The sequence below is a fragment of the Sphingobium sp. WCS2017Hpa-17 genome, assembly GCF_031843765.1.
GTDB lineage: Bacteria > Pseudomonadota > Alphaproteobacteria > Sphingomonadales > Sphingomonadaceae > Sphingobium.
Window position 1 is genome coordinate 1 of record NZ_JAVTIV010000002.1, and the last position, 230,686, is coordinate 230,686.

Annotated in this window: 200 protein-coding genes and 3 riboswitches (1 of these 203 cut by a window edge); of the genes, 122 read left to right on the forward strand and 78 right to left on the reverse strand. The window is 63.8% G+C overall.

Features of this window, described 5'->3' with window-relative positions; all coding sequences use genetic code 11:
• Positions 1–468: 468 nt before the first annotated feature.
• The 6 genes from RQH62_RS04375 to RQH62_RS04400 form a co-directional block, all read right to left on the reverse strand.
• Positions 469–1,479: an aldo/keto reductase gene (locus tag RQH62_RS04375; protein ID WP_311267534.1), complete on the reverse strand. Its 1,011-nt coding sequence runs from the start codon at positions 1,477–1,479 to the stop codon at positions 469–471.
• A 1-nt stretch (position 1,480) separates the two neighbouring features.
• Positions 1,481–2,650, reverse strand: coding sequence for a 4-hydroxybenzoate 3-monooxygenase (pobA, locus tag RQH62_RS04380; protein ID WP_311267535.1), 1,170 nt, complete (start codon positions 2,648–2,650; stop codon positions 1,481–1,483).
• A gap of 207 nt (positions 2,651–2,857) precedes the next feature.
• The gene (locus RQH62_RS04385) at positions 2,858–4,591 is read right to left on the reverse strand and encodes a CocE/NonD family hydrolase (RefSeq protein ID WP_311267536.1); all 1,734 of its coding nucleotides are present in this window, start codon (positions 4,589–4,591) and stop codon (positions 2,858–2,860) included.
• Between the two features lie 10 nt (positions 4,592–4,601).
• Positions 4,602–6,137, reverse strand: a complete 1,536-nt coding sequence (locus tag RQH62_RS04390) for an alpha/beta hydrolase domain-containing protein (protein ID WP_311267537.1) — start codon at positions 6,135–6,137, stop codon at positions 4,602–4,604.
• Positions 6,137–8,818: a TonB-dependent receptor domain-containing protein gene (locus RQH62_RS04395; RefSeq protein ID WP_311267538.1), complete on the reverse strand. Its 2,682-nt coding sequence runs from the start codon at positions 8,816–8,818 to the stop codon at positions 6,137–6,139. The genes RQH62_RS04390 and RQH62_RS04395 overlap by 1 nt, the downstream gene beginning before the upstream one ends.
• Positions 8,819–9,058: 240 nt before the next feature.
• Positions 9,059–9,556: a MarR family transcriptional regulator gene (locus RQH62_RS04400; protein ID WP_311267539.1), complete on the reverse strand. Its 498-nt coding sequence runs from the start codon at positions 9,554–9,556 to the stop codon at positions 9,059–9,061.
• 126 nt (positions 9,557–9,682) lie between these two features.
• Here RQH62_RS04400 and RQH62_RS04405 point away from each other — a divergent pair, with 126 nt between their 5' ends.
• Genes RQH62_RS04405 through RQH62_RS04440 form a run of 8 tightly spaced genes read left to right on the forward strand, consistent with a single transcriptional unit; the run spans position 9,683 to position 19,672 of the window.
• The gene (locus RQH62_RS04405; protein ID WP_311267540.1) at positions 9,683–10,186 is read left to right on the forward strand and encodes a TRAP transporter small permease subunit; all 504 of its coding nucleotides are present in this window, start codon (positions 9,683–9,685) and stop codon (positions 10,184–10,186) included.
• Positions 10,183–11,487: a TRAP transporter large permease gene (locus RQH62_RS04410; RefSeq protein ID WP_311267541.1), complete on the forward strand. Its 1,305-nt coding sequence runs from the start codon at positions 10,183–10,185 to the stop codon at positions 11,485–11,487. Before RQH62_RS04405 ends, RQH62_RS04410 begins: the two co-directional genes overlap by 4 nt.
• Positions 11,488–11,491: 4 nt before the next feature.
• Entirely contained in the window at positions 11,492–12,553 is a 1,062-nt protein-coding gene (dctP, locus tag RQH62_RS04415) for a TRAP transporter substrate-binding protein DctP (protein WP_311267542.1), read from the forward strand.
• Positions 12,550–13,794: a CaiB/BaiF CoA-transferase family protein gene (locus RQH62_RS04420; RefSeq protein ID WP_311267543.1), complete on the forward strand. Its 1,245-nt coding sequence runs from the start codon at positions 12,550–12,552 to the stop codon at positions 13,792–13,794. Before dctP ends, RQH62_RS04420 begins: the two co-directional genes overlap by 4 nt.
• Position 13,795: 1 nt before the next feature.
• Positions 13,796–16,201: a 2-hydroxyacyl-CoA dehydratase family protein gene (locus RQH62_RS04425; protein WP_311267544.1), complete on the forward strand. Its 2,406-nt coding sequence runs from the start codon at positions 13,796–13,798 to the stop codon at positions 16,199–16,201.
• On the forward strand, positions 16,198–17,385 hold the full coding sequence (locus tag RQH62_RS04430) for a CaiB/BaiF CoA-transferase family protein (protein WP_311267545.1): 1,188 nt from the start codon (positions 16,198–16,200) through the stop codon (positions 17,383–17,385). Before RQH62_RS04425 ends, RQH62_RS04430 begins: the two co-directional genes overlap by 4 nt.
• A complete protein-coding gene (locus tag RQH62_RS04435; protein WP_311267546.1) occupies positions 17,382–18,566 on the forward strand; it encodes a CaiB/BaiF CoA-transferase family protein in 1,185 nt (394 codons plus the stop codon). The genes RQH62_RS04430 and RQH62_RS04435 overlap by 4 nt, the downstream gene beginning before the upstream one ends.
• Positions 18,563–19,672, forward strand: coding sequence for a CapA family protein (locus tag RQH62_RS04440; protein WP_311267547.1), 1,110 nt, complete (start codon positions 18,563–18,565; stop codon positions 19,670–19,672). The genes RQH62_RS04435 and RQH62_RS04440 overlap by 4 nt, the downstream gene beginning before the upstream one ends.
• 6 nt (positions 19,673–19,678) lie before the next feature.
• On the opposite strand, the gene RQH62_RS04445 is transcribed toward RQH62_RS04440, so the two are convergent.
• Both RQH62_RS04445 and RQH62_RS04450 read right to left on the reverse strand, forming a co-directional pair.
• Complete coding sequence (locus RQH62_RS04445; protein WP_405053513.1) at positions 19,679–22,105, reverse strand: hypothetical protein; 2,427 nt, start codon at positions 22,103–22,105, stop codon at positions 19,679–19,681.
• 102 nt (positions 22,106–22,207) lie between these two features.
• Positions 22,208–22,669 (reverse strand): MarR family transcriptional regulator, encoded by a 462-nt coding sequence (locus RQH62_RS04450; RefSeq protein WP_311267549.1) that lies wholly within the window; start codon positions 22,667–22,669, stop codon positions 22,208–22,210.
• A gap of 74 nt (positions 22,670–22,743) precedes the next feature.
• Here RQH62_RS04450 and RQH62_RS04455 point away from each other — a divergent pair, with 74 nt between their 5' ends.
• The 6 genes from RQH62_RS04455 to RQH62_RS04480 all read left to right on the forward strand — a co-directional run bounded on the left by RQH62_RS04455 (position 22,744) and on the right by RQH62_RS04480 (position 28,338).
• The gene (locus RQH62_RS04455; protein WP_311267550.1) at positions 22,744–24,195 is read left to right on the forward strand and encodes an aldehyde dehydrogenase; all 1,452 of its coding nucleotides are present in this window, start codon (positions 22,744–22,746) and stop codon (positions 24,193–24,195) included.
• A 115-nt stretch (positions 24,196–24,310) separates the two neighbouring features.
• Positions 24,311–25,171 (forward strand): p-hydroxycinnamoyl CoA hydratase/lyase, encoded by an 861-nt coding sequence (locus RQH62_RS04460; RefSeq protein WP_311267551.1) that lies wholly within the window; start codon positions 24,311–24,313, stop codon positions 25,169–25,171.
• A 102-nt stretch (positions 25,172–25,273) separates the two neighbouring features.
• On the forward strand, positions 25,274–25,828 hold the full coding sequence (locus RQH62_RS04465) for a DUF3237 domain-containing protein (RefSeq protein ID WP_311267552.1): 555 nt from the start codon (positions 25,274–25,276) through the stop codon (positions 25,826–25,828).
• A gap of 36 nt (positions 25,829–25,864) precedes the next feature.
• Positions 25,865–27,160 carry an MFS transporter gene (locus RQH62_RS04470; protein ID WP_311267553.1) on the forward strand — a complete coding sequence of 432 codons (1,296 nt, stop codon included), beginning with the start codon at positions 25,865–25,867 and terminating at the stop codon, positions 27,158–27,160.
• Between the two features lie 46 nt (positions 27,161–27,206).
• Positions 27,207–28,079 (forward strand): helix-turn-helix domain-containing protein, encoded by an 873-nt coding sequence (locus RQH62_RS04475; RefSeq protein ID WP_311267554.1) that lies wholly within the window; start codon positions 27,207–27,209, stop codon positions 28,077–28,079.
• Positions 28,080–28,110: 31 nt separating this feature from the next.
• Positions 28,111–28,338, forward strand: a complete 228-nt coding sequence (locus RQH62_RS04480; RefSeq protein ID WP_311267555.1) for a hypothetical protein — start codon at positions 28,111–28,113, stop codon at positions 28,336–28,338.
• Positions 28,339–28,404: 66 nt separating this feature from the next.
• On the opposite strand, the gene RQH62_RS04485 is transcribed toward RQH62_RS04480, so the two are convergent.
• The 6 genes from RQH62_RS04485 to RQH62_RS04510 form a co-directional block, all read right to left on the reverse strand.
• Entirely contained in the window at positions 28,405–29,343 is a 939-nt protein-coding gene (locus RQH62_RS04485; RefSeq protein ID WP_311267556.1) for a Gfo/Idh/MocA family oxidoreductase, read from the reverse strand.
• Between the two features lie 90 nt (positions 29,344–29,433).
• Positions 29,434–30,327 (reverse strand): class III extradiol dioxygenase subunit beta, encoded by an 894-nt coding sequence (locus RQH62_RS04490; protein WP_184274209.1) that lies wholly within the window; start codon positions 30,325–30,327, stop codon positions 29,434–29,436.
• Position 30,328: 1 nt separating this feature from the next.
• A complete protein-coding gene (ligA, locus tag RQH62_RS04495) occupies positions 30,329–30,781 on the reverse strand; it encodes a protocatechuate 4,5-dioxygenase subunit alpha (protein ID WP_093017341.1) in 453 nt (150 codons plus the stop codon).
• Entirely contained in the window at positions 30,778–31,803 is a 1,026-nt protein-coding gene (locus RQH62_RS04500) for an amidohydrolase family protein (protein WP_311267557.1), read from the reverse strand. Before RQH62_RS04500 ends, ligA begins: the two co-directional genes overlap by 4 nt.
• A gap of 84 nt (positions 31,804–31,887) precedes the next feature.
• Positions 31,888–32,751 (reverse strand): DUF1932 domain-containing protein, encoded by an 864-nt coding sequence (locus RQH62_RS04505; RefSeq protein ID WP_311268094.1) that lies wholly within the window; start codon positions 32,749–32,751, stop codon positions 31,888–31,890.
• Positions 32,752–32,816: 65 nt separating this feature from the next.
• Complete coding sequence (locus RQH62_RS04510; protein WP_311267558.1) at positions 32,817–33,968, reverse strand: LysR substrate-binding domain-containing protein; 1,152 nt, start codon at positions 33,966–33,968, stop codon at positions 32,817–32,819.
• A 103-nt stretch (positions 33,969–34,071) separates the two neighbouring features.
• Between RQH62_RS04510 and ligK the strand changes: the two genes are divergently transcribed.
• The 3 genes from ligK (at position 34,072) to RQH62_RS04525 (ending at position 36,877) form a co-directional block, all read left to right on the forward strand.
• Positions 34,072–34,746, forward strand: coding sequence for a 4-carboxy-4-hydroxy-2-oxoadipate aldolase/oxaloacetate decarboxylase (gene ligK, locus RQH62_RS04515; RefSeq protein ID WP_311267559.1), 675 nt, complete (start codon positions 34,072–34,074; stop codon positions 34,744–34,746).
• 92 nt (positions 34,747–34,838) lie between these two features.
• Positions 34,839–35,900, forward strand: a complete 1,062-nt coding sequence (locus RQH62_RS04520) for a 4-oxalomesaconate tautomerase (protein ID WP_311267560.1) — start codon at positions 34,839–34,841, stop codon at positions 35,898–35,900.
• Between the two features lie 104 nt (positions 35,901–36,004).
• Positions 36,005–36,877 (forward strand): amidohydrolase family protein, encoded by an 873-nt coding sequence (locus tag RQH62_RS04525; RefSeq protein ID WP_311267561.1) that lies wholly within the window; start codon positions 36,005–36,007, stop codon positions 36,875–36,877.
• Here the strand turns inward: RQH62_RS04525 and RQH62_RS04530 are convergent.
• The 4 genes from RQH62_RS04530 to RQH62_RS04545 all read right to left on the reverse strand — a co-directional run bounded on the left by RQH62_RS04530 (position 36,874) and on the right by RQH62_RS04545 (position 41,878).
• A complete protein-coding gene (locus RQH62_RS04530; protein WP_311267562.1) occupies positions 36,874–38,424 on the reverse strand; it encodes a carboxylesterase/lipase family protein in 1,551 nt (516 codons plus the stop codon). The genes RQH62_RS04525 and RQH62_RS04530 overlap by 4 nt on opposite strands.
• A complete protein-coding gene (locus RQH62_RS04535; protein ID WP_311267563.1) occupies positions 38,421–39,311 on the reverse strand; it encodes a LysR family transcriptional regulator in 891 nt (296 codons plus the stop codon). Before RQH62_RS04535 ends, RQH62_RS04530 begins: the two co-directional genes overlap by 4 nt.
• 28 nt (positions 39,312–39,339) lie before the next feature.
• Positions 39,340–40,257, reverse strand: a complete 918-nt coding sequence (kdgD, locus tag RQH62_RS04540) for a 5-dehydro-4-deoxyglucarate dehydratase (protein ID WP_311267564.1) — start codon at positions 40,255–40,257, stop codon at positions 39,340–39,342.
• Positions 40,258–40,405: 148 nt separating this feature from the next.
• The gene (locus RQH62_RS04545) at positions 40,406–41,878 is read right to left on the reverse strand and encodes an aldehyde dehydrogenase family protein (RefSeq protein WP_311267565.1); all 1,473 of its coding nucleotides are present in this window, start codon (positions 41,876–41,878) and stop codon (positions 40,406–40,408) included.
• Between the two features lie 204 nt (positions 41,879–42,082).
• Between RQH62_RS04545 and RQH62_RS04550 the strand changes: the two genes are divergently transcribed.
• The 6 genes from RQH62_RS04550 (at position 42,083) to RQH62_RS04575 (ending at position 48,887) form a co-directional block, all read left to right on the forward strand.
• Positions 42,083–42,940 (forward strand): GNAT family N-acetyltransferase, encoded by an 858-nt coding sequence (locus RQH62_RS04550; protein ID WP_311267566.1) that lies wholly within the window; start codon positions 42,083–42,085, stop codon positions 42,938–42,940.
• Complete coding sequence (locus tag RQH62_RS04555; protein ID WP_311267567.1) at positions 42,937–44,400, forward strand: NAD-dependent succinate-semialdehyde dehydrogenase; 1,464 nt, start codon at positions 42,937–42,939, stop codon at positions 44,398–44,400. The genes RQH62_RS04550 and RQH62_RS04555 overlap by 4 nt, the downstream gene beginning before the upstream one ends.
• A 70-nt stretch (positions 44,401–44,470) precedes the next feature.
• Complete coding sequence (locus RQH62_RS04560) at positions 44,471–45,547, forward strand: tartrate dehydrogenase (RefSeq protein WP_311267568.1); 1,077 nt, start codon at positions 44,471–44,473, stop codon at positions 45,545–45,547.
• Positions 45,548–45,823: 276 nt separating this feature from the next.
• Positions 45,824–47,212 (forward strand): aspartate aminotransferase family protein, encoded by a 1,389-nt coding sequence (locus RQH62_RS04565; RefSeq protein ID WP_311267569.1) that lies wholly within the window; start codon positions 45,824–45,826, stop codon positions 47,210–47,212.
• 19 nt (positions 47,213–47,231) lie between these two features.
• Positions 47,232–47,726, forward strand: coding sequence for an Lrp/AsnC family transcriptional regulator (locus tag RQH62_RS04570; RefSeq protein ID WP_066855158.1), 495 nt, complete (start codon positions 47,232–47,234; stop codon positions 47,724–47,726).
• A gap of 15 nt (positions 47,727–47,741) precedes the next feature.
• Positions 47,742–48,887: a M20 aminoacylase family protein gene (locus RQH62_RS04575; RefSeq protein ID WP_311267570.1), complete on the forward strand. Its 1,146-nt coding sequence runs from the start codon at positions 47,742–47,744 to the stop codon at positions 48,885–48,887.
• A 105-nt stretch (positions 48,888–48,992) separates the two neighbouring features.
• On the opposite strand, the gene RQH62_RS04580 is transcribed toward RQH62_RS04575, so the two are convergent.
• From RQH62_RS04580 to RQH62_RS04600, 5 genes are read right to left on the reverse strand one after another with little or no spacing between them, the layout of a single operon-like run.
• Positions 48,993–49,967 (reverse strand): copper resistance protein B, encoded by a 975-nt coding sequence (locus tag RQH62_RS04580; protein ID WP_311267571.1) that lies wholly within the window; start codon positions 49,965–49,967, stop codon positions 48,993–48,995.
• Positions 49,964–51,703 carry a copper resistance system multicopper oxidase gene (locus RQH62_RS04585; RefSeq protein ID WP_311267572.1) on the reverse strand — a complete coding sequence of 580 codons (1,740 nt, stop codon included), beginning with the start codon at positions 51,701–51,703 and terminating at the stop codon, positions 49,964–49,966. The genes RQH62_RS04580 and RQH62_RS04585 overlap by 4 nt, the downstream gene beginning before the upstream one ends.
• A 24-nt stretch (positions 51,704–51,727) precedes the next feature.
• Complete coding sequence (locus RQH62_RS04590) at positions 51,728–52,285, reverse strand: sigma-70 family RNA polymerase sigma factor (RefSeq protein WP_311267573.1); 558 nt, start codon at positions 52,283–52,285, stop codon at positions 51,728–51,730.
• Complete coding sequence (locus tag RQH62_RS04595) at positions 52,282–52,719, reverse strand: periplasmic heavy metal sensor (protein ID WP_311267574.1); 438 nt, start codon at positions 52,717–52,719, stop codon at positions 52,282–52,284. The genes RQH62_RS04590 and RQH62_RS04595 overlap by 4 nt, the downstream gene beginning before the upstream one ends.
• The gene (locus RQH62_RS04600) at positions 52,716–52,979 is read right to left on the reverse strand and encodes a hypothetical protein (RefSeq protein ID WP_311267575.1); all 264 of its coding nucleotides are present in this window, start codon (positions 52,977–52,979) and stop codon (positions 52,716–52,718) included. Before RQH62_RS04600 ends, RQH62_RS04595 begins: the two co-directional genes overlap by 4 nt.
• A 156-nt stretch (positions 52,980–53,135) precedes the next feature.
• On the opposite strand from RQH62_RS04600, the gene copC reads away from it, so the two are divergent.
• Both copC and copD read left to right on the forward strand, forming a co-directional pair.
• Positions 53,136–53,510 carry a copper homeostasis periplasmic binding protein CopC gene (copC, locus tag RQH62_RS04605; protein WP_311267576.1) on the forward strand — a complete coding sequence of 125 codons (375 nt, stop codon included), beginning with the start codon at positions 53,136–53,138 and terminating at the stop codon, positions 53,508–53,510.
• A gap of 6 nt (positions 53,511–53,516) precedes the next feature.
• Positions 53,517–54,374 (forward strand): copper homeostasis membrane protein CopD, encoded by an 858-nt coding sequence (copD, locus tag RQH62_RS04610; RefSeq protein ID WP_311267577.1) that lies wholly within the window; start codon positions 53,517–53,519, stop codon positions 54,372–54,374.
• Positions 54,375–54,414: 40 nt separating this feature from the next.
• Here the strand turns inward: copD and RQH62_RS04615 are convergent, their stop codons facing one another.
• From RQH62_RS04615 to RQH62_RS04625, 3 genes are all read right to left on the reverse strand, one after another.
• A complete protein-coding gene (locus tag RQH62_RS04615; protein WP_311267578.1) occupies positions 54,415–55,134 on the reverse strand; it encodes a cupin domain-containing protein in 720 nt (239 codons plus the stop codon).
• A 115-nt stretch (positions 55,135–55,249) separates the two neighbouring features.
• Positions 55,250–57,772, reverse strand: coding sequence for an FtsX-like permease family protein (locus RQH62_RS04620; RefSeq protein ID WP_311267579.1), 2,523 nt, complete (start codon positions 57,770–57,772; stop codon positions 55,250–55,252).
• Positions 57,769–58,470, reverse strand: a complete 702-nt coding sequence (locus tag RQH62_RS04625; RefSeq protein WP_311267580.1) for an ATP-binding cassette domain-containing protein — start codon at positions 58,468–58,470, stop codon at positions 57,769–57,771. Before RQH62_RS04625 ends, RQH62_RS04620 begins: the two co-directional genes overlap by 4 nt.
• Between RQH62_RS04625 and RQH62_RS04630 the strand changes: the two genes are divergently transcribed.
• The 6 genes from RQH62_RS04630 to RQH62_RS04655 all read left to right on the forward strand — a co-directional run bounded on the left by RQH62_RS04630 (position 58,469) and on the right by RQH62_RS04655 (position 65,621).
• Positions 58,469–59,191 (forward strand): arylesterase, encoded by a 723-nt coding sequence (locus RQH62_RS04630; RefSeq protein ID WP_311267581.1) that lies wholly within the window; start codon positions 58,469–58,471, stop codon positions 59,189–59,191. The two genes, RQH62_RS04625 and RQH62_RS04630, sit on opposite strands and share 2 nt — an antisense overlap.
• A complete protein-coding gene (locus RQH62_RS04635; RefSeq protein ID WP_311267582.1) occupies positions 59,188–60,234 on the forward strand; it encodes an oxidoreductase in 1,047 nt (348 codons plus the stop codon). The genes RQH62_RS04630 and RQH62_RS04635 overlap by 4 nt, the downstream gene beginning before the upstream one ends.
• A gap of 19 nt (positions 60,235–60,253) precedes the next feature.
• Positions 60,254–61,648, forward strand: a complete 1,395-nt coding sequence (locus tag RQH62_RS04640) for a carboxylesterase family protein (protein ID WP_311267583.1) — start codon at positions 60,254–60,256, stop codon at positions 61,646–61,648.
• 413 nt (positions 61,649–62,061) lie between these two features.
• On the forward strand, positions 62,062–63,255 hold the full coding sequence (locus RQH62_RS04645) for an AAA family ATPase (protein WP_184274238.1): 1,194 nt from the start codon (positions 62,062–62,064) through the stop codon (positions 63,253–63,255).
• On the forward strand, positions 63,252–64,268 hold the full coding sequence (locus RQH62_RS04650; RefSeq protein WP_311267584.1) for a ParB/RepB/Spo0J family partition protein: 1,017 nt from the start codon (positions 63,252–63,254) through the stop codon (positions 64,266–64,268). Before RQH62_RS04645 ends, RQH62_RS04650 begins: the two co-directional genes overlap by 4 nt.
• A 165-nt stretch (positions 64,269–64,433) precedes the next feature.
• Complete coding sequence (locus RQH62_RS04655; protein ID WP_405053519.1) at positions 64,434–65,621, forward strand: replication initiator protein A; 1,188 nt, start codon at positions 64,434–64,436, stop codon at positions 65,619–65,621.
• 673 nt (positions 65,622–66,294) lie between these two features.
• Here RQH62_RS04655 and RQH62_RS04660 read toward each other — a convergent pair.
• On the reverse strand, positions 66,295–67,287 hold the full coding sequence (locus RQH62_RS04660) for a hypothetical protein (protein ID WP_311267586.1): 993 nt from the start codon (positions 67,285–67,287) through the stop codon (positions 66,295–66,297).
• 207 nt (positions 67,288–67,494) lie between these two features.
• Here RQH62_RS04660 and RQH62_RS04665 point away from each other — a divergent pair, with 207 nt between their 5' ends.
• Complete coding sequence (locus RQH62_RS04665) at positions 67,495–70,764, forward strand: PAS-domain containing protein (protein ID WP_311267587.1); 3,270 nt, start codon at positions 67,495–67,497, stop codon at positions 70,762–70,764.
• Between the two features lie 36 nt (positions 70,765–70,800).
• Here the strand turns inward: RQH62_RS04665 and RQH62_RS04670 are convergent, their stop codons facing one another.
• Positions 70,801–71,415 (reverse strand): LuxR C-terminal-related transcriptional regulator, encoded by a 615-nt coding sequence (locus RQH62_RS04670; RefSeq protein WP_405053520.1) that lies wholly within the window; start codon positions 71,413–71,415, stop codon positions 70,801–70,803.
• 146 nt (positions 71,416–71,561) lie between these two features.
• Positions 71,562–73,505 carry an acetate--CoA ligase gene (gene acs, locus RQH62_RS04675; protein WP_311267588.1) on the reverse strand — a complete coding sequence of 648 codons (1,944 nt, stop codon included), beginning with the start codon at positions 73,503–73,505 and terminating at the stop codon, positions 71,562–71,564.
• Positions 73,506–73,695: 190 nt separating this feature from the next.
• On the opposite strand from acs, the gene RQH62_RS04680 reads away from it, so the two are divergent.
• The 3 genes from RQH62_RS04680 to RQH62_RS04690 all read left to right on the forward strand — a co-directional run bounded on the left by RQH62_RS04680 (position 73,696) and on the right by RQH62_RS04690 (position 77,303).
• On the forward strand, positions 73,696–75,108 hold the full coding sequence (locus RQH62_RS04680; RefSeq protein WP_311267589.1) for a DcaP family trimeric outer membrane transporter: 1,413 nt from the start codon (positions 73,696–73,698) through the stop codon (positions 75,106–75,108).
• Positions 75,109–75,119: 11 nt separating this feature from the next.
• On the forward strand, positions 75,120–76,790 hold the full coding sequence (locus RQH62_RS04685; protein WP_311267590.1) for an MFS transporter: 1,671 nt from the start codon (positions 75,120–75,122) through the stop codon (positions 76,788–76,790).
• A 252-nt stretch (positions 76,791–77,042) separates the two neighbouring features.
• Positions 77,043–77,303: a hypothetical protein gene (locus tag RQH62_RS04690; protein ID WP_311267591.1), complete on the forward strand. Its 261-nt coding sequence runs from the start codon at positions 77,043–77,045 to the stop codon at positions 77,301–77,303.
• A 48-nt stretch (positions 77,304–77,351) separates the two neighbouring features.
• Here RQH62_RS04690 and RQH62_RS04695 read toward each other — a convergent pair whose 3' ends face one another.
• Complete coding sequence (locus RQH62_RS04695; RefSeq protein WP_311267592.1) at positions 77,352–79,175, reverse strand: hypothetical protein; 1,824 nt, start codon at positions 79,173–79,175, stop codon at positions 77,352–77,354.
• On the reverse strand, positions 79,175–80,503 hold the full coding sequence (locus RQH62_RS04700) for an MFS transporter (RefSeq protein ID WP_311267593.1): 1,329 nt from the start codon (positions 80,501–80,503) through the stop codon (positions 79,175–79,177). Before RQH62_RS04700 ends, RQH62_RS04695 begins: the two co-directional genes overlap by 1 nt.
• 284 nt (positions 80,504–80,787) lie before the next feature.
• On the opposite strand from RQH62_RS04700, the gene RQH62_RS04705 reads away from it, so the two are divergent.
• Positions 80,788–83,577: a TonB-dependent receptor gene (locus RQH62_RS04705; RefSeq protein ID WP_311267594.1), complete on the forward strand. Its 2,790-nt coding sequence runs from the start codon at positions 80,788–80,790 to the stop codon at positions 83,575–83,577.
• 143 nt (positions 83,578–83,720) lie between these two features.
• On the opposite strand, the gene RQH62_RS04710 is transcribed toward RQH62_RS04705, so the two are convergent.
• From RQH62_RS04710 to RQH62_RS04770, 13 genes are all read right to left on the reverse strand, one after another.
• Positions 83,721–84,854, reverse strand: coding sequence for an FAD-binding oxidoreductase (locus RQH62_RS04710; protein WP_311267595.1), 1,134 nt, complete (start codon positions 84,852–84,854; stop codon positions 83,721–83,723).
• Positions 84,851–86,224, reverse strand: coding sequence for an FAD/NAD(P)-binding oxidoreductase (locus RQH62_RS04715; protein ID WP_311267596.1), 1,374 nt, complete (start codon positions 86,222–86,224; stop codon positions 84,851–84,853). Before RQH62_RS04715 ends, RQH62_RS04710 begins: the two co-directional genes overlap by 4 nt.
• Positions 86,206–86,511, reverse strand: a complete 306-nt coding sequence (locus RQH62_RS04720) for a (2Fe-2S)-binding protein (RefSeq protein WP_311267597.1) — start codon at positions 86,509–86,511, stop codon at positions 86,206–86,208. Before RQH62_RS04720 ends, RQH62_RS04715 begins: the two co-directional genes overlap by 19 nt.
• A complete protein-coding gene (locus RQH62_RS04725) occupies positions 86,508–88,328 on the reverse strand; it encodes an ABC transporter ATP-binding protein (RefSeq protein WP_311267598.1) in 1,821 nt (606 codons plus the stop codon). Before RQH62_RS04725 ends, RQH62_RS04720 begins: the two co-directional genes overlap by 4 nt.
• Positions 88,325–89,152 carry an ABC transporter permease gene (locus RQH62_RS04730; protein WP_311267599.1) on the reverse strand — a complete coding sequence of 276 codons (828 nt, stop codon included), beginning with the start codon at positions 89,150–89,152 and terminating at the stop codon, positions 88,325–88,327. Before RQH62_RS04730 ends, RQH62_RS04725 begins: the two co-directional genes overlap by 4 nt.
• A complete protein-coding gene (locus RQH62_RS04735; protein WP_311267600.1) occupies positions 89,149–90,129 on the reverse strand; it encodes an ABC transporter permease in 981 nt (326 codons plus the stop codon). The genes RQH62_RS04730 and RQH62_RS04735 overlap by 4 nt, the downstream gene beginning before the upstream one ends.
• The gene (locus RQH62_RS04740) at positions 90,129–91,670 is read right to left on the reverse strand and encodes an ABC transporter substrate-binding protein (RefSeq protein WP_311267601.1); all 1,542 of its coding nucleotides are present in this window, start codon (positions 91,668–91,670) and stop codon (positions 90,129–90,131) included. The genes RQH62_RS04735 and RQH62_RS04740 overlap by 1 nt, the downstream gene beginning before the upstream one ends.
• Entirely contained in the window at positions 91,670–92,953 is a 1,284-nt protein-coding gene (locus RQH62_RS04745; RefSeq protein WP_311267602.1) for an FAD-binding oxidoreductase, read from the reverse strand. Before RQH62_RS04745 ends, RQH62_RS04740 begins: the two co-directional genes overlap by 1 nt.
• A 5-nt stretch (positions 92,954–92,958) precedes the next feature.
• Entirely contained in the window at positions 92,959–93,627 is a 669-nt protein-coding gene (locus RQH62_RS04750; protein ID WP_311267603.1) for a haloacid dehalogenase type II, read from the reverse strand.
• Between the two features lie 238 nt (positions 93,628–93,865).
• Positions 93,866–94,792, reverse strand: coding sequence for a glyoxylate/hydroxypyruvate reductase A (locus RQH62_RS04755; protein ID WP_311267604.1), 927 nt, complete (start codon positions 94,790–94,792; stop codon positions 93,866–93,868).
• Positions 94,793–94,901: 109 nt separating this feature from the next.
• Entirely contained in the window at positions 94,902–97,022 is a 2,121-nt protein-coding gene (locus tag RQH62_RS04760; RefSeq protein ID WP_311267605.1) for a TonB-dependent siderophore receptor, read from the reverse strand.
• 326 nt (positions 97,023–97,348) lie between these two features.
• On the reverse strand, positions 97,349–98,560 hold the full coding sequence (locus tag RQH62_RS04765; protein ID WP_311267606.1) for a heparan-alpha-glucosaminide N-acetyltransferase domain-containing protein: 1,212 nt from the start codon (positions 98,558–98,560) through the stop codon (positions 97,349–97,351).
• A gap of 257 nt (positions 98,561–98,817) precedes the next feature.
• Positions 98,818–100,236, reverse strand: coding sequence for an aldehyde dehydrogenase family protein (locus RQH62_RS04770; protein WP_311267607.1), 1,419 nt, complete (start codon positions 100,234–100,236; stop codon positions 98,818–98,820).
• Between the two features lie 122 nt (positions 100,237–100,358).
• Between RQH62_RS04770 and RQH62_RS04775 the strand changes: the two genes are divergently transcribed.
• Together RQH62_RS04775 and RQH62_RS04780 are read left to right on the forward strand one after the other, a co-directional pair.
• A complete protein-coding gene (locus RQH62_RS04775; protein ID WP_311267608.1) occupies positions 100,359–100,805 on the forward strand; it encodes a MarR family transcriptional regulator in 447 nt (148 codons plus the stop codon).
• A gap of 119 nt (positions 100,806–100,924) precedes the next feature.
• A complete protein-coding gene (locus tag RQH62_RS04780) occupies positions 100,925–103,054 on the forward strand; it encodes an acetate--CoA ligase family protein (RefSeq protein ID WP_311268096.1) in 2,130 nt (709 codons plus the stop codon).
• Between the two features lie 35 nt (positions 103,055–103,089).
• Here the strand turns inward: RQH62_RS04780 and RQH62_RS04785 are convergent, their stop codons facing one another.
• Genes RQH62_RS04785 through RQH62_RS04795 form a run of 3 tightly spaced genes read right to left on the reverse strand, consistent with a single transcriptional unit; the run spans position 103,090 to position 104,748 of the window.
• The gene (locus RQH62_RS04785) at positions 103,090–103,593 is read right to left on the reverse strand and encodes a DUF3237 domain-containing protein (protein ID WP_311267609.1); all 504 of its coding nucleotides are present in this window, start codon (positions 103,591–103,593) and stop codon (positions 103,090–103,092) included.
• Entirely contained in the window at positions 103,593–104,342 is a 750-nt protein-coding gene (locus RQH62_RS04790; protein WP_311267610.1) for an SDR family oxidoreductase, read from the reverse strand. Before RQH62_RS04790 ends, RQH62_RS04785 begins: the two co-directional genes overlap by 1 nt.
• A gap of 16 nt (positions 104,343–104,358) precedes the next feature.
• Positions 104,359–104,748: a nuclear transport factor 2 family protein gene (locus RQH62_RS04795; protein WP_311267611.1), complete on the reverse strand. Its 390-nt coding sequence runs from the start codon at positions 104,746–104,748 to the stop codon at positions 104,359–104,361.
• A gap of 100 nt (positions 104,749–104,848) precedes the next feature.
• On the opposite strand from RQH62_RS04795, the gene RQH62_RS04800 reads away from it, so the two are divergent.
• The 5 genes from RQH62_RS04800 to RQH62_RS04820 all read left to right on the forward strand — a co-directional run bounded on the left by RQH62_RS04800 (position 104,849) and on the right by RQH62_RS04820 (position 108,277).
• A complete protein-coding gene (locus RQH62_RS04800) occupies positions 104,849–105,250 on the forward strand; it encodes a nuclear transport factor 2 family protein (protein WP_311267612.1) in 402 nt (133 codons plus the stop codon).
• A 28-nt stretch (positions 105,251–105,278) separates the two neighbouring features.
• A complete protein-coding gene (locus RQH62_RS04805; protein WP_311267613.1) occupies positions 105,279–105,809 on the forward strand; it encodes a MarR family winged helix-turn-helix transcriptional regulator in 531 nt (176 codons plus the stop codon).
• Positions 105,810–105,915: 106 nt separating this feature from the next.
• Entirely contained in the window at positions 105,916–107,028 is a 1,113-nt protein-coding gene (locus RQH62_RS04810; RefSeq protein ID WP_093086923.1) for an S-(hydroxymethyl)glutathione dehydrogenase/class III alcohol dehydrogenase, read from the forward strand.
• Positions 107,028–107,882: an S-formylglutathione hydrolase gene (gene fghA, locus RQH62_RS04815; protein ID WP_311267614.1), complete on the forward strand. Its 855-nt coding sequence runs from the start codon at positions 107,028–107,030 to the stop codon at positions 107,880–107,882. The genes RQH62_RS04810 and fghA overlap by 1 nt, the downstream gene beginning before the upstream one ends.
• Complete coding sequence (locus tag RQH62_RS04820; protein ID WP_311267615.1) at positions 107,879–108,277, forward strand: ketosteroid isomerase-related protein; 399 nt, start codon at positions 107,879–107,881, stop codon at positions 108,275–108,277. Before fghA ends, RQH62_RS04820 begins: the two co-directional genes overlap by 4 nt.
• Before the next feature lie 9 nt (positions 108,278–108,286).
• On the opposite strand, the gene RQH62_RS04825 is transcribed toward RQH62_RS04820, so the two are convergent.
• Complete coding sequence (locus RQH62_RS04825; RefSeq protein WP_311267616.1) at positions 108,287–109,471, reverse strand: multidrug effflux MFS transporter; 1,185 nt, start codon at positions 109,469–109,471, stop codon at positions 108,287–108,289.
• A gap of 256 nt (positions 109,472–109,727) precedes the next feature.
• Between RQH62_RS04825 and RQH62_RS04830 the strand changes: the two genes are divergently transcribed.
• A complete protein-coding gene (locus RQH62_RS04830) occupies positions 109,728–111,068 on the forward strand; it encodes an MFS transporter (RefSeq protein ID WP_311267617.1) in 1,341 nt (446 codons plus the stop codon).
• Positions 111,069–111,133: 65 nt separating this feature from the next.
• Here the strand turns inward: RQH62_RS04830 and RQH62_RS04835 are convergent, their stop codons facing one another.
• Positions 111,134–112,171 (reverse strand): aromatic ring-hydroxylating dioxygenase subunit alpha, encoded by a 1,038-nt coding sequence (locus tag RQH62_RS04835; RefSeq protein ID WP_311267618.1) that lies wholly within the window; start codon positions 112,169–112,171, stop codon positions 111,134–111,136.
• A gap of 151 nt (positions 112,172–112,322) precedes the next feature.
• On the opposite strand from RQH62_RS04835, the gene RQH62_RS04840 reads away from it, so the two are divergent.
• From RQH62_RS04840 to RQH62_RS04850, 3 genes are all read left to right on the forward strand, one after another.
• A complete protein-coding gene (locus RQH62_RS04840) occupies positions 112,323–113,063 on the forward strand; it encodes an alpha/beta fold hydrolase (RefSeq protein WP_311267619.1) in 741 nt (246 codons plus the stop codon).
• Positions 113,064–113,093: 30 nt separating this feature from the next.
• The gene (gene desA / locus RQH62_RS04845) at positions 113,094–114,494 is read left to right on the forward strand and encodes a syringate O-demethylase (protein ID WP_311267620.1); all 1,401 of its coding nucleotides are present in this window, start codon (positions 113,094–113,096) and stop codon (positions 114,492–114,494) included.
• Positions 114,495–114,731: 237 nt separating this feature from the next.
• A complete protein-coding gene (locus RQH62_RS04850; RefSeq protein WP_311267621.1) occupies positions 114,732–114,938 on the forward strand; it encodes a hypothetical protein in 207 nt (68 codons plus the stop codon).
• 334 nt (positions 114,939–115,272) lie between these two features.
• Here RQH62_RS04850 and RQH62_RS04855 read toward each other — a convergent pair whose 3' ends face one another.
• Genes RQH62_RS04855 through RQH62_RS04865 form a run of 3 tightly spaced genes read right to left on the reverse strand, consistent with a single transcriptional unit; the run spans position 115,273 to position 117,560 of the window.
• Positions 115,273–116,034, reverse strand: a complete 762-nt coding sequence (locus RQH62_RS04855) for an IclR family transcriptional regulator (protein WP_311267622.1) — start codon at positions 116,032–116,034, stop codon at positions 115,273–115,275.
• 15 nt (positions 116,035–116,049) lie between these two features.
• Positions 116,050–116,439 (reverse strand): nuclear transport factor 2 family protein, encoded by a 390-nt coding sequence (locus RQH62_RS04860; protein WP_311267623.1) that lies wholly within the window; start codon positions 116,437–116,439, stop codon positions 116,050–116,052.
• Positions 116,436–117,560, reverse strand: a complete 1,125-nt coding sequence (locus RQH62_RS04865) for a cobalamin-independent methionine synthase II family protein (protein WP_311267624.1) — start codon at positions 117,558–117,560, stop codon at positions 116,436–116,438. Before RQH62_RS04865 ends, RQH62_RS04860 begins: the two co-directional genes overlap by 4 nt.
• 140 nt (positions 117,561–117,700) lie before the next feature.
• On the opposite strand from RQH62_RS04865, the gene RQH62_RS04870 reads away from it, so the two are divergent.
• From RQH62_RS04870 to RQH62_RS04890, 5 genes are all read left to right on the forward strand, one after another.
• Complete coding sequence (locus tag RQH62_RS04870) at positions 117,701–118,312, forward strand: TetR/AcrR family transcriptional regulator (protein ID WP_311267625.1); 612 nt, start codon at positions 117,701–117,703, stop codon at positions 118,310–118,312.
• A 360-nt stretch (positions 118,313–118,672) separates the two neighbouring features.
• On the forward strand, positions 118,673–119,074 hold the full coding sequence (locus tag RQH62_RS04875) for a hypothetical protein (RefSeq protein WP_311267626.1): 402 nt from the start codon (positions 118,673–118,675) through the stop codon (positions 119,072–119,074).
• On the forward strand, positions 119,071–120,336 hold the full coding sequence (locus RQH62_RS04880; RefSeq protein WP_311267627.1) for an efflux RND transporter periplasmic adaptor subunit: 1,266 nt from the start codon (positions 119,071–119,073) through the stop codon (positions 120,334–120,336). The genes RQH62_RS04875 and RQH62_RS04880 overlap by 4 nt, the downstream gene beginning before the upstream one ends.
• 115 nt (positions 120,337–120,451) lie before the next feature.
• Positions 120,452–123,646, forward strand: a complete 3,195-nt coding sequence (locus RQH62_RS04885; protein ID WP_311267628.1) for a multidrug efflux RND transporter permease subunit — start codon at positions 120,452–120,454, stop codon at positions 123,644–123,646.
• A gap of 11 nt (positions 123,647–123,657) precedes the next feature.
• Positions 123,658–125,082 carry an efflux transporter outer membrane subunit gene (locus tag RQH62_RS04890; RefSeq protein WP_311267629.1) on the forward strand — a complete coding sequence of 475 codons (1,425 nt, stop codon included), beginning with the start codon at positions 123,658–123,660 and terminating at the stop codon, positions 125,080–125,082.
• A 12-nt stretch (positions 125,083–125,094) separates the two neighbouring features.
• On the opposite strand, the gene RQH62_RS04895 is transcribed toward RQH62_RS04890, so the two are convergent.
• Positions 125,095–125,931: a p-hydroxycinnamoyl CoA hydratase/lyase gene (locus RQH62_RS04895; RefSeq protein ID WP_184274334.1), complete on the reverse strand. Its 837-nt coding sequence runs from the start codon at positions 125,929–125,931 to the stop codon at positions 125,095–125,097.
• 153 nt (positions 125,932–126,084) lie between these two features.
• Here RQH62_RS04895 and RQH62_RS04900 point away from each other — a divergent pair, with 153 nt between their 5' ends.
• Genes RQH62_RS04900 through RQH62_RS04910 form a run of 3 tightly spaced genes read left to right on the forward strand, consistent with a single transcriptional unit; the run spans position 126,085 to position 128,521 of the window.
• Positions 126,085–127,623, forward strand: a complete 1,539-nt coding sequence (locus tag RQH62_RS04900; protein ID WP_311267630.1) for an FAD-binding oxidoreductase — start codon at positions 126,085–126,087, stop codon at positions 127,621–127,623.
• Entirely contained in the window at positions 127,623–128,018 is a 396-nt protein-coding gene (locus RQH62_RS04905; RefSeq protein WP_311267631.1) for a cytochrome c, read from the forward strand. The genes RQH62_RS04900 and RQH62_RS04905 overlap by 1 nt, the downstream gene beginning before the upstream one ends.
• Positions 128,015–128,521, forward strand: coding sequence for a hypothetical protein (locus RQH62_RS04910; RefSeq protein WP_311267632.1), 507 nt, complete (start codon positions 128,015–128,017; stop codon positions 128,519–128,521). The genes RQH62_RS04905 and RQH62_RS04910 overlap by 4 nt, the downstream gene beginning before the upstream one ends.
• Positions 128,522–128,632: 111 nt before the next feature.
• Here the strand turns inward: RQH62_RS04910 and RQH62_RS04915 are convergent, their stop codons facing one another.
• Complete coding sequence (locus RQH62_RS04915) at positions 128,633–129,130, reverse strand: nuclear transport factor 2 family protein (RefSeq protein ID WP_311267633.1); 498 nt, start codon at positions 129,128–129,130, stop codon at positions 128,633–128,635.
• A 97-nt stretch (positions 129,131–129,227) separates the two neighbouring features.
• Here RQH62_RS04915 and RQH62_RS04920 point away from each other — a divergent pair, with 97 nt between their 5' ends.
• From RQH62_RS04920 to RQH62_RS05000, 17 genes are all read left to right on the forward strand, one after another.
• Positions 129,228–130,142, forward strand: coding sequence for an NAD(P)H-binding protein (locus RQH62_RS04920; protein WP_311267634.1), 915 nt, complete (start codon positions 129,228–129,230; stop codon positions 130,140–130,142).
• A complete protein-coding gene (locus RQH62_RS04925) occupies positions 130,139–132,328 on the forward strand; it encodes a PQQ-dependent dehydrogenase, methanol/ethanol family (protein ID WP_311267635.1) in 2,190 nt (729 codons plus the stop codon). Before RQH62_RS04920 ends, RQH62_RS04925 begins: the two co-directional genes overlap by 4 nt.
• Before the next feature lie 8 nt (positions 132,329–132,336).
• Complete coding sequence (locus tag RQH62_RS04930; protein ID WP_311267636.1) at positions 132,337–133,944, forward strand: GMC family oxidoreductase N-terminal domain-containing protein; 1,608 nt, start codon at positions 132,337–132,339, stop codon at positions 133,942–133,944.
• A 40-nt stretch (positions 133,945–133,984) separates the two neighbouring features.
• Positions 133,985–134,545, forward strand: coding sequence for a TetR family transcriptional regulator (locus RQH62_RS04935; protein WP_311267637.1), 561 nt, complete (start codon positions 133,985–133,987; stop codon positions 134,543–134,545).
• A 16-nt stretch (positions 134,546–134,561) separates the two neighbouring features.
• Positions 134,562–134,761: riboswitch (cobalamin riboswitch) on the forward strand.
• Positions 134,762–134,865: 104 nt separating this feature from the next.
• A complete protein-coding gene (gene cobO, locus RQH62_RS04940; protein WP_311267638.1) occupies positions 134,866–135,477 on the forward strand; it encodes a cob(I)yrinic acid a,c-diamide adenosyltransferase in 612 nt (203 codons plus the stop codon).
• Positions 135,478–135,479: 2 nt separating this feature from the next.
• A complete protein-coding gene (locus RQH62_RS04945) occupies positions 135,480–136,781 on the forward strand; it encodes a cobyrinate a,c-diamide synthase (protein ID WP_311268097.1) in 1,302 nt (433 codons plus the stop codon).
• 12 nt (positions 136,782–136,793) lie between these two features.
• A riboswitch (cobalamin riboswitch) is annotated at positions 136,794–136,983 on the forward strand.
• A gap of 153 nt (positions 136,984–137,136) precedes the next feature.
• Positions 137,137–139,074, forward strand: coding sequence for a TonB-dependent receptor domain-containing protein (locus tag RQH62_RS04950; protein ID WP_311267639.1), 1,938 nt, complete (start codon positions 137,137–137,139; stop codon positions 139,072–139,074).
• Between the two features lie 38 nt (positions 139,075–139,112).
• Entirely contained in the window at positions 139,113–139,661 is a 549-nt protein-coding gene (locus RQH62_RS04955; RefSeq protein WP_311267640.1) for a hypothetical protein, read from the forward strand.
• A gap of 2 nt (positions 139,662–139,663) precedes the next feature.
• Positions 139,664–140,071, forward strand: coding sequence for a DUF1636 domain-containing protein (locus RQH62_RS04960; RefSeq protein WP_311267641.1), 408 nt, complete (start codon positions 139,664–139,666; stop codon positions 140,069–140,071).
• A complete protein-coding gene (gene cobT, locus RQH62_RS04965; RefSeq protein WP_311267642.1) occupies positions 140,068–141,081 on the forward strand; it encodes a nicotinate-nucleotide--dimethylbenzimidazole phosphoribosyltransferase in 1,014 nt (337 codons plus the stop codon). Before RQH62_RS04960 ends, cobT begins: the two co-directional genes overlap by 4 nt.
• Entirely contained in the window at positions 141,081–141,650 is a 570-nt protein-coding gene (locus tag RQH62_RS04970; protein ID WP_311267643.1) for a histidine phosphatase family protein, read from the forward strand. Before cobT ends, RQH62_RS04970 begins: the two co-directional genes overlap by 1 nt.
• Entirely contained in the window at positions 141,647–142,366 is a 720-nt protein-coding gene (locus RQH62_RS04975; protein WP_311267644.1) for an adenosylcobinamide-GDP ribazoletransferase, read from the forward strand. The genes RQH62_RS04970 and RQH62_RS04975 overlap by 4 nt, the downstream gene beginning before the upstream one ends.
• Positions 142,363–143,343 carry an aminotransferase class I/II-fold pyridoxal phosphate-dependent enzyme gene (locus RQH62_RS04980; RefSeq protein WP_311267645.1) on the forward strand — a complete coding sequence of 327 codons (981 nt, stop codon included), beginning with the start codon at positions 142,363–142,365 and terminating at the stop codon, positions 143,341–143,343. The genes RQH62_RS04975 and RQH62_RS04980 overlap by 4 nt, the downstream gene beginning before the upstream one ends.
• Positions 143,336–144,277: an adenosylcobinamide-phosphate synthase CbiB gene (gene cbiB / locus RQH62_RS04985; RefSeq protein ID WP_311267646.1), complete on the forward strand. Its 942-nt coding sequence runs from the start codon at positions 143,336–143,338 to the stop codon at positions 144,275–144,277. Before RQH62_RS04980 ends, cbiB begins: the two co-directional genes overlap by 8 nt.
• Complete coding sequence (gene cobU / locus RQH62_RS04990) at positions 144,274–144,780, forward strand: bifunctional adenosylcobinamide kinase/adenosylcobinamide-phosphate guanylyltransferase (RefSeq protein WP_311267647.1); 507 nt, start codon at positions 144,274–144,276, stop codon at positions 144,778–144,780. Before cbiB ends, cobU begins: the two co-directional genes overlap by 4 nt.
• 80 nt (positions 144,781–144,860) lie before the next feature.
• Positions 144,861–146,336, forward strand: coding sequence for a carotenoid oxygenase family protein (locus RQH62_RS04995; RefSeq protein ID WP_311267648.1), 1,476 nt, complete (start codon positions 144,861–144,863; stop codon positions 146,334–146,336).
• Between the two features lie 219 nt (positions 146,337–146,555).
• On the forward strand, positions 146,556–148,943 hold the full coding sequence (locus tag RQH62_RS05000) for a TonB-dependent receptor (RefSeq protein WP_311267649.1): 2,388 nt from the start codon (positions 146,556–146,558) through the stop codon (positions 148,941–148,943).
• A 57-nt stretch (positions 148,944–149,000) separates the two neighbouring features.
• Here RQH62_RS05000 and RQH62_RS05005 read toward each other — a convergent pair whose 3' ends face one another.
• Positions 149,001–150,044: an aromatic ring-hydroxylating dioxygenase subunit alpha gene (locus tag RQH62_RS05005; protein WP_311267650.1), complete on the reverse strand. Its 1,044-nt coding sequence runs from the start codon at positions 150,042–150,044 to the stop codon at positions 149,001–149,003.
• Between the two features lie 82 nt (positions 150,045–150,126).
• Between RQH62_RS05005 and RQH62_RS05010 the strand changes: the two genes are divergently transcribed.
• From RQH62_RS05010 to RQH62_RS05020, 3 genes are all read left to right on the forward strand, one after another.
• Positions 150,127–150,672, forward strand: a complete 546-nt coding sequence (locus tag RQH62_RS05010) for a TetR family transcriptional regulator (protein ID WP_311267651.1) — start codon at positions 150,127–150,129, stop codon at positions 150,670–150,672.
• A gap of 101 nt (positions 150,673–150,773) precedes the next feature.
• On the forward strand, positions 150,774–152,243 hold the full coding sequence (locus RQH62_RS05015) for an aldehyde dehydrogenase (RefSeq protein ID WP_311267652.1): 1,470 nt from the start codon (positions 150,774–150,776) through the stop codon (positions 152,241–152,243).
• 2 nt (positions 152,244–152,245) lie between these two features.
• On the forward strand, positions 152,246–152,656 hold the full coding sequence (locus RQH62_RS05020) for a hypothetical protein (RefSeq protein ID WP_311267653.1): 411 nt from the start codon (positions 152,246–152,248) through the stop codon (positions 152,654–152,656).
• A gap of 294 nt (positions 152,657–152,950) precedes the next feature.
• Here the strand turns inward: RQH62_RS05020 and RQH62_RS05025 are convergent, their stop codons facing one another.
• The 14 genes from RQH62_RS05025 to RQH62_RS05090 form a co-directional block, all read right to left on the reverse strand.
• Positions 152,951–153,517 (reverse strand): hypothetical protein, encoded by a 567-nt coding sequence (locus RQH62_RS05025; RefSeq protein ID WP_311267654.1) that lies wholly within the window; start codon positions 153,515–153,517, stop codon positions 152,951–152,953.
• Positions 153,507–155,204: a glycoside hydrolase family protein gene (locus tag RQH62_RS05030; RefSeq protein WP_311267655.1), complete on the reverse strand. Its 1,698-nt coding sequence runs from the start codon at positions 155,202–155,204 to the stop codon at positions 153,507–153,509. Before RQH62_RS05030 ends, RQH62_RS05025 begins: the two co-directional genes overlap by 11 nt.
• 109 nt (positions 155,205–155,313) lie before the next feature.
• Complete coding sequence (locus tag RQH62_RS05035) at positions 155,314–155,925, reverse strand: hypothetical protein (protein WP_311267656.1); 612 nt, start codon at positions 155,923–155,925, stop codon at positions 155,314–155,316.
• Positions 155,922–156,380, reverse strand: coding sequence for a hypothetical protein (locus RQH62_RS05040; protein WP_311267657.1), 459 nt, complete (start codon positions 156,378–156,380; stop codon positions 155,922–155,924). Before RQH62_RS05040 ends, RQH62_RS05035 begins: the two co-directional genes overlap by 4 nt.
• Positions 156,377–157,678, reverse strand: a complete 1,302-nt coding sequence (locus RQH62_RS05045; protein WP_311267658.1) for a FliI/YscN family ATPase — start codon at positions 157,676–157,678, stop codon at positions 156,377–156,379. Before RQH62_RS05045 ends, RQH62_RS05040 begins: the two co-directional genes overlap by 4 nt.
• On the reverse strand, positions 157,668–158,273 hold the full coding sequence (locus tag RQH62_RS05050) for a FliH/SctL family protein (protein WP_311267659.1): 606 nt from the start codon (positions 158,271–158,273) through the stop codon (positions 157,668–157,670). Before RQH62_RS05050 ends, RQH62_RS05045 begins: the two co-directional genes overlap by 11 nt.
• The gene (locus RQH62_RS05055) at positions 158,258–158,704 is read right to left on the reverse strand and encodes a hypothetical protein (protein WP_311267660.1); all 447 of its coding nucleotides are present in this window, start codon (positions 158,702–158,704) and stop codon (positions 158,258–158,260) included. The genes RQH62_RS05050 and RQH62_RS05055 overlap by 16 nt, the downstream gene beginning before the upstream one ends.
• Entirely contained in the window at positions 158,701–159,441 is a 741-nt protein-coding gene (sctJ, locus tag RQH62_RS05060) for a type III secretion system inner membrane ring lipoprotein SctJ (protein WP_311267661.1), read from the reverse strand. Before sctJ ends, RQH62_RS05055 begins: the two co-directional genes overlap by 4 nt.
• A gap of 22 nt (positions 159,442–159,463) precedes the next feature.
• Complete coding sequence (locus tag RQH62_RS05065) at positions 159,464–159,847, reverse strand: hypothetical protein (RefSeq protein ID WP_311267662.1); 384 nt, start codon at positions 159,845–159,847, stop codon at positions 159,464–159,466.
• Positions 159,844–160,158 carry a hypothetical protein gene (locus RQH62_RS05070; RefSeq protein ID WP_120253229.1) on the reverse strand — a complete coding sequence of 105 codons (315 nt, stop codon included), beginning with the start codon at positions 160,156–160,158 and terminating at the stop codon, positions 159,844–159,846. The genes RQH62_RS05065 and RQH62_RS05070 overlap by 4 nt, the downstream gene beginning before the upstream one ends.
• A gap of 23 nt (positions 160,159–160,181) precedes the next feature.
• Complete coding sequence (locus tag RQH62_RS05075) at positions 160,182–161,336, reverse strand: hypothetical protein (RefSeq protein ID WP_311267663.1); 1,155 nt, start codon at positions 161,334–161,336, stop codon at positions 160,182–160,184.
• The gene (gene sctC, locus RQH62_RS05080; RefSeq protein WP_311267664.1) at positions 161,333–163,162 is read right to left on the reverse strand and encodes a type III secretion system outer membrane ring subunit SctC; all 1,830 of its coding nucleotides are present in this window, start codon (positions 163,160–163,162) and stop codon (positions 161,333–161,335) included. The genes RQH62_RS05075 and sctC overlap by 4 nt, the downstream gene beginning before the upstream one ends.
• Entirely contained in the window at positions 163,159–165,123 is a 1,965-nt protein-coding gene (locus RQH62_RS05085) for a flagellar biosynthesis protein FlhA (protein ID WP_311267665.1), read from the reverse strand. Before RQH62_RS05085 ends, sctC begins: the two co-directional genes overlap by 4 nt.
• Positions 165,124–165,125: 2 nt before the next feature.
• Positions 165,126–165,905 carry a lytic transglycosylase domain-containing protein gene (locus RQH62_RS05090; protein ID WP_311267666.1) on the reverse strand — a complete coding sequence of 260 codons (780 nt, stop codon included), beginning with the start codon at positions 165,903–165,905 and terminating at the stop codon, positions 165,126–165,128.
• 503 nt (positions 165,906–166,408) lie between these two features.
• Between RQH62_RS05090 and RQH62_RS05095 the strand changes: the two genes are divergently transcribed.
• The 39 genes from RQH62_RS05095 to RQH62_RS05280 all read left to right on the forward strand — a co-directional run bounded on the left by RQH62_RS05095 (position 166,409) and on the right by RQH62_RS05280 (position 207,212).
• Positions 166,409–167,536, forward strand: coding sequence for an EscU/YscU/HrcU family type III secretion system export apparatus switch protein (locus RQH62_RS05095; protein ID WP_311267667.1), 1,128 nt, complete (start codon positions 166,409–166,411; stop codon positions 167,534–167,536).
• Positions 167,533–167,853 (forward strand): flagellar biosynthetic protein FliO, encoded by a 321-nt coding sequence (gene fliO / locus RQH62_RS05100; protein ID WP_311267668.1) that lies wholly within the window; start codon positions 167,533–167,535, stop codon positions 167,851–167,853. The genes RQH62_RS05095 and fliO overlap by 4 nt, the downstream gene beginning before the upstream one ends.
• Positions 167,850–168,575, forward strand: coding sequence for a hypothetical protein (locus RQH62_RS05105; RefSeq protein WP_311267669.1), 726 nt, complete (start codon positions 167,850–167,852; stop codon positions 168,573–168,575). The genes fliO and RQH62_RS05105 overlap by 4 nt, the downstream gene beginning before the upstream one ends.
• Before the next feature lie 23 nt (positions 168,576–168,598).
• Positions 168,599–168,868 (forward strand): FliM/FliN family flagellar motor C-terminal domain-containing protein, encoded by a 270-nt coding sequence (locus RQH62_RS05110; RefSeq protein ID WP_311267670.1) that lies wholly within the window; start codon positions 168,599–168,601, stop codon positions 168,866–168,868.
• 5 nt (positions 168,869–168,873) lie between these two features.
• The gene (gene sctR, locus RQH62_RS05115) at positions 168,874–169,524 is read left to right on the forward strand and encodes a type III secretion system export apparatus subunit SctR (RefSeq protein ID WP_120253220.1); all 651 of its coding nucleotides are present in this window, start codon (positions 168,874–168,876) and stop codon (positions 169,522–169,524) included.
• Entirely contained in the window at positions 169,517–169,789 is a 273-nt protein-coding gene (gene sctS, locus RQH62_RS05120) for a type III secretion system export apparatus subunit SctS (protein ID WP_311267671.1), read from the forward strand. The genes sctR and sctS overlap by 8 nt, the downstream gene beginning before the upstream one ends.
• Positions 169,786–170,574 carry a type III secretion system export apparatus subunit SctT gene (gene sctT / locus RQH62_RS05125; RefSeq protein ID WP_311267672.1) on the forward strand — a complete coding sequence of 263 codons (789 nt, stop codon included), beginning with the start codon at positions 169,786–169,788 and terminating at the stop codon, positions 170,572–170,574. The genes sctS and sctT overlap by 4 nt, the downstream gene beginning before the upstream one ends.
• Positions 170,571–170,921 (forward strand): helix-turn-helix transcriptional regulator, encoded by a 351-nt coding sequence (locus RQH62_RS05130; protein ID WP_311267673.1) that lies wholly within the window; start codon positions 170,571–170,573, stop codon positions 170,919–170,921. Before sctT ends, RQH62_RS05130 begins: the two co-directional genes overlap by 4 nt.
• A 141-nt stretch (positions 170,922–171,062) precedes the next feature.
• Positions 171,063–171,668, forward strand: coding sequence for a hypothetical protein (locus RQH62_RS05135; RefSeq protein WP_311267674.1), 606 nt, complete (start codon positions 171,063–171,065; stop codon positions 171,666–171,668).
• 115 nt (positions 171,669–171,783) lie between these two features.
• Entirely contained in the window at positions 171,784–172,074 is a 291-nt protein-coding gene (locus tag RQH62_RS05140; protein ID WP_311267675.1) for a hypothetical protein, read from the forward strand.
• A gap of 7 nt (positions 172,075–172,081) precedes the next feature.
• The gene (locus tag RQH62_RS05145; RefSeq protein ID WP_311267676.1) at positions 172,082–172,396 is read left to right on the forward strand and encodes a hypothetical protein; all 315 of its coding nucleotides are present in this window, start codon (positions 172,082–172,084) and stop codon (positions 172,394–172,396) included.
• A gap of 156 nt (positions 172,397–172,552) precedes the next feature.
• Entirely contained in the window at positions 172,553–173,053 is a 501-nt protein-coding gene (locus tag RQH62_RS05150; protein ID WP_311267677.1) for a hypothetical protein, read from the forward strand.
• Positions 173,054–173,138: 85 nt separating this feature from the next.
• Positions 173,139–173,573 (forward strand): hypothetical protein, encoded by a 435-nt coding sequence (locus tag RQH62_RS05155; protein ID WP_311267678.1) that lies wholly within the window; start codon positions 173,139–173,141, stop codon positions 173,571–173,573.
• A 31-nt stretch (positions 173,574–173,604) separates the two neighbouring features.
• Complete coding sequence (locus tag RQH62_RS05160; RefSeq protein WP_311267679.1) at positions 173,605–174,492, forward strand: DUF1521 domain-containing protein; 888 nt, start codon at positions 173,605–173,607, stop codon at positions 174,490–174,492.
• Positions 174,493–174,617: 125 nt separating this feature from the next.
• On the forward strand, positions 174,618–175,769 hold the full coding sequence (locus RQH62_RS05165; RefSeq protein WP_311267680.1) for a DNA/RNA non-specific endonuclease: 1,152 nt from the start codon (positions 174,618–174,620) through the stop codon (positions 175,767–175,769).
• A 13-nt stretch (positions 175,770–175,782) separates the two neighbouring features.
• Positions 175,783–176,169, forward strand: a complete 387-nt coding sequence (locus tag RQH62_RS05170) for a hypothetical protein (protein WP_311267681.1) — start codon at positions 175,783–175,785, stop codon at positions 176,167–176,169.
• Positions 176,170–177,244: 1,075 nt separating this feature from the next.
• A complete protein-coding gene (locus RQH62_RS05175; RefSeq protein ID WP_311267682.1) occupies positions 177,245–178,684 on the forward strand; it encodes a hypothetical protein in 1,440 nt (479 codons plus the stop codon).
• 35 nt (positions 178,685–178,719) lie between these two features.
• A complete protein-coding gene (locus tag RQH62_RS05180) occupies positions 178,720–179,106 on the forward strand; it encodes a hypothetical protein (RefSeq protein ID WP_311267683.1) in 387 nt (128 codons plus the stop codon).
• 691 nt (positions 179,107–179,797) lie between these two features.
• Positions 179,798–180,304 (forward strand): sigma-70 family RNA polymerase sigma factor, encoded by a 507-nt coding sequence (locus RQH62_RS05185; RefSeq protein ID WP_311267684.1) that lies wholly within the window; start codon positions 179,798–179,800, stop codon positions 180,302–180,304.
• Between the two features lie 112 nt (positions 180,305–180,416).
• A complete protein-coding gene (locus RQH62_RS05190; protein WP_311267685.1) occupies positions 180,417–181,388 on the forward strand; it encodes a FecR domain-containing protein in 972 nt (323 codons plus the stop codon).
• A 162-nt stretch (positions 181,389–181,550) separates the two neighbouring features.
• Entirely contained in the window at positions 181,551–184,058 is a 2,508-nt protein-coding gene (locus RQH62_RS05195; protein WP_311267686.1) for a TonB-dependent siderophore receptor, read from the forward strand.
• A 121-nt stretch (positions 184,059–184,179) separates the two neighbouring features.
• Complete coding sequence (locus RQH62_RS05200; RefSeq protein WP_311268098.1) at positions 184,180–185,730, forward strand: PepSY-associated TM helix domain-containing protein; 1,551 nt, start codon at positions 184,180–184,182, stop codon at positions 185,728–185,730.
• The gene (locus RQH62_RS05205) at positions 185,727–186,020 is read left to right on the forward strand and encodes a hypothetical protein (RefSeq protein ID WP_311267687.1); all 294 of its coding nucleotides are present in this window, start codon (positions 185,727–185,729) and stop codon (positions 186,018–186,020) included. Before RQH62_RS05200 ends, RQH62_RS05205 begins: the two co-directional genes overlap by 4 nt.
• Positions 186,017–186,298 (forward strand): DUF3325 domain-containing protein, encoded by a 282-nt coding sequence (locus tag RQH62_RS24930; RefSeq protein ID WP_405053514.1) that lies wholly within the window; start codon positions 186,017–186,019, stop codon positions 186,296–186,298. The genes RQH62_RS05205 and RQH62_RS24930 overlap by 4 nt, the downstream gene beginning before the upstream one ends.
• Before the next feature lie 239 nt (positions 186,299–186,537).
• Positions 186,538–188,907: a TonB-dependent receptor gene (locus RQH62_RS05210; RefSeq protein ID WP_311267688.1), complete on the forward strand. Its 2,370-nt coding sequence runs from the start codon at positions 186,538–186,540 to the stop codon at positions 188,905–188,907.
• 17 nt (positions 188,908–188,924) lie between these two features.
• Positions 188,925–190,181 carry an aminotransferase class V-fold PLP-dependent enzyme gene (locus tag RQH62_RS05215; protein ID WP_311267689.1) on the forward strand — a complete coding sequence of 419 codons (1,257 nt, stop codon included), beginning with the start codon at positions 188,925–188,927 and terminating at the stop codon, positions 190,179–190,181.
• A gap of 135 nt (positions 190,182–190,316) precedes the next feature.
• A riboswitch (cobalamin riboswitch) is annotated at positions 190,317–190,539 on the forward strand.
• Positions 190,540–190,920: 381 nt separating this feature from the next.
• Positions 190,921–191,916, forward strand: a complete 996-nt coding sequence (locus RQH62_RS05220) for a DUF1852 domain-containing protein (RefSeq protein WP_311268099.1) — start codon at positions 190,921–190,923, stop codon at positions 191,914–191,916.
• A 26-nt stretch (positions 191,917–191,942) separates the two neighbouring features.
• Positions 191,943–192,971: a methionine synthase gene (locus RQH62_RS05225; protein ID WP_311268100.1), complete on the forward strand. Its 1,029-nt coding sequence runs from the start codon at positions 191,943–191,945 to the stop codon at positions 192,969–192,971.
• A 433-nt stretch (positions 192,972–193,404) separates the two neighbouring features.
• On the forward strand, positions 193,405–196,023 hold the full coding sequence (gene acnD, locus RQH62_RS05230; protein ID WP_311267690.1) for a Fe/S-dependent 2-methylisocitrate dehydratase AcnD: 2,619 nt from the start codon (positions 193,405–193,407) through the stop codon (positions 196,021–196,023).
• Complete coding sequence (gene prpF, locus RQH62_RS05235; RefSeq protein ID WP_311267691.1) at positions 196,023–197,219, forward strand: 2-methylaconitate cis-trans isomerase PrpF; 1,197 nt, start codon at positions 196,023–196,025, stop codon at positions 197,217–197,219. Before acnD ends, prpF begins: the two co-directional genes overlap by 1 nt.
• On the forward strand, positions 197,216–197,521 hold the full coding sequence (locus tag RQH62_RS05240; protein WP_311267692.1) for a hypothetical protein: 306 nt from the start codon (positions 197,216–197,218) through the stop codon (positions 197,519–197,521). Before prpF ends, RQH62_RS05240 begins: the two co-directional genes overlap by 4 nt.
• The gene (prpC, locus tag RQH62_RS05245; protein ID WP_311267693.1) at positions 197,518–198,675 is read left to right on the forward strand and encodes a 2-methylcitrate synthase; all 1,158 of its coding nucleotides are present in this window, start codon (positions 197,518–197,520) and stop codon (positions 198,673–198,675) included. Before RQH62_RS05240 ends, prpC begins: the two co-directional genes overlap by 4 nt.
• Positions 198,676–198,684: 9 nt before the next feature.
• Positions 198,685–199,605: a methylisocitrate lyase gene (gene prpB, locus RQH62_RS05250; protein WP_311267694.1), complete on the forward strand. Its 921-nt coding sequence runs from the start codon at positions 198,685–198,687 to the stop codon at positions 199,603–199,605.
• 110 nt (positions 199,606–199,715) lie between these two features.
• Positions 199,716–202,394 carry an aconitate hydratase AcnA gene (gene acnA, locus RQH62_RS05255; protein WP_311267695.1) on the forward strand — a complete coding sequence of 893 codons (2,679 nt, stop codon included), beginning with the start codon at positions 199,716–199,718 and terminating at the stop codon, positions 202,392–202,394.
• A 127-nt stretch (positions 202,395–202,521) separates the two neighbouring features.
• Positions 202,522–203,922, forward strand: coding sequence for a short-chain fatty acyl-CoA regulator family protein (locus RQH62_RS05260; RefSeq protein WP_311267696.1), 1,401 nt, complete (start codon positions 202,522–202,524; stop codon positions 203,920–203,922).
• 146 nt (positions 203,923–204,068) lie between these two features.
• Positions 204,069–204,953 carry a LysR family transcriptional regulator gene (locus tag RQH62_RS05265; protein WP_311267697.1) on the forward strand — a complete coding sequence of 295 codons (885 nt, stop codon included), beginning with the start codon at positions 204,069–204,071 and terminating at the stop codon, positions 204,951–204,953.
• A gap of 124 nt (positions 204,954–205,077) precedes the next feature.
• Positions 205,078–206,049: an alpha/beta hydrolase gene (locus RQH62_RS05270; protein WP_311267698.1), complete on the forward strand. Its 972-nt coding sequence runs from the start codon at positions 205,078–205,080 to the stop codon at positions 206,047–206,049.
• A gap of 63 nt (positions 206,050–206,112) precedes the next feature.
• Positions 206,113–206,742, forward strand: a complete 630-nt coding sequence (locus RQH62_RS05275; RefSeq protein WP_311267699.1) for a pyridoxamine 5'-phosphate oxidase family protein — start codon at positions 206,113–206,115, stop codon at positions 206,740–206,742.
• Positions 206,742–207,212: a nuclear transport factor 2 family protein gene (locus RQH62_RS05280; protein WP_311268101.1), complete on the forward strand. Its 471-nt coding sequence runs from the start codon at positions 206,742–206,744 to the stop codon at positions 207,210–207,212. The genes RQH62_RS05275 and RQH62_RS05280 overlap by 1 nt, the downstream gene beginning before the upstream one ends.
• Positions 207,213–207,278: 66 nt before the next feature.
• On the opposite strand, the gene RQH62_RS05285 is transcribed toward RQH62_RS05280, so the two are convergent.
• The 8 genes from RQH62_RS05285 to RQH62_RS05320 all read right to left on the reverse strand — a co-directional run bounded on the left by RQH62_RS05285 (position 207,279) and on the right by RQH62_RS05320 (position 217,014).
• The gene (locus tag RQH62_RS05285) at positions 207,279–208,394 is read right to left on the reverse strand and encodes an NAD(P)-dependent alcohol dehydrogenase (RefSeq protein ID WP_311267700.1); all 1,116 of its coding nucleotides are present in this window, start codon (positions 208,392–208,394) and stop codon (positions 207,279–207,281) included.
• A gap of 56 nt (positions 208,395–208,450) precedes the next feature.
• On the reverse strand, positions 208,451–209,497 hold the full coding sequence (locus RQH62_RS05290) for an aromatic ring-hydroxylating dioxygenase subunit alpha (protein WP_311267701.1): 1,047 nt from the start codon (positions 209,495–209,497) through the stop codon (positions 208,451–208,453).
• Positions 209,498–209,524: 27 nt separating this feature from the next.
• Positions 209,525–211,966 carry a TonB-dependent receptor gene (locus RQH62_RS05295; RefSeq protein ID WP_311267702.1) on the reverse strand — a complete coding sequence of 814 codons (2,442 nt, stop codon included), beginning with the start codon at positions 211,964–211,966 and terminating at the stop codon, positions 209,525–209,527.
• A 49-nt stretch (positions 211,967–212,015) separates the two neighbouring features.
• Positions 212,016–213,059, reverse strand: a complete 1,044-nt coding sequence (locus tag RQH62_RS05300) for an aromatic ring-hydroxylating dioxygenase subunit alpha (RefSeq protein ID WP_311267703.1) — start codon at positions 213,057–213,059, stop codon at positions 212,016–212,018.
• A gap of 18 nt (positions 213,060–213,077) precedes the next feature.
• Entirely contained in the window at positions 213,078–214,277 is a 1,200-nt protein-coding gene (locus RQH62_RS05305) for a cytochrome P450 (RefSeq protein WP_311267704.1), read from the reverse strand.
• A gap of 5 nt (positions 214,278–214,282) precedes the next feature.
• Positions 214,283–215,902: an FAD-binding oxidoreductase gene (locus RQH62_RS05310; RefSeq protein ID WP_311267705.1), complete on the reverse strand. Its 1,620-nt coding sequence runs from the start codon at positions 215,900–215,902 to the stop codon at positions 214,283–214,285.
• Entirely contained in the window at positions 215,899–216,186 is a 288-nt protein-coding gene (locus RQH62_RS05315; RefSeq protein WP_311267706.1) for a cytochrome c, read from the reverse strand. Before RQH62_RS05315 ends, RQH62_RS05310 begins: the two co-directional genes overlap by 4 nt.
• Positions 216,187–216,363: 177 nt before the next feature.
• Positions 216,364–217,014, reverse strand: coding sequence for a TetR/AcrR family transcriptional regulator (locus RQH62_RS05320; protein ID WP_311267707.1), 651 nt, complete (start codon positions 217,012–217,014; stop codon positions 216,364–216,366).
• Positions 217,015–217,186: 172 nt separating this feature from the next.
• On the opposite strand from RQH62_RS05320, the gene RQH62_RS05325 reads away from it, so the two are divergent.
• From RQH62_RS05325 to RQH62_RS05350, 6 genes are all read left to right on the forward strand, one after another.
• Positions 217,187–217,702, forward strand: a complete 516-nt coding sequence (locus tag RQH62_RS05325; protein ID WP_311267708.1) for a sigma-70 family RNA polymerase sigma factor — start codon at positions 217,187–217,189, stop codon at positions 217,700–217,702.
• A 100-nt stretch (positions 217,703–217,802) separates the two neighbouring features.
• Entirely contained in the window at positions 217,803–218,774 is a 972-nt protein-coding gene (locus RQH62_RS05330) for a FecR family protein (protein ID WP_311267709.1), read from the forward strand.
• Positions 218,775–218,949: 175 nt separating this feature from the next.
• The gene (locus RQH62_RS05335; RefSeq protein ID WP_311267710.1) at positions 218,950–221,421 is read left to right on the forward strand and encodes a TonB-dependent siderophore receptor; all 2,472 of its coding nucleotides are present in this window, start codon (positions 218,950–218,952) and stop codon (positions 221,419–221,421) included.
• A gap of 274 nt (positions 221,422–221,695) precedes the next feature.
• Entirely contained in the window at positions 221,696–223,999 is a 2,304-nt protein-coding gene (locus tag RQH62_RS05340; protein ID WP_311268102.1) for a bifunctional diguanylate cyclase/phosphodiesterase, read from the forward strand.
• A 141-nt stretch (positions 224,000–224,140) separates the two neighbouring features.
• Positions 224,141–226,429, forward strand: a complete 2,289-nt coding sequence (locus RQH62_RS05345) for a TonB-dependent receptor (RefSeq protein WP_311267711.1) — start codon at positions 224,141–224,143, stop codon at positions 226,427–226,429.
• 23 nt (positions 226,430–226,452) lie between these two features.
• On the forward strand, positions 226,453–228,099 hold the full coding sequence (locus RQH62_RS05350; RefSeq protein ID WP_311267712.1) for an alkaline phosphatase D family protein: 1,647 nt from the start codon (positions 226,453–226,455) through the stop codon (positions 228,097–228,099).
• Between the two features lie 41 nt (positions 228,100–228,140).
• Here RQH62_RS05350 and RQH62_RS05355 read toward each other — a convergent pair whose 3' ends face one another.
• Positions 228,141–229,691: a right-handed parallel beta-helix repeat-containing protein gene (locus RQH62_RS05355; RefSeq protein ID WP_311267713.1), complete on the reverse strand. Its 1,551-nt coding sequence runs from the start codon at positions 229,689–229,691 to the stop codon at positions 228,141–228,143.
• A 241-nt stretch (positions 229,692–229,932) separates the two neighbouring features.
• On the opposite strand from RQH62_RS05355, the gene RQH62_RS24935 reads away from it, so the two are divergent.
• Together RQH62_RS24935 and RQH62_RS05365 are read left to right on the forward strand one after the other, a co-directional pair.
• Complete coding sequence (locus RQH62_RS24935; RefSeq protein WP_405053521.1) at positions 229,933–230,019, forward strand: acyl-CoA dehydrogenase family protein; 87 nt, start codon at positions 229,933–229,935, stop codon at positions 230,017–230,019.
• Between the two features lie 109 nt (positions 230,020–230,128).
• Positions 230,129–230,686: the 5' portion of a TetR/AcrR family transcriptional regulator gene (locus RQH62_RS05365; protein ID WP_311267714.1), read on the forward strand. It continues 150 nt past the right edge of the window; 558 of the gene's 708 nt are visible here — the first part of the coding sequence; the start codon lies at positions 230,129–230,131; its stop codon lies beyond the right edge, outside the window.

Genomic DNA, 230,686 nt, shown 5'->3' on the forward strand with positions numbered 1-230,686 from the left:
ACTGTGGATATGTATTGAGACATATGAACTGGCTAAGCTTTTACGATGTCCGTGATGCCTAGAAGCCACCACAACACCGAGCCGCCGCCCACATGTCCCTTCATCTAACCGACAATGTCAAAGAACCGACAACCTTAGCGGGACAGCCATCCTTCCCTGAAAAACTTTCCAGGGGAGTGCGTCCCGATCATGTTGGCGACCGTCCAATCCAGCGCCGCAGTGGCACCGTCCCGTCCGGTGAAAAGCCCTCTAGGCGGGGCATTTGATTCGGTCAATAACGTTTTTTGAACTTTATGGGGCAACCGTGGAGAATGCCGGCATTTGTCGAGCAAAAAGCCCATATTCCGGGCACTTTTCGCTAGTGCAAAATAATGCGGGCATGGACAGACCTTCGTCCATCCATGCCCGCATTGAAGCCATTTTTGCGAATCAACCCGTTGAACAGGCTGGAGAATCATCTCGCCCGATTCAGGCGAGCGGTTCGCCATCCCAAGTCTCGGTGTCGATCTGCTTTTGTGCATCGCGGGGGTAGCGCGGCCCCGACGGCGCATCGAAGCTAAAGAGGCTGTCCACCGCCGCGATCAGATCCGCCGGCCAATCCCGCGCCAGCGTCGCCAGATCTTCGTCCAGATGGGCAATGCTGGTCGTGCCGGGAATCGGAACGATATGATCGCCCTTCGCCAACAGCCAGGCCAGGCAAAGCTGTGCCGCCGTGCACCCAGCCTCATCTGCCAATGTCTTCAACTGATCGACCAGTCGCAGATTGACATCCAGATGCGGAGACTGGAAGCGAGGCATGGCGCCACGAATATCCCCCGGCAGGAGGTTCGCCGCATTGGGGTTCCCCGCAAGCAGCCCGCGACCAAGCGGCGAAAAGGCCACGAAGGCCGCGCCCAGTTCCGCACAAGCCTCCAGCACGGCCACTTCCGCATTGCGTACCCAGGGCGAATATTCGGTCTGCATCGCCGCGATCGGATGGACCGCATGGGCACGACGCAGCGTCGTCGCAGACATTTCCGACAGCCCGATCGCGCCGATCTTGCCCGCTTCCTTTGCACGCACCAGCGCACCGACCGACTCCTCGATCGGCACATTCGGGTCCAATCGGTGCAGATAATAAAGGTCGATATGATCAACCTTCAGCCGGCGCAGCGCATCCTCCAGCACCCGCTCGATCGCCTTGGGCGAACCATCGAGCCCGCGTTTCCCGTCAATCTCCGCCAGCACGCATTTGCTCGCCAGGGTGAATTCTGCCCGCCGGTCCATCAAAGTCCGGCCCAGCAATTCCTCATTCGCACCGAAGCCATAAAGCGCAGCGGTATCGAACAGGGTCACACCCGCATCCAGCGCATGGCGCAGCAGCCGCTCCGCCTCCGCCGCATCGGGACGCGGCAGATAGGCATGGGACAGATTCATGCAGCCAAGGCCGATGGCCGAAACGGTGAAAGGGCCGATAGTGCGGGTGGGAAGGCTGGTCATATTATAGCGGCAATCCTACATAATTTTCCGCGATCGTCGTCTGCGCCGCGACCGAGGAAGCGATATAGTCGAGGTCGGCGACCTGCATCCGGCGATCGAACGCATCGCTGTCGGGGAAGCGGTGCATCAGCTTCGTCAATTGCCATGAAAAACGTTCGGATTTCCAGACGCGGGCCAGCGCCTTGTCCGAATAGCCGGCCACCGCGTCGCTGTCATGCCGTTTGAAGTAAGCGATCAACGACTGAGACAGATAATGCACGTCAGACATGGCCAGATTGAGGCCCTTGGCGCCGGTCGGCGGCACGATATGCGCGCTGTCGCCGGCCAGCATCAGCCGGCCGTGGCGCATCGGTTCGAACACAAAGCTGCGCAGTGGCGCGATCGACTTTTCCAGCGCCGGGCCGCGGGTAATATGCGCGGCCGCTTCCGGCCCCAGCCGGGTCGCCAGTTCATCCCAAAGCCGGTCGTCGGGCCATTCTTCGATCTTCTCGTCCAGCGGCACCTGAATATAATAGCGGCTGCGCGTTTCCGAGCGCATCGATGCCAGCGCGAAGCCGCGCTCATGATTGGCGTAGATCAGCTCATGATTACAGGGCGGCACATCGGCCAGGATGCCGAGCCAGCCGAACGGATAGACTTTTTCATAGGCGGCCGCGACCGAGGCGGGGATCGCTTTGCGTGACGGGCCGTGGAAACCATCGCAGCCGCACAGGAACTGCGCGTCGATCCGATGGGTCGCGCCATCCTTGCTATATGTGAGATAAGGGGCATCACCATCGACATCATGCAGCGCCACATCGGCAGCATCGTAGATAATCTGCAAACCGCGATCCGGCGCCGCATCCATCAGGTCGCGAGTCACTTCGGTCTGACCATAGACCATCACCTGGCGTCCGGTCAGTTCGGCGATATTGATACGGATCAGCCGTTCGCCGTCGGCCAGATGGAAGCCGTCATGCGGCAGCCCCTCCGCGTGCATCCGGGCGCCCAGCCCAAGCCGGTCCATCAGATCGGTGGTAGTGCGCTCCAGCACGCCGGCCCGGATGCGGCCCAGCACATATTCGGGAGAGGCCCGCTCGACGATTACAACATCAATGCCCTCGGCACGGAGCAAATGACCGAGCATCAGTCCGGCGGGACCGGCGCCGACAATGGCGACCTGGGTTTTCATGGCAATCCTCTCCACATCATGGACATTTGCCGAGGATGATGCCGCATCACCGCTCGGCCGCCCATGTCAGGGGCGACCGAATAATTGGATAATTCAACAGCTACGCGTCATCATGATCGACGCGAATATGGCGGCAACTTGAACACGCCGGCCAAGGTCGCCGCCATCAGGCTGGATGCTTCAGCATCATCCGATCGAAAGATAGGATCAACGCGCACCAGCCGGGACTACTGGCACCGCCACCTGAGAGGGATGATCCGCGTCGGCAAAGACAGTGATGGTCGGTGGCGTCTGCATGTCTCGCGCCCGTTCACGATGGTCGGAGCCTGTCAGGGTGATCTGCATCCGATGCCCTTTCTGGAACACCCAGCTGGTCGGCATCATGTCGAACCGCAAATGTGTCGGCTCGCTAGCCTTGAGCGGCTGGGCATCTTCCTCATAGGCCCGGTGCCATGGCACACCCGGCGGCATCGACCAGGGCGCCTGCCCTTCCTTGCGCAGCGATGCCTTCAGCCGCCCTTCCGTGACGACCCGAACCGTGCCGTCGGGTGCCACATCCTCCAGATAGGCAAAGATGTTGGCATCATTCTGGTCAGAAGAAACCCAGAGGTCGGCCAGCGCGTTGCCGGTGACTTCCGTGTCCGCCGCCACTGGTGCACCAGCCATGCTGACACCCGATCCGGCTACATGGCAGGGCTGGACCTGCGATCCGCTGCCGGCATCCGGACAGGCGATGTCGTAGCGCGCCTTGAAGTTGACCGGCTTGCTCCTGACCGGAGCGGTGGCCAGTTTGCCGGTGGTAAAATAGAGTGGCGTCATCTTCGTCGTTTTCAGCGGCCAGTCGGTCGTCGCCCGCCATGCGCTGCCCTTGGGCGCGTTGACGGTGAAATAATGGATCGGCGCCTGCGCGTCGATACCGGTATCGATCCCCTTGAGATAGCGATCATAGAAGCGATGCATTTCTTCCAGCAGCGCGAAATCATCACTGTTGCAGTGCGCCCAGGGGCCGATCAGCACCCGCGATCCCGGCACGTTGCGATGCGCGATGAAGGCCTGATCGCGCAGTTCGTCGCGCCAGCCACCCTGAATATAGAGCGGCACCGCGCCCAGCCTGATCTGGTCGGCATAGCTGGAGGCGCTGCCCTCTGCCCAGAAACGGCTGGCGACCAGCGACGACCAGCTGTCGCGATAGGGCAGTTGCTTCCACATGTCGAATAAGGGCGTCGACAGTTGATGCTCCTCGGCTGCCTCGCGCAGGATCACCTTCTTCTCATCGCCGTCGACCGGCGAAACTTTCATGTCATCTTCGACCGTCCGGGTCGGGCCAGTGCCCCATTGGGCGAAAATGCCGCCCCGGCGGAAGGCATCATATTTGTTCCAGGAAAAGCAGCCGGCAAACACGGCCTTCAATGCCGGCGGACGCATGGTCATGACATGCATGGCTGCGTCCCCCGTGTTGGAGCAGCCATAGACGCCGACTTTGCCATCGGACCAGTCCTGCTTGGCCAGCCATCCGGTCATGTCGAAGGCGTCCTGCGCCTCGTTCCGGTCATGGTAGCCGCGCCGCACGCCGGTCGACTGGCCATTGCCGCGCCGCGCCACCTGCACCACGACATAGCCATAGCGCACAAGTTCCTGCATCTGACGAAAGCCGCTCACCCGGCCGCCCGCTCCATCGGCCGTCAGTTGGGAGATGGACAGGGTATGATGCCAGATTACAGGGAACCGCCCCTCTACGACCTTGCCATTCCGCGTCGGCCGGTCGATCCGCACGGCAAGCTGCACCCCGTCGCGCATCGGCACATAGAGAGACGCGCTATGGATGCCGTCATACACCTGTTTCGGCTGATAATGGCCGAAACTGCTGTCCGCTGGTGCAGCGATCGCCGTGCCGCTCGCCATTGCCGTCAGCGCCAGAAGCGCGGCCGCCAGAGCTTTCATCCTCATCCCCTTATCGCTTCCCGAATTGGCGCGCTGCATCCGCGCGAGCCTTGACCTTGAGCGCCGCGGCATCGGCGGACAGCAACCAATGCTGCCGCACCAGCGCATCGACTGCCCTATCGTAGCGCTTTGCAAAACCGGCCGCGCTACCATAGCGCGCCTTGAGCGTTGCCGTGTCCATATCCTGCCGCAGGAAGATCGGCCGGCCGATCTTCGCGACGCAGGCCAGCTGATCGCTGCCGGTGTAAAGACCATAGGCGGCCAAGGGCACCTGAAACTCCGCCACGGGCAGGCCTCCCTCCGGATTGCCGTCCTTGTCGCGCGCTATCTTGCGGTCAGCGGTCCAGCCAAGCTGCGGCGCGCGCGGCGCGGGCACACCCTCGTCCGTCCACAATCGCAGATTGTCGAGCGCCGCACGAATGAATGCGCCATGCGGCACGTCGCTGATCGGCAGCGGGCAGCTATTGCCCGCCTCCTCGCCCTTCACGCCTGCGACCGGATAGCCCTTCGCCGCCAGTTGCACCATATTGGCCCGCTTGTCGCGCGGCGGATTGCCGTCAACCATGCTGGAGCCGTGAATGACGCCGCCCAGTTCATAGACGCGGTGCGCACCGACCTTCGCATCGCTATCGGGCTGCTGTTCGGGCCGACCGGTGCCGACCTCGAACTCGCTCATGAATTCGATCACCGGCACGTCGATCGGACGCAGGGTGCGGCGCGCATCGTCATTGGCGACGGGCGGCTCCTCGCTGTTGAGCGGCACATAGCCACCCCCGTTCCAGCGGGACGATATGCCCAGCAGATAGCCGTCGAACACTGGTTTGCCATCGGGCAGGCGGGCGCGATCATGGAAACCTTCGTTGATGAAGCTGCGCTGCACGCTGCCGGTGAAGGACCAGCCGCCGACGAGCAGGCGTCGCACCTCCAGACCCTTGAGCGGATTGTCCGCTCGGTCGCTGCGCAGCAGGGCGCCGACATCGGCCATCAACTGATAGCGGATGCCATCTTCCTTGGGCCACTGGATCGGTTTGTAGCGATCCGGCTCATACCATTGCAGCACCTGGCTCTGCGCCGTCGGCACCGGCCCCTTGGCGGAGATGGCGCGGCTCGGCGCATCGTCGCCAAGGCCGGCGGCGACATAGATATCGCCCCGCTTCATCAGATACTCCGCCGTTGCCAGCCAATGACTCGTCCCGCCCTGCGACGGGTGGATCGGCTCGAAATGCGCGATGCCACTGAACCGCGCCTTGTCCTTCGGACGCCGCACGATGATCCGCGTGCCATAGGGCACATCCTTGGCCAGAACAGACAGCCTACCATCTGCCTCATGCCGGAAGGCGTCGGCCGTGCCGTGGAGGAAATATTCCTCCTCGACATAGCCATGCGCCGCCAGATCGATGGCCGGCAGCGCGCCCGGCACATTGGCGCTGTTGTATATCTGGCTGGTCGCCGTCACCGGCACCGGCCCGTCGACCTTGTCGATCCCAGCCCAGGCAGGAACCGACCCCATGAGCGCGATAGCCGCGACCGCCAGACCGACCCGCATCAGAAGCTCTTGCTGATCGAGAGCGACACCATCCGACCGATCGCATTGGTCGTCTGTGGATCGAAACCGCCGCCACCGCCATTGCTGGTCGGCGCCAGATCGGCAAAGGGCGGATCGCGATCGAACAGATTCTGTACGTCCAGCCCCACTTTCACACCCTCCGTTCCCGGAATGCCGGTTTCGCTCAGGTCATAGGCGAGGCGCAGATCGACCGTGGTATAGCTTTTGATCTTCTCGACCGGCGTGACATAGGTGTTGTTGTACCCATTTTGCCAGGCGACGACGATGCTGCCATCGAACCCGCCCTTCGACCAGCCGGCCACGCCACGCGCGCGCCATTTCAGCGGATAGTCGATATTGTTGACCTGATCGATCACGGGCGCATCCGGCGTGATCCCGACCTTGTAGGTCAGGAAATGTGTGCCCCGCACGGAGAAGCGGAAATCGCCCGCATTGCCGGTCCGCACCGGTACGGAGAGGCCGAAATCGATGCCGCGTGTGATAGTGGTGCCAAGGTTGCTCGGACGCCCTTCGACGAAGACAGTGGCCGCCTGCGCATTGGCCGTGGTGCCGCCATTGATGGTCAGGCCCTGCGCGATCAGTTCCGCGATCCGCGCCTGCGCCGCCGCATCGCGCAGGATGATCGAACTATAGAGATTTTCCTGCCTCAGCACGTTCAGGTTGGACAGATAGCCGTTGATCTGCCCCTTATAGACCAGATCGAAATAGTTGAGGCTCAACTGCGCACCCGGCAGGAAGTCGGGCGAATATTCGCCGCCGAACGACCATGTCCGCGCCGTTTCCGGCTTCAGGTTCAGGTTGCCGCCAGACAGCGCCACGCCCTGCACCGTCGTACCGACCGTCGGGTCGAAATAATTCTGGATATACATTTGCGTGCCGCCAGCGCTGATCAACTGGGTCAGCAACGGCGCGCGGAAGCTTTCGCCATAGCTGCCGTGCAGCTTCAGGTTGCGCACCGGTTCCCAGTTGATGCCGATCTTGGGATTCTTGGTCACGCCCACATCGCTATAATCATCGATGCGTCCGGCAATATCCAGATCGAGCCGCTGGAAGCCGGGGATGGCGTTGTCGGGGCCGAAGATCGGCACCATCAGTTCCAGATAGGCCGACTTGACGTTGCGGCCAAGGCTCAGGTCCGTACCGGTCTGTGCGCCGACCCGGCCACGCACTTGCCCCGTGCGCAGGTTCAGCTTGTAATATTCGGCGCCCACCGCGACCTTCACGTCGCCGCCCGGCAGGCTGAAGAGCGTACCGTTCATCGTCACTTCCGCCGCGCGCATCTTGCTATGGCCGCGCGTGTCGGTGACATTGTTCATGATCGCATCGATCACATTCTGATTATTCGCCGACGTGCCAAAGGGATTGAAAGCCGTCGCCGGATCGCTGCTCGCCAATGCGGCTGTCAGCGCAGCGCTATCGGTCAGATTACCATGGGAACGCACATGGTCACGGCTGTCGCCGATCGTGCCATAGACATCGATCTGCCAGTCACCGAACAGGTCTGCGTTGATACCAGCCGTCCCCTGGATCGTCTTGGATGTGATGTCGGTATTGGAATAGGGCCCGAAATCATTGGCAAAGCTATACTGCACCGTCTCGCTCGCCGGATTGGTGCCAGCCGGAGCGACGAAGTAAGCGTTGCTGCGCGGCACGGTCAGATTCTGTGCCGCCGTCTGCCCACGCCGCTGGGCATCGCGCCGCGCGGCATAGACGTCGGCATAGAAGCGGATGCCATCGGTTATATCCTGATCGAATGTCAGCGCCGCGCTGTTGATCTCCTGCTGCGGCACCAGGTCGATGGCTTTGAGATTGTCGCACTTGTTGCTGGTGCCGGCCACCAGAGTGTCGGGCGTCGCGCCGCCGGCCGGGATCGCATAGCTTGTCCCGCCCGTCACGATATTGCCCGGCGCGCACTGGGTGACGCGATAGTCTGCGCCGCCCCGATCGGTCAGGTTAGCGCCATAGAAATCGCGATGCAGCCCGCTCAGATTGGTGCGATAGGTATGCTGGAAGGATGCCGTGATCTGACCTGTATCCCATTTATGTCCGCCAATGACGCCGATCTGACTTTCGCGATAATGGTCGGCAAAACCATTCTGCACCTCGACTTCCAGCCCTTCATATTTGCGGCGCAGGATGAGGTTGGCGACACCCGCCACAGCGTCCGACCCGTAAATGGCCGATGCGCCGTCCGCGATCACTTCCACCCGTTCCAGCGCCAGCGTCGGGATGGTCGACGGATCGACGCTGTTGCCGGCCGTGCCCTGCGGCACGGCGCGATGGCCGTTGATCAGGGTCAGCGTGGCATAGGGGCCAACGCCGCGCAGGTTGATCGAATTGCCATAGGCGACGTTGCTGGCGCCACCCGCGCCGCTGCGGGTCGTGTCCGACACGCCATAGTTCAGGATCTGTGGCGTTTCCTGAAGAATGCGAATGGTGGTGGTCGCCGCCGACTGCTCGATTTCCGCGCGGCCTACCGCCACCAGCGGCGAACCGACCGGAGCGACGCCGCGAATGCTGGTGCCGGTGACGATGATGTCGGCCGCACCCTGATCGTCCTGCGGCGCAGCGCCTTCCTGCGCCAGCGCGGGCGCCGCGGACAGGGCGAGCAACATCAGGACGGAGCGAGAAACGGAATGGCGCAGCGCGGTGCGTGGCATGAATGTACCTCCCGACCCGACCGTAGCCGGGCGATTATCGTTGGGCGGACACCGCGCACGATGGAAGGAACAGCCCTACCGACGCCATGATCGGCGCCCGGCACATCTCTCTCCATCGTCACGGCAGCGTCTTCGCCATCCGCAAGCGCTTTCATCGCGCTCACCAAGGACGCGATAATGTTTCGACTCAATCGTTGATTCTGTCAACCATCATTTTAACAAACCATATTTACCCCAACCTCACAGGGTGATCCCCTGCTCGTCATAGGCCTCATACATACGGTCGAGCAGTTCGCGCAGCAGCGCCAGTTCCGCCTTGGTTAACTGGTGCAGCACGGCATCCTCGGTCTTCGCCAGCGTGTCGAACAGTTCGTCCAGATAGGCTTGCCCCGACTCGGTGGCAAATAAAGCATGGCGCCGCCGATCAGTGGGCGACCGCTCCCGCCGCGCCAGGTCACGCCCCTCCAGATCGTCGACAATCTGCACCGTAATCGACTTGTCCAGGCCTACGGCGCGAGACAATTCATTCTGGGAAATGCCGGGATTGGCGGCCACGATCGCCAGCGAGGAAAAGAGCCCGGACCGCAGATTGCGCTCCGCCGTCGCCGCCGCAAAATCGCGCGACAACTGGTTCTGGATGCGCCGCAGGCGAAAGCCGATAAACTCGTCCAGGCGACCCAGCCTGACGCCCGATTCTCCATTATCCTGATCCGGTTTCTTGCCTGCCACGCGCTTCACGAAAATTCCTGTCGTTGAAATTAGTGTAGTTGACAGAAAGTTGAATTTCTCTACCATATTTTCCGTCAAGTCATTAGACGGGCGAACCGCCGGGCTGTCAATAAGGCGGCCTTCAGGGAGAGGAAGATGCAGAACGATCTCGATCCGGGGGAGGCACCGCCGCCCACGCCCCAGCCGGAAAGCGGAGCCACCCGCGCGGCCTTTCTGGTCGGCGGCACCGGCCTGTTCGTCGCCATGGCGACCGACGCCATCGCCGTGCTCGGCCGTCATGTCGGTTTCACCCTGCTCGGCTCGATCGAGGTGGTACAATGCTGCATCGTCCTCATCGCTTCCTCCGCGATGATCTTCGCGACCCTGAAGGGCACCCATGCCGCCGTGCATATCCTGACCGAAAGGCTTAGCGCCCCGGCGGTCACCCTGCTCGCGAAGATTGCCGCACTACTGTCCATGTCGTTGTTCATTTTGCTCGCCACCGGCTGCCTCTGGCTGGTCGCGGACCTGTGGCACGGCCATGAGCGGACCGAATTGCTCCACATCCCCATCACCCCGCTGCGCCTGATCCAGATCGCGGCGCTGCTCTTCGTCGCGGCGCTTTTTGCCCGCGCCCTCTTCCGCCGGAGCGCCCGATGACGCCTGAACTGATCGGCCTTTTGGGCATAGTCGCTCTGCTTGGCCTGCTTGCGATCGGCGTACCGATCGGCGTCGGCCTCGCCGGCGTCGGGCTGCTCGGCCTTGCCATCCTGATCTCGCCCGAAGCCGCCATCATCAAAGGCGGCGTCGTCGGCTTCGAAACGGTGATGAAATATGAGTTGGGCGTCCTCCCCCTCTTCCTGCTGATGGCGCATCTTTGTTTCGCTGCCGGGGCGAGCCGCGATTTCTTCGACGTCGCCGCCCGGTTCGTGGGCCATCGTCGCGGCGGCCTTGCCCTCGCCTCAATTGCGGGTTGCGCGGGTTTCGGCGCGATTAGCGGGTCCAGCCTCGCTACCGTCGCCACCGTTGGCGCAGCTGCCTTGCCCGAAATGCGCCGCGCCAATTACCAGCCGGGGTTCGCCGCCGGCGCACTGGCGGCCGGGGGCACGCTGGGTTCGCTCGTCCCCCCTTCGGGCGCGCTCATCGTGTTCGGCATCATCGCCGAACAGTCGATCGGCAAGATGTTTGCCGCCTCGATCATCCCCGGCCTCAGCCAGGCCCTGTTCTACATGGTGACGATCAGCATCCTGTGCCATTTCCGCCCCGCACTCGGCCCCAAGGCCGAACGCATTGGCTGGCGCAATCGCATCCTGGGCCTTGGTCGCATCATCGATGTCATCGCGCTGGTGATCTTCGTCATCGGCGGCCTGATGATCGGCTGGTTCACCCCCACCGAAGCCGCGTCCGTCGGCGTGATCGCGGCACTCGGCATCTGCGCTTTGCGCGGTGCCTTCAACCGGCAGGCGATTGGCGGCGCGGTCGCCTCCACCCTGCGCACCGCCGGCATGATCTATGTCGTCATCATCGGCGCCGTCCTCTTCGCCACCTTCATCAGCGTGACCGGGATCGCCGACCTCATGTCGCAGACTGTCCGCGACATGCACACCAGCCCGGTGCTGGCGATCATCGTCATGGCGGCCCTGCTGCTGCTGCTCGGCTCGTTCCTCGATGGCCTCGCGCTTATGCTGCTGACCACCCCCATCTTCCTGCCTATCGCGCAGGAACTGGGCTACAGCGCCATCTGGTTCGGCATCTTCCTGACCCGGACGATGGAAATCGGCTTCGTCCATCCCCCGCTTGGCCTCAACGTCTATGTGATCCAGGGCATCGCCAAGGACATACCACTGGGCGCGATCTTCCGGGGGATCATCCCCTTCCTCGTCGCCGACTTCTTCCACCTTGGCCTCATCATCGCCTTCCCGGCGCTGACCCTGTGGCTGCCCAGCGTGACGGGGGGCTGATCCCATGCGTTTCCTCATCCCCCTTGCCGCTGCACTTGCACTCGCCGCCTGCGCGCCTGCGCCCAAGCAGGCGGAGCATGTGCTGACCTATGCCAGCCCCTATCCGCCCAGCCACCCGTTCAGCCGGGCGGACAAGGAATGGATGGCCGGTGTAGAAAAAGCCAGCCACGGCCGCATCGCCTTTCGCCCCTATTGGTCGGGCGCGCTGCTTTCCAACGACATGAGCATGGAGGAAATCCGCCACGGCATCGCCGATATCGGCCTCATCACCCCCATCTATGCCAAGGGCGGCGCGCATCTGCTGCGGGTCCAGTCGGGCTTCTATGGCGGCGTGCGCGACATCAGCGAGCAGATCGCCGTCTATGACTGCCTCGCCAGCCGCTTTCCCGGTTTCGGCAAGGAACTGCACGGCCTGCATGTGCTGGCGGTGCAGGGCGGCAACTTTCCCGGCGTCCTGACGATCAACCGCCCGATCCGCCATCTGGAGGATTTTCGCGGACTTCGTTTGCGCGCGCAGAGCGACGCCGTTGATGTGCTGAAGGAACTGGGTGCCGACCCGGTCAACATGCCGATGAGCGAAGTCTATAGCGCGCTCGCCAAGGGCGTGATCGACGGCGTGGTCGCCCCGGCCGACACGATCAAGAGCCTGCACTTTTCCGAAGTGGCCAAGCATTTCACCACCATCCGCTTCAGCCGCGGCGCCTATCCCGCGCGCGCCATATCGGACAAGGCATGGGGCCGGCTGCCCGCCGACCTGCAAAAGCTGCTCGCAGGTTCGCGCAAGGACTGGGAAGCCGCACTCAACCGGGAATTGCTGAAGGCTGAAGCCGACGGCATCGCCTTCGGCAAGACCGACGGCGTCGATTTTGCGCCCCTGCCGCCGCAGGAGCAGACACGCTTCGACGCCCTCTACAACAAGGACGCGCTGGGACAGGCGGAACGGTTGCGATCCGTCGGGATCGACGGCCTGCCCGTTTTCCGCGCCGCCCAGCATCTCATCACCAGCGGCACCGCCGCTCAATGCGACATCGGCGCGCAATCCGCGCCGTCAGGGGAACAGCCATGACCAACACGCCCACCCAGCGCCCGCTCGAAGGGCTGCGCGTCATCGACCTGACCCGCGCCCTTGCCGGCCCCTATGCCACCTTGCTGCTCGCTGGCCTTGGCGCCGAAGTCATCAAGATCGAAGATCCGCGCGGCGGCGACCTGGCGCGCGAGAACAGCCCCTATGTGGGCCGCGACGGTATCGTCGTGGAACGCAAGCATGAGGACGATATTTCCGTATCGCACCTGACCCGCTCCCGCGGCAAATATGGCGTGGCGCTGGATTTCAAAAAGCCGGGCGCTAGCCAGGTCTTCCGCGACCTCGTCCGAACCGCCGATATCGTCGTCGAAAATTTCACCGCCGGGACCGCCGATCGGCTGGGCGTCGGCTATGACGTCGCGAAACAGGAAAATCCCGGTATCATCTATTGCTCCCTGTCCGGCTTCGGCGCCACGGCGACGGATGGCAAGGCGATGGATATCATCATTCAGGCTTTGTCGGGCGCCATGTATGCGAGCGGCGGCCATAATGAGCCGCCTGTCCGCATCGGCATCCCGATCGCCGACATGCTAGCCCCCGTCTTCGCCGTGATCGGCATCCTTTCCGCGCTGGAACAGCGGCACCGCACGGGCGAGGGCCAGCATATCGACGTGTCGATGCTGGGGGCACTCACCAGTTTCGTCGCAATCGAAAACTGGTCGGCCATGGCGGCGGCAGGGATGCAGGCGCGCACCGGCCTCACGGTTCAGCGCCTCTCCCCCTTCGGCGTGTTCGAGTGTGCCGACGGCTATGTTGCCGTGGTCGCCGTCCATGAAAAGCTGGCCCAAGGCCTGTTCCGGGCCATGGGCCGCCCAGATCTGGGGCAGGAGGCGCGCTTTGCCAACCGCGACTCCCGTGTCGCCAATGCAACCGTGCTGGAAGCGCTCATCAACGACTGGTCGCGTACGCTGCCGACCAGCGAGGTGGTTACGAAGCTGGAGGCGGAGGGCGTGCCCGTCGCACCGGTACGCCATCCCGAAGATGCGCTGGTCGATCCGCGCGTCGTCGCCCGGCACGAAACAATGGAGGTCGCCCACCCCACCTACGACACCCATATCGACCTGCGCACCGCCGGCATCCCGATCGTCTTTTCCGGTGCGAAAACCGGTTTCGACGATGTGATGCCAGTGCTGGTCGGCCAGCATAGTGACGACATATTGTCCCGCCAGCTCGGCTATTCGGCAGACCGGATCGCTGCATTGCGTTCGGACGGCGTGATCTGACATGACAGCCGCGCGCGCCTTGGAAACCGCTGCCGCCGCCTATCGCGATCCGACGGGCGTCGCCATCCGCCTGCGCAGCGAGGGCCATCGCGTCCTGCGCGTCATTGGCAGCGACGCGCCCTTGCCGCTGCTCAGGGCCGCAGGCTTCTCTCCCGTACGGATGGCGCCTTCGCCCGGACATCCCACCCCGCGCGCCGATGCGCTGCTGGGAGCATCGACCGGCCGTCGCCGCGCGCATCATCTGGTGGAACAGTTGCTCGATCCGGCGATGACCGATCCTGTGCTGTTCACCCGCGCCGACGCAGAACAGGCGCAAATCTTCTCCGCGTTGCGCGAAAATGCACGCCTCGGCGTGGCAGGTCCACGCATCGTCACCCTGCTCGACCTGCTGCATATCGATCGCCCGTCGAGCCGCGCCTATAATGGCCAGCGCCTCGCCCAATTGCGCGTCTGGCTGGCGGAGGCCGGCGGTCATCACTTCACCGATGCGGACCTCACCAATGCCGCCGATGCCGCTGACGAAGTGAATGCGTTGTTGCGGACGGCCGATGCCCTGCGGTTCGGCCCAGCACCTCGCCTTTCCGGCACGGCGATGCTCCACCTGATCGGAGGCGCCGCGATCCTGCCCCCCGCCGAAATGGTGCCGTTGCTCAAGGCACTGATCGAGAATGCCGCCTCGCTCCCACGTCTGACCGGCACGCCTGCCTTCGTCGCTGGCAGCGCACAGGAAACCGACCTGCACGCCGCCGAAATCGAGGCCGAAGGGCTCCGCATCGTCGGGGAAAGCCACGAATGGGGCATAATGCGGTTCGCGCGGCCAACACCGCGTAGTATCGCGGATTGGTCCGATCCGACGCTCGCCGTCCCCAACGCCGCGGCCAGAAGAGCAATCCTCACTGCACTGGCCAGCGACGGCGCCCGCGATCGGCACGCCACAATTATCCTGCACCTGTCGGTCGACATGGACGAAGCCGCCCCCTGGAACGCCGCCGCGCTCCATGACCAACCGATCCCGGTACAGATGGTTCGATGCCCGCTCGATTCTGCCGATCCTCTGCGTCAGGCGCTACGGGGCGAACAAACTGCCCCTCCCGCTCGCACGCAACCAGCTGCTCAACAGCCCAAGACCCGCAGCCGCAAGCTCCTCACCGCCTCCACCTCGTCCGGCGACTATCAGCGCGACTGGTTCGCATCCGTACGCGCGCAGGCCGTTGCCGGCGCGCCCTTTGCGATGGTCAATGCCAACGCGCCGCAGGAAATATTGCGCGCGCTCGATGTCCCCTTCGTCGTCAACCAATGGTGGGCCTCGATCGTCGCCGCCAAGCAGCAGAGCAGCCGCTATCGCGACCTGCTGAAGGCGCGCCATTATCCTACCGATGTCGAGGCCTACAGCGCGCAAGGCTTGGCCGCCGCATTGGACGAGGATGGCGAGCAGGCTCCATGGGGCGGCCTTCCGCGCCCGGATTTCGTTCATGCCATCGCCTCCAGCGATGCAACGCCGGGCATCTTCGAGGCATGGGCGCTAGAAAGCGGCGCGACCCCCATGCTCTACGAGCGCACGGTCGATCCCCGCTGGCAGATCGACACCAATTGGTGGGAGATCTTGCCCGACCGCTGGGATGAGGTGCTGGAACCGGAACGGCTCGACTTGCTGGTCGCCGAACTGCGCGACGTCATCGCCACAATAGAGGCCAGAACAGGTGGTCGCTTCGACGAAAACCGCTTCATCGAGGTCATGCACCTCGTCAACGAGCAGGAAGAATATTATCGCAAGACCCGCGACCTGATCGCCAACACCACCCCTGCGCCAATCGGTATCGTGGATAGCATGCCCGCCACCATGGTGCCGCAATGGCATCGCGGCACCATCTGGGGCCGCGATGCGGCGAAAGCGCTCTATGAGGAAGTGGCGGTGCGCGTTGCCCAAAAGCAGGCCGCCATACCGAATGAACAGGTTCGCCTGATGTGGGTTGGACGCGGCCTGTGGAGCAACACCGGCTTCTACCAGAAATGGGAGGAAAGCTATGGCGCGATCTTCGTCTGGTCCATGTATCTGGCGCTGGCTGCGGATGGTTATATCCGCAATTTCGATCGGGACCGCGATCCGCTGCGGGCGCTGGCCGCCCGCTTCCTGACCATGGGTGACGAACTGCGCATGCCAAGCTGGGCCGCGCCTTGGCATGTGCATGAGGCGCAGACTCATGGCATCGACGGGGCAGTGGCGCTGACAGACGCAGACCCCTTCGTGCTTCGGGCTCTGATCGCGGCGGGCATCCCGGTTCTGGAACTGGGCGTCGACAATTATGCGCTCGACCGCGCCAACGCAGATGATCTGGAACGCCGGATCGCCGACTTCATCACCGGCCCCTGCATGCAGATGGCAGCGCGCCGGAAGGCTCCAGCATGAGCGCGCTCAAAGGGCTGACCGTCCTCGATTTCTCCCGCTTCCTGCCCGGCGCCTATTTCGGCTGGCTGGCCGGCGACATGGGCGCCGACGTGATCCGCATCGAACATCCGCGTGAACTGGCCAAGGCCACCACGATGTTCGGCGCAGACACGGACGAGGATGCCGAAAAGCTGCGCCGCGCGCGTCCGACCTACACCCGCAACAAGCGCTCGCTGCTGCTCAATCCTGGCCATCCCGACGCTGCGCCGGTCCTGCGCGCGCTCATCGAGCGGGCGGATATATTAGTGGAGGATTATCGCCCCGGCGTCATGGATGTGATGGGGCTTGGCTATGCAGCAGCAGCAGCGATCAATCCGCACCTCATTTACGCCTCCGTGTCCTTCGCCGGGCAAACAGGTCCGCTGGCCGGCCGCGCGGGCCATGATCCGGCCGCGCTGGCACTGTCGGGGGCACTTTCGCGCCTCAACGGCACCGCGACCCCAACCCTGCCCAGCGTACAGGTCGCCGATGTCCTGGCCGGCACCCATGCGACGATCGCGATCATGATGGCGCTTCAGGCCCGCGCCGCCAGCGGAACAGGCCAGCATGTCGATGTCGCCATGACCGACGCCGCCATGCCATTGTTGATGGTCGCGCTGGGCCGTACAGAGCCGGACGCGATCGGCTGGCCCGATGGCCGTTGGCATCCCAAAGGCGGCGTCTGGCAATGCGCGGACGGACACTGGCTTTGCACCACCGATATGGAGCCGCGCTACTGGGCCCGCTTCTGCGCTGCTGTGGGCCGGCCGCACTATGCCGTCCGGCAATTCGACACGGCATCGCACCCTGCCATGCATGACGATCTGGTTGCGCTGTTCGCGACGCAGGATCGCGCCCATTGGCTCACCCTGTTCGACGCCGCCGACACACAGGCGATGCCGGTGCTCACAGCCTCCGAAGCGTTGCGCCATCCCCATGCACATGCACGCGCCATGCATGTCACGCTGCCGGTCGGCGATAAAAGCGTCGAGCAGATCGGCACCCCTTTCCACCTCTCCGCCAGCCCGCCGGTCGATCATCGTCCCGCCTCCCTGCCCGGCGCGGACAATGAAACCATTCTTGCCGAACTCGGTTTCGATGCAGCCGCTATAGAATCTTTCGCCTCCGCCGGCCTTTTCTCCAGCGCGCGGGGCGCCGCCGCATGAACGCGCTGGACGGCATCAGGGTGGTGGACCTGACCCACGCCATTTCCGGCCCGACCTGCACCAATGCGCTGATGCAGATGGGCGCGGATATCGTGAAGGTCGAGCCGCCACGGACGGGCGACGGCTTCCGCCATTATACCGAACATGCCGGCGAATCGCTGATGAGCGTGCCCTTCGCCTCGATCAACGCCGGCAAGCGCTCGATCGCGCTCGACCTGAAACAGGATGAGGCAAGAGCCGTGCTGTGGCAGTTGATCGAGCAGGCCGACATATTGGTCGAAAATTATCGCCCCGGCGTGCTCGCGCGACTGGGCTTCCCGGTCGACGCCCTGCACCGTCGCAACCCGCGCCTCGTCATCGTTTCGATCACCGGCTTCGGCCAGACCGGCCCGCTGGCTGATTGGGGCGCTTATGATCATATTGCGCAGGCCATGTCGGGCATCGCCATGCTGAACGCCGTCGATGGCGAACCCCGCAAGCTGGGCCTGCCGATCATCGATAGTTTCACCGGCTATGTCGCGGTCATCGGCGTGATGGCCGCACTGCGCCGCCGCGACGTGACCGGCGTGGGCGAGCATGTCGATGTTGCCATGCTGGATTCAGCGCTGAAACTCGCCAATCAGACGGTCGCGATACACAGCTATACCGGGCACACGCCGGGCGGCACCGGCAACAAGGGTTTCCGTCTGGTCGCCACATCCGAATTCTATCCCACCGCCGACGGATGGATTGCGCTCGGCGCCAATCACCAGACGCAGGTGGAAGCGCTACTGCGTGTGCTGGGGCAGGAGCATATGATTGGCGATCCGGCCTTTATCGACCATGCCGCCCGCGTAGCCCATTATGACTTCGTCAAGGCATGGCTGACCGATCAACTGGCCCAATGGCAGACGAAAGAATTGGAAGCCCGGTTGACGCAGGCCCGTGTCCCGGCCGCCATGATCCGCAACGTCGGTCAGATCGTGGCGCACCCCCATCTCTCGCAGCGCGGATCGCTGGACGCCGTCACTCTGCCCGGTCATGATCGGCCACTGACGGTCATGGGCGCAGGCTTTTCGACCGATCCCGTCGCAACACCGGTCGTGCCGAAGCTCGGCGGCGATACCGACACCATTCTAACCGAACTCGGCCATGCCGGGGATCATATCGCCGCGTTGCGCGCGCAAGGAGCCGTGGCATGAGCCGCCCGATCGACATTCTGTTCCTGGGCGACATCATCCTCGACGTGCCTGAACCGGATCATTGGCTCTCCGGCATCGCCGACGTCACACGCGCTGCCGATCTTGCCATCGGCCATCTGGAAGTACCGCACACGCTGCGTGGTGAAGAATTGAAGGGCGATGTTCCCGCCCCCGGTGCTGAGCCTGCGCATCTCGCCGCCATCGCCCGCGCCAACATCATGATGCTCTCCATGGCCGGCAACCATATCGCCGATTGCGGCGCGATCGGCATTGCGGACACCAATGCGGAACTGGACCGCCTCGGCATCGCCCATAACGGCGCGGATGCGACGCTCGCCCTCGCCCGGCAACCAGCCATTATGATCCGGGAAGGCAAGCGTATCGCGCTGCTCAGCTATAATTGCGTCGGCCCGGAAATAAGCTGGGCGACGGCAGATCGGGCCGGCAGCGCCTATGTCAATATTCATGCCGCCGATGGCGGCCCCTGCCGTCCACAGGCCGAACTGACCGAAGCCGATCCCGCCTCCGTCGCTCAAATGCAGGCCGACATCGCCAATGCGCGCGGGCGGGCCGACGTCCTGATCGTCGCCCTGCACAAGGGGATCACGCATCGCCCTGCGGCACTGGCCCCCTATGAGCGCGCCCTGGCGCACGCGGCTGTCGAAGCCGGTGCGGACATCGTCGTCGGCCACCACGCCCATATTGCACGTGGCATCGAATTTCATCGCGGGCGGCCCATCTTCCACGGCCTTGGCAATGGGTGCGTCGTGACCCACGCCCTCACGCCGGCGCAGGATCATCCTGCCCGCGCGGAATGGGCCGAGCGACGCAAGAAGATGTTCGGCTTCGAACCCGATCCCGCCTATCCACTCGCCCCCTTCCATCCCGAAGCCGTCAATGGTCTGATCGGCCGCTGCCGTATCCATGCCGACGGCCGGATGGAGACGGGATTTCTGCCAATCTGGTTTGCGCCGCCCGGCCGCCCGACCGTGGCAGATGACCCAATGCGCGATGACATTGCCGCTTATATCGACGCCATCGGCATCAGGGCGGGCTTGCCGCCCCTTGATCGACGACTGTCGGACGGCTGGATCGAACTGGCCTGATCCCGATCAAGCCGCCGGCAACGTCACCACGCTGTCGGGCGCATCCCGCAGGCGGAGATAAAGTTTGCCGTCCTGCGGCGCGGGCGCCTTGAGCGCCGAGCCGGTATAGCCCTGCGCCACCTGTGCCGCCTGGTCGAGCGTCGGCGTCGCCCCCACCGCATCGATCAGGAACAGGTCGCGTCCCTTGATGGTGCACCCCGCCGCCTTGTCCTCGCAGGCCACCGCCTCGATCTGCGGCAAGCGTGCCAGTGTCACCAGCGGTTGCCAGTCGCTGACCTCTGCGCCGCGCAGCAGGCGGAAGCGCAGCGGCCCGAACAGGGATGGCGCCATGATCTTGGGGTTCAGCGTCGCTACCATCACCTTAGGGCCTTCCAGCCGAAGCCCGTTGGCGGCGGTCAGCCTGATCGGCACTGCCTCCTCATCGGCGGGCGCCACCTCTATCATGTCGCTGGCGCTCAACTTCGTCCCTTCGCCGGCACGGACCGAAAAGACCAGCTGACCATTATCCGGCAGCAGATTGTCGCCATTCAGCGCCAGCGCCTTGCCGTTTGCGGGCGGCGTGCCCAGGCTGATATCCTTGCTCAACAGTCCGACTTGCGGCCGCGCCGCTGCAACCGTCACGGCCAGATTGACACTGCGCCCGTCACGCAACCTGATCCGCGCGCTGGCTTCGCTGCCGGCTTCACCCGCACCGCTATCGCCCTGCGCCACCAGCCGCAACCGATCGACCGATCCGTCGCGGGTCAGTCCATCCGGCCGCAACGTCACGCCGCCGAGATCCACGCTTTCCACCTGATCCAGCCGCTGCCCGGACAGCAGCGCCGCCTTATCTCCTGCGTGGATCACCAGCCCGTCCAGCCGGCTCGCCTGCGCATAGCTGCGCACCGCCACCGCCGCGGGTTGGGCCACGCCCTGATATTTGACCTCGATGCTCAGCGCGCCGGGTTTCCGGTCCGCCAGCGGCACGGTCAGCGCCAGCGCGTCGCGTCCCTGTATCTTCCATTCGACCGGTCGGGGGGCGCCATCGCCCTGCCGCATCATCACGCTTTCAACGCAGGCAGGCGCGCCGCCCTTCAGCACCAATCCATTATCGCGGCCCACGACCAGCGCAGCGGTATCACCTTCGGCGGACCAAGCTCCGCCATCGGGCATCTGCAACATGAAGTCCGGCCCCTCGAACCGGTCAAAGCCCCAACGGCCATAGAGATGCCCTTCGACGCTGCCCTTGAAGGCGGGCGGCAGGCCGGCCCCCGTCAGCACATAGCCGCCCCTGTCGGCGCGCGCTTCCACCGGCACTTCCACCGTCTCGCCCGATGCCGCCTTGAGTGCCAGCTTCACGTCGCGGGCATAGGTGGTGGAAAAGATCAGCGGCGCCCCTTCGACCGGCAGCACCGTGCCCGCCCGTGCAACGCAAACCGGCGCATCGCCGACGCGGCGCAGACGCGGCGGACTGTCCGCCTCGATCGCCGGCATCGCGACGACCATCACCGACTTGGGCTTCTGGAAGGACGGCGCGGCGTTCAGCAGCAGCGATATACCCTCAGGCTTGCGCACGCTCAGCGTCGGCAGATAGTCGAATTGCGGGCTGCTGAACGCACCGAATATCTTCGCGATGTCGCGCACCACGCCGATATAGGGGCTGTAGAAGCCATAGCCTGCCTCGCGCGTCGCGGCTAATTGCAACGCCAGATCGGTGGGTGCCCCGGTCAGCGTCTCGGCCAGCGAGCTGCTATGGACATCGGACAGCACTAGCGATTCCCGGTTGTCGAGCAGGCAGGCCGCCTGCATCTCGACCACCTTGGACAGGCAGTCCTCGTTCAGCTTGATCGACAGACTGCGCGCCAGCGTCGGCGCGACGCTACGCAGATATTCGGGATGGCTGTTTTCCTGCGCCTTGATCGCCACCATAAAGGCATCCAGTCGTGAGCGGTCAAGCGATGCCTGATTGAGATCCTGTGTCGCCCTTACGAATTCACCCGGCTTTCCCCGCACCGCATCGGACAGCACGCCTTCCGCCCCGCCGGTATCGGGCACCAGGAACAGCACCATCTGGCGCGCGCCTTTGGGCACGGTCAGGACCAGCGCCTTGTCCTTGTCCTTCTTCTTCCATGTTTCGGCGAACTGCACCCAATCCTTTGGCGGCGGATTGGTCGCGCCGCGCAGGAAGGCCGAAACCAGAATGAAGCGCGCGCCCTGATCGGTCGGCAGATCCGCTTCGACCGAGAGTCGATCGCCTTCGGACAGACTGGGCACCTGTGCAATCGGCAGGCTCTGGTCGCCGCGCATCACCAATATGTCGAGCCCCGGTCCCGGCATTTCAAACGGCGCCGGCTCGGCCGCGCCCAGAGATGCTGGCGCCAGCATCGCCAAAGCAAACACACCCGCAGCACAGCGGGCAGTTCGCGTCATCCTGTCGATTGGCAATGGCGTCATCTGTTCGTCCGGTATCCTGTTGGCGCGACCCTGCATGCGCCTTTCCCACATGGGCCGGCACAAGCCAAGAGTGGAAGGGTAACGCCTCGCCCGGCTACCGGTTCACTCCGCCCCTGCTTCACCTTCCTCGGCGATCAGGCGCAGCGCCTCTCGCAGCAGGGAAATGTCCCTACCGGCCAGCAACCGTTCGAACCGCGCTTCATGCGCATCCATGATGGCATCGACCTGCGCACGCAGTTGCTCGCCCGCCGATGTCAGCGACAGCGCCAGGCTCCGCCCATCGACCGGCGATTTCTCCACTAGCCCCCGCCCCGCCAACGCCGCGATCAACGGCACCATATTGGCGCGCTTGATGCCCAGCATCCGCCCGACCTCGCTCTGGATACAGCCCGGATTGGCGCCGACCAATATCAGGATCGTCCCCTCGACCGGCCGCAGCCCGATCTCCGCCAGCGCGACGCCAAGACCCGCCATCATCGCAGCCGAAGCCCGCCGCAGCATATAGCCAAGGCGCAATGCCACCGGGTCTGTCAGGCGGTCGGCAGGGGGTGCGGGCTTATCCATATATCCGGCAATAATGTTATTGCTCAGAACAATCAACATTGCTATGTTTCATAACAATAAGAAGGAGCCAGGATATGCCTGCATCGGAAATTGCCCTGCTGATCGGCGGCGAATCGCACGCCACGGCTGCCACATTCAAACGCGCCAATCCGGTGACGGGCGCGGTCGCCACCATTGCCTCAGCCGCCAGCGTCGATGACGCCATTGCCGCGGTGGATGCGGCGCAGGCCGCTTTTCCGGGCTGGTCGGCCCTCGGTCCCAATGCCCGCCGCGCCGCCCTGATGAAGGCCGCCGACGCGCTGGACGCAAAAGCGGCCGAGTTCGTCGACGCGATGATGGAAGAAATCGGTGCGACCGAAGGCTGGGCCCGCTTCAACCTGATGCTGTCCAGTTCCATGGTGCGTGAAGCCGCCGGCCTCACCACCCAGATCGGCGGGGAGGTCATCCCGTCCGACAAGCCTGGCTGCATCGCCATGGCGATCCGCGAGCCGGCCGGCGTCGTGCTGTCGATGGCGCCATGGAACGCGCCGATCATCCTGGCCACCCGCGCCATCGCCGTGCCGCTCGCCTGCGGCAATACGGTGGTGCTGAAGGCGTCCGAACAATGCCCGCGCACCCATGGCCTCATCGTCCAGGCATTTGTCGAAGCCGGGCTTGGCGGCGGCATCGTCAACCTCATCACCAATGCGCCGCCGGACGCTGCGGATGTGGTCGGCGCGATGATCGATCACCCGGCCGTCCGCCGCGTCAACTTCACCGGCTCCACCGCCGTGGGCAGGATCATCGCGAAACGCTGCGCCGAAAATCTCAAGCCCGTGCTGCTCGAACTGGGTGGCAAGGCGCCCCTCATCATATTGGAGGATGCCGATCTGGACGAAGCGGTGAAGGCGGCTGCCTTCGGCGCCTTCATGAATCAGGGTCAGATCTGCATGTCGACCGAACGGATCATCGTGGTCGATGCCGTGGCCGATGCTTTTGCGGAAAAATTCCAGGCCAAGGTCGCAACCATGGCCGTGGGCGATCCCCGCGAGGGCAAAACCCCGCTCGGCGCCGTGGTCGACACGAAGACCGTCGCTCATGTCCAGTCACTGATCGCGGACGCGCTGGCATCGGGCGCAACGCAGTTGAACGGCGGCGACGCAGCCGGCGTCCTGATGCCCGCCCATGTCATCGACGGCGTCACCCCGGACATGAAGCTGTTCCGCGATGAGAGTTTCGGCCCGGTCGTCGGCATCATCCGCGCCCGCGACGAAGCCCATGCGATCGAGCTGGCCAACGACACCGACTATGGCCTTTCCGCCTCGGTCTTCACCCGCGACACCGCGCGCGGGCTCAGGGTCGCCCGCCGGATCCAGTCGGGCATCTGCCATATTAACGGCCCGACCGTACATGACGAAGCGCAGATGCCCTTCGGCGGCACCAAGGCGTCGGGCTACGGCAAGTTCGGCGGCCGCGCCGGCATCGACAGCTTCACCGAACTACGCTGGATCACGATGGAAACCGAGCCCGGCCACTACCCGATCTGATTGCCCCCCATTTTCCAGTCCCGTTTGGGCTGAGCCTGTCGAAGCCCTCGCCTCATCTTCGCAAAACGCGCCCTTCGACAGGTTGAGGGCCAACGGATCAAAAGGACATATAGCCATGACCAACATCCTGCATGTCGACGGCGTCGACCATACCGAACTCGAAACCGTCGCCTACACCGTCGAAGACGGCGTCGCCTGGGTCAGCTTCAACCGGCCCGACAAACGCAACTGCATGTCCCCGCGCCTCAACCGCCAGATGATGCGTGTGCTCGATGAATTGGAATATCGCACCGACGTCGGCGTCCTCGTTCTCACCGGCGAAGGCACGGCATGGTCGGCGGGCATGGACCTCAAGGAATATTTCCGCGAAACCGAAGCGCAGGGCCTAGCCGGAACGCGCGGTGCCCAGCGCGAAAGCTATGGCTGGTGGCGCCGTCTGCGCTGGTACCAGAAGCCGACCATCGCGATGGTCAATGGCTGGTGCTTTGGCGGCGGCTATGGCCCGCTCTTCGCCTGCGACCTCGCCTTCGCGGCGGAAGAAGCGCAGTTCGGCCTGTCCGAAATCAACTGGGGCATCCTGCCCGGCGGCGGCGCGGCCAAGGTCGCGACCGAACTCACCAATTTCCGCAATGCCATGTACCATTCGCTGATGGGCGAGAATGTCGATGGTCGTAAGGCCGCCGAATGGGGCTTCGTCAACGAAGCGCTGCCGCTCGACCAGCTCAAAGCCCGCGTCTCCGACGTCGCCCAGAAGCTGCTGACCAAGAATCCCGTAGCCTTGAAGGCCACCAAGGACGCCGTCCGCCGTGTCCGCGAAATGACCTATGACAACGCCGAGGATTATCTGATCCGCGCGCAGGAATCGGCCAACAGCTTCGACAATGACGGCCGCAAGGAAGGCATCAAGCAGTTCATCGACGACAAGAGCTACAAGCCAGGCCTCGGTGCGTACGACAAGTCGAAGCAGAGCGCCTGATCTGCACGACCGGGCCGCTCGCCGTAGGCGGCCCGCAAGGCTGTTCGGCTATCCGGACAGCCACCATCCTGCCATGAAAGAAAAGCCGCCAAAGGAGAGGATATGAGCCAGGATTTGCCGCGTCGAAGCCTGTTGAAGGCCATGCCCGCCCTGACCATCGCCGGCGTCGCAACCCCGGCTGCGGCATCCGACACGCTCGCCGTGCCGCCCTTGACGCTCGCCATGCGCCTGCGCGTGCTGATCGGCGCACCGCAGGAACTGGGCATGGTGGATGGCGTGCGCAAACGGGTGATCCCCATCACCGGCGGCAGCGTCGATGGCCCCCGCCTCACCGGCAAGATATTGCCCGGCGGCGCCGACTGGCAATCGATCCGGGCCGACGGCACCGCCGACATCCTGGCCCGCTACACGATCGAAGCCAGCGACGGCACGCTCATCTCCATCGTCAACCCCGGCTATCGCCATGGCCCCGCACCGGTGCTGGCTCGCATCGCAGCGGGCGAGGTCGTCGACCCCTCCCTCTATTATTTCCGCACCACGCCAAGGTTCGAGGTAGCAAGCGATAGCCCACATGGCTGGCTCGGCCGCACCGTGTTCCTGTGCACCGCCGCGCGCTACAAGGATCATGTCGCGCTGGACATTTTCGCGGTCGGCTGACACGCACGCAATAAGAATATGAAGACAGGAGCAGGCATGACCGACATCAGGCGACAGTTGGACGAAGCGCCCATGGGCCGGCTCCAGATCGCGGCGATCATCCTGTGCATCCTGCTGAACGCGCTAGACGGGTTCGACGTCCTGGCCATCAGCTTCGCCTCGCCCGGCATCGCGAAGGAATGGGGAATCGATCGGGCCGCCCTCGGCCTCGTCCTCTCGATGGAGTTGATCGGCATGGCGGTGGGATCGGTGCTGCTCGGCAACCTCGCCGACCGTATCGGCCGCCGCCCCACCATATTGGGCTGTCTCGTCGTCATGGCGGTCGGGATGGCCGCCGCGACGCAGGCGTGGGACGTGCTGTCGCTCTCCGCCATCCGCCTTCTCACCGGCCTTGGCATCGGCGGCATGCTCGCCTGCACCAACGCCATGGTCGCCGAACTGTCCAACGCCCGCGCCCGCAGTCTGGCCGTTGCGATCATGGCGGCGGGCTATCCAGTCGGCGCCATCCTGGGCGGATCGGTCGCCTCGCAATTGCTGGTGTCGGGCGGCTGGCGCGACATTTTCCTGTTCGGCGGCATCGTCACCGCCATCTTCCTGCCCGTGTCGCTCTGGCTTCTGCCCGAATCGATCGGCTTCCTGCTGCAAAAGCGCCCCGATGGCGCACTGGCCCGGATCAACCGCCTGCTCGCCCGCATGGGCCACGCCCCGGCCGGCGCCCTGCCCCCGGCCGACAGCGCCGCACCAAAGCCTGCTTTCGCCACCCTCTTTGCGCCCGGCCTTGGCCGCACCACCATCCTGCTGACGCTCGCCTATTTCTGCCACATCATGACCTTCTACTTCATCCTGAAATGGGTGCCGAAGATCGTGGTGGACATGGGCTTTGCGCCATCGGCGGCGGGCGGCGTGCTGGTTTGGGCCAATGTCGGTGGCCTCATCGGCTCGCTGCTGCTCGGCGCGCTCAGCTGGCGCCTGCCGGTGCGCGGCCTCGTCATGGTCGCGATGGTCGCATCGACAATCATGGTCACCGTCTTTGGTCAGGGGCAAACGACGCTGGCGGGCCTCAGCCTCGTCGCCGCCTGCGCCGGCTTCTTCACCAACGGTGCGGTGGTCGGCCTCTATGCGCTGGTCGCCCAGTCCTTCCCCACCGCCGTACGCGCCGGCGGGACCGGCATCGTTATCGGCATCGGCCGGGGCGGCGCGGCGCTCGGCCCGATCCTTGCCGGCTTCCTCTTCACCCTCGATTTCGGCCTGCCGCTGGTCGCGCTGGTGATGGCGCTGGGATCGCTGATCGGCGCGTGCCTGCTCATGGGGCTGCGCCCCCGTCCCGCCTGAGCCCTTGCCGGGGGACGGGAACAAGCGCATGGATGGATGATCCATCATGTCGACCGCGCCCGTCCCCAGCTTCTACCTCTATGGCGAACCACAGCGCAGCGTGGCGGAAGGCTTCGTCCATGTCGAAAGTCTCGACGATCGCTCTCGCCCCAGCGAATGGACGATCCGCCCGCATGTCCATCGCGATCTCAACCATATCATCCTGATCGCGCAGGGCGGAGGCGCGATGCAGGCGGAGGCGGCGCAGGTCAGCTTCAACGCCCCCTGCCTGCTCCTGATCCCGGCCGGCATCGTCCATGGCTTCAGCTGGCACAGCGAATCCAGCGGCCATGTCACCACTATCGCCGATTCCTACCTGCGCCACCTGATCGCCCGCGACACCGATCTGGCCCCGCTGTTCGCCCATCCCCAGGCGGTCCCTCTGCCACCTGCCGAGGGCGACGCTGCGCAAACCGCTATAACCCGCATGGCGCAGGAACTGGGCTGGTCTGGCCCCGGCCAGCGCGCCGCCGTCGAATCCGCACTGCTTTCACTGATGGTGCTCGCGCTGCGCCACGCCCCCCTGACGCAGGCGGCACGGTCCGGCACCGCGCGACAGGCGGCTCTTGTCGCGCGCCTGCGCGAACGGATCGAACAGCGCTTTCGCCAGCGCGAATCCGTGTCCGACCATGCCCGCGCGCTCGGCACCAGCCTCACCGCCCTACGTCAGGCCTGCGCTCATGTGGCGGGCAGTTCGCCTGCCCAGATGCTCGACGACCGCGCCTTGCTGGAGGCGCGCCGCCTGCTCCTCTATTCGCAATTGTCGGTGGCGGAGATCGCCTATGCGGTCGGCTTTGAAGACCCTGCCTATTTCTCGCGCTTCTTCACCCGCCATGTCGGCCAGCCGCCGCGAGCCTATCGGGTCGCGCGCGACGGTTGACCTCGCTGGCAACGGCCCTACATGTCCGCCCATGACGGCGGACAAGCTCATCGACCTGCTGGTGGCCCGGCTGCTGCGCGACCATGGCAAGAGCAAGCATCACTGGCGCAAGGCGATCGGCCCGCTGCGCCTCTACAGCCCCGCCACTCATCCGCATTGCAACTGGAATGCGACGCCTACCGGCAGCTTTCAGGATATCGCCTTGATCGAAACCCTGCTCGATGACCTGCGCATGGCGCATCCGCTGCTGACTGCGTAACAAAGAGAAAGGGCGCAGCGAGTATATCCGCCACGCCCTTCCTGCGACCCCGAAGGGAATACCGGCTTAACCGAGCTGCGTTTCCAGCTCACCCAGCACGCGATAGCAGTCGAACACCTTGGCGACGCTCGAATTGGGATCGCGGCCTTCGCGGATCGCGCTGATGAATTCGCGGTCCTGCAATTCGATACCGTTGTTGGACACGGCGACGCCGGCCAGATCGATCGGCTCTTCCTTGCCGTTCACCAGATCGTCGTAGCGCGCGATATAGGTGTCGGTATCGCCGATATAGCGGAAGAAGGTACCGAGCGGCCCGTCATTGTTGAACGACAGCGACAGGGTGCAGATCGCATCCGTCTCGCTCTTCAACTGGATCGACATGTCCATGGCGATCCCCAGTTCCGGATGGATCGGCCCCTGCATGGCATGCGCCGACACGATCTTGCCTGCCTGATAAGCGAACAGGTCGACCGTGTGCGCGGCATGGTGCCACAACAGATGGTCGGTCCAGGACCGCGCTTCACCCTTCGCATTGATATTCTTGCGACGGAAGAAATAGGTCTGCACATCCATCTGCTGAACGTTGAATTCGCCCGCCTTGATGCGGTTGTGGACGAACTGGTGCGACGGGTTGAAGCGGCGGGTATGGCCGACCATGCAAGTAAGGCCCGTTTCCTTCTGCTTGGCCAGCACCGCCTGCGCATCCTTCCAGCTGTCAGCCAGCGGAATCTCGACCTCGACATGCTTGCCGGCATCCATGCAGGCGATCGCCTGCGCGGCATGCATCTGGGTGGGCGTGCACAGGATCACCGCATCCACGTCATCGCGCGCCAGCGTTTCATTGAGGTCGGTGGTGACATGGCCGATGCCATATTTCTCCGCGACCTTCTTCGTCGCTTCCAGTTCGCGACCGATGATCGAGGTGACGGTCACACCGTCGATATTCTTGAGGCCATCAAGATGCTTTTCGCCAAAGGCGCCGGCACCGGCCAGGGCAATACGCATGTTGTTACTCCATACATAAAGCCCCTCCCCTTCAGGGGAGGGGTTGGGGTGGGGGAGCGCGGCGAAACACCACCTCCACTCCCCGATGAATTATTCCGCCGCGATCGCCGTCACGTCGCTGCCGGTCATGTCCAGCCCTTCGCCATTGTCGGGGCGCAGCACCATATGACCGATCGCGGTGTTGGAGCAGGGCACATGATAATGCCGATGCAGCATGCGGGTGCTCTTGCCGAGCGCGCCGCGCATCACCAGCCACATCACCATTTCTATGCCTTCGCTGCCCGTCTCGCGCAGATATTCGATATGCGGGATGCGACGCAGATGGTCGCTGTCACCGATCAGCCCGTCCAGGAACATATTGTCCCATTCCTTGTTGATCAGCCCCGCGCGCGGCCCCTGCAACTGGTGGCTCATGCCGCCCGTGCCCCAGATCTGGACGTTCAGATCCTCGGGGAAACTCTCGACCGCCTTGCGGATCGCCTCGCCCAGCGCCCAGCAGCGATTGCCCGACGGCGGCGGATAGGTGACGACATTGACCGCCAGCGGCACGACCTTGCACGGCCAGGCCTCGGGCTTGCCGAACATCATGGAGAGCGGCACGGTCAGGCCATGGTCGACATCCATCTCGTTGATGATCGTCATATCGAACTCGTCCAGGACCAGGCTCTGCGCCATGTGCCAGGCAAGGTCGGGATGCCCCTCCACGTCCGGCACCGCGCGCGGGCCCCAGCCCTCGTCGGCCGACTTGTAACGCTCGCCACAACCGATCGCGAAGGTCGGGATGATCTTCATGTCGAAGGCGGAGGCATGGTCGTTATAGACCAAGATGACGACGTCGGGCTTTTCGGCCTCTTCCCATGCGCGGGTCCAGTCGTATCCGGCAAAGATCGGGCCGAAATAATCGTCGCGATCCTTGCCGAAATCGGACGCCACACCCAGCAGCGGCACATGGCTCGACGCCACGCCAGCGGTAATACGCGCCATTTCAGCGATCCTCTTTCTTGGCGGCAGCGGCCGCTTCATTGGCCTTGATCGACCGCACGCCCTCTGGCGAACGGCCACCCTGCATCATCATCTCGCGATATTCCGGGAATTTCATGTCGGTCATGGTGCTGACCGCTTCGGCGAACGGAATGCCATCGGTCGAAAACAGCTTCGACAGGAAATAGACATTGCCGCCCAGGTCCAGGCAGCGATTATAGTCGCGGGCCAGCAGCGCCTGCTTCTGGTCCTCGGTCAGCGGCCACTCGTCCATATAGGCACGCTCGTCCGCCTTGAACTTGGCACGGTTCTCGGCGTTCATCAGGCTCATCGCGAACTGATTGATATGATAGCCTACCCGCGCCCGCGCGGCGGTGAAGACGCGCGTGCCGGGGATATCCTCCATCTCGGCTAGATATTCGTGGATGTCCTGATGCTTGGGATCTTCTGTTATCATAGTCCCCTCTCCTTCAATTTGGCGTCGAGGCGCGGGAAGACGCGACGGGCATTGCCCGCGAAGATCGCAGCGCGTTCCTCGTCGCTAATCTCCAGCGCATCGACATAGCGTTTGGTGTCGTCGAAATAGAAGCCGGTGGTCGGGTCGATGCCGCGCACAGCGCCGACCATTTCCGACCCAAACAGGATATTCTTGTTCTCGATCACATCGGCCAGCAGGTCGACGCCCGGCTGGTGATAGACGCAGGTGTCGAAGAAGATGTTGTTCATCAGATGGGTCGACAGATCCGGCTTCTTCAGCATATCCGCCAGACCGCGATAACGACCCCAATGATAGGGCACCGCGCCGCCGCCATGCGGGATGATGAAGCGCAGCGTCGGGAAATCCTTGAACAGGTCTCCTTCAAGCAACTGCATGAAGGCAATCGTGTCGGCGGCGATATAATAGCCGCCGGTCGCGTGCATCGCCGGGTTGCAGCTGCCCGACACATGGATCATCGCCGGCACATCCAGCTCGACCATCTTCTCGTAGAAGGGATACCAATATTTGTCGGTCAGCGGCGGATGGGTGAAATGGCCACCGCCCGGATCGGGATTGAGGTTACAGCCGATAAATCCGAGTTCATTGACGCAGCGTTCCAGCTCGGCGATCGAGTTGCTCATGTCGGCCTTGGGCGACTGCGGCAACATGCACACACCGACGAAAGTTTCGGGGAACATCGCCACGACCCGCGCGATCAGATCGTTACAGCGGATCGCCCATTCCTTGGCCGTCGCTTCGTCACCGACATGCGGCGCCATCGCCGACGCGCGGGGGGAGAAGATGGTGAGGTCGGCGCCGCGCTCCTTGATCAGGCGCAACTGGTTCGCCTCGATCGTCTCGCGAATTTCCGCGTCGCTGATTTCAGGGTAGGCCGGCGCAGCTACGCCAGCCTTGAACGCTGCTTTCTGCTCCTCGCGCCAGGCGTCATGCCCTTTGGGCAATACGGTATAATGACCGTGGCAATCGATAATCAGGCTCATCCGTTCTCGTCTCCAACCTTATTCCGTCGCGCCAGCAAAAGCCGGGGCCTCAAGCGGCAGCGCATGACGCCTGCCTCAAACTCATCACCGCTGCGCAATGGCGCCTATCTTCGCACCCAGTCCGTCGGGCGGCATCTTCACGCCTAGCGCACCGATCGCCCGCTGCCGCTCCACCGTGCCGCGCGTCATCGCAGCGCCAGTGCCCAGCCCTTCCAGAGTCTTGACCACTTCCTCCATCTCGGCGGCGCGGCGCAGCCCATGCACCAGCATCCGGTCGAGATTATAGTCGGCCCGCATATCCCAAGGCTTTGCCTTGTCGCTTGCATCCAACGACGCCATCACCTCGTCCAGCACATCGGCCTCGCTTGCGGCCAACACGCATTCGGCTGTCAGCGCCTCGATCCCCTTGACCATGACCGACCGGATCATCTTGATCGAAGAGGCCCGACCTACAGCGTCACCCACGACGCGGGTTTTGGCGAAACCCAATGCCTGCAATCGCGCCTCAGCATCATCCGCATGCGCACCGCTGATCAGCAGCGGCACATTGAGCCGCGCCGGATCGACCGGGGCCATCACCGCCACATCGACATAATGGCCGCCTGCCGCCTCGATCGCCTGCGCTGCCGCCTGCTTGGTCTGCGGCGCGACACTGTTGAGGTCGCAATAGAGCGTGCCGGGCGTGATCAACCCCGCGGCCGCTTGCGCCACGGCCAGGGCCTGATCCGCCGTCACCAGCGACATTATCAACGATACATCATGTAGAGCGCCTGCCAGCGTGCCTGCCACGCAGACGCCCGCATGAGCGTAGCTGGCCAGCATCGCGTCGCGGGTCGCTACATCGTTCGTCTTCGCATCGAACACATGAGCCGCTTCGGCCCAGTCCCCTGCAAGTGCCAAGGTGGACCCTGCTTCACCAAATCCGATCAGACCAATTTCCTGCTCCATGGCCCTGATGGATGACCCATCGGACCGGGCGTCGCCAATCGAATCCGACACGGCGTCATAAGAATTTACGAAGTCATCTCTCTGACAGAGGCTTCGACCGCCGCCATGAATTGCTGCTGCAAACGGGTCGGCCGCCAGTCCGCGCGCGTGGTCAGGCCAATGGTCCGGCTGATCGCGCCGGGCGCCGGGCCGATATCCGTCAATAATCCCGCCTCCAACTCTAGTGCCAGCTGATCATAGGAGAGCAGAGTCAGATAATCCCCACCGACCAGCAATTGCCGGATCGTCATCACCGATCCACATTCGATCGGAACAGCAGGCACATCGCCACCCAACTCATCGAACATGGCCTTCCACAATTGCCGCAGCGGCGTGCCTTCGGGCGGCAATATCCATGGAAAACGGCGCAACGCATCCGCGTCCCAGCCCGTTTCCAACGGATGGCCGTGCCGCGCCAATATGGTCGGCCGATCCTCGAACAGCGCGCGCTGCTCCAGGTCCAGCGCCATCGCGGGATCGCGCAGCGCGCCGATCATCATGTCAATTTCGCCGTCCCGCAGCGGCCCCACCAGTTCGGCATGTGCGCCCTCGGCAACGCTGATATCGACCAGCGGAAATTCAGCGCGAAACCGCATGATCGCGTCGGGCAACAGGCGGGCACGCGACAGCGGCATCGCCCCCACCAATATGCGGCCGCCTTCCTCCCCCTTCAGGTCGGCCAGATCCGCCAGCCCCTGCCGCAATTCCGCCAGTGCCAGCCGCAATCGCTGCGCCAGCGCCATCCCCGGCTTGGTCAGCGTCACCCCTCTGCCCCGCCGGTCGACCAGCCGACTGCCGACCGCCAGCCCCAGATCACCGACCGCCCGATGCAGCGAGGGTTCCGCCACGCCCGTCATCGCCGCTGCCGCGGCATAGCTGCCCGCCCGTGCCAGCGCCACGAACGCCCGCACCTGCGCCGCCGTCACGCGATTGCTGCCGATCAGCCGCAACGCCACGTCGATCCGGGGCTTCAGCCGCTGCGCCGCCTCCAGCGCCGCCATGCCACCGGGTTGCCGGTCGAAGAGCCGGACGCCCAGTTGTGCCTCCAGCTTGGCGATGCCCTGCGTAACGGCCGGCTGGGTCAGGTTGACCGACCGCGCCGCCAGGCTGACACTGCCCTGATCGACCACGGCGGCCATCGCGGCCAGGTGACGGATATTGAACTGATCGGGTTCCATATTTGATGATTATCAAAATTTAATGGCATTGCGCCAGTTCGGATTTGAGCATTGCGTCGCAACTGCCCATGTCGCTGTCCATCTTGGGAGAAGGAGCCGGTCCATGTCCAACGTCGTCGTCCAGAATATCCAGCGGGCGGACCTTTCCGTCATTGACGGCCTCGCCAAGGCCGGCGTCGCCACCGTGCATGAAGCGCAGGGCCGCACTGGCCTGCTCGCCCCCTATATGCGCCCCATCTACAGCGGTGCCCGCATCGCCGGCAGCGCCGTCACCATTTCGGCGGCGCCGGGCGACAACTGGATGGTCCATGTCGCGATCGAGCAGTTGAAGGAAGGCGACATCCTTCTCCTCGCCCCGACCAGTCCCTGCACGGACGGCTATTTCGGCGATCTGCTCGCCACTTCGGCGCAAGCGCGCGGCTGTCGTGGCCTCATCATCGACGCGGGCGTGCGCGACGTGCGCGACCTGACGCAGATGAACTTCCCCGTCTGGTCAAAGGCCATTCATGCGCAGGGCACGGTCAAGAATACGCTGGGCAGCGTCAACATCCCCGTCATCTGCGCCAATGCGTTGGTCAATCCGGGCGACGTCGTGATCGCCGATGACGACGGCGTATGCGTCGTTCCCCGCGCCGACGCCGCATCTGTCCTTGAAAAGGCGCAGACCCGCGAAGCCGCCGAAGAAGCCAAGCGCGTCCGCCTGGCCGCCGGCGAGCTTGGCCTCGACATATATAATATGCGTCCTCGCCTCGAGGAAATGGGTCTGAAGTACATCTAAGCCTGATGGCTGCCGTTCCCTCCGTTCGGTTCGAGCCTGTCGAGAACCATGGCGCAGGGTTCTCGACAGGCTCGAACCGAACGGAATTGTAGATGACAACACATACCCAATCCCGCGTCATGTGGATGCGCGGCGGCACGTCGAAAGGCGGCTATTTCCTGTCGGAGGATCTGCCTGCCGACAACGCTGCCCGCAACGCCTTCCTGCTGCGCAGCATGGGGTCGCCCGATCCGCGCCAGATTGATGGCATGGGCGGCGCCGACCCGCTGACGAGCAAGGTCGCCGTGGTGAAAAAGTCCGCGCGGGAGGGCGTCGATGTCGACTATCTCTTCCTTCAGGTCTTCGTGGACAAGGCGGTCGTCACCGACGCGCAGAATTGCGGCAATATCCTGGCCGGCATCGGTCCCTTCGCGATCGAACGCGGACTGGTCGCCGCGCAGGACGGCGAGACGCGCGTGGCGATCTTCATGGAAAATACCGGGCAGATCGCCATTGCCACGGTGCAAACGCCCGGCGGCATGGTCCGCTATGATGGCGACGCGAAAATCGACGGCGTGCCCGGCAGCGCCGCGCCCATCCCGCTGGAATTCCGCGACACCGCCGGCTCTTCCTGCGGCGCGCTGCTTCCAACCGGCAACGCCTTTGACGAGGTCGAGGGTGTACGCGTCACCTTGATCGACAATGGCATGCCCTGCGTCGTGATGAAGGCACAGGATGTCGGCGTCACCGGCTATGAAGATCGTGATACGCTCGACAATGACACGGCATTGAAAGCCCGGATCGAAAAGATTCGCCTCGCCGTGGGGGAACGCATGAACCTGGGCGACGTCACGGACAAGTCCGTGCCCAAGATGATGCTGGTCGCCCCACCCCGCGATGGTGGCGCAGTGACGGTACGCAGTTTCATCCCGCATCGTGCCCATGCCTCGATCGGCGTGCTGGGCGCGGTCAGCGTCGCCACCGCCTGCCTGATCGAAGGATCGCCAGCGGCAGAGGTGGCCTCGATCCCGGATGGCAGCCGCAAGACGTTGTCAGTCGAACATCCGACCGGCGAGACGACATGCGTGATGGAACTGGATGATAATGGTGCGGTCATCAGCGCGGCAATGCTGCGCACCGCCCGCAAATTGATGGATGGCGTGGTCTTTTCCTGACCCATTCATTGAGAACCGTTCGCCCTGCGCTTGTCGAAGGGCCGTTCTTCTCCTCAAAAAAGGGCTAGGCTTCGACAGGCTCAGCCCGAACGGAGTTTTGGGATATGACTCGAATTACCTCTTGGCACGGCAATCCGTCAAAGCCGCTCTACACCCCGCCGGCCGGCGCGATCGACGCCCATTGCCATGTGTTCGGCCCAATGGCAGATTTTCCCTTCAGCGCGAAGGCGAAATATCTGCCCGAAGACGCCGGCCCGGACATGCTGTTCGCGCTACGCGATCACCTGGGCTTTGCCCGCAACGTCATCGTCCAGGCCAGCTGCCACGGCACGGACAATGCCGCCACGTTGAACGCGATCGCCAAATCGAACGGAAAGGCACGCGGCGTCGCCGTGGTAGATCCGGCGATTTCGGACGCCGATCTTGCCGCCCTGCATGATGGCGGTATCCGCGGCATTCGCTTCAATTTTCTGAAACGCCTGGTCGATGACGCGCCCAAAGATAAGTTTCTGGATGTCGCGAAGCGCTTGCCCGCCGGCTGGCATGTCGTCATCTATTTCGAGGCCGACATATTGGAAGAATTGCGCCCCTTCATGGATGCGATCCCCGTCCCTCTGGTGATCGACCATATGGGCCGCCCCGATGTGACCCAAGGGCCGGACGGCGCCGACATGAAGGCCTTCCGCGCCTTCCTGGAAAGCCGCGACGACATCTGGTTCAAGGCGACCTGCCCCGACCGCCTCGACCCGACAGGTGATCCCTGGAACGCCTTTGCCGATGCGGTCGCGCCGCTGGTGGCGGACTATCAGGACCGCGTCCTGTGGGGCACCGACTGGCCGCACCCGAACATGCAGGACAATATTCCGGACGACGGTCATCTGGTCGACATGATCCCGCGCATCGCCCCTACCGCCGAATTGCAACGCAAGCTGCTGATCGACAATCCGATGCGCCTCTACTGGCCGGAAGAACTCTAACCGCCCGGCTTGATATAGGGCACCGCCGCGAAGAGCAGCCGTTCTTCGCGGCGCGGGTCGTTTTCGATTCCGACCCGACGGTCGAAAATCATTGTCGGGCGCTGATCGATATCGAAACGCGGCCAGTCAGGAAGAGTCCGATGGTTCGGATCGCCAGTGCGCGCCAGCGCGATGAAACTGTCCGCCATCTGACCCGCCAGTCGTCGCGCATCGGGGCTGTCGCCGGTCCGCGATCCAGCCGCATCGACATTGTCGAACACCAGCGGAATATCCAGCGTGTGGAAAGCGCCCAATATCCCGCCTGCTTCCGGGCAGGGAAAGTCGAGCTGGTACATCCAGGTCGGCGCGCCGATGCGCGCGCGTTCTTCCGCCTGAATGAGATGGCCCGGCCAGGATCGTCCCGCCGTCGTCGCCGCCAGCAATATCTGGCCGGGGCTGCGATCGGGATAAAGTTCGCGATAGCGGCGGATGACATGGTCCGGGGCGAGATCCTTCACCGTCTCGCGCGCCAGCCGATCGGGCAGATTGTCCCATGTCGTGTCGCCCGCGCGCAGCATCTTTTCGATCCAAAGCGCCGTTTCGTCATGGGTATTGCCGACGATCAACGGAATATGCGCCGCTTCGCGCGGAGCATCCGGGAAGAAGGGGTGACGCGCCAGCACACCATGGTCGAGCGTGGAGGTGAAGCTAATTTCCCCCTTGCCCTCCAGCGGGTCGATCATCCCCATAGCCTCAACCAGCCGGTCAATCGGAAGCCGCATCAGCGTCGAAATATCAGGCGCTCCAGCCTTTTCCATCCACGCCCTTGCCCGGCGGGTAGCGTGCATCGGCCCGGCCGCGGTGACATGCTGGCCACTCATCGTAGCGGCCGCATGGAAGAGCGGACGCGCTTCCGGCATTGCCATCAACGTCACCACCTTAGCGCCGCCGCCCGACTGGCCGAAGATCATCACCCGATCGGGATTGCCGCCGAACCGGGCAATATTGTCGCGGACCCATTGCAAGGCCAATATGATGTCAAGATTGCCGACATTGCCCGATTCCGCCGGTCCGCCGAGCCCCGCAAGATAGGCATAGCCCATGGCCGCCAGCCGATGGTTGAGCGTCACCACCACCACATCACCGCGCCGGACGAGATTGCCTCCGTCATAGAGCGGATCGCTGCCCGATCCGTGGGCATGGGCGCCGCCGTGAAGATAGACCATCACCGGCCGCCGCCCTGCATCTAGCGCTGGCGTCCAGACGTTGAGGAACAGGCAGTCTTCGGACGTCGGCTCGGTCGCTCTGGTCTGTGACGCGGCGGGGCCGTAGGCTGTCGCGTCGGCTATCCCGGTCCAGGGCCGGGGCGGATCGGCACGACGGAAACGGGTCGTGGCCGTATCCGCGCCATAGCGGATGCTGCGAAAGACGAGCACGTCCCGTTCGATCGTGCCGCGGACCTTGCCATGGCGCGTCTCGGCAATCGGGCTGGATCGCGTTCGGGCAGATGACGCGATCGGGGTCGCCGCCATGCCGGCCAGCAAGGTGCGGCGACCGATATTGATCATGCCGTCATTTCCGTACAGAGTTGCCGCATGGCCGGCAGCGCCGGATTCGCATTGTCGCGGCGCCAGGCCATATGCAGTTCCACCGGCTTTTCCTGCGGCGTCATCAGTCGGCGGAAATGCACGTCGCTCATATGCAGGCCGGTCGCGCTTTCAGGTACGATGGCGGGTGCGACCCCGGCATGGACAAGGCCCAGCATCGAATGGATCTGGGTCACATGCTGGACGTAGAGTGGCGCAGCAGCGACTTCGTTGAACAGATGCTCCAGCATATTGTAGAAATAGGCTGCCCCCTGCCGCGAATACATGATGAGCGGCTGGCCGTCGAAATCGGCCGGCGTCAGCGCCGCCATCGCCTTGCGCGGATCGCCCGGCGGCAGAGCTACGAACAAGGGTTCGTGCAAAACGCAGGCGCTGTCAAATTCATGGCGGTTCACCGGCGGCCGGACGAAGCCGATATCGACCAGGCCGGTGAGCAGGGCGTCGACCTGATCGCCCGACACCATTTCCCGCAATTCCAGTTCGATATTGGGCAGCGCCGCGCGTGCCTGTGCGACAATGCGCGGCACGATATTATAGCCGGACACCGCCGTGAAGCCGATTGCCACCCGTCCGGCATCGCCCTTGGCCACGCGGCGAGCGGACAGGGCGGCGCTGTCGGCCAGACGGACGATCCGACGCGCCTCGATCAGAAAGACGCTGCCAGCCGGGGTCAGGCTAACCTGACGGCTGGTACGTTCCAGCAACTGCACGTCCAATATCCGTTCCAGCAACTGGATTTGCCGGCTGAGCGGCGACTGGGTCATGTTGAGCCGCTGGGCCGCCCGGCCGAAATGCAGTTCCTCGGCGGCGGCGACGAAGCAACGGAGCTGGCTGAGTTCGAACATCATGCCAGACTATCCGCGCTTGCCGCCTTAGTCACGCCGCAGCGCGTTCGATCAGAATACGCAGTTGCGCTTCCTCTTCGGCCGACAGATCCGTGAGCGGCGAACGCACCGGACCGGCATCGCGACCGATAATGCGCATGCCGGCCTTGACGATCGACACGGCATAACCGCGACCCTGATCGCGTAGAGCGATATAGGGCAGCACGAAATTACGCAGCTGATCCATCACAAAAGCCTGATCGCCCGCCCGGACGGCCGCATAGAAGCGCAGCGCCCAGTCCGGCATGAAGTTGAAGATGGCCGAGCTGTAGGTCGTCACACCCATTGTGAGATAGGGCGTGGCAAAGGTTTCGGCCGTGGGCAGGCCACCGATATAGGTCAGCCGATCGCCCATTCGCGCATAGATGCGGGTCATCAACTCGATATCACCAACGCCGTCCTTGAAGCCGATCAGATTGGGATTGCGGTCGCACAGGCGGGCCAGCGTCTCGTCATTCACAATCGCATTGTCGCGATTATAGACGATGACGCCAAGACCCGTAGCACGGCATACCGCCTCGATATGGGCGGCCAGCCCCTCCTGCTTGGCATGCATCAGATAAGGGGGCAGCAGCAGCAGACCATCGGCGCCTGCCTTTTCCGCGTCGCGGGCGATGCCGGTGGCAATCGTAGTTCCATAGCCACAGCCCGAAATCACCGGGATGCGGCCATTGGTTTCCTTGACCGCCGCGCCGACCACCTGCGCCACTTCGTCGGGCGACAGGGAGAAGAACTCCCCCGTACCGCCCGCCGCGAACAGGCCGGTCAGCGCATGGTCCAGCATCCATCCGCAATGATCGCGATAGGGGCCTTCCAGAAATGCGCCCTCTGCATCGAAATGCGTCACCGGAAAGGACAACAGCCCCTGGCCCAGCTGGCGCGCCATGTCTTCGGGGCTAAAATGGCTCATATCCCTGCATCTCCTCTCGTCGGCGGTGTCTGTCCCTGCCGGTGTTCGAGAGGATGAATAGGAAGGAGCCGGCTATCGGGTCCAACTCAAAGATGCGCATGATTGATGCACGGCTTGGCATGATCGCCTGTGCCGTGCATCGTGCAGATCAAAATTCGATCAGCGCTACCTTGGTCTTGAGGTTGGCCATGTAGGCTTCGCGCCCCAGATCCTTGCCGATGCCTGATTGCTTATAGCCGCCGGTCGGCAAGATGAAGTCGTTGCTGCGGCCATAGCGATTGACCCAGACGGTACCGGCCTCCAGCGCACGGGTAGCGCGCAGGGCGAGCCCGACGTCCCCGGTGTGGACGCCGGCGGCTAGGCCATAGTCGCTGTCATTGGCGAGGGCATAGGCCTCTTCCTCATCGGCGAAGGTCTGGACGGTCAGGACCGGGCCGAAGATTTCACCCTGCACGACCTCGCTCCTCTGGTCGACATTGGCGAGCAGGGTGGGCGCGAAATAGCTGCCCTCCTGCGGCGCGGTAGCACGGCCGCCGCCAGCCAGCACTTCCGCGCCATCGGCGATGGCTCGGCCGACGATGCCATCCATCCGGTCGAGTTGGCCGTTCGAGATGATCGGCCCCAGCGTCGTGTCATCCGACCAAGTCGGGCCGGCCTTATGCGCGGCGAAGGCGGCGGTGATACGATCGATCACCTGATCCGCCACCTTGTCCTGCACAAGTAGCCGCGATCCGGCGACGCAGACCTGTCCCGCGTTAAGCGTGATGGCCCTTGCGACGATGGCCGATGCCTTGTCGAGCTTGGCGTCGGCGAAGATGATCTGCGGGCTTTTCCCGCCCAGTTCCAGCGTGACCGGCTTCGGCCCGGTTTCAGCACAGGCCGCCATGATCGCGGCGCCGGTGCGGGTCGATCCTGTAAACGTCACCTTGGCCACTTCGGGACGGCGGACGAGCGGATCGCCGACGCTGCGCCCGTCGCCCTGCACGATGTTGAAGATGCCTGCCGGCAGGCCCGCCTCGATCGCCAGCTCGGCCAGGCGCACGATGCTGAACGGCGTCATTTCGGAAGGCTTGAGGACGATGCTGTTGCCCGCCGCGATTGCCGGCGCAATCTTCCATCCGGCCATCACCAGCGGCAGGTTCCACGGCGCGATCGCCGCGACCACACCATAGGGTTCGGTGATGGTGAGGCCCAGCTTATCCGGCGTGGTAGCGGCCACTTCGCCGCCGACCTTGTCTGCCCATTCGGCAAAGAAGCGGATCGTCTCGGCAGTGTAGCTCAAGTCCCAGGCGTTGATTTCCTTGAGCATGCGGGTCGAGCCCAGCGCTTCCAGCGGAGCGAGGGTCGCCGCGTCGGCCTCGATCAGGTCGGCCCAGCGGCGCATCACCTTCATCCGGGCGCGCGGGTCGCTCTGTGCCCAGCCGCTGGTCTTGTACGCGCGCTGCGCGCTTTCGACCGCTTCTGCCAGCTGCGTCGCGTCAACGCTGTCCAGTTCTGCCTGCACCCGACCATCGGACGGCCGCCGCACGGTGATCGCCGGCCCGCGACCCGCGACCCGGCGCCCACCGATGAAATTATTGGCATGGGGCAGGCTGATCTGATCGGGGTTGAAACCGGTCACGGCATAATCTCCTTCATACGGACATTCCGATAAAATAGGCGTGCACAGCGGCATTTGTTGCAATTGCACGCGAAAATGTGCGCGATAATCTTCCAAAATCGGGGCGAAGGCAGCAGCCAATGCTTGGAGCGGGCTCCTAATGTCCGACTACTGATTCCAAAAGTAAGGCAGGCGGGCATCCCTTTCCCGCCAAGGAGCAAGCGCATGGCGACAGGCATAGAGGCGATGGTGGACTTACGGCGGATGACCGTCGATGATCTGGCCGCCGCCCATATACTATCGAGCGAACAGAAATGGCCCCATCGAATCGAGGATTGGGAAATGCTGTTCGGCCTGGGCTTCGGTTATGTCGTGGAGCGCGATGGTGACGTGATCGGCACGGCGATGGCGTGGCTCTATGGTGATAACGCCGCAACATTGGGCATGGTCATCGTGTCGCCCAGGGCGCAGGGCATGGGCCTTGGCCGCCGGCTGATGGAAGCCGTGCTGGGCGATCTGGGCGACCGGACCGTGCTGCTGAACGCCACCGATGAGGGCGCCCCGCTCTATCGCAAGCTGGGGTTCGAGTCGATCGGGCCGGTGTTCCAGCATCAGGGCGCAGCCTTTGCCGTGCCGATGGCCGAACTGATCCCTGATGAGCGGGTGCGGCCGCTGGGCGCGAAGGACATGCCGACGCTCCATGCTCTCGCCCGCCGCGCCACCGGTATGGATCGCGATGCACTGCTCGACGCGCTGGTGCCCGGCGCGCAGGGCGTGGTGCTGACCCGTTGCAACGAGCCAGTGGGGTTTGCGCTGTTCCGTCGTTTCGGCCGGGGCTATGTCGTTGGGCCGACGGTCGCGCCGGATACAGGTGGCGCGAAGGCGCTGATCTCGCACTGGCTGGGCTCCAACAGCGGGATGTTCTGTCGTCTCGACATCCCGGAAGAAAGTGGCCTTGGCGGCTGGCTCGACGAACTGGGCCTGCCCTGCGTAGGCCGTGTCATGCGCATGGTACGCGGTCCCGCGCCCGCCAGCGATCCGTCGATCACGACTTTCTCTCTGACCACACAGGCGCTCGGATGACCCTCCCCCTCAGCAACCCCGCCCTCTTCATCGAACGCGCCTTCATCGGCGGCGCGTGGGTCGGCGCGACGTCCGGCGCGAGCGTGCCGGTGGACAATCCCGCGACCGGCGCGATCATCGGTACCGTGCCCGATTGCGGCGAGGCCGACACGCTGGTCGCGATCGCCGCAGCAGAGGCGGCTTTCCCTGCGTGGAAGGCGCGCACGGCAGCCAATCGCGCCGCCATATTGGAACGCTGGCACACTCTGGTGCTGGACAATGTCGCAGACCTTGGCCGGATCATGACTGCGGAACAGGGCAAGCCAATCGCGGAAGCCGAAGGCGAGATCCGCTACGCCGCCAGCTTCGTCAAATGGTTTGCCGAGGAAGCTCGCCGGGTCGAAGGCGGGATCATTCCCGCACCGGAAGCCAATCGCCGCATATTGGTGATGAAGGAACCGGTCGGCGTGTCGGCAGCGATCACGCCATGGAACTTCCCGGCGGCGATGATCACGCGCAAATGCGCGCCGGCTTTGGCAGCAGGATGTCCGGTGGTGGTCAAGCCGTCCGACCTGACGCCCTTTACCGCGCTGGCGCTGGCAAAGCTGGCGGAGGAAGCGGGCGTGCCGGCGGGCGTGTTCAATGTCGTGACGGGCATGCCGACCGCGATCGGCGGCGCGCTGACCGCGAGCCCGGTGGTGCGTAAATTGTCCTTCACCGGATCGACCCGCATCGGCGCGCTGTTGATGCGGCAATGCGCCGATACCATCAAGCGGGTGAGCTTCGAACTGGGCGGCAATGCGCCGCTGATCGTGTTCGACGATGCCGATGTCGATGTCGCCGTCGCCAGCGCGATGGTCAGCAAGTTCCGGAACGCCGGCCAGACCTGCGTCTGCGCAAACCGCATTTTGGTGCAGGATGGCGTCTACGACCAGTTTGCCGAAAAACTGGCCAAGTCCGTCAGCGCGCTGAAGGTCGCGCCGGGCGATATGGCGGGCAGCACGATCGGGCCGTTGATCAACGCAGCGGCTGCCGAGAAAGTGAAGGCGCATGTCGAGGATGCGCTGTCCCATGGCGCCACTCTGTTCGCGCAGGCGCCCAATGATGCGGCCGGCGATCGGTTCGCCACCCCCGTGATCCTGACCGGAGCGACGCGGGACATGCGGCTGGCTGAGGAAGAAACATTCGGTCCGGTCGCCCCACTGTTCCGCTTCACCCACGAAGAGGAAGGGATCGAGCTGGCCAATGCGACCAGCTATGGTCTGGCCGCCTATTTCTACACCGAGAATCTTCACCGCGCCTTCCGCGTGGCGGAGCGGCTGGAGGCCGGCATGGTCGCGCTCAACAGCGGGGCGATCGCCATGGAGGTGGCGCCGTTCGGCGGGGTCAAGATGTCGGGCCTGGGTCGCGAAGGCGCGCATGCCGGGATCGAGGAATATCTGGAAACCAAGGCGTTCCATATTGCCGGTTTGAAACTCTGAATTGTTTTCACCCCTGATTTCCAAAGACAGAAGCGCACTTTTACAGGTTGAGCGCGAACGGGAGGTTTTTATGTCCACCAACCGCAATTACGCCATTTCCGTCATCCCCGGCGACGGGATCGGCAAGGAAGTCATGCCCGAAGGCATTCGCGTGCTGGAGCGCGCGGCGAGCCTTTATGGCTTCGCCATCAAGCAGAAGTGGCAGGATTTCGCCTGCTGCGACTATTATGCCAAACATGGCCAGATGATGCCCGACGACTGGAAGGCGCAGATCGGCAATCCCGATGCGATCTTCTTCGGTGCTGTGGGCTGGCCCGATACGGTGCCCGATCATATCTCGCTCTGGGGTTCGCTGCTCCAGTTCCGGCGCGAATATGACCAATATGTCAATCTGCGCCCTGTTCGGCTGATGCCGGGCGTGCCTTGCCCGCTGGTTGGGCGCGAGCCGGGCGATATCGACTTTTGGGTCGTGCGCGAAAATACCGAGGGCGAATATAGTTCGGTCGGTGGCAAGATGTTCCCCGGCACGCCGCGCGAAGTCGTCATTCAGGAAACGGTGATGACCCGCCATGGCACCGACCGGGTGCTGCGCTATGCGTTCGAGCTGGCGGCGACACGGGACCGCAAACATGTCACATCGGCCACCAAGTCCAACGGCATCGCCATCACCATGCCTTGGTGGGACGAGCGGGTGGAGGAGATGGCGAAAAACTATCCGACCGTCACCCATGACAAATATCATATCGACATTTTGACGGCGCAGTTCGTGCTGAACCCGGACCGGTTCGACGTGGTGGTCGCGTCCAACCTGTTCGGCGATATATTGTCCGACCTTGGCCCGGCCTGCACCGGCACGATCGGCGTCGCGCCATCGGGCAATATCAATCCAGATCGCACCGCGCCCTCTCTGTTCGAGCCGGTCCATGGGTCGGCGCCCGATATCGCTGGCAAGGGTATCGCCAATCCGGTTGGGCAAATCTGGTCTGCGGCGATGATGCTGGAGCATTTGGGCGAAGCTGAAGCTGCCGCCGCGATCATGCGCGCGGTGGAAACGGTGCTGGCGGAACCGGGCCTGCGCACCGGCGACCTCAAAGGCAAAGCCAATACCGAACAGTGCGGCAAGGCAATCGCCGACGCGCTGGCGTGAAATAGGAAATCGCGCGCTTAACTTCGCACATTTCCCGCAAGTTCAGACATTTTATTGCGCTGGATTGATCCTATCGCAAAGCGCTATGGAGGGCCGTCCTATCGGGGCGGCCCTTTTGCTCACCTATCAAAAAAGCGCCTTGTAGGACAGCGGCAGATTATGCCGCCCGGCTTCGCGATTATGTGATGAGAAGGTTGCCGATCGGTGCATATCAGGCTTTCGCTCTGCGGCATGCGGTTAGGCTGAACCCCAAGACCCACAATGGCGAGCCTGCTGATGACTCTGCAATCCAACCGGTCCTTGCTGGACATCGACCGTGACCACTTGATCCACCCCGTCACCTCCTTCCGCGGGCATGAGGCGCATGGCGCGCTGCTGCTGGAAAGCGGCAAGGGCATGTGGCTGAAGGATATGGACGGCAAGGAACTGCTGGATGCCTTTGCCGGCCTGTGGTGCGTCAATGTCGGCTACGGCCAGGACAGCATTGCCGAGGTCGCGGCCGAGCAGATGCGCCGCCTGCCCTATGCCACCGGCTATTTCCATTTCGGCAGCGAGCCGGCGGTGCGGCTGGCGCAAAAGCTGGTAGACCTCAGCCCCGAAGGGCTGGACCATGTCTATTTCACGCTGGGCGGGTCGGACGCGGTGGATAGCGCCATCCGCTACATCACCCATTATTTCAACGCGATCGGCAAGCCGGCCAAGAAGCAGTGCATCGCATTGGAGCGGGGCTATCACGGGTCTAGCACGACCGGTGCGGGCCTGACCGCGCTGGCCAATTTCCATCGCGGTTTCGACCTGCCGCTGCGCTGGCAGCATCATATCCCGTCGCCTTACCCCTATCGCAGCGATCTGGAAGGCGACAACGCCGCGATCGTCGCCCGGTCGGTACAGCAATTGAGGGACAAGGTGGCAGAACTGGGCGCGGACAAGGTCGCCGCCTTTTTCTGCGAACCGATCCAGGGATCAGGCGGCGTGATCGTGCCGCCAGTGGGCTGGCTGAAGGCGATGCGCGACGCATGTACCGAACTCGACATCCTATTCGTCACCGATGAAGTGATCACCGGTTTCGGTCGCACCGGCCCTATGTTCGCCTGCGAAGCGGAGGATGTCACGCCCGACCTGATGACGCTCGCCAAGGGACTGACCGCCGGTTATGTGCCGATGGGCGCAGTGCTGATGTCTGACACCATCTATCAGGGCATCGCCAATGGCGCGGCGCCCGAAGTCGTGATCGGCCATGGCGCGACCTATTCGGGCCATCCCGTCAGCGCGGCTGTGGGTCTGGAAGTGTTGCGCCTCTATACCGATGGCGGCATCCTGGCAAACGGGCAGAAGGTCGCCGCGCGGTTCGACGCCGGCATGGCGGGCCTGAAGAATCATCCGATGGTCGGCGACACGCGCGGGCGCGGCCTGCTGGGCGCGATCGAACTGGTGAGCGACAAGAGCAGCAAGGCGCGGTTCGATCCGGCGCTGAAGCTGGCCGACCGGCTGTTTACCAAAGCCTATGAAAACGGGGTTATTTTCCGCGCCTTTGCCGACAATATCATCGGCCTGGCCCCGGCGCTGTGCGCATCGGACGGAGAGATGGACGAGATATTCGCGCGCATCGCCAAGACGCTGGACGATCTGCTCGAAGAAGCCGATATTCGCGCGGCGGTGAGATAAGAGACGGGGAGCAAGGCATATGTTGGGCGGACCCAGACTGGACAGGATCGACCTCAAGATCCTGACGCAACTTCAGCAATCAGGCCGCATCACCAATGTCGAACTGGCCGACGCGGTCGGCCTGTCGCCCAGCCCCTGCCTGACGCGGGTGAAACGGCTGGAAAAAGCCGGCTACATCACCGGCTATGGTGCGCACATCAACCTGCACAAGCTGGGCGAATATCTGACCGTCTTTACCGAGGTGACGCTGACCGAGCATCGCGCCGGCGATTTTTCCCGGTTCGAGACGCGTATCCGCAAGCTGGACGAAATCGTCGAATGCCATCTAGTCAGCGGCGGATATGATTATCTGCTGAAATTCGTGACGCGCGGCGTGGCGCATTATCAGTCGATCATCGAAGGCATGCTGGAGAGCGACTACGGCATCGAGAAATATTTCAGCTATGTCGTCATCAAGTCGCCTTTCATCAAACATCACTACCCGATCCAGCATCTGTTCGGGGAACAGAGATAGGTTTATCCTTTACCCATGACCGACATCGCTGACCTGATCGAACCGCTCGTCGCCCTTCGCCGCGACATCCATGCCCATCCCGAACTCGGCTTCTGCGAGCATCGCACCGCGGGAAGGATCGCCGAGCAACTGCGCGCGCTGGGGCTGGATGTGCATGAGGGGATCGGCAGGACCGGCGTGGTCGGCGTGTTGCGCAACGGGACGTCTTCGCGCAGCATCGGCTTGCGGGCGGACATGGATGCGCTGCCGATCCATGAGCAGACCAACCTGCCTTATGCCAGCACGACGCCCGGCACTTTTCATGGCTGCGGCCATGACGGGCATGTAGCGATGCTGCTCGGTGCTGCGCAGCAATTGACGCGCAGCCGCAATTTCGACGGGACGATCAACTTCTTCTTCCAGCCGGCCGAGGAAGGCCAGGGCGGCGCGCGGGAAATGGTGAAGGAAGGGCTGTTCGAACGCTTCCCGTGCGACCGGGTGTTCGGGCTGCATAATTGGCCCGACCTGCCCGCCGGCACGATCGCCACGCGGCCCGGCCCGATCATGGGCGCGGCCGACAAGTTCGAGATCAAATTAGAGGGGCGCGGTGGCCATGCCGCTATCCCACAGGATACGCCCGACGCCATTCTTGCTGCAGCAGCATTGGTGCAGCAATTGAATGCCATCGTATCGCGCAGGATAGCGCCGACATCGTCGGCCGTGCTGTCCATCACCCAGATTCATGGCGGACATACGCATAATGTGATCCCCGAAGTCGTGACGATTTCGGGGACGGTGCGCACCTTCGATGCTGCGGTACAGGATCGCATCGAAGAGTCCATTCGACAGGTTGCGGCGGGTGTGGCGCTGGCCGGCGAATTGACCGCGCGCGTCGATTATCAGCGCTATTATCCCGCGACGATCAACGATGCGGAGGCCGCGCAGGAAGCGCTGGCCGCCGCCGCGAGCGTGGGCGAGGCGCAACTGGCGCCCGATCCCGCCTTCACGTCCGAAGATTTCGCCTTCATGCTGCAAGCCTGCAAGGGCGCCTACATCTGGCTGGGGCAGGCGAAGCCCGAGGGGTCGGTGCCGCTGCATAATCCGCATTATGACTTCAACGACGATGTGCTGGCGCTGGGCATCAAGCTGCATGTCGCGCTGGCAGAGCGGCATCTAGATTAATGGCTTGACGTTCCCCGGCGCAGGCCGGGGTCCAGTCCCATGCTCTCAACTGGACCCCGGCCTACGCCGGGGAACGCTACATGTAGCAGCGCCCTTGACCAGACATCAGAACCAGAAGCGGATGCCCATCACCAGACTGGTGGCCGACGCCCGCTCCCCCGCCGCGCGGGCGTAGCGGGCGGTGTCGCCGAAGCTGCGTTCCCAGTTGACGCCAATGTAAGGCGCAAATTCGCGGGCAAATTCGTAGCGTAGCCGCAGGCCCAGTTCGATATTGGACAGGCCCGAACCGATGCCCAGTTCCGGTACGTCCTGCGCCGCGATATTCACTTCGGCGGCGGGTTGCAGGACGAGGCGCTGGGTGATGCGCTGGTCATAGCTGCCCTCGGCGCGGACATGGACGTCGCCCTTGTTCGACAGGAACGCCTGCGCCTCCACCTCGAACCAGTAGGGGGCAAGGCCCTCTATGCCGACCGTCGCGTAGGTACGCTGGGGCTGCGGCCGGAAATCCTGACGGACGCCGCCAACGATGTTCCACCAGGGATCGATGGCGCGGCTGTAGAGCGCCTGGAGTTCGGCGCTTTCGAGCGCACCGCCGACATCGCCCTCCCCTTCCGACTTGATGGCGAGGCGGTGGATGTCGCCGCCGATCCAGCCTTCACCCTCCCAATGATAGCCGTCGCCGCCCTTTTGCGCGCGATATTCGAGCCGGTCGATCATCAGTTGCGAGAAGGTCATGCCGCCGCTTTCCTTGAACATGGCGGCGCGGGCGCGGGCCATGACGGCGGGATCGTAAAAGGCCTCCGCGGCATGGTCGGTCGGGACCGGAGGCGCGACGCCCTTTGGCACGCTGTTGCCCGATGCGGACATGGCGTGACCGGCATGAGGGTTGGCGGGTTGATCCGGCGCGGGGGCATCAGCCGGCTGCGCCGGCTGTTCCTGGGCTGGCGGCATCTGGTGCGCGCTGTGGTCCATCTGGCCATTGTCCATAGTGCTGTGATCCATCTGCGGATCGGTCTGGGCCAGCACCGGCATGGGGGTGCCGGAGAGCAGCAGCGCGGCAGAGGCGATCAGGCGATTCATGCGGCGTCCTCCCCATGACGAACCGTGACGACACGCATCATCCCCGTGTGCATGTGCATCAGCATGTGACAGTGGAAGGCCCAGTCGCCCAGAGCATCGGCGGTGAGGTCGAAGCTGATCTTGCCGCCGGGCAGGACATTCACCGTATGCTTGCGCGGATTGTGGGTCGGGTCGTCGCCAGTCAGCAACTGGAAGAAATGGCCGTGAATATGGATGGGGTGGGGCATCATCGTATCATTGATGAGCGTGACCCGCACGCGCTCCATATGGCGGAAGGCGATCGGCTCCGCCCCATCCGACAGCTTCACCCCGTCGAAGGACCACATATAGCGCTCCATATTGGCGGTCAGGTGGATGTCGAGCGAGCGGGTCGGCGTGCGAATATCCTCGTTCGGTTCCAGCGCGCGCAGATCGGCATAGGTGAGGACGCGATGGTCGACATCCTCCAGTCCCGTCGGCCGGTCGGCGGTGCGATCGGCCGGCATGGAGGACAAGGTCGCGACCCCCGGCCCCATCGGTACATCCGGCGCGACCGAAGGATCGAGCATCTTCATGCTGTGGCCGGACATGCTTTCATTCGCTGGCTGGCTGAGGTCGATCACGCCGCCCTGCCCCATATCCATGCCGGACATGTCCATCCCCATATCCTTCATGGTCAGCAGCGGACGCTGGCGCAGGTCGGGAATGGGCGCAACCATGCCGATCTGCGGCGCGAGCGTGGCGCGGACCTGGCCCGAACGGTCGATCGCCTCGGCAATCAGGCCATAGGCTTTCGCTTCGGTCGGCTGGACGATGACGTCGTAGGTTTCGGCGATGCCGATCTGGAACTCGTCGGTTTCGACCGGCTGGACATGCTGGCCGTCGCACTGGACCACGGTCATCGGCAGGCCGGGCAGGCGGACGTTGAAATTGGTCATGGCCGAGGCATTGACGATGCGCAGGCGCACCCGCTCGCCCGGCGCAAAAAGCCCGGTCCAGTTTTCCGGCGTGCCATGGCCGTTGATGAGGAAGCTGTAGGTGGAGCCGGTGACATCGGAAATGTCGGTGGGGTCCATGCGCATCGCGCCCCAGTCCAGCCGGTCCTTGAGCTTCTGGTCCTTGCCCGCGAGCAGGCCGGCGAGCGTCTGACGCTGGAAATTATGATAGCCGCCCATCTGCTTCAGGCGCTTCAGTAGCACATGGGGGTGGACCGGCGACCAGTCGGCCAGCACGATCACATGTTCGCGGTCGGACTGAACCGGATCGACGCCGGCGGGGTCGATGACGATCGGGCCATAATGACCCATCGCCTCCTGCATGCCCGAATGGCTGTGATACCAATAGGTGCCCGACTGACGGATCGGGAAATCATAGGTGAAGGTTTCGCCCGGCCGGATGCCGGGAAAGCTGACGCCCGGCACACCATCCATCTGGAAGGGGACGATCAGGCCGTGCCAGTGGATCGACGTGTCTTCCTTGAGATTATTGGTGACGGCCAGCTGGACCCGCTGCCCTTCCTTCAGGCGGATGAGCGGCGCAGGGACGGTACCGTTGATGGTGATGGCATGGGCCGAGCGGCCGCCGGTGCCGAAATGGCTGTCGCCCACGGTGAGCGCGATGCGGTCGCCCGACAGGACGCCCGGTGCGGGATGGAGGCCGGCGGTGCCGCTGCGCGCCCAGGCAGGGAAGGCCCCGGCCAGCGTCAGCGCGGCGGCGCCTTTGAACAGGGTGCGGCGATCAAGGGACAGGTCGGTCATGCCCCTTCATACGCGGGCGATGCGTCAATCCCTCAAAATTTCAGTCAGTTTTGCGCGGGCGCGGTAGAGTCGGGTTTCGACCGCCTTTTCGGTGACGCCCAGCACTTGGGCTGCTTCGGCCTGGCTCATCTGTTCGATCGTGCGGAGCAGCAACACGTCCCTCAGATTGGCCGGCAGCGCGGCGATGGCGGCATTGATGCGGGCGACTTCCTGACCTGAGCGGGCGGCGTCCTCCGGCGTGGCACCCGTGTCCGCAATGTCGAGCGCATCGTCGATGGGTTTGGCGAAGGTAAAGAAACGACGGACGGTACGGCGGCGCGCCCAGTCGCGGCATTTGTTGAGCGTGATGCGCGCGATCCAGACGCGAAACGGGCGCGATCCATCATAGCGGGCGAGCGCGGCGAAGGCGGCGACGAAGCTTTCCTGCGTGATGTCGAGCGCTTCGTCGGCGTCGCCGATCGCCCCGCGCGCCAGCCGATAGACGGCATCGCGGTGCCGCTGCATCAGCGCGCCATAAGCGGCCTGATCCCCGGCCAGCGCGCGAGTGGCCAGTACGCGATCATCGGGATGGGCTTTCGTCACCGGGCCGGCTGGGTCAGCGCCTTGACGATCGCGGCGTCGAACTGGGCCGCCTGATCGGGGCGAAGGACGCCGCGCATCGCAAAGATGTGCTGGAGCGTTTCCTTTTGCAGCTGGCCCATGACATGATGCGATCGATCGACCGCTTCCGCCACTTTGGGGCCATAGCCATGTTCCGCTTCGATCGCGGCGGCGAGCCGTTGATTGTCAGCGCGCATTTCCGCCTCCAGCGCTTCGCGGCGCTTGGCGAAGGCAGCCTCCAATGCATGAATGCGTTGTTCCTGCGCGCTATCGAGCGTCAGCCGCTGGTGCAGCAGGGCATGGACTTCGCTTTCAACGCGCGGTTCGGGCGCCAGCCAGATGCGGGCAACCAGCACGGCAGCCAGCGCAGCGGCAAAGGCCACCAGCGCGACCCAGATATAACGCCGGCCGCTCATTGGCCGAGCAGGCGGGACGGCGCATAGTCGGACATGCCGATCGGCATCGGTGCAGCTTGTGCCGGCGCGCCGGGCACGATGCTGCCGGCCCAGCCGATGCCGATCGCCAGCAGGCCGGCCAGCATCAGGCTGCGCCGGGCCATCGCCCGGTCGCGCCGCAGGGCAAGGCCGCCCATCACCGCCGCGTCCATATCCGCCAGGCGCGCGTCGGTCGGCATCGCCCGCACCGCGCCCAGCAACTGATCCAGATCGCTCATCATATTATCTCCATCCTTCCCCCCGCATACGCGCCGGAAGCGCCGACCCCTCATATCGGCGCGGCAGAAAAAATTATGCGCATGGGTCGAGGGGTGCGGCAAGTCCATGCGTAATTGTCCTGAACATCCTACCTGAATACCCCTGATGGAGATTGCCCCATGACCCGTTATTTCCTGACCGCCGCTGCCGCCCTTGCCCTGGCACTGCCCGGCGTCGCCGCTGCCCATAGCAAGCTGGTGTCGTCCAACCCGGCCGCCAACGCGACCGTCGCCAAGCCGACCAAGCTGACGCTGACCTTCTCCGAAACCTTCCTGGCGCCGATGAGCGGCGCGGAGCTGGTGATGACCGGCATGCCGGGCATGGCCGATCATCCCGCGATGCCGATCAAGGGCTTCAAGACCGACGTCAACGGCAAGACCATGACCCTTACCTTCCCGCGCGCGCTGCCCGCCGGCAGCTATGACATCAAGTGGCACATTGTCGGCGCCGACCAGCACAAGATGGAAGGCGGCTACAGCTTCAACGTGAAGTAAGAGCCGATGACCGAGGGGGCGCTGATCGGGGCGCGCTTTGCGCTGATGATCGACCTTGCCTTGCTCATGGGCCTGCCGCTCTTCTGGTGGGCGATGGGCATGGCGGGGCGGAAAGCCATGCTGGCGGTGCTGGCGCTGGGCGGCATGGGGCTGTCAGCGCTATGGCTGCTGGCCAGTGCCGCCGCCATGACCGGCACGCCGATCAGCAACCCCGACTGGGCCAGCGCGCAGATATTGCTGACCATGACGCCGATCGGCCCGGTGCTGGCAGTGCGCGGGGTGGCCTTGCTGCTGGTGCTGGTCTGCCTGATCCTGCCGCAGGGCCTTCGGGTCGCACTGATCCCTGCGGCGGTCGGGGCGGCAACGCTGGCCTGGACCGGCCATGCCGGCGCGACCGAGGATATGGCCGGTATGCTTCACCGGACGGCCGATGTCGCCCATATATGGGCGGCGGCTGGCTGGGTCGGGGCGCTGGCGGTGCTGCTCCATGCAGTGGTGACGCTGCGCCATGATGTACGGCGGGTGGCCGCCATGTTGAGCGGCTTCGCCCTGATGGGGACGCTGATCGTCGCGACCCTGATCGTCAGCGGCGCGGTCAATCTGATGATGATCGTCGGGCTGGCAGAGCTGCCGGCGCTGGCAAGCAGCCATTATGGCCTGTTGCTGGGCGCCAAGCTGGCGCTGTTCGGACTGATGCTGGGGCTGGCGGCGGTGAACCGCTGGCGGCTGACGCCCCTGCTGGAACGCGGCGAGACACAGCGCGCCATTGCCCATTTGCGATTGTCGCTGGGGATCGAAACCGGGGCTGCGCTAGCGATCATCGGGCTGATCGCCTGGCTGGGCACGCTCGATCCGATGGGATGAGATTGCGGGGATGCGCCGTGAAGGGCATCCCCGCAATTTGTCAGGCCGGGCGGTAGATGCAGTAGACCTTCTTCACATGCACCTGGCTGTCCCAGCTGCATTGCGCGCCCTGTTCGACCAGGAAGATGTCGCCCTTGTGGAAGGTGCCTTCATCCCCGGCCTCATCGACGAAGGTGACGCTGCCGTCGAGCAGATACATGAGTTCGAAGTGGCGATAGGCCATGGCGCGGCGATAATAGGGCGTCGAATCCCAGGTGCCGACCATATATTCGCCGTCGTCCGACTTGTAATCGCCATGGTTGCGGCATTGAGGGGTCGGGCCGACCAGCAGTTCGGCGAGCGGCGCGCCCGACGGTTCCAGCGGCGCGCCGGTATCAACCGGGATGATCGCGCCATTGCCAGCCGGGCCGCCGCTGCGGCGCATGAAGAGGATGCGGGCATCGGCATCGGTGGACCAGTCAAAGGCCGCACCATCACGGAGCAGCAGGCTTTCGCCTTCGGTCAGGGCGTAGCTCTTGCCGCCCTGTTCGATGCGGACCGCGCCGGATTCCACGATGATGAACTCCTCGCCGGTCAGGGCCGATACGCTGCCGCTGCCCTGCGGCAGACGGATCAGGCCGGCGCTGATCGGCCCGTCCGCCAGCGGCAGGGCCGCGCGGGCGGCAAGAAAAGCGTCGTCGCTGGCGGGAGAGACGGTCGCGCCTGCGGCCCATTGGCGCAGGTCGATGAAGGAGCGGATTTGCGAAGCGGTGCTGGTCATGCCGGCCTTTTCCTGTGCTGGACGAAGGCGGCAGGATAAAAGGGGCGGCGCGGCAGGAGGCACCGATCGCGGCAGGATATGCCGCGATCGGTGCCGTTTGCGGCGGCGGCGGCCGTTACAACTGCCGCAGCGCGCGGGCCGGGCGGATAGACATCAGCGGGATCGCGCCGGCCAGGCCGATGCCGAGCGTCAGCAATGCGCCGCCGCCCAATGTCGCCAGCACCACCGCCCAGTCAGGTTGCCATTGAAATTCGAAGATGCGCACGATCACGAACCATGCCGCGGTCAGGCCAAGGCCCAGCGCAACCAGCGCCAGCATGGCGGCGAGCAGGCCATATTCGATCGCCTGCCCGGCGAGTATCTGCCAGCGAGTCGCGCCCAGCGTCTTCAATATCACGCTGTCATAGCTGCGCGCGGCGCGGGAGGCGGCGATCGCGCCGACCAGCACGGCAATGCCTGCCAGGATCGCGACCGAGGCAGCGGCGACGATGGCACGCGACATTTGGGTCATGATGGTGCCGACCTGATCGATCACATCGCCCACACCGATCACCGAGACGCCGGGGAAGGCGGACAGCAAGGCGCGGGTCATGGCGGCGTCGTGGCGCGCGTCCATGGTAATGGTCGCGGTCAGGCTGTGCGGGGCGGCGGACAATGTGTTGGGGGAAAAGACGAGGATATAGTTGAAGCCCATCGTGTCCCAGTTGACCTTGCGCAGCGAGGCGATGCGCGCGGTGATTTCCCGGCCGAGGATGCTGACGGTCAGCGTGTCGCCGATGCCGACGCCCATGATCTTCGCCGCTTCCTCGTCCAGCGAGACGAGCGGCGGGCCGGCATAGGTGCGCGGCCACCATTGGCCTGCGGTCAGGTCGCTGCCCTGCGGCAGGGCGTCGCTATAGGTGACGCCGCGCTCTCCGCGCAGGAACCAGGCGCCTTCGGGCAATTCCTTCAGGTCCGCGACCCGCTGATCGCCATAGGCGACGATCGTGCCGCGCAGGGCGGCGACGATGTTGAGCTGCGCCTCGGGCGCTTGTTCCAGCGTGATGGCGCGGAACCGATCACGCGATGTGGATGGGATATCGAGGACGAACTGGTTGGGCGCCTTTTCCGGCACGACGTTGCGGATTTCGCGGTCGAGGCTGGTCTGAATGCCGGCCAGCGTCACGAACAAGGTGAGTGCAAGGCCGAGCGCCACGATCAGCGCGGCGGTCTGCGCGCCGGGGCGATGGAGATTGGCCAGCGCGAGGCGCAGCAGGGGGCGGCGCGGACGCGGGGCGAGCAGGGCAAGGCGGCGGACCGCCCAGCCGAGGCCGAGCAGCAGCAGCAGCACCGCCGCCGTCGCGCCGAGCACTGCCGCCGAGAAGAGCGGCTCGCGCGCGGTCAACAAGGCCAGCGCGACGAGCAGCCCCCCTGCCCCGGCCATGGCGATCAGACTTCGGCGATCTAAACCGCCGCCTGTTTCCACCGCGCCGCGAAAGATGGCGGCGGCGGGCTGGGTGCGGGCGCGACCGAGCGGCGGGAAGGTGAAGAGGAAGGCGATGAGCAGGCCATAAGCGGCGCTGGTGACGAGCGGCAACGGATGGAGGCGGAAGCCGGGGCTGACCGGCAACACATCGCCCGCCAGCGCGACAATCAGCGGCGGCAGCAGCGCGCCGACGATCAGGCCCGCGCCAATGCCGAGCAGGGCGACCGCGCCGACCTGCATGCGATAGATGCGGCCAATATCGGCGGAGGTCGCGCCCAGCACTTTGAGCGTAGCAATGCCGCCGCGCTTGCCGGCCAGATAGGAGGCAACGCCGTTGCTGACGCCGATGCCGGCGATGACGAGGGCGGCCAGGCCGATCAGCGACAGAAATTGGCCCATGCGTTCGATGAAGCGATTGGCGCCGGGTGCGGCGCGATCCTTGTCCTTGAAAGTCCAGCCATCGCTGGCATGCGCCTTTTCCATGTCGGTGCGGACGGTCACGGCATCGAAGCGAGGGTTCAGGCGGATGCGATATTTGGCGGCATAGAGGCTGCCGGGCTGGATCAGGCCGGTGCGGCGCAGCCCGTCCATAGAGACGATCGCGACCGGGCCGAGGGTAAAGCCTTCGCCGAGGCGATCGGGCTCGTCGGTGATGATGCCCGCAATGGTGAAATCGGCGGTGCCGTAGCGCAGCCTGTCGCCGGGTCGGACGTCCAGTCGCTGCGCCAGTGCGTCACCGATGAGGATATGGTCGGGATCGAGCGGACTATAGATACCGTTTTTTAGCGCGAGCGTGCCGTAGAGCGGATAGGCGCCGTCGACGCCCTTCAATTCGGTGAGGATGGCGGGCGGCGCGTCGCCCCTGCCCTGCCCGGCCCGCTGCGCCATGGCGCGCAGGCGGACGGTTTCGCTCAATGTGCCGAGCTGGCGGAAGGCTTCCTTGTCGCCAAGACGGGCTTCGCGTTGGGTCATGGCGATTTCAATGTCGCCGCCCAATAGATTGCGGCCACGGTCGCTCAATTCCTGTGTGATGGCAGCGGTCAGGCTGCCGATCGCCGCCAGGGTCGCCACGCCCAGGAACAGGCAGAGAAAGAGAAGGCGCAGGCCGCGAAAGCCCAGATGCAGGTCGCGCCGGGCGATGCGCCAGCTGGCGCGCCAATCCAGGGCATTCATGCGGCGCGGTCCGAGACGATCAGGCCGTCGCGCATTTCCACGATCCGGCCGCAGCGCTGCGCCAGCACCGGATCATGGGTGATGATGATGAGGGTCGCGCCCGCCGCCGCCTGCCGTTCGAACAGAAGGTCCATGATGGTGGCGCCGGTGGTCGCGTCCAGATTGCCGGTCGGTTCGTCGGCGAACAACAGGGTCGGGCGCGGCGCGACGGCGCGGGCGATGGCGACGCGCTGCTGCTCGCCGCCAGACAGTTGCGCGGGATAATGGTCGAGCCGATGGCCGAGGCCGACGGCGCGCAGTTCGTCGGCCGCGCGATCGAAGGCGTCGGCATGGCCGGCCAGTTCCAGCGGCACGGCGACATTTTCATGCGCGGTCATGGTGGGCAGCAGGTGGAAGCTTTGCAGGATGATGCCGATGCGGCCACGGCGGGCCTGCGCCAGTGCGTCCTCATCCAGCGCGCCGAAATCGACGCCGCCCACGCTGACGCTGCCGCCGCTCGCCCGTTCCAGCCCCGACAAGACCGCCATCAGCGAACTTTTGCCCGATCCCGATGCGCCCAATATCGCGAGGCTTTCGCCGCGCAAGATGGTGAGATCGACACCCTTGAGGATCGCCACCGGCGCTTCGCGCGTTCCAAGCGAGAGGGTGACATCCTGCGCGCGGATCGCGATAGTGGCGGGATCGATGGGCAAATGCATGAAGAAGGAGCGCTCCTTGGCGGGCAGATGGATGCAATATGGGGCGTTGGCGCTGTTTGTCCAACTGGCGGTGGCCTGTTCGGATAAAACACCTGTGCCGCCACCCGCCGGCAACGATGCGCAGGCGGTCAATCAGGCAGCGGCAGCGGTCCCAGCGGCCGGCGAGCGGCTGGTGGTCGCGTTCGGCGACAGCCTCTATGCCGGCTATAATCTGGATCAGGACAAGGGGCTGGCGCCGGTGCTGGAAAAGGCGCTGACGGCGCGCGGGGTGAAGGCGCGGGTCGTCAATGCCGGGGTGTCGGGCGATACGACTGCGGCGGGACTGGCGCGGCTGGCCTTCACGCTGGACGGGCTGCCGCGCAAGCCCGACCTGATGCTGGTGGGATTGGGCGGCAATGACATGCTGCGGGGGCTGTCCCCAGCCGAGACACGCAGCAATCTGGACGCGATATTGGCGGAGTTGCAGAAGCGCGGCATTCCGGTTCTGCTGACGGGTATGCTGGCGTCGCCCAATATGGGGCCGGACTATGCCGCCGCCTTCAACCTCATCTACCCCGAACTGGCGCGCAAATATAAGGTCGGCCTTTATCCCTTCATGCTGGACGGGGTGATCGGCGAGCGGGCGCTGCAACTGCCTGACGGCATCCATCCCAATGACGAGGGCGTGGCGGTGATCGTTGGCAAGCTGGCGCCGGTGGTAGCCGGAGCATTGAAGCCGTGAGCGCGCTGATCAGGGTCGGCCTGATCGGCTATGGCATGGCCGGGCGGGTGTTCCATGCGCCACTGATCCGGGCGGCGTCGACGCTGGATCTGGTGGCGATCGCGACCAGCCGGGCGGAGGAAGTGGCCGCGCTCGATCCCGCGATCCGCTGCATGGATACAGCGGCCTTGCTGGCCGATCCGGCGATCGACCTGATCGTAATTGCGACACCGAGTGCGACACATGCAACGCTTGCCGCAGACGCGCTGCGGGCCGGCAAGCATGTGGTGGTGGACAAGCCGTTTGCGCTGACGCTGGCAGAGGCGCGCGATCTGGAGCGGCTGGCGGGAGCCAGTGACCGGCGATTGAGCGTGTTCCACAATCGGCGGTTCGACGGCGATTTCCTGAGTATCCGCACCGCCATCGAAGAAGGGCTGGTCGGGCGCGTCAGCCATTTCGAATCCCATTTCGACCGCTTCCGCCCGGAAGTACGCGACCGCTGGCGCGAGGATGGATCGCCCGGATCGGGGGTGTGGTTTGACCTCGGCCCGCATCTGGCCGATCAGGCGCTGGCCTTGTTCGGCCGGCCGCTGGCGGTGAGCGCTGACATTGTTGCGCTGCGTCCCGGATCGGCGGCGGACGACTGGGCCCATGTCGTGCTGCATTATGACGGGATGCGCGCCGTGCTGCATGCCAGCCTGAATGCGCCGGGCGGCGACATGGGCGGCAGTCCCCGCTTTGCCGTGCATGGCAATAAAGGGTCGCTCATCAAGCGACGGCTCGATCCGCAGGAGGCGCAATTGATCGCCGGCCTGCGACCGGGCGATAGCGGATGGGGCGTCGATGCCGATCCGGTCGAATGGCATGACGGATCGGGCGGCGTAACGCTGCGCCCGGCAGCGACGGGGTGTCAGGAGCAATATTATGAGAGGCTGGGCGCGGCCCTGTTGACCGATGGCGTCCTGCCGATTGCGCTTGAAGAAGCGGTCGCAGTGCAGGAAATCATCGAAGCAGCGCTGCGATCGGCGCGGGAACAAAGGGTAGTGGCCTTGCCCCTGCCCTGACGAACGGGAGAGACGGAATATGCGCTTTCGCTTGGGCATGATGCTATTGGCCACGGCGCTGTCCGGCTCCGCCGTGCAGGCGCGCACCGCGACCGCCGATCCGGTCGTCACGATCGCAGACGGCGCGCTGCGCGGTGTGAGCGTGGATGGCGTGGTCGCCTTTAAGGGCATCCCTTTCGCGGCGCCGCCCGTGGGCGACCTGCGCTGGCGCGCGCCGCAAAACGTGGCCCGCTGGCAGGGGATTCGCGATGCCAGCCAATATGGCCATGACTGCATGCAACTGCCCTTCCCCAGCGATGCCGCGCCACTGGGCACCCCGCCCGCCGAAGACTGCCTCTATATGAATATATGGAAGCCGGCGGCGGCCAAGGCCAAGCTGCCGGTGATGGTGTGGATCTATGGCGGCGGCTTCGTGAATGGCGGATCGTCGCCGCCGACATATGCCGGCACGGCGCTGGCACGGCAGGGGATCATGGTGGTCAGCTTCAACTATCGGCTCGGCCGGTTCGGCACCTTCGCCCATCCAGCGCTTACCAAGGCGGATGCAGACAAGGGGCTGCTCGCCAATTACGGCTATATGGATCAGATCGCAGCGTTGCGCTGGGTGCAGGCGAACATTGCGGCCTTTGGCGGCGATCCGGCCAATGTCACGATTATCGGCGAAAGCGCAGGCGGCATGTCTGTTCATGCACTGCTGACATCGCCGATGGCGCAAGGGCTGTTCCAGAAGGCGGTGATCCAGTCGGGCGGACCGATGCCGATGGGCGATGCGACATTGGAGGCGGCCGAGAAGATCGGCGCCACGTTCGGCGGCAAGAAGGGGATTGCCGTCGATGACCCGGAGGCCGCCGCAAAGCTGCGCGCGCTGCCGGCGGATGCTATTGTCGACGGGTTGAATCTGGCCGCCCTGTTTGCGCCCGGCCCGCGCACCCACAGCAGCCCGATCGCAGACGGCCAGATCGCGGTCGACAGCCTTGCCGCCTATCAAGCCGGCCGCTTCGCTAAAGTGCCGGTGATGATCGGTGCGACCAGCGACGATATTGGCGGGCCGACCGGCCCGATGGTGACGGGCGCCCGGTCCATGGCGGAAATGTTCGCAGGGCAAAATGTGCCGATCTATTATTATCGCTTCTCCTATGTGGCGCAGGCGCTGCGCAACGCCGACACCAAGGGGGCGGGGCATGCGAGCGAAATTCCCTATTTTTTCGACACCGTCGGAATCAAATATGGTGCCGCGACGACGGCCCGTGACCAGACCATCGGCCGGCTGGCGAGCGGATATCTGGTCAATTTCGTGAAGAAGGGTGACCCAAACGGGGCCGGGCTGCCCGCCTGGAAGACCTATGCACCCACCGCCGGGACAGTGCTGGATATCGGCACAGAGGGCAATGCAGCCGTCATGCCAGATCCTTGATCGGCTGGAATTTCAGCGTGTTATCAAGTCTCACCAGACGTACTTTCGGATTCATCCCGGCGTGTTATCAGTGCCGTTCCATCGTGCGATCAGTTTGTGTGCCTGTTCTGCGAATCGGTGGATTTGAGCCGGAAATCGCCGTTCCGTGTTGATGCTAATCCGTCTAATCTCCTCATAAAAATCTCTAATGCGCCTTTGCCGCATGAATTTTGGCATGGTTAGAGGTTGAAGGGCTGTCAGATGGCGCCCATCCTTCCCCTAGCCCCTTATCTCATCGGTTGTGTTTAAACGTGACGCAGCGCAGTAAGGAGGCGACTCCGGATGCGTGATCGAGCAAGTTTGACTTTCAAGGCGAAATAAGCGCATTAAACGCCAACCAGTTTTGCCGTCATGATTCGACTATGAGGGGCGCCATGTCGTTTACCGTCAACACGCTGCGTAACGTCACTACGGCGTGCCAGCAAATGCGCGATCATATCAAGACGATCGTGTTCCGTCCCGATACGCGAAAGACGCTCGACATCACTTTCGGCCCGACCGTCGCTGCCGAACTGATCGGCCGCACGCCCGAAGCACTGGCCAAGGCGGAGGCCAAAGGCCGCCTGCCCCAGCCCAAGCAACTGCCCAACGGTCGCCGCTATTACACGCTGGAAGACCTGACTCAAATTCGCGAAGCGCTGGGCATTCATGTCGGCAAGCAGCCGGATGAGGATGCCGTCGTGCTGGCGGTGCAGAATTTCAAGGGTGGCGTCGGCAAGAGCACGATCACAAAGCATCTGGCGGACTATCTGGCGCTGCATGGCTATCGTGTTCTGGTGATTGATTGCGATCCACAGGCATCAACCACGACCATGTTCGACATCCAGCCTGAGACACTGATCGACGACGAACAGACGCTCGGCACGTTCCTGTCACCACGCAGCACCTTCAGCGATTTTGCCCAGACGATCCGTGATACGCCCTGGCCCACGATCAAGATCGTGCCCTCCAGCCTGGGTCTGCAGGACGCGGAATGGGATCTGACATCCACCCTGCGCGAAGGCGGACAGGCCGTCCGCGAAAGTTTGCAGGCACTGCGTATCGGTATAGCCAGTGTGGCCAAGGATTTTGATGTAATCCTGCTCGACCCACCGCCAGCCATGGGCTTTCTGGGCCTCAATGTGATGGCGGCCGCGACCGGTCTGCTGATCCCTGTGCCGGCGCGCCAGCTCGATTATCTGTCGACCATCCATTTCATGGACACGATCGCGGACAATATCGAAATCCTCGAACAGAATGGCACGCCGGTCAATTACGGCTTCATTCGCGTGGTCTGTTCCACATTCTCTCCCAGCAAGCCGGGCGAGAATGACATGTGGCGGATCATGCAGGCGACCTATGCGGGCCTTCTGCTGGGGCAACCGATCCTGGCGTCCGAAGAGATCAAGAATGCGACCCAGGCTTTCCGGTCCATCTATGAATCCAAGCCCTCCGCCTCGCACCAGACCTATATGCGATGCCGCGACAATCTCGACGCGGTGTTCGGCGAAGTCGAGCAGCAGATTCGCCAGCAATGGGCATCGACCAGCCTGACCGGCGCTGATGCCGGCGTGAGTGTTGCGGCATGAGCCGGCGGTCGCTGATCAGTGAGGCGCTCGCCTCCGTGCCGGCCGAACCGATTGCGGCACCTGATCCGGTAACCGGTGAGGCTGCGCCCGGTCGCGTCAACTTCACCAACAAGCGGCTGGAGGCCTTTGGCGAGGCCGCCCGAATCGTGAAGCGACCAACCATCAGGCTGAAGCCGGCAGAATGTTCGATCTGGCCAGGCAACGCACGCGACTATTCGCTGCTGGACGAACATCGGCTGCGCAGCCTGATCGATTCGATCCTGGCCGAAGGCGGCAACCGTATTCCGGCGGTGGTACGGCGCACGCCCAATGGCCCCCTGCCCTATGAGCTGGTCACGGGGACGCGGCGGCATTGGGCCATCAGCTGGCTCAATGCCAATCATTATCCCGACATCGACCTGATCGCGATCATCGAGGATCTGGATGACGAGGCGGCCTTCCGACTGGCCGACATCGAAAATCGCGAGCGCGAGGATATCTCCGATCTGGAGCGCGGCCTCAACTACAAGGCGGCGGTCGATCGCTTTTATGGCGGTGTGCAGTTGCGCATGGCCGAGCGGTTGAAAATCTCCAAGTCGCAGCTGTCGCGCTATATCGCGTTGACGGACATTCCGCCCTTCCTGGTCAGCGCCTTTCATTCGCCGATGGATTTGCAGGCCAAATATGGCGAGAAGCTTTTGCCGTTGCTGCGCGACCCTGCGAGCAGGACAAAGCTGGAGGCGGCGGCCGACCAGATTGCTTCCGAACAAAGTTTCCGTCGGTCGGGCGATGAACAACCGATCGCGGGCGCTGAGGTGATGGGGCGTTTGCTCAAGGCGATGACAGCCAAGGGACGCGTGCAGAAGGCAGCGATTGCGGGCAGCAATGGCAAGCCGATCGGTGAGGTGGTGAAGGATCAGCAAAAGATTTTGACGCTGACGCTGACCCCCTCCGACCTGTCGACCGATGCCATACTGGAAGCGTTGCGGCCAGTGATCGAGGCCGCACGCATTCGTGGCGCAAAGCGCCGATAGAAGGACGCCTTGCGCGGACGAAAAGCTGAAAATAGAGGAATAAGTCTTATATTTCAGTTTGTTATGTTGATTTCCCCCCGGGGGGACAGCGGAATGGGATGATATAGGGTGGTGAATGAAGGCGAACTCAAGACGGCGCTGAAAGAGCGCAAGGTCCAGTTCGAAATGTTCTTCACCCTGCCCGATTTCAGCGATATTTCGCTGCGCGATTATCAGGAGACGATGCAGCGCCCCTTCTTCAGCTTGTCGAAGCGCAAGCGCATCAAACCCATAGAATATGTCAGTCCCGACAAGTCGGTGAGCGTCCATGTCTCACCTAATCCCGCCTATGGCATGGCGACGATCTGGGACGCGGACATCATGATCTATCTGGCGTCGCATCTCAACGAACTGCGTGAGCGTGGCCTCAATGACCTGTCTCCCGTCATCCGGCTTCAACCCGGCGATTTGTTGAAGCGCATCTGCTGGGGCACCAGCGGCCGGGCCTATGAGCGGCTGGTGAGCGCGCTCGACCGCCTGCAGGCGACGACAATCAAGACCAATATCCGGGCCAGCGCCAAAAGCCGGGAAACGACTTTCTCCTGGATCGACAGCTACACCCATCTGGTGGACGAGCGGACCCAGCGGTCGCTCGGCATGGAAATCACCCTATCCAAATGGTTCTTCGATGGGGTGATGGACAAGCGCAATGTGCTGGCCATTTCGCCACTCTATTTCGAGATTACCAGCGGTCTTGGCAAATGGCTCTATCGCGCCTCACGCAAACATGCGGGCGGGAATGGACCGGAAGGGTTCGTCATCGGCTTTGAAACACTCCACCAGAAGAGTGGGAGCGAGAGCGCCTATCCGGTCTTCAAACGCAAGCTGCTTGACCTCGCCAAGGCCAATGAATTGCCGGACATCAGTCTGGAAGTGATCAATCCCAATAGTACGAAACCCAAGATGCGAATGGTGATGCGCCGGCATATGGCCGAGCGCGTGCGATCGGCGCGGGTCACTCCCCTGCCCTCCTCGCCAACTCGGGCTGACCCGGATGAGCAGGAGATGATCGACCCCCGACAGGCGATGACGCTGATCGCACAGGCTGCGGGTGGCTTGCGAAGCGCTGGTGCTGATCCGCGCAAGGCTCGCCCGACCCCGGTAGCGCATGGCCGGGCCCGCGATGTCCTGGACGCCGATATTTATCAAACGATCCGCAGCGATTTCCCCGGATGGGATTATGATGAACTGATGCGACGCTTCGACGCTTTTCTGGGGGCCAATCCGCACGAGCTGCCGCGCAACTATTCGAAGCGCTTCCACGGCTTCGTCAAAGAGCATCACCGTCGCAACAAATATAAATTGCGACCCTGACATGCCGCACGGCGTGTTTTTGGAATCACGACATTCTTCATCGCCGTCGATCGGCTGAACCGGCAATCACTCGGCTAACGGCAGGCGGCCTAGACCACGGACATGTGAGAAATCCGCCCTTCCCGCTTCGTCCAATGAACGGGTTCCGATCGATATCTGCTGACCGATGGGACCAGCGTGGGTCAGAATGACGTGATTCTGAAAACACGATGCATGGCGGACTGGAGAAGAGTGTTCGAACTCTTCGCACGGACTCACGACTCGAACGGCCCCTATTTCCGCCATTTGGCCAGGCTCTGATGGCAAGCATCATTCGATCGCCCGTTCGATCCCGTCATCGAACGTGTTTTCGGACCTCGCGCTGATCACATGTCGAAGAGGCGCGAGATGATGCGCTCCCTCGCCTGTCGAGCCATTTGATGGGAACGCTCACGTGTCCCCCTCCCCTTTTGCGGACATGTACACAGAGACGGCAGGCCGCATCACCGATATGCTGCATTCGGTGACGCGGCCTGTGATAGGCTCATCAGAAATGCATCAGAAAGAGAACAAAAGTAGAAACCCCTGGCAGGGCGGTTTCTAGCCCTCTGGGGCGCTTTGGCGCATTTTAGATGTAATGGCCTCGCGGCGCGCTTGAATGGCGTTCAGAGCGCTTCTGGCGAGAGCGATTTTCTCAGCCTTCAGTCCATAAATTCCCGGTTCCGGGATCGGCAAGCGGGTCTGGGGTAAGGGAAGAGGAAGGCAGGCTGCTCACTGGAATGGCATAGCTGCGATAGCTGGATTGCCCAGAGCGCTCCACCAGCAGGCCAGCCTCGGTCGCGATGGTCAACAATTTGATCGCGCCAGCAGATGTGATGTCTAGACGATCGGCGACCAGGCGACTGCCAATATGAGGATGCGCCATAGCCAGCATGATAACCTCCCGCAATCGGCCCGGTCGGCGTCGGGCCGCGATATGGGCGGCGGCGCGTTCGGCATAGCCGCGCAGTCGTTGCTCCTGATCCAGATGATGCCGTGCACCTAGAGCGATGGCGTGCAACCACAGCCGGTCGAAGCGTGCCGGCGTGGCAGCTTTCCAGGCGGCGCCGCTGACCTGGAAGCCGAGGGCCGCCAATCCGCCGGATGAGGCTTCGGATCGACCGGGGCCATGGCGATCGCCGATTAGGAAGCCCGCAACTGCGTCACCGCGTCCGATCGGCGTACGGACCCACCAGGACTGCGCGAGACGCGCGCCATACAGCAAAGGGGGGGCAGGGGGCAGGGCGGCCATGGCCTTTTGCCAAGCCTCTACCCGCAGTTGGACGTCGGCTAGCGGCAATAACGGTACAGCCCAGGGTGTAGCGGCCGTGCTGGCATCTTCCACGCCCAGCCAGTCGAGGAGGCCGCTTGGGTTCGTCCGCAATATGTCGAGCGCGATCGGTGCACCGACAGCCCGGCGCCAATGGGTGAGGTCGAAATCCGCACCGCTGACATTGCCGCGACCATCGACGGTAAAGGCGTCTGCTTCGATCGTGGTCGCATCAATCCAGGCCAGGGCCTGACGTTCGGCAATGAAGCATCGTATCTTCCAAGGGCGGCGAACCGGACTAAGCCGTTGACGCTCCTCAACCCGTGCCAGCATGGCCTGAGCGTCGGCATATTCGACCAGCAACGTGTTATCGGTCATAGCACGTTCGGCAGGTGTCAGATTTTCCTCAAACGGCATCAATTTAGCGTCACAAAAAATATCTTTCCTATCAATAAGATGATCGTAAATATTAAACGATATAGGCGATTTGGATAGTCATCTTTTAAACCGGTTTTCGTCGACCGCCAATCCCTCCATCTTTCGCACCGATTGGCGTCGGCGGCAGAGGCGACTATGCCTCTTCCCATGTCTATCGCCATTCTTCTGGCCATCCTCTACGCCGCCTTGCTGTTCGGCGGCGCCGCGCTGGTTCATCGCTATCGCGCGCGCCTGAGCGGATCGCGCTGGCGTATCCATGCCTATGGGCTGGCGTTGGCCGTCTATTGCACCAGTTGGACCTATTTCGGTGCGGTGGGCAGCGCCGCGACCGGGGGATGGGACTATCTGCCCATCTATCTGGGGCCGGCGCTGCTGATGGCGCTGGGCGGGGGCTTCCTGCGTCGCCTGCATATCGAGGTGCATCGCGACGGCGCGACCTCCATATCCGATTTCATAGGCTCCCGCTTCGGCAAGAGCCGGGTGATCGCGGCATTGGTGACGATCATCCTGCTGTTCGGCACTATTCCCTATGTCGCGCTCCAATTGCGTTCGGTCGCATTCAGCTTCGCGCTAGTGTCCCGCACACCTGAAAGCACGATGCCGCTGATCGGCGCATCGGCTGCGCTGGCGCTGTTCGCTATCCTGTTCGGCGCGCGCCGTTATCAGGTGGCGGGGCAGAATGAGGCGATCCTGTTCGCCGTTGCGAGTGAGTCGGTGCTGAAGCTGGTGGCGCTACTGCCGGTGGCGGGCCTGGCGGGCTGGCTGCTCTGGACCATGCCGACCGCGCACATAGGGGAGGGGCTGAGCGCTTTTCGCAGCGGCTTTGCGCCGGCGCGGCTGGACGGCGATTTCATTGTCACGACCCTGTTGGCGATGCTGACGATTATCTGCCTGCCCCGCCATTTCTTCGTCAGCGTCATGGAGGCACGCGATTCGGACGATATCCTGCGCGCGCGTTGGGGCTTTATCACCTATCTGCTGGTAACGGTGTTGGCCGTGCCGCCGATCGCCGCGGCGGGACTGGCGCTGCTGGGAGAGGGGGCGCTGCCCGACCTGTTCGTGCTTAGCCTGCCGCAGCATTTCGGTTTCAACGCGCTGGCGCTGCTGGTCTTTTTCGGCGGGCTGTCCGCTGCGATGGCAATGGTGGTGACGGAAATCGTCGCCATATCCAGCATGATCTCCAACGATCTGTTCGCGCCGATTTTGCTACGCCGGTCTGGTGGCAGCGGTCATATGGGCAAACGGTTGCTATGGGTCCGGCGCGGCGCCATTGTTGGAATGATCGTTGCTGCGGCCTTCTATGCCATGGCGACGCCGCTCACGACCGGGCTGGCCTCTGTCGGACTGATCGCCTTCGTCGCCATCGCGCAATGCGCCCCGGCGCTGATCTGCGCCGTCTATCGGCCGCATAATGATGCCGTCGCAGGCGGCGCAGGGCTGCTTACCGGCTTTGCCATCTGGATGCTGGCGCTGTTCCTGCCATCGGTCGACCTGCTGCCCGACTGGATTGCGCGCTGGACCGGTGGCAACCCGGTGACGCTGGGCACGATCGCCAGCCTGGGCGGGAACATGCTGGCGACCCTGCTGGTGTCGGCCCGGACGGTCGGCACGGCAGGGCTGGTGCGCCAGCGCGGTATTGCCCCAATCGGCACGATGGCGGCGCTGGGCGATTTGGTCACGCGCTTCGTCGGGGTGGACGCGGCAGCGGAGGCTTTAGGCCCGGATGAGCGATCGGATCGACCGATCGACCAGAGCAGCGCGCGCACGGCCGAGCGTCTGATCGGCAGCGTCGTGGGTGCCTCCTCCGCCCGCGCGATCATGGCGTCGGCCATTTCCGGACAGGGCATGGGCTTTGCGCAGGTGGCGCAGGTGCTGGACGCATCGGGCCAGTCGCTCCATTTCTCGCAAGGGCTGCTGGCCGCAACACTGGAAAATATCGACGTCGGCGTCAGCGTGATCGACCGCGATTTGCGGCTGATCGCCTGGAACAGCCGATATCTCGACCTGTTTCGCTATCCGCCCGGTCTGGTGCGGGTGGGCGTGCCGATCGCCGACCTGATCCGTTTCAATGCCGAGCGGGGCGATTGCGGTCCCGGCGAAGTGGACGATCATGTCGCCCGGCGACTTGGTCATATGCGCAGCCGCAAGCCCCACAGTTTCGAGCGGCACCGACCCGACGGGCGCGTCATCAAGACGGTGGGTGGGGCGATGCCCGATGGCGGCTATGTCATGAGCTTCACCGACATCACGATCGAGGCGCAGGCGCGGGCTGCCACCGAAACGGCGCGGCGTGATCTGGAACAGGCAGTGGCGCAGCGCACGGCGGAATTGTCGCAGGTCAACGCCAAGCTGGCAACGGCGATGGCGGACAAGACACGCTTTCTGGCTGCGGCGAGCCATGATCTGTTGCAGCCATTGCACGCGGCCATGCTCTTTTCGTCGGCGCTACGGCGGCGGCTCGCCGAACCGGAACGGGCGATGCTGGCGCGGCTGGACCGGTCGATCGAAGGGGCCAATGATCTGCTCGGCGCCCTGCTCGACATATCGCGGCTGGACGCGGGCGGGGTTACGCCGCAGCCGACCCGGTTCCCGGCGCGGGCGATGCTGGTGGATCTGGTCGAGAGCCTGGCGCCGCTGGCGGCGGAGAAGGGGCTGTCGCTGCGCGTCGGGGCAGGGGACGGCTGGGTCGAGACGGACCGGTCGTTGCTGCGGTCGATCGTGCAGAATTTCCTGTCCAATGCGATCCGATACACCGAGCAGGGCGGAATCATCGTTGCGGCGCGGCAGCGGGGACAATGTCTGCGGATCGAGGTGCGCGACAGCGGCATCGGCATCGCGCCCGATAAGCTGGACATCATCTTCCGCGAGTTCGAGCGGTTGGGGCAGGGGAGCGAGAATGGCATTGGCCTGGGGTTGGCGATCGTGGAGCGCTCTGCTGCACTGATCGGCGCCAAAGTGGATGTATGGTCGCAGCAGAGGCGGGGCAGTTGCTTTGCCGTCAGCTTGCCCCGCGTGGCTGCCGATCTGGAGCAGCGCACCCAGGTAGAAGCCGGCGAGATCGGCGCATCCGGGCTACGATTGCTGGTGGTCGATGATGATAGCGCCAACCGTATGGCAATGCAGGCGGTTCTGGAGGCGATGGGCAATGATTGCGTGGTGGCCGGCAATGAGGCGCAAGCACTGGCCGCACAGGGGCCGTTCCACGGCGCATTGGTGGATTTTGAACTCGGTGCGGTGCGGGATGGCATCGACCTGATCGACGCGCTGCATCTGCGCTGGCCCGGATTGCCGGTGGCGTTGGTGACGGCGGAGCGCAGCGCGCCGATGCTAGAACGGGCGCACCAGCGGAATATCACGATATTGGCAAAGCCGCTGGGCGGTGTGATATTGGATCAGTGGATTACCGAATTGGCATAGTTATTCGTCATAAATGATCCATATAGGTTCATGATGCTACCGATCCGCACCCAAGCCCAGCGCACGGGCCGCCAGCGCTGCCTGTGTGCGGTTCTGGACGCCCAACTTGGCCAGCACGGTCGTCATGTGTGACTTGATGGTGGATTCCGCTACACCCAGTTCATAGGCGATCTGCTTGTTGAGCTGGCCATCGAGCACGCCCAGCAGAACGCGCAACTGGGTGGGCGTGAGCGAAGCGACCTTGTGCGCCATGTCATCGACATCTCCCGCAGAAGCCAGAGGTGGCGCGGGGCTATGCCCATCCAGCGCGGCGGCGATCGCCTGTTCGATCACAGCCAGATCCTGATCCTTGCCGATGAAGCCGACTGCGCCATAGCGGCGGGCTTCGGGCGAGGCGACCTGCGCCTCCGCACTGGAAATGACGAGGATGGGGACGGAGGGGCGCTCGGCATGGAGCAGGGCGACGCCGGAAAAGCCCGCCGATCCGGGCATTTTCAGGTCCAGCAGGATGAGGAGCAGGTCGCTGGTGGCGTTGGCGATTTCCACGGCGCGATCAAGGGTCGAGGTTTCGACTATGCGTGCCTGCGGGGCGACTGCCTCCACCGCCATGACCAGCGCCTGACGGAAGAGCGGATGATCGTCCGCTACCAATATGGTGCCCAATGTCGCAGGCGTCGTCGTCAGCGTCGCGTTCCTCTCCGATAGTGGGGCCGGCCGGTCTGTCACCGGTCCGGGATAGGGACTTGCCCCGATCGGGGGCAAGTCCTTTATGGTTATTCCGTTGCTCAAACAGCCTGTCAGGCGTGGGCCAACTGACTGTCGGCGATGAGCTTTTCGACCACCGACGGATCGGCCAGCGTCGAAATATCGCCTAGTGCGCCGGTTTCGCCTTCCGCGATCTTGCGCAGGATGCGGCGCATGATCTTGCCCGACCGGGTCTTGGGCAGGCCGGGTGCGAACTGGATGATGTCGGGCGTCGCGATCGGGCCGATTTCGTTGCGCACCCACGCGACCAGCAGCTTGCGCAACTCGTCCGATGGCGCCTCATTGGCATTTAGGGTGACATAGGCATAGATGCCCTGGCCCTTGATCGCATGGGGCATGCCCACGACGGCGGCTTCGGCGACCTTGGCATGGGCGACCAGCGCGCTTTCGATCTCCGCCGTGCCCATGCGGTGGCCGGACACGTTGATGACGTCATCCACGCGGCCGGTAATCCAATAATAGCCATCCTCGTCCCGGCGCGCGCCATCACCGGTGAAATAACGGCCGGGATAAGTGGTGAAATAGGTCTGGAAGAAGCGCTCATGATCGCCATAGACGGTGCGCATCTGCCCCGGCCAGCTTTTGGCGATGCAGAGATTGCCTTCGGTCGCGCCGTCCAGCGCCTTGCCCTCGGCATCGACCAGCAGGGGATGGACACCAAAGAGCGGCCGGGTGGCGGAGCCGGGTTTCAGGTCGGTGGCGCCGGGCAGGGGGGCGATCAATATCCCGCCGGTTTCGGTCTGCCACCATGTGTCCACGATCGGGCAACGCCCTTCGCCGACGATGCGGTGATACCATTCCCAGGCTTCGGGATTGATCGGTTCGCCCACGCTGCCCAATATGCGCAGCGACGTGCGGCTGGCGGCCTGCACATAGGCGTCGCCTTCGCGCATCAGCGCGCGCAGCGCCGTGGGCGCGGTGTAGAAGATCGACACCTGCCACTTGTCGCACACCTGCCAGAAGCGGCTATGGTCGGGGTAATTGGGGACGCCCTCGAACATCAAGGTTGTTGCGCCATTGGCCAGCGGTCCATAGACGACATAGCTGTGGCCCGTGACCCAGCCGATATCGGCAGTGCACCAATAGACATCGCCGGGGCGGTAATCGAACACATGCTCATGCGTCATCGACGCCCAGAGCAGATAGCCGCCGGTCGAGTGCAGCACACCCTTGGGCGTGCCGGTGGAGCCGGAGGTATAGAGGATGAACAAAGGGTCTTCGGCGCCCATCGCTTCGGGCGCATAGTCGGTTGCGGCAGCATCGCGCGCAGGGCCGTAGAACAGGTCGCGGCCTTCCACCATCGGCACATTCGCGCCGGTGCGCTGGACGACGATGACTTTCTCGACCGATGTGCAATGGGCGATTGCGGCATCGACATTGGCCTTGAGCGCGACCTTCTTGCCTCCACGCAACCCTTCGTCGGCGGTGATGACGATGCGGGAGTCGCAATCGCGGATGCGGCTGGCCAGGCTGTCGGGCGAGAAGCCGGCAAAGACGATCGAATGAACCGCGCCGATGCGGGTACAGGCCAACATGGCAAAGGCCGCTTCCGGGATCATCGGCAGATAGAGCGTGACCCGGTCGCCGCGCTGCACACCCTGGCTTTTGAGCACATTGGCGAACCGGCAGACTTCCTCATGCAACTGGGCGTAAGTGATGACGCGGCTTTCGGAAGGATCGTCCCCTTCCCAGATGATCGCCGGCTGTTCGCCACGCTCCGCCAGATGACGGTCGATGCAGTTGGCGCTGACGTTCAACTGTCCGTCGGCAAACCAGCTGATGCCGAAATCCGCCTCGTCGAAGCTGCTTTCATCGACCTTCGTAAACGGCGTGATCCAGTCCAGTCGCTGGGCTTCCTTGCGCCAGAAGGCGTCGGGATCGGAAGCGGCCAGCGCGTGCATAGCGGCGGCGGTGGTGGCGGTGATGCGGGCGTCTGCGGCGAGGGCAGCAGGGACGGGGTATAGCGTTTCGCTCATTGTCGAGAACCTCTCCAGCTCTTTGCCCCAGCCTATCGTAGCGACGGGGGACCGCCATCCTCGACCAAAGTCGAGGGTCTTTGGCACCATGGTCCGCCTTCTCTCCAACCCCGCTTCCTCCGCATGATGGCGGCACAGGCTGGACTTGCCACCAACCCCGCACAGACGGGATGGTCCGACCCGGAGAGGCATGATGAAGTTAGCGATGTCGGCTCTATGGCCGACCTACGGAATTTGGCGGAATGGCGCGGCGATCGGTACACTGGCGGCGGCGATGCTGGCCGGGCCGGGCGCGCTGGCGCAGACCCCGCGCGAGGCGGAACTGGAAGCGCGGCTCAACCAGCTGGAAGCGGCGGTGACGGCGCTGAAGGGCGAGTTGCAGGCGGCGAAGGCTGACCAGCAGGCGTCGGCGCAGATTGCCCAAAAGGCCGACGATCGCGTTGCCGCGCTGGAAAACAAGCCAGCGGCGGAGGGCTTCCAGATCGGCGGGACCAGCTTCAGGATCGGTGGATTCGTCAAGATGGTGGGCAGTGCGACCCGCTATGATGATGGCGAGATGCCGGGCGGCGCGCTGGGCAAGGAATTTTATCTGCCGCAGCAGATTCCGGTTGGGGGCCGCAGCAGCCATGATGTGATTGGCCATGCCCGGCAGAGCCGCCTGTCCTTCGAGACGGAAACGCCCGTCGGCGCCAAGTCGCTCAAGAGCCATATCGAGTTCGATTTCGGGCTCGCCACCGCGCCGGCCGGGGCACAACGGGCAACCAATCCCTATACGCCGACATTGCGCCGCGCCTATTTTACCTATGGCAACTGGCTGTTGGGACAGGAATGGACGACCTTCCAAAGTCCCAGCCTGCTGCCCGAAACCACCGATTTCGTGGGGCCGATGGAGGGCACCGTTTTCGTCCGTCAGTTGATCGCGCAATATCGTCAGCCATTGGGCGACAATCTTTCGCTCTATCTGGCGGCGGAAAATCCGCAGACGGAGACGGTGACGCCGGCCGCCGCAGCGCTGGTCGACCGTGACAATGACCGGATGCCCGATCTGGTGGCCAAGCTGGCGTATAAGAGCAAGGCGCTGGAATGGCATGTCGCCGGGCTGATGCGGATGCTGGCGGTGAACCGTGAGGAACAGGGCGGCGCGCGGAGCGATACCGCCATGGGTTGGGGCGTCAGCGGCGGTGCGCGGGTCGCCTTCGGCCCACAGGGACGGCATGATGTGCGTCTGCTCGCCACCTATGGCCGGGGTATCGGCCGCTATCTGGGGCTGGGCGCGGTCGCCGATGTGGTCGATGATCCGGCGCAGGCGCAGCGGCTGGGGCTGGTCAGCAACCTGTCGGGCTATGCAGCGGTGAAGCTGGGCTGGACCGACAGTCTGCGCTCCACCTTCATGGCAGGCTATCACCGGGCTTATTATCCGTCCGACTTCACGGTGCCGGGGCTGGCGGACAAGGCCGCCTACAGCCTGGCCGGCAACCTGTTCTGGTCGCCGGTCGAACATCTCGACCTTGGCATCGAATATCGCCATGCTCAACGCGAAGTCGTCAGCGGCCTCAAGGGCCAGATGGACCGGCTTGAGATGGCGGCCAAATATACTTTTTAAAGGAGGGGCTTATGGCGACGACCTATGACGACGGCCAGCCGAAACAACATGCGGCGACGCAGAACGAGAAACTCGTCATCGCCGCGTCCTCATTGGGGACGGTGTTCGAATGGTATGATTTCTATCTTTACGGCCTGCTGGCCACCTATATCAGCGCGCAATTCTTCTCGGGCGTGAACGAAACGACCGGCTTCATCTTCGCATTGGCGGCGTTCGCGGCGGGCTTTGCGGTGCGGCCCTTCGGTGCGCTGGTATTCGGGCGGATCGGCGATCTGGTCGGGCGCAAGAACACCTTCCTCGTCACCATGGGGATCATGGGCCTGTCGACTTTTGCGGTCGGCCTGTTGCCCAGCTATGCCAGCATCGGGGTGGCGGCGCCGATCATCCTGCTGATCATGCGGCTGGCGCAGGGGCTGGCGCTGGGCGGCGAATATGGGGGCGCGGCCACCTATGTCGCCGAACATGCGCCGGAGGGGAAGCGCGGCCTCTATACCAGCTGGATCCAGACGACGGCGACCTTTGGCCTGTTCGCGGCGCTGCTGGTGGTGATCGGTTTCCGCTTCGCCCTGGGCGAGGAAGCCTTTGCCGCCTGGGGCTGGCGCCTGCCCTTCCTGATTTCGATTCTGCTGCTGGGCGTGTCGATGTGGATACGACTGCAACTCAACGAAAGCCCCGTTTTCCAGAAGATGAAGGATGAGGGCAAGACGTCGAAGGCGCCGCTGACCGAGGCGTTCGGCCAATGGGGCAATCTGCGCTGGGTTATCATCGCGCTGCTGGGCGCGGTCGCCGGGCAGGCGGTGGTCTGGTATGCTGGGCAATTCTACGCGCTGTTCTTCCTGGAAAAGACGCTGAAGGTGGATGGCGCGACCGCCAACATCCTGATCGCCATTGCGCTGGCGCTGGCCACGCCCTTCTTCGTTTTCTTCGGCTGGCTGTCGGACAAGATCGGGCGCAAGCCGATCATATTGGGCGGCTGCGCGCTGGCGGCGATCACCTATTTCCCGCTGTTCGGGGCGCTGACCCATGCGGCCAATCCCGCGCTGGCAGCGGCGCAGGCGGCCGCGCCCATCACCGTCGTCGCCAACAGCAAGGAATGCTCGTTCCAGTTCGACCCCGTAGGCAAGAACAAGTTCGACACGTCGAGCTGCGACATCGCCAAGACCTATCTGGCCAAGGCGAGCGCCAGCTATGACAATGTCGAAGCGCCGGCTGGCACTCCCGCGATCGTGAAGATCGGTGCGGTCAGCTTTACGGCGCCCGATGCCGCCACGCTGGCGGGCCAGGACAAGGCGACGGCGATCGCCGCCTTCCAGGAGCAGTTGAAGGCGGGCCTTGCCAAGGCGGGCTATCCGGTCAAGGCGGACAATGCGCAGATCGACAAGGTCGCGGTCGTGGCGATCCTGTGGGCGCTCGCGATGCTGGTGACGATGGTCTATGGTCCGATCGCGGCGATGCTGGTCGAACTCTTCCCCAGCCGCATCCGCTACACATCGATGTCGCTGCCTTATCATATCGGCAATGGCTGGTTCGGCGGCTTCCTGCCGACCACCGCCTTCGCCATGGTCGCGGCGACCGGGGATATCTATTACGGCCTCTGGTATCCGGTCGTAGTCGCGGCGCTGACGGTGGTGGTCGGCCTGCTGTTCCTGCCGGAGACGTTCCGTCGAAATATCGAAGACTGAGACAGCGAGTTGGACAGGTAAAATGAGGGAGGGGCGGTGTCCGCTGGCGCCGCCCTTTTTATGAGGCGATGAAATTGACGCTATAAAACAGGATTATTCGCTAAATGATGGTGTAATATTTTCGACTTTTGTCGAAATAGCGTCACGGAAGCCAGATTTTCTGGGCTTTTCGTAAATTGGCACGGCCCCTGCAACGTCTCCGGCATGATCCACAACGGATCGCCACGGAGAGTTCAGGGAAGGACAACCATCATGAAGACCATCGCTTTCGCCGCCGCCGTCGTCGCTGCCACGCTCGCCGTTTCGGCCGCCGCTACGCCCGCTTTCGCTCAGCCGCAGGGCCGCTTCGGTGACACCAAAGTCACCTATCATGCCAAGACCGACCGCTACTGCTTCCGCGAAATCCGCAACGGTTCGCGCGCGCCGCTGGTCCAGTGCCGGACCAAGGCCGAATGGGCGCAGAATGGCCTGACCATCAGCCGCGTCTCGCCGGTGCAACTGGCCCAGCGCTGATCCATCCTCCCCATTGCCCCGGTCATGGAACCGGGGCAGGGCAGGGGCCTATCGGTCCCAGGGAAAGGACAGGGTCGGCCGGTTGGCATAGCGGGTCATCGCCAGCACCAGCCGCGCGCCGCATCCTGGTTCCAGTCGCAGCGTGATATCGCGTCCACCTGACGCCATGGTGCGGCCATCCAGCATCACGCTGTCGATCCGATGTTCGGCATAGGCGCCACCCTGCACCGTCACGGTGCGCGCCTGATCGCCCAGATTGACCAGCGTCACCTCTGTTTCCCGATCCGCCAGCCGGTGGACCAGTGCGCCGACATCGGCCGGAACGCCGGCGCGCCGTGCGATCGGATCGAAATAGCGCAACCGGCAATGGAGCGGCACGCCGCCCTGCGGCGGAGAAGTTTTCGACCAGGGCGGCCGGGCGATATGCAGCCCGCCGGTCATCAACTGCACCAGGCTTTTGACGCTGGCCGGATTGATGCCGATCGGCCAGTCCGCCAGCCGCGTCTGCGGCGTGGTATCGTCCTGCTCGCGCGCCGCCACCCGCTGCGCCACGCGCGCCAGATCGGCGGTCAGCGCCTGCACCGGATAGTCGTCCTTGCGACCCTCCAGAAACGCGATCCAAGGATCGTCGCCTGCCAGAGCGCGATCGTCCGCGCGCTGTGACATATACCAGATTTCAAACCCGTTGGTGCGGTAGGGGCCGGGTTTCCAGCCATACCAGCCCTGTGTGCCATACATGGTGGGGGCGGACGAGGTGCCGTCGATGCTGCGCACGGCATCGTTGATCCGGGCCGTCTGCCGCCGCCACAGGTCGATATAGGCCATGTCCCCGCTCATCAGCAGCGCGCCCATGAAGGCGGTGATCGACCGGGGGACGCGGTTGCGATCCTCCCGCACGCCTGTCTGCGGCACGATGGGGGAAAAGCCCCAGCCATAGACGCCCTTCCACCAATCGTCGCCGACCGTGCCGTCGGGGCGAACATGGCTGGGCAGCAGGCCGCCATTGTTCGCCGCCCGTTCCGCCCAGGCGGCCAGATAGTCGAGCGCCCAGCTGCGAAACCGCTCCCCGCCGCCCAGCGCATAGGCGTTGAGGCCCAGCGTCGTCGCCTGCAAGTTCAGCGGATTGTCGCCCACCACATCGCCATATTCGGCATAATGGTCGAGCGTCTGTTGGTAGCTCGTTTCGCCATGTTCCATATGGAAAGGGGTGGGGTCGAACGGATCGCCGGCCCAGTCGAGCGGGGTCGCCGGTCGCAGCATCGGCCCGCGACTGCCGTTCAGCAGGCTGCAGATCATGCGCCGTTGCGGATCATAATTGGGCGCCGTGGAATCGCGGCCGGTGTAGAAATCGGCATAGCGCCGCGTGCGCGCCAGCAGCGTGCGATCGCGCGGGCTGGACAGGCCCATGAGGTTGAAGCTGGTCAGCCCCTCCGCATTATGCTGCCAGTCCATCTGCACCGGGAATTCGCGATGGTACATGCCGGCGCGCGCGATCGGCACGTCGGTCGTGCGGGCGGCGGCGAACTGGCGCAGATGCCCTTCCCAGAAGCGCGCGGCCAGCGTCCTGATCCGGTCGCTGCCGCCCAGTGCATGGAGCAGATACCAGTCGTTGGTCGCTTCGGCCGCGTCATCCGGCCCATCATTGGCGCCCCAGCGTTCGAACACTTTGAGATGATCGCGCTTGTCGACATAGGCGGCATAGAAAGCCTCGCAGGCCGCGGCATTGGCGTCCAGCAACTGGCGCTGCATCGTCGCCCAGTCGGGCGCGGCCATCGGCTTGTCGAGCGAGAGGCTTGGCCGGGCGGTCCTTGCCTGCGCGGGGAGGGCGAGCGCCGCTGCGCCGCCCAGAAACATGCGTCGATCCACCCGCATCAGGCCAGCTCCAGCCGACGGATCGGCCCCACGATCACGGTGAAGGCAAAGATGGTGAGCAGGCAATGGGCGCCCACGAACACCAGCGCCAGATCGAAGGAACCGGTCGCCGCGACGATATAGCCCACAACGATCGGCGTCACGATCCCGGCCATATTGCCGAACATGTTGAACACGCCGCCCGACAGGCCGGCCAGCTGCTTGGGCGCGACATCGGCCATCACCGCCCAGCCGAGCGAGGCGATCCCCTTGCCGAAGAAGGCGACCGCCATCAGCGTGACGACCAGCCATTCCGCATCGACCCAGACACAGGCGATGATCAGCGTGGCGAGCAGCATGCCCGCGACCAGCGGCGCCTTCCTGGCCAGATCGACAGAGCCGGTGCGCCGCAGGATGAGGTCCGACGCAAAGCCGCCGACGAGGCCACCGGCAAAGCCGCAAAGTGCGGGGGCGGCGGCGGCAAAGCCCGCCTCCATGATGTTGAGGCCCCGTTCCTTGACCAGGTAGATGGGGAACCAGGTGACGAAGAAATAGGTCAGCACATTGATACAATATTGGCCCAGATAAATGCCCAGCATCATCCGGTTGGCCAGCAATTGGCGCACATTGTGCCAGGTGAAGGTCGGCGCGCGGGCGGTGGCGGGGCCGGCATCCTCCATGTGGATCAGGCCGCCGCCCGCCTCGATATGCGCCAGTTCCGCTTCGTTGATGGCGGGATGGCGGGCCGGGCTGTGGATGAAGCGCAGGAACAGGGCGGTCGCCGCCAGCCCCAGCGCGCCCATCACCCAGAAGACCGATCGCCAGCCGAAATCATGCACGAGCCAGCCCATCAGCGGCGCGAAGGCGACCAGCGAGAAATATTGCGCACTGTTGAAGATGGCCGATGCCGTGCCGCGCTCCGCGCCGGGGAACCAGGCGGCGACCAGCCGGGCATTGCCGGGGAAGGAGGGGGCTTCGGCTGCGCCGACCAGAAAGCGCAGCACGAACAGGCTGGCCACCACCGGCAGGCCGGCGATCAGGCCCACCGTCCCCTGCACGGCGGTGAAGATCGACCAGATGGCGATTGCGCCAGCGTAGATTTTCTTGGTCCCGAACCGGTCGAGCAGCGCGCCGCCGGGTATCTGTGCCAGCACATAGGCCCAGGCGAAGGCGGACAGGATGAAGCCGGTCTGCACCGGTGACAGGCCCAGTTCGCCGCTGGCCGCATTACCCGCGATGGAGAAGGTTGCGCGATCGGCATAGTTGATCGATGTGATCAGGAAGATCAGCGCGATGATCCTGTATCGCACATGGGTCGGGCGTACGGACAATGGAACGGCCTGCGACAAATCTGCTCTCCTGATGGCGCCGCCCATCTGTCGGGGCAGTCGGAGGTGTGGAGGAAACAGGCTAGCCGGACGGACGGCGATCGTCCAAGTCCAAAAGCGGCATGATCTAGCCATAACTTGGCAAGATCATGCTTATGCGACCGGTGTCTATCGCCGATCGGTGCAAGCTGTGCATTGATCCATGCCGGATTGAGGTTGGCATTTCCCGCCATCCCGGCAGTATCCAGACAGAACCGATCCGGCGCCAGAGTCCGGACAATAGGATGAGGGGAGTGAGAAAGGCCATGAACGGCACCACCAACCGCTGCAAGGCGATTTTGAGCCTGACGACCGCGATCGCGACGATTGCGCTGGCGCCCCATGGACTGGCGCAGGCCGATCCGGTCGCACCGCAGAATGAGGCGCCGGTCGCCGATATCGTCGTCACCGGCTTTCGCGCCAGCCTGAACAATGCGCTGGCGATCAAGCGCAATGAAACCGCCACGGTCGACGCGATCAAGGCGGAGGATATCGCCGAATTTCCCGATCTCAACCTGGCCGAATCCTTGCAGCGCATTCCCGGCGTGGCGATCAGCCGCGTCAACGGCGAAGGCCGCAACATCTCCGTCCGTGGCCTTGGCCCCGAATATACCCGCGTCCGCATCAACGGCATGGAAGCGATCGGCACCAGCGGCGGCACCGACAATTCAGGCGGCGTGAACCGCGGTCGTGGTTTCGACTTCAACATCTTCTCGTCCGACCTGTTCAGCAACTTGTCGGTGCGCAAGACCGCGACGGCGGATGTGGAGGAAGGGTCGCTGGGCGGCACGGTCGATCTCCAGACGTCGCGCCCGCTCGATTATCGCAAGCCCACGGCGGTTCTCTCCGCCGCCGCCAGCTATAACGACCTGCGCCAGAAGACGACGCCGCGCCTGTCCGGGCTGGTCGCGACCCAGACCGACGATGGCCGCTTCGGCGTGCTGCTGTCGGTCGCCTATGAAGAGCGGCGGATCAAGGAAGAAGGCGCCAACATCACCCGCTGGAGCTATGGCGGCTTCAACGGCGGGTTTAACGGGGCCTCGACCCTGCCCGGCTATACGATCGGCGAAATCAACGACACCAATCCCGAAACCGCGCTTTATCACCCGCGTATTCCGGGGCTGGTCAGCTATGATATTTCCCAGAAGCGTCTTGGCGCGGCGGGATCGGTGCAGTTCAAGCCGACCGATCGCACGCTGATCTCGATCGACGGCCTCTATTCGCGGCTGGACGGCACGCGCAAGGAAGCGCAGTTGCAGGCGATCAGCTTCAGTCGGTCGGGCAGCGGCAAGCCGCAGACGATCATCCGCGACGGCGTGGTGGACGGCAACAACAATATCGTCAGCGGCACGTTCGACAATGTCGATCTGCGCTCCCAGTCGCGCTACGACGTACTGAAGACGGAATTCTATCAGTTCACGGGATCGATCGATCACCAGTTTACCGACCGGTTGAAAGTCTTCGCCATGGGCGGTTATGCCAGTTCGGAATTTTCCAATCCGATCCAGACCACGGTGACGATCGACGCGATCAACACCGGCAATTTCCAATATGATTTCTCGACCCGCTTCCCGAACATCCAGCCGGGTGTCGATGTCGCCAATCCCGCGACCTGGAGTTTCATCAACGGCACGTCGGAAGTGCGCATCCGGCCGCAGAGCGTCAGCAACGCCTTCACCACGGCCAAGGGGCATGTGGAATGGGAAGCGATCGACGGCATCACTTTCAAGGCCGGGCTGGACTGGCGCAAGTTCGAATATGGATCGACCGAGCGTCGCCGCCTGTCGGGTGAAACCGTGGTCGCGCCGCTGACCGCCGCGCAACTGGCGGGCATGACCACGCTCTTCTCCGGCTTTGGCAAGGGGCTGAACGTGCCCGCCGGCACCCCGACCGCCTGGATCGTACCGAACCTCGACGCGTTCATCACGCAGGGCGGCATCAATGTCGACCCGCGCTATGCCACCGGCGGGATCGAGAATGCCACAGCGCGCGGCTCCTATATCAACGTGACGGAGGAGGATACGGGCGTCTGGGGCATGACCCAGTTCAACTTGCAGGATATTGCCGGCGTGCCGATCCGGGGTGACATCGGCCTGCGCTATGTGAAGACCGACCAGTTCTCGACCGGCTATGCCAGCCAGGGGACGGCGATCAATCTCGTCACCGCCGATCGCAGCTACAAGCGCTGGTTGCCCTCGCTCAATCTGGTCGGCAACATCACCGACAATCTCCAGGTCCGCTTCGCCGCCGCCAAGACGCTGGCCCGCGCCGGCATCGCGTCGCTGACGCCGGGTGGAAACCTCAACGTATCGGGCGGCAACCGCACCTATAGTTCGGGCAACCCGGACCTGAAGCCCACATCGTCGAAGAATCTGGACGTGTCGGTCGAATGGTATCCGATGCCCGGTGCCATCTACGCCATTGCCGGCTTCCGCAAGGATATCGGCAGCTTTGCCCAGACTCTGAGCGTGGGCGTGCCCTATAGCAGCCTTGGCCTGCCGGATGCGCTGCTGGATGGGACGACGGCGTCGCCCAGCGATATCTTCATCGTCAGCCAGCCGGTCAATTCGGACGGCGGCATCCTCAAGGGCTTCGAAATCAACGTGCAGCAGCCCTTCAGCTTCCTGCCGGGGGTGTTCGCCAATTTCGGGGTGATGGCCAACTATACCTATGTGACGTCGAACATCGAATATCTGACCTCGGCCAGCGGGGCGACGTCGGTGACCGCGCCGCTCGTCGGCCTGTCGAAGCAGGCGGCCAACGCCACCCTCTATTATGAGGACAAGAAGTTCCAGATCCGCGGGTCCGTGGCCTATCGCTCCAAATATCTGACCGCGGTGCCGGGGACGGAGGGCAATGCCTATAATGGCACCAACAGCACGCTCAATGTCGACGCGCAGGCCAGCTACAATCTGACCGAGAAGATGAAGATCAGCATCGAGGCGATCAACCTGACCGACACCAAGAACGACCAGTTCGTGGACGAAACCAACCGCCTCAACGTGCTGACCCACAGCGGTCGCCAGTTCAATTTCGGCGTACGTTACAGCTTCTAACCCTCCCTTTCCCGAAGCACGCCGACCTGACGCCGGTTGCCTGATATGGCAGCCGGCGTCATTTTTTGCGCGGGAAGGGGCGGGGAGGCCCTTGCAAACAACAGTCGTTCGTTTCGAGTGAATAGCGTAATGGAGAAGCGCCGTTACGCTTGCGCGAAGCGGGCGATGTTATAGGGCGCCATCGGAATGTCGGTCGCGCCTTTCGCGATGATTTCCGCCATCGTTTCGCCCACGCCCGGCCCGATCTGGAAGCCGGAACCGGAAAAGCCGAAAGCGTAATAAAGCCCGCTGGTCGTCGCGCTCGGTCCCATGACCGGCTGGCTGTCAGGCAGATAGCCCTCGATCCCGGACCAGACGCGGATGATGTTGAGCTTGCCCAGTTGGGGCGCCAGCCGGCGGATCTGTTTCAACTGGCTCAGCGTGTTCTGCGGCTCGACATAGGCGCGATACTGGTCGGGGAAGGACGGGCCGCGCGTGCTGCCGCCCAGCACGATATTGCCGCGCGCCACCTGCCGGAAATAGACCGTCTCCTCCTCCAGCGGCGTCATCACGCCGACGGCGGGATGGATCGCATAGGGCACCGGTTCGGTGACGCTCATATTCGGTCCGCGCGGCACGATCGGCACCGGCTCGCCAAATTGCGACGACAGCGCATTGCCCCAGGCACCTGCCGTCACCAGCAGGATCGGCGCGCGGAAGGTGCGCCCGTCGGCCGCCGTGACGACAAAATCCTCGCCCAATTTCTGCGCGTCGATGATCTTCGTATTTTCATGCACGACCGCGCCCAGCTTCTGCGCCGCGCGGGCGAAGGCGGGCGCGGCGAGCCGCGGATTGGCATGGCCGTCAGTCGGCGAATAGGAACCGGCCAGCACATCGGGACCGAAGAAGGGGAATTTGTCGCGCAGCGCATTGCCGCTCAGCAGTTCGAGGTCGAGCCCCTCCAGCCGGGCCTTGTCCGCATAATCCTCCATCGCGCCGACCAGTTCGGGCCGTTCGCGATAGCAGACGCGGATATGGCCGGACTGGAGATATTCCACGTCCGCACCCAGCAGTTCGCGCGACTTGCGCCAGATGGCGATGGCGCGATTGGCGAGCGGCAGCTGGTGAAAGCCGCGCCCCTGTCGCCGGACATTGCCGAAATTGGTGCCGCTGGCCTGCCGCCCGATCAGGTCGGTTTCCAGCAATGTGACGGACAGGCCATGGCCGCGCAGGAACAGCGCGGCCGATGACCCCATCAGCCCGCCACCCACGATGATGACGTCGCTCGTGCCAGTCATGGCTCTTCTCCGATCGCGATGGTCAGTGGCTTGACCGGCGCCTGTCCGCGCAGGCGGCCGACCTGTTCGATCGGTACGCCGGCTTCGGCGGCGATCAGTTCGGCGGCGGCGAGGCCGCAATAGCGGCCCTGACAACGGCCCATGCCGACGCGGCTGAACGCCTTGGCCCGGTTCGCCTCCTTCGCGCCCGTTTCGCGCATGACCGCGCGCAGATCGCCCGCCGTCACGCCTTCGCAGCGGCACAGGATCGCGTCATCGGGCAGCTTCGCCGCCTGCTCCGATGGCCATGGAAAGGCCTTCGCTAGCCCGCGCGCGAATTTCGCATAATTGGCGACATCGCCGCGCAGGCTGGCCATCTCGCCCTTGTCGACCGGCAGGCCAAGGTCGCTCAGCGCCGCAAAGGCTGCCAGGCGTCCGCTCGCCTCGGCCGATCGCGCGCCCAATATCTTCGCGCCGTCGCCGGCCAGATAGACGCCCGCGACGCTCGCGCGCCCATCGCCATCGCGCTCCGGCAGCCATTGCCGGGTAGCCGAATCGAAGGCGAAGGCACAGCGCGCCAGATCGGCCAACTGGGTTTCGGGACGCAGATGATAGCCCATCGCCACCGCGTCGCACTCGATCGTCTCTTCACGGCCGGAGGCGGTGCGGAACCGCAAGCCATGGACGCCGCTTTCCGCATCGCCCATAATCTCCACCGGCGTCACGCCATGCTGCACAGTCACGCCCGCGCGCCTGAGCATTCGGGTCAGCGCCACGCCGTTCCACAGCACCGACGGCATCGCCAGCAGGTCGGGCAGCGCCTTCAGCCGCGCGGAGAAGGGCGAGGTGTCCAGCACCGCCGCGACATCCGCGCCGGCCTCCACATATTGGCTGGCGACCAGATAGAGCAGAGGCCCCGACCCCATGAATACGACCTTGTGCCCGATCGACACGGCTTGGCTCTTCAAGGCTACCTGCGACCCGCCCAGGCTGTACGCGCCCGCATGCTGCCAGCCCTTGACTGGCATCAGCCGATCGGTCGCGCCGGTGCAGAGCAGCAGTGCGTCGAACGGGATGGCCTCCTGCGCGCTGCCGCTCGCAGTCCACACCTGCCCGGCGGCGATATTCCACACCAAAGTTTCGGGTCGATAGTCGATGGCGCTCTTCAGCCCGTCGAACGTTTCGTGCAGCGCCTTTGCCCGCCCGGCTTCGGTGCCATAAAGCTTGGCATAGGGACGGGTGAAATTGTCCGGCTGCCGGCGATAAATCTGTCCGCCGTCGCGCCGCCCTTCGTCGATGACGATCGGGCGGATGCCCGCCGCGACGCAGGCTTCCGCCGCGCGCGTGCCCGAGGGCCCGGCGCCGACGATAATTATGCGTGGTTCGGCCATGATGCCCCCGGCTGGCTGGTCAAAATCCGCTGGCCCGAGGCCGCCAGCGTGGAACAGGCGCGCAGGCGATCGCCGCTTTCCGTCCACACCCAGCAATCCTGGCAAGCACCCATCAGGCAGAAGCCGGCGCGCTTTTCCGGCCCGAACTCGCTCTGGCGCAGCCGGTCGCCCGCGCTCAGCAGCGCGACCATCAGCGTGTCGCCCTCCAGCGCCTCTATCGGCGCGCCATCGATATGCAGGGCGACGGGCGGGCGATCGGTTTCGCCCAGACGAACGAACCGGCTCATGACGCGATCAAGCTTTCATCTCCATGATGGCACAATATACGGCTGGTTATTCCCTCAGCTTTTGCCAGCGGATGGCGGGGCGGCGGGGTGGTATTGCACAGCCCCTCCACCCGCGCGGCGCAGCGCGGCAGGAAACGGCAGAGGTCGGGATGGTCGCCGGTCGCGCCGATCGGCGTTGGCGCAGCGCCGGCATGGCTTTCCTCCAGCCAGCCCGCGCGCATCTCCGGCACCGATCCGATCAGCAGGTCGGTATAGGGGTGGAAAGGACTGGACTGGAAGGCGGCGCGCGGCCCGGTTTCGACCATGGTGCCGGCATAGAGCACCAATATATCGTCGCAAATGGCGCGTACGGTGGAGATATCATGGCTGATGAACATGGTCGCGATGCCCAGTTCCCGGCGCAGCTCCGCCATCAGGTCCAGGATCGCCGCGCCCACCACCGTGTCCAGCGCCGACGTCACCTCGTCGCACAATATCAGCTGTGGGTCGGCCGCCAGCGCGCGGGCCAGGTTGATGCGCTGTTTCTGTCCGCCCGACAGCCCACCGATCGGCCGGTCGATCAGCGCGACGGGCAGCCGGATGAGGTCCAGCAGTTCGGCCACCCGCATCCGCGCCGCATTGCCCTTCAACCCATGGTAGAAGGCGAGCGGACGCTGCAATATCTCCCCCACGCTATGCGCGGGATTGAGCGCGGTGTCGGCATTCTGGAACACCAGTTGGATGCGGCGGAACTGTTCGCGGCTGCGCCCCTGCAATCCGGGGGGTAGTGGTTCGCCGTCCAGCAAAACCTGACCGCTGGCGGGCGGCAGCAGCCCGGCGATGACGCGGGCGATGGTGGACTTGCCCGAACCGCTCTCGCCGATCACGCCCAGCGTCGCGCCGCGCTCGATCGTCAGGTTGATGGCGCGCAGCACCGGTATGCGCGGCCGGCCATCCTTGCCGATCTTGCCATAGCCCGCCGTCATGCCGCGAATTTCCAGCAGCGGCGCGGCGGGCAGGTCGGCCTTGGCCGGGGTCGGGCGGATGGCGGGCCGGGCGGCGGCCATCAGCGTCCTGGTATAGTCGTCGGCCGGGCGATGCAGGATTTGCTCCGCCTTGCCCGCTTCGCGAATGCGCCCCTGATTGAGGACGACGATCTGGTCGGCCATCTGCGCCACCACGGCCAGATCGTGCGAGACATAGATGGCGGTCGCGCCGCGCTCCAGCACCACCGCCTTGAACGCGCGCAGCACTTCGATTTGGGTGGTGACGTCCAGCGCGGTCGTCGGCTCATCCAGAATCACCAGCTCCGGATCGGTGATGAGCGCCATCGCCGCCATCAGCCGCTGCAACTGCCCACCCGATAGCTGGTGCGGGTAGCGCGATCCGATCGTGTCGGGGAAGGGCAGGGCGAGCGCGCGGAACAGATCGACCGCCTTCGCCTCTGCCGTGGCGCGGGGCATCAGCCCATGGATCATTGCTGGCTCGATCACCTGATCCATGATCGTGCGCGACGGGTTGAAGGCGGACGCTGCGCTCTGCGCGATATAGGCGATACGGTTGCCGCGCAGCTGCGCCAGCGCGGGCCGATCCAGTTTCGTGATTTCTGCGTCGCCCACGCGAATGGAGCCGCCCGCGATCGTCGCGCCGGGGCGGGCATGGCCCAGCAAAGTCAGCGCGATCGTCGTCTTGCCAGATCCGCTTTCGCCGATCAGCGCCAGCACCTCGCCGCGCTTCAGCGCGAAGTTAATGCCGCTGACGATCGGAAACGTCTCGCCCTTCGCATTGCGGGCGGTGACGCACAGATCCTTAACCTCGACATGGATGGCATCGGTCATGCGCGCTTCCCCCGGCCCGGCAATCCGTCGATCAGCAGGTTGACGCCCACAGTCAGCGTGGCGATGGCGACGGCGGGTGCGATGATGGCCAATGCGCCTTCGCCAAGGCCGGAAATATTCTCGCGCACCAGCGATCCCAGATCGGCGTCGGGCGGCTGTACGCCAAGGCCCAGGAAGGACAGGCCCGACAGCAGCAGCACGATGAACACGAAGCGCAGGCCGAAATCGGCGAGCAGCGGGTGGATCATGTTGGGCAGGACTTCGGCGATGGCGATATGGAAACGGCCTTCGCCGCGCGCGCGGGCGACCTGCACATAGTCCATCTGCGCAAGGTTCACCGCCAGCGCGCGGGCAATGCGATAATTGCCGGGGACGTAGGTGATGGCCGCGATCAGCAGCAGCAGCGGCAGCGAGGAGCCGAAGGCGGCGACCAGCACCAGCGAGAAGATCTTGGACGGGATGGAAATCAGCATGTCCATGAAGCGCGACAAGGGTTCGTCGACCTTTGCACCACCCACGGCGGCGGTCAGCGCCAGCGCCGTGCCGGTCGCGCTCGCCAGCATCGCGGCAGCGGCGGCCAGCCCCACCGTATAGCGCGCGCCCGACAGCAGGCGGCTCAGCACATCGCGGCCCAGATAATCGCTGCCCAGCCAGTGGGCGGCGGACTGGCCATCGAACACGTCATAGGCGACGAAGGCGCCGACCGGATAGGGCGCCAGCATCGGCCCGAACAGGGCTACGGCCAGCCAGAAAAGGACCAGCGCCAGCCCGACCTTGCCGGATAAAGGAAGCGCCTTGGCTTGCGAAAGAGCATTAAAGATCATTGCGCACGCAGCCTGGGGTTGGCGAGGATCGCGGTCACGTCCGCAATCAGCATCAGGAGGAGATAGGCCGCGCAGAAGATCATGGCGCAGGCCTGAAGCAGCGGCATGTCGCGGCTGGTGACGGCGTTGACCATCAGGCTGGCGAGGCCGGGATAGTTGAAGATCGTCTCCACGATCACCGCGCCGCCCAGCAGGTAAGAGAGGCTCAGCGCCATGGCGTTGACGATCGGCGCGATGGCATTGGGCATGATGTGCTTCAGCACCACCTGCACCGGTGCTACGCCCTTCAGCACCGCCATTTCGACATAGGGGCGGTCCATCTGGTCGATCACCGCCGCGCGGGTCATGCGGGCCATCTGGGCGATGACGATCACGCTCAGCGTCAGGATCGGCATGGCGACCCCGCGCAGATAATCGCCCCAGCCCATCTCTTCCGATGCCATCGCGATGGAGGGCAGCCAGCGCAGCTTCACCGAGAAGATCAGCACGGCGATGGTCGCGACCAGAAATTCGGGCACCGCGACCATGGAGAGGGTCGCAACATTGAGCGCACGGTCCAGTCGTCCGCCCCGGTTCATCGCCGACCCGATGCCGATCGCCAGCGCCACTGGCACAGCGACCAAAGCGGTGAGCGCGGCCAGCAACAGGCTATTGGGCAGGCGCTCGCTGATAACCTCGGACACCGGCATGTTGGCGACCAGCGACTGGCCCGGATCGCCGCTCACCATGCCGGTCAGCCAACTGGCGTAACGGACATAGGCGGGGCGATCGAGGCCCATTTCGTGGCGCAGCGCGGCGACCTGTTGCGGCGTGGCGCTCTGGCCCAGCGCCTCCTGCGCGGCGTCGCCAGGCAGCAACTGCGCGATGATGAAGATCGTCACCGATACCAGGAGCAGGGTCAGCAGCGAGGATGCGAAACGCTTGCCGATCAGCGTCAGCGCGGCCTTCATGCCGCTTTGGGACGAGCCACCCGCCATCAGCCTTCCCACCACACATGTTCGGAAAATTGATAGCCCATCAGGCCGCCCAGCGACACGGGATAGAGGCCCTTGAGCCGTCGGTCATAGCCGTCGATCAGGCTGATGAAGACCGGGATGCCGACGCCGCAATGGTCGCGGACCAGCCCCTGCATCTCGCCATAAAGCTGTTTGCGCCGCGCCTGATCGGCCTCGCCCCGTGCCTCCAGCAGCAACTTGTCGAACCGGGGATTCTTCCACCCGCTCTCGTTCCACGCGGCGTCGGATTTGTAGAAGAGGCTGAACAGCAGGTCGGCGGTCGGGCGGGGGTTGGTGTTGCCGAAGCCCAGCGGATGTTTCATCCAGTGGGTCGACCAGTAACCGTCCGCCGGCACCCGGTTGACCGCCAGCTTCAGGCCCACGCGCGATCCATATTCCTGAAGGATCGATGCCATGTCGACCGATCCATCGGCGGCCGGTGAAGCATAGACGGGCAAGCGCACGCCGGTCAGGCCCGCACGCTGCAAATGCCATTTCGCCTTGTCCAGATCGAGCGACCGTTGCGGCAGGTCGGCGCGATAATAGGGGTGGAAGGGCGGAATCGGCTGGTCGTTGGCGATCGTCGCATAGCCGCGATACAGCGCCCGTTTGATGAGGGGACGGTCGATCAGATATTTCATCGCGGCGACGAAATGGGGATTGCCGGTCGGCAATTGCCGCTGCTGCATGATGAGATTGGTGTAGAGGCCCGACTGGGTTTCCAGCAGCGCATGGCCGCGCGACGCCATGATCCGCTTGGTGGAGCGCGGATTGACCGCGATCACCAGATGGACGTCGCCCGACAGCAGGGCGTTCACGCGGCTGACCTCGTCGGGAATCCCGATCAGCTCGATCTCGTCCAGATAGGGCTTGCCGGGCTTCCAGAAATTGGGATTGCGCCGCGCCAGCGTCCGCACGCCGGGGCTGAATTGCGCGCACTTATAGGGACCGGTGCCGTTGGCGACACGAAAATCCTTCGTGCCAGCGCGCAGGATCAGGAAATGGGATTGCGCCAATATGGCGGGCAGATCGGCATTGGGACCGATCAGGGTGATGACGACATCGCGGCTGCCCACAGCCTTCACCTGCGCCAATTGTTCGGCGATCGGCGCCATCTTGGACCCGGTGGCCGGGTCTTTATGGCGCAGCAGCGACCAGACCACGTCCTGTGCGGTCAGGTTCGCGCCGTCATGAAAGGTCACGCCCTTGCGCAGGCGGACATGCCAGACCTTCTGGTCGCTGCTCTCGATCCGTTCCGCCAGAGCCGGCCGGGGGATCAGATGGCGGTCCATTTCCGTGAGGCCGCTATAGAACATATAATGGCGCACATAATCGGTCGATAGCGCGCCCTTGGCCGGGTCGAGCGTGTCGGCGGTCGAGCTGGACAGGCTGGCGACACGGATGCGTCCGCCTATGCGCGGCTTGGCAGCCGCCAGCGCGCCATCGGGCAGGATCAGCCCGGCGCCAAGGCCAAGCCCCGCACCGATCAGGTCACGCCGGGAAAAGGGCGGCATATCGTCCATCAATGGATCACATCCTGCCATTTATACCACAGGCCGACGAGCGGCAGGAACCAGGGCTTGCCGAAATGGCCGGGCACGCTGGGCCAATCCAACCCATCCCAGGGATTGGCGGCAGGCTCGCCGCTCATCACCCGTGCCATCTGCTGACCCATATGGGTCGCCATCTGGACGCCATGGCCGCTATAGCCCATGGAATAATAGAGCCCGTCCTGCTCGCCCGCGCGGGGCAGCCGGTCGGCGGTCAGGTCCACCATCCCGCCCCACACATGGTCGATGCCCACGCCCTTCAAGGCCGGAAAAATCTCGCCCATGGTCTGCACGAGGATATGGCCGCTCTTCACGTCAGACCGGGGATCGCTGATGGCGAAGCGGGCGCGTCCGCCGAAAATCAGCCGATTGTCGGGCGCCAGCCGGAAATAATTGCCGATATTCTTGCTGGTCACATAATTGCGCCGCCCCGGCAGAAGGCGGTCGATCAACGTATCGTCCAACGGCTCGGTCGCGATGATGAAGCTGCCCACCGACACGATGCGGCGGCGAAAGAAGCCGAACGGGCCGGTCGCCGGCGCGCCGCCGGTCGCGACTAGCAGCTGCTTCGCCGTCACCGTCCCGCGTGAGGACGTCACGCGCCATCCCTGCGGCACCCGCTGAAAATCGGTGACATCGGCATTTTCGTAGATCTGCGCACCGGCCCGCGCTGCGGCTTCGGCCAGGCCTACGCCGAAACGGCCGGGATGGACCTGCGCGCTGGTCGTCTGGATCAGGGCGCCATGAAAGGCGTCCGATCCCACTTCCTCGCTTATGCGCTCCGGCGGCACAAGACGGACATTTTCGTCCACCTCCGCCGCCAGTAAATCATGGGCGCGGACCAGCTTGTCATAATGGGCAGGCTTGGCCGCCAGCTTCACCCGGCCGCAGCGGTTGAAACTGCAATCAATGCCTTCCTCGCGTGCAAGCCGCTCGACCGTATCGACGGCGTCGCAGTGGACGCGATAATAGGCTTTGGCGATATCCTTGCCGAACCGGGCGGACAGCGCGCCATAATCATGGGCCGTGCCGTTATTGCACTGGCCCCCGTTGCGACCCGAAGCCTCTCCGACGACGCGCCCCTTCTCCAGCAGCACGACGCTTGCGCCGCGCTTTGCCAGCGCCAGCGCCGCCGACAGGCCGGTAAAGCCGCCGCCGATGATGGCGACGTCAACCGATCCTTCGACGCCGCCCTTGGCTCCGCCCGTAAAGGGCCGCGCGCTGGCCAGCCAGTAGGAGAGGGGGGACGCGTCCATGCCGCTTACAGGCCGACGACCGCGGGCAGGCAGCCGATATGCGGGATTTCGACGTCGCGATAGAAGGGGTTGGACGGCTCATGGCCGCGACCCACGAACACGCGACAGCCGAAATGCAGGTCGGTCGCCGTATTCTGGTCGTAACGGAAGCTGGAGGAGACGTGCATCATCTCTTCGGGCTTCGCACCCAGCTGGTCGAACATATATTCGAACGCCTGCATGCGCGGCTTGTACGCCTGCGCCATCTGCGCGGTATAGACCGCGTGGAAGGGTGCGCCCAGCATGCCGACATTATGATGGATCTGGTCGGTCATCGCGTTGGACAGGATGACGAGCGGGATCTTGTCGCCGATCTTGCTCAGGCCGCCGGCGACATCGTCATGCGGGCCCCAGGTCGGCACGGCGGCATAGACCGCGTCGGCATCCGCCTCATTATAGGCGACGCCCCATTTCTGGCAGGTGCGGCGCAGCGAGTTGCGTATGATCTCCTGATAGGGTTCCCAGTCGCCCATCACCTGATCGAAGCGATAGGCGCTCCAGTCCTTGCAGAAAGCGGGCAGATTTTCCGCCGCGATCCGGTCGGCCATGAAGGCGGTCGCCATTTCGGTCATGCGGAAACGGGTCAGCGTGCCATAGCAGTCGAAGCTGATATATTTGGGCCGGAAATTGGGCATCGGCGGAGCGTCCTTTGCGGGTTCTACATTTGGCTTGAGAGCCGTTTGACTAACAGCATTACGACATGGCGAAGCCGGAACATGCACCCGATTGGTTCGGGTCGGGGGGCAGATTTCGGCCTTTTATGGCATGGCATTCGGCATCATTTGCCGTGTCGCTTTCGTGCGTTGGATATGTGCCGGATCATAGCGGAAAAGCCCGGTCCGGCACAGATGCGCGGCATGGAATGTCGCGCACTCAATAGCCTCGGTCGCGCGCGACTTCGCCATCCATCGGCTGTCCGGCGGAAAAGCGCCGGATATTGGCGATCAGCGCGCGGGCTGCGCTGTCCGAACGGGTCATGCTGGCGACATGCGGCGTAATCATGATGCGCGGATGCGCCCAGAAAGGGTGATCGGCAGGCAGCGGTTCGGGGTCGGTCACGTCCAGCACAGCGCCCGACAGATGCCGTTCATCGAGCAGGGACAGCAGATCATGCTCCACCAGATGCGGACCCCGGCCGACATTGATGAGGCCGGCGCCTTTGGGCAGTTGCGACAGGCTGTCCCGGCACAAGATGCCGCGCGTCTCCGGTGTCAGCGGCAGCAGGCAGATGAGGATATCGCACTGGCACAGGAAAGTCGGCAGCGCGGCTTCCCCGGCATGGCAGGTGACGCCCTCGATCGCGGCACCCGACCGGCTCCATCCCGACAGGGGAAAGCCGAAAGGTTTCAAGCCCTGCAACACCGCTTGCCCCAGATTGCCCAGGCCCATCACGCCGACCCGCCGTTCGTTCGCCGGCTTCAGCTTGATCGGCGTCCAGCGCGCTTCTTTCTGCGCCTCGCGATAGTCGATCAGGTTCCGGTGCAGCGCCAGCACCGCCATCGTTGCATATTCGATCATGCCCGCTGCGATGCCCGGCTCGATCATGCGCACGACCCGGATATGGGGGGGCAGGGCGGACATGTCGAACTGGTCGATCCCCGCGCCGATCGAAAAGAGGATTTCCAGATTGGGCAGGCTGGCGAGCAATTCGGCGGACGGTGCCCAGGCGGCGAGATAGCGGATCGCGGCCGGATCATAGGATTGGGACGGATCGACAAAGGCGACGTCCGGCGCGTCGGCCGCGAATATCGCGCGCCAGATGTGGCCGCGTGTCGGATCGGATGTGTAGAGCAAAGCCATGGGTGCGACCTTCAGGCATCATCAGGCAAAAATAAACCGCCGCTGTCCCCGAACTTGGAGGGAGGGACAGCGGCGGCCGAACGGGGCGGGCACGCCCCGAATGGAAGGATCAGAAGTTGAAGCTCGCCCGGACGGTGAACTGACGGGGCGTGCCCGGCTGGATCCACAGCGCCGCATAGGAGCTGGCATAATATTTCTTGTCGAACAGGTTGGTCACATCCGCCGACAATTTGATCTGCTCGGTGATGTTGAACGATCCCATCACCTTGGCGATGGTGTAACTGGGCAGGAAGAAGGTCGTCGCCGTTTCGCCCAGACGCCGCCCGACATGGGTCACGCCACCGCCCAGCATCGCTTCATGATCGCCGATCGCAAAATTCTTGAACAGCAGGGCATTGCCCTGATGCTTGGGAATGTTGATCAGCGGATCGCCCTTCAGGATCGGCTGGTTGAAATTGGGATCGCGCACTTCGGTCGCCCACCCGGCATCGGTGTAGGCATAGGTCAGGAACAGCTCGAATCCGGCCGGCAGTTTGGCGTTCACATCGAACTCGACGCCCTTGCTCTTGGCCGCACCCACCGGCTTTGAGAAGTTGGCGTTGGCGGGGTCCAGACTGAGGACGTTGCTCTTCTTCATGCTGTAGAGCGACAAGGTGCTGGTGATCCGGCCATCGGGCGTGACGAATTTCGCACCGACTTCATAGGAACGGCTCAGTTCCGGGTCGAACGGCAGGCCATCGGCACCCACACCGCTATTGGGACGGAAGCCCTTGCCATAGCTGCCGTAGAAAGACAGGCTGCTGGTCGGTTCGAACACCAGACCGGCCATCGGGCTGAAGCGCGTATAGGATTTGCGCGGATTGGTGCCATTCAGGCGCAGGTCGATATTCTGGCTGAAATCATCATAACGTCCGCCAAATCGCACCTTGAACTGCGGCGTGATTTCGATCTGGTCCTGTGCGTAGACGCCCCAGGCTTTCTGCACCTCGGTCGCATTCTGGATCACGACATTGGGCACGGGCAGAGCCGTCGTATAGACCGGGTTGTAGATGTCGATCGTATAGGGGTTGTTGGCCGGGCGGTAACGGGTCTGATAGGTGTCGATCTTGAACCTGTCCCAATCTGCGCCAACGCGGATATTGTGGATGATCGACCCGGTTTCCAGCTTGCCGCTGATTTCGCCACGGAACACCATATGGGTGGTTTCATAGTCGCGGAAGCGGCGCTGGCGCGTCAGGGTGCGGCCATCGGTATAGAGCGCCTGACGTGCGCGGCTGAGTTCCGGGTCGCTGGAAAAGCCGGTAAAGCTGGTATCTTTGTACCCAGCGCCCAGCATCAGCGTCCAGTCGTCGCTGAAATCATGCTGATATTGCGCCTGATGGCCCAGCACTTTCACCTTGGTCGGGCCGTCATTGGGGTTGCCCAGGAAGGTCGAATTGGGGATGAGGCCCAACACGCCATTGACCGCGACCACGCCGCGTTCGAATGGCACTTCCTGATTCACATATTCCAGTTCGTAGGTGAAGATGTCTTTGTCCGACAGTTTTGCCAGGAAAGACGGGGTCAGCGTATATTTCTGCGTCTCCACCGTGTCGCGGAAACTGTCCGCCTTTTCGGCTGAGCCGTTGATGCGGATCGCGATGCTGTCGCTCAGGGGCAGATTATAGTCGCCCTCGACGCGATATGTGTTCCAGCTGCCGCCCGATACCGCGAAACTGCCACCCTGATCGAAGGTCGGCTTCTTGGTCACGATGTTGACTGTACCGCCCGGTTCGCCGCGTCCGAAGAGCGCGCCGTTGGGGCCCTTGAGCACTTCGATCCGTTCGACGTTCGATGCATCGCGCGGGCCGCCATAGCCGCGACCGCCGTTGAAGCCGTTGACCAGGAAGCCGCTGGGGAAATTCTCGTCGCCGGCAAAGCCGCGAATGGCGAAACTGTCCCACAGGCCGCCGAAATTATTCTGCTTCGACACGCCGCTCGCCAGTTCCAGCGCGGTGTCGAGGCGCGTGATGTTCAGGTCGTCGAGCAGCTTGCCTTCCAGAAACTGGACGGCCTGGGGAATTTCCTTGACCGGCGTGTCGCCGAAATATTGGCGTTTCAGGCCGGTGACGACGATTTCACCTTCGGCGTTTTCTGCTGCGGCCGGTTCCTGCGCCTGGGCGATCGAGGAAAAGGCGATGGCGGCGGTGCTGGCCACACAGGCCAGACGGAGGGCGGATAACGTGCGCATAATGCTGTAACCCCTTATAAAATCACTGTTCCCTTATGTCCTGCGAACGTTAGGGGACCGGTTTGCTCTGTTATTCCCGCGCGGACTTTGTCCTGTCGTCGGGTCCGATCCTTGGGTGATTTTCCACCTCTTCTGAGCAACGAGGCTAAGTTGAGTGACGGAAATATTACGTCAAACTTGGCTCATCGGACGGCGCAAAATTGTGAATCATGGTCGCCTACGACAAATAATGCTGCGCCCGATGTTGCGGTCGAAAGCCGCAAAAATACGGGAAAAAAGGCCGCCTTCCGGGTGGAAGGCGGCCCAGTCGACCCGACGCAGGACCGTCAGAGATATTTGAGCCACCATATGTCCTTGCGTCGTTGCTTCAGTTGCGCGAACCAGCGGGTAGGGAAATACAGGATCGGGACCAGGATGAAGACCCAGATCCACACCCAGCGCAGATGGTCGACGCCGAACACCGTGCCCTTGGTCGGACCATATAGCAGCAGCGCGACATTATAGATCGCCTTCAGCACATAGAGGTGCAGCACGTAATAGAACATCGGCGCGCCGCCCAGCATCGCCAGTGTAGGCATCGCCTTGCTCGTCTCGAACTTCTCGAACAGCGCCAGCAGCAGGCAACCCGTGCCGATGGTCGGCATCAGGAACAGAAGCGACGGCGGATATTTGGTCAGCGCCAGAAAGCTCATTACCGTACGCAGCGGGGTTTCCGCGACGAACCAGGGCTTGTCGCCATAGACGTTCAGATAACGGATGATGATGAAGCCGAGGATCAGGCCAAGGCCCAGCATGGCAAGGCGGCGAATACGCGGCGCGGGATCGCTGCCGCGCGCGAACCATGGTCCGCAGGCATAGCCCAGCAGGATGACGCCGATCCATGGCAGGATGGGATAGGTAGTCTTGACCGCGATTCCGCCGACTTCGATCAGCGAACGCTGATGCAGCACCGCCCACAGCGCATAGCCCGGCTGGTCGGCGGTCAGCCGGATCGGATCGAGCAGATTGTGCAGGCAGACGATGGTCAGGCCGACTACAAACTGCGCCGGGCGCGGCAGGTGCAGCAAAGCGGCCAGCGCCACCATGCTGATCCCGATCGCCCAGATCACCTGCAACCAGATCGCTGTCGGCGGAAAGGCGGGCGCCTGTGTCGGCCAGGCATAGCCGACGATGGTGAATTCCAGAAAGATCAGGAACAGGCCCCGCTTCAGCAGGAATTCCGATACCTGCCCCTTGCTGTGCGACTGGCCATAGAGCCAGGCCGACAGGCCCGTCAGCGCCACGAAGGTCGGCGCGCAGAAGGTGGAGAGCAGGCGCGTGAGGAACAGGCCCGGGTCGGTGGTGTTGGCGTCAACCGGGTCCGTGACCTGCAAATGCAGGAACCATGTCTCGCGCACATGGTCGACCAGCATGAACAGCATGACGAGCCCACGCAGCGCGTCGATGGCGATCAGCCGGGTGCGCGCCTTGGCCGCGCCGATCGGCGATGCGTTGGCCGAAAGGCCGATGGTGGGCATCGCGCCCGATATGCTGTTCATAACCCCGGTTCCTGGCCCCGCCATGTCCCACTGCCTATGATACAACATATCATATCTGGCAAGGGGGCATAGCGCCTCTGATCGGCGACGCACCCTTCTGTATCGACGGGGACTATCGCCAGCGTTGGAAGGCTATGGACGGCGCACGACCGAATGTTCCGAATTTATGAAATGGCGAAGCGGAAAATATCAAAGAAAAGGGGCCGACGAAGCGCTATGCTTCGCCGGCCCCTTTACCATGATGGCAGAGTCGATCGTCAGGCGTCTTCGAGCGCCACGATATTGACGATATGCGCCTGGGTATATTCCAGCAGCCCTGCCTCGCCCAGTTCGCCGCCCAACCCTGATTGCTTCACGCCACGGAACGGGATGTTGGCGTCGATCGCCAGATGCTGATTGACCCACACAGTGCCGGTGTCGATCTGCATCGCGATGGCCGTGGCCCGCTCCACATCCTTGCCCCATACCGTGCCGGCCAGGCCATAGTCGCTGTCGTTGGCGCGGGCGATGACGTCGTCGATATCGTCATATTTCAGCACCGGCAGCACCGGGCCGAACTGTTCTTCCTGCACCAGTGGCGCATCTTCGGGCAGATCGCGCACGATCGTCGGCGCGATGAAATAGCCCGGCCGGTCCATCGGCTCGCCGCCCGCCAGCACCGTGCCGCGCGACTTGGCGTCGGCGATCAGCGCGCTGACCTTGTCGAACTGCATCTTGTTCTGCACCGGGCCGATGGTCGTGCCCTGCTTGGCGCCATCGTCGACGATCGCCTCGTTCGCCAGCTTCGCCAGCTCGTCGCAGAAATCATCATAAAGCGGGGCAGGGACATAGGCGCGCTTCACCGCGACGCAAATCTGGCCGGCATTGGTCATCGCGCCCTGATAGACCTTCCTGGCCACCTGCCGTGCGTCGACATCGTCCAGCACGATCGCCGCGTCATTGCCGCCCAGTTCCAGCGTCACCCGCTTCACCGTGCTGGCGGACGACGCCATCACCTTCTTGCCGGTCGCGGTCGACCCGGTGAAGGCGACCTTGGCGACATCTTTGTGCCCGGTCAGCAGCGGGCCGAGCTCATTCTGGTCGCAGACGATGTTCAGCACGCCGGCGGGCAAGATATCCCTGGCCAGTTCGCCGAAGAGCAATGTGGTCAGCGGCGTCGTGGGCGCGGGCTTCGATACCATCGTGTTGCCCGTCACCAAGGCCGGCCCCAGCTTGTTCATCAGCAGGATCAGCGGGAAATTCCACGGCGTGATCGACGCGACGACGCCCAGCGGGGTGCGATGCTCGATCACCTTGTTGCCGCCTTCATCCCGCAGCACTTTGGGCTCCACCCGCATCGCGGCGAAGGCGCGCAGGGTGAAGACGCTGCCCATGATCTCGTAACTGGCCTGATTGAGCGGCTTGCCCTGTTCGGCGGTCAGCAGGCTGGCGAACTCGCCGATCCGTGCTTCCAGCGCATCGGCCAGCTTGTTGGTCAGCGCCGCGCGTTCCTCGACCGGCAAGGCGGCCCAGCCGGGCTGCGCCTTCTTGGCCGCTGCGATCGCGCGCTCGGCCAGCGCCTCGTCCGCCTTGGGACACAGGGCGAAGGGCTGCGCCGTCGCCGGGTTCACCACGTCGAACGTGCTGACACCGGCGACCAGTTCGCCGTCGATCAGCATCCGAAATTCATGATCCATGAGTCGCTCTCCAATTATTCGGCACCGTCCGGATGGCATTGCCTATCGCAATTCGGCCCGGCTGGCTGTAGCATATATTTGTGCGCTAGGGATACAATATTGACAAGGGGTATAGTGAAGGGATGAAACAGGGGGCCGATCTCCAGTCGCTCGTCGGCTATCGCGTGCAGCGGGCCAATCTGCTGATGGAAACGGACGCGCGCGGGGCGCTCGCCGCCCATGATTTGTCGCCGGCGAAGATGACCGCACTCATCCTGATCCGCGACAATCCGGGCTGCGACCAGACGGCGCTTGGCCGGGCGCTCAGTATCAACCGCTCCAGCGCGATGAAGCTGGTCAACATATTGGCCGACAAGGGGCTGGTGGAGCGGCGGCCGGGTCGCGACCTGCGCACCAACGCGCTGATGCTGCTGCCCGAAGGCGCGCGCCAGCTAGACGCGATGCTGGCGGCGGTGCGCCAGTCCGACGCGCGCATGACCCAGCGGTTGAGCGCGGAAGAACTCAGGACGCTGCGCACGCTGCTCGCCCGACTCGGTCCTGCCCCGACACCGGAAGACGACGAGGATTGACGACAAGGCCGCTTGCGCAAACTGTATCCTTGGCGCACAATTGTCTTGAAACAGGCGGTTGATTCGACGGAAACAGCCGCACGAACGGGAGACAGGTGCGCGTGACGGAAGCTGCTTTGATGGATGGACCGGCAACATCGGACCGGAGCCTCCCGTCCGCCTCGCTCGATTGCCTGCTTCGGCCCCGCTCGGTTGCGATCATCGGCGCGTCGGACAAGCCCGGCGCGCTGGGCGCGTCGGTGCTGGCCAATCTGGTGCGGCAGGGCTTTGACGGCGACATTCATCTGGTCAATCCCAAGCGGACGGACATTGGCGGCCGGCCCTGCGTCGCTTCGGTCGATGATCTGCCAACAGGTGTCCATGTCGCTGTTCTCGCTATCCCGCGCGTAGGCGTACTGGACGCGATTCGTGGGCTTGCGCGCAAGGGCGTGGGCGCTGCCGTCATCTTCTCCGCCGGCTTTGCCGAAGATGGGCCACAGGGTCTGGCCGATCAGCAGGAAATCGCCCGCATCGCGCGTGAAAGCGGCATGGCGGTCGAAGGGCCGAACTGCCTTGGCCTCGTCAATTTCCGCGATAATGTCTCGCTGACCTTCATCGAAATGCCGGAGGCGAAGGCGCAGGGCGATCGTCGCGTCGGCATCGTCTCGCAATCGGGCGCGATGGCCGCCGTGCTGGCGACGACCATGATCCACCGCGATGTGCCCTTGAGCTGCTACATCTCCACCGGCAATGAAGCGGCCAGTGGGATCGAGGATTATCTCGCCCATCTGGTCGATCAGCCCGACACTGCCGTCATCGCCCTGATCGCCGAACATGTGCGCGACCCTGCCCGCTTCCTCGCGGCCGCCCGCGCAGCGCGCGCGGCCGGCAAGGCGGTCGTGCTGCTCCACCCCGGCCGCAGCGCGGCGGGTGCGGCCAGCGCCGCCACCCATACCGGCGCTATGGCGGGCGACCATGCGGTCATGGCCGTCCATGTCGAGCGCGCCGGCGTCATCCTGGCGGAATCGCTGGAGGAACTGGGCGATATCGTCGAAATCCTTGCCCGCTCGCCTGATGCGGGCGTGGGCGGCACGGGCATCGTCGCGGAATCCGGCGCGTTCAAGGCGATGATGCTGGATCTGGCCGAAGCGGTCGATCTCGACCTGCCCAAACTCACCGACGCGGACAGCCCGGCCTTGCGCGCGGCACTCCCCGACTTCGTCCCCGTCACCAACCCGATGGACATCACCGCGCAGGGGCTGGTCGATCCGGGCCTTTACGGCCGCACGCTGGCCGCACTGGCGCAGGACGACCGGATTGGCACCATCTTGCTGACGCTGATCCAGACCGACACCGGTACATCGCATGTGAAGTTCAGGGCGGTGCTGGACGCGCTGGCAACCATCGGCGACACTAAGCCGATCATCGTCGGTGGCGTCGATGAAGGCGGCGCCGTCTTCGCCGACGACCTCAGCGCGCTGCGTGAAGCCGGCGTCACATACCTCCCCACCGCCGAACGTATGCTGCGCGCGCTCGCCCGCATCGCCACCCATCGACAGGGCGACGCCACGGTGGCGCCGCTCGACGCCGAGCCGGTCGATGGCCTGTCGCAGGTCGGCAGCACCATCCCCGAACATCGGTCCAAGGCGATCATGGGTGCGCAGGGCATCGCCTTCCCCGCCTTCGCACTGGCGCAAAGCGCGGCGGAGGCGATCGTCGCCGCCGATCGTCTCGGCTATCCGGTGGTGCTCAAGGCGCAGTCGCCCGAACTGCCGCACAAGAGCGATGCTGGCGGCGTCATCGTCAATCTGGCCGATGCCGATGCCGTCGCGGCCGGCTGGGACCGGCTGATGGCCAATCTCGCCGCCTCACGCCCCGACCTTGTGCTGGACGGCGTGCTGGTGGAGGGGATGGCGGCCAAGGGCGTCGAACTGATCGTGGGCGCCCGCAACGATCCGCATTGGGGACCGACCATCCTCGTCGGCTTTGGCGGCGTCGCGGCGGAATTGCTGCACGACGTCTGCCTGCTCCCGCCCGACCTGACCCGCGACGCGATCATCGCGCAGATCCGCACCCTGCGCATGGCGCCGCTGCTCGACGGATTCCGTGGCGCACCGGCCATGGATATCGGCGCGGTCGCCGACATCGTCCAGCGCCTCGGCCAGATGGTCGCGGCCACCCCGGCGATCAGCGAAGTCGATCTCAACCCCGTGATCGTCTATCCGCAGGGGCAGGGCGCCATCGCGCTGGATGCGCTGATTTCCCTCTGAAAATAAGGGGCGGTCCCTGGACCGCCCCGGCCTGCCTATGTCAGCGCATAGTATCTCAGCACATTGCCGTCCGATCGCCGCTCCCCCACGCCGACGAACACATGCTTGGTCAGCCAGTCATGCTTGCCGACCGGACATTCGAAGCTGGGATTGCCGCGCAGATAATAGTCCTGCTGCTCCACCGGCGCGCCGTCGGCAAAGGCCCAGTCGCGCAAGCGCGCCATCGTGTCGGGCTTGCGCCCCCACAGGAAACCGCGATTGTTGAGCAGGATCAGCGTCCCGTCCTCCTCCTCCAGCATGTAACGCGCGTCGAACACCGCGACATCGTCCGGCCGGAAATAGGCATAATCGCCGCCCGACCCCGGCACGGCCTTGCCCTTGATCCGTGGCCCCTCGAACGTGCCGCCATCGACATAGACGGCGCTGCGATTGCCGCCCATCGGCGTGTTGACGATGGTCTGCACGCGCGGAAATTGCAGCCGCACCTCCATGGCGAATTCCAGCCGCGGATTGTCCAGCGTCGAAAACAAGTCACTCATCAGCCTAACTCCAACGTTCCGCCATCGACAAAGAGATTGGCGGCAGTGATAAAACTGGCTTCCTCCGAAGCCAGAAACAAAACGGCGCGCGCGACTTCGTCCGCCCGGCCCATGCGCTTCATCGGCACGGCCGCGATCATCGCCGCGCGCAGAGTGTCCACATCGGCATCGCTCATGCCCGGATTGCGGTGCAGCAGCGGCGTCTCGATCGGGCCGGGACTGACCAGATTGACGCGGATGCCCTCGCTCACCAGTTCCCCAGCAATCACCTTGAGCGCCGCATAAAGCCCGCCCTTCGCCGCCGCATAGGCGGTGTTGCCGGGCACGAAGGCATGGCCGCCGATCGACCCCGTCGCCACGATCGACCCGCCTTGTCCCATCAGCCGCAATGCCTTCTGAATCGCAAACACGCAGCCGCGCAGATTGACGCCATGGACATGGTCCCAATCGGCCGGCGTCAGGTCGCGGATCGGCGCAAAGCCACCCACGCCCGCATTGACGAACAGCGTGTCGATCCGCCCGTCCTGTGCTGCGATATCGGCGATCACCGCCTCCATCGCGTCCAGATCGGCCATGTCCGCGCGATAACCCCGCGCGCCGTCGATCCCGGCCACAGCTGCGTCGATCGTCGCCTGATCCCGCCCGGTCAGCCGCACGATCCCGCCCTCCGCCGCAAAGGCCTGCGCACTGGCCAGGCCGATGCCGCTATTGCCGCCGACGACCAGCACGATCTTATCCTTGAACCGCATGATGTCTCTCCTTCGCTTAGAAGGGCGAATGGGGATTGGGGCTTTCCGTCGGCACATCCTGCACCGTGTCCCAATGTTCGACGATCATGTCGCCCTCGATGCGAAAAATATCCATCACCGCAAAGCCCGGATCGCCGTCAAACCGCCGAACATGATAATGGACGATCACATGGTCGCCATCGGCAAAGCGCCGTTTGATGTCATGCACCGCGTGCGGATTTTCGCCCCGCACCTTGCGCAGGAACGCCTTCAGCGGCGCCAGCCCCGTATCCACCCACTGATTATGCTGGATATAGTCGGGCGCGATGAATCGATCCGCTGCGTCACCATCCATCGGTATCAGCACATGATCGAACATCGCCTGAACCAGATCCAGATTGCGCTGCTCCTGTAGTGTATAAGCCATCGTCCTCTCCCTCATATTTTCCGCTGGCGCATGGCCTTGTTTTGCGGTTACGATAACGATCGTTATTAAAAGAACAAGAGCCAAGGAAGAGGAAAGCGCCATGAATCGCGCCGATTATGACCGCTATGCGCAGGCCTTCAACAATCGCGACTATGACACGGTCTTCGATTTCTACGCGCACGGCGCCAGCATCCGCTTCTTCGGCGTGGATCTGGGCACGCGCGACGCGTTCAAGCGCTTCTACGGCTTCCTGCATGCTCATGTGATCGAGACGCTGACGATCGAACGCTTCGCCGCCAGCGACGAGCTGGTCGCACTGGAAGGGATCATCCGGGTAGAGGCGATCCGCGATCTCGACGCCGCCACGCTCGCCGCAAACGGGCTCGACCAGTTCATGCCGATCGCGAAAGGCGAAGTGCAGCAAATGCGCCAATATATCCATTATCACGTCGTCGATGGTCGGTTCACCAGCGTGGGCTGTGCCATCGTCGGCTTGACTTGAGCGCCGGCAAATGCCCTATCGGAAGACCATGTCGAACAGCAGCCCGCCCAAAAAGCCGTCGGCGTCGGCCGAAACCAGTCCCGCCGACACGCTCCACCGCGTCCTGCGGCTGGCGAACAAGCTGATGGCGCCTTTCTCCACTTATCTGGAGCATCGCTACAAGATCAGCCTGAACGAGTTTCGCCTGCTGATGCTGCTCGGCCGCTTTCCCAATTCGGCCAGCCATGAACTGGCGGAGATGACCGGCGTCAATCCGATGAGCGTATCCCGCGCCGTCGCCGCGCTCCAGAAACATGGTCGCATCACCGTGGAGCGTGACCCCGCCAACAAGCGGCGCAAGATCCTTGTCCTGACCGATGAAGGCCAGCGCCTCTACCGGCTGATGCGCCCGCAGACGGACAAGGTCGCCACCTATCTCGTCTCCGACCTGAAGACGAAGGAGGTGGAGACGCTGAACCAGTATCTCGACACGCTGGTCGATACGCTGGAATCGACGGACGAAGCCGGCAACAGCCGCTTCCTGGAATTCACCCGGCCCGACGGCGAGCAGGCGGACTGATCCGGGCATTATCCCGTCTGTGAAATAATCTATTGCTGAAATCCCTGCTTATCGCATCAGCGGGACATTGCTAGAGCCGGACCATCTGCCAATTGGAGTTGAAACCATGAAAACCCGCGCCGCCGTTGCCTTCGAAGCGAAAAAGCCCCTCGAAATCGTGGAGCTGGATCTGGAAGGGCCCAAGGCCGGCGAAGTGCTGGTGGAGATCATGGCGACCGGTATCTGCCATACCGACGCCTACACGCTGGACGGGTTCGATAGCGAGGGCATCTTCCCATCAGTGCTGGGCCATGAGGGCGCGGGTATCGTGCGCGAAGTCGGCGCGGGCGTCACATCGGTCAAGCCCGGCGACCATGTCATCCCGCTCTACACCCCCGAATGCCGCCAGTGCAAAAGCTGCCTGTCCGGCAAGACCAACCTCTGCACCGCGATCCGCGCGACGCAGGGCAAGGGGCTCATGCCCGACGGCACGACCCGCTTCAGCTACAAGGGCCAGCCGATCTACCATTATATGGGTTGCTCCACCTTCTCCAACTTCACCGTCCTGCCCGAAATCGCGCTGGCGAAGATCCGCGAGGATGCGCCGTTCCAGTCCAGCTGCTATATCGGCTGCGGTGTGACGACGGGCGTCGGCGCGGTCATCAACACGGCCAAGGTGCAGGTAGGCGACAATGTCGTCATCTTCGGCCTTGGCGGCATCGGCCTCAACGTGATCCAGGGCGCGCGCCTCGCCGGCGCGAACAAGATCATCGGCGTCGACATCAACCCCGATCGCGAGGAATGGGGCCGCAAGTTCGGCATGACCGACTTCCTCAATTCGAAGGGCCTGTCGCGCGAAGACACGGTCGCGAAGATCGTCGAACTGACTGACGGTGGCGCCGACTACACCTTCGACGCGACCGGCAATACCGAAGTGATGCGCACCGCGCTGGAAGCCTGCCATCGCGGCTGGGGCACGTCGATCATCATCGGCGTGGCCGAAGCCGGCAAGACCATCGAGACGCGGCCGTTCCAGCTCGTCACCGGCCGCAACTGGCGCGGCACTGCGTTCGGCGGCGCCAAGGGCCGGACCGACGTGCCCAAGATCGTCGACATGTACATGACCGGCAAGATCGAGATCGACCCGATGATCACCCATGTCATGGGTCTGGAGGAGATCAACACCGCTTTCGACCTGATGCACGCGGGCAAGAGCATCCGCTCGGTCGTCGTCTTCTGATGGAGACGGTTAGCACCAATCGCGCCTTTGGCGGCGTGCAGGGCGTGTACCGGCACGCCTCTGCCGCCACCGGCACGGACATGACCTTTTCCGTCTATGTCCCGCCGCATGCGGAAGGTGCGAAGCTGCCGGTCGTCTGGTATCTGTCGGGCCTGACCTGCACCCATGCCAATGTCACGGAAAAGGGCGAGTTTCGCGCGCTTTGCGCGGAACTGGGCCTGATCTTCGTCGCGCCGGACACATCGCCGCGCGGGGAGGGCGTGGCGGACGATCCCGATGGCGCCTATGATTTCGGTCTGGGTGCTGGCTTCTATGTCGATGCGACGCAGGCGCCCTTTGCCGCCAATTATCGCATGTGGTCCTATGTCACGGACGAACTGCCGGCGCTGATCGCCGCGCAATTCCCGATGGCCGACATGGATCGCCAGTCGATCATGGGCCATAGCATGGGTGGCCATGGCGCGCTGACCATCGGTCTGCGCTTGCCCGATCGCTTCAAGGCGGTTTCTGCCTTCGCCCCGATCGTCGCTCCTTCGCAGGTGCCATGGGGCCAGAAGGCGCTGGGCGGCTATCTGGGCGAAGACAAGGGCGCCTGGCGCCAGCATGACGCCGTCGCCCTGATCGAGGATGGCGCGCGCGTGCCCGCGCTGTTGGTGGATCAGGGCGCGGCCGACAGCTTCCTCGACAAGGAATTGCGGCCCGACCTGCTGCGCAGCGCGTGCGAGGCGGCGGGCATCCCGCTCACCCTCACGCTGCGCGATGGCTATGACCATAGCTATTATTTCATCTCGACCTTCATGGCCGATCATCTGCGCTGGCATGCCGCGCGCCTGACCGGGGAGGGCCGGGCATGAGCATCGACCTGCTGCGCAGCTATTATGCCGCCTTCAATCGTGGGGACGCCGCCGCGATGCTGGACCTGCTGACCGACGATGTCGTGCATGAACCCTCGCAGGGGGCGGTGCGGGAGGGGAAGGCGGCCTTCGCCGATTTTCTCGCCCATATGAACCGCTGCTATAGCGAGCAGGTGATCGACCCGGTCTTCCTGACGTCGCCCGACGGCAGCCGCGTTGCGGCGGAATTCCAGCTGGAGGGCCGCTATCTGGAAACTGATGGCGACCTGCCGCCGGCATCGGGCCAGACCTATCGCTTGCGCGTCGGCGCCTTCTTCGCGATCGTCGATGGCCGCATTGCCCGCGTCAGCAATCACTATAATCTCGCGGACTGGTTCGTGCAGGTCGGGGCCTGAAACAGGGCGTCAGGATGGCGCGCGCCGTTGCGCGCCACCCAGCGCCATCATCACCAGCAACATCGTCAGGAAGCTGACACCCAGCACACCGGTCAGCGGCAGGATGGAGACGGACGGCAGCAGCGATACGGCTGCGCTTGCCGCCGCCGTGATCGCCAGTTGCAACGTGCCGAGCAATCCGGCCGCCGCCCCCGCGCCGCCGGCCGCCGCATCCAGCGCTGATATCGCGGCTGGCGTCAGGATGAAGCCGGACAGAGCGAAGAGCAGCATCGAATAAGGCTGGAACAACGTGATCGGCACGCTTGCCGTCAGCCCCGCCATCGCGATCAGCGCGGTCGCGCCCATCGCCACCAGCGCCACGCCCGTCACCAGCGGTCGCGCGCCCAACCGCCGCATCAGCGTCGGGGCGAACTGGGTGGCGATGATCGACGTCACGGCGTTCAGTGCCAGCAACAGGCTATACTGATGCGCGGTCAGGCCAAAGCCGTGCGTGTAGATAAAGGGCGCCGCGGTCACGAAGGCAAAGGGCACGGTGGTCGCCAGCCCCGCCACCAGAGTCCAGCCCAGAAAGGCGGGTGTCCCAAGCAGCCGGCCATAGGCATGCAGCATCGGTTGCCGGTGCAATCGCCGTTCTGGCGGCAGCGATTCCGGCAGGAAGAACGCTACCGCGATCAATGCCATCGCCCCGCCGCCGGCCAGCAGCAGGAACAGCCCGCGCCAGCTCATCGCCTGCAACAGATAACTGCCCGCCAGCGGCGCCAGCACCGGCGATATGCCGATAATGAGGAAGGTGAAGGCCATCAGTTGCGCCGCGCGATGGCCGCTATGCCGGTCGCGGATCATCGCCCGCACGCTCGATGTGCCGGCGCACGCACCCATGCCTTGCAGGAAGCGACACGCGATCAGCATGTCGAGGCTGGTCGCCATGGCGCAGGCGATGGACGCGATCGCGAACAGCAGCAGCCCACCGATCAGCGGCCGACGCCGGCCATAATGATCGCCCAGCGTGCCGAGCGGGATCTGCGCCAGCGCCAGCCCCAGGAAAAAGGCGGACAGGGTACGCTGCACCGCGCCGCTGTCCGCCGCCATCGTCTGTGCCATGCCCGGCATGGCCGGCAGATACAGGTCGATGGCAAAGGGGCCGAGCGAGGACAGAAAGCCGAAGGCGATGCCCAGCAACAGGGTCGGTTCCATATCCTGTGGACCCGAGCGGCGATCGGCTTGTGCCATATATTATGATGTCCTCTCCCTAATTAGTAACGAACGTTATATTTGTTTGCGAGCGGCGACAAGCGATTGCTGCGTTAAACATATGGCCGAAGAGCGCGAGTGCCGGCATGAGGCACGGCATTTCGATTTGCATAATGTGTCATCAGCATACAATGTATGTGAAACGGGGGACGGCGTCGCAGGCAGCCCCGCATAAGATCAAGCGAGAGGACCGCAGCCCATGGCCCCCATTTCGACCGTCGCGCCGTCATTGCCGGCCGACGATCCCCGCAGCATCTTGGCCAGCCAGCCGATGCGCCTGCCGCAATGCGTCGCCATCGCCATCTGCTTCCTGCTCAACGCCCTCGACGGCTTCGACATATTGGCCGTGACTTTCGCCGCGCCCGGCATCGCGAAGCAATGGAGCATCGGCCCCGGCGCCATCGGACTGGTCGTGTCATCAGGGCTGGCCGGCATGGTGGTGGGGTCGCTGACGCTGGGCCAGCTGGCCGACCGGATCGGGCGGCGGCCGCAGGTGCTGCTCTGCCTCGCCATCATGGTCAGCGGCATGTTCGCTTCCGCCTTCGCCTCCAACGTCCTGCTGCTCTGCCTGCTGCGCGCCTATACAGGGCTTGGCCTCGGCGCGGTGCTGGCGGCGGTGAACGCGCTGTCGGCGGAGTTCGCCAATCGCAAGCGTCGCGACCTGTCGGTCAGCATCATGGCGGCCGGCTATCCCGCCGGCGGCATCGTCGGCGGCTGGGCCGCGGCGCAGCTGCTCAAACATCATGGCTGGGAATCCATCTTCCTGTTCGGCGCGGGTGCGACGGCGGTGATGGTGCCGCTGGTGCTGCTGTTCCTGCCCGAATCGATCGGCTGGCTGGCGACGCGCGGCGGGCCGGATGCGCTGGCCCGGATCAACGCCATATTGAAACGCCTCGGCCAGCCGCTCGCGGGTCGGCTTGTCGCGCTAGAGGAGCCGAAGGCCTCCATCGGCGCGCTCTTCACCGATCGCTATCGCGCAACGACGATCGCGCTCATCTTCATGTATGGCCTGCACATGATGACCTTTTATTATGCGCTGGGCTGGACCCCGGCGCTGGTCGTGTCGCTCGGCTTCGATCCGTCGCAGGCGACGATCGTGTCGGTATTCATGAATATGGGTGGCGCGACCGGGGGGGTGATATTGGGCTTCCTGTCGCCGCGCATCGGCCTGCGCCCGCTGGTGCTGTTCGGCCTCGCCGGTGCGGCGGCGGCGGTCGCGGTCTTTGGCGCCGTGCCGGCCGATATCCTGCTGTTGCAGGGCGCGGCGTTCCTGCTCGGCTTTCTCGCCAATGGATCGGTGGTCGGCCTCTATGCGCTGATCGCCAACATCTATCCCACCACCTTGCGCGCCACCGGCACCGGCACGGTGATCGGTTTTGGCCGTTGCGGCGCGGCGCTTGGGCCGTTCATCGCGGGGCAGTTGCTGGCGGTCGGGGCAGGGCGGGGCGTCACCTCGCTTTCGCTGGCGCTCGGCTCCGCCATCGCTGCGCTGGTCCTCCTCGTCACCCACCTGCGCGTGGCGGACGAGGATGCGGTGTAAGTGCCAACTTCCGTTCGTTTCGAGCGAAGTCGAGAAACGAACGGATCATGGTGTGTGAACCCGCCTCACCCCACCCGCTCCGCATCCATCATCGCCTGCAACATGCGCCGGCCCTCCACTGCATTGCGATCGCTCTTCAGCAGCAGTTCCTCGGGATGTTCGCCCACCACGGCCAGCATCGCCTCGATCTCTTCGGTGGCGAATTTATCCTCGGCGATCACGGGGCGCAGATACTCCTCCATGATGTCGATCGCGCTCGCATCTGTCGTCGCCATGGCGAAAAAATAAGTGCAGCTATGCGGCGTCTCGGGCGTCACCGCATGATAGACCCGGCTCGACGCAAAGGCTTCCCCCGATCGCGCGTGCCCCTGCGGGAATCGGCTCTCGTCGATCCCGGCATGGAATCCGGGCAAATGGAAATCCATCCCGCTCACCCGGTCGATGCGGGTCAGGTCGTGGCCCATATAGGCGACCACCGGCGGCGCCTCGGCATCGCGCATATGGCGGCGGCTCCCCAGGAAGCCCGGCCGCTTGACCACCTCTTCGGGCGTCGCGGCATTGTCCAGCGTGCCGATCGAGCTGCCATGCAGGAAGGCGAGGTGGGTCAGGTCCAGCAGATTGTCGTTCAGCAATTGCGCCCGCCCCTTCACATGTTCCACGAACAAGGGGCGCGCCGTCATGCCGGGCGCCGTCAGGCCGATCGCCGCCAGATCGGGCAACAGCGCTGGATCGGCCTTATCGGCATCCCCCATCCATATCCACGCCCACAGCCCATGTTCGACCAGCGGGTAGCTGGGGATATGATAAGATCGCGGGGTGAAGTTCTGGCTCGGAATATCGGTGCATTGCCCGTCCGGGCCAAAGGCGATGCCATGATAGCCGCAGACGATGCCGTCGCCCTTGCGACAGCTTTTGCCGAGCGGAAAATGGCGGTGCGGGCATCGCCCACCGACCGCCACCGCTTGCCCATCCTGCTTGCGATAAAGGACGACCGGCTGATTGAGGATCGTGCGCGCCAGCAATGCCTCATCGATTTCATGGCGGAAGGCGGCGACATACCAACCATTTCGGACGGCGAAGGAACCGGTGGTGAAGGGATACATGATGAGCCTCTCCTGATTTTTATCAGACTTACAGTGTAAGCTTGACGGAAATCGGGCTGCTGTCAAGGGCGGTGTCCTTTCGCCGAATAAAGACCCTGCCACGCATTTTCCGACTGGCAGGATCTGAAATATTCGTGTAGATGAAATATTCATGGATGCGAAATCATCAGATCGCGATCTGGGCGCCCCCCTCCTGATCCTGCCGGGATTGCTCTGCGATTCCCGCATGTTCGGCGAAACGCTGGCTGCTTTCCCCGGTAGCGCGGTAGTGGACGGCTTCTATGCCGGTTGCGATCGAATCGAGGCGATGGCCGATTATGCTATCGCCCGCATGCCTGATCGTTGTGCCCTGCTCGGCCATTCCATGGGTGCGCGTGTCGCACTGGAAGTGGTGCGCAAGGTGCCGGACCGGGTCGAGCGGCTGGCACTGGTCGATACCGGCGTCCATCCGGTCAAGCCGGGCGAGCGGGAAGGGCGCTATAAACTCCGCGACCTTGGCCGCGATCAGGGCATGGCTGCCCTCGTTGCCCAATGGCTGCCGCCAATGATGGGCTTTGCCGGCCTGCGCGACGAGGCGCTGATGGACATGCTCTACGCCATGGCGGTCGACGCCGGCCTCGCCACGTTCGAGGCGCAGGTCGAGGCGCTGTTGCACCGCCCGTCGGTGGACGCGCTGCTCCCGGCCATCATCTGCCCGACCGTCGCGATCGTCGGCCGGCAGGACCAGTGGTCCCCGGTCGCGCAGCATGAAGCGATCGCCGCCGCGATTCCCGGCGCGCAACTGCGCGTCGTCGAACGCGCCGGCCACATGATGCCGGCCGAAGCGCCCGTGGCCTTCAATGCCCAGCTACAGGACTGGCTCTCCATGCCTGTTCCTGCCCCCATTTCGTGAAGTTCCAGACAAGTCGAAGGAGAGGTTTGAATGACTGACAAGACCCTGCAACAGCTGCTCGATGAAAAGGGCGATATCGTCGAATTCCTGCGCAACCAGCAGGTCGGCCCCAATGCCTATCCGGGCGTGCCCGGCGAATATAGCAACTGGCGCGACGAACAGCGCAGTTGGGCGGAAAGCTCGGTCCTGTTCAACCAGAGCTTCCACATGGTCGACCTGCTCGTCACCGGCCCCGGCGCGTTCGATATGCTCGCCTATCTCGCCCCCAACAGCTTCAAGGGCTTCGTGCCGAACCGCGCCAAGCAGTTCGCTCCCGTCACGCCTGAAGGTTATGTGATCGGCGATGTCATCCTCTTCTATCTGGAAGAAGAAAAGTTCGAACTGGTCGGCCGCGCGCCGTCGATCGAATGGGTCGAATATTGGGCCTCGACCGGCAAGTGGGACGTGAAGGTGGAACGCGACGAACGCACCATCGCCCGCCCGCTCGACCAGCAGGGCTATCGCCGTAACTATCGCTTCCAGTTGCAGGGCCCCAACGCCATGCCGGTGCTGGAAAAGGCGATGGGCCAGACCCCGCCGGACCTGAAATTCTTCCACATGGCCCCGATCAACATTGCCGGCGTCGAAGTGCGCGCGCTGCGCCACGGCATGGCCGGCCAGCCGGGTTACGAGCTGTTTGGTCCGTGGGAAGATTATGACACCGTCCGCAACGCGCTCATTGAAGCGGGCAAAGATTATGGCCTGACCCTGTGCGGTGGCCGTACCTATTCGTCCAACACGCTGGAATCGGGCTGGATTCCCTCGCCGCTGCCCGCCACCTATACCGGCGAAGGCTCGAAGGGCTTCCGCGAATGGATCGGCGAGAACAGCTATGAAGGCAAATGCTCGCTCGGCGGCAGCTTCGTCTCCGACAAGATCGAGGATTATTATCTGAACCCGTGGGAGCTGGGCTATGGCATCATGGTCAAGTTCGACCATGAGTTTGTCGGCCGCGAAGCGCTGGAAAAGATCAAGGATCAGCCGCACCGCCAGAAGGTGACGCTGGCCCTCGACAATGAGGATATCGTCCGGGTCATGAGCTCCATGCTCCAGACCGGCGACAAAGCGAAGTTCCTGGAATTCCCCAGCGCCGTCTACTGCATGCACCCCTATGACGCGGTGCTGAAGGACGGCAAGACCGTCGGCCTGTCGACCTGGATCGGCTACACCATCAATGCCGGTCGCTTCCTGGCGCTGGCGATGGTCGATGCCGAGTTCGCCGCGCCCGGCACCGAAGTAACGCTGCTCTGGGGCGAACCCAATGGCGGCACCCGCAAGCCGACCGTCGAACCGCACGTTCAGACCGAAATCAAGGCGATCGTTTCCTCGGTTCCCTATTCGGAAGCCGCGCGCGACAATTATGCCGACGGCTGGCGCACCAAGGCCGCATAATCGGAAAGTGATTTCAAGTCCGATGGAACATCGGACGGCTCGGAAATCACGATAGATAAAAGCCTATGCCCGAGCGGGGCTGGAGCGGGGGATGCCGAAAGGCGTCCCCCGTTTTTATTTTGGGGGAGGGAGGTTCGTAAGGTCATCGGTCCGGTGAAGACCATAATGCGACTTTGAACGGCCCGAATGGTCAGTCTAAAAGCATATGGTCTATACGAATAAGCCGGAGACCGTTTGATGCCGCAGGTTAGTGTTTTTGAGGATGACGAGATGACGCCGCTCTTTACGGCGGAACTCGCCTTCATGCCGCGGATTGGCGAATATCTCTCAAAGGATGCTGGTGGATATTTCCGCTACTACCATGTGGTTGAGGCATGGCAGGCTGAGGACCTTGAGAAAACTGGCGTCTTCCACGCGTGCGTGCGGGTGGAGGAAAGAGACTAAGAACGCGCCCGCGACCAAATCTAGACAGTCCGCTAACCACCAAATCTGCCGCCCTTGCCGGCCACCATCTACACTCTTCCAATGCAGGATAATGTCTGGTCTATCCTGACTGATGACGCCTCGCGCCGCCGACCAGATAGCTGCCCGCCCTATTGCCGTGTTCCTGTCGCGTGGGTGGCGCACAATCGTCGCATGTCTGTCGCGTGGATGTGCCCCATATGTGGCGCCATCGTCGCGTCGCAGGCGCGTTGGGAACGCTTCGCGAGCGCTTCCAGCCGATTGTGCCCGACGACACTGTGAACTTTGCCCTCCCGCGTCATTGGCGCGTCCTGCGTCAGACCGCGGGCATCTCCGCCGCGGCGAACAGGCTGACGGCCTGCTCCAGCTTGGCGATGGTCCGTCCCTCCACCTCTGCGGTGAAGCGCGGCACCGGGATGGCCAGCGCGAAGGCGCCGACGGCCTCGCCATCGATCACCACCGCCATGCCAAGGCCGCAAATGCCCGGCGTATATTCCTCCCGCGTGCGGCCGATGCCGGTCGCGCGAATCTCCGCCAGTTCGGCGCGCAATTGCCCAACATCGACGATGCTGCTGGGGGTAAAGCTTTCCAGCGGCGTCTGCGCGAAATAGGCATCCAGCTCCGCGTCGCTAAGGTGTGCGAGCAGCGCCTTGCCCGCGGCCAGGCAATGGAGCGGACTGCGTGTGCCCACGCTGATCGAATAGCGCAGCGACTGTTCCGCCGTCTCGGTGACGATCGCCTCCAGCAACCAGCCGTCGCGCACGAAGAAGGACGCCGTCTCGTTGATCTGCAAGCGCAGCGATTTGACCAGCGGCCGCACCTTGTCGGCCAGCGACATGGCGATGCGGGGCGATGCCAGCCGCTCCAGCGCCGGGCCGGGCAGATATCGCCGCCCCTCCCGCGCCAGATAGTGCCGCTCCACCAACGTCGCGAGCAGGTAGGATAGGCTGCTGACCGGAATGGCCAGACCCGCCGCAATCTCCTGCGCCACGACGCCGGCCGGGCGCGCGACGACATATTCGATGATGTCGATGGTGCGCATCGCCGATTTGACGGTGGACGGCGTGGTCCCATTCATGATCGGCGATACCCCTTAAAATATCAGGCTGCCCCGCCTTTCGGCAAAGCGCCATTCCCCCTCTACCGCCACGAAACGGTCGTGAAAGCTACCGACTTTAGGCGCTCCCTCGCCCGTGAACAACAGCATAGCGCTTTCGCCTGTCGCTTCGCTCTCGCTCAGCACCTCGATCACGACATTGGAACAGACATGCCGCGTGGTCCGCGCGGGGCGGGAGAGGAAGGCGGCCAGAATCGCGGCCCGCCCCACGATCCAGTCATCGGGCGCGGTCGGACGGGCCATGCGGCCATCACTCGCATAGAGCGTAGCGACATCGTCCCAGCGCCCCGCATCGTTGAGATTGGCGTAGAGCGCGACCAGCCGGGCGCAGTCCTGCTCGATCGCGCGACGATCCTCTTCCCTCATAGCCGGGAGTCCGCCAGATCGGCGCCGGCGCGCAGCGACCGCAGCTTCTTCCAGGTCACGGCGGGGTCGATCTTGCCATATCCGGCGAAGGTGCCGAAACCGCAATCGGTGCTGGCCACCACCCGGTCCTTGCCGACGATGCCGGCAAAACGCTCGATCCGCTGGGCGATCAATTCGGGATGCTCGACATAGTTGGAACAGGTGTCGATCAGGCCGGGGGCAAGAATCTTGTCGTCAGGAACATTGGCATCGCGCCAGACCGTCCATTCATGCTCGTGGCAGGGATTGGCGCCCTCGAACAGCATAGTCGCCGGCCGCGCAGCCAGCACGATGTCGATCACCTTTTCCAGCGGAATGTCATGATCGTGCGGGCCTTCATAATTGCCCCAGCAAATGTGCATCCGCATCCGGTCCGCCGGGATATTGACGGTCGCGGCATTCAGAGCCTCGACATTGGCGGCGGCGATCTTCAGGAATTCCTCTTCGCTCGCATCCTGGTATCCGGTGTGGCGCGACATGGCGAGGTCGGGGCAGTCGAGTTGCAGGTCGAACCCGGCCGCCACGATCGTCTCATATTCCTCCCGCATCGCATCGACCAGATCGGCCAGATAGGCTTCGTGGCTGGGATAATGGCGATTGACCTGGAAGGCGGTGATCAGGCCGGGGGAGGCGGCGTTCATGAAAGCGCGGGTGCCCGGATGATCGGCCAGCGCGGTCCTGAAGCGGCGAATATCCTCATGCAGCGGATCGAGCGTCACCAGCCTGACCGGCCCGATGCAGGAGGCGCGGGTGAACTCCTGGCTCCCCATGATCGCCGCCAGCTTCTGCCGCAACTCGGGCAGTGGCGCGAGGTCGGCGGCGACCTTCCGGTCGATATGGCCGCCAAAGCCCGAAAGTCGCTCGATCATATAGGTAGAATAGCCGACCTTGCCCAATTCGCCGTCGCTGACGATCGACACGCCCGCTGCAATCTGCGCCGTCACCGCATCCGACACCGCCTGCTGGACGGTCGTATCGAACAGCGCCGCGTCATAGGCCTCGCCCTTGTCGCGGGCCAGCAGCAACGGAGTCAACGCATCGCCGCGCGGCAGGCTGCCGACATGGGTGGTGGCTATGGACATGGCGTATTCACTCTCCCTAAGATGGGGCGAATATCTGCCACAAGTTCGCAAATATGGATATATCATAAATGTGAATTTATCAGCGGGAGAGCGCGGCCTGATCTGGACAAAGGCGCGACTCTCACTATATACCGCTCGGTATGAAAATGGCAGCTGAACCCGCAACGAGAGGACGCCCTCGGGAATTCGATCCCGAGGAAGCCCTGTCGGCTGCGCTCCAGGTCTTCTGGACGCGGGGTTATGAAGGCGCGTCGCTGGCCGAGCTGACCGAGGCGATGGGCATTACCAAGCCCAGCCTCTATGCCTGTTTCGGCAACAAGGAAGCGCTGTTCCACAAGGCGCTCGACCTCTATGAGCGCGACAAGCTCTGCTATATGCGCTCCGCGATGGAGGAACCAACAGCCCGCGCCGTGGCCGAACGACTGCTGCGCGGTACGCTCAATATCCAGACCGGCGGCAACGACCCGCGCGCCTGCCTTGGCGTCATCAGCCTGGTCGCCTGCACCACGCAGGCGGATTCGATCAAGACCGACGTGCTGGCGCGTCGCGCCTCGTCCGACAAGGCACTGGTCGAACGGCTGGAGCGGGCCAAGGCGGAGGGCGACCTGCCTGCCGGGGTCGAGCCGGCGGCGCTGGCGGCCTATGTGATGGCGGTCATGCAGGGCATGGGCGTGCAGGCCAGCGGCGGCGCATCGCCGCAGCAGCTGGAACAGCTGGTGGAAACTACCATGGCGATGTGGCCGTCCAATTGAACTGAGCCTTCGTAAAACCGTCCATTCAGCCGCAATTCAGAAAAATTTACCAAGCGGTACAGAAAGCGGTTGACGGAAGGGTGCTTCAGATTATATACCGATAAGTATGAAATCCGGTCGAGGCATCTGCCTCCAAGGAGGCACCATGAAAAATATCGTCCTGAGCTAAGTTTTTAAGCTGGCTGGCGCGCTTCGCCTCGCCACCTGCACCATCATCATCGTCTGGCCATGGGGCCGGGGCATCGCTCCGGCACGGATGGCTTGTGCATTTCCGCAGCCGCCACCGGTTCGGGAGAGTATCGCGTGCGCCCGCAGATGGTGTTCGCGGCCGGATCTGCACGCAAATAGGGGTTTGAAACCATGGCCTATATCGATTTCGCCCAGCCGCTGCCTGCGGTTGGGGACGGCATCTCCTTGCCTGCGATCCGCGACCGGATCAAAGCGGTCGCCACCGGTTTTTCGGCGATGGAATGGCAGATCGTGCGTCTGGCGCAGACGGACGGTCTTCCTTCCCTGAATGAGCCGGGCCGCTGGTCGCGCTTCAAGACCTTGCTCTTCGGCCCGCAGCCGCATTTCAAACTGGCGGACACCAGGCTGGAGGCGCTGCGCCGTCTGGCCGTGGAGGCCTGGCATGAAGGCTTCGCCGTCCGTCCATCCGCCATCCGACACTTCCGTGAGGCGGGGTTTAGCGAAGGCCAGCTGGAAACATTGCTGTCCGCCGTCACCGCCGCCCGCCGCACCATCAAAGGGAAATATCCATGAACATGATCGCAAAGATCGACACTGATACGCAGGCCAGCGAAGTCGGGCCTGACGGCATAACGCGGCGCTGGCGCGGGCGGCACTTCGCCTGGGCGGCATTGGGCATCGCCGTGCTCGGCGGCGCCAGCTGGAAGTATTGGGGCCAGACGGAGGCGCAGGCCTCCGCCGCGCCGTTGGCGGCTGTCGGCGTATCCGCGCCGCTCGCCCGCAGCGTGACCCAGTGGGACGATTATGTCGGCCGCTTCGCCCCCAGCCAGACGGTGGAAATCCGCCCGCGCGTATCGGGCGCCGTCACCGCCATCCATTTCCGCGACGGCGACTTTGTGCGTCAGGGGCAATTGCTCTTCACCATCGACCAGCGCCCCTTCCAGGCGGCTCTGGCCGAGGCACGGGCAAGCAGCGCATCGGCCCGCAGCGCCTTGCAGCTGGCGCAGAATGACTATGCCCGCGTCCAGCGGCTGAGCGGCGACGAAGCCGTATCGGCCAGCGAAGTGGACTCGCTGCGCTCGCGGCTTCAGGCTGCACAAGCCGCCCTTGCCGGGGCGCAGGCGCGCGAACGCAGCCGGGCGCTGGACGTCGAGTTTACGCAGGTTCGCGCGCCTATTTCGGGCCGCGTTTCCGACCGCCGCGTCGACATCGGCAATCTGGTGGCCGGGGCGGAAGGGAGCGGCGCTACTCTGCTGACCACGGTCAACAAGCTCGACCCCATCTATTTCAACTTCGACGCGTCCGAAGCGCTCTATCTCAAATCGCAGCGCGACAAGGATGATGGCGGCGCAGTCGAGGTGCGGTTGCAGGATGAGGCCGACTATAATCATCAGGGTCGGCTCGACTTCACCGACAATGGCCTTGATCCGCGGTCGGGCACGATCCGCATCCGCGCGGTGTTCGACAATCCGGGCAATTTCCTGACCCCCGGCCTGTTCGGCAATATGCGCCTGGCCAATGGCGGCAAGGCCAACGCCCTGCTGGTCCCGGACGAGGCGATCCAGTCGGATCAGGCGCGCAAGACCGTGCTGGTGGTGGACAAGGACAGCAATGTCGCGGTCAAGCCGGTCGAACTCGGCCCGATCGTCGACGGGCTGCGTATCATCCGCTCAGGGCTTAGCCCACAGGATCGGGTGATCGTGTCGAACATTCAGGCCGCGATGCCCGGCGCCAAGGTGGCGGTGAAGCCGGCCACGATCCGGCCGGCCCCCGCGCCGGTCACGCCGGTCGACAGCGCGGCGCCGGTGGCGGCGCAGGCGACCTTCGCAAGATAGCCCCACCCCAACCCCTTCCCTAAAGGGGAGGGGCTTTAGAAACACAATTCCTCAGCCCGTGATCCGGCCCCTGCCGGATCGCGCGGCATCCCTTTCGCTCGCAAAGGACGATCCGATGCGCTTCTCCCGTTTCTTCATCGACCGGCCGATCTTCGCCGCCGTGATCGCGGTGGTCATCACCGTGGTCGGCGCGCTCGCCTTTATCGGCCTGCCGGTGTCCCAATATCCCGATATCGTGCCCCCCACGGTCACGGTGTCCGCCCAATATCCCGGCGCATCGGCGGAAACGGTCGCATCGACCGTGGCCGCGCCGATCGAACAGGAAATCAACGGTGTCGACGACATGCTCTATCAGAGCAGCCAGTCGACCGGCGATGGCAAGGTCGTCATCACCGTCACCTTCAAGATCGGCACCGACCTCGACGCCGCGCAGGTGCTGGTGCAGAACCGCGTCGCCGTCGCCACGCCGCGCCTGCCCGAAGAGGTACAGCGCCTCGGCATCGTCACGCGCAAGACCACGCCCGAATTCCTGATGGTCGTGAATTTGCAGTCGCCGGACGGCACGTTCGACCGCGACTATATCTCCAACTATGCGCTGACGCAGGTGCGCGACCGGCTCGCCCGTCTGGACGGCGTGGGCGACGTGCAGATGTTCGGCGCGCGCGATTATGCGATGCGCGTATGGATCGACCCGGACCGCGCCGCCGCGCTCGACCTGACGGCCGGCGAAGTCGTGTCCGCGTTGCGGGCGCAGAACGTGCAGGTGTCGGCCGGCTCCATCGGCCAGCCCCCTTATGACCGCGGCGAAGCCTTCCAGCTTGGCGTGGAAATGCAGGGGCGCCTCAACACGCCCGAACAATTTTCCAGCATCGTCATCCGCACCGACGCCACCGGTCATCAGGTGCGCGTCAGCGATGTCGCGCGCGTGGAACTGGGCGCGCAGGATTATGGCACCAACACCTATCTGTCGAACAAACCCACCGTCGTCATCGCGACGATGCAGCGCCCCGGCTCCAACGCGCTCGACGCAGCGGAGAAGGTGAAGGCGGAGATGGAGCAACTGTCCAAGCGCTTCCCCAAGGGCCTGGAATATAGCATCATCTACAACCCGACCGAGTTCATCAGCCAGTCGATCGACGCCGTCTATCACACGCTGATCGAAGCGGTGCTGCTCGTCGTCCTCGTCATCCTCGTCTTCCTGCAAAACTGGCGCGCGGCGATCATCCCGATCATCGCCATCCCGGTGTCGCTGATCGGCACGGCGGCGATCCTTGCCGGGCTTGGTTATTCCCTCAACAATCTGTCGCTCTTCGGCCTGGTCCTCGCCATTGGCATCGTCGTCGACGACGCCATCGTCGTGGTCGAAAATGTCGAGCGCAACATCGAGAATGGCATGTCGCCGCTGGAGGCCGCGCGCGTCTCCATGGATGAGGTGTCGACCGCGCTGATCGCGATCGTGCTGGTGTTGTGCGCGGTGTTCGTGCCGACGCTCTTCATCACCGGCATTTCCGGCGCCTTCTATCAGCAGTTCGCCGTCACCATCTCGACCGCGACCGTCATCTCGCTGATCCTCTCGCTTACCTTGTCGCCCGCTGCCGCCGCACTCCTGCTCAAGGAAAAGCACGGTCCCCGCGACCGCAGCGGCGATCCGGTCTGGCGACAGAAGCTGGGTGTGGTAGTTGATGGCTTCAACACCGGCTTCGATCGGATGAGCGCGGGCTATGGCCGCCTCACCCGCTTCCTCGTCGCTCGGCCAAAGAAGATGTTGCTGACCTATGCCGGCCTGATCGCGGCCACCATCGCCCTGTTCTGGGTGACGCCCGGCGGCTTCATCCCGGCGCAGGATCAGGGCTATTTTCTGGCCGTGGTGCAACTGCCATCCGGCGCCTCGCTCGAACGCACCGACAAGGTGACGCGCGAAGTCGCGGCGAAAATCCTGCCGATCAAGGGGCTGCGCGGCGCAGTGATGTTCGCCGGCTTCCACGGCCCCTCGCAGACGCAGGCGCCCAACAGCGCGGCGATCTACTTCCCCTTCAAAAGCTTTGCCGAACGCAAGGAAGAAGGCGCCACCTATGCCGGCATCATGGAACAGGCGAACAAGGCCGTCGCCGGCTATGACAAGGCGCGCATCCTGCTCGTGCCCCCGCCGCTTATTCAGGGCATCGGTTCAGCCGGCGGCTATCGCATCATGCTGGAGGATCGCGAAGATCGCGGTTATGCCGAACTCAACAAGGTGGCGAACGATCTGATCGCCAAGGCGAACCAGACGCCCAGCCTCGCCATGGTCTACACCCTTTTCGACGTCGGCACGCCGCGCGTCTATGCGGATGTCGACCGGCGCAAGGCCGACCTGCTGGGCGTACCGCCCGAGCGCATCTTCGAAGCGATGCAGGTCTATCTGGGGTCGTCCTTCGTCAACGACTTCAACCTGCTGGGCCGCACCTATCGCGTGACCGCGCAGGCCGATGCCGAACATCGCGGCACGGTGGCGGATATCGCGAACCTGAAAACCCGGTCGAACAGTGGCCAGATGGTGCCGATCGGCTCCGTCTCCACCTTCAAGGACAAGACCGGTCCCTATCGCGTGGTCCGCTACAATCTGCTGCCGGCGGTGGAGATCGACGGCGACACGGCGCCGGGCTATTCCTCGGGCCAGTCGCTCGCCACGATGGAGAAGCTCGCCGACGCGGCCCCGGCCGGTTACGCCAGCGAATGGACCGGCGTCGCCTATCAGCAGGTCAGCGCGGGCAATACCGCAGGTCTGGTGTTCGGCATGGCGGTATTCTTCGTCTTCCTGGTGCTGGCGGCGCAATATGAAAGCCTGACGCTGCCGCTCTCGATCATCCTGATCGTGCCGATGTGCCTGTTCGCGGCCATGCTGGGCGTGAACCTGCGGGGGATGGACAACAACATTCTCACGCAGATCGGTCTGGTCGTGCTGATCGCCCTTGCCGCGAAGAACGCCATTCTGGTGGTCGAATTCGCCAAGCAGGCGGAGGAAGAGCAGGGCCTGTCGCCGGTCGAAGCCGCCGTTCAGGCCGCCCAGACCCGTCTGCGTCCGATCCTGATGACCAGCTTCGCCTTCATTCTGGGCGCGGTGCCTTTGGTGATCGCCACGGGGGCGGGGGCCGAATTGCGGCAGGCACTGGGTACGGCCGTCTTCTTCGGCATGGCCGGTGTGACCGCCTTCGGCCTGCTCTTCACCCCTACCTTCTATGTCGTGTGCCGCGCGCTGGGCGATCGTTTCGCCCGCCGCCGACCGGAAGCCGGCAATGATGGGGCCGAACCTGCGTTGCAGCCGGCCGAATAAGGACAAAAGCCATGACAAGGAACTTCATCGCTTTGCTGCTCGGCGCCAGTGCCCTTACGGCCTGCGCCGCCGGGCCGGACTATAAGGCGCCCGCCACCCCGGCCACGGCCGCCGCTCCCTTCATCGGAGCGGCGAGTCCGTCGGCCAATCCCGCAGTCACTGCGGCGGCAGCGCAGGATCATTGGTGGACGCTCTATGGCGATCCGCTGCTCGACATGCTGGTCAGTGATGCGCTCGCCGCCAATACCGACATTCGCGTGGCGGTGGCGCGGATCGAGCGGGCACGCGCGTCGCTGCGCGGCGCGAAATCGGATCGCCTGCCGCAGACCAGCCTGGGCGCGTCCGAAACCTACAACCGCACCTCGGCGGCCCAATCCCTCCCCGGCCTCGATCGGGAAAATTGGGTCTTCGATAGCGGCCTCGACATCAGCTACGAAGTCGATTTGTTCGGTCGGGTGAAGCGCGGCGTGGAAGCGGCGCGCGGCGACTATGCCGCGGCACAGGCGGATGCCGACGGCGTGCGCGTGGCGGTGATCGCGGACACGGTGCGTGCCTATCTGGACGTCACCGCCACATCGGAACGGCTGGCGGTGGCGCAGCGCACGGTCGGCCTGCTCGACCAGTCGATCCGCATCACCGGCGCCCGGTTCGAGGCTGGCCGATCGGACCGGCTGGACGTCATCCGCGTGACGACGCTGCGCGACCAGCAGAAGGCGACGATCCCCGCGCTAGCGGCTGATCGCGATGCGGCTTTGTTCCGCCTTGCGACTCTGACAGGCCGCACGCCGCAGCAATTGCCCGACACGGTGCGTGCCGCGACCCGCACCCCACAATTGTCGCAGCCGATCCCGGTCGGTGACGGCCAAGCACTATTGGCACGGCGGCCCGACGTGCGGGCGGCGGAACGGCGGCTTGCGGCCGACACCGCGCGTATCGGCGTGGCGACGGCGGATCTCTATCCGCGCATCTCGCTGGGCGCCTCGGTCGGCAGCACGGCACTGGGCGGCGGCAATCTGTTCGGTGGCGGACCATTGAACTGGGTGCTGGGACCACTCATCAGTTGGGCCTTCCCCAATCAGGAGGCGATCCGTGCGCGCATCGGCGCGGCGAAGGCAGACGGCGATGCCTCGCTCGCCACGTTCGACGGCACGGTGTTGCAGGCACTGGAGGAAACGGAGCGTGCCTTGTCCGCCTATGCCCATGCGATCGAACGGGCGCAGACACTGAGTGCCGCGCGGGATGAAGCCGCCCGCGCCGCGCGGATCAGCCTGGCCCGGCAGCGGGAAGGGCAGATCGACTTCCTGACGGTGCTGGACGCGCAACGGACGCTGGCCAGCGCCGAGGCCGACCTGGCAACCGCGACCCGTGCGGTATCCTTCGCGCAGGTCGATCTGTTCCGCGCGCTGGGCGGTGGATGGGGTCAGGCTACGGCCTGACCCCGAACAGTATCAGGCCGAGGTCTTCGCCTTGCTCAGATCATAGCTGCCCAGACCCGGCTTGTAGCTTTTTTCATCAATGAACTGGCGGATGCCTTCCTTGCGGCCTTCGCTCTTGTCGTGGAAATTGGCGGCCTCCTGCATGCGGACCAGATAATCCTCGGCTTCGTCATAGGTCATGGTGCCCACGCGGCGGACGGCATCCTTGGCGAATTTCAGCGCCACCGGATTCTTCTTCAGCAGCATCTCGGCCACTTGCGTGGTGCGCGCCTTGAGTTGCTCCAGCGGGACACTTTCATTGACCAGCCGCATGGTCGCCGCCGCCTTGCCGTCGATCAGGTCGCCCGTCAGCGTCAGCCACATGGCGTCGCGCATCGGCAGCAGGTCGACCACCACCTTGGTCACGCCGCCGCCCGGCAAAATGCCCCAGTTGATCTCCGATAGTCCGAACTGCGCCTCATCCGCGCAGATGGCGAGGTCGCAGGCGAAAAGCGGACCGAAGCCGCCGCCGAAACACCAGCCATTGACCATCGCGATGGTCGGCTTCTGATACCAGCGCAGGCGGCGAAACCAGCCATAGCTTTCCGCCTGCGACTTGCGCACGCCGCGCAGGCCCAGCGCTTCGGTTTCGCGGAAATATTCCTTCAGGTCCATGCCCGCCGACCAGGCCGTGCCTTCGCCGCCCAGCACCAGCACGCCGACATCGTCGCGATATTCCAGTTCGTCCAGCACCTCCATCATGCGCCGGTTGAGCGTCGGGCTCATCGCGTTGCGCTTGGCGGGGCGGGCGAAATTCACCCAGGCGATGCGGTTTTCGACATGTACCGAAACGACGTCCTGCTCATCCATGATCCTGCTCCTGCAATATGTATCATTGGCATACAATCTGATGCGTTATGCAGGCAAGCGCTTTTTACAGCCTCGCTTGACAAGCGGGCCGCCTGTTCAGATAATAACGATCGTTATTAAAAAACGCCGGCTCGACCGGCGGAGTGAGGTGGGATGAATGAGAAGGGCCAGATAGCGCCGGCCACCATCGCGGCCTTTGCCGCGATCGTCGGCAAGGATCATGTCTTCTTCGCGGAGGAGGATCAGGCGAGCTATCAGGATAAATTCGCGATCGACGATGCCCGCCACCATCCCGCCGGCGCAGTCGCGCCCGCCAGCGTGGAGGAGATTCAGGCGATCGTCCGCATCGCCGCCGAACGCGGCATTGCCCTCTGGCCGATCAGCCGGGGCAAGAATCTGGGCTATGGCGGGTCTGCCCCGGTGCTGGCGGGATCGGTTGTCCTCGACCTCAGCCGCATGAAGAAGATCGACTATGACGAAGCGAACGGCACGGTGCTGCTGGAGCCGGGCGTCGGCTTCTACGATCTCTACGATTTCCTGAAATCCAAGGGCATGAAGCACTGGCTGTCGGTGCCCGGCAATAGCTGGGGATCGGTGGTCGGCAACGCGCTGGATCGCGGCATGGGCTATACTCCCTATGGCGAACATGCGACCCGCATCTGCGGCATAGAGGCGGTGATGGCCGACGGCCTGGTCGTGAGGACCGGCATGGGCGCGCTGGATGGCGCGCCGACATGGCAACTCTATCGCTTCGGCTTTGGCCCCGGCTGGGACCAGATGTTCGTCCAGTCTAATTTCGGTATCGTCACCAAGATGGGCCTGTGGCTGATGCCAGCGCCGGAATCGCTGATGGGCATGGATCTGGAGTTTGAGCGGCCAGAGGATCTGGGACCGCTGATCGACGCGATCGCGCCGCTCCGTCGCGAAGGGCTGTTGCAGCAGTCGCCGACCATCGGCAACTGGCTGCGCGCCGCCGCCGTGGTCACGACCCGCGACCAGTGGACCGACAAGCCCGGCGCGCTGCCCGACGATGTGATCGCGGCGATCCGCAAGAAATTCAATGTCGGATGGTGGGGCGTCAGCCTGCGCCTCTACGGCCGGGAATCGGTCAACAAGGCGGCGTACGCCATTCTGGAGCAGGAACTGGGTAAGCTGAAGCCTATGTCGCTGCGTCCCACGACATGGAAGACCGGCGAACCGCTGGAGGCCACCGGCTGGACCGGCACGCCGCTCACCATGCCGATGCAGAATGCCAACTGGCATGGCGGGCGGGGCGGACATATCGGCTTCTCGCCTATATTGCCGCAATCGGGCGCGGCGGCGCAGGCGCAGTTCCAGCGCACTTACGCCCGCTACAAGGAGTATGGCATGGATTATCAGGCCAGCTTCGCCTTTGGCGAGCGCCACCTCATCAACGTCAATGCCGTGCTGATCAACAAGGATGACCCGGATCTGATGGGCCGGGTCGATCCCTTCCTCAAACATCTGATCGCCGACGCGAAGGCGCAGGGGTACGGCGAATATCGCACCCATCTCGACTATATGGACGCGGTTGCAGGCACCTATGATTATAACAAGGGCGCACTGGGGCAACTCAACCGCAAGGTGAAGGACGCGCTCGATCCCAAGGGGGTGATCGCGCCGGGCAAGAGCGGCATCTGGCCCAGCAGCCATGCAGGAGGGCAGGGCTGATGCGCCGGGGGATGATCGCGCTGGCGGGCGCCGCGCTGATATTGGCCGGGTCCGCCTGTGGCCGCGCGAGCGAGGCGCCGAAGGAAGCGCCCAAGGGGCCACCACCCTTGCCAGCGCCTGAAACCCTCTCGTCGCGTCCTGCTGCGGGGCCGGGCGAGAAACTGTATCTGGCGAAATGCGCCATGTGCCATGGGCCGGGTGGCATGGGAACGGGGCTGCTGGCGCGCCGTACCGACCAGCCCTTGCTGGAAAAGCGCACCGACCTGACCGCCGACTATGTGGTGCAGGCCGCGCGCATGGGCATCGGCAACATGCCCGCCATCCCGCGCGGCGAAGTGAGCGACGCCGACCTGCAACTGATCGCGGAGCATCTGGCGAAGGGAGCCAAGCCATGAGCGGCCTGTCGCGGCGGGGCTTTCTGGCAAGTGTTGCGGTGGCTTCGGCTGCGCTGGCGGGCGGACGGGTGGAGGCAGCAACAGTGCCGCTGCTGCTGCATGATCCTGAACTGCCGGCTGGTCGCCGTTTCGCCACTCGCGCGCATTATCTGGGCGGGCAGGCCGTGGCGATCGAGGGTGACCGGGTGCGGCAGATGCAGGCCCTGCTCGCTTCTGCACCGGCAGCGATCTTCGGCGTTACCCGGAGGAGTGACGAACTGCTGATCGGGGAGATTGCGGCCGAAGCGGGCTATCGCCGCATGGCGTTGGTGCGTCATGGCAATGGGCCTATGATGGCTAATTGTGCGTCGGACGGCGCCAGCATTGCTAAGCTGGCGCAGCTCTCCGATGCGGCCTGGCCAGAAGCCTTTGCTGAACTCGCGTTGGACAAAATGGGCCGATGCGCCGTCCCACCTGACAGCAAGATGATGCCCGCGCTTAGTTGGGTGATGATCCGCCGTTAATTCAAGACTCCGTTCGGGCTGAGCCTGTCGAAGCCCTGTCCTTCTTTCTCACATGAGTAGAGAAAAACAGTCCTTCGACAGGCTCAGGACGAACGGCCCTTATATACCAAATTATCGCCGAATAATCAGCGAATCCGGTCGTTTGCGCGGCACCCACTCCCCGCGTCCGGGGAAATTCTTCAGCACCTCGCCATCCCACAGTCGCACCGTGCGGCGATGGAAGCGCCACTGGCCGTCCGCGCCCTTCACCGCATGATCGTCATACCAGCCGGCAAAGCGCAGCAGATAGGGCGGCTCGCCCTCGCACTCCGTCACGAAGGCGAAGGAGCGCATCGTGCAACTGCCATCATCCTGCGCGGTATATTGAGTCTGGGTCACATGATGCTGGCGCCCCGGAAAGCCCGGCGCATTGCGATAATGTTCCGCGATGCCGCGAATCCCTTCATGCCCTTCCCAGATGTCGGGATCATCGAACACCTCCTCCACCATACGCGCGTCGGGTGTGAAGCAGGCGACCAGCCCGTCGACATCGCCGGTATCGAGCGCCCAGCTATAGGCGGCGATCAGGTCTTGCAGCGCGATCCTGTCCTCGATCGGAAGGGAAGGCATGATAGTCACTCTCCTGTGTTTCTATGGCTTGACGCGATAATAACATTCGTTACGATTATCTGCAACAAGACGACAGATGATGCAAGCGAGAGGACGCATGGGGAAGATCATCATTTCAGGCGCTTCGGGATCGTTCGGCCGGGCGGCAGCGGAACTGCTGCTGGAAACGGTCGCGCCGCAGGATGCGATATTGCTGACCCGTACCCCGGCCAAGCTGGCCGACCTCGCCGCGCGCGGGGCCGACGTTCGCTTCGCCGATTTCGACGATCCTGCCAGCCTGCCCGCTGCCATGGCCGATGGCGAAAGGATGCTGCTGATCAGCACCGCCCGCGTCGGCACCCGTGTCGGCCAGCATCGGAACGCTGTCGAGGCGGCGGTCGCGGCCGGTGTCCGCCACATCGTCTACACCTCGATCATCGCCGCCGATCAGCCCGGCAATCCCGCGATCGTGAAGAATGACCATCGCGCGACCGAGGAGATTATCGAAGCCTCCGGCGCGGCCTGGACCCATTTGCGCGATAGCCAATATGCCGAGGCGATTGCCGGCCCGATGACGATCCCCGCTTTGATGTTCGGCGGTAAGCCCGACAATTGCGGCGATGGCCCGGTCGCTTTCGTCAGCCGTGACGATTGCGTCGCAACCGCCGTGGGCGTGCTGACCCAGCCGGGGCACGAGAATAAAGCCTATGTCCTGACCGGCCCCGACCTCATCACCATCCCGCAGGCGATGGCGCTGGCCAGCGAACTGGCCGGCAAGCCGATCGTGGTCGAAGCGGTCGATGACGAGGCGATGTTCGCCTATTTCGATTCGCTCGGCGCGCCGCGCCACGCCTCCGACATCATTCCCGACGGCCCGATCCCCTGGTCCAGCGATGATATGGTCACCTTCGGCCAGTCGATCCGCGAAGGCTATTTCGCGCAGAAAACCGACTGGGTTGAGAAGATCACCGGCCGCAAGCCCAAAAGCCTGCGCGACGTGATGCTGGCGCACAAGGAAAGCTGGCCCCTGTGAAAAAAGCATTGCTGATATTGGCCGGCCTGCTGGCACTGACCAGTTGCACCGGTCGCGGACCGGGCGGCGCCAGCGGGGCCGGCGATGACTGGCCCTATACCGGTGGCGACGTGTGGGGCAGCCATCATTCGCGCCTGACCGATATCGACAAGGATAATGTCGGCAAGCTCGGCCTCGCCTGGTCCTATGACCTCAACACCAACCGCGTGCAGGAAGCGACGCCGGTGGTGGTCGATGGGGTGATGTACACCAGCGGCAATCTCGGCCGCGTCTACGCGCTCGACGCGGCGACCGGCAAGCCGCTCTGGACCTTCGAGCCGGAGGTGGACATGCAGGCGAACCGATCCGCCTGCTGTGATCAGGCCAATCGCGGCGTCGCCGTCGCCAATGGCAAGGTGATGGTCGGCGCGCTCGACGGCATGCTTTACGCGCTCGACGCGAAGAACGGCAAAGTCCTGTGGAAAGTCGATACGGTGGTCGATCACAGCCGCGGCTACACCAGCACCGGCGCGCCCGAAGTGGCGGGCGACGTCGTCATCCTCGGCAATGCCGGCGCGGAATATGACACGCGCGGCTATGTCACCGCCTATCGCATCGCCGACGGCGCGCAGGCCTGGCGCTTCTACACCGTGCCGCATGACCCGGCGAAGGGACCGCAGGAAGACAAGGCGCTCGACGCCGCGCTCAAGACCTGGGACGCCAAGAGCCGCTGGGATATCGGCGGCGGCGGCACCGTCTGGGACGCGATCAACTATGATCCCAAGTTCGGCACTGTCTATATCGGCGTCGGCAATGGCGGCCCCTATTCGATAGCCACGCGCTCGCCCAAGGGCGGCACCAATCTCTATCTCTCCTCCATCGTCGCGCTCGACGCAAAGAGCGGCGCGGTCAAATGGCATTATCAGGAAACGCCCGGCGACAGCTGGGACTTCACCGCCACCCAGCCGATGGTGCTGACGGAGATGGAAGTGGACGGGCAGGTTCGCCCGGTCATTCTCCATTCGCCAAAGAACGGCTACCTCTTCGTGCTGGACCGCGAAACCGGCAAGCCGCTACGCGTCAATCCTCTGGTGCGGACCAACTGGACCAAAGGCTTCGACAAGGACGGCGTCCCGCAGATGACGCCGGACCGCACCGATTTCTGGAACAGCCCGCGCCTTATTTTCCCCGCCTCTGCGGGCGCGCGCAACTGGTATCCGGCCGCCTATGATGCGGAGCGCAAAAGCTATTTCGCCCATGTGCTGGACATGGGTAACCTCATGTTCACCGTGCCCCCCGGCACCCCGGCGGAAGCGCGCCGGCCCAAGGCGCTCAACGTCCAGACGACGCTGATCTTCACCCCGCAATTGCAGGCCGTGCTGCCCACTTTGCCGCCCGCGATCCGGGAGCAGGTGGAAAAGCTGCCCGAAATGCAATGGGTGAAGGACAAGCCCTACAGCAGTGAGTTACGCGCCATCGACCCGCTGACCGGCAAGGCGCGCTGGTCGGTTCCGACCGAGGGCTGGCAGGACCGGATGGGCATGCTCTCCACCGCGTCGGGCCTGATCGTCCATGGCACGATCGGTGGCAAGCTGGTCGTCCGTGATGCCGACACCGGCAAGCTGATCAAGTCCATCGACACCGGCAGCGCGATCATGGCCGCGCCCATGACCTATCGCGTGAAGGGCGTGCAATATGTTGCGGTCGCGGCCGGCTTTGGCGGCGGTGGCTGGGGTTATGTGCCGCGCTATTCGGCCGCCTATCGCAACGGCAATGCCAACCGCATACTGGTGTTCAAGCTGGACGGCGGAGCGGTGTCGCAGCCCACGCCTCTGCCGCCGCTGGAACCGGCCGAGGCGCCACCCGCGCAAAAGCCCGGCGTCACGCCCGCGACCATCGCGAAAGGGCAGGTGCTCTTCTTCCAGAATTGCGCCATCTGCCACAGCAACCAGCTACGCTCCACCGCGCCGGACCTGCGCCGGATGCAGCCGGGCACGCATGATGTCTTCAATCAGATCGTACGCGAAGGGCTGCTGCTGCCCAACGGCATGCCGCGCTGGGACGACCTGCTGAGCGTCGAAGATGTCGACGCCATCCATGCCTGGCTGATCGCGGAGCAGGGGCCGCTGCGGGAGCGCGAACTCAAGCTGAAAGCCGCCGGCAAGCCGATCGACGCGCCCAGCGCCGCCATCATGTCCAATTTCTAGGAACGATCATGGAAGATACCGACATCATCGTCGTGGGCGGCGGATCGGCCGGGTCCGCGATGACCGGGCGGCTGGCCGAAGCGGGTCTGTCCGTCACTCTGATCGAGGCGGGCGGGACCGACCGGCATATGCGATCGCGCATCCCCGCGCTCACCAGCGCCATCGTCCAGAACCCCGCCTATGACTGGTGCCATCAGGTCGAGCCGGACCCATCGCTGGGCGGCCGGGCGGATATCTGGCCGGCGGGCAAGATGCTGGGCGGCGGCAGTGCCCTCAACGGCATGATGTTCATTCGCGGCCATCGCTGGGACTATGACGAATGGGCGCGACGGGGCGCGGCGGGATGGGACTATGAATCAGTCCTGCCCTATTTCCGGCGCATGGAGGATAATGAGCGCGGCGCCGACACATGGCGCGGCACCGGCGGTCCGATCGCCGTGTCGGAGGGGCGCGCGCGCTATCCCATCACCGACCAGTGGATCGCGGCGGCGCAGGCGGCGGGCATCCCCCGATCGCCCGACCTCAACGGCGAACAGGCCGAAGGCGTCGATTATGTGCAGGTGTCGCAGCGCAAAGGCGAACGTTGTTCGGCGGCGCGGGGCTACCTCCACGACCGGCGCGGCGGCAAGGCGCCGACGATTCTGCTGGAAGCGCAATTGCTGCGCATCCTGATCGAGGACGGTCGCGCGGTCGGCATCGTCTATTGGCAGGACGGCGTCGAAAAGACGCTGCGCGCCCGCCATGGCGTGGTGCTGAGCGCCGGGGCGATGAACACGCCGCGCCTGCTGATGCTGTCGGGCATCGGCCCGGCCGATCATCTGCGGACCCATGGCATCTCTGTGGTCCGCGACCTGCCCGGCGTCGGCGCCAATCTTCAGGACCATGTCGGCACCCATGTGGTCAATGAAGTCGATGTGCGGACGCTCAACAGCGATGCGCAGGGGCTGCGCGGCGCTTGGCAGCTTTTGCGCTACGCCCTTGCTAGGCGCGGCGCGCTGACCACCGCGATCGGCCATGCCCAGGCCTTCGTGAAGAGCAGGCCGGATCTGCCCGCGCCCAATCTCCAGATCAGCTTCGCCGCCTTCGCCTTCGACTTCGATGAGCAGGGGCGGCTGATGCTACGCAAGACGCCGTCCGTCTCCACTTTGGTTGGGCTCATGCGGCCCAGCCATCGCGGGCGGATCAGTCTGCGGTCCGCCGATCCGTTCGCGCCGCCGAAAATCGAGCATCGCCAGCTCGGCAGCGACGATGATATCGACCAGATCGTGGAAGGCATCGGCATCGCCCGCGCTATCCTCAATGAGACAGCGATTGCGACACATATAAAGGCCGAATTGCGCCCCGGCGCGGCGCTGACCGATCCGGAGCAATTGCGCGGCTATGTCCGCATGGCGTCGATCCCGCTCTACCATCCGGTCGGCACGGCGAAGATCGGTCGGGCAGACGATCCGCAGGCGGTGGTCGATGCCGATCTTGCTGTCATCGGCGTGGATGGCTTGTGGGTGGCGGATGCCTCCGTCATGCCGACCCTGCCGGCTGGCAACACCAATGCCACCGCCATCATGATCGGCGACAAGGGCGCGGACCATGTGCTGAAAAAGCTGCGTCGCAACTGAGCGGCTGGCGACGGGCGGGCAGCTTTGCCACAAGGCGGTCATGAAACTGAGTCGTGATGCCATCGTCGATGAAGCGATCGCCCTGTTGCAGGAAGAGGGGCTGGAGGCGGTGTCGCTACGCAATGTCGCGGCGCGCTTGGACGCGAAAGCGCCCTCGCTCGCCCGCCATGTCGGCGACAAGCAGAGCCTTCTGGCACTGATGTCGGCGCGCCTGTTCGGGGCAGTGATCGATGCGCTACCGCCCTGCACCGGCTGGCGCGACTGGGTGATGGCCTTCGGGCGCGGCCTGTGGCGCAAACAGCAGGCGACCCGCGATGCGGCGCCTTTGATTGCCATGGCGCCGCTGGATGCGGATGCGATGGCGGCCATGGCGGACCGGTTGCGGGCACAGGTGCAGGGCGTCGGCCTGCCGGTCGATCGCGGCATGCTGCTCCAGTCGGCGGTGCAGGCGCTGGTGACCGGCTGGACCGGCTTCGCCACCGGGGCGCAGGGGGTAGCGATCGGCCGGATCGTCCCGATCGAGGCGGCGGTGGAGGAAAGCCTGGCGGCGCTGGTGCGGGGCTTTGCCGAAACGCTGGACCCGGCCGACCCGCCGCGATAAGTCCGGCGGCGAAGGCTGTGCCTTCGACCGCGTCGGTGCCCGCAAGGGCTTGAAAGGGAATATGGTGCGGCCGCCTGCGGCCCAATCCATGGCTGTCCCTGCAACTGTAAGCGGCGAGCCACCGGGCCATCATGCCATTGGGAGCGGTCCCGAGAAGGCGGTCCGGCCGGCGACGACCCGCAAGCCAGGAGACCTGCCGGCGCGGGTCGCTCTTGCCCCGGCCCAGGGACTGGCCCGGACACGGTTCTTCCGTTCGAGCGGCATGGAAAGCGGCGTCGCGGCCATCCCGGCCGCGCGCCCTGTCGACGGGAGCAAGGCAGATGGAAGAGCAGGATCAGATCAACGCCCGGCATAATGAGAAGGCTCGCAAGCGGCAGGCCTTCATGCAGGCCAAGATCGCGGAGAAGACGGATGAGAAAGGACTGCTGATCGTCCATACCGGCAAGGGCAAGGGCAAGTCGACCGCCGCCTTCGGCCTCGCCTGCCGGGCGCTCGGCCATGGCATGAAGGTGGGCATCGTTCAGTTCATCAAGGGCGGCTGGGCGACGGGGGAAAAGGCGGTCTATGCCGCCTTCCCCGGTCAGGTCGATCATCGGGTGATGGGGGAAGGCTTCACCTGGGACACGCAGGATCGCGCCCGCGACATCGCCTGGGCGGAGGCCGGCTGGGCAGAAGTGCAGCGCATGATCGCCGATCCCAGCTATGCCATGGTGATCGCGGACGAACTCAATATCGTGCTGCGCTACAAATATCTGGCGGTCGAGGATGTCGTCGCCGGGTTGATGGATCGCGACCCGATGAAACATGTCGTCGTGACCGGCCGCAACGCGCCCGATGCCCTGATCGAGGCGGCCGATCTGGTGACCGACATGGTGCAGGTGAAGCATCATTTTCACGCCGGGATCAAGGCGCAGCGGGGCATCGAATTTTGACGGTGGCGCTGGGGCGCGGCCTGATCGTCGGTGCCCCGGCATCGGGTGTCGGCAAGACCATGGTGACGATCGGGCTGCAACGCGCCTTTGCCGATTGGGGCCTTGCGGTACAGGGCGCCAAATGCGGGCCGGATTATATCGACCCGGCCTTTCATGCGGCTGCGGCCGGGCGACCCTCGATCAATCTGGATGGCTTTGCCATGGCGCCGGCGATGCTGCGCGGATTGGCCGCGCACGTCGCATCGACTGTCCAACTCGTTGTCGCAGAAGGGGCGATGGGCCTTTACGATGGCGCGCGGGCGCAGGACCGGTCGGGTGCTTCGGCTGATGTCGCGCGCCTGCTTGGCTGGCCGATGCTGCTGGTGGTCGATGCCCGTGCGGCCGCGCAGACGGTGGCGGCCGTCGCGCATGGCTGCGCCACCTTTCCCGGCGCGCCCGCCATTGCCGGAGTGATCGCCAACCGGGTCGCCAGCCCGCGCCATCGGCAGATGGTCGAGGATGGCTTTGCCCGTATCGGCCTGCCCCTGCTCGGTGCGATTTCCACCGATGACGGGCTGGCCATGCCGTCCCGCCATCTGGGTCTGGTGCAGGCGGACGAGACGGACGCGCTGGAATCGCGGATCAGCGCGATCACGGAACGGGTGGCGGCCCAATGCGATCTCGATGCGGTCTTCGCGGCGGCCGGTGCGACGGCGGATCGGCCGATGCAGCCGCCCGGCATCCGGCCGCCGGGGCAGCGGATCGCCATCGCCCGCGACGCGGCCTTCAGCTTCTTCTATCCGCATATGGCGCATTGGTGGCGGGCGGCCGGCGCGGAGTTGCACTTCTTTTCCCCGCTGGCCGACGAAGCACCGCCTGCCGATTGCGATGCCTGCTGGCTACCGGGCGGCTATCCCGAACTCCATGCCGGGCGGATCGCGGCCAATCGGCGATTTCTCGATGGCCTGCGGGCCTTTGGCCAGACACGCCCGATCCATGGCGAATGTGGTGGCTATATGGTGCTGGGCCGTGTGCTGGAGGATGGCGAGGGCATGATGCATGCGATGGCGGGCCTGCTGCCGGTTGAGACAAGCTTTGCCCGCCGGCGCATGACATTGGGCTATCGGCGGGCGCGGTTGCGGCAGGACAGCCGCTTCGCCCGTGCCGGGCAGGAACTGCTGGGTCATGAATTCCATTATGTCAGCATCACCGCGAGCGAGGGTGAAGCGCTGGCCGACATGGCCGACGCAGAGGGGCAGGCGATCGCGCCGGCGGGCCACCGGGTGGGCCATGTGACGGGTGGCTTCTTCCACTTGATCGCCTGATCCAACTGGATTAGGGCCGCGGCTGCGTCAGGTTCCCCGCAAGGGGATCAAAAGGGAACGGGGTTCAAGACCCCGGCTGCCCCTGCAACTGTGAGCGGCGAGCCATCGAGGCACAGGCCATTGGGATGCGTATCCCGAGAAGGCGCTTCGAAACGGCATGGACCCGCAAGCCAGGAGACCTGCCTGTCGCGGTCGTTCTTCGTCCGGACAGGGTGCGCCGGTCGAACGAGGATATCCTCGCGCAACGACAAGCTGACCGTGCGGATTCGCACGGCGGGGATGTCGTGCGCGCTGGCGTTCGGCATCGCTGTCGCGTCGCGTCCGCCCGGTCCTGTCTATGACTGGGGGGATTATCATGCACTGGATTTCAAAGAGCGGACTTTTCATTCTGGCCGGCCTGTCCACGCCGGCACTGGCCGACGATGCGAGCGAGGTGATCGTCACCGCCCTGCGCCAGCCGCAGGCGATCGAGCAGGTGGCGTCGAGCGTCACCGTGCTGGACAAGGCTGCGATCGACGCGGCGCAGGCGCTGACGGTGTCGGATCTGCTGATCCGCACGCCTGGCATCAGCTTCACCCGCAATGGCGGCTACGGCACGTCGACGTCGATCCGCATCCGCGGCGCGGAAGGGGACCAGACCGTGCTGGTGGTCGACGGCGTCAAGCTGGCCGATCCGTCCTCGACCGGTGGCGGCTATAATTTTGCCACCCTGATGACCGGCGACATCGACCGGATCGAGATTTTGCGCGGTCCGCAATCCATCCTGTGGGGCAGCCAGGCGATCGGCGGAGTCGTCAATGTCGTGACCGCGCGGGCCGAAAAGCCGATCGAAGGCAGCTTCGATATCGAGGCGGGATCGCGCGACACCGTCAGCGCCCGCGCCGGATTGGGCGGCCGGCAGGGGGCGATCGACTGGCAACTCGCCGGCAGCCGCTTCACCACGGAGGGCATTTCCGCGATCAGCCCGCGCTTCGGCGGCAAGGAGAAGGACGGCTATACCAATAGCACACTCAACGGCCGGCTGGGCGTTGCGCTGGCGCCGGGCGTGTCGGTCGATGTGCGCGGCTATTATGCCAAGGGGCGCACGGACATCGACAGTGCCGGCAGCGTGCCGGACAGCCCGGAATATTCGCAGACCGAGGAATGGATCGGCTATGCCGGCCTCAATGCCGACCTGTTCGGCGGGGCACTGCACAATCGCCTCTCCTTCAGCCGCAGCGAGACGCTGCGCGACAATATCAACCCCGCGCGCAAGCTGCGCCAATTGAGCTTCGCCGCCAAGGGCGAGACGAACCGCTACGAATATCAGGGTGTGCTGACGGTCGCGCCGGGCTGGACCGCGACCTTTGGCGCGGAGCGGGAGGAGCAGCGGATGCGCACCGCTTCGCCCTCCGACAGTCTGGCCGCCTATGCGACGATCCATGGCTCGGCGGATATCGACAGCCTCTATGCGCAACTGAATGTCGAGCCGCTGTCCGGGCTGACGCTCAATGGCGGCGTGCGCTACGATCATCATTCGACCTTCGGCGGCAACACCGTGTTGGGTGCGGGCGCGGCCTGGGCGCTGGCCAAGGACAGTATGATCCTGCGCGCCAGCTATGGCGAGGGATTCAAGGCGCCGACCCTGTACCAGCTCTACAGCGACTATGGAAACACGGCGCTGGTGCCGGAAAAATCGCATGGCTGGGATGCGGGCATCGAACAACATCTGTTCGACCATGCCTTGATCCTGTCGGCGACCTGGTTCGATCGCAGCACCGACAATCTCATCACCTATAATGGCTGCCCGACCACCAACCGCCCTGCGCTCTGCTACGCGCCGGGCACGACCACGCCACGCTTTGGCTATTATGCCAATGTCCAGCGCAGCGAGGCGCACGGGCTTGAACTGGCCGGGGTCGCCCATGTCGGCCGGTTGACGATCGACGGCAATTATAGCTGGGTGTCGGCGGAGGACCGGTCGCCCGGCCTCAACTTTGGCAACCAGTTGGCCAGACGTCCGCGCCATGCCGCCAATGGCACGCTGCGCTACGACTGGACCTTCGGCCTCAGCACGACTGTGGCGGTCCGCTGGTCGGGCAAGGCGCTGGACACGGCGCGCACCAGCACGACCGTCGCGCCGTTCGTGAACGATGCCTACACGCTGGTCGATCTCCGCGCCGAAATGCCGGTGCTGGGCAAGCTGACCCTGTTCGGTCGGGTCGAAAATCTGTTTGACGAATATTATGAGACGGCCCGCCGCTACGGCCAGTTGGGCCGCAGCATTCATGCCGGCCTGCGGGCGCGGTTCTGATCCAGACGGACAACCCCTATGACAAGGAGCGAATGACCATGCAGAGCCTATCCCCTGCCGCCGCCCGCCATCTATGGGTGGGACTGATGACACTGGCCAGCACCGTGACGACGCTGGCGCTGGCCTGCGCCACGCCCTTTCCTGCGCTGGCCGCCATCGCTGCGCTGCATGTCCGGCGGCAGGAAGGGATCATCCTGATGCTCGCTGCCTGGGCGGTATCGCAGGGGGTGGGCTATTGCCTGCTCGGCTATGAGATGACCGGCGAGAACAGCGTCTGGGCCGTAACGATGGCGCTGGCGGCGATCGCGGCGCTGTTGGGGGCGGATGGCGTGGCGGGTCGATTGGCCGGCGCGCATCCCGCGTTGCGGCTGGCGGCGGCTTATGGCGTGGCGTTCGTCGCGTTCAAGCTGGTCGTGCTGGGTGGTGCCTTCCTGCTCGGTTCCGGCTGGGCCGCTTTTGCGCCGAATATCCTGGCGCGGCAGTTCGGCCGCTATGCCATGATCCTGGCCGGGCTGCTGCTGTTGCAGCATCTGGTCGACCGCAGCGGCCTGCTGCGCGGCGCGGCGCGCGGACAGGCGGTCGCCTGACCATGTTGCGCCCGGTCGAGGATGGGCCGGCGGTGGTGGTGTGCAGCAGTTGCCGCCATTCGCCGCAGGCGCGGGAGGATGCAGACGGCGTGCGCGGCGGCGCCCGGCTGGCACAGGCGTTGCGCCGGATCAAGGCTGGCTCGGACCGCTATGACGGGGTAGCAGTGCAGGATATGCCCTGCCTCTTCGCCTGTTCCGACCATTGCACCGTGCATCTGCGGGCGCCGGGCAAGATCGGCTATGTGCTGGGCCGCTTCACCCCGGACGAGGAGGCGGCGCGCGCGATCCTGGACTATGCCGTCCATCATGCCGCCAGCGACCATGGGCAGGTGCGCTATGCCGACTGGCCGCAGGGGGTGAAGGGGCATTTTATCGTGCGGACCCCGCCGCCGGGATTCGTCGCGACATGAGCCTGTTTCCGACCGTCGCGGCGTTCGATGCCGCTCTCGCATCCTTGCCTGCTGCCGACCCGTCCTGCCGGGCGGCGGCTGCGGCGCGGCAGGCGCAACTGACCAAGCCGGCCGGATCGCTCGGCCGGCTGGAGGAGATTGCCATCTTCATGGCCGGCTGGCAGCGGCGGGCACGCCCCCGCATTGATCGTGGTCGGGCAGTGATCTTTGCCGGCAATCATGGCGTGACCCGCCATGGCATCAGCGCCTTCCCGCCGGAAGTGACAGCGCAGATGGTCGCCAATTTCGCCCGTGGCGGGGCGGCGATCAATGCACTGGCAGGCGCGGCCGGACTGGACCTGCGGGTGGTGCCGATCGCGCTCGACCAGCCGACCGCGGACTTCACGGTCGAACCGGCAATGAGCGAGGCTGACTGCCTGACCGCCCTCAATATCGGGGCGGAGGCGGTCGATCCGGGGCTGGACCTGCTGCTGCTGGGCGAAATGGGGATCGGTAATACGACTGCGGCGGCGGCCCTGTGCCAGCGCAGTTTCGGTGGGACGGCGGTGGACTGGGTGGGCGTCGGGACGGGCGTAGACGGCCATGGTCTGGAGGTGAAGCGGCAAGTGGTCGAACTGGCGATGGCTTGCCATGCCGAAGCGCCGCTGACGCCATTCGAGACGTTGCGGCGGGTCGGCGGGCGGGAGATTGTGGCGATCGCCGGGGCCATGCTGGCGGCGCGGCATCATCATGTGCCGGTAGTGCTGGACGGCTTCATCTGCGCCGCCGCACTCGCACCGATGGCGGCGGCAGTGCCGGCTATCACCGATCATATCGTGGCCGGCCATCGTTCCGCCGAAGCGGCGCATGGGCGTTTGCTGGACCGACTGCAATTGCGGCCGCTGCTCGATCTGGACATGCGACTGGGCGAGGGGAGCGGCGGCGCGGTGGCGGCGGCGGTGATCCGGTCCGCGCTGGCCGCGCATGACCAGATGGCAACCTTCTCCGATGCGGGCGTGTCGGAGGGTTGATGACGGGCAGGCTGCTCCACCTGATGCGGCATGGGGCGCCTGCCATTACCGGGCGACTGTTGGGGCATGCAGACTGGCCCGCGACGGAGGCGGGCACAGCGGCCTGCGTTGCGCGGGCCGCCGCGCTGAATGTGGGGGCAATCGTCGCCTCCGACCTGTTGCGTGCTCGGGTGCCTGCGGAGGCTATCGCTGCGTCACGGCATATCGTGCCACAGATCGACTCACGTTGGCGCGAACTGGATTTCGGTGCTTGGGATGGCGTCGATCCGGCGGCTCTGGATGCCGCTGCACTGGCGGATTTCCATGCCGATCCCGATACCTGTCCGCCACCCGGTGGCGAGCGTTGGTCTGCGCTAAGAGCGCGTGTCTATGCGGCGTTGGGAGCGTTGCCGCCGGAGCCGACCCTGGTCGTGACCCATGGCGGCGCGATGCGAGCAGCGTTGGCACTGCTTTGTGGTTTCGATCAGCGTCAACTGTGGGCGTTCGACCTGCCCTATGCCTCATGCTTGACAGTACGGCTTTGGCCGGGTGAGCGACCTTTTGCGCAGATTGTCGGGCTGGCGGCATGAAGGGCTGCATCCTTGCCCTGCAATTCCTGACCCGCCTGCCGCTGCCACGGGTTGCGGCAGATGACGCGGATTTTGCGGCCGCGATCCGCTGGTTCCCGGCAGCGGGACTGGTGGTCGGCGCAATTATTGGCGGGGCAGCCTGGGGTGGCAGCCGAATGGATTCATGGACCGGAGCGCTGTTGGCGCTGCTGGCATGGGTCTGGGTGACGGGGGCGCTGCATCTGGATGGGTTGGCGGACCTGGCCGATGCGACCGCTGCCGCGCACAAGGGACGCGACCGGCTGCTGGCGGTGCTGGCCGATCCGCATGTCGGGGCGATGGGCGTGACGGCGGTGGCGCTGCAACTGATCGCCAAGCTGATATTATTGCATGGCCTGATCGAGGCTGGCGCGATGGGTGGCCTGCTCTTTATCCCCTTCGCCGCGCGGATCGGTCCCTTATGGTGGAGTCGTTATCTGCCGCCGCTGCATGAAGGATTGGGTGCGCGCTTTCGCCATGCGGTCCGGCCGGTCGATCTGGCAATATGGGCGGGGCTGCTGCTGTTGGCCGCATGGTGGTTCCCCGCCTTGCTCTGCGCGCTACCGCTGATCGGCCTTTGGCATTGGTGGCTGTTGTCGCGCATCGGCGGCATATCCGGCGACGGCCATGGCGCGGGCATCGAACTGGTCGAAAGCGGGCTGTTGCTGGCCATGCTGATCCTGGCCCATACCGCATGACCGACTGGACCTTCCATGGCGGCAAGCTGGACGCGGCGCGGCATATCTTCGGCGACGCGGATGCACCGTGGATGGACTTGTCGACCGGGATCAATCCCGACAGCTGGCCGGTGGAAAAGGCGCCGGCCTTCGACTGGCGGGCGCTGCCGGGCGATGCGCAACTGGCGGCGCTGGAGCATAGCGCAGCGGCGCATTTCGGTGTCGATCCGGCCCATCTTTGCGCTCTGCCCGGCAGCGAAGCGGGATTACGGTTGCTGGGCGAATTGTTGCCCGGCGAACTGCTCCACGGCGCGGCCTGCTATCGCACCCATCGTGATATTCGGCCTGATAGCCGGGCCTTTGTGCCAGGCCAGGATGATCCGGCTGGCAAGATATTGCTGCTCGCCAACCCCAATAATCCCGACGGCCGATTGCTGGGCCGGCCGATGCTGGACGCGCTGCTGCAACGACAGACGGATAGCGGCGGCTGGCTGGTGCTGGACGAGGCCTATGCCGATTGCCAACCCGATGGCAGCATGGCGCATCGCGTCGATGATGCGCAGCGGCTGATCCTGTTCCGCTCCCTCGGAAAATTCTTCGGTCTGGCGGGCCTGCGGCTGGGTTTCGTGATCGGGCCGCGTTCCATCGTCGTGCGCTTCCGTGAGCGGCTGGGGAGTTGGCCGCTTTCAACGGCGGCGCTCGTGATCGGGGCCGCCGCCTATGCCGATCGAGGATGGATTGACGCGATGCGGGGGCATCTCGTCCAACAGGCCTTAGCGCTGGATGCTGTGCTGCGCGTCCATGGGCTGAATCCGCAAGGTGCCTGTCCCTTGTTTCGGCTGATCGAGACGGAGGATGCGATGGCCCTGTTCGAGCGACTGGCGCGAGGGGCAATCCTGACCCGCCCATTCGATGAGAATGCGCATTGGCTGCGGATCGGATTGCCGCAAGGGGCCGATGGCCTTGCCCGGCTCGACAGGACGCTGGCTCATGGCTGAACCGGTGGCGGTGTTGGCGCTGGCGATCGAGGCGGCGATTGGCTGGCCCGATGCGCTGCATCGCCGGATCGGCCATCCGGTGGGGGCCTTCGCTGCGATCATCCTGTGGTGTGAAAAGACATGGAATCGACCGGAAAGAGCCGGGGCGTTGCGCAGGCTCGCCGGCATCGGTTGCGTTCTGCTGCTGCTATTGCTTGCCATCGGCGGTGGGCTGTTGCTGGAGCAAGGGTTGCGGCTGGTCGTGGGGCGTTGGGCCTGGATCGGCATCACCCTGTTGGCGGTGCCGGGCATGGCGGCGGGCAGTCTCTATCGCCATGTCCGTGCGGTCGTGGCGCCATTGCGCGATGGCCGGATCGTTGATGCGCGGGTGGCGGTCGGCATGATCGTAGGGCGCGATACCGAGCGGCTGGACGAAGCGGGCGTAGTGCGGGCGGCGATCGAGAGCTTGGCCGAGAGTTTTTGCGACGGGGTGGTGGCGCCACTTTTCTGGCTGATGCTGGGCGGATTGCCGGGGCTTTGGGCCTATAAGGCGATCAATACCGCCGATAGCCTGATCGGCCATCGCGAGCCGCGCTGGCGCGCCTTCGGCTGGGTGGCGGCGCGGCTGGACGATCTGCTCAACCTCATTCCCGCGCGTATGTCTGGCCTGCTGCTCTGTCTCGCAGGCGCGGGGGGCTGGTACATCATGCTGCGCGATGCCCGTCGTCATGCTTCACCTAATGCGGGGTGGCCGGAGGCGGCGATGGCTGGCGCGCTGCATCTCTCGCTCGCCGGGCCGATCGCCTATGATGGGGTGGCGCAGGACAAGCCGTGGATCGGGTCGGGTCGTCATGACCTGAAGGCGGCTGATGTCGATGCGGCCTTGCGCCTCTATGTGCGGGCCTGCCTGCTGCTGGGGCTGGTGGTAGGATTATCTGCATGGAGACTGTCATGAGCCTGTTGTTTGTGTTGGGTGGGGCGCGGTCGGGCAAGAGCCGCTACGCGCTGAGCCGCGCAGAAACCTTGCCGGGCGCGTTTGTGTTCGTCGCTACTGCGCAAGCATTAGACAACGAGATGGACAGCAGAATTGCCCGGCATCGTGAGGAGCGCGGGCCGCGCTGGCGCACGATCGAGGAACCGTTCGATCTGGCGGCAGTGGTGCGGGCGGAGGCGCGGGCGGATCGCGTATTGTTGATCGACTGCCTGACCTTATGGGCCTCCAACCTGATGCTGGCGGATCGGGATATCGATGCTGCGACCGGGGCGCTGGTGGCGGCGCTCGGCGAGGCGCAGGGGCCGGTGATCCTTGTCGCGAACGAGGTCGGGCTGGGCATCGTGCCGGATAACGCGCTGGCGCGTCGCTTTCGTGATGTCGCCGGGATCGTCAATCAGGCCGTGGCCGCTTGCGTGGATGAGGCGGTGTTCATGGCGGCGGGCCTGCCGATGCACCTGAAATAGCGGCTCACCCCTTACTCTCTTCTTGCAACAATCATAACGATTGTTACTATGAGTCGAGATAAGAGAGGAGCTTGGACGCAATGCCAGCCTATCCCCAGACCATCCATTTCGTCGGGCTGAACACCCCCGTCGGCATCGAATGGTCCGCCCGCAACCTGGACGTGATCGGCACGATACCGGCCGAGATTGACGGCGCCTTCTTCCGTGCGGTACCCGACCCTGCCCATCCGCCGATGTTCGCCGACGACATCGTGCTGTCGGGCGACGGCATGGTCGCGAAATTCGCCATCCATGACGGCAAGGTCGACTATGCGATCCGCTATGTCGAAACCGAGCGCTACGCGCTGGAGAAGGGCGCGCGGCGCGCATTGTTCGGCCAGTATCGCAATCCCTTCACCGACGATCCCGTCGTGGCCGGACGGGACCGTACTGTCGCCAATACCACGCCGGTCTGGCATGGCGGGCGGCTGTTCATGACCAAGGAGGATGGCCTTGGCTATGAAGTCGATCCCGATACGTTGGAGACGATCGGCCGCTGGGATTATCATGGCGCCTTCACGTCGCAGACCTTCACCGCCCATCCGCGCGTCGATCCGCAGACGGGCGAGATGTTCTTCTTCGGCTATGAAGCGGACGGGGTCTGCTCGACGAAGATCGCCTATGCCATCGCCGATCGGGACGGTAATCTGATCAGCGAACAATGGTTCGATCAGCCTTATTGTTCGACCATCCATGATTTCGCGATCACGGAGAATTACGCGATCTTCCCGATCTTTCCGACCATAGCCGATCTCGACCGGCTCAAGGCGGGTGGGGCGCATTGGGCGCATCAGCAGGATCTGGAGAGCTGGGTCGGCATCATGCCGCGCTATGGCAAGGTAGAGGAGATGCGCTGGTTCAAGGGACGGCCGGGCATTTCCGCCTTCCATCTGGTCAACGCCTTTGAGGAGGGCGGGCTGATCCACCTCGACCTCTGCCTGTCGGATACCAATGCCTTTGGCTTCATGCGCGAAGCTGGCGGTGTGCAGCGCGACCAGCGCGATATCCAGGGCGGCCTCACCCGCTGGACCTTCGATCTGTCGAAGGAAGGTGAGGGCTATGAGGAACGGGTCGTCGGCCCGCCCGGTGACATGCCCCGATTGCGCGACGCCGATCAGGGGCGGCCATATCGGTCGACCTGGTATCTGTCGATGAACCCGCAGGGCGGTCCGCCGCTGCCGGGCGGGCCGGTCGGCTTTGCCTTCAACGCCCTGTTGCAGATCGAGCCGGGCAATGGCCGCATCGACATGATGGGGCTGGAGTTCGGCATGGCGATCAGCGAGCCGGTGCATGTGCCCTCGACGCAGGGCGATCATGATGGATGGTTGTTGATGGTCGTGGACCGGCAGGCGGGTGAGGCGGCTTTCCAGTCGGAACTGTGGGTGGTGGATGCAGGCGCGATTGCGACTGGTCCGATCGCGCGCGTGCCGATGCCGTTGCCGATGCGGGCGCAGGTGCATGGTGCCTGGGTATCGGCGGCGCAACTGGCAACGGCGAAAGCCCGACAGGTCGCTTGACAAAATACTAACGATCGTTATTGATTGACGGGAGAGGGGCGGGCCGAAGGTCCGTTCTCTCCAACAAGGACTGCGAAGCAGAACCGGCCTTCGGCACGGGTGAGAGGATGACAGGATAAGGCAGGTGCATCGGCGCCGCCCCCGACCGGAACCCGACCACGCGGGTCCGGTGTCACCCCTTCCATGCCTGCGGCCGATCAGAAGAGGGAGGAAGAGATCATGTCCAACGGGAAGTGCGCATTTCGGGGCCATGTGGCGATGCTGGCGCTGGCCAGTGCGATGATAGCCGCACCGGCGCTGGCGCAGGACGCCACCGCACCGGAACAGCAGGCGGCGGATCAGGCCAATAGCGCCGATATCATCGTGACCGCCCAGTTTCGTGCGCAAAATCTTCAGGATACCCCGATCGCGATCACGGCCGTGTCGGCCGACACGCTGGCGGCGCGCAGCCAGACCAGCGTCACCGATCTGGGCCAGTTCGCGCCCAACGTCGCGTTGGCGCCGGCGACCAGCATCCAGGGCAATGCCGTGGCAGCCTTCATCCGCGGCGTCGGCCAGCTGGATGCCAGCTTTGCGCTGGAGCCGGGCGTCGGCATCTATATCGACGACATTTACTATGGCACCACCTTCGGCGCGGTGATGGACCTGACCGACCTGGAGCGGGTCGAGGTGCTGCGCGGGCCGCAGGGCACGCTGGCCGGCAAGAACAGCGTGGGCGGCGCGGTGAAGCTGTTCAGCAAGAAGCCGGACTCCACGCCGGGCGGCTTTGTCGAGGCGACCTATGGCCGGTTCGATCGGCTGGAACTGCGTGGCAGCGCCAATATCCCGCTGACCGACGACCTGTTCCTGCGCGTGTCGGGCGTGTCGAAAAATGTCGACGGCTATATGAAGCTGCTCGACTATGGCTGCGTCAATCCGACGTCGGGCATACCGGCCAGCAGCGGCAACAAGAATTGTCAGACTGGCACGGAAGGCGGCATCGACGTGATGGGCCTGCGTGCAGCCCTGCGTTATGCGCCGGCCGGGTCGCCGCTGGAAATCAACATCGTCGCCGATGTGTCCAAGGATAATAGCGAGGTCGTCGCGACCAAATTGCTCTATGCCGACAATCCGGCGGTGCGCAGCTATGTCGCGGGCGACGCGACCGCAGGCATCCCGTTCGACAGCCGTTTCCTGACCGGATCGAAAAGCTACACCTCCTACGCCACCTATGGCACGGGCGGCAATTACACGACCGTGTTCGGCATCCCGACCCAGATCGCGCCGGGCGGCTTTACGGCCAGCCCGACCAGCACGGTCAAGGCCTGGGGTGTGTCCGGCACGATCGACTATGACCTGTCCGACGCGCTGAAGTTGAAGTCGATCACCGGCTATCGCAGCGCGGACGGGACCAGCGCGATCGACGTCGATGGATCGCCGCTTGCCATCTTGTTGCAGCAATTCACCTATGGCCATGAGCAGTTTACGCAGGAACTGCGCCTCAGTGCCAATTTCAACGATAAGGTCGATCTGACGGTTGGTGGCTTCTATTATAAGGCAACCGACACGATCAAAGGGCGCAGCCAGATCCCGACTCTGCTGTTCGATTTCATGTCGGACGATGTCATCAAGAATCGCAGCATCTCGGCCTTCGCCCATGGCGAGTTCCATGTCACCGAAGCGTTCAACATCATCGGCGGCCTCCGCTACACCGACGATAAGAAGACCTATAGATACTCCCGCCGCAATGTGGACGGGACATTACCGAGCGGCGCCTTCTTCACGCCCAATTTCCTGCTGGTCGGGCTGGACGGTTTGACCGGCACATTCAGCGGCAACCGGCTCGATTACCGTATCGGCGTCAATTATCGCTGGTCGAGCGAACTCATGACCTATGCGCAGTTGTCGACCGGCTTCAAGGGGGGCGGCATCAACCCGCGCCCGTCTGCGCCCGATCAGGTTCAGAGCTTTGGCCCGGAAAAGCTGACCACCTATGAAGCCGGCTTCAAGGCGGACTTGTTCAGCCGCATGCTGCGCCTGAACGGTGCAGTATTCCTCAACAAATATAATGACATGCAGCTGGTCCGCTATCAGTGCCCGGAAAGCGTCGTCCTGTCCTGCTCGGTGCCGTCAAACGCCGGCGATGCCAACGTCTTCGGCTGGGAATTGGAGGCGCAGGTTCGTCCGGCGGATGGCCTGTCGTTCGATGCGTCGGTCGGCTATCTGGACTTCGACTATAAGAAGATCACCAATCCCGCGACCCTGGTGACGAAGGACATGATTGCACCCTTCATCAGCAAATGGCAGCTGTCGGCTGGCGTACAATATGAAGCGGACCTCGGCGGCAACGGTACGCTGACGCCACGGATCGACTGGTCCTGGCGCTCCAACTTCTATTATAATTCGGTCAACAACCCCTATAATCTGATCGATGCGCCCAGCCTGGTGAATGCGCGGCTGACCTATCAGGCGCCGGACAAGGACTGGTCGCTCAGCGCCGGCGTCACCAATGTCTTCGACAAATTCTACTATAATGGCGTGGCGGAAAATGTCGGCACCTTCGGCGTCGTGACCGGCACCGTCGGTCGCCCGCGCGAATGGACGGTCACGGCCAAAAAGAGCTTCTAAAAGTTCCTGTAGGGAAGGGGGAAGGCTCGTCCGCCATGCGCGGGCGAGCCTTTTTCATTATGCCGCTTCCGCTTCGTCTGTTTCGGCTCGCGCAAGGCGTTCGACCAGCCGGTTGAACAGGGTGACGCCGCGATCATGGACTGTGGGCATGATGCGTGGCGCCGGCGTCCGGTCGATCACGCGCTGCTGCGCCTCGATCATGACCTTGTCCTCGGTAAAGGCGCGATCGGCGAGCGTCATTAGCATGTCGCGCATGGCTTCGTCGCCATGGGCGCGATGCGGCCCCCAGGAAAAGAAATAGCGCGCCGTCGTGTCGCCGGTCGGAGTCACCGCCTGACTGGTGAAGGTGACGGCGCCGACGGCATCGGCATAGTCGGGCTTTGCGAAGCCGCACCGTTCGGCCGTGCCGGCTGAGAAGCTGCCGCTCCACATCAGCAATATACCGGGCAGCAGGAAATCATAGCTTTGCCAGCTGTCGATCAGGGCATCGCTCTTGCGCCGGCCGGGACCGTGGGTGCCGACCACCCAGCGCTCGAACCGCACCCCGCGCTCCAGCGGCGTGAGGCGCGGGCGTTCGTCCGCAAATTCGGGGCCGGCGCCGAAGCTCTCAGCATGGACATAGCTCAGATGGCTGAAGTCGAGCAGATTGTCGTTGATGAGCCGCGCTTCGGCCGCATAGTCGAGGAAGCCACGGCCCAATATATAGTCCGGATCGTCGAAGCCGACCGCCGGCGGAATCAATGCCGGATCGGCAAGGGCCGGGTCGCCCATCCAGACCCAGACCCAGCTATGGCGCAGTTCGACGGGATAGCTGCGCAGGCGGGCCTGCGGCGGGATCATGTCCTGTCCCGGTATCTGCACCACCGCGCCATCCGCATCGAACAGCAGGCCATGATACATGCAACGCAGCCGCGCGCCTTCGCAACGACCAAGCGACAGCGGTGCCAGCCGATGCACGCAACGGTCCTCGAACGCGACCAGCCGGCCGTCTGCCCGCCAGATCACGATCGGCTCGCTTAATATCGTTACGCCCTGCGGCTTGTCCGGTTGCAGATCCTGCTCCCAGGCGGCGACATACCAGGCATTGCGCACATAGGCCATTTCGACTCTCCCTCATTATTGAACAATGTTCAATGAACGTTGTTCAATTGTCAAGATGCGCGCCATGGGGCAAGAGAGGAGGGTGAAGATCAGACAGGAAGAGATTGTCGAAGCGGCGCTGACGCTGGTCGACGAACAAGGGCTGGGCGCGCTCAACATGCGCGCGATCGCGGCGCGTCTGGGGGTGCAGGCGTCGGCGCTCTATTGGCATTTTCCGTCAAAGACGGTGCTGATGCGCGCGATGGCGCAAAGTTTTCATGCACGCGCGCTGGCGGCGGCGGGTGCGGGGACGGCGAAGGATTGGCGTCGATGGCTGATCGACTATGGCGCTGCGCTGCGGCGCGCATTGCTCAGTCATCAGGGATCGGCGCTGCTCTGCGCGACGGCACGGCCTGCGCCGGATACGGCGGCGATGGCAGGCGACCTGCTGGCTGCACCGCTGATGGCGCAGGGCCTGTCGCGTGCGTACGCGCTCAGTTGCCTTGCCTCGATCAACGCGCTGGTGCTGGGCTGGGCGGTCTACGAACAGAGCGAGGCGATGCACGATCATCTGGCCGAGATGATCGGTTTTGACGAGAGTTTCGCGCTGGGGCTGGAGGCGATGGTGTCGGGCTTTCGCGTCGATTGACCCGTTGCAATAATAATAACGTTCGTTATGGTGCGATGGTGATTCAAGCCAGCCGCATGTCCAGCAAGGGCGCGGCGGCGACAAGCAGAAGAGGATAGACCATGACCCCAGACGCCGTCCGCATCGCCCATCCCGACAAGCTGTTCATCGGTGGCGCCTGGATCGATTCGACGGGCGATGGCGTGATCGAGATCGTGTCGCCCAACAGCGAAGAGGTCGTCGCCCGCGTCGCCGACGGGACGGAAGCAGACATGGACCGCTCCGTCGCCGCCGCGCGCAAGGCGTTCGATGAAGGGCCGTGGTCGACCATGGCGCCGGTCGAGCGGGGTGCAATTGTCCGTCGCATGGGCGCGGAACTGGAAAAACGCGCGCCCGAACTGGCGGCGGCCTGGACCGCGCAGGTGGGTGGCCTCGCCAGCTTCGCACCGGTCATGACCGGCGGCGCCACCGCGACGCTGATGGCGATCGCCGGCTATGCCGACAGCTATCCTTTCGTGGAGCGGCGCCCCTCGCACATGGTCGATACCGCGATCGTGGTGCAGGAGCCCGCCGGCGTGGTCGCAGCGATCGCGCCGTGGAACGCGCCCTATGGCATCATGTCGGCCAAGGTCGCCTATGCGCTGGTTGCCGGCTGCACCGTCATCATGAAGCCCTCGCCCGAAACCCCGCTGGAAGCCTATATCATGGCCGAAGCGGCGGAAGCGGCCGGTGTGCCGGCGGGCGTGGTCAATCTGGTTGCGGCCGGGCGGGACGCATCCGATCATCTGGTGCGCAATTCCGGCATCGACAAGGTGACGTTTACCGGATCGACTTTGGCGGGCAAGCGGATCGGCGAAGTCTGCGCGGGTCGTGTGGCGCGCTGCACGCTGGAACTGGGCGGCAAGTCGGCGGCGATCGTGCGTGACGACTTTCCGATCGAGGTCGCCGCCGCGATCCTGGGCAACACCATCACCATCATGAGCGGGCAGGTCTGCGCGATGTTGAGCCGCGCGATCGTGCCGAAGCATCGGCATGACGAACTGGCTGATGCCATCGCCAAGGTCATGCAGGGTATCCGTATCGGCCATAGCGACGCAGCGGACACGCAACTCGGCCCGGTGGCGATGAAGCGCCAGCTGGAACGGGTAGAGGAGTATATCGCGTTGGGTCGCGAGAGCGCTGACCTTGTCACCGGCGGCAATCGGCCTGCGCACATGAACAAGGGCTATTTCATCGAGCCGACCCTGTTCGCCAATGTCGATAATAGCAGCCGCATCGCGCAGGAGGAGATTTTCGGCCCGGTGCTCTGCCTGATCCCGGCGGAGGATGAGGAGGATGCGATCCGTATCGCCAATGACAGTGCCTTTGGCCTCAACGGGTCGGTGCTGACCAATGACGCCGACGCCGCCTATCGCATCGGCCGGCGCATCCGCGCGGGTGGTTTCGGACAGAATGGCATGAAGCTGGAATTTGGCCTGCCCTTTGGCGGGTTCAAACAGTCGGGTATCGGCCGTGAAGGCGGGGTGGAGGGACTGTATCCCTATCTGGAAACCAAGACGATCCTGCTCGACGCCGCGCCTGCGGGCTTCTGAGCATGATCGCCCTTGACGCGCAAGGTCACGGAACCGGTGGGGCCTTCACTGCCGCTCGGATCATCTTCGGCGGCTGGTTTCTCTTTTCGGGGGTGGAATATTTCACTCCCTTCGATCTTCAGCCGCTCGGCAATACGGCGCTGGCGCAGGAATTCACCCTGGCATTGATCCATTCCGGCCTGTTCGCTTGGATCAAGGTGATGGAGGTGGTTGCCGCGCTGCTGATACTGGCGAACCGGGCGGTGTTGCCGGCAGCGCTCGCCTGCGTGCCGCTCAACATCGTGATCGGCTATTGGAATTTCGTGCTCGATCCCGGCGTCGTCGAATATGCGTTCGGGATCGTGACCCTGTTGCTCAACGCGATCCTGCTCTGGCCGTGGCGGCAGGAATTGATCGGGCTGCTGCGCTGGTAGCGGCCGAAGGTCACGCGAAGAAAGCGACCGCCCGCACCTTGATATTCGACCGGATGTTCGTATCCGGCAGTCTGCTATCGTGGCAGGGGATGTGCGGGCAGCGAAGCGTGACGCAGGGATCGCTACCCCGCCACTGCATGCCGACCTGACGGTCAGATCAGCCGACTGAGCGACAGTCCCGCTGACGTTCGCGCGTTGCCGGGCTGTTGCATGGCTATCTGCTGAAAGGCAGTCATTACGTGTTTTCGACCGTTAACCTGCCTGTCTCCTTTTGGCCCGTCCTGCGCGCGCCCGTTATATTTTCGCCAGCAACAGCATCGCACCGTCATACCAGCTCATCGCGATGCGCCCGTCCGGTGCGGACAGGATGATCGCGCCGCCGGACGCTTCTGGCCCCCATTGTCCATCGTCACATTCGACGGCGTGGGGATCGGGCCGATCGATATGGAGAGCTTTGGTCTGGGCGGCGAATTGTTGCGCATAATCCTGCGCCGCCGCGCCGGTCTGCCGCGCCGTTACCGGGCCGTCGCACTGGTCGGACAGCGTCGCACCGGCGATATCCTTTCCACCGACCCACATCAACCGTTCCGCCGAGATGTCGAGCAGCCGGCCCATATAGGCCGGATCATCCTTTACCAGCGCCTGCACGCCCCCTTCCGGCACCGCGACGCCCACCACTTTCCATCGGCCTGCCATCGTCGCGAAGTCGATCCGCGATGCCGCCGGGTCCAGTGGCGGGGCCGCGTTCGTTGCAGGGGCAGGGAGAGCGGCATCGGCCTGCTCATTCGCGCTGGATGGACCGCTACCGCAGGCCGCGAGCGTCAGCGCGATGGGCAGGAGGATCGAGTGTCTAGCGTGCATTGACCAGAACGTAGCTGAACGCCTGCTGCCCGCCAAGCGCGGCCATGAAATCGTTGAACTGCGCCTTGGGCAGCGTCTGGCAACCCGCCGACCATGTATTGGTCGCGCCGCCCTGATGGATCAACATGCTGGTGCCCGCGCCCTTGCTGTCGATCCGGTTGGCATCGGCGGCGGTGAAGCGCCCATCCTGATTGGTATCGCGCTCCGCCACCTGTGTCTGCGTCGCCCGAAAGAAGGTGTTGCCCAGGAAATTGCCCGCCTGCTGGGTGTAGCGGATCGTCCCGGCTTGCAATCGGCCCAGATCCATCTTCCCGTCGCCGTTCATGTCGGTATGCGATCCGCGCGATGCCTTGGGACCGTCCCAGCCATATTGGCCCGATGGCTCGGTATTGCCGTCGAAAACCTTCGCCTGATAGCGGCCGGCATCATCTTTCCACACCACGGCGATCTGGTCGTCATAGACGCCCTTGCCGCCATTGGCGCCGGTATCCGTGTCGGTGCGCAGCGCGACCACCACTTTCTTGCCCGCAGCCAGATCGGCCTTGGCCTGCGCATCGCCTTTTGTCGCGATCGTCGCGGCCAGCGCATCGGGACTGGTGCCGGTGGATGCGGCTGCCGGCTTGTCCTCCACCGCCTCGGCCGGCGTCGCCAGCGCAGCGCCCGGCGCGTTGAACAATGTCACTTCATCGGCACGGCGGTTGATCAGGCCTTGCGACACCTGGCCTTCCGACTTGTTCCACCATGTCATCGCCTCGGCCGCGCCCTTGGCATCGCCTGCGTTCAGCCGGGCCAGCGCGGTCGATCCGGCAAAACCATCCTTCCCGGTACCGATATTATAGGCAAGGCTGGTCATCGCATCGAACTGGCTCTGCGTCACCGGCACCTTGATCAGGTCGCGCACCTTGGCGGCATAGGGTTCGACGGTCTGGCGCAGTAACGCCTTCTCCTGTGTCGCGGACAGCGAGATCAGCCCCTTGTTCGCGGCGGCAAAGTCGCGCGCGGCGCTGCCGGTCAGACCCGCGCCTTCGCCCGCCTTGCGCGCGGCCGCCGGATCGACACCGATTGCGGTCAGATCCCGCTCGATCGTCGCGGCATCGCGCCCCTTCATGTCGTAACCCGGCCCCAGCGTCACGCCGCTGCCGGCCTTGGGCCAGTGCAGATGGTTGCTGACGCCCGCCTGTGCCTCATGATTGTAAATGAAATCCATGCCCTTCTGCGACAGGCCCGACGCGGATGTGGTCGCAGTCGCGACCAGGGCATCAGTCGGCTTGGCCTGCGTGGCGACCTGCGGTTGCAGCCGCCCGGTTTTCACTACGCCCAGCTTCAAATCCTGCCCGATCGCGAGCTTGTTCGGATCGGCCAGATGGTTGAGCTTCGCCAGCCCCTCTACGCTATGCCCCGTCTTCGCCGCGATCGCGCCCAGCGTGTCGCCCTTGCGCACCGTATAGCTTTGCGGCGTGGCCGGCGCTGCCTCGCGCGCCTGCTGTCGGGGCTGTGTCTGCGGGGAAGCGAAGCGATCCAGCACCGAGGGACTGGCCAGCAATTTGTCGAAGTCGGAGACGATGCCGTCCAGCCCCAGCGTCTCCGCCAGCGAACCAAGCCCCTCCTGTATCTCCTTGCCCAGCGTGTCGAGCCAGTTGCCATTGCCGCTATTGCTACTGGTGGCTGTGTCGATCGTGCCGGCCATATCCATTCTCCTGCGCGTCCCGTGATAAGCTGGGAGACTAGGCCGGTACGGCGGGAGAGGCCCTAAGCGATCCGATTAGGAAGCTGAGCGATGCGATTAGGAGAGCGCTCTAGATACGGTCCACCGTCGCCTCGATCCCGCGCGCGCGCAGCCGGGCCTGTAATTGCTTCAGCGTCTCCTGCTCGCCATCGCCGCGGCTGCCCAGGTCGATATTGACCGACAGGCCGCCATCCTGGCTGTCGATCACCACCTGATCCGCGCGCCACTGGTCGCCGGGCAGCGCCAGATGCGACTGGGCCGATGGCGCAAGACCGGCATCGAGCCGGGCGACGAACGCCGCAAACTGGCCGGCATCGGCTGCCGGCGCGGCACTGGGCATGGCAGCGGCGGGCACATCCTGCGTCACGACCGGTGCCGCCGCCGCCGCGCCACCCCGGCCATCCTGCCCGCCGGCCTCATCCTGCTTTTTGCTGGCTGGCCGCTCGCGAAAGGGCAGGGGCACCAGCGGCGATTGGGCCGGGGATGGTGTCGATTGCGGACCATCTTCCGCCGTTTTCTGCGGTTTGGCCGATGCCGGGCGGCTATCCTTGCCCTTGCCCTTGCGCGCCAGTGCGTCGCGAAAACGGTCGGCCGCCTCGCTGTCGGGGCACCCCTGCGCCACCTGCCGATCAGGGGATTGCAGCGCGCCCGGCTGCGTAACCGTCTGGATCGGGGCGCTCATGCCAACGCCACCTTCGGCATGGGGGGCACATCATCCTCTGCCCGCCGCGCGATCTGCCGCTTCCACTGCCGCATCGCACGTTCCAGTTCGCCGAGGATCGCATCATGCCGCGCCTGCGCCCGCAGCCATTCGCGCTTCAGCTGATCGGCCAGCTGCCGCGCCTCCTCCAGCGTGGCGCGGGCCTGCGCGCGCAGCTGCCGTGCGGCCTCCGCCCTGGCCTGGGTCGCATGGGCATGCAGCCGCACCAGCGGATCGCACGGCTGTTTCGCCTGCTGTGCCACTGCCTGCTCACAGGTGGAAAGGGCGCGGGAACAGGCATGTGTCGCAGCATCCTCCTGCGCCTGTGCCGCTGCCACTTGCGCCCGCGCCTGCGCCACCTCCCGCTCGCATCGGTCCAGGTCGCGGCGGCGCAGGCGCAATATGGTCTTCAGTCCGTCGATTACATTGTCGCTCATGCTTCAAATCCCCTCAACAAGGTGCGGGTCATCACCATCGGCACCGCCTCATGGGTCGGCTGCCGTAAAAACCCGTCCAGTTCGTCGCGCCGGGCGATGGCGCGGTCGGCCAGCGCATCCTGGCCGGGCTTGTAATCGCCCACCTGCAACAGCAATTCGATCTCGTTCAGCTTCGCCAGCATCGCGCGGAAAGACAAAGCGGCGCGCCGTTCGCCATCCCCGACCAACTGCCCCATCAACCGGCTCTGGCTCACAAGCACGTCAATCGCCGGATAATGACCGCGCGCCGCCAGCTTGCGTGACAATATGACATGGCCGTCGAGCAGCGAGCGCACTTCCTCGCCGACCGGATCATCCTCCTCATCCTCCAGCAACACGGTATAGATGCCGGTAATCGCGCCATGCGCGTCGCAACCCGTCCGCTCGAACAGCCGCGGCAGTTCGGCAAAGACGGAGGGCGGAAAGCCCCGCCGCACCGGCGGCTCGCCCGACGCCAGCCCGATCTCCCGCAGCGCACGGGCAAAGCGAGTCACCGAATCCATGAGCAGCAGGACATGCTTGCCCTCCGCCCGAAACCCCTCGGCGATGGCGGTGGCGGCATGGGCGGCCCGCGCCCGCTCCAGCGCCGGCCGATCGGATGTGGAGGCGATGACGACGGAGCGCGCCAATCCTTCCTCGCCCAGATTATCCTCGATAAACTCGCGCACTTCGCGCCCGCGCTCGCCGATCAGGGCGATGACGATGACGTCCGCCTGCGCCTGCCGCGCCAGCGTGCCCAGCAGCGTCGACTTGCCCCCGCCTGCCGCCGCGAACACGCCGATGCGTTGTCCCCGGCCCAGCGGCAGCAGCCCGTCGATCGCGCGCACGCCGGTTTCGACCTGCGTGTCGATCCGCTGCCGCTCCATCGGATTGGGCGCAGCGGCGTAGAGCGGCTGGGTCGCCGATGCATCGACAGGGGGAAGGCCGTCGAGCGGCTGCAACCGTGCGTCCAGCACTCGCCCCAGCAACGCGCTCGACACCGGCACCCGATCCTCGCCGACGCGCACGGTGACTTCTGTCTCGCCCGACAGGCCACGCAGGTCGCCCAGCGGCGCCAATATCGCCTCATGCTCGGACAGTCCGACCACCTCGGCCAGCAAGCTGTGGCGCCCGGAAGGACTGGACAATTCACAGATGTCGCCGATCCGCACGGTCACGCCGCTCACCCGGATCGCCGTGCCGATCGCGCCGCGCACTCGTCCGCGCTGCTCGAAAGCGGGGCCGGCCGCCAGCGTCTCGAACAGCGCATCAGTCCGCATCGACCAACTCCCAGCGCCGCGCGAAGGACTGCATCTGCACGTCCAGATCGGCGACGATCCGGCCATCCGGCGCGGTCAGCCGGCACTGGTCGTCGGCCAATCCCTCCTGCATCCGCACCGCCACCTCGACCGCGCTTGGCCGATCGGCAAAGGCGCGCTCGACATGGGGCAACATGGCTTCCGACACGTCCACCAGTATCGGCCCACGCGACCCCAGTGCCTCGACGGCGCGCTGGGCGATGGCGGCAATCCGCTCCTCATCGGCCAGCGCCCCGACCATCTGCCGCAGCGCCGCCAGCGCAAGCGCCGCCATATCCTCGTCGCGCTGGGTCCGGTCCGCCTCTACCTGTTCCGTCAGGGTGGCGATGGCCTCAGCAAAGGCGGCGCGCCCGGCCTGCGCACCCGACGCGCGCCCTTCCGCTGCCGCGACCGCCTGCGCGTGCGCCAATGCTTCGGCCTGTCGATCGTGTAGCAACCGTATATCGGCCAGCAACGTCGCCGCTTCCGCCACCGGCGCGCGTTCCGATCCGCGCAGCCAGGGCCGATCGCTGGCCAGCAGGCTCAGCCCATCGGCATGGATCAGATGGAAGGCCATGCGCCCGCCTCCTTGAGCAATATTTCGGCTGCGCCCAATCGCCCGGCCGCTTCCTCATCCGCCTCCGCCGCGACCAGCAGCCTTTGCGCATCGACACTCATCCGATCGATAGCGGGCAACGGATCGCGCCCACCTTCGGCGACAGTCATCACGCGCTCCAGCACATCGGCCCCGACCAGATCGGCATAGCCGCGCAGCTTCGCGCCCTCAATCGTGCGAGACAGGGCGGATCGGCCCGCGATCAGCAGCGCCACCATGCCCACCATCTCGCGCCCATCTGCGTCCAGCACCGGCCAGCGTGGCATCGCATGGAGCGTAGCGAAACACGGCCGCACCACGCCGTGCGCCAGAAACCGCTCTCCGCGCGATCGCGCCCAGCCGCCGCGCGCCGCCAGCCGGCCCATTTCCGCTCTCGCCGCTGCGCCACTCATGAAGGCTGCTCGCCCTGTGCAGGCACCACCGGCAATCGCGCCGTTCGCCGCCGCCAGAACAGCGCGACCAGTCCGCCTATGCCCGCCAGCCCTAGCAGGATACGGCTGGCCCAACTGTCGAAGCTGGCGGTCAGGATCGACTGTTCGGGCGGCGGGGCGGCCTGGCTCGGCACCATCACCACTGACACCTTGTCGACCGCCAGCCCCTCGATACTGTTCGTCACCAGCGACTTGATCGCCCCGGTCTGTCCGCGCAGATCGAAGCCCGGCTGATATTTAACGAAGACGGCTGCCGATGCAGGCTTCACCTGATCCGACAGCGGATCGGCCTGCGGCATGGCAAGGTGGACGCGTGCCTGCACCACCCCGTCAATCTCGCTCACCGTGTGGCTCAATTCCTGGCTCAGGCCATAGATCAGCCGCGCCCGCTCTTCGGTGGGAGAGGAAACCAGCCCCTTCTTCTCGAACAGGCTGCCCAGATTGGCGAAATCTTCGCGCGGCAGGCCCTTGGCCCGCAGCAACTGGATCGCCTTGGAAAAATTGTCGCGATCGACCGCGACGCTCCACTGCCCATCCTTGTCGGCGGATTTGCTCGCGTCGATATGCGCGTCGCGAAGCGCGGCGATCATGTCGTTGGCCTGGGCTTCCTTCAGATGCCCGTAAATTTCTTGGCTCCCGCACCCCGCCAGCGCAAGCGCGGCGAGGAGCGGGAGGGCGGCTTTCCCGATCGCGTGCATCGGCCTTCCTCCCTCTCCTGTATCAGCCTTGCTGACGGAACAGCTGTTGCACGCCATCCGCACTGCGGTTGGCGATGTTGGACGTCAGCTGGCAATGGAACATGAATTCCTGGCATCGCATGGTCAGCTGGACGATCTCACCGGGGGTCATCTCGCCGCCGTTGCTCTGCGCGGTGCGGGCATAATCGGCGACCGACTTGGCCTCACCATTCACTTTGTCCAGCGTACCCAGCATTTCGCGCATCGCCGGCGCCATATCCTTGCCGCCCATATGCTCGCTGGCCGCGGTCTTGAGCGACGCAGCGAAATCGGCAGCCGCATCCTGTCCCGCCTGCTGGGGCATGGCCGGCGCCAGCTCGACCATGCGCGCCGGCACCGCCTGCATGGTAAGCGCCTCGACGCTCATTGCTTGCGCGCCATGGTTTCCAGCGCCTTGGACACGCTGTCGATCGAACTGTGCGAGCTGTTGGCCAGGAAGCTCATCTTCATCGATTCCGCCGTCAGCTGGGTGATCTGCGACGGATTGTCGCCGCCCGAATTGGCCACGATGTCGGACCGCTGCTCGATCGCGGCGGCCTGCGTGTCGAGCGCCTTGCCCCAGGCGGACGCGAACGCCTCGAACCAGTTGGCCGGGCTGTCGTCCTGCCGCATCCGTCCGCCCGTCAATGGCGTGGCGGCGATGCTGCTCAGGTCGGCGTTGGATATGCTGTTGCTCATCTCATCTTCTCCTTCGTTCAGCTTCAGGGGGTGATTTGTTCGACGCGGCCGTCCTTTTCGAAGGTCACGCCTTCGGGCGCGACGGCCAGCAATTTATGCCCGGTCGGCAGTGTCGATCCGGGGAACCAGCGGGAACCGTCTGCGGTCAGGATATGCGGCGGGTCGGTGACGATCGTCGCCAGCCCCGCGCCACTCTGGGTGAAAAAAGCCTGCAAGGGGCTGGCGTCCAGACTGTCATCCACCTTGAACCCCACCGCGCTGACCGCCGGCAGATCCTTCTTCAATTCCGCGCTCAGCGCCTGCTGCCTGTCCTGCGGCATATAGCCGGCGCTCACCACCAGCGCGCCCGGCTGGGCCGGGGTCACGTGCGCGGCGACGCCCTTGGTCTGGAGCAGGTCGGTGGCGGCATCGGCCAGCGCCGGCCCGGTCTGCGCATCCACGATTACGCCGTCGCCGCTCTGCACGGCCAGCGCGCGCAGTCGGCTCAGTTCATCCTCGTCCCGCACCACGCCGGTCACCGCCAGCGATCCGTCCGGCGCGCTATTCACCTTCACCGCTGGGAAGCCGGCCCGCCGTACCTCCCGCTGTAATGCGGTCCGGTCGCCCTTGCCGCCCGTCACCAGATCGCCCAAAGGCTGCGCGGCGGCCACGCCCAACAGGCAGATACAGCCTGCCGCCACCGTCAGTCGCATCGTCTTCCGGTCGATCCGGCCCAGATGCTCGCGCCCCATGTCCAGCAGCCGATCGACGATGCGCGGCGCCTGCAATGGCCCCACCGCGCTGCCCACCGGCATGTCGGCGATCGCGCCTGCATCCGCCCAGCGCGCCGAAACCGGCGCACCATGTGCGACCAGATATTCGCCGATGCGGATCGGCAGATAGGCGGGCAGCACCGCCTGCTCGCCGGCCGCCAGTGTGCGGCCGAGCAGTTCGACCTGCCCTTGCAACACCCGCAATTGCGCAGCATCGGGCGTCAGACTCATCTCCACCGCGCAATCGCGCGTCCCGGCGCCGCGCAGCACCACATCATTGCCCAGCCCATGACCGATGCTCAGCCTCTCCCGCCCATCCAGCGGAAAAGCCTTGCCCGACAGCCGGCCCGACAGGATTTTCAGCACCCGCCGGCTCACGGCGGCGGTGCGCGGATTGTCGATCATGGACAGGGTGGCGGCGGTCATTCCAATACCTCCCGATGATTGTTGGCCTGCGGCACACGGGTCACGGCCCCCAATTTGGTCGGCTCGGTACCCGGCGCCCCGGACGCTACGCCGGGCATCTCCATCCGGTTGATGCGCGGCGAAATCAGGAACAGCCGCTCGATATGCTGGCGCTTCTTGGTCCGGGTCTTGAACAATTCGCCCACGATCGGGATTTGCCCCAGCACCGGAATCGCGCTTTCCGCGTCGGCATCGGCGTTGACGGTCAGCCCGCCCAGCAACAGGCTTTCGCCCTCGGCGATCAGGGCCTGCGTATCGACGCTGGCCCGCTCGATCACCGGGATGCGATCGACCGTGCCGTCCAGCAGCGACCCGTCCTCGACATGCACCACCATGCGGATGCGCGGCTGGCCGCCATCGACCAGCACATGCGGATTGACGCGTAGCACCGTGCCGGCGGTCACGTTGAACAGGTCGACCTGCCGGTCGCCGGCCACCCGGACATAGAAGGTGCGGGTCCGGTCGAACACCGCCTCTACATTGGACAGCGTCATCAGCTGTGGCCGCGACACGACCTTGGCCGCGCCCTTTTCCTCCAGCGCGTTGATGCGGAACAGTAATTCGTTGCTCGCCCCGATCGCGCCGGACAGGGACAGGCCACGATTGGCCTGACCCGTGCCGGAAATCAGCGCGTCGCGCAGCGGATTGCCCGTCCGCCGCACCACGTCGCCGCCAAACAGCGCGCCCCAGTCGCCACTGTTGAAGCGCCAGTTGATGCCCAGTTCGCGCAACTTGTCGACATTGATGTCGATGATCGTCGCTTCCAGTTCCACCACCTGCGGCGCGACGTCCAGCGACCGCACCAACCCTTCATAGGCGGGCATATTTTCCGGCCGGTCGCGGATGATGACGGCGTTGAGCGACGGATCGACCGTGATGCGCGGCCCGGTGCGTGGCGGCGCCTCGACGACGATCTGGTTGGGGCCGTTGCCGCCGGGCAGGCCCAGATAATCCTCGTCATCATTGTCATAAGGTGTGGATTGGGAGTCCCCCGGCCGCACGCTGTCCAGCCCCCGACCCAGCAGGCGCGGAGCGGATTGCCGCACCTTCTGCTCGCCATAGGAGCCGGTGACGCTGCCGATCGGCTGCCCGTCACCCATGATCCGCGACACGGTGGTCGCTACGCCCGGCACCCGCACCGACCGGTCGCCGCTATTCATCGTCGTGTCGTCGGCGCGGGCATAGCGCAGGTAGAAGACTCGTAGTTCATAGGGTTCAATCCCGCCCGGCGTCATCGGCGCCTGCTGCACCATGCCTGGCGCGATCGCCACCGATCCGGGTTGTTGCCGCACGGCGGTGCGGGGCAGGGCGGATGCGATCTGCTGCACCTGATCCAGGAAGCGCGGCACGCCGGTCGCCATCACCGCCTCGGCCGACGTGATGCGCACTCGATTTGTGGCGTCCCCCAGCTGCCCGCGCGATACCGCGCCGGACAGGTCGGCCGCGCGGCCCGATGCGACCGTCATCGTCCGGCTCTGCACGTCATTGGCGTTATAGACGGTGACGACCGCCCCGTCATAATAAGCGATCAGGTTGAACGCGCTCGACACCTGCCGCCAGATGTCGGCGGGATGCCCCGAAAAACGACCGTTGATCTTGCCCGTGACCGTCCCTGCCACCGCGACCCGCAGGCCGGACGCGGCAAAGAACTGGTTCAGGAAATCGGTCGCCGGCTGGTCGCGGGCGGACAGGCTGACCTTCTTGTCGCCAAAGGGCGGCTCGGCCGCCTGTACCGGGATACAGGCCAGCGCGATCGCGGCGGCGCAGCTTGCAAGGACGCGCTTCATGCCGCCGCCTCCATCTGCTCTTCGATCGCATCGGGCGTCCGGTCCAGCGTGCCGACCACGTCCAGCGGCAATGCCGGTGTCAGCTCGTTGTAGCAAAGGATGGGCAGGCCGAAGAGGTCGCCCGCCGTCAGCTGGCGCAGCGGCCGGCGCAGATCATAGGCGGTCACGACCGCGCGCGCGCCGCATTTGGTTGCCTCGCTACGGATCATGCCGATCAGCGTGCGCGCCTGATCGGGCGCCATGGCGAGGTGCTGAACCCCTTCCACCGCTTGCAAACTGTCGCGGAAGAACCGCTCCAGCCGCCCGCCTACCACCATCACCGGCAGGCGATTGTCCGCCATGTGCGGCGCGGTGATGTAGCGGCGCAGCGCCACGCGGGTCCGGTCGGCGATCGGCACGGCATTGCGTTCCGATTGGCCGATCTCGGCAATGGCTTCCAGTACGTCGCGCATGTTCCGCAAACACACCTCCTCTTCTGCAAGCAGTCTCAAAATCTCCGCAATTCTGGGGCTGGACACCGCGCGCACCACTTCCTTGACCAGGTCGGGATAATCGGCGCCGATGCGGTTCAGCATCGCAGTGGTTTCCTGAAGGCCCAGGAACCGGCCGGCATGGCGGCGCAACAGCACATCGACCGCCGCTGCCATCACATCCTCCAGCGGGCGTTCGCCATCGGCCACACCCGATCCCACCGGCGCCTCATAGGCGAGCAAGGCCCAGCGTCCGGCTTCGCCCTCCGGCAGCAGTCTGGTGGTCATCTCGCCCGTCGGTATGGGCAGGCCCAACCGCGCCTGCACGCCCTCGATTGTGGTGACGAAGCGCGCGCGCAGCTTTTCGGCCCGTTCGGCGTCCAGCCCCGGCGCGGCGATTTCCAGCACCAGCGGACGCACCGGGCGCGGCGCGGCGGGGGCCGCCTGCAACGTTTCGGGCAATGGCTTTTCGCTTGTGTCGAACCGGGCGGTCTTGCCCAATATCCACGCCTTGGATGCGGGATGCTGCCATGCCGCCGCGCTGCCCAGTGCCAGCGCGATGCCGATAAACACGGCCGCCGGGAAACCGGGGATCAGCGCCATCAGCACGCACAATATCGCGGCCGGCACCAGCACCTTGGGCTTGCTGCCGATCTGGTGCGCGATGGCGGGGCCAAGGCTGCCATCGCGGCTTTCATCCGTGGTCCGTGTGACCAGCAGGCCGGCGGCCATGGCGCTGAACAGCGCCGGGATCTGTGCGACCAGCCCGTCGCCGATGGTCAGGATCGAAAAGACCTGCATCGCCTCGCCGGCATCCATGCCATGGCTGAAGACGCCGACGGCCAGACCCCCGATCAGGTTGACGAGCACGATGACGATGGAGGCGATCGCGTCGCCCTTCACGAACTTCATCGCGCCGTCCAGGCTGCCGTGCAGCTTGCTCTCCATCTCCAGCGTGCGGCGTTTCTCGCGCGCCTCATCCTTGCCCATCAGGCCGGAACGCAAATCGCTGTCGATCGACAATTGCTTGCCGGGCATCGCGTCCAGGCTGAAGCGCGCCGCCACTTCCGCGACCCGCTCGGCGCCTTTGGAAATGACGATGAACTGCACGATGGTAATGATCAGGAAGACGACCAGCCCGACGATCAGATTGCCGCCCGCCACCATCTGGCCGAACTGCTGGATGATATGCCCGCCCTCTGCGGTGGTCAGTATCATCCGCGTCGTCGCGATCGACAGCGACAGACGAAACAAAGTCGTCAGCAACAATACTGTGGGAAAGGTCGAGAAATCGAGCGGCTTGGATATGTGCAAAGTCGACAAGAGCAGCAGTAGCCCGATCGCGATATTGGTCGCGACCAGCATGTCGATGACCAAAGTCGGCAGCGGCAGGATCAGCAGCGCAACGATCGCCACGACGCCTATGATCAGCATCAGGTCGGCTGGGCGAATGGCCCCGCGCGGGATCCGGGACAGGATAGAGGTCGCCATGTTCATTGACCCACTCCGCCGCGCAATGCGGCATAGCGTCCCATCACCTTGACGACATAATCCTGCGTCTCGCGATAGGGCGGGATGGCATTGCCATATTTGGCGACCGCGCCTTCGCCGGCATTATATGCCGCCAGGATCAGGTTGAAATCCTTGCCATATCGGCCCTGCAACGACTTGAGCAGCCGGGCGCCCGTGTCGATATTGGTGGCCGGGTCGTAAAGCGCCGTCGTCGCCACGCCGAAGCGGGCGCCGGTGCCGGGCATGATCTGCATCAGCCCGCGCGCGCCGGCATGGGACAGGGCCTGCGGCTTGTAGGTGGATTCCTGCCCGATGATCGCATGCAGGAACAGCGGGTCGATGCGGTGCGCACGGGCGCTGGCCAGGATATGCGCATTGAAGCCAGGATCGATCCGACCCAGCCGGATCGGACGATCCAGCATGGCGTTGATCCGTTCGGTTCCCGGCGGCGGCTCGGCCAATCGCTCGTCGTTACGGACGGCACGGCGCTTACGCGCCTTGGCGGCCTTGTCTTCCTTTACGCCGATGATGCGCGCCACATTGGGTTGGGCGCGGATCGGCGCCTTGGGCGCGATCACGATCCGTGCAGCGCAGCCCTGCAACGCCATATAGTGGCTTGCACTGGCGTCGTCGGCGACGCGCAGCCTGTCGTTGAGCGGGCATGACTTGAAGTCGATATCCCGCCAACTTGTGGTTTCTCCCGCCAGGGCAGGAGCAGCGACAGTAAAAGCTACGAATATTACCGGAATCCGTAGCGTCATGTGCGAACATAAACGCATGGTGACGATCTCCCATCTGGTGACGTCCACACACCAAATTCTCGATTCGTCTTCAGCAGTAAAAAGTCAGGTAATTACGGATATTTACTTGATAATCTGACAGCGCTGTATCGCCGTCGAACGGCCGCTTTGTTGCGCTGTGTTGCAGGCATGGCCACAATTAGGAGACAGGCTGTGGCGACGAGGCGATGAACGGAGCCAAAAGCAAAATTCTTATGGAACCGTGACATAAGCGTCACTTGCATATGACGATATGATGAAAATCCGTGTCGCTGTCGTAACATCGCTCTGCGCAAACGTTTCACCCCAATTCCGAAGCGCAGGGTTGACGAAGCAGCACTTGTTCTGGACTTTTACTTCCGTCCACACACGCGGTTCATATTCTGTGCTTGCCTGTTTCTCTTGGTACTTATCGGCACAGTTTCAATCACTTCCGACCGAAAAATGCAGGCCGTTCAATCGGCTATAACTTGTGTGGAGCAGTCATGGCCGACAAGAATGACGGCGGCGACAAGACCGAAAAACCGACCCCCAAGCGGCTGCGCGACGCGCGGCGCAAGGGCGATGTCGCAAAATCGAAGGATGTCGGCCCCGCCATCGGCATGATCCTCTGGTTCCTGCTGCTGCTCTTCGCCGCCGGCTATGCGGGCGGACAGATCATGGTGCTGATGACCGACACGGTCGGCACGGCCACCACCATGCCGTTCGATCGTGCCGCGCCGGTGCTGGGCTGGGCCGCCTTCGCCGTGCTGGTGTCGGCCAGCCTGCTGATCCTGGGGCCGGCCGCCATCATCGGCGTGCTCGCCGAGTTCCTGCAAATTGGCGCGCTGGTCACGACTGAGAAACTCAAGCCCTCGCTCGAAAAGCTCAATCCGATGGAAGGGTTCAAGCGCATGTTCGCGCTCGACAATCTGGTCGAGCTGCTGAAAACCGTGATCAAGGCGACCCTGATCCTCACCATCGCCATCATCATCCTGTGGCGCTCGGCCGATGGCTTCATCAGCCTTATCCAGACCGCCGGCTGGTCACCGGTCGAGCGCCATGGCGAGAAGGTCGCGGGCGCGATGCTGTCGCTGATGCGCTCGATGACGATTCAGCTTTTCGCCTGGACCTGCGCCATCTTCCTGCTCGTCGCGGGCGCGGACCGCTTCTGGCAGCAGCACCGATTCATCAAGAAGCTGCGCATGAGCCGCCGCGACATCAAGCAGGAACATAAGGATAATGAAGGCGATCCGATGCTGCGTGCCCAGCGCCGGCAACTGCATGAGGAATGGGCGAACCAGAATGCCATCGGCGCGGCCAGCGGCGCGAACGTGCTGCTGACCAACCCGACCCATCTTGCCATCGCGCTCGACTATGATCCTGAAAATACCCCCGTGCCGATGATCGCGGCAAAGGGGGAGGGGCCGCTGGCTGCCGCCATGCGAGGCGAGGCGGAGCGGATGGGCGTGCCCATCGTCCGCAATATCGGCCTCGCTCGCGCGGTCTGGGCAGAAAGCGAAGTCGGCGGGCCGATCCCGCGCGCCCATTTCGATGCGATCGCCGAAATCATCCTGTGGGCGAAGCGCGCCCGCGACGGTCTGGAAACCGCAATCCGGGAGGATGCTGAATGAATGCCGGAACCTTCTTCCTCAGCCTGTTGGCGGTCGTGCTGGCGCTGGCGGTGGTGCTGGGCCTTGCCTGGGTCGCGATCCGCCTGCTGCGCCGCTGGAACGATCATGTTCAGGGCGGCGGTGGGGACGGGAATGATCCGCCCATCCGCTTCCTGCGCGCCATGGCGGTTGGCCAGCGCGAACGCCTCACTTTGGTGGAGGTGCGCGGCGAAGTGATGCTGGTCGGCGTCACTGCTGGTGGGATCAGCCTGCTGGCGCGCTGGCCGGACGGGCCAATGCCCGACATCGCCACCACACCGGGCCGGATCTTCCCATGACGGCGTTTGAGAAACCCCGTTTCCCGGCCCTGTCCGTGGAAGAAGCGCATCTGCGCCACGCCTTGCTCGCCGCCCTCAATGGCCGTCGGGTTGGGGGTGCGTTGTTGCGCGCTCACATCCCCAACACCGTTCGCCCTGAGCCTGTCGAAGGGCTGCCCTCGTCTTTGGACCTACAAAGCAACACTCCGACACACTCAGTCCCAACCAATACCGACTGGTTCCGCTGCGCCGAAGATCTCGCCTTCCGTCTCCATCGCCTCGACGGCCACCCCGTCCGCACCGACGCGACAGATGGCTCCGCCATGGCCATGCTGCTCGACGCCGCCAACCCGCTGCTCTGCGAAATCGAGGCGGCACTTGGCCTGACCCTCGACCCGACCGACATTGGCCAGCGCCCGCTCGCCGCTACCCTCATCGCCCACATCAGCCTGCACGACGGCCCGTCGCCGGTCGCCGCCATGGACCTCGCTCTGTCCCCGGACACGCCGATCCTGCCGGTCCCCGCACCCTTCGCGCCTGCGCTGCTCGGGCATATCCCGCTGCCCGCCCGCCTTCTGATCGACGGCCCGCGCCTGTCGCCCACCGATGCCGCCGCGCTCGCGCCCGGCGACTTGCTCCTGCTGGGTATCGCGCCGCTGATGGCCGGCGTCAGCCTGCCCGGCGCCCCGGTTGTGCCCGGTCGCATCCTGCCTGCGGAACGGCTGTTCCGGCCCATTCCATGATCGCCACAAGAGAGGACGAAGCCATGCAGATCCATGCCGACGCCCCGACCACCGACACCGCTTTCGCGCCGGATTCCTTCGCGGTGCAACTCCGCTTCGAACTGGATCAGGCCGACATTCCGCTCGCCCGGCTCCAGGCCTTGCAGGAAGGCGGCATCCTCCCGCTCCAGGATCGCGACGGCACGCTCGCCGTGCGCATCCTCGCGGGCAGCCGTGCCATCGCCACCGGCCAGATCGTCTCGGTCGGCGACAGCTATGCCGTCCTGATCGAGTCCGTCCTCAAGGAGGGCTGAAGCCCATGGATGTCTCCGCCTTCACCCCCGGCAGCGCACTGGTCGTCGTCGTCCTCATCGCGCTCGCACCCTTCTTCGCGGTCATGGTGACCAGCTTCACCAAGATCGTCGTCGTCCTCTCATTGTTGCGCAATGCACTTGGCCTGCAACAGGTGCCACCCAATGTCGTGCTGAACGGCATGGCGCTCGTCCTGTCGGTCTATGTCATGTATCCGACGATGCAGCAGATGGCGACGGCCTCGGGTCAGCAGGCGGTGCCGACCCAGACGTCGGAAATCTTCTCCGCCGCCGACCGCGCGAAGGAACCGCTGCGCGCCTTCCTCATCAAGCATAGCGCCGCCGACGAACGCGCCTTCTTCCTGCGCACGCAGCAGCGGGTGGCAAAACAGTCCGGCACCGCCGCCGCCAGCGCCACCGACTTCATCGTGGTCGTCCCCGCTTTCGTCGTGCGCGAACTGACCGTCGCCTTCCAGATCGGCTTCCTTATCTTCCTGCCCTTTCTGGTGATCGACCTCGTCATCTCCAACATATTGCTGGCGATGGGCATGATGATGCTGTCCCCCGTCACCATATCCCTGCCGTTCAAGATATTATTGTTCGTGCTGGTCGACGGCTGGGTAAAGCTCTCGCATGGACTGGTGCTCAGCTATGTCTGACGCGATCATCCGCATGACGATCGACGCACTGTGGCTGGTGCTCTTGCTGTCCGCCCCGCCCATCGTCGCGGCCTCGGCCGTCGGCCTGCTGGTGGCGCTGGTGCAGGCGGCGACCCAGCTTCAGGAACAGACGCTGCAATATACGCTGAAATTCTTCGCGATCGTCGCCACCCTGTTCCTCACTGCCTCGCTGCTGGCCGGTAGCCTGTACCAATATGGCAACACCATATTCACCGAATTTCCCGCGATGGTACGCTCTTCATGATGCAGGGCGTACCCGGCTGGACGGGTGAACTGATCCTGGTTGGCATCGCGTCGGCCCGCTTCGGCTTCGCCTTCATCATGATCCCGCTCTTTGGCAAGGATACGATCCCCGCGACCGTGCGCAACGGCATCATCCTGACCTTCGGCGGCATCGCCTTCGCGCTTCAGCCCAATTTCATGGTGCAGAATATCGGCACTTTCGGCTGGGCGGCAATGATCTTGCGGGAGGCCGGGATCGGCGTCGCCATCGGCTTCTTCTTCGGCACCATCCTCTGGGCGATGCAGGCGGCGGGCGAGATCGTCGATGCTAAGGTCGGCGCCACCATCGGCCAGCTGATCGATCCCAATAGTGGGGGCCAGGTGTCGCTCACCGGCGCCCTGATGGAACGGCTCGCCCATGTCCTCTTCGCGGCATCGGGCGGCATATTGCTGCTGGTCGCGACCATCATGGAAAGCTTCGCCGTCTGGCCGATCGCGCAAAGCTGGCCGCGCCTCGATCCGCACAGCATGATTCTGTTCGAAGGGGAGTTCGGCCGGCTGATGGCGCTTGCCCTCATCTTCGCCGCGCCTGTCCTCGTCATGCTCTATGTTGTCGATGCGGCGCTCGGCCTGCTCAACCGCTTCGCCCAGCAATTGAATGTCTTCTCCCTCTCGCTTTCGATCAAAAGCTGGGCCGCCAGCGCCCTGCTGCTTGTCATAGTGCCGTTGCTGGCACAGGCGGTCATCATGGATTTGTCGACCCGGCAGGATGTCGTCCGCGCCGTGGCAAGGGCCTTCGCCCGATGACCGCCGCCGACGAGGAAGAGGAAGCCCGCCTGCGCGAACTGATGCGCCTGTTGCGACAGGCGGACGCGCGCGCGGCGGACGAAGACGTTCCCGTCGGCGAATATCGCATCCCCCGCTCGCGCGTGCCGAACCGGCATTTGACCGGCATCGGCGCGCTGACGAAGACGGAGGTGGCAGTGATGCGCTTCCTCGGCTGGGGCCGGGCCAATGCCGACATCGCGACGCTGCTGGTCATCAGCGAGAATACGGTGCGCGTTCACCTCAACAATATGTGCCGCAAGCTGGAGCTGGACGGGGTGCGCGAACTCAATGCGCTTGCCGGGCTGCTGTTTCACCCGCTCACCTAATCGGATCGCTTATGGCCCTAGTCGGATCGGGGAGGGCGGACGGCGCAATAGGGGGGCATACAGGATGGTGACACGGCGTTCGGCGCCGCCAGTCATCGCCGCCCCGCGGCGCCCAACAGGTTCCATATCAGGAGAATGTCCATGTTCGGCCTTGATTCCCTTAACCCCATCTCCATGCTCGCCACCGCCGCTTTCGGTCCGCTCGGCGGCATCGTCGCCCAACTGGCGCAGCAGGTCATCGGCCAGTTCGGCCAGCAGCTGATCGGTCAGCTAGGCCAGCAGATCGGCGCGCCGCAGAGCGCGATCGACGATGCGACCAACAGCTTCTTCGACCAGATCGGCGGCTTCCAGGGCGGCCAGTCCAACAGCCTGGACGATGCCATCGCTCAGTTCGGTGAAGCCAATGGCGCCACCCCGACCGAAATCGGTCAGGCCCAGAGCGACTTCCAGGATGCGATCCAGGATATCCTGCGCGACCTGTCGGAAGGCGACGACGTCAAGGATGCCAAGTCGAGCGGCGGCAAGGCAGCCGGCTGGCTGATGGCCATGGCCCGCGAACTGGGCGGCAAGATGGACAGCATGGCCAAGGATCTGTCGCGCCTGTCGAAGGAAGCCGATGGCACCAATCCGGGCGCCTCGACCGAATTCACCGCCATGTCGCAGCAGTTCGGCATCCTGTCGAACGCCGCTTCGACCGGCCTCAAGGCGATCGGCGAAGCCATGTCGAACATGGCGCGCAAGCAGTAATCCTGCCGCGTTTGCCGCACGGTTCGGGGGTTGGCGCGTTGGCGCTGGCCCCCTTGTCCGTTACGCTCCGAATCCTGCACGCACGATACGCCGTCAAACTGAAAAGGATGATGTGATGAGGAAAATGGCGATTGCAGTGGCGGTCCTGACCGCTGCGCTCTGGGCAGTGCCCGCATCGGCCCAGCTCGACCCCATGTCTTATGGGGAAGCCTCGGCCAATCTGGGGCGCGTTCAGGTCATGAACAATGCCATCAACCGGCAGGCGCGCTCCGGTTCGTCCGCCCTGACCACCAAGCAGCGGGCGCAGGCGACCTGCGCGAACAAGGGCTCTCTAAAGGCGAAATATGGCGCCGACGATGCCCGCACGAAAAAGCTCTACAGTCTCTGCGCTCAGGCGGGTTATTGATCGCGTCATGGTCCGCCTGACTATGGCAGTCTGCCTCGTCCTCGCCCCCGCCGCAGTTGGGGCGCAGGACATCGCCCCCGTCATCAGCCCCGGACAGGTGGCCGAAGGGCTATATTACCGTTCTCGTATGGAAGCGCAGGCGAAGGCGACCCGCAACCGCCAATCCGGGGCGGGGGCAAGCGCCACCCGTGCTCGTCCGCCGCTCACCCGCGACCGCCAGCAGCAGATTTGCGCCAGCCGCCCCTTCTTTCGCGAGAAGATGGGTGCCGACGATCCGCAAGTGCTGAAACTGGATTCGCTCTGCACCAAGGCCGGCTTCTGATTCGGGCTCCGGCCCGTTCGCCCTGAGCCTGTCGAAGGGCGTCGTTCCATACCCCTAATCGATCCGACTACATCGCTAGTCTAATCGCGGACTGAACCTCCGATGCCCTGCGGGTAGCATCATCCGATCCCGTGGAAAGCGGCAAGGAGGAAGTCCATGCTCGAATCGATCCTGTCGGATGTCGTTGCCCTGCGCTGGTCGCTGCCATTGCGGACCCCGCAGGACAGCCGTGATGAGGCGAACTGGAACGCCGCCGAATCCGGCGCGGTGCGCGACATGCTGGTGAACAGTCCGCTCGTCTTTCCGCGCATCGCCCATGTCTATCTGGTGCAGGGCGGCGCGGTCGCCGACAGCGAAGGCGGTGCGGAACAGTGCTTCTCCCCCTCGACCGAACCGAGCTTCGATATTGGCGGCGGCTATGCGCTGCGCTTTGACAGCGCGCGTGCTACCATCGCGCTGGCGCATGGCGATGACGAAATCCCGCTCTGGGGCGAAGGCGGCATCGCTGCCCATGCTGCTTATGCACTGCCGGATGGCACCCGTATCGTGATCGAGTCCGTTCCCGCCGCCGATCATCCCGATGCCGTGATCCCCGCCCGCATCAGCGTGGAGAATGCAGCCGGCACCACGACCCTCTCCGCTAGTCGATCCGACTAGCCCGCTAGTCGGATCGCGGAGCGCGCTACGCCTGCCGATCTGCTCTTATCATCGCATAACCCAGCTCCAACGGACGGACCCCATCATGACCATCGACCCCAGCATCAGCAGCGCCGGCCCGATCGGCGCCATCAGCGCCGTGGGTGAGGGCGCGCGGGGCGCTAGCCCGGTCGATGCGATCCGCGCCGTCGCAACCAATGTCGTGTCCGGCGTCGCCGCCAGCTTCGGCCTACTCCCCGTCACCGCATCGGGGCAGGGTGACGTCTACGGCCTGCGCGCAGCGTCCGATGCGCTGGGGGAAGCGCTGGGTGGATCGGCCGCCGATCAGGGCGCGCTGACCCGCGCGGTCGAAGATTTCGCGAGCGTCGTCGCCACCGACATGACGGCCTATGCCGACGGCCGCACACTCACCCTGGTGGACGGCGCCCTTGCCGCTTCCACCCTGGCAACCGCCGGCGACATCGCCGGCATCATCGATGGCCTCGACCAGGCGCGCGTCGCGCTGGAGGGCGCCCGGTAACATTCAGCTTTGGAAGAGGAAGGGAATGGTCATGACGACGATCATCAACAATAATTTCAACCTGAACTTCGCCGTCAATAATAATTTCGGCAGCAATCCTGCGACCGCGCTGCGCAGCGGTTTCTCCACCCAGCTAGCCGCCGGCCTCGTCGCCAGCTATTTCCAGCCGCTCTTCGCCAGCGCCTTCGCCTCGGCCACGCTGCCGATGCTGCTGAACTTCCAGGGTGGCCAGGTGCGGCAGGAACCGGACGGCGCCTCTTCCTTCACCCCGACGGAAGGCGCCAGCTGGACCGCCTCGCTCCAGAATGAGAGCGAGGGCAAGATCGACCTGGGCGATGGCTATCGGCTGGAACTGGACGAGCGCAATTCGGAAGTCCGCATCTATAACGACAATACCGGCGAAACGACCCGCATCTGGGGCGATCCGCATGTCGAGATCGACGGCCAGCATGCCTTCGACTTCTGGGGCAAGACGACCTTCGAGCTGGAAAATGGCACGAAGATCACGATCGGTACCGAGCAGGTCACCGGCAATCCCGACGCCTATGTCGCCAGCCAACTGACCATTACCAAGGGCGATCAGGCGATCGTCGTCGATGGCATCAGCCAGAATGAACTGGGCGACCTGTCCATCACCCACTCGAACAATGGCTATGCGCTGGACGCGGCCACCGGCGACGGCTTCGTGCTCAATGAAAATGCCACCGGCGCCGGCTGGCGGTCGGAATGGACGGGCGAAGTCGCGACCCAGGCGGATCTGGACGCCACGCGCATCGGCGCAGCTTATGGTCCGGGCAGCGAAACCCCCAGCCTCGGTGAAATCAGCAATCAACTGACCAGCTTCCTGCTGGCAGGCATTGCCACTTCCATTCTCGCAGCGGCGTTCGACGGCGGCAATAACAGCTATCGCCGCGCCTGACGTCGCCGGGGCGGCCAACCCCCCGCTTATTCCCCCGGCCGCCCCGACCCCCATTCATCAGAGCAGGGCTATGGCCGACCGGTACCGGCTCGCCCTGCGCTCCACGAGGTATCGAGGGTGTAATCATGGGTACGCAAGCTGCTGACAGCATAGGCCAGAGCCAGGCGGGCACAGGCTCGAACACGTCCACTTCGGCCGACGTCGCGACCGGCATGGTGAGAGAGCATCGCACCGCTGGCACCCTCGATACAACCGCGCTCGCCGCGGATGTTCAGGCGCGCACGGCGGGTGATCCGCAGGCGCGGGCCGATCTCACCGCCCAACTGGACGCGCAATTGTCGCCGGTGGAGCAGGGCCAGTTCAGTGCTGCCCTGCACGCCGCGAACGACAATGGCGCGCAGCCCCCGTCGGAGGAAGGCATCGGTGCCTTCTTCGACGGGCTGGTGAAGGGCGACTTCAGCGGCAATAATAGCTGGTCCGCCACCGCCGGGCAGGTGATCGGCGGCTTCATCCCGGTCGTCGGCCAGATCGGCGACGCCCGCGACACCGTCTCCGCCATTGGCGGCGTGATAGAGGGCAAGGAAGGCGCCTGGGGCAATCTCGGCCTCACCGCGCTCGGCTGGGTGCCCGGTATTGGCGACGCGGCCAAGGGCGCAATCCGGGGCGGCGAAAAGGCGTTCGATGCTGGCACCGAAGTCGCACAGCAGGCGACCCGCCATGCCGACGACGTGGCTGACGGCGCAGGTGATGTGACCAAGCAGGCCGACGAACTGGCGGGCGTGGTGAAGACCGCAAAGGTTGGCCAGAATGAAGTCCGCTGGACCGCAAACGCCGACGGGCTGCCGGTCCATGCCGAAGCCACGCTCAAGGAAGTGCATGACGGGGCGCCCCGCTCCAGCGCGGAGCAGAAGGCGCAGAGCCAGACCGGCAAGTCGGGCAATGACGGCGATCAGGGCGGCCACATCATCGGCCACCGCTTCATGCCCGATCAGGGCGTCAAGAACATGTTCCCGCAGGCCGGCCAGTTCAACAACAGCGCCTATCGCACCATGGAAAATGAATGGGCCGACTGGGTCAAGGCCGGGGCGGAGGTCCGCGTCAATGTCGACCTGAAAGATTATCAGGGCGTCCGGCCCGACACGGTCAATGTCAGCTATGATATCTATGACAAGGGCGGCGACCTGATCTATCAGGGCGGTGAGCGGTTCAAGAACGAAGCCGGGCAGGTCTTTGACCGCGTGCCCAAGGCTGATATCGAAGCCTTGCTTAACCAGTAAAGGACTGCCCCGCATGGGATTCGACCAGGCGCTAGCCGACAGGACGTTGAACGAACTCGGCCAGCAGATCATCGCCGACCCGCGCTATGCCGGGCAGGACTGGCAGGGGATCGCCGTGGTGGTGCAGGTACAGCCGCGCCAGCGCCTGTTCGGCTATGTCTACCGCCCCGACGGCAGCTGGACCGCCGGCATGCCGGACATGGACGCCACCCTCGACAAGGCGATCGCTTTGTCGAAGGCGATGCAGGTGGACGGCAAGGACGCTTGGAAAAGCTGCCTGATCCAGATCGCCCGCCCCGGCCCGCAGCTCAAGGCCGACTTCGAATATGAAGACGGCGCGCGCTGGAACATCACGCCCGCCAATCTGAAGGCGCAGGTCGAGCAACTCAGGCCGCGCTGACGCAGGCGCCCACCGCTCACCTCCCTACATTAGGCAGCGAGAAGCAAGCGCGGGTGGGGCGTACCCCAATCCGTGTCCGGAAGCGACCAGATGCGGATGCAAATCCTCGCCTGAAAGGGGAGGTGGAGCGCGAAGCGGCTCGGAGGGGTAGGGTGCCTCCAATCCGTTTTTTCGTGCCGCGAGCTACCCCTCCGTCAGGCCTTCGGCCTGCCACCTCCCCTTTCAGGGAAGGAATGGTAACAGCCGATAACAACCAATGACGAACTGATCATGCCCCTTCCCACTTACCCAATAGCCGTCACCCCAGCGAAGGCTGGGGTCGCAAGCGACAATAGAAGGAAGCTGGCCGTCTTGCGCTATCCGTCAATGCAGCGTGCGCCTGCCTGAGATCCCAGCCTTCGCTGGGATGACGGTTGAAGGTCAAATTAATGGACAAGTCCGCTACCGACCAGAAGTGGACATGTCCCCCCTCCCGTTTACGGGAGGGGGCTAGGGGGTGGGCTGGGCGTCGCGACAGCCCACCCCGCTGCGACTAACGCGCTGCGCGCGCAAGTCTCGCCGCCCCTCCCGCAGGCGGGAGGGGAATGGCCGCTCTCCACCCCTTTCCGTCATTCCCGCGAAGGCGGGAACCCATCTCCTGACCTCGCCTCAAGCATCACGCTGAGGAAATGGGTAGCGTTTGCGGGGACGACCTTCCAGTAAATGGCATGCCAGCCAAAAGCCTTCCAAAATAGGCTTTCCTCTGATCTATCCTGTCGGATGGAACCGACACGCCCTTTCGCCACCCCTGTCCTTTCGCCCCGTCCCCTGTCGCGGCCCGGTCGCGCGTCAGTCGCGCGATCGTCGCACCCCCGTGATCTGCCTGTGATCCCCTTGTCGCATCCGTGCCGCGTCCGTGGCGCTTCGCGAGCGCCTCGCGAACGCTTCGACCCGAAAAAAGCCGACGACACTGTGAACTTCGCCCGTCGCGTGCCGGTGACCCTAATCATATCGACTAGGCCCCTAGTCGAAACGGGGAGGGGCTTTACCGCCCGGATCGGCGACAATCGGAGAAGCAGAATAAGGAGCACCCGCCATGACCGATCCCGTCGGCGATGCCGTCAGCCATATTCATGACACGCTCGACACGTCGGGCTGGTTCAACACCGTCACCAATGGCGAGACGAAAGACATCGTCGGCACGCTGGCGTCGCTCCCCGCCGATCAGGCCGACCAGACGATCGACCGGCTCCAACAGTCGGGCGACCTGGACCGCGTCGCCGATGAGGTGATGGACGGCGACTGGTTCGGCAATGGCGGCCTGTCGGGCGACGAGCGCCGCGCCTTCCTGTCCGACATGGCGGGCAAGCTGGACGGCGACAGCCTCGCTGCCCTGTCGGATGCCTTCGCCCGCGCCGACAATGGCGGCTTCGATCCCGTCACCGAACTGGGCGATGCCGTCGCCACCCATGCCGCGCCGCAGACCAAGGTCGACTATATCGCCGCGATGAAAAGCGCGGTCGATGACGCCAGCCAGTCCAGCTATGGCCTCGGCTATAGCGGCACCCAATTGCAGGATGCCGAGGCGACGGCGGTGGGCGACGTCCTGGCCTCCCTACGCGGCAGCTATGCGGAGGCGGGCTTCAACGCCATTGGCGACAAGCTCCCCGACGTGCTGACCTCCGCGCTGGACGGCCAGATGACGACCATCGCCAGTCAGGCGGGCGCCACGAACACCATCACGTGGAACGCCGACAGCTATGAGGCGATCATGGGCGCCGCCGCGTCCATGGGCAATGCGGACCTGAAGGCGCAAATTTTCGACGCCGGGGTCCACACCATGCGGGAAGTGCGCGACACCAACACTATCTTCGGCGGCCTGACCGTGGTCGGCAAGGATGACGCGATGCGTCAGATGACCAATGGCCTGACCGCCATCATCGACAGCGACACCACCGGCGTCATGGACGAACTGACCTTCAACCAGTCGACCATGGATGGCTCCAGCTTCGCCGCCTATGCCAAGGAAATGCTGAATCAGGATCGCGAGGCGGAACTGGGGCAGCAGATGGGCCGGCTTCAGGTCGGCAACTATAGCAGCGAGAATCCCGTCGAGCGGTTGAACGCGGTCGAAACTGTCCCCGGCACGACGCAGGAACGGCGCGCCAATGCCGGTGCGCTCGGCTATTTCGTCGGCGGCGTCTATGCCGCCACGCAGGCCCGGTCGCAGGATGTGGCCGAACAGCGCGAGACGGTGACGGCCATCCTCAAATCCGCGCTGACCGTGGTGGACAAGGTCGCTTCGCTGGGCGGCCCGACCGGTCGGGTGATCGCGGGCGGGGCGGCCGTGGGCAAGGAATGGATGCAGATCGCGGTCAAAAATGCTATCGCAGACGAAGGGAGCGCGGCCGGCATCCGGCTGGAACGCGCCGCCCTGCCGGTCAATGCGCAGACGGGGGAATTGGGCGTGGGCGACAATGTGGCGAGCGCCTTCGAGGATCGTCTGGCCTCCGTGACCCGGACGGCGCAGCCCTGATCGCGCGCGCGCTCCTGCCTCTGGTCACCTCGATCATGCTCCTGACCGGCGGATGCGGCAAGGCGGTGGGGCAGGGGGACTTGCCACCCTTGCCAGCCGGGCTGGTCGATAGCGCGGAAAATCCATTGGGCGACGCCGCCAATGCCCGCATGACCCACGCCGGCCATGCGCTGCGCGACCGGATCGAACCGCAATGGGGGCATCTCGACAGTCGTCTTTATCGGCTGCCGATCGAACGCTGTCGCGGGTTTGCGGCGACCGTGCGACAGGGCATCCCAGCCGGATGGCAGGAGCAGGCCCTTGGAGCCGCCGCGCGGGGCATGGCGTCGGTCGCCTTTGCGAGGGGCGGGCGCATCATCGTCTATCTCTGGTCGACCGGCGTGCGCCGTGACGGCTGCGCGCTGGCCATCCTGCACAATTGATCTGGCGGATCTGTTCATCGCACGCGGCCCGCCAGCGGATATCCGGTCCGATCACGTCCCATGTCGGGGAACAGCGCGGGGGAATAGGCCAGCGGATCTTGCTGCGCCGAGGATGATCGGTGCTGATGGCTTTTTGATCCATCTTTTAGAAATGCGCTCTCGGCCATAGCAAATATAGGTTCCAGCGGTCACGTGGGTCGTGGTCCTCGCCGTCCTCAAGATGTGAACGAATGCCAGATGGAAAACCCGAACATTATCTACAGGGTCACGGCAGCGTCCTTGCGGCTGCACGGACGGATCGCACAGGCGAGGTGCGGCGCTCCGCACCCACTCTTGCGCTTGACTTGGCGAATGCGCCAATCGCGCCGTCGTCCAAGCATATCCAGCACAGGGAGCAAGATTCTGGTGGAGCGTGAAGCCGCCGCAGAATGTGGTCGCGCTTTGTCCCAGCCTGCGGCTAACCGAAATCTACGATATCGCTCGGAAATGCGGCGCAGTGGTTTGGCTTGTGGCGACCGCCAAAGCCCTTCCGCCCGTTCTTTCCGAACGTGGAATCGCGAAACGTTGCAGAAAGATCGCAACCAGACTAAGGGGTATGATAATCATTATCATTAAAGCCATGGGGTTCATGGGGGATGCGCTGAACAGATAGCGTAACTTGCCTGCCGTCATAGAGGAACATGCTGTCGCCGTGCCGCAGGAACGGACCGCCTCTGCACTTTACAGCACGCATCGCGCGGCATTGGTGGCATATGCTGCCGCCATTGTTGGGGGCCGTGCACAGGCAGAGGATGTTGTTCAGGATGCGTGGCTGCGAATACAGCATGCGGAGCGCAACCGGTTGCTGGACGAACCGCTGCGCTATTTCTATCGCGTCGTTCGCAATCTGGCTCTCGATAGAATTCGGGTGATCAAGCGGGAAAGTCGCCGGAACGTGGAGGATATGGCTCCGGAACTGACCGCCGTCCTTGATGAGGCACCTTCCCCAGAGGATATCGCACTCGCTCGCGACGAGTTGAAGCGCGTGATCGAGAGCATGGCCGAACTCCCGGAGCGGACCCGTACCGCTCTGCTGATGCACCGCGTCGAAGGGTGTAAACTCAAGGAAATCGCAGCCCATCTGGATATATCGGTTTCCCTGGCACATGCGCTTGTGGCTGATGCCATGCGCCACTGCGGCCGCGTGGTAGCACGGTGAAACGCATGCAAATCCGCCTTTCGTCTGAAAAAATGGCCCCCCGGATCGTTGATGCTCGGAACGACTGCGTGTTTCTGATCGACGAAGCGCGTGTAACGGATATGGGGCCAGCATGAACGCAACGCCTTCCCCATCGGAAGATCGCGCCGCCGATGAAGCGATTGACTGGATCATTCTGCTCGCCGAGGAGCCTGACGATCAGGATTTGCGGGCGCGCTTCGATCTCTGGTTTGGCGCCGGCGCCGAAAATCAGGCGGCATGGCGCCATGCGAACAAGGTGTCCGCTCTGGTCGGTCAGAGCCAGAATGTGGCTTTCCTCGATCCATCGGTGGCAAAGGTCAGGTCGGTATCCGTCGTGCCGCAACGCCGATCCTGGCGATGGGCCGCAATTGCAGGGGCGGCCATAGCGGCGTGCCTTGCCGTTGTACTGGCGCCTGAGGCCATGCTGCACCTGCGGTCCGATCATCGGACAGGCACGGCGGAGCAACAAACCATAGCGCTGGAAGATGGCAGCCATATCAGGCTGGCGCCGCGCAGCGCGATCAGCGTGTCATTTGCGGATGGAGAGCGGCGTATCCATTTGCTTTCCGGCGAAGCTTATTTCGAGGTCGCGCGTAATGAACACAAGCCGTTCAAGGTTTGGACGGATCGAGCCGTAACCACTGTCCTGGGTACGGGCTTCGACGTCCGGCAAGGCAAAGACGCGACCGATGTGTCCGTCCGTCACGGCCGGGTTCAGGTGGAAAGGCTTGGCCATTCATCGGAGAGACGGATACTCACCGCTGGACAATGGGCCTCGGCCGGAGGAGATGGCCTGGCAGTTGGAGAGGGTGTCCCGGAACTGGTGGGTTCATGGAGCGCGGGCCAACTGGCTGTAGTGGACCGGCCGGTGGGCGAAGTGATCGCAGATATACGGGGCTACTATCATGGCATCATCATCGTGAGCGACAAGGGTATCGCGGCACGATCGGCATCGGGCAGCTTCAATATGGCCGATCCGGTGGCAGCGCTGGTCGCGCTTGTGCGTCCACATGGTGCCACCATACGCCAGATCACACCGTGGATAATCATAGTATCAAGCTGACATTGCTGGATATATTGCGGATATCCATTTTTTCCGAAAAATTCCCTGAAAAAGCGCTGCCCGGCATCGTTATGGCACGAGGCGTTGTTGCAATGAGTTTGCATTAGCAGGTCTGCCTCTTTGATAGACGGTTATTGGAGGCTGAATGTGTTTGCTGGGGGTTTGAATAGCGGTTTGGTGAAGCGGCACAGGATCATCAGTGCGTTGCTTCTCGGAGGCGCGGTGCTGGTGCCCAATGTGCTGGTGGCAAAGCCCGCTTCCGCGCAAACGGGCGGGCCGCGCAGCTTTAACATCGGGCCGCAAAATCTGGACCGGGCGCTGGCGATTTTCGGGGCGCAGTCTGGCCTGCAAGTCACCGTGGATGGCGCACAAATCCGCGGAGTCAAAACGCAAGGCGCGTCTGGCACGATGTCGCGCGAGCAGGCGCTGTCGACGCTGTTGACAGGGACGGGCTTCACATATCGCTATGCCGGCGCGAACACTGTCCTGATCGAAGGCGTGCCCGAAGTCGCGGATGGTTCCATCTCGCTCGGTCCGGTCAGGGTTGAAGGTTCAAACGGTTCGGGCGGACTGGGTGCCAGCATCAGTTCGGACATGCTCGCCTCCGAAGGGACGGGTTCCTACACATCGCGCGGCGCCGTCACCTCGTCCAAGCTGCCGCTGAGCCTACGCGAGACGCCGCAGTCCGTCACGGTCATTACCCGGCAACAGATCGAAGACCGCAATTTCATCACGATCGACGAGGCCGTCGAATCCTCGACCGGCATTACTGCCGAAGCGTTCAACCTCGGCTCGCTTCAGTTCAAGTCCCGCGGTTTCGATATGGGATCGGGGCAGATCGACGGCATGATGGGCGTGGGCGGCTCGACCGGCGGCTATACCCCCAACATCGCGATGTTCGATCGTATCGAGGTCATGCGCGGCGCGGCCGGGCTTGTGGCCGGGCGAGGATATCCGGGCGGCGTGGTCAATCTCATTCGCAAGCGCCCACTGAACGAGGAGCGTTACGGCGTTGTCCTGCATGCCGGCACGTGGAACCAGTTTCGCGGCGAAGTCGACATCAACGTGCCGGTTACAAGCTGGCTGCGCGTACGCACGGTCGCCGCCTATGAAGACCGTGAGTTCTTCACCGATCTCGTCCATGCCAAGCGGCCGATGATCTATGGTGTCGCAGAAGCGGACGCCACGCCGACGACCTTGCTGAGCGTGGGCGCAAGCTATGAAGAAAATAACACCAGTTCGTTCTTCAACAGCGGCTTGCCCTGGTTTTCCGATGGACGCGATTCCCATTTGCCGCGTTCCTCGCGCGGTATTGCGCCGGGCTGGAACTATTTCGATGTGAACGCGACGAACGTCTTCGGTTCGGTCGAGCAGAAGCTGGGCAGTTCGTGGAAAGCAAAGGTCCAGATCAACCATCAGCGCTGGTCGCAGGATTATGTCGCCCCGAACGCGATCCCGACGGCCATCGACCCCGACACCCTGATCGGCCCGCGATTGAGGGCTACGGTACAGAATCTGCTGTCCACCACCGAGACGATAGCGTTCGAAGGGCAGATTGATGGTAGTGTCCAGCTTCTGGGCAGGACACATGAAGTGGCGATGGGCGCCAGTTACTCGCGCCAGAAGGACTTCGACAATCAAGCCAGATCGGCGACGATCGACGCCACGGCTCGGCCTATTTTCGGAGCTGATCCTTGGGCAGTCGCACAGCCGGTCTTTGGTGATTTCGCCCCCACGGGCTATACTGCAAAGGTCGTGCAGCAAGGCATCTGGGGCGTTGCGCGGCTCAATGTGGCCGATCCGCTCAAGGTCATTCTGGGCGCGCGGCTCAGCAACTATGAATCCGGCGCGCGATATTATGTCGGTGGCGATTACACAACGCTAAAGCAGAAGCATGTCTTCACGCCCTATGGTGGCGTGGTGTTCGATTTCGCCAGCAACTGGTCGCTCTACGCCAGCTATGCCGAGATTTTCCGCGATCAGAACAGCATGTTCAAGGCAGATGGTTCCCCCCTGCCGCCGGTAACCGGTATGAACTATGAACTGGGTACCAAGGGCGAATTCTACGACGGCAAGCTGAACGTCTCCTTCGCGATCTTCCGGGTTGTCGAAAGCAACCGCGCCCAGACCGATCCGGACAATCCCGCTCCTTGCGCAGGCGCGCCGACGGCCGAGGAATGCTACATCGCCGACGGCAAAGTCCGCGGTCAGGGCTTCGAGGCGGAAGTGTCCGGCGAAGTGCTGCCCGGCTTCGAGATCACCGCAGGCTATACCTATACCGACACCAAATATCTGCGAGATCGTACTGCTACCGGCGAAGCCAGCGAATATGAGGGTGCGGATTTCAGTGGCATTACCCCACGGCATCTGCTGCGCGTCTGGGGCAATTATAAGCTGTCTGGCGCGCTCGAGGGCATATCGATCGGCGCGGGCATCAATGCGCAAAGCCGCATTTACAGCAGCTCCAATGGTACGGACATTGCCGAGCAGAAACGCTATGCGATCGTCAATGGCCGCCTTGGCTACCGTGTGAACGAGAATATCTCGCTCGCCCTGATCGGCAACAACCTGTTCGACAAGCGCTATTGGCAGCGCCTGTATTCGTGGAGCACCGGCAACCGCTATGGCGAGCCGCGCTCCATTCTGGTGAACGCCCGGATCACCTATTGATGAAGGAGCGGATCGGCGCGCCGCGGAACATGACGGGATGAAGGACAGCTTTCGCCAGTCCATGGCCTGGCTGCATAGATGGACGGGCCTGATCGTCGGCTGGGTTCTCTATTTCGTGTTCATGACCGGCACCGCCGGCTATTTCGATGAGGAGATCACGCTCTGGATGCAGCCGGAAGCGCCGCCCGTCACATCGGCGGCGGCGCTTCCGGCTGCCGAGATCGTAGGCAGGGCGCAGGCTGTTCTGCAAGTCAGGGCGCCTGACGCCGAGCGTTGGTCGCTTGATCCGTCTTGGGATCGGTTAGGGCATGATTGGTATATTTCCTGGTCCTCGGACGGACAAGCGCAGGACCATATCATCATCGACCCGGTGACCGGCGATCAGCGTCGACCCGTCCTGCTTCGGGAAACGGCTGGCGGCGTCGGCCTCTATCGGCTGCACTACCAACTACATTACATGTCCGAACATAGCGCAATCCTGATCGTAGGCGCCTGTACGATGCTGATGCTGCTGGCGATCCTGAGCGGGATCGTCACGCATAAGAAAATATTCAAGGACTTTTTCACCTTCCGACCCGACAAGGGCCAGCGCAGTTGGCTCGACATGCACAATATCGTCAGCGTGACGGCACTGCCCTTCTTTCTGGTCATGACGTACAGCGGCCTGATCTTCTTCATGTATGCCTATATGCCAGCTGCAATGAACGTCGCTTATGGCAGCGATGCGATCTGGCCCAACGACGGCTACAGCAATCCGCTCAACCCACGTGCCAACAACAGTTTCGATGGCGAGGTGGAACCGGGAAAGCGCGCGTCCATCCACGCCCGCGCTCCTTGGGCCAGTCCTCTGACGGACCTTTCACGCCTTGTGCGTGTCGCGGAAGGGGAGTGGGGCCAAGGCCGCATAGGCGGTATTTCCATTGCGCATCCGGGACGCAGCGATTCCCGCATCACCTTCCTCTTCATGGACAGCGGATTGGTCTATAACAGCCGCAGGACGCTCGTCTTCGACGGTGTGACCGGCCGGAATCTGTCGCCACCGCCATTCCGGCAGGGCGCGCCATGGCTAGTCCAGAACGGTATGATTGCTCTTCATGAGGGCCTGTTCGCCGGCCCCCTGCTGCGCTGGTTCTATTTCCTGTCGGGCTTGCTCGGCTGCGGCATGATTGCGACCGGGCTGATTCTGTGGACCGTCAAGCGCCGGCAAAAACAGCAGCGCGGCGACGGTGATGCCTTTTCCTATCGGCTTGTCGAAATTCTCAACATCGGCACGATCGTCGGGCTGCCGTTGGGCATCGCTGCCTATTTCTTGGCGAACCGCCTGCTGCCCGTTGGTCTGGCGGCGCGCCCAGCCTGGGAATATCATGCACTGTTCGCGACTATGGGAGCAGCTTTTCTTTGGGCGACAGTGCGTCGCTCGGCCGGACAAGCCTGGACGGACCTGCTGTGGATTGCGGCGCTGGCCTTCCTGTCGCTGCCCCTGCTGAATGCTGCAACGACCAACAGGCATTTGGGAACCAGCATCCTGGGCGGCGAGTGGGTTCTGGCCAGCTTTGACCTGACCATGTTCGCGATCGGCACTCTACTGGGGGTCGCCGCTTTCATGGTGAAGCGCGGACAAACGGGGCCTGATCTTCCTGTGCGAGGGCGCAGGATGGGGCCTGCTGCATGATGTCCGGCTGGCGTTATCGCTTGAACATTCTCTCCCGGATACTGGCGGGCTTCGGGGGCGGTTATGTGCTGACCTCGCTGATAGTGACATTTGCATCGCTATGCTTGCCGGGCAACAAGGCCTCGGCCGTATTGATGGCAACCATGCCGGGGTTCCTGATCTACGCCATGGTGATCATGGCAGTGTTTCACACGCGCAATTTGCTTAAGGCTTGGATCTGGATCGCCGGGGGGAGCGGATCGCTGGCGATGGCTGTCCTGTTGTTTGCGAACCGAGGGGCGGGCGGGTGATAGCTCTACTGGCTTTTGGTCCGGCGGTGCTGGGGACGTTTCTGTTGGCCCTGTCGATGTCCAAACATTATCGGGATCTCCTTGGAAGGCCGCCTTCTGGAACCATGCCTCTGGTTTTCCGGATGGCGGGCTGGACTTTGATAGTGACGTCCCTCGGGGTGGCGATTGTGATCGAGGGCAGCGCGGTAGGCGCTGTCCTCTGGATCGGGCTTCTCATGGTAGCGGCACAGCTTGTTGCGCTGATGCTGACTTGTAGGGATAGATGGCGAGCGATTTAATGATTTAACTTCAATAATATACGCAACGCCACAAGAGCGCGGTTGTGTCAGGGTGAATGGCTCTAAAAGATCCCATCTGATCAGACTGCGCGATCAACGCGCGATTGCGCCAGTCCATGAGCCTATAAATGCGCTGGGGACTGGTGCGTCAAAGATTTCCCATTGCTACACAGAATTGTCATCTGCCATCCCTATCGGCTCCAGCAGAACAAGAATCTGTCGCATCTGTGGGGACAATCATGAAATTTATGACCGCCAGCGCGCTTGTCGCGCTGCAATTTGCTGCGTGCTCTTTCGCTGCGGCTCAGGAAGTTGCGCCGGATGCAGACGGCGGTGGGGACGCGATCATCGTGACGGGTACACGCGATGCGAAGCGCACCAAGTTCGACGCGCTGGCGCCGATCGACGTCCTGTCCTCGAAGGCGATCGACGGCAGCGTATCCAACGACCTGTCCGATACGCTGGCCCAGTTGCTGCCGTCCTTCAATGTGCAGCGTCTTCCGGCGGCTGACGGCCAGGCCTTTGTGCGTCCCGCCACGCTGCGCGGCCTGTCCGCCGACCAGACACTCGTGTTGGTCAACGGCAAGCGTTATCATCGCTCCGCCTTGCTCGGTACGCGCGGCGCACAGTCGGCCGACCTTTCCACCATCCCCAATCTGGCGATCAAGCGGATCGAAGTGCTGCGCGATGGCGCATCGGCGCAATATGGGTCGGATGCTATCGCCGGTGTGGTCAACATCATCCTCGACGACCAGCCGGGCATGGAAGCCTATGGCCAGTTTTCGCAATATTATAAGGGCGACGGCACCACCTATCAGAGCGGCGCGCAGGGCGGTCTGGCGCTGGGCGATCGCGGCAGCATCGTCTTCACCGGCGAATTTTCCAAGTCCGACGCCACCTCGCGCACGCGCCAGCGGCCTGACGCCGCCGCGTTCCAGGCGGCCAACCCCAATCTCGACGTACCAGATCCGGTGCAACGCTGGGGCCAGCCCGACTTGCGCTCGGTACGCGCAGGCGTGAACGCCCATTATGATTTTTCCGATGCCGTCACCCTCTATGCCTTTGGCACGGCGGGCAATGGCGAGGGCGTAACCGACTTCAACTGGCGCAACCCTGCCAGCACGGCGAATGTCTATGGCAATAGTTCGGCCTTTCCCGGCTTCAACTTCGCCAGCCTCTATCCGGCTGGCTTCACCCCGCGTTTCGGCACCAAATATGATGATTATCAGGCCGACGCCGGCCTGCGTGGCGCGATCAGCGATCGCTTTACCTATGATGTTAGCGCGTCTTCCGGGCGCAGCCGCATCAATTACAATATGCAGGAATCGCTCAATGCGTCGATGGGGCCGGACAGCCCCACCAGCTTCTATCTGGGGCGCCTACGCCAGAGCGAGTTCAACCTGAATGCCGATTTCGTCTATCGTCTGCCGCTGGGGCTGGTCGAGCCGGCGAACATCGCCTTCGGCGCCGAACGCCGCAAGGAAAGCTACGGCATCCGTCCGGGTGATCCGGCCTCCTATGCGATCGGTGCGGGTGCCGCGACCGGGCTTGCCCCCAACAGCAACGGCTTCCCCGGTTTCAGCCCGCTCAATGCCGGTGAATGGTCACAGACCAGCTATGCCGGCTATGTCGATGTCGAAGTGCGTCCGATCGAGGCGGTGACGCTGGGCGCGGCCGGTCGCTACGAAGATTTCTCGGCCTTTGGCAATACCTTCAACTACAAGCTGTCGGCCCGGTTCGAGCCGGTGAAGGGCGTGGCCCTGCGTGGCACCTACTCCACCGGCTTCCGCGCCCCGACCCCGGCACAGCTCAACGCGGTCAACACCAGCCAGGGGCTGGACACGACCACGATGCAGATCTTCAACACCGGCCGCCTGTCGCCCAGCGATCCGATCGCGATCGCTCTGGGTGCCAAGCCGCTGACTCCGGAAAAGTCGCGCACCATCACGGCGGGCCTGACGTTCCAGTCGGATTTCGGCCTGACCGGCAGCATCGATCTCTATCAGATCAAGCTGCGGGATCGCTTCGGCCAGTCGCGCACCTTCGCCGTGCCGTCGACATTGCCCAATCCGCAGCGCTTCACCTCCGTCACCTATTTCACCAACGACTTCGACACTCGCACGCGCGGCATCGATGTGGTGCTGGCCTACACGAAACAGGTGGGGCCGGGCACGGCCGACATCAGTCTGGCCTACAATTACAATCAGACCAAGGTGACGAGCGGTACGTCGGCGGCGATCGCCAACGAGAGCCAGCGCATCGTCTTCGAGGAGCGGCTGCCCAAGCATAATGGTACCGCCTCGCTCGGCTATACGCTGGGCAAGTTCGGCCTACAGGGCCGGGCGCGCTACTACGGCGCCTGGACCGATGTCAGCGGCAATGCCACCGGCGACCTGTTCCAGCGCTTCGGATCGATGATATTGTTTGACCTGTCGGCCAGCGTGCAGGTCACGCCCAATATCTCGATCCGGGGCGGCGCAGAAAATATCTTCAACAGCTATCCTGACGAGGCGACCAACCAGGCGGTGCGCGGTCTGATCTATTCGCGCAACGCGCCCTATGACACGGATGGCGGCCAATATTATGTCCGCTTGGGCCTGACCTTTTGATCGGCTAGACACGGGACATGGATATCAGCCGCAGGCAGATGATGATCGGGGCGGCAGCCGTGCCGGTTGCAGGGCGAGCCGCCGCCCTGCCGACCGGTCCGGCCAAGCCCGACGATGAACATTATTGGGCCGGCATCGCCGCCCAATATGATGTCACCCGCGACGTCATTCAGCTGGAAAATGGCAATTGGGGCATGATGGCCCGGTCCGTGCTGGAACGCTATGAGGCGGCAGTGCGCCGGGTCAATCGCGAGACCAGCTATTATGCCCGGCGCGGCCTGACCCCCGACCTGATTGCCGTGCGCGATCGGGTCGCGGCAAAGATGGGCGTCGCGCCGCAGGAAATCGCCTTCACTCGCAATGCGACCGAGGCGCTGAAGGCGCTGATCGGCGGCTATAACCGGCTGCGGCCCGGCGACGCTGTCCTTCATGCCGATCTCGATTATGACAGCATGCAGGCATGTTTCGATACGCTCAGGCATAGTCGGGGCGTAGATGTGGTGCGGATCGCGCTGCCCGAACCAGCTACATATCAGGGACTGATCGACGCCTATGAGGCGGCGTTGAAGGCCAATCCGAAAATCCGCCTGATCCTGCTCACTCATCTGAGCCATCGCACGGGTCTGGTCATTCCGGTGAAGGAGATCGTAGCGATGGCGCGTGCGCGCGGTGTCGATGCGATCGTCGATGCGGCGCATAGCTGGGGCCAGCTGGATTTTCGGTCGGCCGACCTCGACGCGGATTTTATCGGTTTCAACCTGCATAAATGGTGGGGCGCGCCGCTGGGCGTAGGCGTGATCTATATCCGCAAGGACAAAATAGATTTTATCGACCCGGATAGTGCCAACAGCCCGCCCTTGCCCGCCACGACTTATTCGCGGGTACATACTGGCACGGTCGATTTCGCAGCTCAGTTGACGGTGCCGGCCGCACTCGATTTCCAGGATGCAATCGGCGACGCTGCCCGCGCGGCACGGCTGCGCCATCTTCGCGACTTGTGGGCGGAGAAATTACGCGGGACGAAAGGGCTGGAGATATTGACGCCGGCTGATCCGCGACTGCACGGCGGTATCACCTCCTTCCGCCTGGTTGGGCGCAGCACTGTGCAGGATAATATGGCGATCGCCAAAAGGCTGCTCGATGAACATCGAATCTTTACAGTGCATCGGGACGGGCCAGCCCAAGGTGCCTGTGTGCGCGTCACGCCAGCCTTGTTCAATAGTGCTTCAGATATTGCTGCATTGGAAAAAGCCATCCGCTCGATACTGGCCTGATCGGTGAATCAGGCGAATCCTGGCAAGACCGATCCTGTTCATTCCCGCACATATCGGGCCTGAGAAGCCGTTATTCCGCAGCAAGAGCCATATAAAGATTTCTTTATATGGCTCTTGACAGGGGGAGTGGGATGTGTTGAAAGACACCGTCAAGGTTCCCCGCTTCAGGCATGACGGCGGGGCTAAGACGGGAAGCCGGTGGTGCCTTCAGGGGCAGAGTCCGGCGCTGCCCCCGCAACTGTAAGCGGCGAGTGGCGGTTCCATTGTGTGTCACTGAGCTTCGCACAAGGCTTGGGAAGACCGGAACCACCGCGATGACCCGCAAGTCAGGAGACCTGCCTTCGGCGTCATAACGTTCCTCGGACGGGGGTTCCTCCGGTGGATCGCGCTCGAAGCGTGGCCCGTAGTCTATGTGCCGTCCGGGCCACTCAGGCCTTGCGCGTTCTTCCTTCGATCCTTCCGCCCGGCCAAAGCAGGTGATCGGTCGATGTTTGCAATCCTATCCCGTTCCTTCGCCCATCAACGAATGCGTCCGCGCGCCGTGTCGTCGGGCTGAGCCCGGCCTGACGCGGCGCGCCGCAGATTCCACACCGATTCCCAATCTCAACAACGGACGGCACTTGCGCCGGACCGAAGGACGCCTCGCATGCCCGCAACCCGCACCAGCCTCACCCTCCCACATTTTGCCTCCGACGCGCCGCTGTCGTCCGAGATCAGCCGGCCTTCAGGAAAATCCACCATGACAGAAGACGATCTCACATTCGCCGTCAGTAGCATTCGCTTTGACGAGAATTATCGTCCCTCTGATAACACGCGCATCACGACGAACTTCGCTAACCTGGCCAGAGGCGAACATCGTCAGGAAAACCTGCGTAACGCTGTCAATATGATCAACAACCGCTTCAACGACCTGGCGAACTGGGACAATCCGGAGGGAGATCGCTACAGCGTCCAACTCGATATCATTTCAGTCGAGATGCACATTGCCACCGGCGCCCGCGACTCCTTCCCGATGATCGAGATTCTCAGGACGAGCATCCTCGACCGGAAAACCGATACGCGTATTGACGGCATCGTCGGGAATAACTTCTCCTCCTATGTGCGTGATTATGACTTCAGTGTGCTATTGGCAGAACACAACAAAGGACGGGCCGCCTTCGCTACGCCGGACGGTTTTGGCGATCTGCACGGCAATTTGTTCCGGCATTTCCTGACTTCGTCTGCGTACAAGGAAAATTTCAGGAAGCCTCCCGTCATCTGTCTGAGTGTATCGAGCAGCAAGACCTATCATCGCACGGAAAACCGCCATCCCATATTAGGGATCGAATATCGGCAGAGTGAATATTCTTCGACCGACGAGTATTTCGGCAAGATGGGCCTGAAGGCACGTTATTTCATGCCATGCGGCAGCGTGGCACCGATGGCCTTCTACTTCATTGGCGACCTGCTGAGCGATTACACCAACCTCGAGCTCATCGGGACCATCAGCACGATGGAATCGTTCCAGAGGATCTACCGACCGGAAATCTACAACGCCAATTCGGCGGCAGGGAAATGCTTCCGGCCCAGCCTGAGCCATCAGGACTTTTCGTCCACTCGGATCGTCTACGACCGCGAAGAGCGCAGCCGTCTCGCCATCGAGCAGGGCAAGTTCGCGCAAGAGCATTTCATCAAGCCGTATCAGGCCGATCTGGACCGATGGTCCGCGAGCTTCAGTTCCAGCCACACCCTTTGATAAGACAGAACACAAGGTCATCCATCATGAAAAGACTGTTGCCCACTTCGACCGCCGGCAGCCTGCCCAAACCCTCCTGGCTTGCAGAGCCCGAGAAACTCTGGTCGCCCTGGAGGCTGGAAGGCGAGGAACTGACCGCCGGCAAGCAGGATGCCCTGCGCCTCGCCGTGGACGATCAGCGGCAGGCAGGCATCGACATCGTCGGCGATGGCGAACAGACCCGCCAGCATTTCGTCACGACGTTCATCGAACATCTGAGCGGTGTCGATTTCGAGAAGCGCGAAACCGTGAGAATCCGCAATCGCTACGATGCCAGCGTGCCGACCGTGGTGGGCGCGGTTGCGCGCCCGAAGCCGATCTTTGTCGAGGATGCCGGGTATCTGCGGGCGCAGACCGATCAGCCGATCAAGTGGACGCTGCCGGGTCCGATGACGATGATCGACACGCTCTACGACGCCCATTACCGCAGCCGCGAGAAACTCGCCTGGGAATTCGCCACGATCCTCAATCAGGAGGCCAGGGAGTTGGAGGCGGCGGGCGTCGACATCATCCAGTTCGACGAACCCGCCTTCAACGTCTTCTTCGAAGAGGCCAACGACTGGGGGATCGCCACGCTGGAGAGGGCCATCGAAGGGCTGAAATGCGAAACGGCCGTCCACATTTGTTACGGGTATGGCATCAAGGCGAATACGGACTGGAAGAAGACCCTGGGATCGGAATGGCGGCAATATGAGCAGACCTTCCCCAATCTTCAGAAGTCGAAGATCGATATCATCTCGCTGGAATGCCACCACTCCCGCGTGCCGCTTGACCTCATAGAACTTATCCGCGGCAAGAAGGTGATGGTCGGGGCGATTGACGTTGCAAGCGACACCATCGAGACGCCAGAAGAGGTGGCGGATACCCTGCGCAAGGCTTTGCAGTTTGTGGATGCGGACAAGCTCTACCCTTCCACCAATTGCGGCATGGCTCCGTTGTCCCGTAATGTGGCCTGGGGCAAGTTGAAAGCACTGGGCGCTGGTGCGCAGATCGTCAGAGAAGAACTCATCGCCTGACGCTTCGCTGGCGCATACGCCGCGCATGCTGGCACACCTGCGAGGGCCTGTCCTGGGGGCGGGCCCTTTGGCGTATGGCCCACACCGAATTCGTAACATTCGCAGGTTTGCAGCGAAGGCCTTCGCAACCCTCCTTCCATCTGGCTCGCGCAGGGCAGTTCGTCGAACTGCACACATATGTGGTTCGAAAATACTCGTCGCTGGCGGTCGAGGTGTAGATGACCGCCGAGGGCCTCGTTAGCGTCTAACGCTCCGAGGCGGGAAAGGCCGTTTCGAGATGGTCTGCGTGGACGATCACGGCAAATCCCGGCCCATCCGCTAATGCGCAGCCGTGACCTGTATTCGCTAAGTTCGCAAATTTGCAGAAATTCGTCCGCAAGTCTTCGCCAATTCAGCCATTTTCATCACCGGCAACGTTGCCGATAACAGGGCTATGAACGACGCCTATCGCAAGCCTTTTCCCGGAAGCACCGTCGACTATTTCGACACCCGCGCTGCCATCGATGCCATTCGCTCTGGCGCTTACGACGGCCTTCCTTACGTCTCTCGCGTGCTGGCCGAGCAGTTGGTGCGCCGCTGCGACCCTGCGCTGCTGACTGATGCGCTGACCCAAATCGTCGATCGCAAGCGCGTTCTCGACTTTCCTTGGTATCCGGCGCGTGTGGTATGTCATGACATCCTGGGTCAGACCGCGCTGGTCGATCTCGCGGGCCTTCGCGATGCGATCGCCGATCAAGGTGGGGATCCGGCCAGGGTCAATCCGGTAGTGCCGACGCAACTGATCGTCGACCATTCGCTCGCGGTGGAATATGGCGGCTTCGATCCGGCTGCCTTCGACAAGAATCGCGCGGTCGAGGATCGCCGCAACGAGGACCGCTTCCACTTCATCGAATGGACCAAAAGCGCCTTCGAGAACGTCGATGTTATCCCGGCTGGCAACGGCATCATGCACCAGATCAATCTGGAGAAGATGTCGCCTGTCATCCAGGTGCGCGACGGCGTGGCTTTCCCGGACACCTGTGTCGGCACAGACAGCCATACGCCGCATATCGACGCGCTGGGCGTCATCGCCATTGGCGTCGGCGGGCTGGAGGCTGAAACGGTGATGCTCGGTCGCGCTTCGATGATGCGTCTGCCCGATATCGTCGGCGTACGCCTTACCGGTTGTCGCAAGCCGGGAATCACCGCCACTGACATCGTTCTCGCCATCACCGAATTCCTGCGCAAGGAACGGGTCGTTGGTGCCTGGATCGAGTTCTTCGGGGAAGGCGCCGAAAGCCTCTCCGTCGGCGACCGCGCGACGATCTCCAACATGTGCCCGGAATATGGCGCCACCGCTGCGATGTTCCATATCGACAGCCAGACGATCGGCTATCTGCTGCTCACCGGCCGCGATCCCGATCATGTCCGTCTGGTCGAGGACTATGCGAAGCTGACCGGCCTGTGGGCCGACGATCTTCGCAATGCCCAATATGAGCGAGTGCTGGAGTTCGACCTTTCGACCGTCGTACGCAACATGGCCGGGCCTTCCAATCCGCACCGCCGCCTGCCGACCTCGGCGCTGGAAAAGCGCGGCATCGCCGTCGATCTCGGCAAGGCGGTCGAACAGGAGCGCAAAGGGCTGCTTCCCGATGGCGCCGTCATTATCGCCGCGATCACCAGTTGTACCAACACGTCCAACCCGCGCAATGTCGTGGCGGCGGGTCTGGTCGCGAAGAAGGCTAATGCGCTGGGCCTCATCCGCAAGCCGTGGGTGAAAAGTTCTTTCGCGCCGGGATCGAAGGTAGCACGGCTCTATCTGGAAAAATCCGGCCTGCTGCCTGAATTGGAGAAGCTGGGCTTTGGCATTGTCGCCTTTGCCTGCACCACCTGCAACGGCATGTCCGGCGCGCTCGATCCGGCGATCCAGAACGAGATTGTCGAACGTGATCTCTACACCACCGCCGTGCTTTCGGGGAATCGCAACTTCGACGGGCGCATCCATCCCTACGCCAGGCAGGCGTTCCTTGCATCGCCACCACTGGTGGTCGCCTATGCGATCGCAGGCACCATGCGCTTCGATATCGAGAATGACGTCCTGGGTGTGGTGGACGGCAGGGACATCCGACTCGCCGACCTGTGGCCCACCGACGAGGAGATTGATATGATCGTCTCTGCCTCGGTGAAGCCCGAACAGTTCCGCGAAGTCTACGACCCGATGTTCGCGCCACGCGGGCGTAGCGAGGCCAGCCCGCTCTATGACTGGCGCCCGCAATCCACCTATATTCGCCGCCCGCCATACTGGGATACCGAAGGCGTCGGCGCGTTGGCGGCGTTCCCGCGCACGCTTAAGGCCATGCGTCCCTTGGCGATCCTGCCCGACAACATCACCACGGACCACCTCTCGCCTTCGAACGCGATCCTCGCCAGCTCGGCGGCGGGTGAATATCTCGCACGGATGGGACTGCCCGAAGAAGACTTCAACTCCTACGCGACCCATCGCGGCGATCACCTGACCGCCATGCGCGCCACGTTCGCCAATCCGCAGCTGGTCAACGAGATGGCCGTGGTAGACGGCGCGGTGAAGAAGGGCTCGCTCGCCCGCGTTGAACCGGAAGGCAAAGTCATCCGGATGTGGGAGGCGATCGAAACCTATCTGGAACGCCGCCAGCCGCTGATCATCGTGGCCGGGGCCGATTACGGCCAGGGCTCCTCGCGAGACTGGGCGGCCAAGGGCGTGCGGCTTGCCGGCGTGGAAGCGATCGTCGCCGAAGGATTCGAGCGCATCCACCGCACCAACCTGATCGGAATGGGTGTGCTGCCGCTGGAGTTCCAGCCCGAGATCACGCGTCTGACGCTCGGTCTTGACGGCGCCGAGACTTATGACGTCGAAGGCGAGCGCTATCCGCGCGCTACGTTGACGCTGGTGATCCGCCGAGCCGATGGCATGGTGACGAAAATACCCGTGACCTGCCGTCTCGATACGGCAGAGGAAGTCTCGATCTACGAGGCGGGCGGCGTGTTGCAGCGCTTTGCCGCCGATTTCCTCGCCTCAGAAGCCGGAGCCGTGTGATGGTACAGATCGCGATCCCCGCCACTTACATGCGCGGTGGCACCAGCAAGGGGGTGTTCTTCCGTCTGGAAGACTTGCCCGAAGCCGCGCGCGTTCCCGGCGCTGCCCGTGACCGCCTGTTCCAGCGCGTGATCGGCAGCCCCGATCCCTACGGTGCGCAGATCGACGGGATGGGCGGCGCCACCTCCAGCACCAGCAAATGCGTGATCCTTTCGCCCAGTAGTCGCGAAGGACATGATGTGGACTATCTCTACGGGCAAGTCTCCATCGACACTGATTTCGTGGACTGGTCGGGCAACTGCGGCAATCTATCGACCGCTGCCGGGGCCTTCGCAATCCATGCTGGCTATGTCGATGCCGGACCTGACGGCGTGCGCACCGTGCGCATCTGGCAGGCCAATATCGGCAGGACGATCATCGCCCATGTGCCGGTCAGCGGTGGCGAGGTGTTGGAAACCGGCGACTTTGAGCTGGACGGCGTGACTTTCCCCGCCGCTGAGATCGTGCTGGAATTCGTTGATCCCGCTGATGAAGGTGGGGATGGCGGCGCCATGTTCCCGACCGGCAATCTGGTCGATGAACTCGACGTGCCCGAAAACCTCGTTGCAGGCGGGAAGCTGAAGGCCACGTTGATCAACGCCGGTATCCCGACGATCTTTGTCGATGCCGAGGCCATCCGCTACACCGGCACCGAACTGCGCGAGGCGATCAACGGCGATGCAGCCGCGCTGGCGCGGTTCGAGGCGCTGCGCACGATCGGCGCGCTGAAGATGGGGCTCATCGGAACGCCAGACGAAGCTGCGAGGCGCCAGCATACACCGAAAATCGCTTTTGTCGCCCCGCCCGTCGATCATGTCACATCAAGTGGCAAGACCGTCCTCGCAGGGGAAATCGACCTGCTCGTCCGCGCACTGTCGATGGGCAAGCTGCACCATGCGATGATGGGCACCGCCTCGGTCGCCATCGCCGCGGCCGCCGCCGTGCCCGGCACGCTGGTCAATCTCGCGGCAGGTGGCGGAGAGCGCCGGGCCGTTACTTTCGGTCACCCCTCCGGCACTTTGCGTGTCGGTGCCGAGGCTCGGCAGGCCCAAGGCCAGTGGACAGTCACCAAGGCGGTCATGAGCCGCAGCGCCCGCATCCTGATGGAAGGGCGCGTCCGCGTACCTGCCGAAGTTTGCAAAGGGACCAAGGAATGATCGCCAGCCGTCCCGAAAAGGGCCTCGATCTGTTGGGCTTGATGGTCAGCGCTGCGGCAGAGAGCGCCTCCGCGCATCTGCCCGGCATGATCCGCTTCGCCAAGTGCGAACAGGTTCGGTTGAACGAAGGTTTTGCCACTCCCGACGTCGATCTCGAAACCTGGTCGGTCAGCGCCGATCATCAGGCGATCGTCGTCTCTGTCTTCGCCACCGCGCCGCAACATGGTGGTGGCCGCACCACAGCGGCCAGCGGTCGCTTCACTTTCACCACGCTCACGCAAAAACGGGAATACGCTGCATGAACGCCGAGACTCCCTTCAAGCCCAAAAAGTCCGTGGCCCTCTCGGGCATCGCTGCCGGCAACACCGCGTTGTGCACCGTCGGCAAGACCGGCAACGACCTGCATTACCGCGGCTACGACATCCTCGAATTCGCTGAAACGGCCGAGTTTGAAGAGATTGCTCATTTGCTGGTTCACGGTGAACTGCCGACCGCGCCACAGCTTGCGGCCTACAAGACCAAACTCAAGGGCCTGCGCGGGTTGCCGCATTCGGTGAAGGCCGCGCTGGAGGCGATCCCTGCCGCCGCGCATCCGATGGACGTGATGCGATCGGGCGTCTCGGCACTCGGTTGCGTACTGCCTGAAGCGCACGACCATAATCTGCCCGACGCGCGCGACATTGCCGATCGGCTGATGGCCTCGCTCGGCTCGATCCTGCTCTACTGGTATCACTTCGCCCACCATGGTCGCCGGATCGAGGTGGAAACCGATGACGACAGCATCGGCGGCCATTTCCTCCACCTGCTGCACGGCAAGCCAGCCCCGGAAAGCTGGGTGCGCGCGATGCATACCTCGCTGATCCTCTATGCCGAGCATGAGTTCAACGCCTCGACCTTCACCGCGCGGGTGATCGCGGGTACCGGATCGGACATGTATTCGTGCATCGCCGGCGCCATCGGCGCGCTGCGCGGTCCCAAGCACGGCGGGGCGAACGAAGTCGCCTATGAGATTCAGAAGCGCTACGCGACTGCCGATGACGCCGAGGCCGATATCCGCCGCCGGGTGGAGGCCAAGGAAGTGGTGATTGGCTTCGGCCATCCGGTCTACACGATCTCCGACCCGCGCAACGTCGTCATCAAGCGCGTCGCCAAGAGCCTTGCCGATGAAGCCGATGCCCAGCGCCAGTTCTCGGTCGCGGAGCGGATCGAGAGCGTCATGTGGGACGTGAAGACCATGTTCCCCAATCTCGACTGGTTCTCGGCAGTGTCCTATAACCTGATGGGCGTGCCGACCGCGATGTTCACCCCGCTCTTCGTGATCGCCCGCACCTCGGGATGGGCCGCGCATGTGATCGAGCAGCGCGTGGACAACAAGATCATCCGCCCCTCGGCCAACTACACCGGCCCCGAGAACCTGACTTTCGTGCCGCTCGCCCAGCGCAGCGAAGCGGCATAAGGAGAACCCATGCCCTATCTTCTCGCTGACGACCTTCCAACTGAATCTGCCGGCAAGCGCTTCCGCGCAGCGCTGGCGCGTCCGGGCATCTATCGTCTCCCCGGCGCGCACAACGGGCAGGCCGCGATCCAGGCGCGGGGTGCCGGGTTCGATGGCCTGTACCTTTCAGGCGCGGCGATGACCGCCTCGATGGGCCTGCCCGACCTTGGCATCATCACCGTGGACGAGGTGGCATTTTTCATCCGCCAGATCGTCCGCTCATCCGGCCTGCCGCTGCTGGTTGACGGCGATACCGGCTATGGCGAGGCGCTCAACGTCATGCACATGGTCCGCACCTTCGAGGACGCAGGTGCAGGTGCGGTCCACCTGGAGGATCAGATCCTGCCCAAGAAATGTGGACATCTGAACGGCAAGGCGCTCGTCTCGCCTGCCGACATGGCTGCCAAGGTCGCTGCCGCGAAGAAGGCGAGCCGCGACATCGTCATCGTCGCGCGCACCGATGCCGCCGGGGTCGAAGGCTTCGACGCTGCTATCGCGCGCGCTCAGCTATACGTCGAGGCCGGTGCCGATGCGATCTTTCCCGAAGCGCTCAATACCCGTGAGATGTTAGAGAAGTTCGCGGCTGAAATGCCCGGTGTGCCACTGCTCGCCAACATGACTGAGTTCGGCAAGACCCCGTTCTACACGGCCGACGAGTTCGAGGCTATGGGGTACAAGATGGTAATCTGGCCAGTATCGTCGTTGCGCGTCGCAAACAAGGCGCAGGCCCTGCTTTACGCCGCGATTGCCAGGGATGGCGGCGCGCATGCCATGGTTGATGCCATGCAGACCCGTGCCGAACTCTACGATACCATCGGCCTTCACGACTATGAACAACTCGATGCATCGATCGTCAAGACGATCGTGCCCGAGGCAATCCCGCAGGTCTGAACTCCTTCTGGCCGACTGGATTACGGCGCTAGGACAGTCTTTCGATCTCCACCGGTCGGAAGACCGTCCGTTGACGCGCCCAATAAAGACACGATCACAGGATCACCCCCATGACCGCAACCGGGAACGACTCCCTGCGCGTGCGCGCCTCCCTGACCGTAGAAGGTCAGGACTATGCCTACTACAGCCTCGCTCGCGCGGCCGAGCAACTGGGTGATATCAGCCGGTTGCCGTTCAGCCTCAAGGTGCTGCTGGAGAATCTGCTGCGCTTCGAGGACGGCGCCTCGGTCACGGTGGACGATATTCGCGCGCTCGTCGAATGGCAGGTCGAGCGCCGCTCCACCCGTGAAATCCAATACCGCCCGGCCCGTGTGCTGATGCAGGACTTCACCGGCGTGCCCTGTATCGTAGACCTCGCTGCCATGCGCGACACGATGAATCGCTGGGGTGCTGATGCAGCGCGGATCAACCCGCAAGTACCGATCCATCTCGTCATAGACCACTCGGTCATGGCCGACGCTGCAAGCAGCCCCGATGCCTTCGCGCGTAACGTCGAGATCGAATATGAGCGCAATGCCGAGCGCTACGCCTTCCTCAAATGGGGCGCGAGCACGCTCGACAACCTCAAGGTCGTGCCGCCCGGCACCGGTATCTGCCATCAGGTCAACCTGGAGCACATTGCGCAGACCGTATGGACTGGCGAGGATGCGGACGGGATCACACTGGCCTATCCCGATACATGCGTCGGCACCGACAGCCATACCACGATGGTCAGCGGCCTCGGTGTGCTCGGCTGGGGCGTGGGCGGCATTGAGGCCGAAGCCGCGATGCTGGGCCAGCCTGTATCGATGCTGATACCCGATGTGGTCGGTTTCCGCCTGTCCGGTGTGCTGCCCGAAGGCGTCACAGCGACCGACCTCGTCCTCACCGTCACGCAGATGTTGCGCAAGCATGGCGTGGTCGGCCGCTTCGTCGAGTTCTGCGGCCCTGGCCTCGATGGCCTGCCGCTGGCCGACCGTGCCACCATCGCCAATATGGCGCCCGAATATGGTGCGACATGCGGCTTCTTTCCGGTGGATGAGGCGACGCTGACATATCTGCGTCTCACCGGCCGCGATCCCGCGCGCGTCGCGCTGGTCGAGGCCTATGCCAGGGCACAGGGTCTATGGCGCGATGCCTCTGGCTCCGAGCCGGTTTTCACCGATCTGCTCGAACTCGATCTCGGCACCGTGCTCCCCTCGGTCGCCGGCCCGCGCCGTCCACAGGACCGTGTGCTTCTGAAGGACGCTGCCGAGGGCCTGCGTGCCGAACTGGCGTCGGGCTATGGCAAAGCCGAAGAACTGGACACGCGTGTGCCCGTCGCTGGCACTGCGTTCACTCTCGGTCACGGCGATATCGCCATTGCCGCGATTACCAGTTGCACGAACACCTCGAACCCCTCGGTCCTCGTCGCCGCCGGACTTGTCGCGCGAAAGGCGCGGGCGCTGGGCCTTTCGCCCAAGCCCTGGGTGCGTACCACGCTTTCGCCGGGCAGCCAGGTCGTCACCGACTATCTGGCCCGCTCGGGGCTTCAGGCGGATCTCGATGCGCTCGGTTTCGCGCTGACCGGCTATGGCTGCATGATCTGCATCGGCAATTCCGGTTCGCTCGACGCGTCGATCAGCGAGGCGATCCACGCCAACGGCCTCGTCACCGCCGCGGTGCTCTCGGGCAACCGGAACTTCGAAGGCCGCATCTCACCCGATGTCCGCGCGAACTATCTCGCTTCGCCGCCGCTGGTGGTCGCCTATGCGTTGCTGGGCAGCGTCGCGCACGACATCACCACCACACCGCTCGGCACCGGCAGCAATGGTCAGCCCGTTTATCTCAGGGACATATGGCCGACCAATGCCGAAGTCACCGCGACCATCGCCGCTTCGATTGATGCCGGGATGTTCGCCTCGCGCTATGCCGATGTTTACGACGGTGACGCGCGTTGGAAGGCGCTGGATGTAAAGGAAGGCACCACCTACGAATGGCCCGCATCATCCACCTATATCGCCGAGCCGCCTTTCTTCGAAGGACTGGAGCGTGAGCCTGCCCCGATAAGCGACATCGTTGCCGCGCGCTGTCTGGCCGTCTTCGGCGATTCCATCACCACCGACCACATTTCGCCCGCAGGCTCGATCAAAGCGAGTTCGCCAGCGGGACAGTGGTTGCAGGAGCATCAGGTGCTGCCGCAGGACTTCAACAGCTATGGCTGTCGGCGTGGCCACCACGAAATCATGATGCGCGGCACTTTCGCCAATATCCGCATCCGCAACGAGATGATGAACGGAATCGAGGGCGGAATGACCCTGTCGCACGGGGAGCCACTGCCGATTTACGAGGCCGCAATGCGTTACAAGGCCGCGAAAATACCTTTGGTCGTGCTTGCAGGTGCAGAATATGGCACCGGCTCATCACGCGACTGGGCAGCCAAAGGCACGGCGCTGCTGGGCGTGCGGGCGGTAATCGCCGAAAGTTTCGAGCGCATCCACCGGTCCAACCTTGTCGGTATGGGCGTCTTGCCACTTCAATTCACCGACGGCTCCACACGCAACAGCTTTTTCCGGCGCGGCGACGAGCGCTTCACCATCACTGGTCTCGCCGATCTGCAACCACGGCAGATCGTGACGGTCGAGGGAGAGTGGGCAGACGGGCTACGCTTCCACTTCAAAACGCTCTGCCGGATCGATACTGCCGATGAACTGCGCTATTTCTTGAACGGCGGTATACTTCCGTATGTTCTGAGAAGCTTGGCCGCCTGAAGCAGGTGAACGATTTTTCTCGACTATTCACGAAATCCGCATAAGATTTGCTGGAAAGATGGGCTATTTTGCGAAGATAATCTAATATTTCGCATCACATTTGCAAATCTTGCAAAACGGATAAGTTATGCGCAAAGCGTTTATGGGTGTGCGGCTGAGGCGCTTACGGGAAGAGCGCAGTCTCAAGCAGATTGAACTGGCCAGCGCGCTGGGCATTTCTGCAAGCTACCTGAATCAGCTGGAGCAAAATCAGCGCCCGTTGACCGTGCCGGTGTTGCTGAAGATCAATTCCGTGTTCGGCGTTGATGTGCAGCTTTTCTCCGAGGACGAAGAAGCACGGCTCATTACCGATCTGCGCGATGCTCTTTCGGATGGCACCGAATCCGTCTCGGTCGCCGAAGTGCGCGAACTTGCGCTGAACATGCCTGCGGTTGGCCGTACACTGGTCGCGCTCCATCGCCGCTATAGGGAAGCCGCAGAACGGTCTGAAGCGATGGCCGCCCAGCTAGGCGACGACTGGATATCCGGCGGCCCCGCCCGCATGCCTTTCGAGCAGGTCCGCGATTTTTTCTACGCACGGCATAACCATATTGAACCGCTCGATGAAGCCGCCGAACGCCTCTATCGCCACGCCGGACTTACGCCCCGCAACATCCAGGACGGCGTCTCCAAATGGTTGCGCGATGCACACGGCGTTGAAGTTGTGCGCGGCGATAGCGATACGACGCAGCGCCGCTACGATCCGCTGACCCGCACGCTGCATATCTCAGCCGACCTCAAGCCCGGCCAGCAGACCTTCCAGATGGCGACGCAACTTGCCTTCCTCGAACTGGGTGAAGATATCGACCGACTAGCTGACGATCGCATTCTTGCAGGTGAAGAGGCCCGACGCCTGGCGCGAGTGGGCCTTGCCAACTATTTCGCTGGCGCACTGATCCTGCCCTATTCCGATTTCCTGGCGGCGGCTGAGCAGGAGGCCTACGACATCGAGAAGTTGGGCCGCCGCTTCGGCGTGGGGTTCGAGACGGTTTGCCATCGGCTTTCCACACTACAGCGTGCGGACGCGCGCGGCGTGCCCTTTTTCTTCATCCGCGTCGACAGGGCGGGAAACATCTCCAAGCGCCAGTCGGCAACCGACTTCCACTTTTCGCGCGTTGGTGGCAGTTGTCCCCTGTGGAACGTCTATGAGGCTTTCGCCCAGCCCGGTCGTGTGCTCACGCAAGTCGCGCAGATGCCCGATGGACGCACTTACCTGTGGGTGGCGCGCACGGTCGGCAGCGGGAACGCGGGCTACGGCGTTCCAGGCAAGACGTTTGCGGTGGGATTGGGATGCGATATCCGCCACGCTTCGCGACTGATCTACTCTCGCGGACTGGACCTTGCTGACCCGGACATGGCGACGCCGATCGGTGCGGGGTGCAAGGTCTGTGAACGACCCAACTGCCTGCAACGGGCTTTCCCCCCGATCGGTCGCGCCGTGACGGTCGATGAGAACAGCAGCACGGCCACGCCCTATCCGGTCGAGTGACGGGATTGCACCGAAAGGAAGGGTCGCCATGCGTCGCGACATCGGTTCGGGATAGGATATCGGAAGATTGACCAGCCTATGGCATTCCGCGCACATCTTCGATGACAGGCTTTATATGGGAATAAGCGTTGGACCGTTGGCAGGCCATGAAGATATTCGTCCGCGTCGCGGAAACCGGCGGTTTTGCGGAAGCCGCGCGGCGACTGCATATGAGCCCGCCGGCGGTCACACGGGCGATTTCCGCGCTGGAGGATGAGATTGGCGTCCGGTTGCTGACCAGGACGACGCGATCGGTGAAGCTCACGGAGGCAGGCCGTGGCTATCTGGATGATTGCCGCCGCATATTGGCCGACATGGCGGAGGCGGATGCGGCGGCGGCGGGTGCTCACGGCAATCCTACCGGGACGCTGATTGTCACCGGCTCAGTGATTTTCGGGCAGATGTATGTGTTGCCGATCCTGCTCGATTATCTGGACCGTTTTCCGGCAGTAACCGGGCGCAGCCTGTTCGTCGATCGCCTGGTGAATATCGTGGAGGAAGGCATTGATGTGGCGGTTCGGATCGGACATCTGCCGGATTCGGGCCTCACCGCTATCCGGGTCGGTTCGGTGCGGCGGGTCATCTGCGGCGCACCAGCCTATTTTGATCGTCATCCCATCCCCCAAATCCCGGCCGACATTGCCCGACATCGCATCATTGGGCCAACCGGGGCATGGGCCTCGCCCGAATGGCATTTTGGGCCAGAGGGCAGGGCCAGCGTCACGGTCCACCCTCGATTATTCTGCAACACCAATGAAGCAGCGATCGCTGGCGCCGAGCAGGGCTGGGGGCTGACGCGCGTCCTGTCCTATCAGGTCGAGCCGGCGCTGGCGGCTGGCCGGCTGGTAACGGTGCTCGACGACCATATGGAAAGGCCGTTGCCGATCCATGTTGTTCATGCCGAAGGGCGGCGGGCGGCTGCCAAGGTGCGCAGTTTCGTGGATCTGGCGGTCGATCGGCTGCGGGCCAATGCGCTGTTCCAGTCGGCATGATCATAATTCCATTTTCAGGAATAATGATTTCCAGATTTGTCGAATTATCAGGTTTCACGGCAAGGATTACATCTGACTCCAGAAGCTGAAGCCGTTGCTCAGCGCCCCGAACAGGGTGGAGGACATGATGAAGACACTGGTTATTTCGATGTTGCTGGCGACCGCCGGTATCGCTTCCCCGAACGCTGCGATCGCCGCGCCCACCAGCACCGCCACGCAGGTCGCGCCCGCCACGATCCATTACCGCACGACCACGATCAATGGCGTGAAGATGTTCTATCGGGAAGCCGGCCCCGCCGATGGTCCGGTGCTGCTGCTGCTTCACGGCTTTCCGACATCGTCGCACATGTTCCGCAACCTGATCCCGCTGCTCGCCGACCGCTATCATGTGATCGCGCCGGACTATCCGGGCTTTGGCCAGAGCGATGCGCCCGACCATCGCCAGTTCACATACAGCTTCGGCCATTATGCTGACATGGTCGACGCGCTGATGGGCCAGTTGGGTGCCAAACGCTACGCCATGTATGTCATGGATTATGGCGCACCGGTCGGCTACCGTCTCGCCATCAAGCACCCCGAACGGGTCAGCGGACTCATCGTCCAGAATGGCAATGCCTATGAAGAAGGGCTCGGCGCCTTCTGGGATCCGGTCAAGGCCTATTGGAAGAGCGGATCGGCGAAGGATCGTGCCGCCCAGGAATGGGTTGTCGGCCTCGACGCCACCAAATTCCAATATACCGATGGCGTGCGGGATGTGTCGCGGATCAGCCCTGATAACTGGGTTCATGATCAAGCACTGCTCGACCGGCCGGGCAACAAGGATATCCAGCTCGACCTGTTCTACGATTATCGCACCAATGTTCCGCTCTATCCTGATTTCCAGGCCTTCTTCCGCGAACGCAAGCCGCCGACGCTGATCCTCTGGGGCAAGAATGACACCATCTTCCCTGAGCCCGGCGCCCATCCCTATAAGCGTGACCTGCCCGACGCGGAGATGCATATTTTCGACACCGGCCATTTCGCCCTGGAAGACAAGCTGGACGAGATGGCGCCGCTGATCCGGGATTTCCTCGATCGCAAGGTGGCTGCACGCTGATCCCCGCTCCGGGGCAGTGTCTCAACGACTGCCCCGGCTCTGACAGATGATAGGAGACGGACCATGTCCTATGGTTTTCTGGATATCGCCACGACGCCGAGCGTGCGCGCAGCACAGGCCGAGATGGGCGCAGATGCCCATTGGGCAGCCTTCAGCGGCAATCGTGCCTTTGATCGCTTCACCGCTAACGAAGCCCATTTCCTGGCGGCGCGCGACAGTTTCTACATGGGCACGGTGTCGGAAGATGGCTGGCCCTATGTCCAGCATCGCGGCGGCCCGGCGGGTTTCCTCAAGCTGGTCGATGACCGGACGCTGGCCTTTGCCGATTATCGCGGCAATCGCCAATATATCAGCACCGGCAACCTCGCTGCGAATGATCGGGCCTGTCTGATCCTGATGGACTATCCCCGCCGGGCGCGGCTCAAAATCTACGTCCATGTCGAAAAGCTGGCGCTCGATGCTGATCCGGCCCTCACCGATTTTGTCATGGACAAGAATTACAAAGCGCGTGCCGAACGCATCTTTCGGTTGCGGCTGGAAGCTTTTGACTGGAACTGCCCGCAGCATATCACGCCGCGCTTCACGGAGCGGGAAATCGAACAGGCAGTCCGGCCGCTCCATGAACGGCTGGCGGAACTGGAAGCCGACAACAGGACGTTGCAAGACCGCATCGCCAAATTGGGAGACGCATGATGGATACTCCAAGGCAACCCCTGCCGCCCTTCAGCCTGGAGAGCGCGATCGAGAAGATACGTCTGGCGGAAGATGGATGGAACAGTCGCGATCCGGCCAGGGTAGCCCAGGCCTATACGCCGCTCAGCCAGTGGCGGAACCGGGCCGAGTTCATCGAAGGTCGTTCGGCGATCATCGCCTTCCTGACGCGCAAATGGCAGCGCGAACTGGATTATCGGCTGATCAAGGAATTATGGGCCTTTCGCGACAACCGCATCGCGGTGCGCTTCGCCTATGAATGGCATGACGACAGCGGCAACTGGTTCCGTTCCTATGGCAACGAGAATTGGGAGTTCGACGAAAGCGGGCTGATGAGCCGGCGCCTCGCCTGCATCAACGATGCGCCGATCAATGCGGCGGAACGGAAATTCCACTGGACGCCGGGACGCCGGCCTGATGACCATCCGGGGCTGAGCGCACTCGGGCTATAGATGGTGATCTGCAACAAGGCCTTGTCCCGGATAGCGGCGTCCTGCCGGGACAAGGTGTTCGGACTGTCATTCCCTTCCGATACGCAGGACGGGTTTGACGACGCTCCCATTTTCGCTGGCTTCGATGGCCTGGTTGATGTCGTCGAGGGGGAAATGGGCGATCAGCCGGTCGAAGGGGAAATGTCCGGCGTGATAATGGTCCATCAGTTCGGGCAGGAAGGTCTGGAGGTCGCTGTCGCCGCCCAATATGCCCATGATCCGGCGCCCGCCACCCATCAGCGCGGCCTCGTTGAAGGTCAGCATGTCCGCCGGATCGGACGCGCCGACTAGGCCGGCTATGCCCATCGGCGCGAGCAGGGACACGGCCTGTTCGATCAGGCGGTTGATGCCGGTCGTGTCGAAGGCATAGGCAAGGCCCGCCGGACAGAGCGCACCGATGCGCGCGGCCACGTCGTCGCGGCCGTTGATCACATGCGATGCGCCCAGTTCCAGCGCAAGGTCGAGCCGGGCATCATGCAGGTCGATAGCGATGATGGGAAAGGCGCCGGCGATTTTGGCCGCCATGATCGCGGCCATGCCAACGGTTCCCGCGCCCCAGATCGCGATCGGCAGGCCGGCGCGCACCTTCATCGCCCGCAGCACGGCGCCCGCGCCGGTCATAAGCCCGCAGCCGATCGGGGCGAGGATGTCGAGCGGCACGCCATCCATGCTGTCTGGCACGCGGACGACATTGCGTTCATGGGCAATGGCATGGGTGGCAAATGCGGATTGGCCAAAGAAGTGGCCGTTCATCGGCGCGCCGTCATGGAACAGCGTCGGGCTGCCATCGGCACGGACGCCGGACCAGTTATGCTGGAAGAAGTCATAGCAATAGGTGGGGGCGTCGACCGTGCAGTTGGGGCAATGGCCGCAGGAGTTGAAGCTCATCACCACGCGGTCGCCGGGCCGGACGGCGGTGACGGCGCTGCCGACCGCCTCGACGATCCCGGCGCCTTCATGGCCCAGGACGATCGGCAGCGGGACCGGCAACTGCGCGTCGCGCACGGCCAGGTCGGTGTGACAGATACCGCAGGCCACGATCCGCACCCGCACTTCGTCCGGCCGGATATCGTCCAACCGGACCTCCTCAATCACGAAAGGCTGGTCCGCCCCGCGGCAGATGGCGGCTCTGGCAATGGTCATGAACGGCTGCTCCTATGTGGCTGTGTCAGGATCAAGGGTGAATTCGACTTAGCAGGCTAACATGCGGGTGCCGTCGGACAATCCTGACTCTTCATCAGTCGCTGGAAAAGCGTGATGGCGCGATCGGCGGTTGCGGGCCTGGGCAGGCGTGCCGGGTCGGCGTCGATGATGCGCTGCTGGGCCTCGATCATCAGCTTGTCCTCGCGAAAGGCGAGCGTTGCGGTGTCGATCATCACTTGTGCGATTACATCATCGCCGCACCGTGATCCCGGCCCCCAGCTATAATAATAGCGCGAAGTCCGCTCCCCGGTCGGCACCACTGCCTGGCTGGTAAAATTGTCGAACAGGACGGCATGGCCTTCGCCCGGTGCCGCCCCCTTGCACGCTTGCGCGGTACCGGCCGGATACATCGCGGTGTAGAGCAGGAAGACGCCGGGTAGCACGAAATCATAGCTGGTCCAGATGTCGACCCGATCATGGCGCGCTGCTTCACCCAGAGGCGGGATTGGCGGCGAATCCTCGATCCAGCGCGAAGATCGCACGCCTTCGGCGATACGCTCTATCCTGGGCCGGTTGCGGGACCAGGCCGCGTCCGCGCCGAAGCTGGCGGCGTGGACATAGGTCAGGTGGGTAAGGTCAAGCAGATTGTCGTTGATGAGTTGATAATTGGCATCATAGTCGAGTTGCCCGGTCTTCAATATCCAGGCCGGGTCGTCCAGTGCCTTGGACGAGGCGATGCGCGATGGATCGGCCCGGTCGGGATCGCCCATCCAGACCCAGACCCAGCTGTTCTTCTCGCACACCGGATAGGCCTGCACGCAAGTGCTCGGCGGGACGATATCCTGTCCCGGTATCTCGCGGCACTGCCCTGCCGCCTCGAACAGGAAACCATGATAAAGGCAGCGGATCGCGTTCCCCTCGACCCGGCCCATGGACAGGGGCGCAAGCCGATGGGCGCAGCGATCTTCCAGCGCGACCGGTGTGCCATCTTCGCGCCGGTACAGGACGACGGGTTCCCCCAGCAGCATCCGTTGGACAGGCGTCCGGCTTATGTCGTGGCTCCAACCAGCGACATACCAGCAGTTGCGGACCAGATTGGACATGGTGTGCGCTTTCCCGTCCTTCGCCGATCAATATTTGATGCTGACGGTGGCGTAATATTCGCGCGGCCGCGAATAGGTGACGGTGGTGGCCCCGACGGCATCGACCTGCGTGCCGGTGACGATGTAGCGTTCGTCGGTCAGGTTCAGTACGCCGACCTTCAGTTCCAGCAAATCATCGCTGCGTGTCCAGCGCAGCGAGGCGTTGGCGATATTTTGCGGGTGCGCGATCAGGGCAGGCGTATTGACGGCGTCGCGCGCCATGCGACCCTTGTAACTATAGTCGCCATGGGCCGTGACTTGTCCGTTCGCCGCCTCGAACAGGTCGATATCGGCGCCGACAAAGGCCGTCCATTTCGGCGTATTCACGAAACGGTCGTCGGTGCTGAAGGTTACGCCCGGATCAAGTTCCGTATAGCGCGCGTCGATATAGCCGACACTGCCGTTGAGGCGGATTTGCGGGATGGGCCGGGCGACCATTTCCAGTTCGACGCCGTCGATCTTCGCCTTGCCCGCATTCTGGATGAAGGGTGAGATGCCGCGAACCACGGTGATCTGGAGATTTTTGTAATCGGTATGGAAGGCGGCGAGATTGAGTTGAAGACGATGATCGAGAAACTGCGTCTTCGCGCCGATCTCATAGGTGTCGGCCCGCTCGGGATCGAAACGCGGTGCGATATTGCCGGGAGTCGGGATTGACAGGCGCGTGGTGTAGCCGCCTGACTTGAACCCCTGCGCGAAGGAACCGTAGAGCATGATGTCGCGCGTGATCTTATATTCTGCCCCCAGCCGCACCGAGAAATTGTCGTAGCTGTCCCGTCGCTCGCCCAATGGATAGAGGCGTGTCGGATCATCGGGATCAGGCAATTGGTCCGGGGTGAACAGTCCCAGTTTGAGCAGGGACAGGTTGATGTCGGACTGCCCTGCCGAAAAGCGCTTCTTGTCCTTCGTATAACGCGCGCCCAGCGTCAGGCTGAGCTGCTCGGTCAGATTGATGTTATTGTGGGTGTAGACGGCATAGGATTTATTATCGTTCTGATAAGGGCCGTAAAACTGACCCAGCCCCTCTGAAAGATAGGCATTTTCCAGATTCTGGTTCTTTTCCCGGAAATAATAGAGGCCGAAGACAGATTTCAGTCGATCGTCGAAGGCGTCGATGTTGAATTGCAATTCCTGCGAAAACTGTTTCTCCCGCAGCCGCGACAAGGTGGTGGCGATCATCATCGGCGCACCATCAATATCGTTGGCCAGATCGGCCTTGACCTCACGATAGCCGGTGATGGATTTCAGTGATACATGGTCGGTCAATACAATGTCGATCTGACCCGTCAGCCCCCAGGTCTTGACCAGCGAACGGTTGGCGCCATTGGCATAGGTGGTGTCGATATCATTGGTGATATATTGATCGCCGAAAGTCAGTCGCGGCGGGCTATGGGTGAAATTATAACCCGCCAGCCCCGGCAATGCCGCGCCACCCGGCACGCCGCCGCCGCGCGCTCCGCAGATCGGCGCAAGGAAGGCAAGCGGACCGCCTGTAGCGAAAAGGGCAGGAGGGGCGCTGATGCAGCTATTATAAACCGCCGCATAGGTCGGCGCAGCGGCCAGCGGATTGATATCCGTCGCGACCAGAGATACCGCACCTGCCTCTTCGTCCGCTTTCGAATAGTCGGCGGCGATGCGGACAGTCAGGCCGTCGCTCGGCTGCCATTTCAACTTTCCGCGGAAAGTGTAGGTGTCGGTCCCGCCACGGCGATCGGATGTGTTTCGGGGGATGATATTGAGATTATATTCGTCCGTGACGCCGGTATCGCCGGGAAAGGGGATGATCTTCTGATAGCCCTTCTGGCTCTTGGTCGTGAAGCTGACCTGCGAGAAAAGCGTGTCGCCCAAGGGTATGTCCGCCGTGCCGCGCAGGTCGAAACGGTCGCGACTGCCATAGGTCGCTTCCGCCCGTACCCCGAACCTGTTCGCTGGGTCGCGAGTCACGACGGAAATGGCGCCGCCGATCGTGTTGCGGCCGAACAAGGTGCCCTGCGGTCCTTTCAGTACCTCGATCCGCTCGACATCGAGCAGATCGACATTGGCACCGATCGATCGGGCGAGAATGACGCCGTCGAGATAGATGCCGACGCCCGGCTCCAGACTGGAGGATACGTCATTCTGGCCGATGCCCCGAATGAAGCCGGTCAGGATTTGGGAGGATGAAAAGATCGGCGCGCTTGAATCTAACTGCACATTGGGGGCCAGCTTCGACAGGTCGGCGACCGAACTGATATTCTGGTTCTTCAGCCCTTCTGCCGTAACAGCGGTGATTGCGATCGGCACGTCCTGCACATTTTCAGCCCGCTTCTGCGCAGTGACGATGATTTCCGCGATGCCGTTGCTACTTTCCTGCGCTTGCGCCGGCGCGATGGCCAGCAGTGGCAGCGCCACGGACGCCAGGATGGTGGAGGTCGATAGCTTGCTCTTCATGGTCCTACTCCCCTGCAATTTTCTTTTTGGATATCGGCAGTCTTGAAATTCAGTCGGCCTGGACTTCCAGGTCCATCATGCGCTGAAGGATGCGACGGCCTTCCACAGTCGTCGTGTCGCTGCGGATCATCAGTTCCGGCGGCAACTGCTCGCTGCGCCCGATGATTTTCTCTATTTCTTCCGTGGCGAAGATATCTTCGTCCAGCACCGGCCACAGCGCTTGCCTGAGCGCATCGACCTGCGGTTCGCTGGTCCCGCCCAGGGCAAAGAAATAATTGGTGTCATGCCGGGTGGCGGGCGTCACCGCGTGGAACACCTTGGCGCTGTTGAGGCATTCGCCACCCCGCTCTTCATGGTCGGCGACGACGAATGTGTCGTCCAGACCGGCATGAAAGCCCGGCGCGAAGAATGTCATGGCCGATATCCGATCGACCTTTCCGTCATAGCGCCCGGCCGCCGCCATCAGCGGCGGGCAATCGGCCTGCCGCATGAAACGGCGACTGCGGATGGTCCGATCATCCACCTGCCGGTCTTCCGGCGTGCTGGCATTCTCGCCGGTGCCGATGCTTGTGCCATGCAGATAGCCCAGATGGGTGAGGTCCAGCAGATTGTCGTTGAGCAGTTGATAGCGACCTTTGACGGAAGCAAAGCGGAAGGGCTTGTAGATGTAGCCCGGCGCGCCGAAGCCCATATCCGCTTCGCTTGGCAACAGGCTCTCGTCCGCCTTGTCCGGGTCGCCCGGCCAGATGAAGGCCCACAGCCCGCGCTCGACCAGCGGATAGGATGGGATGCGGTAGACGGATGGAACGTTCGACTGGCTCGGCACCTTGCTGCACCGGCCGTCGGGACCGAAGGTGAAGCCATGATAGCCGCATTGGATCGAATCCCCGATCCGCATGGATTCGCCCAACGGGAAATAACGGTGCGGGCAGCGACCGCCGACTGCGACGGCGGTGCCATCCTGCTTGCGATAGAGGACGACCGGTTCGCCCACTATCCAGCGGGACAGCAGGCTGACGCCGATCTCCTCGCTAAAGGCCGCGACATACCAGGCATTGCGCGGGGCGAAACTGCCTTGCTTGAACGGATACATGATCTGCTGCTCCCTTTCTCAGGCCGGGATCGCGCGGGCGGGGAGACGCCGGAATGCGCGCGATATATTGTTGAGCGCACGGTCGGGTTCGCCGGCCAGTTCAAAGCCGGCGACGCGCTGCGCCAGGGCGGTGAAGACGGCCGTGAGTTCCATCCGCGCCAGACCTTGTCCGGCGCAGCCATGCGGGCCATGGCCGAAGCCGAGATTCTGCTTTTCGCGCCGGTCGATACAGAAGGCGTCGGGTCGCTCGAACTGGCGCTCATCGCGATTGGCGCTGGCATAGGACAGGATCACCCGCGCGCCCTCTGGCAGGACCGTGCCGTCCGACAGCGTGACGTCTGTCGCCGTCACCCGCGCGAAATTCTGGAGCGGGGTTTCCATCCGTACGATCTCGTTCGCTGCGCCCATGGCCAGACGCGGATCGGCGCGCAGCTTGGCCCATTCCGCCGGGTTGTGGGCAAAGAACCAGATGCCCGCCGCCATCGCACTGATGGTGGTTTCGAACGCGGCGACGACATAGCCCGCGAGCATGCCGATCGCCGTGTCGCGGCTGATGTCGCCGCGATGCGCCGCCGCGATCAGCTTTGCCGCGAAGCCGCCGGGCGTGACACGGTTCTGGTCGTAGATATCGGCCAGCAGCGCCATCATTTCCTGCAAGCGGGCAAGGCCCATTTCCATCCGCCCATTGGCAGGACCGGCCGCGTTCCACGATCCTTCGGCGAGGCGCAGCAGTTGCGGGCGGACATCGTCCGGCCAGCCGATCAGGTCCATGACGACGCCGACCGGCAGGTCATGAGCCAGATCGGTCACCGCGTCGAAATCGCCCATCGCGACGATCCGATCGGCCAGAGCATCGGCGCGCGCGGCGATCGTATCGGCGACCGGCTTGAGCGCGACCGGACCGAGGGCCTCCATGATGAGGCGTCGGCGTTCGGTATGGACAGGCGGGTCCTGGCAGATCAGCGCTTCGCTCCATGCCGCGTTGATGATCGGGTTGAGGCCGATGCCCTGATCCGACGAGAAACTGCGCCAGTCGTTGAGCGCCGCGCGGACATCGGCATAGCGGCCAATGAAATGGACGGCGGTCCGTTCCAGCCACACCACCGATCCCAGGTCGCGCAGCATGCGATAGGTGGGGTAGGGGTTGCGCAGGGTCGCGTCATCGAACAGGTCGGCGCTGCTTGCAGGCGGCGGTCCTGCGTGGGTTTTGACATCCATGGCGCTCACCTTATGCCCTGCTTGCCGGGGGACAGGATGTGGTTCGGATCGAGCGCCTGCTTGATCCGGGCATTGAGGTCGCGGTTCGCCTCGCCATATTGCTGCGCTACCAGATCCATGGTGTTGACGCCGGTGCGATAGCTGGCCCAGCCGCGTTCGCCGAAGCGGGTGATCATCTCGCGGATGCAGTCGTCCGCCTTCTTCTCCTCGTCCGGGTCGGACTTGTCATAAAGGATGAAGATCAGATGATGCAGTTCTCGCCCGCCAATCGCATAGGCGACCGAATAGTCCAGGCCATATTTGCCCAATATCTCCTGCGCGAGGTCGGTCTGCTGGCTGGTCTCTGCGCCCTTGGCCGGGGCGACCGGGGCAAAGCAGCACATGCCGCCGCCGCGCCAACGCATGATGCCCTTTTCCTCCAGCGTCATCTGGCCGCTCATCAGATTCTTGTGATGCTCGAACCACAGGTTGCCGCCCATTTCCTTCTCGGTCAGCACTTCGCCGCCCGATGCCTCGAAGGCACGGCGAACGATCGGTTCGACAGCCGCGATGATCTCGTCGGTGCCGTAAAGCGCGAAATAGGTGTTCCACATGCCGAGCCCCTTGGCCTTGGCGAAATCGCGGATCACCGTGTCGGGGACCGATTCCGGCTTGTCCCAAATCTCCTCGCGGCGATGGAACATGGCCAGTTGATAGGCCGCGCCCATCATCAGCACGACATTGGGGATGAGGTTGCTCATGCGGAAAGGGCGCATGGCGTCGACGATCTTGGCGACGTCCGCCATCTCGCCATGGCGCACCATGAACGGCTTGAAGGCCGGGGGCTTGGGCATCAACCAGAAACCCAATTTGGTCACGACGCCGAAATTGGACTGGGTGAATATGCCGTCGACATAGGGTCCATAGCCCCATTTGAACGCCTGCCAGGTGGTCGAATTCTTGACTGATCCCATGCCTGTGCGCACGATCGTGCCGTCGGCCAGCACCACTTCCATACCGCACTGCATGAAGAAATGGTCGCCATAGGGGGTATAGCCGACGCCCCGCTCCAGCGTATTGCCGAGCGGCGATACGATCGGCCCCACGGTCGGTACGTCGATCCAGTAGGGCAGGTCATGTTCGACCAGATAATCGTGCATGTCCTGGTAGGTTACACCCGGTTCGACCAGTGCGGTGCCCAGGTCCGGGTCGATTGCGATGATCTTGTTCATGCGCTTGAGATCGAGGATCATCTGGCCGCTGCTGGCCGGCGTGGCGCAGCCATAGCCCATATTCTTGCCGGTGGAGACGGTCCACAGCGGCAGCTTGTATTTGTTCGCGACCTTGAGAACCGCCTGCACTTCCTCGACCGAAGCCGGGGCGACCGCGCCGCTCGGGACATGTTCATGGCGCGGGTCAGGCGTAAAGCTTTTGGTATAGGGTAATGTGCTGTCGGCGTCGGCGAAAACCCAATCAGCGCCGACGATCGCCCGCAATTCCGCTACCGCTACCGCGAACGCGCCCTTGTCCAACTGGACCGGCAACATGCGAGGGCCGTCGAGCGGGGAGGCCGTTGCCCCGGCGGCATAGGCAACAGCACCGGCCGCGCCGGTACGCAGGAGGTCGCGCCTGCTGAAACGGCTCATTGTTCATGCTCCTTTGGGTCGGCTCTGGACGTATGGAGCCATTGGGCGAGCGCCTTGAGTTCCTGATCGGAAATTTCGGTCTGGCGGAAGGCCGGCATGGCGGCTGGACCGGTGCGCACGAACTGGACAACCGCTTCGGGCGGTAGCGTCCGTCCACGGATCACGGGGGCGACATGCTGTCCATGGCAATAGCCGCAGGTCGACGCATAGATTTTTTCCGGCGATCGTGGCTTCGGCGCGGCGCTGATGACAGGGCCGCAGGCCACGGCCGTCAATCCCGCCAAGACGCAAATTCCCCCTGTCCGCACGCCGCGATGGCGCCGGAGTCTTTCCCAGCCAGGCATCCCACTCTCCCGAAGCCGCCGGGTTATGCCCGGTCATGCACCAACATTAATCTGACAGTTTGTCAGATTGATGTTGGAAATATCAGAATCATACAAAGTGTCAACTTTGTAATTTGATCAATCGGAAAGGATGAGCGCGGGCAGTGGCCGGCAGGAAATCTCGACGGCATCGGTACGGCTGACGCCAAGGCTCATCAGGATGCTCTGGACGATCTGCACCGGATATTCGGGGTCATGCTCTTCTCGCAGCATGGAGGAGATGGCAGCGATAGTGGTGCCCAGGATCGAGTCGCGCCCGATCGCGCTGCACGGGACGGTCAGCAGTCCCGCCTCTATCCCTTCCACCACGGTCAATTCTGCCTGACGGAATGTTTCAGCGCCGAAAATCACGCCATTGGCACTCAGGTTGATCATCGACCATCCCCAGCGAGCATCCTCCGGCACCTTGTCGAGGTAGAAGCGGATCGCGGCGGCGGCTTTTTCGCGCGGATCGGACAGGCGCGATACGGTGCGGGTCACCGCCGTCAGGAAATCATGCGTCACTTCATAGGTCACGGCCTCCCGCAGTTCGGGCATGCCGGTGAAATGATCATAGAAGGTCGCGCGGGTGATCTCCGCGCGCTTGGCGATTTCCTCGATACGGGCATAGAGGCCGCTCTCGTCGCCGAACGTGTCAAAGGCCGCCGCTACGATTTTCGCACGGGTCTTGGCACGCCGAACCCTGCCGATTTCGAGGCGTCGCTCCTGATCCGTTACGAGCTTCGTCATATCTTTCCTCAATGCCGTGGACCTGTGTCCATAGGTCCGGCGAGACTCCGATGCAATTTTCGCGACCAGCAAGTCGGAAGGCATCTGCGTTCACCTGCCGCAGCGACGCAGCACGCCAACCCGCGACAGCTGATGTTGCGAATTGATCGCAGTGCCGCTAATCGCGCTGGCAATGTCCTCCAACGCCACCGCCTTGACCCATCTGCTGCTGACGGAACGACGGTCGCTGCTGCGGCTCGCGCAGCGTATCGTCGGCAGCGCGCCGGCGGCGGAGGATGTGACGCAAAGCCTCTGGTTCCGGGTCCAGCGGATCGAAGATGATCCCCCGATCGTCAATAAGCGCGCTTTCCTCTACCGCCTTGCCACCAATCTTGCGACCGATCATGTGCGCGCCGCCGTACGACGCGACAGGTTGTTCGAAAGCGGTGAACTGCCCCTCGAAGCGAAGGCGGACATGCCGTCCGCCGAAACGCGCATGGTCGATCGGGAACGGCTGCAACGGCTGGAAGCGGCGCTGGAGGAACTGCCCCTGCGTTGTAGGCAGGTCTTCACGCTGCGGCGCATTGACGGGCTGCCCGCCGGGGAAGTGGCGCAGAGGCTGGGCATCACGCTCAATGCGGTTGCCAAACATGTACGCATAGCGGTGCAGCATTGTCATGCCAGGCTTCAGGATGACGCAGACGCATGATGGGCATGTCTCACCCCAAACAGTCCCTGTCGGTGCACGCCGGACGTCTTGTCTATGAAGGCGGTATGATGGCCGTCCGCGCATGCAAGGGACCACGCTGATGACGGCTGATACCGCCATTCCGAGCGAGATCGCCGAGGAAGCCGCACGCTGGTTTGCCGAGCGCGACAGCGGTCTGCTGGACGACATGTCCGGGCTGGACGCATGGCTGAACGCGGACCCGCGCCATGCGCAGGCTTTTGCGGAGATGGAGATCATCTGGTCCGACCTCGGTAATGTGGCGGGTTCCCCTGCGGTCCGCCAATCCCTGGCTCCGCCTCCCATGGCGATGCAGCCGCCTCGCCGCTTTGTGAGTCGCTGGATGCCGACGGCGCTTGCCGCCGCCAGCCTTGCCCTCATGATCCTCGGTGTGGCGAATGATTGGCCCACCCGCTGGCAGGCCGACGCGATGACCGCGACCGGGGAACAACGCAGTATCGCTATGCCGGATGGCTCGCGAATATTGCTCAACACCCAGAGCGCGGTCGCCTTCGACTATGCCGCGGGGCGGCGCAAGATCCGGCTGCTGAAGGGCGAGGCTGCCTTCACCATCGCGCCGGACCGGACGCGCCCCTTCACGGTGGAGGCGCAGGGCGGCAGCACGACGGCGCTCGGCACGCGCTTTCTGGTGCGCGCCGTTGGTAACAGCAGCCAGGTCAGCGTGACCGAACATCGCGTGCGCGTGGCCTGCCCCGGCGGGCATGGCAGGACGGCCGATGTCGGCGAAGGACAAAGCATCCGTTATGACGACGCACAGGGCTGCGGCACGCTCGAAACCGGCAAGGTCGCCGATGCGGATGCCTGGACGCAGGGTTTCCTGACGTTCGAGAACCGCCCCCTGTCCGAAGTCGTTGCCGAGCTTGGTCGCTATCATAAGGGCTATGTTCAACTGATTGGCGAGAATGTGCGCGACCGCCGGGTGAGCGGCGTGTTCAATATTCATGATCCGGTGGGCGCCATTGCCCGGCTTCAGGCATCGCTTGGCCTCAAATCGGCCCATCTGACCGACCGGCTGATCTTTCTTTACGGCTGATAGTCCGGCCTTTTCGGAAAATTCCGAAAAAATATACCCCACCACAGTCCCGTTTCCAAAAGACCACGCGTCAAATGAATGAGAGCGCGTCGCAATAGCGGATTTTGCGCTCCCGCTCATTCTTGATCCTGGGGGTATTTCCGTGAATTCGAATCGTCTGCGCTGCCCTTTCCATTTGGCGGCCCGCAGCTTTGCCTTCGGCCTGCTCGCAACCACCATGCTGACGGCCGGACTGCCAAGCGTTGCCATGGCTCAAAGTAGCGCGACCTACGACATCGCCGCCGGACCTCTGCCCGCTGCGCTCAATCAGTTTGCCCGGCAAGCGCGGGTCGAACTGATCTATGATGCGCCGTTGACACAGGGTGTCGCCACCCCCGGCATCAGGGGCAGTTTCGCGCCAGCCGAGGCGCTGTCCCGGCTGTTGGCGGGCACCGGTCTAACCTTCCGCCAGACCGCGCCGCGCACCTTTACCATCGAACGCGCGCTGAAGGTGACAGACAGCGCCACGCAGCTTGGCCCGGTCCGTGTGGAAGGCGGCACTGCGGGCGTGGCTGGCACAGGCACCGACGGCGCGGACCTTGCCCTCACCATGACCGAAGGGACGAAATCGCTGGCCGGCCAATATGCGCAGGTCGGCGGTAAGTCGGCTGAGCGTCTTCGCGCCATCCCGCGCAGCGTCACCGTGCTGACCGCGCAGGAGATGGAGGACAAGAATATCACCACCGTCACCAATGCGCTCGATCAGGTGACCGGCATTTACGTGGCATCATACAACACGCGCACGCCGGTCTTCTATTCGCGTGGCTTTCTGCTTCAGAACCTGACCATCGACGGTGGCAGCCCGATGCGGATGCACGACGGGTTGCAGTCGATCATCAACGGCGTCGGTCTGCCCAACCTGCTCGCCTATGACCATGTCGAGGTGATGCGCGGCGCGGATGGCCTCTATTCCGGCAATGGCGATGCCAGCGGGACCGTCAATCTGGTGCGCAAGCGCCCGACGGCGGAGCGGCAGATCAAGTTCGCCGCCTATGCCGGAAGCTGGAACAATTATCGCGCCGAGCTGGACGTGGGCGGCCCGCTCAACAAATCCGGCACCTTGCGCGCGCGCGTGGTGGGTGGGTGGCAGGACGCCGATTCCTATTTCACCGGCGCCTACACCAAGGACAAGTTCGGCTACGGCATCATCGAATGGGATGCCACGCCCCACACCACCCTGTCCGCGGGGCTGAGCTATGACGACCTCAATGCCCAGAAATATGAGCGCACATTGGCATGGCGCAGCGGTAGCCTGGGCACGCCGGAAAATCTGCCGATCCTGTCGAAGCGGGATAGCTGGATGCCCGAATGGGCCTATGACAAGGCGCAAACGCTGCAATATTTCGTGCGGGTCAGCCATGATTTCGGCAGCGACTGGAACCTGACCGTCAACGCCACCCGCAACGAAACCGATTCCGACGAACTCTACGGCTATTACGGAATCGGCATCAATTCGGACGCGGCGACGCCCAGCGGCTATTTCATGCGCTGGATGTCGCACGGCTATGCCAACCAGACGATGGTGGACGCGAACATCAAGGGCAAATTCACTCTGTTCGGCCAGCGGCATGACATAACGATCGGCGGCAACTGGTCGCGCAGCCAGGCCAATTCCACCAACCCCATCGGCGGCATCGCCGGGGTCGCGGTGGAGGATTATCTGACCTATTACCGCTATGCGAAACCGACCCAGGCGGAGATCGCGACCTGGAGCGGCTATGGCACATGGGGCAGTGTCTATGGCGACAATGGCTGGGACACGACGCGCTATGGCTTCTGGGGCACGCTGGGCATGCGTCTGGCCGATCCGATGAAGCTGATCGTCGGTGGACGGTATAGCCGCAACGAGAATTTCCGTGGCCAGTCCATCGGCAAATTCGTACCCTATGCCGCCGCGACCTATGATGTCTCGCGCGATTGGACCGCCTATGCCAGCTATTCGGAAATTTTCGAGCCGATGCAGAATATCGTGCCGATCGGCCAGTGGAACGAAGATCCGACCCAGATCAGCTATTCCGACAAGCCGACCACCGGCCGCAATTATGAGGGGGGCCTTAAGGGCGACCTAGCCGGCGGCGCGCTTCAGGCTGCCGTCTCGGTCTTCTATATCGAAAAGAACAATGTCTATGTGAATGACGAGACGCAGGGGCAGGTCGTCATCCCCGGCTATGGCACCACCTATATGCAGCGCGTGGCGAAGCTCCAGACCAGCAAGGGTTTCGATGCCGAACTCAAGGGCGCGCTGACCGCAAACTGGCAGATTTCGGCGGGCTACACGTTCAACGTCACGAAGAACAAGGAAGCGGACGGGGCACCGATCCTGCTCTGGGCGCCCAAACATTCGGCGCGGTTGTGGAGCACGTATCAGCTTCCCGGCGCGCTGGCCGGGCTGCGCTTGGGCGGCGGTGTAAGAGTGTTCGGCAACAGCGACCTGCGCAAGGGCTATGCGGTGATCGGCGCCAGTGCCGATTATGACATCGACCGCCACCTGACGCTCGGCATCACCAGCGACAATCTGGCAAACGCAACCTACCGCGTCTCCACCAGCAGCGCGGCGACCTATGGCAATCCGCGCAACGTCATGGTCACGCTGCGCGGCCGCTATTGAGGCGATATCGCCCGTACGGCCTCATGCTCGGCCTTCGTTGCGTACATGCCGGTGCAGGGTCGGGCCAATGCCATGGCCGCAGTCAGCGGGGCCTTCTTCCGAACAAGGCCGGCCATCTTCATGGTGCAGGAAGAAGGTTACGCAGTTAGGTTATTGAAAACTAATATCTTATAAGGTGCGCGCATCTCGCAGGTGCCGTCGGCTCCTGACCGGGCGGAATCCACGTCCGCCGCCTTGCCTTTTGATGGTGGGGCGACGGAGCGATCAAGTGAGTATGCGCGTGCTGTCGTTACCGTTCATCAGGCTCATCAGTTGGCTTCTCGATACGAAGACCAAGGTGCCGGCGGCGATCGCGGACCAGCTGAAAAATGGCCTGTTTTCCTCGCTGCCCATCTTCCTGGGCGGGGTGCTGAATGCGACGGCGGTGGCGACGATCGCAGTCTGGCGCCATCCGACCGCCCCGTTCATCGGCTGGCTGCTGTTCGAAATCGGCCTGGGGCTGGTGCGGATGGCGGTGCTCATATATGGGAAGCGGCAGATGACTGCGGGGCGCGTGCCGCCCCGGTCCCTGTCCGCTTTTCTGTCCTGCCTGTGGGCCTTGTCGGTGGGGATCGGCACCTCGCTCTGCATCCTGTCGGGCGACTGGATATTGGCGGTGATTGCCTGTCTGTCTGCTGCCGCGATGGTGTGTGGCATCTGCCTGCGCAATTTCGGTACGCCGCGCCTGGCCGCGACCATGGTCTTTCTGGCGCTGGGACCATGCGCCATTGCCGGCAGCCTGACCAGCGAGCCGGTCCTGCCGGTGATCAGCCTTCAGTTACCGATCTTCATGCTGACGATCTTTTCCGCCTCCTTCGCACTCCACCGGATGCTTGTGTCCTGGATGACCGCGCTCAACGACCTGGAACGCAGCGAATCGCTGACGGAAACGATCCTGCGGTCCAGCCCGGACCATATGCTGATCCTGGAGGAGGATTACCGTATCCTCTACTATAACAGGGAGGTGGAGGAAGGCGTCGTGGCTGGCCTCGTCGGCCGCAACTGGCTGGACGAGATTGCCGAGGAATATGGGGAGGCTGCCCGCAGCGCGCTCGACCAGGCGAAGACCGGACAACCCGCCAACCTCGCCCTCAGTCAGCTTCACGGGCAGGGCAAGCGGCGCTGGTTCGACATCGCGATCAACCGGACGTCGGATGCTTCCGGCCGGCTGATCGTCGTCGCGCGCGACATCACCCATCAGAAGAAGTCGGAGGAGAAGGCGGTCTGGATGGCGCAGCATGATGCGCTGACTGGCCTGCCCAACCGCGCTTTGCTGCAACATCATCTGGACGAGACGTTGGCCAATGTCGGGCAGGCGATGGAGGCGGCGATGCTGATCGTCGACGTCGACAATTTCAAGGCGGTCAATGATTCGGTCGGCCATGACGGCGGCGACGCGCTGCTCTGCGCCTTTGCCGAACGGCTGAAGGCGGCGGTCGCGCCGGGTGATCTGGTCGCTCGCACCGGCGGCGACGAGTTCGCCCTCGTCATCGCCGCCAGTTCGGCGGAGGCTGTGGAGGCGGTCGCCCGGACCATCTTCGACCAGTTACGCGTGCCGATCGACCATGGCGGCCGCTTGCTGGAATGTGGGGCCAGCATCGGCGCCAGCTTCATTCCGCGCGACGGCACCACCCGGTCGGAAATCATGAAGGCCGCCGATATCGCCCTTTATGCGGCAAAGACCGGCGGTCGTGCCCGCATGCGCATTTTCGATCCCGACATGATGGTGGAGGTCGAACAGCATCAGACCATGATCGCCCGCGCGCGGCAGGCGCTGACCCACGACATGGTCATACCCTATTATCAGCCCAAGATCGACCTGCGCACATCGCGGGTCATCGGCTTTGAGGCGCTGCTGCGCTGGAGAGATCGCAGCGGCCAGTTGCGATCGCCGGACATGGTAAAGGCGGCATTCGAAGATCCGGCGCTGGGCTCCTTGCTGAGCGAGCGGATGTTGCACAAGGTACTGGACGATATCCAGAACTGGACCCGGACCGGCGTGGCCTTCGGCCATGTCGCGCTCAATGTCGCTGGCGCGGACTTCCGGCATGGCGGCTTTGCCGAAAAGGTCATCGCCAATCTCGCGGCCAGAGGCCTGCCGTCATCCTGCATCCAGATCGAGGTCACGGAAAATGTGTTCCTGGGCCATGGCGCGGGAGAGGTGGAGCGTGAACTCCGCATGCTCAGCGAGCAGGGCATCCGGATCGCGCTCGACGATTTCGGGACCGGCTACGCCTCGCTGTCGCATCTGACGCAGTTTCCGGTGAATCTGCTGAAGATTGACCGATCCTTTATCCAACGGATCGGGACCAGCGCAGATGCGGAGGCGATCACGGCGACGGTGGTCAATCTGGGCCATTGCCTGGGGTTGGAGATCGTGGCCGAAGGGATAGAAACGGCCGGGCAGGAGGCATATCTGCGCGATATTGCCTGCGATATCGGGCAGGGCTTTCTCTATTCCCATGCCATCGCCGCCTGCGATGTCGAAGCCTATATCACAGGTTTCGGCCTGATTGATCCGATCGCGCTCGCCAGCTGATATCAGCGTCGCGCGATGTGACGCCGGCCTATATGACATTGAAATATATTAACTTTCATCGACCTGTCATCTGTTAGCCTCCAGCAGGTCACATCTGTTGGGCAGCGGCGTCCCCATCCAGTCCAATCGGGGGTTCGCACCATGACACGCCGTTTCCATATTCTTTCCATGCTGCTCGCCAGCAGCGCCGCCGTCCCCGCCATCGCCCAGACCACGGCGCCCGAAGGCGATACCGCTGGCGCCGGCGAACAGATCATCGTTACCGCTCAGAAGATCGAGCAGCGCGCGATGGATGTGCCGATCACCATCTCCGCCGTCAGCGGCAAGCGGATGGAGGAAATCGGCGTCTCCGACCTCGACGAACTGTCCAACTACATCCCCGGCCTCAATATTCAGGAACAGAGCGCCAACAATCCCGGCATCGTCATCCGCGGCATCACGTCGGACAGCGGATCGGCGCAGCAGGCGCCGCGCGTGACTCTCTATTATAACGGCGTCGACATTTCCCGCTCGCGTGGTTCTTATCAGGACATCTACGACATGGAGCGGATCGAGGTGATCAAGGGGCCGCAGGCGACCCTGTTCGGCACCGCGTCGGCGGTCGGCGCGATCAGCATGATCTCCGCCCGGCCCAAGCCCGGCTTCTCCGCCGAACTGAACGCCGGGTACGGCAACTATGAGTCCAAGCTGCTCAGCGGCTATATCAATGGCGGGTCGGACAAGGTTGCCGGCCGCATCGCTTTCGCCTGGAAGAAGCGCGACGGCTATGTGAAGAACCTGTCCGCGACGCAGGACGATCTCTATGCTCGCGATCAGTTGGGCGTGCGCGGCTCGCTGCGTCTGAAGCCGACCGAGAGCTTCACCGCCGACATCATCCTGACCTATGATCGCCAGCGCAACTCAGGCACGCCCTTCGTCTCGCTCGCGCTGCCGACCTCGGAAGGGCCGGGCAATCCCTTCGGCTCGGCCAATCTCAGCGGCTCGCCTTTGTCGGCCTCCGTTCTGGGCGCTTCAAAGCTGGGCCTGCACCGCGACGTCTATGACGCGAACCTCACCTTCAGCTGGGACATTGCCGACGACTGGACGCTGACGATGGTTAACGGCTATCGCAAGTTCGACAGCAATGAAGTGTTCGACGCCGACGGCTCGGCAGCCTGGTATCTGGAATTTGGCGAGGAAGCGAAGGGCTGGCAGGTCAGCCATGAAACCCGTTTCTCCTATGCCGGCGATCATTTCCGCGGCTCGTTCGGCTGGAACGGTTTCCGTGAAAAGAACCACCAGCGCGTGCCTTTCTCGACCGAGGAAGGCACCTATATCCAGTGCGCCACGCGCCTGATCCCCGGCCTCGCCTGCATTGCGGCCGACGGCACCGTCACCGCATCGCAGGCGACCGCGATCCTCACCAACGGCGCGGCCACCGTCATTCCCTACAGCTCGGTCTATGAAAATCAGGGCAAGAATGACAGCTATTCGATGTTTGCCGATGGCACCTGGCTTGCCAGCCCTTCGCTCGAACTGACCGCCGGCATCCGTGCCCTCATCGAAAAGCGTCGGTCAGGCTATGTCACGACCGTGCCCAATTCAGTGCTGAGCGGCGCGCCGCTCATTCCGGGTCAGATCAACACCAACGGCCGCGTCCTGCGGACCCAGGGCAGCTTCGCCGCCTTCCTGCCGCGCTTCAACATCCTCTATCGCTTCTCGCCGCAGTTGAACGGCTTCGCCACCGTGTCGAAGGGCCGCCGCTCGCCAACCGTCAATCTGGATGCCGCCGCCGGCGGCGTCGCTCGCATCAGCCAGATCGCCGAGGAAAATGTCTGGAACTATGAAGTCGGCCTGAAGGGCAATAGCGGCATCGTCTCCGGCTCGCTGGGCGTCTATTATCAGACATACGATAATTTCCAGGTCAGCGTGGTCGGCAGCGACGGCGTCGCCCGCACGATGAGCGCCGGCACGGCCAGTAATCTGGGTGTCGAAGCGGAAGTGGCGATCCAGCCGACCAGCTGGCTCAGCATCTTCGCCAATGGCGGTTATATCGACGGCGGTATCGACAATAAGGAAGCCAATGGCCGCTTCGCCGGCGATCAGTTCCGCCTCCAGCCCAAATTCCAGGCAGCGGCCGGCTTCACCATCGACGCGCCGATCGGCAACGGCATGCGCGTCTTTGCGACGCCCAGCGTCACCTATCGCAGCAAGATCTATTTCGAAGTACCCAATACCGAAGCGATCAGTCAGGACGGCGTGACGCTGGTCAACCTGCGCGCGGGCGTCAGCTTCGCCGACGGCCATTATGAAATCTCCGGCTTCATGCGCAACGCGACCAACAAGAACTACCTGCTCGACGCGGGCAATACCGGCGGCGCCTTCGGCATTCCCACCTATATCCCGGCAGAACCGCGCTTCTACGGCGTGCAACTGACCGGCCGCTTCTAACTCGGACAAGGAAGGAGACAGTCATGAGCTTCACCATCGACCGCCGCCTGCTCATCAAGGCCAGCATGCTGGGCCTGGGCGCCCTGTCCATCCCCGGCGCGGCCGCCATCCTGTCGGGTCGCGGCTTCACCCATGGCGTCGCCAGTGGCGAGCCGGGCGCGACCTCTGTGCTGCTCTGGACCCGCTATGTCGGGTCGGGCGACAGCACAATACGCGCCGAAGTCGCCACCGACGCGGCCTTTACGAAGGTCGTGTCGGGCGGCGAAGTGACCGCCCGCGCGGATGCCGATCACACCGCCAAGATCACCGTGACCGGTCTTCGGCCCAACGCATGGTATTTCTATCGCTTCGTGGCCCCCGATGGCCGCATCAGCCGCACCGGCCGCACCCGCACCCTGCCGCAGGGCGATGTGTCGCGCTTCGGCATCGGCCTCTTCTCCTGCTCCAACATGCCCTTCGGCTTCTTCAACGCCTATGGCCATGCGGCCGCGCGCAATGACATCGACCTCGTCATCCATTGCGGCGACTATCTCTACGAATATGATCGCGGTCATTATCCCAGCCTGGAGGAAACGGTCCCCGGTCGCGTCATTGAACCGGCGAACGAGATGGTGACGCTGGCCGACTATCGCCTGCGCTATGCCTCCTACCGGCTCGACCCCGATCTTCAGGCGCTGCACGCCGCCTTCCCGATGATCGCCCAGTGGGACGATCATGAACTGGCCAACGACGCTTACAAGGATGGCGCGGAAAATCATCAGCCCGACAAGGAAGGCGAATGGTCGGTGCGCAAGGCGGCGGCGCAGCAGGTCTATCGCGAATGGATGCCCGTCTCCGACGCCAATTATGACAGTTTCCAGATCGGCACGCTGGCGACCATCTTCCGCCCCGAAACCCGCATCACTGCGCGCAACAAGCAGCTCAGCGTCGGTGAAGCCGTCGCCGGGCGCGGCGACCTCGCCAAGGCGCTGGCCGAATTCCGCGACGGCGCCTGGAGCGCGCAGGACCGCACGCTGATGGGCGCGGAGCAGGAAAAATGGCTCTATGACGGGTTCGCCGCGTCGAAGAAGGCCGGGACCGCCTGGCAGATCCTCGCGCAGCAGGTGATCATTGGCTATGGCCGTTTCCCGACCAATGCGGCCGACTGGGTGCCCACCAACGCCCCCGAAATCGTCCGCAAGACACTGGCCGGCGCGGTCGCCGCGTCGCAGGCCGGTCTGCCCTATAATATGGACAGCTGGGACGGCTATCCGGCCGCGCGCAACCGCCTCTATGACGCGGCGCTGGCGGTCGACGCGGACCTCGTCGTCCTGTCGGGCGACAGCCACAATGCCTGGGGCTATAATCTGGGCGAACGCGGGCCGGGGCAGGGCGGCGGCAAGGACAGGGTCGGCGTGGAATTTGCCGGCCACAGCGTCACCTCGCCGGGCTTTGAAACCTATGCCAAGGGCGTGCCGCCAGCGGACATCGCCCGTGCCCTGCGCGCGGTCAACCCCGGCATGGCCTTCTGCGACGCCAGCCAGCGCGGCTATGTCTCGCTGGAAGTCACGCCGCAGCAGGTCGCCGGCTCCTGGCACTTCATGCAGGATATCCGCACCCGCACCACCAAATTGGCCAGCACCCATCGCATGACAGTGCAGCGCGGCGCCAAGCTGTTGCAGGACGCCTGACGGAACGATCGGGGCGTCGTTGCCGGCGCCCCGATCCCTGTTCAGCGACGCGGTTCGAAGATGGATATCCGGCGCGGTTGCCGCAGGTTGACCGTGGCCTGCAACTCACGCTGCAACATGGTCAGCATCCACGCCCGGTGCCGGACCAGATAGGCCGGGAAATCATCCGGCTTGGCGGGATTGAAGACCGGCACCGCCCAGTCCAATGGCGGTTCGACATAGGGGATGAGCGGCTGGTTCACGCCATCCTCGGGCAGGTCCACATGCTTGCCGAGATAGCTGTTATCCCGAAAACGGATATAGCCGACCGGCGCAAAACCGGCCTGAATCAGATAGTCCGGGCCGTTCCGCCCGATTTCACTGCCATAGCGTGCCGTGCCCGCGACCTTGAACACATTCTCGTTGAACCGCACATCATGCGCCCATCCGTCCCAGTTGGTCGCGACCACCATCTGCACGTCCATCGCCTTGCCGACATGGACGATATTCTTCTCGACCAGCGCGTCGGACACATTGCCCGACAGCTGGAAGATGCGGGTGCCGTCGTTGCGGCTGACATTATAGCGGGCGATGGTGCCGCGATTGCCCAGATTGTCCTTCTCGTTGCGCTTGGGCGAACAGATCAGCAGGAAACCGCCGGCATTGTCATGGCTATAATTGTAGAGCAGCGTGGTCCGCCGTGAATTGAAGTCGGAATCGAAGCCCTGCCCATCATAACGAGTGCGGGTATAGGCGGCCTCGTTCAGCTGGATCAGGCTGTTGTCGGTGCTCCATTGCCAGATGCCCGCACTGTAGCCGGGCGCCCGACTGCCCGCATAGCGCACGATATTATGCTCGATCAGCGCGCCGTCCGTGCCGCGCGGCACGATGCCGTCGCCGCCGATATCCTCGACATAATTGTCGCGGATGACCACATCCTCGCTCGGAAACCAGTTGCTGGCCGTCACCCGGTCGCTGATCCCGGCAATGCCGGATCGGTCCACCCGCCAGACGATATTGCGCTCGATCACAAGGTCGCGAAAGCGCGTCGCCAGCTTCTGCCCGGTCGCGCTGAACACGATGCCGCCATTATCCTTGCGCGCATTCGTACCCCGCACGTCATGGACATACATGTCGGCGATCCGGATGCCGCGCGTGACGCCCCGGTCCTGGGCGGACACCAGCACGCCGAAGCGCTGCGCTTGTGTGGGCGCGTCATTGGTGACCTCCAATCCGCTGACCGACACATATTCCGCGTTGAGAATCGCGACGGCATGGGGGGACACTCCGCCCGCGTCGATACGGGGACGCGGCCCGATGCCGCTGGCGGTCACGATGATCGGTGCGCTCGCCTTGCCCGACCGGGTGATTGTCAGCGGTTCCTTCCACACCGATCCGGCGGCCAGCAGCAACTGATCGCCCGGTTGCAGTGCGACGTCCCGGATACGACCAAGCGATTTCCAGGGCTGCGCATCGGACGTGCCGCTGAACCGGTCATCCCCCCTTGTCGCGTTGATATAATAGGTCGCGGCATGGGCAATGGTCGGCAGACCAGCGGCGGACAGGCAGGACAGACAGGCAAGGCGTGCCAGCAAATTCAGCAAGATTTCCAACTTTCCTCATAACGGTTGGCCGAATCTGCCTATCTCTAAGCGGCTGAACGGAAAGTGAAACCGGCTTTTGGTCGATTGACGAACCAGTTTGCAATTGCCGTCATCGCCATGACCGACCCCCACGCCGGATATGATCTGAAGCCGATCAGCACCCGCGACCGCCGGTCGTTCGGCCAGCGTCTGCTCGACATGCATGGAAGCTCATCGATGATGGCCTGCAACTCCATGGCGCCGCCGGCTATTGTGGCGCGATGCCCGCGTCCAGCGCATCTATGGCGGGACATTGGAAATCCTGCGGGAAATCATCAACCGCGACCTGGCAGGGTGAACGTGGTCTGTCCGCGCACGGTGTTTTGCCGTGGCGTCGCGTCGCGATACGGATTATCGGACGGGATGACCGACGAACATCGCTCCGGCCTCCAGCAGAAGATCGCGCCGTGACCAGCAAGGACAAACCCCGCAAGACCGCCACCGCGCGCAAGCCCAATGCCGAGCGGCGCGAGGAGTCCATGACGCTGATCCTCGACCATGCCGAGGCGGAATTCGCGCATAAGGGCTATAATGGCACGACATTGGCGAGCGTGGCGGAAATCGCCGGGGTCGATACCGCGCTCATGCGTTATTATTTCGGCGACAAGGAACAGTTGTTTGCCGCCGTCTTCCGCCGTCGCGGTCCCAAGATCAATGCCGCCCGGTACGCGGCGCTCGACGCCTATCGCGCTCTGCATGGCGACCGGGGAACGCTGGAGGGGCTGATCGATGCCTTCGTGCGGCCCGGCTTTGAAATGGCGCAACGGGATGAGGGGCATCGCAATTATGCCGCCATCGTCGCATATGTGAACAGCTCCAAAGGGGCGATGCACTCGCTCATGTCGGAAGTGTTCGATGAGGTTTCCACCGTCCTGATCGCCGACATGCAGCGGCTGATGCCGGATGCCCCGCGCGAGGCGATCTATTGGGGCTATCATTTCCTGACCGGCGCCTTCACCTTTTCT

What these genes read in the sequence shown, in the direction of transcription:
- RQH62_RS04645 (WP_184274238.1), top strand. Translation starts at nt 62,062, where the DNA reads ATGTCGTTTACCGTCAACACGCTGCGTAACGTCACTACGGCGTGCCAG.
- RQH62_RS04520 (WP_311267560.1), top strand. Translation starts at nt 34,839, where the DNA reads ATGACAACACATACCCAATCCCGCGTCATGTGGATGCGCGGCGGCACG.
- dctP (WP_311267542.1), top strand. Translation starts at nt 11,492, where the DNA reads ATGCGTTTCCTCATCCCCCTTGCCGCTGCACTTGCACTCGCCGCCTGC.
- RQH62_RS04465 (WP_311267552.1), top strand. Translation starts at nt 25,274, where the DNA reads ATGAGCCAGGATTTGCCGCGTCGAAGCCTGTTGAAGGCCATGCCCGCC.
- pobA (WP_311267535.1), bottom strand. Translation starts at nt 2,650, where the DNA reads ATGAAAACCCAGGTCGCCATTGTCGGCGCCGGTCCCGCCGGACTGATG.
- copD (WP_311267577.1), top strand. Translation starts at nt 53,517, where the DNA reads ATGACCGAGGGGGCGCTGATCGGGGCGCGCTTTGCGCTGATGATCGAC.
- RQH62_RS05065 (WP_311267662.1), bottom strand. Translation starts at nt 159,847, where the DNA reads ATGAGCGTCGAGGCGCTTACCATGCAGGCGGTGCCGGCGCGCATGGTC.
- prpC (WP_311267693.1), top strand. Translation starts at nt 197,518, where the DNA reads ATGAACGCCGAGACTCCCTTCAAGCCCAAAAAGTCCGTGGCCCTCTCG.
- desA (WP_311267620.1), top strand. Translation starts at nt 113,094, where the DNA reads ATGACTGACAAGACCCTGCAACAGCTGCTCGATGAAAAGGGCGATATC.
- RQH62_RS04795 (WP_311267611.1), bottom strand. Translation starts at nt 104,748, where the DNA reads ATGGCTTATACACTACAGGAGCAGCGCAATCTGGATCTGGTTCAGGCG.
- RQH62_RS05340 (WP_311268102.1), top strand. Translation starts at nt 221,696, where the DNA reads ATGCGCGTGCTGTCGTTACCGTTCATCAGGCTCATCAGTTGGCTTCTC.
- RQH62_RS04855 (WP_311267622.1), bottom strand. Translation starts at nt 116,034, where the DNA reads ATGAATGGGACCACGCCGTCCACCGTCAAATCGGCGATGCGCACCATC.
- sctT (WP_311267672.1), top strand. Translation starts at nt 169,786, where the DNA reads ATGATGCAGGGCGTACCCGGCTGGACGGGTGAACTGATCCTGGTTGGC.
- RQH62_RS04385 (WP_311267536.1), bottom strand. Translation starts at nt 4,591, where the DNA reads ATGAAAGCTCTGGCGGCCGCGCTTCTGGCGCTGACGGCAATGGCGAGC.
- RQH62_RS05300 (WP_311267703.1), bottom strand. Translation starts at nt 213,059, where the DNA reads ATGTATCCGTTCAAGCAAGGCAGTTTCGCCCCGCGCAATGCCTGGTAT.
- RQH62_RS04820 (WP_311267615.1), top strand. Translation starts at nt 107,879, where the DNA reads ATGAGCATCGACCTGCTGCGCAGCTATTATGCCGCCTTCAATCGTGGG.
- RQH62_RS04695 (WP_311267592.1), bottom strand. Translation starts at nt 79,175, where the DNA reads ATGCGGGTGGATCGACGCATGTTTCTGGGCGGCGCAGCGGCGCTCGCC.
- sctC (WP_311267664.1), bottom strand. Translation starts at nt 163,162, where the DNA reads ATGAAGCGCGTCCTTGCAAGCTGCGCCGCCGCGATCGCGCTGGCCTGT.
- RQH62_RS04660 (WP_311267586.1), bottom strand. Translation starts at nt 67,287, where the DNA reads ATGACCGATAACACGTTGCTGGTCGAATATGCCGACGCTCAGGCCATG.
- cobT (WP_311267642.1), top strand. Translation starts at nt 140,068, where the DNA reads ATGAGCCTGTTTCCGACCGTCGCGGCGTTCGATGCCGCTCTCGCATCC.
- RQH62_RS04530 (WP_311267562.1), bottom strand. Translation starts at nt 38,424, where the DNA reads ATGATCAATATCGGTCGCCGCACCTTGCTGGCCGGCATGGCGGCGACC.
- RQH62_RS04860 (WP_311267623.1), bottom strand. Translation starts at nt 116,439, where the DNA reads ATGAGGGAAGAGGATCGTCGCGCGATCGAGCAGGACTGCGCCCGGCTG.
- RQH62_RS04780 (WP_311268096.1), top strand. Translation starts at nt 100,925, where the DNA reads ATGGATGGACCGGCAACATCGGACCGGAGCCTCCCGTCCGCCTCGCTC.
- prpB (WP_311267694.1), top strand. Translation starts at nt 198,685, where the DNA reads ATGCCCTATCTTCTCGCTGACGACCTTCCAACTGAATCTGCCGGCAAG.
- RQH62_RS04955 (WP_311267640.1), top strand. Translation starts at nt 139,113, where the DNA reads ATGCAGAGCCTATCCCCTGCCGCCGCCCGCCATCTATGGGTGGGACTG.
- RQH62_RS05290 (WP_311267701.1), bottom strand. Translation starts at nt 209,497, where the DNA reads ATGTCCAATCTGGTCCGCAACTGCTGGTATGTCGCTGGTTGGAGCCAC.
- RQH62_RS04740 (WP_311267601.1), bottom strand. Translation starts at nt 91,670, where the DNA reads ATGGACGATATGCCGCCCTTTTCCCGGCGTGACCTGATCGGTGCGGGG.
- RQH62_RS04690 (WP_311267591.1), top strand. Translation starts at nt 77,043, where the DNA reads ATGAAGACCATCGCTTTCGCCGCCGCCGTCGTCGCTGCCACGCTCGCC.
- RQH62_RS05280 (WP_311268101.1), top strand. Translation starts at nt 206,742, where the DNA reads ATGGATACTCCAAGGCAACCCCTGCCGCCCTTCAGCCTGGAGAGCGCG.
- RQH62_RS05130 (WP_311267673.1), top strand. Translation starts at nt 170,571, where the DNA reads ATGACCGCCGCCGACGAGGAAGAGGAAGCCCGCCTGCGCGAACTGATG.
- RQH62_RS05225 (WP_311268100.1), top strand. Translation starts at nt 191,943, where the DNA reads ATGAAAAGACTGTTGCCCACTTCGACCGCCGGCAGCCTGCCCAAACCC.
- RQH62_RS04840 (WP_311267619.1), top strand. Translation starts at nt 112,323, where the DNA reads ATGGATGCGAAATCATCAGATCGCGATCTGGGCGCCCCCCTCCTGATC.
- kdgD (WP_311267564.1), bottom strand. Translation starts at nt 40,257, where the DNA reads ATGAGCCATTTTAGCCCCGAAGACATGGCGCGCCAGCTGGGCCAGGGG.
- RQH62_RS04560 (WP_311267568.1), top strand. Translation starts at nt 44,471, where the DNA reads ATGTCCACCAACCGCAATTACGCCATTTCCGTCATCCCCGGCGACGGG.
- RQH62_RS04475 (WP_311267554.1), top strand. Translation starts at nt 27,207, where the DNA reads ATGTCGACCGCGCCCGTCCCCAGCTTCTACCTCTATGGCGAACCACAG.
- RQH62_RS04460 (WP_311267551.1), top strand. Translation starts at nt 24,311, where the DNA reads ATGACCAACATCCTGCATGTCGACGGCGTCGACCATACCGAACTCGAA.
- RQH62_RS04805 (WP_311267613.1), top strand. Translation starts at nt 105,279, where the DNA reads ATGTCGAACAGCAGCCCGCCCAAAAAGCCGTCGGCGTCGGCCGAAACC.
- RQH62_RS05165 (WP_311267680.1), top strand. Translation starts at nt 174,618, where the DNA reads ATGGGTACGCAAGCTGCTGACAGCATAGGCCAGAGCCAGGCGGGCACA.
- RQH62_RS05180 (WP_311267683.1), top strand. Translation starts at nt 178,720, where the DNA reads ATGCTCCTGACCGGCGGATGCGGCAAGGCGGTGGGGCAGGGGGACTTG.
- RQH62_RS04950 (WP_311267639.1), top strand. Translation starts at nt 137,137, where the DNA reads ATGCACTGGATTTCAAAGAGCGGACTTTTCATTCTGGCCGGCCTGTCC.
- RQH62_RS04830 (WP_311267617.1), top strand. Translation starts at nt 109,728, where the DNA reads ATGGCCCCCATTTCGACCGTCGCGCCGTCATTGCCGGCCGACGATCCC.
- RQH62_RS04390 (WP_311267537.1), bottom strand. Translation starts at nt 6,137, where the DNA reads ATGCGGGTCGGTCTGGCGGTCGCGGCTATCGCGCTCATGGGGTCGGTT.
- RQH62_RS04470 (WP_311267553.1), top strand. Translation starts at nt 25,865, where the DNA reads ATGACCGACATCAGGCGACAGTTGGACGAAGCGCCCATGGGCCGGCTC.
- RQH62_RS04565 (WP_311267569.1), top strand. Translation starts at nt 45,824, where the DNA reads ATGACTCTGCAATCCAACCGGTCCTTGCTGGACATCGACCGTGACCAC.
- RQH62_RS04905 (WP_311267631.1), top strand. Translation starts at nt 127,623, where the DNA reads ATGCGCCGGGGGATGATCGCGCTGGCGGGCGCCGCGCTGATATTGGCC.
- RQH62_RS05000 (WP_311267649.1), top strand. Translation starts at nt 146,556, where the DNA reads ATGTCCAACGGGAAGTGCGCATTTCGGGGCCATGTGGCGATGCTGGCG.
- RQH62_RS05020 (WP_311267653.1), top strand. Translation starts at nt 152,246, where the DNA reads ATGATCGCCCTTGACGCGCAAGGTCACGGAACCGGTGGGGCCTTCACT.
- RQH62_RS05305 (WP_311267704.1), bottom strand. Translation starts at nt 214,277, where the DNA reads ATGGATGTCAAAACCCACGCAGGACCGCCGCCTGCAAGCAGCGCCGAC.
- ligK (WP_311267559.1), top strand. Translation starts at nt 34,072, where the DNA reads ATGTCCAACGTCGTCGTCCAGAATATCCAGCGGGCGGACCTTTCCGTC.
- RQH62_RS04490 (WP_184274209.1), bottom strand. Translation starts at nt 30,327, where the DNA reads ATGGCGCGTATTACCGCTGGCGTGGCGTCGAGCCATGTGCCGCTGCTG.
- RQH62_RS04895 (WP_184274334.1), bottom strand. Translation starts at nt 125,931, where the DNA reads ATGGATGAGCAGGACGTCGTTTCGGTACATGTCGAAAACCGCATCGCC.
- RQH62_RS04410 (WP_311267541.1), top strand. Translation starts at nt 10,183, where the DNA reads ATGACGCCTGAACTGATCGGCCTTTTGGGCATAGTCGCTCTGCTTGGC.
- RQH62_RS04935 (WP_311267637.1), top strand. Translation starts at nt 133,985, where the DNA reads ATGAAACTGAGTCGTGATGCCATCGTCGATGAAGCGATCGCCCTGTTG.
- RQH62_RS05090 (WP_311267666.1), bottom strand. Translation starts at nt 165,905, where the DNA reads ATGACGCTACGGATTCCGGTAATATTCGTAGCTTTTACTGTCGCTGCT.
- RQH62_RS05145 (WP_311267676.1), top strand. Translation starts at nt 172,082, where the DNA reads ATGGTCCGCCTGACTATGGCAGTCTGCCTCGTCCTCGCCCCCGCCGCA.
- RQH62_RS04395 (WP_311267538.1), bottom strand. Translation starts at nt 8,818, where the DNA reads ATGCCACGCACCGCGCTGCGCCATTCCGTTTCTCGCTCCGTCCTGATG.
- RQH62_RS04930 (WP_311267636.1), top strand. Translation starts at nt 132,337, where the DNA reads ATGGAAGATACCGACATCATCGTCGTGGGCGGCGGATCGGCCGGGTCC.
- RQH62_RS04800 (WP_311267612.1), top strand. Translation starts at nt 104,849, where the DNA reads ATGAATCGCGCCGATTATGACCGCTATGCGCAGGCCTTCAACAATCGC.
- copC (WP_311267576.1), top strand. Translation starts at nt 53,136, where the DNA reads ATGACCCGTTATTTCCTGACCGCCGCTGCCGCCCTTGCCCTGGCACTG.
- RQH62_RS05200 (WP_311268098.1), top strand. Translation starts at nt 184,180, where the DNA reads ATGACCGGCACCGCCGGCTATTTCGATGAGGAGATCACGCTCTGGATG.
- RQH62_RS04430 (WP_311267545.1), top strand. Translation starts at nt 16,198, where the DNA reads ATGAGCGCGCTCAAAGGGCTGACCGTCCTCGATTTCTCCCGCTTCCTG.
- RQH62_RS04485 (WP_311267556.1), bottom strand. Translation starts at nt 29,343, where the DNA reads ATGCGTATTGCCCTGGCCGGTGCCGGCGCCTTTGGCGAAAAGCATCTT.
- RQH62_RS05075 (WP_311267663.1), bottom strand. Translation starts at nt 161,336, where the DNA reads ATGACCGCCGCCACCCTGTCCATGATCGACAATCCGCGCACCGCCGCC.
- RQH62_RS04440 (WP_311267547.1), top strand. Translation starts at nt 18,563, where the DNA reads ATGAGCCGCCCGATCGACATTCTGTTCCTGGGCGACATCATCCTCGAC.
- cbiB (WP_311267646.1), top strand. Translation starts at nt 143,336, where the DNA reads ATGGCTGAACCGGTGGCGGTGTTGGCGCTGGCGATCGAGGCGGCGATT.
- RQH62_RS04665 (WP_311267587.1), top strand. Translation starts at nt 67,495, where the DNA reads ATGTCTATCGCCATTCTTCTGGCCATCCTCTACGCCGCCTTGCTGTTC.
- RQH62_RS04960 (WP_311267641.1), top strand. Translation starts at nt 139,664, where the DNA reads ATGTTGCGCCCGGTCGAGGATGGGCCGGCGGTGGTGGTGTGCAGCAGT.
- fliO (WP_311267668.1), top strand. Translation starts at nt 167,533, where the DNA reads ATGAATGCCGGAACCTTCTTCCTCAGCCTGTTGGCGGTCGTGCTGGCG.
- RQH62_RS04535 (WP_311267563.1), bottom strand. Translation starts at nt 39,311, where the DNA reads ATGATGTTCGAACTCAGCCAGCTCCGTTGCTTCGTCGCCGCCGCCGAG.
- RQH62_RS04755 (WP_311267604.1), bottom strand. Translation starts at nt 94,792, where the DNA reads ATGGCTTTGCTCTACACATCCGATCCGACACGCGGCCACATCTGGCGC.
- RQH62_RS04885 (WP_311267628.1), top strand. Translation starts at nt 120,452, where the DNA reads ATGCGCTTCTCCCGTTTCTTCATCGACCGGCCGATCTTCGCCGCCGTG.
- RQH62_RS04750 (WP_311267603.1), bottom strand. Translation starts at nt 93,627, where the DNA reads ATGCCCAATTTCCGGCCCAAATATATCAGCTTCGACTGCTATGGCACG.
- RQH62_RS04825 (WP_311267616.1), bottom strand. Translation starts at nt 109,471, where the DNA reads ATGGAACCGACCCTGTTGCTGGGCATCGCCTTCGGCTTTCTGTCCTCG.
- RQH62_RS05215 (WP_311267689.1), top strand. Translation starts at nt 188,925, where the DNA reads ATGGATATCAGCCGCAGGCAGATGATGATCGGGGCGGCAGCCGTGCCG.
- RQH62_RS05345 (WP_311267711.1), top strand. Translation starts at nt 224,141, where the DNA reads ATGACACGCCGTTTCCATATTCTTTCCATGCTGCTCGCCAGCAGCGCC.
- RQH62_RS04445 (WP_405053513.1), bottom strand. Translation starts at nt 22,105, where the DNA reads ATGACGCCATTGCCAATCGACAGGATGACGCGAACTGCCCGCTGTGCT.
- acnD (WP_311267690.1), top strand. Translation starts at nt 193,405, where the DNA reads ATGAACGACGCCTATCGCAAGCCTTTTCCCGGAAGCACCGTCGACTAT.
- RQH62_RS04890 (WP_311267629.1), top strand. Translation starts at nt 123,658, where the DNA reads ATGACAAGGAACTTCATCGCTTTGCTGCTCGGCGCCAGTGCCCTTACG.
- RQH62_RS04975 (WP_311267644.1), top strand. Translation starts at nt 141,647, where the DNA reads ATGAAGGGCTGCATCCTTGCCCTGCAATTCCTGACCCGCCTGCCGCTG.
- RQH62_RS04500 (WP_311267557.1), bottom strand. Translation starts at nt 31,803, where the DNA reads ATGAGCCTGATTATCGATTGCCACGGTCATTATACCGTATTGCCCAAA.
- RQH62_RS05095 (WP_311267667.1), top strand. Translation starts at nt 166,409, where the DNA reads ATGGCCGACAAGAATGACGGCGGCGACAAGACCGAAAAACCGACCCCC.
- RQH62_RS04725 (WP_311267598.1), bottom strand. Translation starts at nt 88,328, where the DNA reads ATGACCGATGCCATCCATGTCGAGGTTAAGGATCTGTGCGTCACCGCC.
- RQH62_RS04630 (WP_311267581.1), top strand. Translation starts at nt 58,469, where the DNA reads ATGAAGAAGGAGCGCTCCTTGGCGGGCAGATGGATGCAATATGGGGCG.
- RQH62_RS04720 (WP_311267597.1), bottom strand. Translation starts at nt 86,511, where the DNA reads ATGAGCCGGTTCGTTCGTCTGGGCGAAACCGATCGCCCGCCCGTCGCC.
- RQH62_RS04680 (WP_311267589.1), top strand. Translation starts at nt 73,696, where the DNA reads ATGATGAAGTTAGCGATGTCGGCTCTATGGCCGACCTACGGAATTTGG.
- RQH62_RS04505 (WP_311268094.1), bottom strand. Translation starts at nt 32,751, where the DNA reads ATGGAGCAGGAAATTGGTCTGATCGGATTTGGTGAAGCAGGGTCCACC.
- RQH62_RS04730 (WP_311267599.1), bottom strand. Translation starts at nt 89,152, where the DNA reads ATGATCTTTAATGCTCTTTCGCAAGCCAAGGCGCTTCCTTTATCCGGC.
- ligA (WP_093017341.1), bottom strand. Translation starts at nt 30,781, where the DNA reads ATGATAACAGAAGATCCCAAGCATCAGGACATCCACGAATATCTAGCC.
- RQH62_RS05155 (WP_311267678.1), top strand. Translation starts at nt 173,139, where the DNA reads ATGACCATCGACCCCAGCATCAGCAGCGCCGGCCCGATCGGCGCCATC.
- RQH62_RS04685 (WP_311267590.1), top strand. Translation starts at nt 75,120, where the DNA reads ATGGCGACGACCTATGACGACGGCCAGCCGAAACAACATGCGGCGACG.
- RQH62_RS04525 (WP_311267561.1), top strand. Translation starts at nt 36,005, where the DNA reads ATGACTCGAATTACCTCTTGGCACGGCAATCCGTCAAAGCCGCTCTAC.
- RQH62_RS04705 (WP_311267594.1), top strand. Translation starts at nt 80,788, where the DNA reads ATGAACGGCACCACCAACCGCTGCAAGGCGATTTTGAGCCTGACGACC.
- RQH62_RS04455 (WP_311267550.1), top strand. Translation starts at nt 22,744, where the DNA reads ATGCCTGCATCGGAAATTGCCCTGCTGATCGGCGGCGAATCGCACGCC.
- RQH62_RS04915 (WP_311267633.1), bottom strand. Translation starts at nt 129,130, where the DNA reads ATGCCTTCCCTTCCGATCGAGGACAGGATCGCGCTGCAAGACCTGATC.
- RQH62_RS05330 (WP_311267709.1), top strand. Translation starts at nt 217,803, where the DNA reads ATGACGGCTGATACCGCCATTCCGAGCGAGATCGCCGAGGAAGCCGCA.
- RQH62_RS05150 (WP_311267677.1), top strand. Translation starts at nt 172,553, where the DNA reads ATGCTCGAATCGATCCTGTCGGATGTCGTTGCCCTGCGCTGGTCGCTG.
- RQH62_RS04425 (WP_311267544.1), top strand. Translation starts at nt 13,796, where the DNA reads ATGACAGCCGCGCGCGCCTTGGAAACCGCTGCCGCCGCCTATCGCGAT.
- RQH62_RS05350 (WP_311267712.1), top strand. Translation starts at nt 226,453, where the DNA reads ATGAGCTTCACCATCGACCGCCGCCTGCTCATCAAGGCCAGCATGCTG.
- RQH62_RS04765 (WP_311267606.1), bottom strand. Translation starts at nt 98,560, where the DNA reads ATGAACAGCATATCGGGCGCGATGCCCACCATCGGCCTTTCGGCCAAC.
- RQH62_RS05160 (WP_311267679.1), top strand. Translation starts at nt 173,605, where the DNA reads ATGACGACGATCATCAACAATAATTTCAACCTGAACTTCGCCGTCAAT.
- RQH62_RS04710 (WP_311267595.1), bottom strand. Translation starts at nt 84,854, where the DNA reads ATGACTGGCACGAGCGACGTCATCATCGTGGGTGGCGGGCTGATGGGG.
- cobO (WP_311267638.1), top strand. Translation starts at nt 134,866, where the DNA reads ATGGAAGAGCAGGATCAGATCAACGCCCGGCATAATGAGAAGGCTCGC.
- RQH62_RS04595 (WP_311267574.1), bottom strand. Translation starts at nt 52,719, where the DNA reads ATGAGCGGCCGGCGTTATATCTGGGTCGCGCTGGTGGCCTTTGCCGCT.
- RQH62_RS04920 (WP_311267634.1), top strand. Translation starts at nt 129,228, where the DNA reads ATGGGGAAGATCATCATTTCAGGCGCTTCGGGATCGTTCGGCCGGGCG.
- RQH62_RS05320 (WP_311267707.1), bottom strand. Translation starts at nt 217,014, where the DNA reads ATGACGAAGCTCGTAACGGATCAGGAGCGACGCCTCGAAATCGGCAGG.
- RQH62_RS05260 (WP_311267696.1), top strand. Translation starts at nt 202,522, where the DNA reads ATGCGCAAAGCGTTTATGGGTGTGCGGCTGAGGCGCTTACGGGAAGAG.
- RQH62_RS04785 (WP_311267609.1), bottom strand. Translation starts at nt 103,593, where the DNA reads ATGAGTGACTTGTTTTCGACGCTGGACAATCCGCGGCTGGAATTCGCC.
- RQH62_RS05105 (WP_311267669.1), top strand. Translation starts at nt 167,850, where the DNA reads ATGACGGCGTTTGAGAAACCCCGTTTCCCGGCCCTGTCCGTGGAAGAA.
- RQH62_RS05265 (WP_311267697.1), top strand. Translation starts at nt 204,069, where the DNA reads ATGAAGATATTCGTCCGCGTCGCGGAAACCGGCGGTTTTGCGGAAGCC.
- RQH62_RS04775 (WP_311267608.1), top strand. Translation starts at nt 100,359, where the DNA reads ATGAAACAGGGGGCCGATCTCCAGTCGCTCGTCGGCTATCGCGTGCAG.
- RQH62_RS04555 (WP_311267567.1), top strand. Translation starts at nt 42,937, where the DNA reads ATGACCCTCCCCCTCAGCAACCCCGCCCTCTTCATCGAACGCGCCTTC.
- RQH62_RS04600 (WP_311267575.1), bottom strand. Translation starts at nt 52,979, where the DNA reads ATGATGAGCGATCTGGATCAGTTGCTGGGCGCGGTGCGGGCGATGCCG.
- RQH62_RS05310 (WP_311267705.1), bottom strand. Translation starts at nt 215,902, where the DNA reads ATGAGCCGTTTCAGCAGGCGCGACCTCCTGCGTACCGGCGCGGCCGGT.
- cobU (WP_311267647.1), top strand. Translation starts at nt 144,274, where the DNA reads ATGAGCCTGTTGTTTGTGTTGGGTGGGGCGCGGTCGGGCAAGAGCCGC.
- RQH62_RS04980 (WP_311267645.1), top strand. Translation starts at nt 142,363, where the DNA reads ATGACCGACTGGACCTTCCATGGCGGCAAGCTGGACGCGGCGCGGCAT.
- RQH62_RS05220 (WP_311268099.1), top strand. Translation starts at nt 190,921, where the DNA reads ATGACAGAAGACGATCTCACATTCGCCGTCAGTAGCATTCGCTTTGAC.
- RQH62_RS04880 (WP_311267627.1), top strand. Translation starts at nt 119,071, where the DNA reads ATGAACATGATCGCAAAGATCGACACTGATACGCAGGCCAGCGAAGTC.
- RQH62_RS04650 (WP_311267584.1), top strand. Translation starts at nt 63,252, where the DNA reads ATGAGCCGGCGGTCGCTGATCAGTGAGGCGCTCGCCTCCGTGCCGGCC.
- RQH62_RS04995 (WP_311267648.1), top strand. Translation starts at nt 144,861, where the DNA reads ATGCCAGCCTATCCCCAGACCATCCATTTCGTCGGGCTGAACACCCCC.
- RQH62_RS05325 (WP_311267708.1), top strand. Translation starts at nt 217,187, where the DNA reads ATGTCCTCCAACGCCACCGCCTTGACCCATCTGCTGCTGACGGAACGA.
- RQH62_RS05295 (WP_311267702.1), bottom strand. Translation starts at nt 211,966, where the DNA reads ATGAAGAGCAAGCTATCGACCTCCACCATCCTGGCGTCCGTGGCGCTG.
- RQH62_RS05055 (WP_311267660.1), bottom strand. Translation starts at nt 158,704, where the DNA reads ATGAGTGGCGCAGCGGCGAGAGCGGAAATGGGCCGGCTGGCGGCGCGC.
- RQH62_RS04550 (WP_311267566.1), top strand. Translation starts at nt 42,083, where the DNA reads ATGGCGACAGGCATAGAGGCGATGGTGGACTTACGGCGGATGACCGTC.
- RQH62_RS04850 (WP_311267621.1), top strand. Translation starts at nt 114,732, where the DNA reads ATGCCGCAGGTTAGTGTTTTTGAGGATGACGAGATGACGCCGCTCTTT.
- RQH62_RS04435 (WP_311267546.1), top strand. Translation starts at nt 17,382, where the DNA reads ATGAACGCGCTGGACGGCATCAGGGTGGTGGACCTGACCCACGCCATT.
- RQH62_RS05275 (WP_311267699.1), top strand. Translation starts at nt 206,113, where the DNA reads ATGTCCTATGGTTTTCTGGATATCGCCACGACGCCGAGCGTGCGCGCA.
- acs (WP_311267588.1), bottom strand. Translation starts at nt 73,505, where the DNA reads ATGAGCGAAACGCTATACCCCGTCCCTGCTGCCCTCGCCGCAGACGCC.
- prpF (WP_311267691.1), top strand. Translation starts at nt 196,023, where the DNA reads ATGGTACAGATCGCGATCCCCGCCACTTACATGCGCGGTGGCACCAGC.
- RQH62_RS04570 (WP_066855158.1), top strand. Translation starts at nt 47,232, where the DNA reads ATGTTGGGCGGACCCAGACTGGACAGGATCGACCTCAAGATCCTGACG.
- sctJ (WP_311267661.1), bottom strand. Translation starts at nt 159,441, where the DNA reads ATGCACGCGATCGGGAAAGCCGCCCTCCCGCTCCTCGCCGCGCTTGCG.
- RQH62_RS04870 (WP_311267625.1), top strand. Translation starts at nt 117,701, where the DNA reads ATGAAAATGGCAGCTGAACCCGCAACGAGAGGACGCCCTCGGGAATTC.
- RQH62_RS05035 (WP_311267656.1), bottom strand. Translation starts at nt 155,925, where the DNA reads ATGAGCGCCCCGATCCAGACGGTTACGCAGCCGGGCGCGCTGCAATCC.
- RQH62_RS05140 (WP_311267675.1), top strand. Translation starts at nt 171,784, where the DNA reads ATGAGGAAAATGGCGATTGCAGTGGCGGTCCTGACCGCTGCGCTCTGG.
- RQH62_RS05270 (WP_311267698.1), top strand. Translation starts at nt 205,078, where the DNA reads ATGATGAAGACACTGGTTATTTCGATGTTGCTGGCGACCGCCGGTATC.
- acnA (WP_311267695.1), top strand. Translation starts at nt 199,716, where the DNA reads ATGACCGCAACCGGGAACGACTCCCTGCGCGTGCGCGCCTCCCTGACC.
- RQH62_RS04790 (WP_311267610.1), bottom strand. Translation starts at nt 104,342, where the DNA reads ATGCGGTTCAAGGATAAGATCGTGCTGGTCGTCGGCGGCAATAGCGGC.
- sctR (WP_120253220.1), top strand. Translation starts at nt 168,874, where the DNA reads ATGGATGTCTCCGCCTTCACCCCCGGCAGCGCACTGGTCGTCGTCGTC.
- RQH62_RS05135 (WP_311267674.1), top strand. Translation starts at nt 171,063, where the DNA reads ATGTTCGGCCTTGATTCCCTTAACCCCATCTCCATGCTCGCCACCGCC.
- RQH62_RS05070 (WP_120253229.1), bottom strand. Translation starts at nt 160,158, where the DNA reads ATGAGCAACAGCATATCCAACGCCGACCTGAGCAGCATCGCCGCCACG.
- RQH62_RS05040 (WP_311267657.1), bottom strand. Translation starts at nt 156,380, where the DNA reads ATGAGCGACAATGTAATCGACGGACTGAAGACCATATTGCGCCTGCGC.
- RQH62_RS05085 (WP_311267665.1), bottom strand. Translation starts at nt 165,123, where the DNA reads ATGGCGACCTCTATCCTGTCCCGGATCCCGCGCGGGGCCATTCGCCCA.
- RQH62_RS04620 (WP_311267579.1), bottom strand. Translation starts at nt 57,772, where the DNA reads ATGAATGCCCTGGATTGGCGCGCCAGCTGGCGCATCGCCCGGCGCGAC.
- RQH62_RS04875 (WP_311267626.1), top strand. Translation starts at nt 118,673, where the DNA reads ATGGCCTATATCGATTTCGCCCAGCCGCTGCCTGCGGTTGGGGACGGC.
- fghA (WP_311267614.1), top strand. Translation starts at nt 107,028, where the DNA reads ATGGAGACGGTTAGCACCAATCGCGCCTTTGGCGGCGTGCAGGGCGTG.
- RQH62_RS05210 (WP_311267688.1), top strand. Translation starts at nt 186,538, where the DNA reads ATGAAATTTATGACCGCCAGCGCGCTTGTCGCGCTGCAATTTGCTGCG.
- RQH62_RS05170 (WP_311267681.1), top strand. Translation starts at nt 175,783, where the DNA reads ATGGGATTCGACCAGGCGCTAGCCGACAGGACGTTGAACGAACTCGGC.
- RQH62_RS04770 (WP_311267607.1), bottom strand. Translation starts at nt 100,236, where the DNA reads ATGGATCATGAATTTCGGATGCTGATCGACGGCGAACTGGTCGCCGGT.
- RQH62_RS04625 (WP_311267580.1), bottom strand. Translation starts at nt 58,470, where the DNA reads ATGCATTTGCCCATCGATCCCGCCACTATCGCGATCCGCGCGCAGGAT.
- RQH62_RS05190 (WP_311267685.1), top strand. Translation starts at nt 180,417, where the DNA reads ATGAACGCAACGCCTTCCCCATCGGAAGATCGCGCCGCCGATGAAGCG.
- RQH62_RS05005 (WP_311267650.1), bottom strand. Translation starts at nt 150,044, where the DNA reads ATGGCCTATGTGCGCAATGCCTGGTATGTCGCCGCCTGGGAGCAGGAT.
- RQH62_RS05030 (WP_311267655.1), bottom strand. Translation starts at nt 155,204, where the DNA reads ATGGCCGGCACGATCGACACAGCCACCAGTAGCAATAGCGGCAATGGC.
- RQH62_RS04745 (WP_311267602.1), bottom strand. Translation starts at nt 92,953, where the DNA reads ATGGACGCGTCCCCCCTCTCCTACTGGCTGGCCAGCGCGCGGCCCTTT.
- RQH62_RS04655 (WP_405053519.1), top strand. Translation starts at nt 64,434, where the DNA reads ATGTTCTTCACCCTGCCCGATTTCAGCGATATTTCGCTGCGCGATTAT.
- RQH62_RS04585 (WP_311267572.1), bottom strand. Translation starts at nt 51,703, where the DNA reads ATGACCGACCTGTCCCTTGATCGCCGCACCCTGTTCAAAGGCGCCGCC.
- RQH62_RS04970 (WP_311267643.1), top strand. Translation starts at nt 141,081, where the DNA reads ATGACGGGCAGGCTGCTCCACCTGATGCGGCATGGGGCGCCTGCCATT.
- sctS (WP_311267671.1), top strand. Translation starts at nt 169,517, where the DNA reads ATGTCTGACGCGATCATCCGCATGACGATCGACGCACTGTGGCTGGTG.
- RQH62_RS04810 (WP_093086923.1), top strand. Translation starts at nt 105,916, where the DNA reads ATGAAAACCCGCGCCGCCGTTGCCTTCGAAGCGAAAAAGCCCCTCGAA.
- RQH62_RS04575 (WP_311267570.1), top strand. Translation starts at nt 47,742, where the DNA reads ATGACCGACATCGCTGACCTGATCGAACCGCTCGTCGCCCTTCGCCGC.
- RQH62_RS04405 (WP_311267540.1), top strand. Translation starts at nt 9,683, where the DNA reads ATGCAGAACGATCTCGATCCGGGGGAGGCACCGCCGCCCACGCCCCAG.
- RQH62_RS05015 (WP_311267652.1), top strand. Translation starts at nt 150,774, where the DNA reads ATGACCCCAGACGCCGTCCGCATCGCCCATCCCGACAAGCTGTTCATC.
- RQH62_RS04420 (WP_311267543.1), top strand. Translation starts at nt 12,550, where the DNA reads ATGACCAACACGCCCACCCAGCGCCCGCTCGAAGGGCTGCGCGTCATC.
- RQH62_RS05205 (WP_311267687.1), top strand. Translation starts at nt 185,727, where the DNA reads ATGATGTCCGGCTGGCGTTATCGCTTGAACATTCTCTCCCGGATACTG.
- RQH62_RS04450 (WP_311267549.1), bottom strand. Translation starts at nt 22,669, where the DNA reads ATGGATAAGCCCGCACCCCCTGCCGACCGCCTGACAGACCCGGTGGCA.
- RQH62_RS04715 (WP_311267596.1), bottom strand. Translation starts at nt 86,224, where the DNA reads ATGGCCGAACCACGCATAATTATCGTCGGCGCCGGGCCCTCGGGCACG.
- RQH62_RS04580 (WP_311267571.1), bottom strand. Translation starts at nt 49,967, where the DNA reads ATGAATCGCCTGATCGCCTCTGCCGCGCTGCTGCTCTCCGGCACCCCC.
- RQH62_RS04865 (WP_311267624.1), bottom strand. Translation starts at nt 117,560, where the DNA reads ATGTCCATAGCCACCACCCATGTCGGCAGCCTGCCGCGCGGCGATGCG.
- RQH62_RS04735 (WP_311267600.1), bottom strand. Translation starts at nt 90,129, where the DNA reads ATGGCGGGTGGCTCGTCCCAAAGCGGCATGAAGGCCGCGCTGACGCTG.
- RQH62_RS05110 (WP_311267670.1), top strand. Translation starts at nt 168,599, where the DNA reads ATGCAGATCCATGCCGACGCCCCGACCACCGACACCGCTTTCGCGCCG.
- RQH62_RS05175 (WP_311267682.1), top strand. Translation starts at nt 177,245, where the DNA reads ATGACCGATCCCGTCGGCGATGCCGTCAGCCATATTCATGACACGCTC.
- RQH62_RS04510 (WP_311267558.1), bottom strand. Translation starts at nt 33,968, where the DNA reads ATGGAACCCGATCAGTTCAATATCCGTCACCTGGCCGCGATGGCCGCC.
- RQH62_RS04760 (WP_311267605.1), bottom strand. Translation starts at nt 97,022, where the DNA reads ATGCGCACGTTATCCGCCCTCCGTCTGGCCTGTGTGGCCAGCACCGCC.
- RQH62_RS04480 (WP_311267555.1), top strand. Translation starts at nt 28,111, where the DNA reads ATGACGGCGGACAAGCTCATCGACCTGCTGGTGGCCCGGCTGCTGCGC.
- RQH62_RS05240 (WP_311267692.1), top strand. Translation starts at nt 197,216, where the DNA reads ATGATCGCCAGCCGTCCCGAAAAGGGCCTCGATCTGTTGGGCTTGATG.
- RQH62_RS04640 (WP_311267583.1), top strand. Translation starts at nt 60,254, where the DNA reads ATGCGCTTTCGCTTGGGCATGATGCTATTGGCCACGGCGCTGTCCGGC.
- RQH62_RS05285 (WP_311267700.1), bottom strand. Translation starts at nt 208,394, where the DNA reads ATGACCATTGCCAGAGCCGCCATCTGCCGCGGGGCGGACCAGCCTTTC.
- RQH62_RS05025 (WP_311267654.1), bottom strand. Translation starts at nt 153,517, where the DNA reads ATGCACGCTAGACACTCGATCCTCCTGCCCATCGCGCTGACGCTCGCG.
- RQH62_RS04900 (WP_311267630.1), top strand. Translation starts at nt 126,085, where the DNA reads ATGAATGAGAAGGGCCAGATAGCGCCGGCCACCATCGCGGCCTTTGCC.
- RQH62_RS04910 (WP_311267632.1), top strand. Translation starts at nt 128,015, where the DNA reads ATGAGCGGCCTGTCGCGGCGGGGCTTTCTGGCAAGTGTTGCGGTGGCT.
- RQH62_RS04615 (WP_311267578.1), bottom strand. Translation starts at nt 55,134, where the DNA reads ATGACCAGCACCGCTTCGCAAATCCGCTCCTTCATCGACCTGCGCCAA.
- RQH62_RS04835 (WP_311267618.1), bottom strand. Translation starts at nt 112,171, where the DNA reads ATGTATCCCTTCACCACCGGTTCCTTCGCCGTCCGAAATGGTTGGTAT.
- RQH62_RS05050 (WP_311267659.1), bottom strand. Translation starts at nt 158,273, where the DNA reads ATGGCCTTCCATCTGATCCATGCCGATGGGCTGAGCCTGCTGGCCAGC.
- RQH62_RS05045 (WP_311267658.1), bottom strand. Translation starts at nt 157,678, where the DNA reads ATGCGGACTGATGCGCTGTTCGAGACGCTGGCGGCCGGCCCCGCTTTC.
- RQH62_RS04375 (WP_311267534.1), bottom strand. Translation starts at nt 1,479, where the DNA reads ATGACCAGCCTTCCCACCCGCACTATCGGCCCTTTCACCGTTTCGGCC.